A 230,686-nucleotide genomic window follows, 5' to 3' on the forward strand; every position below is an offset into this window, starting at 1 on the left:
GCTTGCGGATCTGATCTTGGATCTCTTGCTCACGTTGCGATGGGCCACCAGCCGCGGCCGCTGCAATGCTTCGGTGGCTCTCGATTGTCCGCCGGCGGGCCTCGGCTTCTCGCAATTCAACAAGCAACTGATCCCCTTTGGACCGCATGTCAGCGATCATCGACTGAAAGTCAGCTTCGTGTTGTTTGATGGCTTCGTTGATGTCCGCGATTTCCCGAATCACTTCGGACTCGCCCGCCAACACTTCTCGCGATTTCAAAAACTCAACTTTGCGGGCAACGTCGGATTCCAATTGATCCAGCGAGTAGCCCACTGCATCGCAAACGCTGCGGACGTTCGCCGCGGTTGGCTGCTTCGCTTCGGGATTCACTTCGGCATCGGCCAACGCATCGATCAACCCATCGAGTGATTCAATTCGCTGGGCGTCTTCGGTGGCTTGCGATTCTCCCACCTTGCCAATGAGCTTTGCGAATCGACTCGACAACGTCGGCTTGGGTGTCGTTGGGGCGTGCTGGGTTTGTCCGTGATAGGTCTTGGTGGCGAGTGCCATGGCGTCATTCCTCGAGCGTGTAAATGGGCGTCTGTCACTGCCGCAAGCCCGCACCGACGAATCGGGAACGGGCTTGCGGTGCTTCGAAGGTGGAGACGACACCTCCAAAGTGGAGGGCGGATCAGGCGGTTTGATTCTTGACCGCGTATCGCCAGTTCTTGACGGCGGCCGCAATGCGGCCCTCGATCGAGACGTAGATCGTTTTGTTGCCTGGGTCATACCAACGTTCGCGGCGGCCCTGGGTGCCGTAGCCTTTGAAGTAACCCCGAACCACGGTTGCGGTGCGGAGGCGGGTTGGGCTTCGCATGCCGTACCATGTCGATGCACTGACGCTGCGGAGTTCGCTTTCGGGAACCACCGCAACCTCACCCCGGTACAAGCCAACGTTCTCCGTGGTGGTCGCGACTTTGTTTTCGAGTCCATCGCGATTGAGCGGGAAGAAAGTGCGACGCGCGGCTTGGGCGGGTGCCCCGGTTGGTGTCAGGATCGTGTTGAGCGAACCACGAACACGTTGCTGCGTCCCGATCCCGCCGATGTCGCTGTAGAGCGTTTCCATCTCGCCCCACTCCGAATCCGATGGGACCGCACCACCGCTGCGAATGTTGTTGTTGGTCGCGGTGCCAACGTTGGGACGATCGGCGAACAATGGAAAGCCATCGAGCAAGTTCTCGTTCGACGTGAAGCGATCAAGAACAAGCCGGTTCTGGGTGGTCTGCCAAGCTTCCTGCAGCCCCAGCATCCCTTCGGAGAACGCGTTCATGTCGTCATCGGCGATCATCTTCGGAGTCCACCCGAATTTGTTCCCGAACCGCCGGACGAACACGTAGGAAAGAACTTCTTCTTCGAGCCCGATCTCTTTGAATTGCTCGGCGTCTTGCAGCTCGTCCAGCTCGTCCACCGTCCCGCGGTTGATCAACGGCATCGGCTTGAAGTCGTTCAAAGCGTTTGGCATCAAGGCGGAGACTTGATCGAACGAGTAGTCGTCATCAAGCTCGACCGTATCCAGGAACTTGTTGGCCAATCCGGACAAGATGTTCGGGAAGTCGCCGGGGGTGGCGTTTGGGGATCCACTGGCACCGATGTACCGGCGATCCTCATTGGCTGCAAAGCTCGTAACGCGATCCAATCCCCCAAGCTGCATTGCGCGTTCCGCGATCAACTCGGGGTTGCCGTAGATGTCAACTTGATGGCCGGCATGTTGCAGGCATTCGGCAGCAATCGCCCACAACGGTTTGTTGGCCATCGCCTCGGCACCCTTGGACAGCTCGAAAGTCGGCCTGTCGGTGGATCGATAAGCCAACGCGTTGATAGCATCGATTGCGAATTGTTCTTTCGGCTGAGTGGTTCCGAACATGCTTCTGGTCTCTTTCGTTGGAGTTGATGCGGGCCGTCAGACCGCTGTGAATCGTGTTTGGTGTTGGTGGTCTGATCAGCCAACGGGATCCAGTAGGACCCGGCCGGCGGGTTGGCCAACTTCGATGTGTTGGACATGGAACTTTGCGTCGCCGATCTGAACAGCGTCACCGACATAGTGGGCAACTTCATCGGCGTCACCGATCTCGATGAATGCGGCGGCACGTTGCGATGGATACGAACCTTGCTTGTGCATTGCTGTTCGCACCACGTGGACGCTTTGAGACTCGATGTCGGCAGGTTGGCCGATGGTCAGTTCGATGGTTGTCATTGAAAGTTCGATGGGTTGAATTGAAAGGTGTCGGCTTGCGATTGAAGCCAAATGGTTTGCTTAATGTGAGACTGGATCCGCTCGGCATCGGCATGGGCATAGGTGAAGGAACTGCCGATAACCCCGTTGGGCTGGATCCCCAACTTGCTGGCCACGCTGTCAACCGTTGCCAGTCGCAGCCCGAAACGAGTCGCGATGTCGCTGTTGGTCGTTCGCTCATGCAGCGGCTCGGGCTGGTTGGCCATGCTCACTGGATCCCTTGGCGGTCCATGGTCGGGGTGGTGTTCCCATTGCCGCCACGCAACACCGCGGCAATGCGTTCAACGTCGTGGGGGTGGTAGTAGCCAACGCCATTGAGACGCTGTTGAGGAACGATGCCCAATTGCTTGATGATGTCCATTAGGCGGGGAACGGGCGTTTGAAAGTGGCCGGCGATCCGGCCGACAGATGTCAGATCGATGTCTTGCATTTGGTGGCCTTATGGGTTTTGGGTTTGGATGCCTGAAGTTTTAGCCATGTCCAGAACAGCCCTTCTAGAATCTAGAAGGATTCGCTCATAATTTCGGGGGTTCGTAGACTACCGTCAGCAATTGACCGCAGTCTTGGCATTTACTGGGACGCTCTCGAACCCCGTCGCCAACATCTTTCGCTCCCCGTGTGGCCTTGATGTTTGTGCCTCCGCACACGCGGCAGACGGGGTAGGTCACAAACACATAGCGTGAGTCCTGCTCTTCCGAATTCATTGGGCCGGTCCCTCGGTGGTTTTTGGTCACGACGCTCGGCTGCATCGGGGGGCGTTCGCGACTTTCACGGGTGACCGTCCAGCGGTGAATCGCATCCACCCATCTCCGCGGCGGACGTACACGCTCTGCCCACGCACCCGGATGCGGTCCTGCGGGTCAGCGTCTAACGGGCATGCGTGTGCCGGCACTTCGCCACGTGACTCCAACAGATCGATGATGCGATCCCATTGGCGAGTCACGGCGCGACCATCTGTCGCGCACGGCCGACTGCAGTATTTGGTCCGCCGTGCCTCACCTGGCGGCAAGAATTTTTTCTCACTGCACCAAAGACAAACGACGGCAATTTTTTCGGATGGTGGTCGCGGCATGGCTCGGGGTTTCCTGTTTGCTTGTTTTCTGTGTGTCTGAACCCCGGGCCTGTCCATCGCAGAGGGGAAGGAGTCATTCCTGGGAAGGACCCAGACGGGGGGGCTTGGGTTGCTGTAGTGCCCCGATCGTGGTCGTTCATTGGTAGCTCAACCGTTGTGTCTCGGCTGTGTTTGGTTGGTGGTCGCCTCACTGGTTGCCAGTCGTTGCAGGCGAGAATTTTATTCATTGAAAGTTTTTTCGTTTTGCGTTCATAAAATTTCTCTTGCTTGATGTGTTGCGCTTGCGCGGATGTTGCGCTTCTTTTGCATTTCAACCCAATGCCGTTATTGCTACGTTTATTGCTCTCTCGCCCTTCCTTTCTTCTCTTCTTGTGTGTGCGTGAGAGTTAAAGCGCAACAAGCGCAACAAGAGAAAGAAACCCAATGAATCGCGGGGTCGATCTTGTTGCGCTTCGGTTTTCAAAGCGCAACAAAGCGCAACGAAGCGCAACTGACTTGATAAATTTTTTCTGTTTCTCGTACAGATTGCTTCTGTTCTTAGAAATTTAATTTTTCTTCCTTCGGCATTCCGTGGTAGTCGTTTAGCTGGACGCCTTTGAAACCTCTCGCTGTGGTGATCCCGTCTCGAAATGCCTCTGACTTGATTCCGAACCGCTGGGCGATCGCGGCGTTCATCCGCTTAGCGCTCATCGATTCCCCGTCCGCTTCCGACGTGTTGTCTTTGGCCCAATGGCGGTAGGCTGCGACGAGGGAACTTGTCTTGACCGTCGGGCTCGCAGATGCCGAGTAAGTGACAAGCTCATCGATGAATGCGGCAGTCGGATTTTGCGACTTCCGGTAGTCTTCTACCTTCGTTCGCATGGCTTTGCTGATCGTGAAGCCTCCCTGCTCAAATAGCCTTTTCAGTCCGGCAAGTGCCCAATTGAAAACGCCCGCAAGTTCACCGCTCCGCACCCACCATTCGGGCGTTTCCATTCCGACGATTTTCTCTTCCTCGGAAACCTTTTGGTCAAAGCCAACGAGCAACATCCGGCGCCATAACCCGTCGGAAGCGTCACGAATACGGGGCCGGTGATTCCATCCGAAAACACACTTTGCGGTGGGGGACATTGAAAACGGTTGCCCGTTCTTCCCTTCGAATTGCAACCTTTCGCCAATACAGAATTGCTTAAAGAGTCCTTCGTTAATTTTCGCCGACTCGTTTGCATCGGGATCAACATTCAAAGCCTTTCCAACGCTGTTGATTAAGGCAAACTGGTTGCCGCCGAACCCGTCCAATTTGATATTGGACGTGTTTTGAACACCAACTAGGGCGGTATAGATGCCGGACAGCAATACGCTCTTTCCAGTGCCCCCGTCACCATCGCAGGCCAGAAAACGCTGGAACGGATTCTCGGGAACTAGCAGATAACCGGCGAACTCCTGGACAAGCATCCGTGAGCATTCGTCTGGAAGCGACGTTTCCAGATAGTGGGTTAGCTTTGGCGAGCTAGCGGTTTTATCAAACGAGTATCCGAGTTTGGTGATAGCAAACCAATCAGGGTTGTGATCCGTGAAGCAGTCTTCGGGGGGAGCTCCAGCGATAACCCGGTCGAGATCCAACAAGCCATTTTCGAGCGAAAGAAGGTACCGGCCTCCTTCGGGATCGTTTAGAAGACAAGGCATCTTCACGCGACTGCTTGAAAGCAAGGTTAAATGTTTCAGCTCCTCAAAAACGTTTGCGACCATCGGATTGCTGATCGACTTCTTTTTAGTTTTCTTAGGCTTCTCCTCATCGTCCTGGATCTCTTGCTCTGCTATCGCAATCCTGACAAGTTCCGAGTTGATTGAGCTACGAAGTTTGGCTTTCAACTCATCCTCTGTTAGTTTCCGCCAACCACCGGACTTGTAGCGATAGAAGTCTGAACGCCAATAGGCAAGCCGGCCGTTGTGGTTTTGGCCATAGGTCGAAAGATTAATTCGAGCGAGCCTGTTTGCGTCGTGTGGATCCTCAAACTCTCGAAGATCATCAAGCAAGTCTTGCAGAGTCGGCTTGTCGATCCCGTGTTTCTTTTTAAGGCTTTCGATATGCCCAGCAGATGCTTTGTAATCCAATTCCTTGATGTCGGCACCGGCTGCTATCGCATCGTCAATTCCTTTGTGCTCCGCCGGCCATGTTTCAACCAACACCAACGGGGACCATTCAAGCGTTGCAAGGTGATCATGCAGTTCTGATAGCGATCTCGCAACTTCTTTTTTGTCGGTAGCGTCATTGTCGAAAGCTAGCAGGATTTTGGCGGGCCGATATTGCTCAACCGCCGGTAGTGCGTTCTTCCAGCAAGATACCCCCGGGGCTGCAATTGTCAGAATGCCGGTTTGCTTCGTGGCAATGTCCGCCTTGAGCTCGCCCTCGGTGATGCGAAGCGTCTCAGGGCTTCCAGCGTGATGCGGAACGTGGGCGGGCGTCCCCGGCGAAACCCCCGGGGCGGTTGCTGAGTTTGACGTTAGCCACGTGTATTTCGAGTCGCTCTTTGGTTTGTCAGGCCGAATACGGATTGCAATGATTCGCCCTTGAGTGTCTCGAACGGGTATCATCAACGAAGGTGAAAAGACTTGAATCTTCGCTGCCTTCTTGTAGATGCCTGGAACTAAGTTCGCGACTTGGCGACGGTCGGCGACCCCCCGCAGTTCGGCGTCAAGCTTGAGCGTCTTCATTGTTTCAATCTTAGGACCGCTGACACTGAAATAGCCGTTCCTTACGATGTCCGATTCCGATAGGCCTCGTTCTTTCAATGCTAACCGGTGTGGTTCACTGAGCCCGTACAGCTCCGCCAGCGTGGAATAAACCTTATGGCGAATATTGGCTGTTTCATCGTCGATTTGGCTTTTGGGTCGCCGCGGCTCCTGTTTCGGAAGTGGCTTTGTTTTCGGCTTTGGCGTTGATTTTGAGATTCCCAAGCGATCTCCGACCATGTTCACGGCCTCTTCAAAGCCGACACCGCAAAGCCACATGACCGAACCAAATCCATCGCCTGTTTTCCTGTCGTCGCACGCATAGCAACCGCAACGGCCTTTTTCGTTATCGAAAAGATTGAACTTTGATTTTCCGCACGTTGGGCATGGGTGCGGCTTTCCATCAAAGTATTCTTGGCTGTAACCAGTCAGTGCGGACAATAGGTTATCCCATTGACCGCTAGCGGCAGCGCGAACGACTTCCTTGTCGTGGTTCATTTTGCAAGATATGAACGACTCTTGCGTGACCGTCAGGGCTTCGTTGCCAATCGATTCGGGTGCATCAAATTCCATCACGCCCGCGCCTCCATCGATGCAAACACTTTGTGCAGATTCTTGACAGATCGCTTTGAGACGCCGACCATCGTGTTGAGCGATCCACTGAGGCTTGTTGTGGAACCATGCTGTGGGAACCCGGCTCGATCGGCGGCAATGATCATTGCCCCCGGCGATACGTAGGGGCAGCCATAATTTCTGGCGATATGTTTCAGACGGTAGCTCGAAACCGTCCCAGCCTTCACGGATGTGAGCGGGCTGGCTTCGAGCCACGCCAGCGCGGCCAGTATCTCAACCATCTTTGGCCGCTTGCCGGGGTGATCCCATCGCCGAAGCCCTCGGAGCGGACCAAACTGATACCGACCCTCAATGATTCCGTCCTCAGAAACGAATTTCAGGAGGTTTGTGTTTGCCTCCACGAACGACGGATAACCCAACCGCTGCAATCGAGCGTAACAGTGTTCTTTCGTGGGAAACTTCGTCAGAGAGTTTTGGTTGCCGGAATCCGGCGATAGGTCTACCATCATGAGTGACTTCCTTGTTGTTTTGCCGGCCCGACCCTCAACGATCTGCCGGCGAGATTGAAAAACGAAAACTCCAGCCACCGGGTAGCCGTCGGTGACTGGAGTTTTTCTTTTAGATGCCGGCGGCTTCGAGCTCTGCCGCGGCGCGTTCGCGGGCCTCGGGATCTCGGGCCGGCGAGGATTCTTCCGGAGCCTCGTCCCCAAGCTTGGCTGCGGTAACCGCCTCAAAGAATTGCGTAATCCATTCTTCGGTGGTTCGTTTCACACCACCGGCATATTGGACACGAAGTTTTTGGCCGGCGAGCCCACGGGTAGTCCAGCGATGCATTGTCGCCGCAGATGGACGCTCACCGGTGCGTCGCTCGACAACTTGAGCGGCGCCACCTGAGAGTCGCAGAAGTCGATCCGGATGCGAGTTGTTCTGATTCATGGCAAACCTTTCTGAGCAACAGGGAAATTGATGCTTAGAAGGATCCCAGATCACCTGGTCGTTTTACCGGTCGCTTGCCCGGTCGGTTTCCCGGTCAGGCCATGTTTTTAGAATTTTCTTTGCCGGAATCCTGCGATGTCCTTTCATCGCAGTTCCATCTGGTCGTTGAGCTTGGGCAATTATGGTGCCCCATGCTTCATGGGGTTCACCGCCAGTTCTGAACAGTCCACGCAGTTCTCCCTTTTTGTCGGATGGTTTCGCTTCGTTTCTAAGGTGCTCATCCGATAACGGCCCGCCATTGGCGTCGACCAATCGCTCGAGCACGGTGGCTCGACATCGATTTATCATGGGAATCACTTTTCCGTTCCACCTTGGGTGGAGGTAATCACCGTTGACAATTTCCAGGACATTAGAGGAACTGGATGTGGTCAGAAATTCGGTCTTATTCTCAGAGCTCCGCTCTGATGCTGCTCCAAACATTCGCTCAATCCAAACCTCGATCCGATCAAGCTGAGTCTTTATCGTGCGTTCAATACCGGCAAAGAGAACTGAATCGATGTCTGTGAGTTCACACAGAACCATTTGATCGCGTTCATTCATCAGCCTGAGCTTTATTGAGTCTTCATGGTCGTCCGTCATCGTGGATTCAACGTTTACACGATATTGGTGCAACGCTTCTACTACAGCCAACAGCCTCGAAACCCTTTGACGATCAGACTGCAGTGACCCCAAAACCGACTTGTCATAGTTTGATAGTCGCATCGGCTTCCATTCAGCACCCAACTGAGCTATCAGGCTGTTGAGTTGTGGACGCAATTGATGCTGTTGTGGAGTTGCCTGAGAACTCCATGACACCAAGGGGCTTGAGTCTCGCGACGAAAAGCCTTGGGTCGTAGCAAAGGCTCTCACGGTATCACGGACTTCGTTGCAGATTGCCGCGCGATCACGTCGAAGTGAGAGCGTGAACGGTTCTTGGGTGATGCAAATTGCGAGACGCTCGATCAGCACGGCAATTCTTGTTGCGAAAGCACCATGAGCCGCTAGCGCATTTTCAATCGACTTGATGGTCTCAGACATCTTTTCTTTCCACTTGCGGTGCGCGGTCGCTGGCGGTGTGGAAAGCAACCGCCAGCGAAACCGGGCACCCAATCAGCCAACCGTCGTCGGCGATTGTGTTTTTTGCTCAATGACCGTCGCCATTGAGCAACGAAATTCTATCCAATTTTGCGAGCGACTTCACGACCTTTCTCAGCGTCACGCTCGGCATAGACTTGCGTGACATCCGCGGCGGCATGTCCAAGAATCACCTGGGCGGCTTCGATACCGAATTGCTTTCGGATCTCCGTTCCCCGGGTGTGCCGCAACTGGTTTGGGTGCCAACGGTGTTGTTTTTGCCATGCTTTCAATTCTTCCGACTGGGACCCGGTCAGTCGTCGCATACGTGCAGCGTTCGTTTCGCCGGCTTGGCATCCCAACGGCTCTGGAGCCGGAAATGCGATCGCGCACGCATACTTGATCGCATGTGCGTAGCTACCAGTATTGAACGTGGTCTGGGAAATCAGTTTTCGACTTCGCTTCATCGATCGTCGATCCGCTTCGGATCGTTTGCCGCGGCGGTTGCCGCTCGATGGCGGAGTGACACGCTGGGATGCCTTCAAAGCCCGGCGTTGCTCAACCGCTTCGGCCATCGAGAAACACACCTCGTCGGACTCTCTGAGTAGGTACCTGGCGAGAATCAACTGAGCATCCGGGCCGATGAAGACGGTCCGACTTCGGCCATGGTGTTCAGTCTTGTGACCATCGACGCGATATTCCCAAACGTCTTCGTCTCGGTGGATGCTAGCTGGTGTCATTACACACACTTCACCAGGGCGGGCGCCGGTCAGAAGCTGGAACCGAATCATGTCGGCAGTGACGCGGGGCAAATGCGGCAACGTTGCTTCAACCACTTCCAGCGGCACCGGCATAATGGGGTCGGACTCGCGGACCTGGCACCGACCTTTCCGCAAGCCATCGACCGCCAGCAACGCTTGATGCACCGATGGCGGAATCAGCTCCTCGCCCACTGCCCATTTGAACAATCGCTTCAGCCTGCCGGCGTTTTTGTTGACGGTCGATCGAGCCTGCCCACGGTCGATCCAGACCTGCCGAACCGCCTTAAACGCGATCGGCCCAAACTCTGTTGCCGGAGCGTTGCCGTAGAGTCGCTTGATGTCGCGAATAACCAGTCGATAGGCTTCGACTTCATTGGTCGGCTCACCATTCTTGACGTACCAGCCCTGGGCGAACTTCCAGAACGCGGCGAGCACTTCGACAACGGTGATTTCCGTTTCATCGGTTCGGTTGGCCAACCGCCGGCCGTTGGTGAGCCATTCGGCTACCAGTCGATCGTATTCAACTCTGCTGGTTTTGGTGCCATGTGGGCCAAGGTAGTGGTCCTTCCCGCCAAGGTTGACGATGGCCTGCCCGCTTGCTTTGTGCTTGCGGTACTTGGGCAGCGACTTCGAGAGTTTGGGCACGTGAAACGCCTCCAATGTTCTCAAAACGGTATGTACCGTTTTGGGTCCTTAGGAAAACGCCGCACGGGCGACCTGCCCGGTATCTACTTGAGCCGCAAATTGCGGGAGATTCGGCTACGAGAGAGAGGGTGGCTGAGGGGACTCGAACCCCCGACCTTCGGAATCACAATCCGACGTTCTAACCAACTGAACTACAACCACCGTGAAGGAGCGACGAATTTATCGACGCGGTCTTGCGTGGTCAATCCCGCTGGGACATCTGATTTCGCACTAAACCCATAGAATCACGCCCCTTTATCCGCAAAATTGGAACTGCCCTTCCATTTTTCCTCTTCGCTTCGAATGGGCCAGTTCTAAACTAGACATTGATACACCAGCCTGTATGCGTACCCCCCGTGCAGGTTGTGTGCTATCGTTGAGTACACACGATGCTTTGGTGCTGGTGGTGTTCCGAGCAATTCAACGGAGCAGACAACCGAGCGGCTGGTGAGATCGCCCCATTCGAAGATTCTTTCTCGCCTGTCTAAGAGAACTGAGTTGTTCTTTTTGAAGCGCCAGCTTCGTGATGTTACGATGAAGCCAAAAGACGGTCTAACAATGCCCCCTGAACGATGGCCCGTTTGAAATGTCGCAATGGGAAGACTACACCGGCGATGAGTGGATGCGTCCACTGGCTAGCCAAGACACACGCACCAAGCACATCCTCGATCGTGAGACGCAGGGCATCAAGCCACGACCACGGTTGCAGGCTCCACCCTATAAAGCGGGTGATACTTGGGGCGAATTCACGCTCGAAGAGTGGTTGGGATCAGGCACTCATGGTTGGGTTTTTGCTGCGCGTGAGAACGCCACGGACAAACCGGTTGCGCTGAAAATTTTGGCCGTCGAAGACGATCCGGGTACGACGCTGGCGAAGACCGGTTTTCGTCGGATGGCAAAGCTGAACCATCGCAACCTGATGCGATTGCACGGGATTCACGAGCACGACAAGGTTGTCGCGTTCAGCATGGAGCGGATTGACGGGATCAACTTGACCGCCGCCATCCGTCGCTGGCGTGATGAACCGTTGCACGTGGCTTGCGAACACATCACCGAACTGGTTCGCCAAGTCGGATCGGCGATCGGATGGATGCACGCACGAGAGTTGGTTCACCGTGATCTAAAACCCAGCAATATCATGGTGACGGACGACTACAAGCGTTACATCGTCATCGATTACGACTCCGCGGGGATGTTTCAAGAACACGATGCGGAATCGATGCGGGCGTACCTGATTTGGACGCCGATGTATGTCGCACCGGAAGTGTTGGTGCGTCAGCGGCACACGCCTTCGAGCGACGTTTTCAGTTTGGGAATGGTCGTGTTGGAAGCACTGCGTGTTTTCAGTGCTGCACAGTATCGTCGCGAAGGATCGTTGCAGAACGAGTCGCGACCCACTGACGGAAGCGATGATTCGTCAGGCATCCGCCGAGACAAGTCCAACGAAGAACAAGATCGGATGTTGATCACCAACGCCGTTCGCGGCTTGCATCCGAACATTCCGGCGGACTTGTTGGAAACGTTGGACGAGATGCTGGCGCCAAACGAGGCCGACCGCCCGATGGCGATGACTTTGTCGCGTTTGGGGCGTCCACTCGAAACGATGCAGATGACTCGGATCACCGACGTGGATTCCAGTCGCGTTCGCGAAGCCACCCAGCAAATTCGCCACAACGAATTGGCTCGCATTCACCGGTGGAGTCACTTGGTTTTGGGTGGCCAAGTCCAGCGATTGCATCTCAGTGGCGATTCAGGGATCGGCAAATCAACGCTGTTGGACGTTGCGCTCTCGCAGTTGCGTTCGCTCAATTGGGCGCAGGTCTTTGTCGCTCGGTGCCAGCAACGCGATCAAAAGCCGTTGCAAGCTTTCAGTCAAATCTCCGACGAAATCACCATGCGGTTTCGCGGGATGGATCGTGAACCCTTGCAAGTCGATTCGGTCACGGTCAGCGTCTTGACGAGCATCTTGCCGGGCTTGGCGGAAGTCTTGGAGGTAGATCGCTCACAGCCATTGTTGCAGACCTCGCCGACTCGTCCCGGTGGATTGGAAGCCGCTCTGAAGGTTTGTGAACGTTTGCGGGAGTATGGTCCGGTTTTCTTTGTGATCGACGACGTTCAGTGGGCTGACCGAGACACGATTTCCGTGCTGGACTACCTGCAGTCGGGGAGCATGAATCGGCCCAAAGCACCCGAGTTGCAGGGGCTTGGACTGATCACCGTGTCGCGAACCGATGGCGACCGACAAATCACTTTGCCTGATGAGACGATCGAGGTTGGGCCGTTGCCGGACGAAACGGCGATTGAAATGTTGATCCGGGAAGCGTCCAAGTATGAATTGGAAATTCCGGACGCACACTTAAGGGATTTGGCGGGCCAAATCGACGGTTTGCCCTATCGGCTGGACGCTTGTTTGGAAGAGCTTCGTCCGGGTGGATGGTTGTCCGATGCGATTCAAAAGACTGACGGTGAAAGCGGCAGCGTGTCCGTTCCGTCGATGGAAAGGCTCTGGCAAACACGATGTGAAAAGTTGCCGCCCGGTGCTTTGCAATGGCTTCGACGAATCGCGGCAGCCGGACGCCAACTTCCGGTGGAAGAACTCCGAGGCTGGGACGAAGATGAATCGTCCTTGGAAGATCACCTGGATGAGCTGCAGCGACATCGGCTGATTGTTCGTGGCGAATCATCTGGGCCAACGGTGCAGATTTGGCATTCGAGGTTGGGCGAAAAGGTTCTGGCTCAAATGTCGGAAACTGAGATTCGCCAATTGCACGCGGATTGGGCGGAGACGTTGTCTCACGTTCGGCCAGACGTTGCCAATGTGATCGCGTCGCACTATCAGCGAGCCGAGATTTACGAACCACTTGCGAAGTGGGCGAAGTTGGCTGCCGAGCAAGCCCAACAGATGTACGCTCACCGAGAAGTTGCGTCGTGGTTGCAGGTTGCTGCGGAACATTCAGCGGGTGATCAGAAGATCTCGTATTTGAAGGACGCGTCGTTTGCTTGGCATCGCAGCGGACTGCTCAACCGAGCGGCTTCGACTCACGAGGCATTGGCTGGGTTGTTGGACGGGCATGCTTCCGTCGAGCATGAGCTGCACCGAGTCGAGTGTCTGATCCGCTCGGGAGAATTCAGCGACGCGAGCCGATTGGTTGAACCGTTGATCAATCAGTTGGGGCTTCCTCGGGTGAAGTCCAACTGGGCGTTCAAGCTATCGGTCATCTGGCGATTCATTCGTCTGTTGCCGATGCAGCGGGACCTCGCGGTCGATCGTGAACAAGCGAATCCTGATCGGACGTGGCAAGAGGGCAGCCAGATCGAGGCCTGCGTGCGGCTGATTCGACCGCTCAGCATCATCAACAACAACGTCGCCGTAGAGTGGTCCCTTTTCGCGGCTCGGCAAGTTCGTTTGTTGGGAACGGTTGGCGAGCGATTGCACTTGGGTGTCGGTGAAGCGGTGTTCGGGTCGTACGGTCCCGGCCGACCGCGGCAGCGTGCGAGCCAAAATTTGCAGCGAATGCTTGAGTCACTCCGGCCCGATGACGACCCGTCTTGGCACGGTGACGTCAACAGTGGCTTGGCATGGCACGCCGCGATGGACGGTCGATACGCGGACTCGTTGGAGCCGTGTGCGAAAGCCAAACAGTTTTATGGTTTGAGCGAGCACGCGAAGAACTTTGAAATTGCCCACATGGCCTACGTCGAGTTGGCATCGTTCTTCCAATGCGGCATGATTTTCGAGATGAAGCGAACGGTCGCGGACATGCAAGCGGAAGGCCGGACGACGAACGATCAATTCGTGACCATCATGGGAACGTTGGGGTACGCGTCCGTCGCGTTCTTTGCGGACAACGATTTGGCCAGGATGGATTTGGCGGCGGATCGCGTTCGCGAATGCATGAAGCACGTCGGGCCTGCGTCGTTCTTGTTTGTCCAGCAATTCAAGGACGCGCTGCTGGATATCTATGCAGCGGACGTTACCAACGGTGCATCCAAGCTCGATCTGTTGCCTCGCCAAATGCGATACTCGGATTTGAACCGGGTGCAGATGATCCGGATCAACTTCTTGGAGTTCGTTTGCTTGTTGTCGCTTCAATCGTTGAGCTGCAAAGCAAAATTGGCTGAAACATCCATGCTTCGAGCGATCGAAAAGCTGCGACGCGAACGTTCCGAATTCGCGACGATGAAAGCCGACTTCTACGAAGGCATCCAAATGGCTCGCAGTTCCGTTGCGGGGACGGATGCTTACGGACGCGACCTGTTGAACACGGCACGTGCGAAAGCCGAACAACTTCGACTGACACCATTCGTTCTGGCTGCCGGTGACGAGCTGAAGTGGCTGGAGTCCAGCGATCAACCATCGGACTTGGAAGCCTACTTGGCCGACCAAGGCGTGGTCGCTCCCTCGCGTTTCGCAAGGCTCTACCGTGGCGTTGACCGGCCGGAAGCGTGAGTCATTTAATCGGTTTGTGCAGATGACTCGATGGATACAAGCAACATCTCCGAAGTTCACTCTGACATGAAAGCCTGCAACAGCTCTGCCACGCCTGCAAATCGGCTGTCGTCAGGGTATTGCTGCAACCATTCGAGGATGGTCTTGCCGTCGTCGGTGAATTGAACTCGTGGGTCGGCTCCGCTTTGCAGGAGCAAGCTGACGGTATCGAGGTGCCCGTGACCAGCGGCGCAGTACAGCACCGTGTGGCCTCGTTGGTTTCTCGCATGGACGTCGGCCGTATGAGCGATCAGCAAGGCGACCAAATCGGTGTCGCCATTGCGTGCTGCATGATGAATCGGATGGTCCCCACGACCGTCCAAGCGATTCGCCAAGTCAGGATGCAAAGCTAGCAGGCTGCGAACACGAGCCTCATGGCCGATGAACAGTGCTGACAACAATTGGCGTGATCGATCGCCGGTCGGTCGCGCGTAGGCTTCGAGTGCCCCGTGGATGACCAGCAGTTCCACAATCGCTTTGTTGTCGGGCACTTCGCCGGCGTAGTGAAGCACATCGCCGTTGTGTGCTGCCACATCGGCACCCGATTCAATCAGCAACTGTACGATTTCCAGCCGTCGATGCAGACCTGCGTGGAAGATTGGACGCCAGTTGTATTGGTCGTCCGTGTCGACGGATGTGGGATCGTCGAGGATGCACTGGCGAACCCAATCGAGGTCGCCGTCACAACATGCGTCGTGAATGCTTTTTTCAAATGCCATCGACGTCCAGTTCGCTCGAGCCAAAGTCTGACTCGAGAATGATCGGATTCAATGCAAGCCAGCGGTTGGGCTTACTCGCCGTCCCACCACCAACGTGAAGCGGAGTCGCTGGCGACTGCGATGTTGCCCAGTGTTTCATCCTTCACGGCGTTCTCGGAGATCGCGAAAGCGTTCAGATTGACTCCGCCGGATGCGGTCACCGTCCAGCCAGCACGGCCTTTGATGAAGCTGCACTGTGGCTCGAGCGTCTTGGGCATGTCGTAGCTGGCCAATTCGACTTGCGAATCATTGCCACGAAGAACGCTCAAGTCGATGCCAGATTTGTGGTCGAGTTGTTGCTGGGTGATGAGGGTCGCGACGACGGCGAGGTCCATTGCGTTGCGAAGGTCACGGAAGACAGGGCGTTCACGCGACAGGTCTTCGAATTGTTCGGTCATCATGTCGGCCCACTTGGTCGCCAGCGGGTTCTGCCGACCGGTCGAGCGAACGTTGCCTTGTTTGTCGAACGTGTCGTCTTCGGTCAGGGTCTTGACGCCTTGGCCGCTGATTTTCCAAACGCGTCCTTCGGCGTCATGAGCGATGGGATCGTAGTCACATGCCATCCACCAGCGAGGGCTGCTGACACTGGATTGAGCTTGGTGCTTTGCGATTTCCAGGTAGCTGGGAAGGCCAGCAACAGGCGATTGAGTCAGGCCCATCGCAATGCGTTTCATTTCGAAGTCAGCCGCAACCAGGGTGCGAGCGAATCGACTGTCCGTGGCAACGCCGGCCAACAGAATCTGTTGCGGGCCGAAGGCTTGTCGCATGCCGGCTTCGAGGTAGGCGGGGTTTTGACCGGGACGAAGCTTGACGTTTTTCAAGAAGTTTTGAAGACGCAGGCGACCTTCGGCTGTTGGTTCGATCGAGCAACGGATGCCACCGTCATTGCGTGCGGTTTCGACACTACGGAATGCGGTGACGAGGTCATCCAGGCGAAGGACCGCTCCGCCGGTCTCGGTTCCGACGACGTGTCCATCGGGGCGAACCATCCAAGGTTCAGCAGGACCGGCCAGCAAAATGTCGTTGTTTTCTTGGTCGACAATCACATATTCAATTCGCTGCATCCCAGCGAGAAACATGGTTTCGGTGTCAAGGTGCTGACCCGATTCGTGAGCTTCCTTCAGTGCGGCTTGCAAACCGTTGAGCGAAATCACGCGGCGATCGGTCGCTTGAGCCAGTTCACCCGTTGGGGCTTGCATGGCATTGCGAACGACTTGTGCCATTTCCTTTTGCTCTTCCACCGTGGCGGCACGAACGCTTCCATCAGGAGCGATCATCACACCGCCCACAGATTGCTGGTTGCCGAGGCCGATGCCGGCGTCCGCCGTGGAAACTGTCATCGCCAAGCAGATCGCGGAGATCATCAACGTCGGTAAACGCATAGCACGAACCCAAGATCCGAAACCGAGTGACCCAGAACCGCATTGGTTGGATCGGCCGGAAACAGGACGACCAAGAAGAGAAGAACGCATCGAGACGTGTATCCGGCTGGCGGAGAGAAGGGATGGTGAAAGGCGACCGGCGGTGGGGAGAACCCGCAGTCTATGATTAGAATAATTGCAGGCCCTACCAGTGACAAGCAAATCTAACACATCTGAACCCGCCGCTGCTCCAGCGAAATCGCCTCCGGACGCCTATTTGGTGGTCCATCGAGGCATGCGCTGGACGGATGTGATTCGATTGTCCGGTGAGGTGCATTGGACCATCGGACGTTCTTCGTCCAACCCGATTGTGCTTCGCAGTGCCCAATCCAGCCGCCAACATGCCGAAATCCGACCGTCGATCACCGCTGATGGCCCGGTCTGGGCGATCGCCGACCTGAATTCTCGAAATGGTGTGAGCGTCAATTCGAGGCGAATTCAGGCACCTACCGTCCTGAACGAAGCCGACCAGATCGAAATCGCTGGGTTTGAGCTGACCTTCACTCGGAACCCCGCCACGCTGACTCGCCCCCCCGAGCGGAATGCAAGCGGGGCGGGAGTGGCGAAGGCGGACGGATCCCAATCTGCCGACGATGGGGCAACCCAAGACAATTTGGGGATCGGCTCGAAGGACGCTGGCTCCGATTTTGACGGTGGTAACGGCGAAAGCGAAGTTGACGTCGTCTCCCAGATCATGACCAGCGGGCTGGCACGCCGCATGAATCGAGATTCCAGTTCTGCCGGCGAAAGCGAAATGCGGTCCGATGCGGCCGACCCGCTGCTTGCGATGGCGTTTGCTCTGGGCCGAGCTGAATCGATCGAGGAATGCGGCGAGACTTTGATGCAAACGCTCGATGATTTGCTCTCTGGATCCACGATTGGTTTGTACCTGTTCGATGCGGAGCAAAGAGCCGCGTTGGTCCAGGGCGGTGGTTTGGCTCCGCCGCGATTGGTTCGCCAGCCCACCGGGACTCGGTATCGACGTCCACCGTCGCCGCTGGTCGAACCCATTTTGCAACCTCAGTCTGCCGCGATTTTGGCCCGCAACGTATTGGGTGATCGCCGACTCGCGACGGAGAACACCGCTGGCGAAATTGATGTGGAGTCGATCATCTTGGCACCACTCCGTCCGGTGTCTCGTGGAAATGCCCAGTCGCAGAAGGCTGCAGGTGACTCGAAACTCGATAAGGGTTCATCCACTGGCAAAGCTATTGCTGAGAACGAGTTGCCGGTCGGCTTGGTGCATGTGACCACGCCAGCTGGCCAGCCCGCGTTGACGCCGAACCAACTGAGGAACGTGGTCGCGGCGGGAGAGATCTTCTGCCAAGCCATTCGGTCGATCCACCGCGAGGCTTCGTTGACGCGGTCACTCAAGAAGTCAGAGGCGGTGATCAATCGCTTGCGTCGCCAGCTGGCCGGGCGGATCCAGATTCTCGGCAACAGCGAACCGATCCGACTGGTGCAGCAACAAATCGCGCAAGTCGCGCCGACGCCCTCGGTGGTCCTGGTTCGTGGCGAGTCTGGTGTTGGTAAAGAACTGGTTGCGTCGGCCATCCATCATGCGAGCCCGCGTCGAGATGGGCCGCTGGTGTGTCTAAACTGCGCGGCGTTGTCCAAGGACTTGTTGGAGTCCGAACTTTTCGGCCACGAAGAAGGCGCCTTCACCGGCGCGACGCAGCAGAAGCGAGGCAAGTTCGAAGCCGCCTCGGGTGGCACATTGATGCTGGACGAAATCGGTGAGATGAGCTTGGACCTGCAAGCCAAACTGCTTCGTGTGCTGGAGGGCCATTCTTTTGAACGTGTCGGTGGTCATTCACAGATTCGAGTGGATGTTCGAGTCGTCGCGGCGACACATCGCGATTTGCGTGTGATGGTCGAGCAGAGGACTTTTCGCGAAGATCTGTTTTACCGACTGAACGTGGTCGAGATCCTGGTGCCGCCGTTAAGAGAACGCGGCCGCGACGTGGTTTTGCTCGCGAATCACTTCCTTCAAACGTTTGCCGAGTCAATGGCACGCGGGCGATTGAAGTTCACGGCTTTGGCGGAGAAAAAATTGCAACGCCATCGTTGGCCTGGCAACGTTCGAGAGCTTCGCAACGTGATCGAGAGAGCTGTGGTGATGTCGCCGATGGATGCTGGCGGCGAGGGAGTCGTGGGTGAACTAGACGCGGATGATTTAATGATCACACCGGTCGCCGGATCGCCGAAAGAGAGTTCAGGAAAAAACAGTCGATCCGGTGGCTACGCGGATGACTTGCGGCTATCGCTGGCGGAATTGGAGATGCGTCATATTCGACGAGTGCTTGATTCCACCGGTGGGAACAAGAGTCGTGCGTCGACGATCCTAGGCATTGAACGCAGTACCTTGGATCGAAAGCTAAAGAAGGCCCAAAAGAACGACAACTGAGCAGGAAGTCAGGAAACGCTCGCCAAAGCCTTGTTCACGGCATGGGCCTTTGCAACTGTTGTGAGCGTCACGTGCAGCCAACTCGCCGCTGATAACGCGAGGTCTATGCCACCCAAACCAGCCGCACGGCGTTAGCCGCGGTTCCTACGCGCAACAGTGGCGAACGACGAATGGCACTTACTTTGGATCCAAGTCTTTCATTTTGGACGGTGGTTTCGTGCGTTTTTCAAACTGCATGTTTTTGGGGCGTTTCTAGGTTCCACTACGAAGATCTTTTCGCGTCTGCATACCAAAACGCCGCAAGCCCTCCGGCCAAATCCGGAGGGCTTGTGCGATTGATGGTGAGACGAGTTAGCGATTTTCGCTGAGTGCCAACAACGCTCGGCGACTGTCGTTGTAGTCCAGTGCCACGACTCGCAAATCAGTTGGCAACTTTCGGATCACGGGGTCGATGTATGGATCGGCTTTTCCCGCGATCAGACGTTCGGCCCAGTCGCCGTGGACGTCGACCGAGTCCACATCCATCTTGGCGGCCACGTGCCGAATCAAGGTTGGAAGCGATCGGATGGATGTATCGGCTCGGTGTCCCGATGCTGCTTGTCGAAGGCGAACTTCCGACGATGCCAATTGACGAGCCAAACTCCAGGCCGCGTCGTCTCCTTCGCGATGCACGGCGACGGTGAAGTGGGCTTTGCCAAGCATCGTTGATGAGGAACTGGTTTCCAACAACGGCATGTCCGCCCAAACGCCGCTGATCGGATTGCTCTTCGCTGGCTTTCCGTACGCCATCACGACGACGTCGAGCATCCCGGCACGGAAACCGGGAGGCACGTCGAATGCAACTTGGAATGTCTTTTCGCCTTCCAAAACTTGTTGCGACGTCCAACGCAGCTTGTAATACACGCCGCGACCTCGTTCGATCGTTCCCGCGGCGGAGACAGCGTGCAAAGGAGCGTGTTTGTCGAACTGGATCGCCTCGGATTGTTTGTCTCCGTTGTCGGCTCCCAAATGCGCGGATGCCAAGTGACCATAGCCACCGTCGGCGGCGACACCGATCGAACGAGTTGACTCGTCGGAGCGTTTGACTTGGATTGGTGTGGCGTAATCGGTGCCCGTTTCAGTGCGTGGCGAGTAATCAAGGACTCGCCAAGAAGCGGCACGCGGAACAACCTGCACCATCCAGCGTTCGATCGTTGGCAACTTGCTGCCCGAGACCATCGACGACAATCGCAACTCGACTTGCATCGACTCGCCGGCCTGAGCGGTGGGTGTCATCCGATCCGAAAGGTCGACGGGTCGGGCAATTGCGGTCGGTGGCAGATCAAACGAAAGAGCTGGTGCACTTTCTTCAGCGAAGATGTCGGTGGCCAGCAAAGCCAAGGCGAACACCAAAGCGTAAGATTTGACTCGAGTTTGAAAGAAGTTCATCCGTGTGTCTCCGCGTCCGAACCATTGATTGACGGTGATAGCCGGATCATCCGACTCGATTCCGTTCCATCTTGGATGCGGGCTGACTTCCGCCAGCGACAAGATTATTTCGTCTTTTCCGCGACGGGCAAGCAAAGCAAACTCGGTGCCAACTTGTTGGTCTTGAGTTGCAATTTGCGCGGCCAGTGCCGTGAAACTTGGTGGCCTGTGCAGACGCTTTGTTCTTCACTTTGAAAGCGATGAAATGGCTGCGTGAAACAATCGAGTCACGAATGCATTCGAGGCAGTTCACTGCCCTCAGCGATGATCTCACTTTCCAACTTGGACAGTTCCGTGAGACGTCCTCGAACCGTTTCGCGATCCGCGAAATGTTCGGCGAGCTTCACGTAGGTGGTGTGATGGCGGGCTTCGCTTTCGAACAAACCCGCGTAAAACGCTGATAACTCTGGCTCGCGGTCAACAACATGGTCAGCAAGCAAACGGAACCGTTCGCAACTGCGAGCCTCGATCAACGACGCGACCAACAACCGATCAACGGCACGGTTAGGATCATTCTGGCGTATCAAAGCGGTTAGTTTGCGACCATATGGTCCCGGAGCGATCCGCCGGAACGGAATGTCGCGTTGCTTCAGGATGTCGACGACCATGAAGAAGTGTTCGAGTTCCTCTTCGACGATCGTTGCCATCTCGCGGCAGATGTCGAGGTTCTCGGTGTATGCGTTCATCAGGTTCATCGCGGTCGACGCGGCTTTGCGTTCGCAGTGCGCGTGATCGAGCAGCAGTTCATCGAGATGGTTGTCGACTTGTTCCAGCCAACGCTTTGTCGATTCGGAATGCAAATGAAGCATTGCGATTAGGCCTCCAGCAACGCTGCGGCAAACGTGTCTGGATCAAACTTCGTCATGTCTTCGATGCCTTCGCCCAGCCCGACGAACTTGACTGGCAGTTCGAATTGTTCGCGAATTGGTAAGACGACGCCGCCTTTCGCGGACCCGTCCAGCTTGGACAAAATGATCCCCGTGCATCCCGCCGCGTTGCTAAACCCTTTTGCTTGGCTGATTGCATTTTGGCCCGCGGTGGCATCGAGAACCAACAGAACCTCGTGCGGAGCGCCAGGCAGTTTCTTGTCGATAACGCGGCGGATCTTTTCCAATTCCAACATCAACTTGCCTTGCGTTTGCAGGCGTCCGGCCGTGTCGATGATCGCGTAGTCGGCACCGATCTCAATCGCTTTCTCGGTCGTTTGATAGGCGACGCTGGCGGGATCCACTCCGCTGGGGCCGGTCACGATTTCGCAACCAATTCGCTCGGACCAAATGGTCAGTTGCTCCACCGCGGCGGCGCGGAAGGTGTCGCCCGCACCGAGAACGATCTTGTGGCCTTGCGAAACCAGATGATGCGACAGCTTTCCGATCGATGTCGTCTTGCCGCTTCCGTTGACGCCGACGACCAAAATGACCGTCGGTGGCGAGTCCGCTTTGGCGAGGTCGCCGTGATCTTGTTTCAGTTGTTCACGAATGTCTTCGGTGATTGTTTCGACGACTTCTTCCAAGTGCACCACGCGGCCGCGAAAGTCCTTGGCGACTCGATCGCGAATTCGTCCGGCGGGGCCGGCGCCCATGTCGGTGCGGATCAAGCGAGCGTAGAGTTCGCCAAGGAAGTCCTCGTCGACCAAGCGGCCTTCGGCTTTGAACAAGTCGCGGATGTCGGTTCCAAGCACCCGGCGAGTCTTCTGCAGGCCGTTCTTCATCTTGCCAAACAGGCCACCGGAGCTTTCTGGGCCGGCCGAGTTATCTGGGCCGGTCGATCTTTCTGGGCCGGCCGCAGCTTCGTCACCCGCCGATGGCGAGGCGGGGGTGGTGGATTCGTCGCTCGAGTCGTTCTTCTTGGATCGCCAGAAAGCCATCTATCAATGCACGTTTGGGAATGGAGCGTATGAGAACACGATGGGATGGATGCGACGTCGCCGCAGCCAGACAAATTGTGTCGCAATGCGATGAAATCCACCACCCGGGGAAGTCCACAGACGTGATGGTTTGTCCATCCGTTCGGTTAAGATATCGGACTCATCCCCACCTCTTCCCCCGGCTCGTCTTCCCTATGTTTTCGTCGAAATTGTTCTTGTCAGCCCTGTCCGCTGCGTTTTTGTCGCTGTTATTTTGCGGTGTGAACTTGCGGGCTGAACGACCGGCCTGGACCGAATCGCGATTGCAGGGCACCCCCGAGCCGCCGTTGCCTTTGAAGGTGCAGAGAGTTCATCCGAATTTGGTGGTGAGATCGCCCATCACCGCGATGGATTTGCCTGGCACGAATCGCCGTTTGTTGCTGCAGGTGAGCGGGCAAGTCTCCACGTTTGAGAATCGTGACGACGTTGAAACGATGGAGTTGGCGCTCGACATCAACGCCACGAATTTGAAAGTCAATCCCGATGAAAAGTTTGCTGCGGCGCGAGATCTGACGCTGCATCCGGACTTCGAAAACAATGGCTATCTCTACGTGGTTTGGTCCATCCGTCCCCACGACGTCGAAGGTGGCACAAGAATTTCGCGATTCCGAATGAACATGCCTGGCGATGACGGGGTGGTAGAGAATGATTTGGACTCAGTTCCGACGATTGATCCCGAGTCCCGTTTGGATTTGCTGTCGTATCCGTCGGGTGACCACATCGGAGCCTCGCTGAACTTTGGTCCCGACGGACTGCTCTACATCACGACCGGTGATGGTTCGCTGCCCTTTCCACCCGACGTCAACAAAGCCGCTCAAAACATCGGCGACCTTCGTGGCAGCGTGTTGCGAATTGATGTGAATGAAACCAGTCAAGCAGCCGACGGTACGACGTTGCCCTATCGTATTCCCGAGGACAACCCGTTTGTGGATGTCGCGGGGGCACGCGGCGAGATCTACGCGTTTGGATTGCGCAATGGTTTTCGCGCAGCCTTTGATCCTGCGACCGAAGACCTATGGGTGGCCGATGTGGGTTGGGAAAAGTGCGAGATGGTGCACCGGATCGTACCCGGCGGCAATCATGGTTGGAGTCTCTACGAAGGTCCCCATCCGGTTGATTTGGAACAGACGCCAGGTCCGGGACCAGTGATTTTGCCGGAGGTCGTGTTCCCTCGCAGCGAATCGCAATCGATCACAGGTGGCGTGTTTGTTCCGCTGAACGCTTCGGTTGTCAGACAGGATGCATCGCTGGTGGGTGAGTACTTGTGTGGTTGCTACATGAACGGGAATGTGTGGTCGATCGACACGCAGTCGAAAACGCAAACGGGCAAGCCACCTGTGCCGAGAAAAATTGCCAGCACGGGTTTGAAAATCATCGACTTCTTTGTCAGTCAGAGCGGTGCCGCGGCGGAAATTCTGTTGGTCGACTACTCCGGTGGGCTGTACCGGTTGATTGAGAACGAATCGGTGGACGACTACGCATCGTTCCCTCAGCGGCTCAGCGAAACCGGCTTGTTTTCTGACACGAAGGATTTGATTCCGAACCCCGGTGTCGTTGCCTACGAGCCTGCCGCGACCATGTTCCGCGATGGAATTCGAACGGTTCGGTTCGTTGGGATTCCAGGTCAAGAACCAATCCACCCGATGCGTAAACGCTACACCCCGGGCACTGTATTCGCGAACACCTTGATCCGCGATGTCTTGGATTCGGATGGGAATCCGAAGACGATTCGGCTGGAGACTCAGGTGCTGTCGTTTGACGGATTGAACTGGAATCCGACCACGTTTGCTTGGAACGAGGAACAAACCGATGCGACGCTGGTTCCGGCGATGGGAGCCACACAAACCTTTCGCGTTGCTGATCCAATTTGGGGACCGCGGGATTGGGAACATCGGTTTTATCCCCGCGATGTTTGCATCACTTGTCACAACGTCGCCAACCCGGGAGCGGCTTCGCTGGTGCCGGAGAATTTGCGGGACGAAGCCGGTCCTGGATCGTGGAACGAGCTCGCTCATGCAGGGTTCTTGGTGAGCGCGAAATCCAAACCTGGATTTGAGATGGTGGATCCTTCCGATGAAGACCAACCGCTCGAACAACGGGCACGTTCGTATCTGCATTCGAATTGCGCGCACTGTCATCGACCAGCTGGTGGAGCGACATCCAAGATGGATCTGCGGCACAACCGGCCGCTGGACCAAACGGCGTTGAGGGACGTACCGGCGGCACAGGGTGACTTTGGTTTGGGAGCCGATACATGTGTTGTTCTGCCCGGGCATCCTGAGCGATCCGCGTTGGTCTACCGCGTTGCAACTGGCGGGCCCGGCAAAATGCCTCGCGTCGGATGTACGACGGTGGATCTGGCCGGGGCAGCGATGCTGTGGGACTGGGTGGAATCACAGCCCGCCAGCGGAGAGACGCAAGCAGCTGAACTCTCGGCGACGGATGACAACCAGACTGTCCGTGCAATGCGGTTGTGGCGGGCACTTGCCGGAAAGGCGCCGGACGAAGCGAAGCAAACGGTCGGGGAAATGTTGAGCGGCGACGACGCACCAGAGTCACCCGTGCTTCTCGGTTTGCTGCAGCCATGGATCGACCCGAGCCAGCGAAAGCTGATGGTGGGTGATTCACCAGACGCGGATGCTTTGTTGACATTGAAGGGAGACGCCCAGCGAGGCTTGCAATGGTTCTACGAATCGGCTGCGTCCCAGTGTCGACAATGCCACCGCATCGGAGGTCTGGGCAAAGACGTTGGCCCGTCGCTGGCGGGAATCAGTAAGCGTCGAACACGCGCTGAAGTCTTGCGAGGAATCATCGACCCGAGTGCGAAGATCGAACCTGAATGGCAGAGTCACACGTTGTTGACCGTCGACGGAGATTTGGTCGCTGGGCGAATTCTTCGTGAGGACGATGACGTCGTGGTTTTGCAACAAGCCGATGGAACTCAAACAACGCTAGCGGCAGAAGACGTCGAAGTCAAAAAGCCGAACGAGCAATCCTTGATGCCGGCTGGTTTGTTGTCAGCGATGACGCCGCAGGAGGTCGCGGACTTGCTCGAGTTCCTGATGCAAACCAATGAAGCCGGCGAGTTGCCGGTTGGGGATTGATGCGTCGTTTGGATTGGCTGCCGGAACTCCCGTTGGTCGGTCCGGCCTAATATGAGGAGCGTCGAGCCCTAGACGACGCTTTGCTCCGACAAGATTCGACTCAGAAGAATCCGCCACCACCGCCTCCCCCACCACCGCCCATCATTCCCGCTCCAATTGGTTGCAGTCTCTTCTTTTGTTGTTGCTGGAACTCTTCGTCGGGAAGACGTGGGTCTTCGCCGGTGTGTGTATCGCGAAGAGCACGCATCAGGTCTTCGACTTCTTTGTGCACTTCGTCGGTTGTGCTGACGAGCAACGCGGGACGGCCTTCTCGCGAATGGTTGACGGAACTGATCGTCGAGTAGCCGCCGAGAGCTTCCCAGGCGTCCGGCTGGATGGTCGATGTAATCATTTCCATCGTGCCAATGTCGCCTCCTCTGGGCAGGCCGGTGCCTTCGAGAAAGTACAACCGCTGCCGAAGACTTGCGTCACTCGCTTCCACGCTGGTGAACTGCAACACCTCATCCTTGTATTGATACGTTAGGTCCATTGGACGAAGCATCAGACGCAGAAAGGACCGAAAAGAAACGGACTCGACGGCAACGTCTACCGGGACGTCAATCGAAAACCCTTCTGTTTCCAAGGCAAGCTTGTCGATCAGGATCGGGAAATTGACATCTTCCGACATGATGCGAGCGGCATCGTTCAATGGCATATCGGGGAAGTTGTAGGAAACCTTTCTGTCCATGATTTCATCGAGCTTCACTTCCTCTTCCGGTGTCATGTCCAACCAGCGATCGGTCGAAACTCCTCTGCGAGTCAGCACGGTCATGTCGGCTGTGATCAGCAGGCCGTCGTCGTCGACGATTGCCTTCAAACCCGCAGGCTCCAAGGCTTTTCGAAGCAATGTACGAAGCGGTTGATCACCCTTCGAATCGAACTGAACATGGAGGCTGTCGATGTCGATCTGTCCCAGTGTCATGGCTTGTTCGTCGAGCAGGACTGGCGTCCGGATCGAGTCTTGCAGTGTTTCCGGTAGCGAACGGATATTGGATTCGAACGAAAGTGACGTTGGCTGATCCAGCGTTTCCGCCACTCGCTTCGCAACCTGGCTGGTGCCGGTGGATGGTACGGGCGGGGTGGGGGGAATCGGTGGTGTGGGCGGTGTCGGCCGAACGGGAGCAGGCACCGATTGAACGCCCGGAAGTTGCGTACGAGGCCCTGCATCCGGATTGTTGGCTTGCGTGTTTTGCGTGAATTGCGCCAGCGTGGTGGAAGAGTCTGCGTCCGGTGTCGCGAATGTAAGAACGCTGGCGGAGCGTCCATTTTCATCGTTGCCGGCGGGGACCGCGAAAGCGACTAGCAAGGCCAATCCGATGGCGGCGGTGGACCCGAGAATGGTGACGACAGGCATGGTGGCGATTCCTTGTGTCAAATGAGATTCAAGAGCAGAGAAGTGGGTGGGTGACGAGCAATCGGCCCAATGGGATTTGCCAAGGTCTGCGCCGGGGGCGGCGTCTGGTTCGCCAGTTGGAATGGTCGTCGTTGGTGGGCAAGTGAGTTCGAAGGCGGCTTGCGCGGCCATCGCTTCGGTGGCGCTCCAGGCATGAGCTGCCGCCCACGCTGCCATCGGTGCGACGCCACGAAGTCGAAGTTGTCGAGCGAGACGCGATTTGCCACGAGCCAGCCAACCGCGAACGGTTCCTTCGGTGGTTCCCATTCGTTTGGCTGTTTCGATGACCGTGACGCCTTGCTGATGATGCAACACGATGGCGGATCGGTACTTTTCGGGCAGTTCCGAAAGTTCTTCGTCCAATACGATTGCTTGGTGTCGAAGCGTCAAACGTTCCAATGGATCGACGGGTTCCGAGGGGACGTCTGACAAATCCTGGTGAGCGCGTTCAGGTGACATCATGGTCGCGATGCTGGCACGTTGGGCGACACGGTGTAGCCATCCGGCCAACCGTTCTGGGCTTCGGATCTTCTTCGCCGATTGGGCGAGGTACAAAAATGTCGTTTGCATTGCATCGTCGGCGTCGGCTCGGTCGTTGCAGCGTCGGATGCAAACGCTGAGAACCATTTGGGCGTAGCGCCGGACCAGTGTGTCGAGGGCTTCGAGACAATCGTCCGTGACCCAGGCGTCGAGCAGATCCGCGTCGGTTGGATTGAGGTCGTCCCAACGGGCTGCGGTACGCGAGCTCGCGCGATCTCGGGATTGGTTCTGGCAGACGGGACGTTCAACGGGAGGCGGGATTGGATCCGGCGCGTCGAGCGTGGAATTTCCTCTGGCCATGAGTGATCCCCTTTCCTTTCCAACAAATTCAAGACGCCGGCGTCTCGTGAGAACCAAGATGCCGCGGCGTTCACGCTCGGAAGCGAATTCGCCACCCCTGATCATCGCGTGTTCAGGAAGACAGTGGGGTGAGAAGCCCACACGGCGCGCGAAAAATCAGAAATTCGCGAAAAGAGATTTCGATCCAATACCTGTCGCTTGGTGGTCCCCCACCGAGACGCACGTGAGAGTCGAACAGTTGTCTAAGCTGTTTCTGTGCGTTGGTTGTCTTGTTTGGGAGGGTGACGTGGACGCTGGGAACTTTGTTTGGGGGCGGGCGCTGGTTGTGGATCTTTTGATTCGGATTGCGCTTGGTCACGGAGGGGGAACACCGTGCTACAGGTTTTTTTGAGCGTTTGTTAGCCGACGCTGGGAACTTCGTGCGTCAGGCGGCCTCGTTCTTGGCAGAGCGAAGCGAGACGGTCGGCGTGGGCTTGCGTCAACGCTTGGGGTGACAATCGCCATGCCCAATTGCCATCTGCGATGCCAGGCAAATTCATTCGGGCTTCGTTGCCGAGTCCCAACACATCCTGGATCGGAACGATCGCGATTTCTGCTTCCGATGACATGACGGCATCGATCAACTGCCAATGCACCTCTTCGTCGCTGTGCACGACATCGTCGAGCGGATCCGAGCCTGCTTCGGGTGGCGTACGCAAGTGATACCAACCCATCACCGTGTCGTTGTCATGGGTGCCGGTGTAGGCGACGCACGATTCGGGATAGGTCGATGGTCGATGGAAGTCATCTTCCATGTTGGCGAATCCAAACTGCAGAACTCGCATTCCGGGAAAGCCGAGTTCTTCACGCAGCTGATGAACCGCGTCGGTGATCATTCCCAGGTCTTCCGCGATGAAGGGAAGTTCGCCGAGTTCTTTCGCGGCGGCTTGGAATGGTTTTGCACCGGGGCCGGTTCGCCACTGTCCGTCGATTGCTGTTTCCGCACCGTAGGGAACTTCCCAGTAGGCTTCGAAGCCCCGGAAGTGGTCGACTCGTAACAAGTCGAATTGCTCCAACGCCCGACGGAAGCGTGCCGTCCACCAAGCGTAGTTGGCGTTCTCCAGTGCTTCCCAATCGTATTGTGGGTTGCCCCAAAGTTGTCCTGTTTCGCTAAAGTAGTCCGGCGGAACTCCCGCGATCAATGCCGGCGTGCCGTCCTCCTTCAGTGCGAACATGTCTTGGTTGCCCCAAACATCAGCACTCTCGTAGGCAACGAAGATAGGCATGTCGCCGCAAAGTTGAACTTGTCGCTCGTTTGCGTACGCCTTCAGTCGGTTCCATTGGCGATCGAACAGAAATTGTTGGAACCGCGAATAATCAATTTCGCGTGCCATTTCTTGGCGAGCTTGCCCGAGTGCATCCGCTTCGCGGTGACTGATTGGATCGGGCCACTTGGACCAGTTCGATTCTTTGTACTTGTTCAAGAACACTTCGAACAAAGAGAACTCATCGAGCCACCAATCGTTGGTGTCCAAGAAAAGTTCGAACGCAATCTTCAATTCGCGAGGTGGATTCGCAAGGTAGCGTTCGTAGGCCAGTTTCAACCGCGCGTGTTTGAACTCGCTGACCACGCCGAAGTCCACGCATGCTGGATCACTTTCGGGGAACCCTTGCACGTCGGACGATTCAAGCAGACCTTCGTCGACCAGCGTTTCCAAACTGATTAACAACGCGTTGCCCCCGAACGCGGAGTACGCACTGTAGGGCGAGTTGCCATAGGCGGGAGGACTGAGGGGCAGAATTTGCCAAATCGATTGGCCGGCCGCGTGCAAGAAGTCGACCATCTCGTACGCTGCGGAACCCAGGTCACCGATGCCCAATTCCGATGGCAAACTGGTGATGTGACAAAGGATGCCGGAGGATCGCGGGAAACGCATGCGTGAGATCTAGTTGGCGATAGTCGGTCGGTTGAATCAGAAGTTTTGCACCACGTGATGAACACAGGGCAACTTCCGCACCAGTTTTGAAAAGACTACCGGACTTCGGTCAAACCGCCAATTGGACCAATTCTCTTGCCGATTGTTCCCCGTTTGCCTGAATGGCTTTGGCTTCCAATTGTTCGTCGACCAGGTTGTAGTGCACATCACGCTGGCGAGGGATGAAACCGAGTTCCTCAATTGCTTCGCGAATTTGTTGCAATGACAGATAGTGCACCGTTCCGGCTTCGGCAACGACGTTTTCTTCGATCATCAGGCTTCCCATGTCATTGGCACCGAACATCAACGCCATTTGCCCAATCTTCAAACCTTGCGTGACCCAACTACTTTGAATGTTGGGAATGTTGTCCAAGAACAATCGCGAGACGGCCAACATTTTTAGATATTCGAACGAGCCGGTCGGTCGAACGTCAGACATGTCGGTGTTGTCAGGTTGGAACGTCCAGCAGATGAACGCGGTGAAGCCACCCGTTTCGTCCTGCAGACTTCGCAAACGATCGAGGTGTTCGATTCGTTCCTCGAGTGTCTCGACGTGACCGAACATCATCGTGCTGGAACTGATCCCGCCCAGCTCGTGCCACACTCGCATGACGTTCAACCAATCGTCTGTCATGACTTTGCCACGAGTGATCTCGTTGCGAACGCGATCGGTCAAAACTTCGGCACCACCACCAGGCACACTGCCCAGTCCCGCGTCTTTCAATCGCGACAGGACATCTCGAAGCGGTAGCTTGTTGACTTTGGTGAAGTGATGCAGTTCTGGCGGCGAGAAACCATGAACGTTCACCTCGGGAAAGCGTGACTTGATGTCGCCGAGCATCTCCTCGTACCAATCGAGTTTGTACTTTGGATGCAGGCCGCCTTGCAGCAAGATTTGGTTGCCGCCCAGATCAACGGTCTCTTGGATTTTCTGCAGCAGAACTTCACGAGGCAGCACGTAACCTTCGTCGCTTTTCGGTCCACGATAGAACGCGCAGAAGTCACACACCGCCGTGCAGACGTTGGTGTAGTTGATGTTCCGATCGATGTTGTAGGTGCGATAAGGTTCCGGATGCTTGGCTCGCGAAATCTTTTCGGCGGCGGCACCGATCGCTGCCAGGTCGTGGCTTTCGAGCAGCGTCAGACCGTCGGCGGATGTCAGCCGGTCCCCAGCGACGGCCTTGGCGAGGATTTCGTGGACGGCAGATGAGTTGGCGGGTGCGTTCATCAATCTTGCAAAGGTGAGTGGGAAGCGGGGACCAGCCCCAGATGTTCGGCTTTTTCGCGGAAGGCTGCCAGCCCCGATCGTTCGCCGTTGCCGAGTTGAAAGTGAAGATTCTCAGCGAAGTAGCGATGCAGGTCCTCAATCGTCAGACCGTGACCCGCGGCTTCGCGTTTGGCGATAGTTTCGAATTGCTGCATTCCCTCGTCGCGGGACACGTTCAATGCGGTTTCAATTTGCTGGCGGATCTCAGGATCAGCGACGGCGGAGCGGCGGGCCACCCACATGGCAAACACAAATGGCAACTCGGTCCAGCGAACCCAGCGGTCGCCAAGGTCCCAGATCTCTTTGTACTTGGCCGGAGCCGGATGCATGGCTCGATCGCCAATCATCAACAACGCGTCGGCGTCGATTTCGTCGGGCGATGAACCGATCGGGAATGGCACTGTTTCCGGACGCAGTCCATGCATCTCCGCCAGCAAGATCTGGGACATCGCGGCGCTGGTGCGACTGCCTTCGTCCAGAGCCAATGTTCGGATCTGGTTCATCGGAACTCGGCTCAACACCCGCACGCTCCAGACCGGGCCGCGACAAGCAATCGCGGCGTCGGAAATGATTTCGTAGTCGTCTCCCCCGCGGAAATATTCGACGCTGGGGATCAACGCGATGTCCAATTTACCAGCCGCTAGGTCGCGAGCAAGCCTCGAAGGCAGATCCAAACGCAACTTGCCAAGTTGTCCCAAACGCTCCGGAAGCGTTTCGATCAACGGTTTTGTGTTCAGATAGGAAACTGCACCAAGGCGGAGCATGGTCGTATCAGGGTTTGAGGAGTTCGTACGATGGCCTTCCAAGGCCGTCGCGTGTTGAATCGACGGTCTTGAAATACCAACGCAGTTGAATCGACGGCTTCGGAAGGCCATCGTACATATCGGGGGAACTGCGACGGCCTTGGAAGGCCATCGTACAGGCTCGGTGACTGGTGGCGTTTGTTGGGAGAACTTCGTCCGTGTTGATAACCGCGGTGAAGAGGGGCCGGCAACCCGTTTCAGCTGCGGCCGCGGGTTTTTCGCCAAACTCGCATTTCGTTGGGGCCTTTGAAAAGCACCATCACCGAACCGTACGCCGCATAGCGATGAAAAACGTATTCATGGAAATCGTCTTCGCCCGGCCAAGGGTAGCTGTAGATGATTCCGAAGTCCTCCACATCCAAACCGATCGACGCGTAGGCTGATTCGATCGAGTGGCCAAGACTTGGCAGCGTCGGATCGTCCGCGAGCGTCTCGGATCCCTCCGGCAGGAAGTTGCCTCTCACCAATTCGGGAGTCGGTCCAGCCTTCGGGATCGCGGCGAGCGTTTCCTGCCAATCCTTCAGTGTCATTTCGCCCTGGCGGATCAGTTCTGGTTCGGATTCGATTCCGATGGAATCCCAGCCGACCGCAGCCGCCAGCCACGTGATCGCGGCGAATCCGCATCCCCATTCCACAAATCGCGAATTGTTCAGCATTTGTGATTCGGCGACCCAACGCATTGTCTGATAGACGTGCAAGTAGTCGGCGGCGACAAACAATTCGATCTGGGGTCGGTCCCAGCGGTCTTGGAAGGCTTCGATTCTCTGTTTGACCCCATGCACCATCGCGTGGATTTCGGTCGGGATTTCGGTCGAGTCCAAGCCGGCGGGCAATTCGATCGGTGTCAGCATTTCTTGGGGTCAAGCAAAGACGAGACGGACGCGTGATATCGTCGGCATTGTTTGCAAAATCAGAACAATCGGTTCCGAAGCAAAGCGGGACGGCGAGGTTCTCCAGCGAACCCAATGATTCGTCAAGCCCGCTGGAGCGAATCGACCTATCTGTTTCGATGAGGCACTTGTTCAGCAATACGAAACGGCACCATGAATTTAACGTCAGTCGATTTCAGCCAACCGTCAATCGGTTGGCTAGACGAAATGTGGGGGCAACTCGAGCACACTGATGAAAAGGACCAACCGCCGGAAGAACAGTTGGCTGAACAGTGTGGTTTGACCGACGAATCAAAGCTCGCTTCGGTCTATGCATCGCACTATTTGTTGCCGTTGTTCGAGCCGCCGATCGGGTTGTCGATTCCCGTTGACCGCCGTCTCACGCAATATCTGCCTGCTGACTTTTGCAAAGAGAATGAGCTGGTTCCCTTGGCCGTTCAGGATCACAGTCTGGAGGTCGCCATCGCGTCTCCTTCGGCGTTGCTATTGGCCGATGACGTTCGGCGAATCAGCGGGTTGCAGATGCGTCCCTTGTTCGCGCGAGCAACCGTGGTTCGAAAGGCATGCGATGAACTGTATGGCGAATTGAAACCACCGGCCCAGTCCACTGGAGCGGTCGTCGAACCAGAAGCAACGGATGTCGACCCTCTTGAGAACACATCTGCAAAACGAACTCCTCAGCCGCCGCCGATTGCCAAGCCCGTCGTTCCGTCGCCCATGAACTTAACCGCCTACGATCTCAAAGCCGCCGAGCGAGCGACTTGGCAAAATCAATTGGTTGCCGAAAGCGGGCTGACAATTTACTGCGGACGAAAAAGTCTGGACAAAAATCCCTTGGCGAGGTTGTGGGGTGTCTGGTCCAGCCAAACGCACGGGCGTCCGGCTCGAAAATGGAACCCGTTGCAACGTGAATTGGTGGAATCCGACCCTTCCGTGGTCATCATTCCGGACCTGAACAACCGAACTTCCGCAGAAGTTTGTCTGCACTCGGTGTTGCAGGGAGAGCGTGTTTTCGCGGTCGTTCACGCTCGAGACCCCGTCTCGGCGATTTTGCGGCTCCGGGCTTGGGGACAAATTGGCCACTTGCTCGCCGAACAGATTAACCTGTTGATACATCAGAACGGCCTTTCCAGGTCGGAGTGTCGCAGCATCGAAATCGATGACACGCGTCGTTCCGCCCTGGCGTCCGAAAATGACATGGGCCGATTGCAAAAGCTTTTTCCTTCCACTGGCAGCTTTCTATGTGGCCCCTGACCAACGGAAATCGATGTCTCGTCGGTCCCGAAGCGGAATTGTTTCGCGGAACGGTCGCGATGATGGTGGATCAGTTGGTTGATGAGATAAATCCCGCTGCCGAAGTTGATCACGATGAAGACAGCGATGTGCTCTTCACGATCTCCGGACCTGTCGCGGGTTTCGATCCGCCGCACTGGTACGATATGTGGGAACCAGAGCAAAAGATTTGGTTGCTCGAACGAGTTGCCACGTCGCTGCTGACTTCTCGTCCGGCTCCCGCGATGGCGGCGATGTTCGAGGCCACCGTCGAAGCCATCTATGTCGAGATGGGAAACCTGATCGCTCTTGAGATCACCGAAGGACGACCGATCGAGCCTGGTTCTTGGCGTCAGTCACTTTTGGATGCCTACGTTCAACGTTGTCCACGCGATAGCTTTCTCGAGGCCACCCACTTCGAAGCAACCACGTTGGATCCGTGCTGGCCACGTGAGATCGAACAACAGATTCGACAGTTTGAACAAACGCCTTCCGCGGAAGGCGACTCGAACGCAAACTCGATTCAAGATGCTAATTCGGTTCCGGATCCCGCTGAGAAACGTCAAAGCGATTGGCTGACGTATTGGTCGATGGTCATCGAACGATTGGTCGATGCGACCTATGGGCCTCGCGTTCATCACGCTGCGGAAGCATTTCGCGATGGCGATCCAAAAATGCTGAAGCAGTTCCTGCAGTCCAAGGGCGTCAGTCCGAAGTTCGTGCAGCGGATCCCACCACTGAGGACCAAGGCACAGCTTCAGAAAGCGGTGACTCGTTTGCAAACTTTGTTGCTGGACGAGTGAAGTCGCGAACGTAGTGGACGAGGCAACGAATCCTTCTGCCTGAACATGAGAGTAGAACAGTTGTCCTCAACTGTTCCGTCGTGCCGCCCTCAACGGCCAAGCCTCATCGCGACCCGGCGCCACTTCTCATACCCGGCCCTCACCCTCGCGTACGCCTGAACGGCGTCGCTCGACCTCTCCCCAAACTCTGTTTCGGGAGATGTACGTCATGCTGAAATCTGCCGAAAAGCGGTATCAACAAACTGCACGACCTTCGTTCAGCTTGAAGCAGCGTGCTAAGCCGAGACGGCTCGTGATGGTTTGAACGGGAGGACCGATGGTGTGTCGGCGTGCATCATGTTCGGGCGTCGCACAACACGTTTGCGTTGAATGGCCGGCGTCGTTGTGGGGACCATGGTGCGACGCATCATTTCCCATTGCTCGCGGCTCATTTCGACGCAGCTTTGAGTGAACCATCCAACCGCTTCGCTGAATGTTTCTTGACGAAGCACAATCGGTTGCGATTGCACGCTGGTGAGCTGTTCGCAGAACGGGCGACTGTCATCGGCTCGCTCTTGTTCAGCCACGGCGTCGGCCGAATGCAACTTCAATCGCTCGGCGATTTCGATGAATCGCGTCGCGACGACCATGCGCTCATGCTCGGTCGCGCCGGGGATCACTGCTAGGATCGTTTCACTGGTATGCACGGATGGATTCCAAGGTCATTTCGTCAGAATCAGTTTGCCCTGGCGGGTCTTACGGAGTCGGTAAATCTGGCCTTCGTTTTCGATCCAGATTTCACCACCGCAACGTGCCAAGGCCTCGAATCGGATGATTTTTGGCATTCCACCGGTCGACATCGTTGTCGCCGAAGGAACTGACTCCACCGCCGGATTGCTTGCCGGTACACCTTCCACGACCGATCCAGCCGGGATTTCTCCCCAAGTTGGATCGGCTGCCGACGAAGGTTTTGAATCAGTCATGCGACCAATCTAAATCGACGGCAATGTCGCGGCAAGACCTTATTGCGAATGATTTGCAGTAAAAATAGGCGGCCGGCGAGTGTGGAAATCGCTGGCCATTTGGAACACATTCCCGGCTCGCAGCAGCCGAGTCTCTTCCATCACCGGTGCCTGCAATTGCACCCCGACCGGCAATCCGGCGGCGTCGAATCCTCCGGGCAGCGAAATCGCGGGCACGCCAGCCAAGTTGGCTCCGACGGTGAACAGGTCGCACAGGTACATCGCGATCGGGTCGTCGGTTTTTTCGTTCAGAGCGAACGCGGGCGACGGAGTCACCGGGCCGAGCAATAAGTCGACTTGCTGGAATGCGGCGTCGTAATCGTTGCGGATCAATCGGCGGACCTTGAGCGCTTGGTTGTAGTACGCGTCGTAGTAACCTTCGCTCAGAGCGTAAGTGCCGACCATGATTCGGCGTTTGACTTCGCTGCCGAATCCGCCCGCACGACTGAGCGAGTACATCGCTTCGAGCGGTCCGGAATCAGCCGCTGCGATCTCGGCGTCGCCAACGCGATAGCCGTAGTGAGCTCCGTCGAATCGAGACAAGTTGCTGCTGGCTTCGCAGGGTGCAATCACGTAATAGGTCGGCACCCAGTACTTGCTGTGTGGCAGTTCCACTTCGACGATCTCGGCACCCTGTTCACGAAGCACCGATTCAGCGGTCGCGAGAGCGTCGCGAACGGCGGGCGAGATGCCGTCTTGGTCGAGCCCTTCTCGCAATACGCCGATCCGCATGCCTCGAACGTCTTCGGCGGCCATCGCGGGAGTGAAATCGGGGACTTCCGCGTTAACCGAGGTGCTGTCACGAGGGTCGTAACCCGCCATTGCTTGCAACCCGATGGCGACGTCATCGACTGACCAACCCATCGGGCCGGCTTGATCGAGGCTGCTGGCAAACGCGACCAACCCGTACCGGCTGACTCGACCGTAGGTGGGTTTCAATCCGGTGATGCCGCAGAACGCTGCCGGTTGCCGGATCGATCCTCCGGTGTCAGTGCCCAAGCTGAGTGGCACGGTTCCCGCTGCGACGGCGGCTGCCGCACCACCGCTGCTTCCGCCTGGTGTTTTGGTCGTGTCCCACGGGTTGCCCGTCACGCCCATCGCACTGGTTTCGGTGCTGGCACCCATCGCGAATTCGTCCATGTTGGTTTTGCCAACCACGATCGCGCCCGCACTCTTCAGCCGAGCGACCACGGTCGCGTCGTATGGCGGGACGAAATCCTGCAGCATCTTGGACGAGCATGTCGTTGGCATGTCCGATGTGCACAGAACGTCTTTGATCGCGACGGGCAAACCGGCCAACGGGCCAAGTGTTTTGCCAGCTTTGCGATCGGCGTCCACGGACTCCGCGGCCTGCATCGCGGTCTCTTCCGCGATGTGAGTGAACGCGTTGATCGTCGGCTGCGAAGCTCGGATGGCTGCGAGTGATTGTCCGATGATCTCGACGGCAGTGACATCGCCAGAATCGAGCTGTTTCAGAATTTCCGAGGCCGAATGCAACATGAACGAACCGTCTTGGTCACATGAAAAGGAGCGTGAATGGTTTGCGAATCGGCAGTATCGGCGATCCGACCCCGATTTGGAATGCGACTGAATTTCGCCAGGCGACCGCAACCGGTTCAGGATGCGTGCATCGGCCAAGTCAACTCGGCGACGCAGCCAATCAGTGCCGGATGCAACCGGATCGATCCTCCGTGAAGCTCCGCGATCCGGTGGACTCGGCACAGCGACAACCCAAGTCCGCGACCGGCTTCGCGTCCGCTGAAGTACGGATCGAACGCACGGGCCGCGTCTTCAGCGGTCAAGCCTTGGCCGCTGTCGGATACCCGAACGAGGCAGTGTTTCGCATCTGCTTCCGGTTCGATCGATATCACAATTTGTCCTTCGACTCCGATCGATTCCACAGCATTGCGAATGAGAGCCCGAACCGCCTCGCCGAACATTGCCGGGTCACCGTCGCATTTCACAGAGAATGCATCATGGAACTCGACCGTGATCGCATCGCGTTGCAGCGACGCATTCATCGGTTCGATGACGTCCTCCACGACTTGCTTTGTTGCGAAACCGGATTCAAATTGAGGCTCGGGCGGATGCGCGTAGAACATCAAGTCCGCGATCATCGCATGAGCCCGGTAGGACTGGTCGACAATGCGTTGCAACGACTCCGCTTGTTGTGGTCCCGACGCCGAAGCGATCAATCCCTGGGCACGTGTCGCGATGTTGGCAAGTGGGTTGTTGATCTCGTGCGACAAACCATAAGCCAGTTGTTTCGCCAAATCGCGCCGGACCGTTTCAAGTGACTCCGAGAAATCACCTTGCAAACGTTCGCGTTCGGCAACCATCGCGGTCACCTTGCCAAACGCCTGATGAGCATCCAGATTGGACGCGTGTTTTCTTGTGACGGGCGATGACTTGGATTGGTCCGAATCAATCAGACGGATCGAGTGCAACGATTGGCAAATGCTGGAACGACAAGAAAGCCCCGCGGCTTTCCACCAGAGATCGGATTCCAGCAACCACCGTGAAAACGGTAGCGTTTGAAAATGCTGGTCCAGCCGCATGAGTCGCTGGAGCAAGCTTTCGCCGGTCTGGGATTCGGGGCACGAGAGAAACGCGGATCCGTCCCAAACGTCGGCACCGTGTCGGACCCACCAATCCGCCAATTGTTTGGTGGTCCATTGGCCAGCGATCGGTCGCCAACCTCGTTCGTGTTCCTGCACCAACTTCGCTGCCGTGAACAAACACAACGCCGGGTCATGTCGCAGCGTGTTGCGCAGCTTTCGACGGAACGTCGTGCTTGTGTCGCGTGATACGAGCGCGTGCAGCAACGTCGACGACGAGCTTGAACGCATTGGTAACCAAATGCGTTCTTCATGCGTGGGATGCACCGCCCCTTCGTCATGCTGGATGACGATGGGAGGTAGCCAGCCGGCAAACAAATCAGCCGATGACACCGCGATCCATTTCGAGCAAATTGCAAGCGCGGCCGACCAAATCGTCAATCGAGAACGGCTTCTGCATGAAGTCGTTGGCACCGGCGGCTTTCAAACCGTCGACCTTGCTGTGCTCGACCATTCCCGAGATGCAAAGAATCTTCACGGTGTCCATCGAAGGATCACTGCGGACTCGTTGGCAGACTTCTTTCCCGTTGATATCGGGAAGCATGACGTCGAGAATCACGAGGTCGGGGCGAAACTCTTTCACACCCATCCCAGCGTCGAAACCGTTGTTCGCAGTACGGATGTCGAAACGTGCGTCACGTTGGAATCCGTCCTGCATCAAGTCGACCAGATCTTGGTCGTCATCGACGATCAGCAGCTTTTTCTTGCCGCTTTCCAAGGCGTCGGTCGGGATCCCATTGTCCTTCATGAACAAGAACAATTGCTCGCGGGGGATCCGCCGGAATTTACTTCCTGGGACCCGGAAACCCTTCAGCGAACCGTTGTCGAAACAACGGATGATCGTCTGTTGGCTGACTTTGCAGATCTTGGCTGCTTCGCCAGTCGTGAATACCGTTTTTGTGGTCATGGCGGGAACCGTCCTCCCTGTGGGGTAGCCCAATACCGAAATGAGGAAAGCGCGAAGCCGGTTGGGTGGTCAGAGAAAACTCTCACCGAAGCACCCAGCTTCACTCCGTCACTCCAATTAGCAAAACCGCGGGGATGATGCACTAGCACTTCAACCCACTAGAGTCACAAACGCACTTAAAATCCGCCGAACTCGCAGGGGTCACAAGCGACCGCACTTCCCTGGCTTGCCACTACGGCAAATCATACAGTTCAGGCAAGATGGGTCAAGGTTGATTGGGCGGCTCACCGGCGCAGTGGCTGGTGATTGTCAGAGAACGCGAATTTGTCAACGTTTTTCGGTGCGTTTGCATCCTTTTTCTCAGCAGAAGGACGTTCAGGGCCGTCGAAGCGAGACCAAGCGATCGTACGATGGTCTTCCAAGACCGTCGTAAGTACCCCGGCGGTCTTAGGAGGTCGTGCAGTTTTGAAGTGCCGTGCTCGCAAGGTTGAAATCACCCTCCTGAACGCAGTTGGGGAGGGTCGGAATGCGAGCGTTCAGCGAGAATTCCGGGGAGGGTAGTGCGCGCCCTTTCCCATGCTCGCCCCTCACCCAGGCGTACGCCTGAACGGCGTCACTCGACCTCTCACCAAACTTCGTTTCGGGAGAGGTGCGCTGTGTAAAAATCTGCCGAAAAGCGGTATCAGAAAACTGAACGACCTCTTTGGGAGGGATTCGTTCGAGCTTGAAGAGTTTCTTCGCCGGTCTTGGAAGACCGGCGTACGAATCTGAAGAAAATCCGCGACGGTCTTGGGTGACCGTCGTGCAGCTTGGAGCCAATCTCCCGGCGGTCTGGTTGACCGTCCTGGGCTCGCATTTCCTGGTACTAAGCACGTGAGCGGGAGTCTTTGGGTTTGATCACGTAGCGGCGTCTCTCAGAGACGCTGTCGTTTGCGAGTCTCAGAGAGACTCGCCTACGTGAGGTTCTACCCGATCATTCCTGCCGACCTGCTTAGGAAACGTGAATCACGGCTTTCACGACACCCGATTCGGGATCTGTCCAAGCCGGGAAGGACTCGATCACTTCTTCGAATTTCGCGTGGTGCGTGATCCAAGGATCAGTGTCGATGACGCCGGACTCGATCAACTGAATGATGCGAGAAAAATCGCGAGTCAACGCGTTGCGGCTGGCAAGGATCGTCAACTCGCGACGATGTAAGAACGGTGCGTGCGGGAACTGCAAGTCTTGCTGAGTGATCCCGACGTAGACGACTCGTCCGCCGAACGCCGCCATCTCCAACGCACGTCGCATGGAATGGTGGTTGCCGGTAGCATCGACGACCACATCGGCACGGCGGCCTTGCGTCATCGCTTCCAGCTTTTCGATGTCGGCTTCCGATCCATCGAACTGAATCGTGTTGGTGACGCCCATCTTCTCCGTGACGAAATCCAACCGCGTTTGGCTGAGGTCCGCGACGATGACGTTGGCGCCTGCCACACGAGCGAACTCGATCGCGGACAATCCAATCGGGCCCGAACCAATCACCAACACAGTGTCTTTTTCGGTCACGTTTGCACGATCGATCGCGTGACAGCCAATGGCCAACGTTTCAACGAGCGCTGATTGCTCGTACGAAAGGTTGTTGGCTGGATGCAGTTTGCGGGCCGGCAAAATCATCTTTTCGGTTAGCCCACCGTCGCACATCACACCGAGCGTTTGGTGTGACTCGCAGCAGTTCGTCAAACCACGCTCGCACGAGTAACACTTTCGGCAATTGATGTAGGGCTCAACACTGCAGCGATCGCCGACTTTCACGTTTTCGACGCCTTCGCCAACCGCGAGGACTTCCACACCCAGTTCATGGCCGGGAATTCGCGGGTACGAGAAGAATGGGAATTTGCCGAGGTAGCCGCCCAAGTCAGTCCCGCAAACACCGACGCGGTGAATCCGTACCAACGCTTCACCAGCAGCTGGCGACGATGGTTCGTCGATGTCGATTTGCTCCCACTGTTTGGGAGCACTCAGTTGCAACGCTTTCATGTTCAGGCTCCCGTTCCGATGGCTTTGCCATCTTCGTCGATGAACAACGCCAACAGGTGGCGATCGTAGATGTTCTCGGTGACTTGTTGGCCGACGATCTCTTCGTTGGACTTCAGCAGATCCGTGTAACGAGCGCCCGCTTTCGCAGCGACCTTGAATGACACGTGCAACAACTGACGCACGTTGGCGTTGAAGTTCGGATTCGAAGGGATGTGGCGAATCAGTTCCGCGAACGCTGGTCCATCGAGCTTTTCGACAGCTGCCGAATCAGGCAATTGCGACCGGTCGATGTCGATGACGCTGGCGTAAGGAGCACAGAGTTCGTCGACGTGTTCCAACGCATAAACGTAGATTTCTTTGGCAAGTGCCAACCCATCGCCACCGGCTTCGGCCAACCCGATGATCTCTTCCAACCAAGTCGTGCCAGCGGTTTTCAAGTGAACGCCCGCGCCGGTTCGCTTCAGACAATCGCGAATGATTGGGTACAAGCTGAACTTGTCGCTGCCGCTGTGAACGCTGAGCTTCAGAACTTCGGGCAAGCCGTACGCTTTGACGGCGTGAGCCAGCACGGCAACGTCATCATTGAATTCGCGTTCGAATTGAGCCAAGTCACCAACGTAGTCGACGCCTTTGTTGAATCGACCGGTGAACTTCGGTGCGATGGTTTGCACGCGAATGTTTTCGTCGGCCAACATCGCCAAGATGATCAACAACTCGGGTGGCGTTTGCGGTTCGTCGGTTTCGTCCATCGAAACTTCGGCGATGTAGTTGCCTTCGCCTTTGACGGAAGCAATATGACGATCGATCTCGCCCGCTTCCTTGGTTGCCAGCATGTACTGACCCGCGACGCGACGAACGTCTTCTTCAGTGATGGTCAGCGGAGCGGAGAGACCTTCCAGTTCCAGCGTTCCGATCAGTTCGCTGTGCTTGGCAACGAAAGCGTCGATGTCGGCTGGGTCAGCGGGTTTGCCGATCGAGTCAGCAACGTCGAGCGTGAAGAAGTCCGAGCAAGGCAGGAACGGTTCGACGGTTTGCAAACCGATGTGATCCGCGTCCACGTGCCAAGGGCGATCGAAGGCGAGCTTTTCGACGGCGGCGGCGGCAGCGTCGTGCACGCTTTGTGGTTGCGAGTCAACGAAGGTGTGCTCGCGATTGGATTTATTCCAAACCGGAGCGACGTGAATGCCCTTTTCGGCCAAACGAGTGAAGGAACGCAGTTGAGCGGCCGCTTGGTGGGCGAAACGGTCACCGACGCCGAAGGAGTATTTCTCGATCGTTAGCAAGGGAAGGCTCTCGAGGCATGGGGGATGAATGAGATTGAGGGCCAACAATATGACTCATCCGAGGCTTTTCGACCACGGGGTCGTTTCATTCCTCCGGAACCGTAAGTCCACTTTGTATATAGACTTCGGTTTGGTGAAACGATCTTCGCGCTGAGCTTCGCATCCCGTCTGTGGTCGATGGCTGATTCTCCTCTCCGGCAAAGGTCCGTTAGTGATTTTGACCGCGCATGAAAAAACGGAGACGCATGCGCGTCTCCGTTTCAATTTGTCGTGAATTGGCTATCCAGCGATTCAGTACGCTTCGCCGTTGACCTCTGCAGTTGGATCGGCTGTGGTGTTTTCGGCTGCGATGTCTTCTGCGGACATCTCTTCATGTCCGGTCACAACCGAAGGTTCGTCCGAGCCGCATCCGGTGAAGGTCAAGCAACATGCGGTCAGGGTGAGTGTTGCGAATCGAATCAAATTCAGTTTCATGTCTTCTTGTTGAGAAAGAGGAAGTCGTCAATGGAAGTCTGAGTTGAGTCAATGCACCAACAATTAGGTGCAAATATTGGGTGTCCTGTTCGAGGATTAAAACTCCCCGATCGTTTCCTTCGCCGAACGGCTGCCGAGTGCGCCAAACAACCCGTAGGGGCTGGCTGATCCAGCTGGATGATCTGTGTTGCCAGTGAAGACCGAACTGCTGTTCGCGTTACCGGCGTCAATTGAATCGGTGATGAATCGAACCGCACCGTCGCCCATCAAGACGTGAGCTCCACCTTGATGACGACTGCTTGGAGAAGCTTGACCGGTTGAGTCGAAGCCACCGCCGAAGCACAACGGCGTGTTTGGACCTCGCATAGTATTGATGCAGGTGAACGGCACATCGCTGCTGGCCCAACGTGCTCCGCGAGAACGAGTGCCATTGTTCTCGGTCGAGATTCCAGTGGCCCAGAACTGCGGACGGGCTGGGTCGATGTCATTGTCGCAGGCATTCGCCGAACCGCGAACACCGGATGGGAACCAGCCATTGCTGACATTGATCAATGTTCGTGCATCTCGGTCGCCCAAGTCCGACAGCAACTCGCCAGCGGCGATCGTGTTTGAGAGACCGTCAAGGATGTCGCGGAACTTGCTGTTCGTTCGCTGAACGAAAAAGCCACGGCAACTACCGGAAACTTCATTGATGTGGCCTTGGTTCCAGGAGCCACCTGTCAAACGCCAGACGCCCCACTCGGTCCATTTGATCGCATCGCCAATGTTGACGCCGTAATTTGTTCGTCCAAGAGCCGGCAAACCCTGGCCCGGATCGCTTGGGCATCGGTAGGAAGGGATGTTCGTGACCCAAGGATCGTAACCTGCAACCCAAGGGCCAGGCCCCATCGCTTGCCAGACCTGAGTCGGATTGGCCGGATCGGGCACGTGTGGGTTGCTAATCATCTCCCACAATCCTTGCTGCTCAATGAAAGGCAGCATTCCAACCAGGACGCTTAGCTTGCGCTGGTTGTGACCGGGAAATGTATCGCTGTTTGCGTTCGTCGTTGGAAGGTAAGTTCCGGTGCCTTGGATCGGCAACTGGTTGTATGCCGAATGGTAGTTGTGCATAGCCAACCCCATTTGTTTAAAGTTGTTGCTGCACGACATGCGACGTGCGGCCTCACGCGCTGCCTGGACGGCAGGCAACAGCAACCCGACCAGGACGCCAATGATCGCGATCACGACTAGGAGTTCGACTAAAGTGAATCCGTTTCGCTTGGTGGACAAGCGTTTCATAGTGTTTACCTAAACTGTATGAACAAGAAAGATTGCGCGTTGAAAACGTTCGACGGATTTGCCGGACGGGGGGAGCCGCGTAAGGCAATACTAGACCTAGAAACGCTCAGTGTGCACCCTTTTGTGCGGTGTTATCGCTCTCGGCGGGCTTTTAAAGGATGATCGGACGCCAATATGTCTCAGCAGTCACCCGCGTCGCGATTCTTCGTCCGCTTGACGCAAATTGCGGTCCGCCCGCTGCTGCGGTCGCTCGCAGTGTATAGACCTGGTTGCTGCTGCGGCAAAACTCAGCCGCTGGTGAGCTGACAACTATTCTTCGCGGATAATCGCGTTCGAATTCGCTGTTTTCTGACCCGAAAATGACCCTTGAGGGCGACAGTCACCTTGGTGGGCAGCGATTCTTATAATTGAAGCGATGCTTTGACTTGTCACGCTGGTTCGGGGATGACTTTTCCAGTTCGGTCGTCGACTCGGTGGAGTTGGGTGACGTCTCCCAATGCTCCATCGCTGGTCTTGAGTGAGACCAACCAGTAGGGCTCGTCCGGCACGTTGGCGGCCACCATCGCTTCGAGCACCTCTCGGTCATGGACACCGTTCTCGCTGTACAGCCTCGCGTGGAATTCCTTTTCGCGGCGGATTCTCTCGGCGTCAAACAGCACGGCGGAACACTTTGTGCCGGCTGGAATATCACCCAGGTGTTCGATGACGATCATGATCGCCTTCTTCTGATCGATCTCTCGTTTCGTCAATGCTTGCTCCCGACCGCGAATGTTTGCGTACAACCTAATGAGCGGTTTTGGTGTATGCCACCGTTTTCAACTTGCTGAGAACAATTTGAAGAATGATGTGGGATGTGGGGCTGGTTCCTACCGGCCGATTCGGATGCGTGCGGTGGGAACCGGCATACGCGATCGATAAAAGCTCTCTAGTCAAAGAAGACGGCCAGCCAGAGTGTGGGCTCGTTCGGAGTGGTCCACTCAACTCGGTGGCGACGGTGTGCGGGAATGAGAATGTGATCGCCCGTTTTCATGGTGGTGATTTCACCATCGTCAAAGCTGAGTTTGGCTTCGCCCCGAAGGACGACCACCCACTCGGTTTGCTCTTGGTCGTACCAGGTCCCAGGTTCCGTTTTGTGACCGGTGGAAACTATCCGTTCAATGCGAACCGATTGTCCCTCGGCCAAGACGTCGACCAGTTCCGATGGCAGGTCGCTTGGAACGTCGTCGAACAAGTTCATGGCAGCGGAACGATGAAGCGTGATAGGAATGGAAGGGAGCTTGGTCGATCGTGTGCGAGTTGCGACTGCGGTGCTCACTCGAGTTGAATGATTCCTAAATCAACCAGCTCCCTGGACTCTGATTCACCCGACGAAGGAATCGACAATTTGTGGCCGTGGATGGAGCCGTTTTGCCCCTGTCCGAGATCCGCTCTCAGTTCATACTCGCCCGCAGGAATGTCGTCGATCCGGAACAGGCCGTCTGCGCCGACCGTTGCGAAAAACCGAGTCGCGCTCGATCTTTCTCGGTTGTACGCTTCCGCGCTGGCGAGGTACTCCAGCCCGGGTGGCGTCTTCAACCAAGCTTCCCACTGTCCCGGTTTCTGCTGCAACTTCGCGCGGTCGACAAGCGGAGTCGGTGGCGTCAGACGCACGTTGACATGGACCGTCGCGAGGCTCCAAATTATCGGTTCAGGATAGTTTAGCGGAGCCTGCAACTGGCCGATCGCTGAACGACCGGAACCACCCAAATCCAGTTCCAAGTTCTCTCCGGCCCCAATGATGAATGGCACGCGTGGAGTCGAGGTGATTTCCTCGGCTCCGTCGTCCACCATCATGATGATTTCGCGACTGATGGACCCGCGCCCGTCGAACAGGCGGTGGTGGCGATACCGGCCCTGTCCATCCGTCACCGTGGTCGCACTCGCGTGAACTCGACCCGTGTTCCGGTGATCCGACCGAAACTCCCCACCGAAAATCGTCAGCCTCGTGTTGGCCGCTGGCTTTGCACCGATCCGATAGGTGCCTTCCAGGGATGACCAAGGCTGCAACTCAATGGGGGCGTCTGCTTGGATTGATTCCGAATACAGGAACGCGTGGCCTTGATCGTGAATCACAACCACGTGAAAGGGATCATCTCGAACGGGCAGGCTGAATCGGCCATCGATATCGGCTGCCAATCGGGTGGCGTAAGTGGAAGAATCTCGAAACATTCCATCTTGGATCGAGATTTGTGCTCCATGGTTGGAAATTGCCAGGCCGGCATGAGCCGCGGGCTGACCGTTAGCGTCAACAATCTGTCCGGTGATGCTCTCAGCCGGTTCCATTTGAAAGTCAAACGTCACGTCGCCTTCGTCAAACTGGAAATCGCGTGATTGAGCCACGCGGTATCCATCCGCTTCGATGCGAACGACGTAGCCACTGCCCGATCGATTGAATTCCACTTGGTAGTCAGCCGAGTTGGATGTGTAAGCCTCGCGCTTGTACCAGTCGAATCCAATGCTGGGGTTGTCATTGCGATGCCCAGGAGTCACGCGAAATCCGGTGATGGGTTCCCCCGATTCTGCGTCACGCACTTTGCCGGTGATCACCAACAGCGGCGGAGGTTGAAACAGGTGTTCCGCATCACCGGCAACGATCGGTTGTCGGGCCAACTGCATGCCGCCAGGCGGGCAGATGTCCGCTTCGAACACATCGAGCGGAGCTTCGTTCCACTCCCAGACGCCGTTTTCGTCGGTGTAGCAATCGACGTGGTCGAACTCAAAGTAGCCGACTCGGCCGCGCCAACGTTGCAGGAAGATCCTGGTTTTCGGCAACCCGTTTCCATCGGCATCCACGACGCGGACTTTGACACGCCCACCCGGAGGCAAGACAAAGTCGACCGGTTCCATTCCCGGACGGACATGCACCTCTTTCATATCCAAGGCACGTTCTTTGGCAAACACGACGACGCGGCAGTGCATCTGCTCACATCCGGTTAGCTGATATCGACCGAACTCGTCCGTCTTCGCCTCGCGGAGCTCATTGAGGAACTTGGTTCGGACCGTCGCATCTTCAATCGGGTTGCCTTCCGGATCGCGAACAAAGCCGGCCAATGTCAACCCTTGCGTCAAGGTGACGCTGCCCGAGGATGGTTGTTCCGCAGTCGATTCAAACTCACTGCGAGAGAGATTGGTTCTCAATGGGCCGAATTGGGGATGATTGATCGCGACCGTCACGTCACGTTTGGAGATGGGAACATGTCCATACCGCCAACGCCCGTTCGCGTCTGTTTTTATTGAGGTGCCAACATGCAACGATCTCGTCGCTGTTGGTGACATGCGAAATGGCAGACTCGGATGCACTTCCGCGTTCTCGATGGGGCGACCTCCCGGGTCGAGCACCACTCCACCCACCGCCCAAGCAGGCTCAATTTTGGCGGTCGCCGAATCGGGCATGGCATTTTTGTTTTGATCCAACGCAAGCCAATATGGAGCGAAACCCTCCGTCACGATCGAAAAGGAAATGTTCTTTGGGAACTGCTTCTTCTGCAGACGCAGAACCCCATTGGAATCCGCGTTGACCATGACGCCGTAAGTGCCCTTCTTTTCAAACGCACCCACGACGATGTCGGTGGCTGCCATTCTGGGGCGGCACCGGATTTCAATGCTGGCGTTGGGGACGACATTGCCATCCAAGTCGACGACTTGCAGTTCGAACGCCTGCACTTCGGTTCCGGGCTGGTTCGCGTTTTCGTCTGCTCCGACGGAATCCAAACTGACCACGGCCAGCATCAGAAAAGCGGCGAACGACCAGCGTTTCGCAGCGAGTGTCCATGAGGTCATTTCAAATTCCTCGTTGAGTCTGAACGTCCGTCGACAATCCCGTGACGAGTTGATTCCCCCCCAAGATAGCACGCTGTGACCTTCTGGATAAAAACGGCTTGCATTGCCTACGGCTTGTCGGCACAATGCCTACAGGGTGTCGTCGAAGAAAAGTTCTGCAGAACCTCGGTCCAGGAGAAACGAATGACGAAGTCCACACCGCCGCCGCTGACTGAATCCCAGCGGGAGGTCATGGAAATATTCTGGAAGCACGGCGAAGCCACCGTCAGTGAAGTGCGAGAGTACCTTGCTGGTCTCGGGCGTCACGTCGCACGCAACACAGTCCAAACAACAATCGTGCGTTTGGAGGCCAAGGGTTGGGCAAAGCATCGGGAATGCGGAAGGACGTTTGTTTACTCCGCCGCTCAACCCCAAACGCGATCTTTGGGCGTCAAGGTCGCTCAAATGGTGGACCGATTCTTCGCGGGGTCACCGGAGGACATGGTGACGGCGTTGATCGAATACCGCGGGCTCACGGAGGAAGAGGCGACGCGAATCACGGCGATGATTGACGAAGCAGCAGGAAAAGCGAAGGAGAGTGCTCCGAAGAAGACCAAGTCAAACTCCACCCAAAAGCGAGGTCGGTGAAGATGAACCTTCCATCTTATGGTCTCAGTTGCGTGCTATTCGCCAGTCTCGTTTCTATTGCGGCTTTGACCGTCAATCGATTGATGCATCGGTTTGCAACCGCTCGGCACGGTTTGCTTCTTTCCGCATTGGTGGTGATCCTTGCCAGCCCAGCCTGGATCGCTCTGTTGCGAACGCCTCAAGTCGCTTCTCGCAACCCGTTGTCGGGGCTGTTGGTCAGCGAACGCGACACGATGGTGGGCGGCGAAACCAACATGCTTTTGCCGTTGCGGTTGGATACGCCGGCCGAAACGGAAGTGCCTGATTCGATGGAGCGTCACGCAGAGTGGCTGCCTAGCGACGAGGTTTCGTGGGAGGAAAGTGCGCAAACGTTGCAAAGCAATCTGCCAGCGACTTCACTGGCGATCCAGCCCGCGATGACGACCGGAACGTCTGCTGAGTCTGCAGTCCAAGCAAACCCACTTAAAGATCGGATCATGCGTGCGGCGCGGTCGGTGTTTCCGTCACTGGTCGCGGTTTCGTTGCTTGGCACGCTCTTCGTGTTGATTCGTGTGTTTGTCGGCTTGGTTCGATTGCGTCAAATCCTGAGAGAATCCACTCCTGTCTCCAGCCCTCGCGTGCGTGAAAGTTTCGTCGAAGCCTGCGAACGGATTGGGATCCGACCCGATTCCGTTCGTTTGGTGGTTTCTGATCAAGTCAAGATTCCCATCGCCGCTCGATTGATCCAGTCGGTCGTCGTATTACCTCGTGAGATGGTTCAGGACGATTCGCCATCGGATTTGAGCCAAGTTCTGATTCATGAACTGGCTCATGTGAAACGCCGTGACCAGTGGATCGTGCTTCTTCAGCACCTCGCATCGGCGATCCATTGGTGGAACCCGTTGGTTCATCGTTTGAACCGATGTCTCGCAGAAGCTCGTGAAGAGATTTGCGACAACCATGTGCTCGTGAATTGCGATGCGCCGAGCTATTGCCGGACTCTGTTGCAAATCACCCAGCGTCAAAGTCCGTCAATGGTTCCGTTCGGAGCGGTTGGCTTGTTCACCTCGCGATGGAAGCTCGAACAACGAATCCAATCGCTGCTGAACGCGAATCGAATCCGGGCAACAGCAATGACTTGGAGAGCTCGTTCGTGCGTCGCGATTGGCGTTCTTTTGGTAGTGGCGATGGGTAGCCAATTGGCGATCCCGTTCGTGGCGGTTGAGGCTCAAGTCACGGGCTCCAGCGAATCTCCCGCCAAGGCATCGGTCGCGACCCAGCCGACCGAGGATGTGGAAGAGCCGTTGCAAACTTCGGCCTTTTCGGGATTCGTCAAAGATGAGTTCGGCCGGCCAATTGAGAGAGCGAAGGTGGTTGCCTTTTACCAACTGAAGGAGCAGCGTGAAGTGGCGAGTGCGGTGGACACGACGGACAGGGAAGGTCGTTTTGAATTCACAGACATTCCTTTAACCAGTCCTGGCCTGAGATCGCTTTTCCTTTCTGCATACTCGAGCGGCTGTGCGATTCAATCGAGACACATTCGTCGCAGTCCAGCCTCGCCACCCCTGGAGGCTGCTCGTGTTGACCTGGAATTCGAATTGCAGCCAGCTTCACTCGGTGTCGTCGATGTGGTGGACGAGGAGGGGGAACCGGTCGCCGGGGCAATCCTCACCGAACTGCATTCGAAGGGCGAAGACTCGACGGTTGTGTATCTGCACCGTGACGCTTGGGTTCAACTTGGATTGCCAGTGCCAACATCAGACGCAAACGGCCGTATGGAGATCCCTTCCATTTCGCAAGCCAGCGTTTATGACGTTGAGCTGGTGCATCCCGAATTTGCCAAAACGCCGATTTGGGAAACTCCTCTTTCGGAAACACCTTTGACCGCCGTGATCGAGAAGGGAGATCCGGTCAAATTTGTCGTCACAAGTCCAACAGACTCTGGAAAGATCGATGAGGCCAGAGTTGAAGTCTTGGTCCAGGAGCCAGGTGGGATTTCCATGGTCGTCTGTGACGTACCTGAATCCGGGGTCATCGAGACGCGACTTCGTGATGCTAGCTCGATCATCACGATCAAACACCCAACGCTTGTCAGCCGGTCCTGGTATGCTTACCAGACGAGCAAGCCAACAATGGAGTTCTCGCTTCACCGCACCGGAACGGTTCGAGGCCGGGTGGTTGATACAGAGTCGGGCGAAGGTGTTGAAAATATTTCGGTTCGCTTTGTTGCCAATCGGCGACAACATCACCTCCTACGTACCAATGAGGAGGGCTACTACGATGGTGAGGTTGCGGAAGGCGCGTACTCCGTGCAAATCGAAGATTCTCAGGGTCAATGGAAGATCCCGAAGGACGACCGGCGGGAAATCCATGTTGCGGCCAACCAAACGGTTCAACTGAAGACGTTCACCGCGACCCAGTCTGCTCCGATTCAGGGGCGAGTGCTACTTGAGTCAGGCGAACCCGTTGCGAATGCCATCGTCCTTCAGGGGTTTCGGCAAAAGCCCATCCTGACTGATACCGACGGGAAATTTGCTGTCGTTCGTGGTTCGCGAATGGCTCAGGTGGTGTATGCGATCCATCCGACCAAAAAGTTGTCTCGTGTGATGAGTTTGCCAAACGAAGCAAAAACGCTAGACATGATTCTGGCACCGGAAGGAAGCTTGAGGGGCATCTTCATCGATTCGGCCGGCAACGCTCTTCCGGATGTTCCGGCATCTTTGAAAATGGCATTGTCATCGCGCCCGAACAGAGGATCGACCTTGTCGACAATCATTCGAACCAGACTCACGGATGGACGCGGTACCGTGCGTTTCGATGGTTTGATGGAAGGAGCTCGCTACTCTCTGAACGCAAACGGGAAAGCGAGATCAAGCTTCAGTGAACGATTGCAGAAATCCAGTCGCACATATGATGTTTCTACGGCACCCTGGGAAGTTGTTGAGCTGAAGATCCCTTCCGCCTTGGAAGCCGAACTCAATGAACTGGCCCGGTATCAGCAGGCGCCGGGAACGATCCAGCCACTGAGGGCAACGAATTGGTTGAACGGCGATCCGGTCGATGTTGTTTCGGGAGAAGCGGACTTTCGCCTGATTGTGTTCGGACGATCGAAACACAGTTTCCAAGAAGCGAATCTGGTGCACCAGTTTTATGGTGACCGAGGGGTTCAAGTCGTTGGGGTCGTAGGAAGCAGAGTTTCAGTTCCTGAAATCCGAGATGAATGGGCTGCGTCGCTTGATATCCCGATTGCCGTTGACGATAGCGACGCAAAGATCTTCTCTCGATATGGAGTCGATATTAACGGAGGGGAGTTTTTGTACGATGGAGACGGAAAGTTCATTGAACGATTCGATCGAGGTCGGGACTTGCTTTGGATCATGAGAAATCACGTTTTGTACCGGGATTGATCCAATCAAGTGATTTCATCGTTCTCGCTCGAAACCGTTTGTGCGTGTACGATTCTTGCATGACTGACAGCCCAATTCCTCCCAATCAGCAACTTGTTCGTGGTGATCGTTGGCCCATCGTTGGTGAACGACACCCAGGCGACATCGATTCGCCTTGGTCGCTGGAGATTTGTGGCTGCGTCGCGAGTTCGCCAACGTTTTCGCTCGACGAGATTCGAGCGATGCCGCAGGTGACTCGGCAAATCGATGTTCACTGCGTGACGCGTTGGTCGAAACCGGCGATGTCGTTCACCGGCGTTCGTCTGCGAGATTTGCTGCACGATTCGGAGACCCCGATCTGGACCGACGAAGCGAACTTCGTTTCGTTTGTCGCGCGGAGTGAACGCAATCATTCGACCTCGCTACCGCTCAGCGAAGTGCGGGAACTCGATCCGATCATCGCTTTGCAGGCCGAGGGGAAACCGCTCGCGACCGAGAATGGCGGTCCAATGCGGATGGTGGTTCCTGGCAAGTACTTTTACAAAAGCGTGAAGTGGATCCGCCGGATCAAGTTCATGAAAGAAGAGCGTCTGGGGTACTGGGAATCCGAGGCCGGCTACCACAACGGTGCGGACCCGTGGCGTGAGGAACGCTACATGGCACCGACCCTGACCAAGCAAACCGCTATGCGAGTGATCGAATCACGCGATTTTCGCGACCAAGACCTTCGGGGAATCAATGCGTCGCATCGGGACTTGGCGGATTTGCAAGCGTCCGATGCCCTGCTTCGAGACGCCGATTTCCGGTCCTGCAATTTGCAGCGAGCCAACTTTCGCGGCGCCAATCTATCCAACTCCAAATTGCAACGAGCTGACCTGCAGGCTGCCAACTTCACCGGCGCCGATCTCGAAGGAGCAGACTTGTCCGGGGCTGACCTGCGAGGCTGCGATATTCGCGGTGCATCGCTCTTCGGTGCCACTTTCTTCCAACCCGACGCAAACGAAACAGACAGCTTGCGTGCCATCATCGATCGATCCACTCAGGTCGATCTCGCATCCTTGGACGCTTTGGTCGACGAACAAAAGTCGTTTGTTCGAAACGCAATTGAGTTCTAGACCGCCCGAGTTCAATGTTCTAGATGCCTGAAGAATGTGGCATAGGCTTCTAGCCTGTGATTGGCAACAAGGGCAATCTGTCCCAAGGTTGCCGCCGCAAAAGATTCTTTATCCAGCACTTGGCTTGATGAGCACTCGCCATCGCCGTGTGAGAAGCGAACGCTCTTTCCGAAGAATATTTGCAGCGGCTGATTGGCATCGCTATGATGCTCAAAATGTGCCGTTAAGGAAACAACCTCGAGGAATGGGATCAAAGAATGAGTTTTGACGCAACGATTGCGAATGAGAATTCCACTGCTGTTTCACAGTATCCATGTCCCTATTGCCAGGAGCGAACGCTGGAAGCGGTCGCATCCGCTCCTTATGTCCGCGGTTTCCTGATCGTCATGATGTTTGGCTCGAAGTCATTCATCGGCTGCGTACCATGTGTTCGTCAGAAGATCTTTGGTGAGGCGGGTATGTCGATGCTGTTGGGATGGTTCAGCCCAAAGTCTTTGATCATCAACCCTTTTCTGATTCTCTACAATCTGATTCGTGCTGTTTTTGTCGGTGCAAACCCAAAGGCCGTTGAAAAGAAACTCACTCAGTTGGGACTTCCGGGCACGCCCAATCTGATCGATATCCAAGCGGTGGGAGTGGCATTGGCCGCTTCCATGATTCTGGCGGACGGTGAAGTGGATGAAGCCGAGGTGTTGGCGGCTGAGAAATCCGGTGATGAAGTGTTTGAAGGGTTTGACGAGGCTCGTCTTCGCATGATTCTGCAGCATGGGAAAGATTTGCCTTCTGCCGACGACTTGGCCGGAATGCTCCGCGATGTCTTGGATCAAGAAAGCAAGGCCAAGGTCATGGAATTCTTGTCGGAAATCGCCATGGCAGACGGCAGGGTCGCGAAGGAAGAACGAGAGATGTTGCAACGGGTTGCAGGGGCCCTGGGAGTGATCTCTCCAATCAACTGAGGTTGGGCCGTTCTATCTCATCGACCTTGTTAGCACTTCGCTGACACATTTCCTTCTCAGCTATGTTTGGCTCGGTATGGTGGCAATCGCAGTCGCCGGTTTGTTCTGGTTTTTGACTGGACTGATCACCTACTACACAGGGGTTGAGTAGATGTCCTTTGGCTTCAAAGAGTTCGTCGTTGCAAAGGACTTCCGTTGTACTGATTGTTGTTGAAGATAGACGGTTGCGTTTGCTGGTCGATCAATTTGCTCCGTGACATGTTTGATTGGTTCGCGTCTATCGCGTTTCAAGGTCAGGCTCGCAACGAACAGTTCTCCAGTGACAAACACTCTGCATGTTCGCCACATCGATTGTTCGTGGTCTGGATGCAGTATAGACGAAGTGCAGTTTGACGCCGATCATATCAGTCAGAGCAAAGGGCGTTTGTTATGAACGCGAGAAGCGTCTGGGTCACTGCTCGTCTGTTGAATCGAGCGATTGCATCCACTTCGCTGCGAGGTCGAAGCAGCTGGCGTTGGGGACTTCTCCAAACAATGGTTGCTCGACCTGTTGATAATATTTCGCGGCCGCTTCGGGCAAGCCGCATTGCTGTGCGATTCGACCGAGCACCAATTGATCGTACGATTCATGGATGCCGTTCCTCGCGTTCACTGCCTCAGTAAGTTCCTCAAACGCTTTTGTCAATTGGCCATTGTCCGCGTAGATGCAGGCCAAAGTGTGGCCGTTTGCCGAAACGTGACGCATCGTGAGGGACTCGGCGACCGATTGCCGGGCTTGTTCGAGAAACTGAGATGATTCGCCGGTGAATAGGCTGCGCCAACACAATTTGTCTCGCAACAGAAACATCTCTGGATGTTCCTCGAAGCGTTCTCGAATGTATTCCATTGCCTTGCGGTGACCCTGCGTCTTCGTTAGGAATCTATGGCGGGGCGAGATGCTGTTACGGACGTCCACAGAGCTGATTCGTTTGAGTGTCGACTCAGCCTTGTCGTGATACCCCAAGGCAAGTTCCGCTTCAAACCGTGCGGCCAGTAACGCTGTCTTGTTTGGGTATCGCTCGAGTAGTGTTTCCGCAAGCGACAGGGATTCTTCGAAGCGTTTCTGTTGGTTCAAGCAGGTGATGCGGGCGCGATCGATTTGCAATTGCAACGCAGGTCGATATTGATCTCGCACGGCGACGAGTTCTTCGTCAATACCCGTGTCATCCGAATTTCGCGAAGCTAGGAGCAGGGCGGCGAGCCGGAGGTCCTGAGTATCCGATGCAGAGGACGCAAACCAACTCTGTCCAAACGGACTGCCGGCAAAGGGATCGAAAAAGCTGACTTGGTTTCGTTCGAATTCGTAGACGGGATCGATCCAACGTTTGGCTTCTTCAGGGTGTCCACTATCAATCAGCTCGAGAGCTTTGACCCCATAGTTGTTCCAGGATCTGCCTGAGTGGTGAATTCGGTAATGTTCTCCGTCGCGAACCACCATGCGGCCGATGGATGGTACCGATTCGGCGATACCATCGATGACGGTTGCGGAAACCAGGTAGCCACCGACATCGTCTCCCTCGGCGGAGAACTCATACATGCTGAGAATGTCTTCGCAGAGATCGGTTCGTCCAAAGTTTTCGATGATGCCAGTGCGGACATTCTGCAGGAATACGGGCAAGCCTCTGACGTCAGCCGCGATCAATCGTTGGTCGTCCGTGTCGATGTAGGACTTTCGAAGTTGATCCATGTCAGCACCGACCGTCATGAATTTCGCCAACATGCTTTGCAAAGCGGACGATGGGTCCGATGAATCGAGCTTCACGTCTTCGTACGGTTTCAAGTTCGCAATGAACGACGATGCATTGGAAATGCCCGGATGGGCGTTCACAAATTCACGCAGAAGGTCATAGCGACGCAGGGACCGCAATTGTGCAACGATGTTTTCTTGAAGCATGTTCTTGTCGAAACGTTGTGACGCTTGCGCGATGACACGGTTGCCCGCGGCTAAACCGTTGTCCAGGATCTCGGCGACCGCCAAAAAGATCCATGGCTCGAACATGGTTGGGTAACTTCGCGTGAGATTTCGAATTGATCGAGTCTCGCCAAGATTCATTAAGACGAGAGCATAATTGACCACTGCTTGTTCGAATGGAACTTCTTCGAGCAGTTTTTTGTAGAGGGTAGCGGATTTCTCGAGTGCTTCCTGGTTCGTGTGGCGGTTGAACTGGTCGTCATGTTCCAGTGCAACCGCTAGGTTGTATTTCGCGTCCAGGTTGTCGGGATCCAGTTCGATAAGGCGTTGCAAATTGGCTATGACCAATGCGTGATCAACGCCACGCCTCAAGCTTTGGCCTTGTAAGTTGTGCATGTTGGACCACGCCAATTGCCAGTGCGCGATCGTCGACTCCGGAGCGTCGGCGACCATCTGTTTGGCAACGGCTTGCGATTCACGCACCAACCCGACCAAGAGCAGCGTGTTGGATAGTTCGCCACGATTGAACAAATCCTTCGGATTGTCCTTGGCGATTTGAATCATTGCTCGAATGCCAGCAACCTCATCGCCTTCTTCGAAGGTTCGAGTCGGTTCATAGGCGAATTCAATCGGAATGGACCATTCGTCTGGATTGACATTCCCACTCAGCGAAAGGAACTCATCCCGAAACTCGACCATTTGATCCTGACTCAAGTTCCCACCGCCCGTGTCCAGTTCAATTTGGAAGTGGATCGTGCCATCCGTTTGCTCTTTGCATGTCAGTTCGACTTTAAGGTCGCCAACGTGAATCGTCTTTGGTTTGGGCAAGGAGACGACATCGAATCCAACAGGTGGATGTAGTTCGACCTCGGTCCGGAAAACATACCGACTGATCTCGAACGGCAAGCTACGCTCAATGTCCTCGGGATCAGCTAGTAGTGCTGCGTATTCAGGGCCAACAAACTCGTAGGGAAGGTATCCAAACGCCCCTCCTGGTTGCAATTCAACGGTCAATATCCCCGCTTCGTTTGTCGTCAGGTTTTCTGACGTGAGGTTGTATTGGACTTTGAAATCAGGCGAACTGATGTTGGTCGGATCGTCGTATTGGAACTGCTCCACATTGGCATCGCCGTAGACGTCGCGATACTGATCTTCCAACGAACGTCTGAGTTGGTTTGATGGTTGGCTGGCGTATGCCGATCTCCAATAGCTTGCGAAACTTCCTTGGGAAGACGTTGTGACTGTGGCAGTGGCCGGGCCGTCGGTCGCCAACTGGTAGACGGTCTTGTGACGCCGAAAGTTGTCACGCGATTTGGTTTGGGAGATTCGCTTCAGATCTTTTGTCGATGGTGAGGCAACCAACGCCAATCTGCCTTGATCGCTGACTGGTAGCTCTCCGAACGTGGTGAATGACGCGGTCATGTCGATCCAGGTTTCGTTCAAGCCCTCTTGCGTGGGGATATAGACCATCGCGTGATCAAACGCGTTCAGACCCGGAGCTTCCGCAACCAAGTCGGTGGCTGTTTGGGTGTTGAGCAGCGCGACATACGCTTCCATGTCCAGCTCTCGCAACACGGCCACCATCAAGCACGCTTGGTCCTTGCAGTCTCCGTAACGTCTTCGCATGGTGTCGATGGGACGAGCCGGTTGGATCGCGGCGACGCCAAACTCAATTCCGGTGTACCGGATGGATTGCAAAATTTTTGTGCAGGCGGCTTCGACCAGCTTGAGACGATCGCTTGGGGCGTTTTCCTGCTGCCAGGAACGCTTCACTTCGTCCGGCAAAACGCCGAGCACTTCACCGGCAATTTGCTGGTTCACCATCTCGTGGTAGTACTCGGCGATGTCGGACCATGATTCGCCGGTGCAATAGGTGACGTAGGAGATCGCCGATTGATCCGAGGGCATGTAGTCCCAAAGAGCCTCGATTGGTTTGGGATCTGTCTGCTTGAGGCTCCAAACTTTTTCGTCACCGTCCTGCCGGATGTCCACGGGTGTCGATTTGCCAACACAGTGCAACTGAAGAGCGATGGACGAATCGACTCGGACTTCGTTGTACATGCTGTGGCATCGGGAGAAACGTTCCCAGACGGCGTGACCTACGATTCCGATCGGGCAGAACGAAGTGTGTTCGGCCGTGATCACTTCCGTCTCAATGACAGCTCCAATCGAAACAGCGGGAAGCGGGGCCGTCAAAACACGGGTGTCTGTGTAGACCTGGTTTTGCACATTGGAGCCGGAGGATTCCGTGATCGTCGCGGGATCCAGGTCGTGGACGACTCCATCACGCGTGATCACTCGTGCCCGCATCGTGGGTTTTTCCTCCAACCACGGAGTCCAGGCGACACTCAGGCTGGCACGCATGTCCACGTCATCTCGCGACAAGATGCGATAGACCCGTCGTGTTGTTTTCGTCACCCGGTGGTCGGCAGAAATTCGGATCCGCTCGTCCCATGCCAAGTACTCGTTGACGTCGTCGTCCGAACGAGGAAGCTTTTCCGCCGCCGCCAAGATCGTTTCAGCAGATGCCTCGAAGATGTCGCCCGCCCAGGGCAGCTCCACTTCCGTTTCGTCCGCGTTCGCGATGCCATTCCAACTTGCGGTAACCGAGAAGGAAGCAAGCCAAACAAGAGCGAGAAATGAATGCGGCGGTTGCATGAGCGATGAATTCCACGGAGCGAGATGGCATGAAAATGCCAAGAGTCTAATCCATGGCCGCAGACGGGGGGCGGATTCTTCACGGGTAGTGGTGGACGGAATCGAAGCACGCGGGTTGATTGAATTCTCTGTACCGTTTGTATCAGTCGCGGACGATTTCGGATCAAGCGAACCGGTGCGTGATTGCTGACATCTTCGACAGCGAATCGGCTTGGTAGCGGCGACAATCCAGTTCGCAGCAACCAAGTCCAGGATCAAGGGCCCACGATCAAGACAACTCAGTTATCGCGATGAAGGAACGTCGTCGTAGCGGAATGTCGTGAGCCATCCGATGCATCACCCACCGGACGGCTCGCGCCACTCCGCTAATAGGTTGCTGGACTCGTGATCGACTCGAACGACGACAGCGGCATTTCGAGATATCATGCGGGGAAAGCTGTCACGAGTGCGAGGAAGGAAGCTGGGTTTTGAATCTGAAACAAATCGTTGAGGCCACGGATACAAAGGCGGGCCTCGTCTTTGACTTGACCATGCAGGCGTTGATCGTTGTCTCACTGGTCGACTTTTCGATCGAGACGCTGCCTGGATTGTCTGACGAAACTCGCAGACTGTTGTGGTTCGTTGAGGCAGCGACGGTGATCCTTTTCACCGCGGAATATCTCCTGCGGTTGTTCGTGGCGGATCGAAAGATTGGGTTCGTGACGAGCTTCTTTGGTGTGATCGACCTACTGGCGATTTTGCCGTTCTACCTGGCGTTGGGTTTCGACCTTCGATCGATGCGTGCGTTTCGTTTGCTTCGGCTCTTTCGAATTTTCAAGCTCGCGAGATACAACGCGGCGGTACGGAGGTTTCACCGAGCGTTGTTGATCGCTTGGGAAGAGCTCGTGCTATTTGGAACTGTCGCCGTGATTGTGTTGTACCTCGCGGCCGTCGGTATCTATCACTTTGAAAACGCCGCTCAGCCGGACGCCTTCGCATCTGTCTTTCATTCGCTTTGGTGGGCCGTCGCGACTCTCACCACGGTGGGATACGGCGATGTCTATCCCGTGACCGTCGGCGGTCGAATTTTCACGTTTGTCGTTTTGATCGTTGGACTGGGCGTCGTGTCGATTCCCGCGGGACTCATCGCATCCGCACTGTCCCAGGCCAGAGAAGCTGACGAATCAGTCGGTCGATGAGTCTCGGACCAAGCCACCCGGGACATCATCATCGCAATCGTTGAAAGTCGATCTTCTTGATGCGGGTTGTTCTCGGTTACAATGGATGGACGCTCAACAAGGGAGAACCAGATGGCAGACGAGATTTCGATCGACGACGCCCAATGGCATCTGAAAGACCTGATCGCAGGTCTGGCTCCGGGTGCGGAGTTGGTGATTACCGATGACGACAAACCGGTCGCTAAATTGGTCTCCGAGCAAAAGAAGCCAGCCGAGTTTCGTAAACCTGGGCTAGGCAAAGGCATGATCTCGATCATCAGTGAGGATGACACACACCTAGATGACTTTGCTCCCTACATGCAATAGAGGCGTCATTCAGTGAGAGTCTTGCTTGACACTCATGCGTTGTTTTGGTTCCAGTGAGCGGGAACGTATCGGAGACGCGTGTAGCGGATGAAACTACCGGAGGTCAAACGAATCTCGAAAGCGATGTACAACCCGGCGAGAAGCAGGATCGAGTAGAAGTGCGAAAGCACGTTGAGAACAAAATCCCGAATGGGGCGACGACCGGAACGAACGATCGGAGCGGTGGCCTACCGATCGACTTTCACCCCTCGAAAGAAGTTGGCTACCCGCTTGCGGACAGCCTGAACCGGGCTCGAAAGCCCGGCGGTATTCCTGCCGTTTCAGAGCGACCAAACGCTGATGTTTGAAGCGGTTTGGCGGTAGGCTTTGCTCTGAACGCAAACCTGAGCGTTGCAAAAAGCGGCGGGACTATTCGTTGGCTGAGGTTTCCCAGCATTCCGATGTCATCAGCTGAACGGCGGCGTCTCGAAGTGTTTCGTAGAGGTCTTTCAAGTCGCCGGGGAATATCTGAAGCCGATTCCCTTTGATGAGCACTGAACCCTCGTAGTTCTCTAGTTTTGTGGTTACGCGGCCGCCTGCGTGCGAAATCGAGTTGCGAATTTCTCTTGCGTCTGTGATTTGCCGGGCAAACCAGCACCTTTGGATTGTTGGTTCACCGAAGGCTTGGCGAAACTGCCTCTTGAACTCTTTCTGATCTCGCACCGTCACCGGCTGACCATTCAACGCGGCCGAAATCATCGAGGTGACGAAATTCTCGAACGCGACGTAAATGGCAACGAAGCTGAGCTCCATGGTGCGATGCAAGCCCATGACGAAAGGATGGAGGGTCAAATAATTTTCCCACACGGCTTCGGTGCTAAGTACCGGCGGTAGCGATTCGTCGTTCTCACGCAGTTTGCGGGCGATGTCTGTCAGTTCTTTCTGCAATCTTAGTCGCAACTTTTTGCCTCTCGCGACAGCGGGAACGCGATCAGCCAATGCGACGACCAGCATGTCGATCCTCTGGGATGTTCTTTCCGGATCGTAACCGCCGCGAATGTATCCATCCAGCGAATCTGAAACCGCACCGGGAAGCAAACTCGGCAACGCGGCTGCGTAAGATGTCGCTCTCCAGTCATAGACGAGCTGTAGGACGGGCTGGGTGATCCGCGTATTCGCCGTGGCAATCGAGTCGGCTTTGTGCCCAAAGTCGTCTCGGAAGAACGTCTGATAGGACTCCAGCCGTTTGTCAAACCAAATCCCGGAGGCGAACTTCGCCGGATTGCTCTGTGCTTTTCCCATGTTTGATATTACGGCAGTGGCGGAAGTCCTAGCTGCTTCAGATAGCCGTTGTGTTCCTTCTTTGCTTCCTGGATTTCGTCCTCAATTGCGACGAGATTGCGATGGACGTCGGCGAGTTCGATTTGAACCTCGAGTTCGGCGGTGCTGACCTAGCGAGAGATATTTAGGTTGTATTCTTCCTCAACAATCTTCGAGAGATCAATGCACTCGGAATAGCGATCTTCTTCCTTGCGGTCGTTAATCGCCAGTCCGTGGGGAGCACTGCGATGGGAACTTGGTTCGGAAAGACTTTGAGGTTGCAAAGTTGGTTCCGTGGTCGCGCAAAAAAAGCCGTGTCAGCGGTTGGCTGAACACGGCTTTTGGGAAGTACACCCCACTGGATTCGAACCAGTAACCTTCGGTTTCGTAGTGCTACGACGTTCTTCGAACGGCCTTCTGATCGGCTGGTGACTAGTGAATTACTTGGTTTTCGAAGCAGTCACCTGACCTTCACTCCGGCTTGCGAAGCCCAAAGTGGGTACACAATTGACGGGTGTACCCAGGTGCTCTTGGGGTGCCAGTGAACCTCGCGATTTGGTGAATATTCAGTCTAGCGAGCTTCTGAATAGAGATCCACTTTTCTTCCTGGAAATTCTTTGCGTGGAATTGCCCCAGAAATCACGCGTTGCACGCAGTTAGTCAAACGGTCGTGTAAGCAAATAACTCGAAGAATGACCGCCGTTCTGAATTGTCCGGCTAATTACGTCAGCTTCAAACAAATCGTTTTTCAAGTAGCCGCGTGGTTGCTTGGCGATCTCTACAGGTGAGCTGACGCAACAAGGAATTTAGAATGGGTACGAGCGAGAATGAACTAGCTTACTGTGTCGTCAGAGACATGCAGAGCCAAGGTCACGAGTTCTTCGTGAACTCCGTGAACGAACCAACCGTCAACATCCAAAGCGACGGTTTTCAGCAGGACTGGCCCGCCAACTCAGAGCGGGTCAAGGATCTGATGATAGTTCTCTTCCATGAAGCGGAGGGGCGAATGCCGAGCAGGCAAGAACTGGGATTTGCGGAAGCGATGCTTCGGGAGGAGTGTAGGATCGGCGGTCGTCGGCTCTCCCAAGCCGAGCAAACTGACCGAGACAGTGATCCAATTATTCAGGCTCTCCACGAGTTCACCAGTACTTTTGGCGAGTACAGCGGCAGAACCGAAGACTTGCTATCCAAGCTGAGGGAGCTTCATAGCAATCGCAGCAATGGTTTCGGTGCCCAGATTACGTACTTTGTGAATGTATTCGGACGACGCCTAAGGCAGCTAACCCCATCGCTCCGAGGATACGGAATCGAAGTGAGCGTGACTCATCGAGAAGACGGGAGCTACTGCATCACGAAAAAGCTTGCGACTTTTCAGCTGGAGGCAACTGACGGATCAGAAACACTGCCGTCAGCTTCTAACTCCCGACAGGGAAGAGACTTGCCACCGACTGACGGCACTGATGGCAATATTCGGATCGAGCCAACCCGAACGAATGAATGTGACTCTGATGATTGCAGCGTGAAAGGAGGTTCAGAATGAGTGCTCGACTAGCCCCAGGAGCCATCGGGAAATGGTTTCCAACCAAATGGTCTGAAATTGTGGGAAACCACGAAATAAAAGATCATTGGAGAAACATGATTCAGAGAGGCCCAATGAATACTGTGATTTCCGGACCCAATGGTACGGCCAAGACGCGAATGTGCCAACTTGGTTTGAGGTCGATGCTTTGTAAGCATCGGATTGATGACCTCGATCCATGCGGACAATGCGACACCTGTCGGAACTCAAGTGGGAGAATGGCAAGCCTAAGTGGAATCTTTGTTGCGATTCACGACGCGGCATGCTGTGTTCACATGATCGACTGTGACACGGTCACGCCTGGTGAACTCCGACAGCTGAGTAGGGACAGTAGCATTGAAGACCCCAAGACGATCGTGTACCTCGATGAGATCGATGCGTTGGTTCGACGTGAGGCGTTTAATGAGATCAAAAATGCTTGCGATCAGAGCCCCGCATCTTGGATTGGAACGGCAGTCTCCCTGAAACCCAAAAAGGTAAAGGGACGGCGGCAGCCAATTGTTCATTGGCCTCCAGAGATGAATCGAAGATTTAGCAGACGAATAGGGACGGTATTGCCAAACGAGGTCAATCTTCAAGCCTGGATACATGAACGTTGTCGGGAATGGGAAATCAATCTCGAGAATGAACAAGTGGTCCTGGACATGGTGCGTAGATCAAAGTCACGGGTGCGGCACGTTCTGGAAATGCTTGCCATTGGTGCATCCAACCCTGGTCGAACCCTCACGGATAGCGACATCCGAAGTTTCAATTTCGTGAACCCAGACTGAATGCCAGTTCATTCCGAAAAGCTCGCTTAGTAGAACGCAAACCCCTTTCAGTCCCAACGACTGGAGGGGGTTTTTGTTGGAATGAACCCAAACAAGAGAAGGAAACCAAACAATAGTAATAAAAACATCGGAGACCGGTGCCGATCCAACGCCGTTGGAAAAAAAGACTTGGTGCCACCATGCGTGTGCGAGTTTCGACTCACCCCCAAAGCAGAAGCGAAATTAGAAAAAGAAAAGTCAGAAGAGATGAAGCAAGAACCAAAAGCATTTTCAGATTCAGAACATTTTCAGTCAAAAACAATCAGTAATTCACAGGGATTTAGAAGTAGATCACAGAACCAACATGACAACTACAACTACCAAAACTAAAGAGAGAACAATGAACATCAAGCATCATTTTCAAGTGGACAACATTCCTGACTCCATGCGGGAGTACGACCAATGGGTTTGTTGGAAATACTACTCGGACAAAAACAATGGGCGAGATCGAAGACGAAAGGTGCCGTTGAACCCTCGAACAGGACGCTTCGCGAAGGTGACCGATGGGAACACCTGGACCAGTCTGGATCAGGCCGTGGAATCAGCCATCGAAAATCCCCTGCACTGTCACGGAATTGGATTCGTATTCACCGAAGACGATCCTTTCGTCGGAGTGGATCTAGACGATTGCCGGAATCCTGTAACGGGACACCTCTATCCATGGGGCCAGGAAGTCGTCGACCGGCTTGGTTCCTACGCGGAGGTCTCACCTTCTGAAACAGGCCTGAAAGCAATCGTAACTTCGGATGCCCTGATCCCAAGTCGGCGGAGGTCCAATCCTGGTTTGGAGGTCTACCGTTCGTCCCGATTCTTCACGATCACTGGCGATATTGCGGGCGTCCATTCGGAGACGAGCGATGCAACCGATGCACTCAGATGGATTCACCAGCGATACTTTCCTGATCCTGTTCCCAGCACTGCCGATGAATTTCCTGAATCAAAATCCATGGTGGCCCGGGACGAGCAGGTAGTGAACAAGGCTTTGTCGGCCCGAAACGGATCGAAGTTCCGGGGGCTTTGGAATGGAGAAGCCCAAGCGAACGAGGGCAACCAAAGCGAAGCAGACCTCAGCCTCTGTCGGCTCCTGGCGTTTTGGTGTGGTCCCTGTCATCAGCAGGTTGACCGCTTGTTCCGTCAGAGTGGGCTCTTTCGGTCCAAGTGGGATGAGAAGCACTACAGTTCAGGAGCAACGTACGGAATGGAGACCATCCGGAAAGCGATTCTCGCCCAAGGGAATGTGTTCTACCGATGGCCTGTTCACGCCCGTAGCCAATGAAGTGCCACCCAAGACCAAGAACTCACTCAACGAATGCGAGTCCAAGATGACAACCAACTCAGGCAGGCAGGCCAGTGCACCGACCAAAACGAAATACCTCCACATCGAAGTGCCGGAAGAACTATTCAAGCAAGCAAAAATCCAGGCACTTCAATCTGGATTGACGTGGACGAAATACGTTTGCCGTGTTCTGGAATTGGCAATCAAGCAACCTGACCCTCAGCATAGGAAGACACAAGCACCATGACTCACCCAAATTTCACAGTCCACAAGGGCTACAAGCCTGATCCGGAGAACTTAGCATCGCCTGTAGTGGAGAGGGCAGCAGCCTTCCTCGGTGAATATCCAACAAGCCTCATCTACCTGAATCCCATTTGCACGATCGTCGCCGATGAACCCAGTCAAGCGTTTTTCACTGCAGTGATGAAATGGCAGTCCCAGTGGTGCCAACAAGCATCGTCATTTATCGGTCGTAGCTCACGTAGAAAAGTAAGAGACTACATTTCTGATCGAGGCCGGATGTCGAAACGTAATCGCTTCTATGAACGTGCTTTTTCATTCACCGGGATTCTGTACCACGAAGGAAGGGATATTCCACCCCATCGGTGGAAAGAGCTGGAAACCAAATGAGCCGTTTTCACGGAATGCCTCGGAGGAAAAGGCGAACAGACAATTCGAGTTGAATAACCGGTTCGCGTACTATCCCTCCCCCTGATTGAGGCGGACAAAAAAACAAGGTACAACTCTCTTTGTGGTTTCACAACGGGAGTGGTGCGGATGGCGAAAAAGCGGGTTTTGGTTCAGTGGATTGGGCATAGCGACCTACGGGCATTAGCCGCCGCTTCGTCTGCATCCCGTTCGAAGAAGATCCTGGAGGCAATCCGTTCTGGACCATCGGAGTCCGGTGATCTTGGGCCGACGAAGACCCTGCTTAACCTGCAGAAGTTTGACGAGGTTCGACTTCTCACGAACTACACTCCCGAAATCAACAAGTGGTTTGCATCCTGGGCCGGGCAATCACCCGTGATGGTGGAGGTCAATCTCCAAAAGCCCACGGACTACGAAGCTATCTACCGGATCGTAGATACGGAACTCTCGAGACTTCGCTCCCGGAACGCCAGTGACATTGAACTCTGCCTTCACCTGAGTCCTGGAACCCCAGCGATGGCGGCAACGTGGTTGCTGCTTGGGAAGACCCGTTACCCTGCCGTTTTCTACGAAACGTCACGAGATGGGAAAGCCTGGGTCAGTGACATCCCCTTTGACCTGATCGACATCATTCCTGAAGTTCTACGGAATCCAGACGCTCACCTTCAGCACCTTGCATCGGAGGCACCGTCTGAAGTTCAAGGCTTTGAAGATATCGTGGGAGACAGTCGGGCAATCCGTGATGCAGTAGGACGGGCTAAGCGAGCAGCCATGAGAAGTGTCTCTGTTCTACTTCTGGGTGAGAGTGGAACCGGGAAAGAAATGTTTGCCAACGCGATTTGGAAATCGAGTCCAAGAAGAGACAAGCCATTTCGGCCAGTAAACTGTGCGGCACTTTCGAAGTCACTTCTGGAATCCGAACTCTTCGGACACAAAAAGGGATCTTTCACCGGAGCGGATCGTGACCGTGCAGGTGCCTTTGAGGCCGTCGATGGTGGAACCCTCTTCCTGGACGAAGTTGGTGAATGTGATCTGGAAACTCAGGCGAAGCTACTCCGGGTTTTACAGCCTGTCACAGAACAGGGAGCCTCGATCCGAAAAGTCTGTCGACTCGGAGAAGAGAGAGAACGGACCGTGGATGTTCGGATCATCGCGGCAACCAACAGAGATCTCAGAGAAAGCATCCGGGAAGGCAGTTTCCGCGAAGACCTCTATTATCGGCTAGCCGCTGTCACAGTGACTTTGCCACCCCTGAGAGACCGGAAGACTGACATTCCGAAACTCGCTGAAAGAATGCTGGGTCAGCTCAATCAGCAATTCAGCCTGGAAGAACCGGACTATGAACACAAATCATTTTCTGCCACCGCAATTGCATTTGTGAAAAACCATCACTGGCCCGGGAATGTCAGACAGCTTTACAACGTCCTGGTTCAAGCTGCCGTGTTTTCTGACGGAAAATCACTGGGGCGAAAAGAGATTGCTGCTGCACTGGGAGAAATGCCAGACATGACTGAAAGCTCTGATGAACTTTCACTACGGGAAATCGGTGACGGCTTTGACCTCGAAGGACACCTGAACTCATTGCAAAGCCTGTACTTACGACGGGCGATGGAGGAATCAGGAGGTGTGAAAGCGAAGGCCGCAAGGCTATTGGGAATGAAGAACTATCAGACACTCGATGCTCAGCTCAAACGGCTGAACGTGACCGGAAACTGGGAGTCGAAATCGTGAATCCAGCAAACAGGCAACCGCCCATTGGCACTCGGCGTGCTTTGGTCACGCCACCATGCAAGCAGACCCAAGCATTCTCATGAAATCAATCAACTTTGAATATCTCCGGCCGACATGGCCAGAGCTGGCGGGCTTGGGTGGATTTGCAGATGCGTAGATTACTCCCTGCACTAACCGCACGCGAAGAAAGACTGATCAGCAAGAAATTCTTGTTCGACAATAGGTACGTCCTCTACAGCAAAATCCGACCGTATCTTCGTAAAGTTGCATTGCCGGACTTCACTGGGCTCTGCAGTGCCGATGTCTATCCCGTTCGCCCCGTCGAACAGAGAGCCACGAGAGAGTTCCTCTTTTCACTCCTCATCTCTGAAGCATTTCTAGCGTATACGGCGTCTCTTCCATCACGAGCCAGCATTCCTAAGCTCAATCGAAAAGAACTAGCCGCATACAGCTTTTGCTTGCCTCCGATAGAACTGCAAAAGAGGTACACCAGGATCTTACAGGCTCACGCGAACAAAACCAAAACCTTCAATGATGCAGCTTTTCAGGCTGGACAGCTTTTTGACTCACTGGTCCAGCGTGCGTTCAAGGGAGAACTATGAATCCTACAACCGAATCAGTAGTGTTACTTTGGTCTGTTCCATGCTTTGATCGACTTCAAGACAATCCGTTTCCGGTTTACAACCGAACATTCAAACTCGATTGGTCTGAGCTTAGCGAAGAAGCAACGCGAGAGATTCTGGAAATTCTTGATGCCGAGAAGCCAATGCGTCCATCGCCATCTGGATTCGACACGGCAGTGATTTCGTTCGAGCGATCGAAGCGGGAGCCGGACAACCGGATGCTCAAGTATCGGAAGCATTTCAAGGAAGTTGACGAGCGGCAACTTGAAGAATCGTTCAACAATGACCTTGAAACAATTAGGCGATTCACCTTTGTCAATTTGAATCGCGAGTATTTCGAGACGGAGGATGGTGAAGAGATAACGCACTATGACATGATTCGACATGTCTCTGGCCAAGATAAGCCCGTCATTGTTGGTGATGTCGAATGCATGCGGAGAATCGGTGTCATCCCAGCCAAGAATGACTGTGGTTGGTCATCCAAGAAGGCAAATACGGTGGCCCAATTCCTTGATGTTGTCGTGAGAATTGCGAACAGTCGCTGGAACTCCAGTGGTCACTCAATCACATTTGAGATTCCACGAGATGGGGATTCGTCGAAGTACCCATCCTCAGAAAGCCGAAAGCTTCTGGCTGCTGCTTTTCCAGATGATGAAGAAACCATGTCGGTGCTGTCGTACTTTCGCCAACTGCACGCGGGCGACAATCTGCTAGTGCGTGCCTGTCAGTGCTACACCGAAACAGTGTCCGATGAGCGAAAAGCTTTCTGGGTCAACGAACGCAGGTCCACCTTCGAGAAAATCGTGGATTCTCCTCCAAGACCTTTCAACACGATTCACAATCGACGCAAAATTCTTCAAATGTTCATGTACGGTGGAGGCCTGCTTCACGCAGATTCAAGACACGGCGACGAAAAGAAGTTGAACGAGTTTTTGGAAGCGAACGGTCCAACTCATTCCATCGCCATCTTCAATTCGTGCCTCCATGACTTTCTTCGTATCGCGGCGTCCGTCCACAACGTGATCAAGCCCGACTTTTACCACTGGATCAACGAGCAAGGGCTGGACAGACCTACTCGAACCAACATTCGTGAAATGTTTACGAGGCTCGAGGACTGAACAAGACTCGCTTAGGAAGGCCGCAAAATAGACCTTCTTGCCCTCTCTTGATTCGGGACAACGGCTGTGACCAGGCGTGTCACCCGACACCGGATAATCTCCCGCTTTCGCAACAGATTCCACAATCCAGCAGCTGATCTTCAATGACGGACCAACAGAAGTTCCAAATTCTTTCTCTTGATGGCGGCGGGATCAAGGGGCTTTTCTCAGCTGCAGTTCTCGCAGCAGTCGAAGAAGACCTTGGCATTTCGGTTGTCAATCACTTCGATTTGGTCACTGGAACCTCCACGGGTGGAATCATTGCTCTTGGCTTGGCATCTGGAAAGAGACCCCGAGAGATCGTCGAGTTCTACCAGCGATATCACCGAGACATCTTCTCGCATCAATACGGATGGAAGTGGACGCGTCATTGGTTTAGACCTCGGCACAAGCAAGAACCACTCGTGGAGGCACTCAAGTCTTCGTTCCAAGACAAAAAGCTTGGTGAGTGCACAAAGAGAGTTGTGATTCCCACTTACAATCTCGGCGAAGACAATGTCCACCTCTTCCGGACGGCACACCATTCTCGACTAAAACGAGATTTTCGATATCCGATCTGGAAGATCGCATTGGCAACAAGCTCTGCCCCGACCTACTTCCAAAGTTGCCGTGAAATCGAAGGTTGTAGGCTGATTGATGGTGGAGTCTGGGCGAACAATCCGACCATGGTTGCGATCGCAGAGGCTGTCGGAACACTCGATGTTCCCATCAATTCCATCCGCGTGCTGAGTATTGGCACGACCGATGCTATTACGAATCGGCATAAGCGACTCGATCGTGGTGGAAAGCTTTCTTGGATTAGAGGCAGTGAAGTAGTTGACATCGTCATGCGGGGCCAAAGCCTCGGCATTGATAACCAGGCGAGGCTCTTGCTCGGTGAAGAGAACTACGACCGTTGGGATTCCAAGACTGCGAAGGGTGCCTTTTCATTGGACGACATCAGCAAGGTTGATGATCTAACCAGCAAGGCAGCGGCTATTAGCCGCCATCTGATGCCGCGTTTCGAGAGCATGTTCTATCCGCACAAGGCGGAAGAATTTGTACCCTGCAACTCGTAGACGAAGACTCAAATGCAAGAAGTAGCCCAGGAACGACTCAGCGACATCTTTCGATACATCGCTGCCGATCTCGACATCACCCGCGAGCAGTACGAAGACGCGGTCGTAAAATACAGGGATGTTGGTGAGCACCTCGGAGCGGAGGATTCACCGCTTCAATCAGCCTACCCGGTGATCTATCCCCAAGGATCGTTTCGCCTTGGGACGATGGTCAAACCCTACGTTGATAGCGACGAGTTCGACATCGACCTTGTCTGTCATCTGAACCTGAAGAAGGAGTCCGTCACCCAGGCAGAACTGAAAAAACGGATCGGCAACCGATTGAAGGACCGCTCGGATCTCAAGAAGATCCTTAAAGAGTCGCGTCGCTGTTGGTTGCTCGACTACCCAGAGCAATTTCACATGGATGTGTTGCCAGCGATTCCTAACCTCGACAGACTTCCGAACGGAATCCTGTTGACGGACACCGAGTTGCGGTATTGGCAACACAGCAGCCCGAAAGATTATGCGGATTGGTTCATGGAGCGTCAGGAGGTCATTCTTCTGGAAAAGATGGCGACCTACGCCGAGCGTTATCAGATGAGCATCGAGGACGTGCCAGAGTTTGATCGAGAGCTTAAAACGCCGTTGCAGCGGACTGTCCAACTGCTCAAGCGACATCGGGACATCTATTTCGCTGGGGATCTATGCAATCGTCCCGTGTCGATGGTAATTACGACGCTGGCAGCGAGGGCTTATGGGAATCAGGGCGATCTGTATGACGCATTGGACACAATCACGGATCGAATGACCGACTTCATCGAGAAGAGAGAGAACGGTGAATGGTGGGTCGAGAACCCGGTCAACGAAGATGAGAACTTCGCTGACAAATGGAATGACTACCCGGAACGGCGGGATGCGTTTTTCCATTGGCTGAAAGTTGTTCGCCAAGATGTCTGCGAAGCCCTCATTCAAGGCTCACTTGAAAAATCGGCACGTGTTCTGTGCTCGGCATTCGGCGAGTCCGTTGTTACTCGGGCTTCGGAAAGAGCAGGGGTGTATTCTCCGTCGTCGAACCGAATGATGATTAAATCAGCGGAATCAGTCCCGCAGCCGGGAACCCTAGTTCACCAGAAGGCACCGATCTGGCCCGTCCAGCAACAGTATCAGTCAATGATCAAGACGACGGTCCACGGAAGCATGGGTTCTGGCAAACGACTCTGGACGATGACCAAAAAACCAATCCAGAAAGGCCTGTGGCTCCGCTTCGAGTTAAAGACCAAGGTTCCTCAGCCATTTGAAGTCTATTGGCAAGTAACCAACACTGGCAAGGAAGCATTCCAAGCCGGCCAGCCACGCGGTGATAGTTTCGAGAAAGGAAGCGGTTCTTTCGGCCAGATCAACTGGGAGCAGACAGCCTACCGAGGGACGCACTTCGTCACAGGGTTCGTGGTCCGAAACGGAATCTGCGTCTCGCAAACACCAGCATACAAGGTGCGGATTCGTGACTAGCTGCCTCGACTTCCAGAGCAAAACCCTCACCCCACTTTTCAAGACAGTATTTTCAATGAAACATGTTTTACTATGTGCATTGGCACTTCAGTTCTTCGCTGCAACTGAAGCGAACGGGCAAGAACGCACGTATGCTCAAAGCAACGGAAACCAGATCGTTGTCACGCGTTATTCGCCACGCGAACTAACCGATGGCGATCTGCCCTCTGCCAAGCTCAAGGAAAACTGGAATACCGATGAAGAAGTTCGTTGGGATCTCACTGCCTACTTGGCATTGCTTTCAGAGCAGGTCTATAGCGATGATGATGAAACGCTCGACTTCCTAATTCGTGGGATGGGGTTCACGAAGTGGGTCGCCATCAAGAACGAAACCATGGCTGCCCATGTTGTCAGTGGTGATGGCTTGGCGGTCGTGATCTTCCGGGGAACCAACTTCACCGAAATTCCAGACTGGTACAAGAACCTCACGGTCGCCTTCGAGACAACGAACCAAGGCAAGTTTCACTCGGGGTTCTCGGATGCCTATCGGAAGGTCCAAAGTGAAGTGCGGCAATTCATCAGCGATGAACAACCATCAAAATTGTGGATCACCGGACACAGTCTTGGTGGAGCAATGGCAGTAGCCTGCGGTGTCGATGTCAAGTTGAATACGAAGACCCCGGCAACAATGGTTACGTTTGGACAACCGAGATTCGCCGACGAGAAGGGGGCAAAGTGGATTGACCAACAGTTTGACGGTCATTATGCCCGCTTCGTTCACGGAGTCGACATCGTTCCAAGCGTTCCCTTCTATGTTCCTTGGATCTTCCCTTACGCCCATGCAGGCAACCTTGTCGCGATACACGATGAAAGAATCACCTTGTCGGAATCGTACTCGTCAACACCCGCTCTCTCTGCCAATTATTGCGGATCCTGCGGTCGAGCCACCATGCAGGCTCAGATTCCTGTCTACCAACCAATCGAGGAGCCGCCACCACTCACGAAGGCAGAATACGAGCAATCACTTCAAACTTACGAGTTCGCCGTTTCGAACGAACCCGCGACCGACTACGCACAAGCCATGAAAGCCCCGCTGGAGTTCAGCCTAGTCCCCAAGATCTTCGCCGACCATTTTATCGACGGATATCGCGTCCTCGTCCGAAGATACCGCGATGGACAAACTCAAATGACAATACCGAGAGACTACCCTTAGCGGAACGAGCGTGTGTACAAACGTGCATCTTCAAAATTCCGATTGGTCCCTGATGATCTCGCCAGTTTCTACTACAATCCCTTGAACGGCCGTTGCACCACCTTGCGGGGTGGTTCATTTGCGATGAATCGGTTTTGGGAGAGGAAAGATCAACAAACGTCAAGTAAAGTGCCGAACACAGGTTGACCCTGATACCGTAGTATTGACATATGTCGATTGTTGCGGCATGAGGTTCCCGGGAGCTTCCAATGGGGGGTGTTGAGGATCCTGGCCGTCTAGCAGCATTTCGCGAAGCTCTTGGAGAGTGGAATTGTGGCGGTTTTATCGTTTGGAAGAAGCGTCCATCAGAGTGGCTGGAAAAGAACCTAGAGGGTTACTCGACCGAGCTGGTTGGAAAGCTGATGTGCGACTTCGAGTTAGCAGGCGGCGAGATTGACGAAACCGTTGAGACACGTCCTGACTACAAAAACATGTATGAGTTCCATCATGATTTTCGGTTCGAGATTAACGGCAGGAAGATCTATATCGAAACAGTCTTGGACATAACCAGGACTGGCCCAACGATCACCGTTGTAAATATGCATGACCAATGAAAATTAAACTCAATTTGTCCGACAAACCTTATCCTCGCCGTTGTGCGGAGTGCAACGAGATTGCCGTCCAGCCTGCGACCGTGTCCTACGATGCGAGTATTAAGCATGATGGAAAGGTCCACGACTTCAGCATCGACCGGTTGCCCGTCGATCAGTGTGGTAAATGTCATGAAGTCTACATGACGAATGAGTCTTCTAGGAAAAAGAGCCGGGCACTATGCGAGCACTTGGGTTTGGTTCACGCGGACGACATTCGCCGGAAGCTTTCTGAACTAGGATTGAGCCAGCGGTGTCTGGCTAGCCATCTACGTGTCGCCGAGGAAACTGTATCGCGGTGGGTTAACGGGCTCTCCGTTCCCTCAAAGTCGCTCAGCGTCTTGATGCAACTTTACTTTAACCTTCCAGAGGTTCGGCAGGCTCTGAGCAGTGACTCAGCTTTACAAGCTGAACACACCGAGATGATGCGTCGGTCAATTACAATCGACATGAGCATGCCTTCTGCCCGCTCTGCTTTCCCTCTCAGAGAGTTTCCTGAAGCGACGCTCCGGCGTCAAAGAGAATTTGAATTAAACCCAGCCGTTTAGCGGTCAATCATTGTGCACACAGTAACATTTTATTCTTTCAAAGGCGGCGTTGGGCGTACCCTTGCCCTCGTGAATGTCGGTGTGGAACTGGCAAATACTGGGCGAAGGGTTTTGCTTGTAGATTTCGATCTCGAAGCACCTGGAATTGATACATACAGTGCTCTCGCTCCCCCTGTTTTGACGAAGGGGATAGTTGATTATGTGTCGTCATACTTAGAATTCCGTCAAGCACCTGATTTGAATGATTACGTCTACAAGGTCGATCAAAGTGACAGGGTGTCAGGCGAGTTGTGGGTCATGCCTGCTGGAAAGCGTGACCGAGAATACGGTTCCAAACTGTCGCGAATTGATTGGCAAGATCTTTACGAAAGGCGAGATGGGTTTCTTCTGCTAGAAGACTTAAAGCTCAAGTGGGAATCGGATATACAGCCTGATTACGTTCTGATTGATTCAAGAACGGGGCACACAGAAGTAGGTGGGATCTGTACTCGGCAACTTCCCGACACGGTTGTTTCTCTTTTTATCCCGAATCAACAGAATCTCCAAGGTCTTGGCTCCGTTGTTGATGCGATCCACAAACAAAACAAAAATTCAAACAAGCAGATCAATCTTGAATTTGTGGCATCTAACGTACCTGACCTAGACGATGAACATCAGATACTTCGTAGGATGATGGGGAAATTCCACAGTCGCTTGTCCGGAAATGGCCCTCGGTTACCCCGCACTGCAATTACAACCATTAATCGATATGACAGCATGCATTTGCTGGATGAATCAATTTTTCTCAGTGAGCGACCGAGAAGTCGCCTAGCGAAGCAATATCGAATGCTGCTGAAGCGGATAATCTCACATAACCTAGATGACCGAGAGGCTGCCCTGCGAGCATTGACGAGAAGCTTCCCAAGAGGTGGCCGGTTCGAGCAACTTTCCATAGGAGACTTCGAGGGTGGGTTGTCTTACTCCGAACAAGATAAAATTCAGACAGTTTTGCGTAAGCACGCAAATGATGCCGAAGTCCACTTCTTGACTGGGCAGCTACTCAAAAGCCGTGGCGATTTTGCGGAAGCCAGTCTGCAGTTTGCTCGGGCTTTCGAGCTCGCTAAAGAGGGAAACGACGCAGAAATCGGGAAGTACCATCTCGAGCTAGTCAACTCAATGTCTAGCTTAGATTCAGAATTCGATGCGATGGCACATCTTGAACAGCTTCTTCAGCAGAGTAGTTCCAGCTTGGACATGGAACAGTTGCTGGGACTGCTTGGACGTTTCTCAGAAGTACCAAGTCGAAAATGGCTGGGTATGAAAGCTTTTGCTGACTTATCCGCATCTGAAATGGACGATTTAGTATGGCAAGTTAGCGATAGCAGATCCTGGCAGAGGTTTTTCGTTGAGCTTTTCAACCGTTCTTCAGATCAATTGCCGGAGCAGAGGATCGCTGACTTCACAAACCTAACTCTTGCAGCGATTGGTTCTGGCCAATGGTGCGAAGTTGTCAAACATCTTCAAGAGCCAGAAGTTCTTTCCAGTCATCGCGTTGACATAAACTTCAATTTTGCAATGGCAAGGTGGGCTGCCGATCGGTTTCCAACTAAGAAGTTTTTCTCCAAAGTCCTTGACCTTTATGACGAAAACCCGGTCGCGGAAGGTCCGAATTTCCTCCAGTGTCTCGCGGTTTGTGAGTTGGTTGTCGGTGACATCGAGATGGCAAGAAACCGTATTGCAACATGCAAGGCACTTGAGCATCGCTCCGTGTTTTTGGAGTTCAGTTGCTGGAGCTACCTAAGACTTGGGCGAGATCGCTTTGCTCAAGACCTTAATGAGATTGAACGATTGGTCAATGGAGAACAAATTTTACCGCGGTTCATTAGAGATGCGGATGGCAGCGACGTTCCTGATTGGACTTCTTAGCGAAGCTTCTTCAGTTATCAGGGTATCTGGATTGTTCGATTCTCAAACATTCAGGACTACCAAATGCGTCACGCACTCTCCACGACCGACGGAAATACAGCAATGATGTACGCCGGGGACACTCCCTGGCATGGGCTCGGTACACAACTCGACGAACCCGCGACTTCTTGGGAGGCAATCGAGGCTGCGGGGCTCAACTACCGAGTTGACTTGAAGCCCATCTACACCGGGGATGGCACTCTCATTCCTCAGCGAAAAGCCGTGGTTCGAGATGACTCCCGTGTAGTTCTGGGCGTCGTTGGCAACAGCTACCAGCCTGTCCAAAACTACCAGAGTTTCGGATTCTTGGATTCCATCGTGGCCGATGGGCAGCTGCGGTATCACACCGCTGGGGCTCTCGGGAAGGGAGAAAAGATTTGGATGCTGGCCAAGTTGCCGGGAGAGATCCGTATCAAGGATTCCGAGGATGTGACCGAACAATTTCTGTTGTTAAGCAACTCTCACGATGGGAGTTCTGCTTTGCGGGTCTTCTTTACTCCGATTCGGGTCGTGTGTGCCAATACCTTGGGATTGGCGGAACGACGTGGGCGGGGTCAGGGCGTCTCGGTTGTTCACAAGGGAGACCTTGCCGCCAAAGTCGGCGAAGCTCAGAAGATCCTTGGACTCGCAACCAAGTTCTACGATAGTGTTGAAGAACGAATCAACCATCTCGCTAATCACTACCCAAGCCGAGAGCAACTGACGGGGTACTTCGAGCGTCTCTATCCTGATCAAGATGGAGCGAAGAACAAACGGGCCGAGAATGTACGGTCGGAATTGTTCAAACTTTTCGAGGAGGGAAGAGGGCAGAACATCCCTGAAACCAAGCTGACTACTTGGGCAGCCTTCAATGCGGTGACCGAGTTTGTCGACCATCACCGAACCACACGGGGAAAGACAGATCGTGATCGAGCGTCGAGCCGGTTGGAATCAGCTTGGTTCGGTAGCGGTGCCTCGCTGAAGGCGAAGGCTTGGGACGAGGCACTTGATCTGGCGGTTTAAATGAGCTTGTTTCTTACGCTTCTACTCGGTGGTACCAAGTAACGATTTTCCCGTTTACACGACTTCCCTGCTTGGTCCACCCGCAAGCTGTGAGATGGTCCCTCATCAGCATTCCAAAGACCTGAGCGGTGAATGGTTCAGATAGCAGGCCAAAATCGTAGTGTTCTGGAAGAATGCGTGATCCCGCATGATCGCTCCTCACTTTGTCGATCGAGGCTACAAGCCGATCAATCGACTCGCGAACGGAATCAAGCACATGTCGCTGATCTCGGCAAAGAGAATCGTAGAGAATCACCTCTGGATTCTTCCTCATGGTCGTGGCCTCTGCTGGAATTGAGCAAACGGTTAGATAGGATCGGCTAAGAAGAATAGCAGCATTGGCACTATTCCGTAAATCTCTTGCCGACGAGTCCCAGGGTTGGCAGGCGGATTCGCTAAGTTTTCTTGGATGAGCTCACCCAGCACTCCGACTCCTAAGAGAGTCCAGAACTACCAAGGCCGACTCATCGCGATCGGCGACATTCACGGCCACTCCAACGCCCTTGACTCGTTGATCCGGGCGATTAATCCATCGGCCAAGGATGAAATCATCACTCTGGGCGACTACGTCAATCGCGGTCCCGGTTCTGAGGGAGTCATCGAACAGCTAATCGAGCTACAGGATCGATGTCAGTTGATCTCCATCCTGGGCAACCACGATGAAATGCTTTTGGATGCTCGAAAAGATCAGTACGCCTTCGATCGGTTCGTGATGAGTGGCGGTAAAGAGACTGTCCAGTCCTACCGGAGTCAGAAATTGGATGCCATCCCTGATGCACATTGGGAGTTCCTGGAATCGTGTCGTGACTACCACGAAACATCGAACTTTATCTTCACCCATGCCAATGCATGCAGTCACACGCCGATGAACGACCAACTTTCATCAGTGCTTCGATGGACCGGCGTAGACGAAATGGAAATCTGCAATCATCGAACCGGGAAAAGTTTAGTTGTGGGACACGCAGCAGGTGAAGAAATCCGAAACTTCGGAACCTGTGTGTGCATCGACACCGGATGTGGATTTGGAGGTGTTCTAACCGCCTACGAACCAGCAACCAAGAAACGATGGCAAGTCACAGAAGATGGGCGGCACGTCAACTAACGCGACGATGACTTCATTTGGGTAATTAGGTTGTCACTTACTCAAAACACGAGGCACTTTGATGCTGAAAGTCAACGTCGGGATGAGCCGGAAGGTATCCAAGGATTTCAACAGCACTGGGTTCAGCATAAACCTGGAAGGCGAAATCGGAGCCCCGGTGAACGATCCGGAATTCGTGATCGAGGAGATTAAGAAATACTACGATGTGGCGGAAGAATCTCTCCGGGTCCAGATCGGGCGATACCAAGAAGAGGGTGTGATCGAGGCACGTCCCGCCACCAACGGTCATCAGTCGTCACGTCAACAGGCACCCCCGCAAAAAAAGACGACGCCGAGCCCCGACGGCACAGGACACGTCAATCGGATCAACGGTAACGCTGCCCATGCGGACGAGCCATTCCATCCACCGGCAACCAACAAGCAGATTCAGTTTCTGCTGACGCTCGGGAAGCGAGAAGGCCTCACGAAACCTCAGTTGGAGCAGAAGGCAAAAACCATCATCGGTCGTGATACCGATCTCTATGACATGACCCGCCGTGAGGCAGGCAGCGTGATTGACCAGTTCATGCCGGCAAACAGCAAGAACTCTCGTTAGACGCTTCGCTCACTCTTCATTCGCTGAGATCATCCATGACACCCATCAAGCGTCCGCACTGGAGCTTCAGTTCGATTAGTCAGTATCGACGATGCCCACTGCAATTCTACTTCGAGCGAATTGCCAAAATCTCTCGAAGGTCCGTCAGCAGCAGCCTCGTGTTTGGTTCAGCCATCCACGATGCTCTGGCTGTTCATCACCAACGAATCAAATTGGGCCGCGAAGCATCGGAACAGAATCTGAAATCCGACTTCATGGGTTCATGGAAAGTTCGGACCGAACGCCAGCAGGTCTCGTTCAAGGCAAAAGAATCGGCTTCGGACTTGATCGGAAAAGGCCAAGCCCTGATGGAACTGTACTCCAGAGAAACACCACCAGCCAACATCATTGCCGTCGAGGAGCGAGTCTTGGTTCCATTGTGCGACAGCAGCGGCAATATTCTGGAACGCCCCTTGGCCGCGACGTGCGATCTGATCTCTGGCACACCTGAGCAAACCAAGGTCACCGAGTTCAAGACAGCGGCAAAAGCGTACTCCAACTTTGACGTGGAAAGCTCGCTCCAGCCGAATTGCTACACGCAGTCAGCCCTGTCAACGATGGACCGATGGGTGTCCGTTGAGTTCGTGGTTTTCACGAAAACGAACACTCCGAAGATTCAGAGGCTGAAAACATCGAGATCCCAGGAGGATTTGGACCGACTCGGAGATGTGGCAAAGAATGTTGAAAAGGCAGTCGAGAATCAGATCTTCTATCCCATCGAGAACCCAATGAACTGTTCGGGGTGTCCCTTTCGGGAAGAATGCCGTCAGTGGAAATCAAGTAGCTCCACGATCAAGCAAGAGCAAGAAGCCCATGCGGAACGTGAGGTGGTCTGTGCTGGTTGAACTTGGAAAAAAGGCGGGATGCCTTTGTGACTTGGCCGAGCGAGGAACAGTTCACTGCCCGCTCAACGTTCGAGAAACAAGCGAAGATGTCGTGACAGGGGAACTCTTCGGAAAGCTCCAACTCATCGACCCACGCTGGTGGCTTCCTGACTTCCTCAACCGATCACTCGGCACCAACGAGTACCGGCAGCAAATCTATCGAAACCTCGAGATCAAACTCTGGTCCCGACAACCGACCTTTCCACCGGAACTGCTCCCCTGGCGTGAGGGGAATACGGAAGTGGACGTTGAAATCCGATGGGAGAATCCGGCGACAACTATCTTCATCGAGATGAAACTCGGATCGGACGTGTCAAGGACGACCAGCCGAACCAACGGAGCGGAAGCCTTTCCATCAGACCAGCTCATTCGCAACCTCAGGGTCGGACTTCATCAGGCGGGCTGGTTCCGAGAAGGGGAACTATTCCACGGTGAACGAAGAAGGTTTGGGCTGATTCTATTGGCACCAAAATTGGGACATCCGCTAGTGGACCTATACAGGGACCGAACACGATTGATTCAGTCCATTCCCTCGGGAAGCGAACTTATCGAGCTTCCCGAGGGGCCTGTGATCGGAGCATCGAACTACCTCGGGATCACGGAAATCTTGGAAAAAAATGCTCGATTTATGACAGGGGCCGAAAGAAGAATCTCGTGCCAAATCGGCGAATATCTCGAATTAAAGACGAAACAAATTCGGAGTAAACGCCCACGTTCGATTCAGAAACCTCAATCACTCCCGCTCGCATGAAATTTTGGGCGTGACCCACCTCTGTCCGTCATCCTTGATCCAATGGGTAAACCCCAAAAGCACCGGAACCAAAAATCACGATGGCAAAGAAAACGGGACCGAAGAAGAACATCCCAGAACGACCGGACGGAGATCGGCGAGTTCGACAGAGCCTGCGTATCGCCAGGGTTCTTCATGTCCTGAATCTGATTCAGTCACGAGGCCGATGGAACGTGAGTGCGATTGCGAAAGAACTGGGGTGTTCGAATCGGACCGTCCACAGAGACCTGAACGTACTCGAATTCTGTGGAGTGCCTTTTTACTTCAGTGAAGAGGAGCAGTGTTATCGGGTGCGGTCAGACTACCGATTCCCAACCCTGATGCTCACGAACGAAGAGGCTCTTGGGCAAGCAGTCGCAACCGCCATCAGTAAGGCACCTGGTCTCGATATCGGACTTGGGGCTTCACCCACGACCACTCGGTTAGCTTCTACCTCAAAGGATGAAACCAAACAGATCATCGCTGACGCCATGAGCTTGGTGGAGGTGTTCGATTTGAAACTCGCGGACCACAGCAAGCACGGGGAGATCCTGAAAACAATCCAACTTGCCTTGCTGGGATCGAATCAAGTCAAAGGAGTTTACGAATCACCCTACGAAGACTCACCAGTCAAACTGACGATTCATCCTTACCGGCTGTGTTTGGTCAAACAGGCGTGGTACGTCATTGGTCACATCGAAGGCGAGACGGAACCCAAGACTTTTCGAGCTGCCCGGTTCATAAGTCTACGGCAAACCGAAGCCATCGCTGACCGACCGAAGGACTTTGATCTACGGAAATATCTCGGAAACGCATGGTCTGTTTTGCGTGGGGCGAAGAGTTGCGACGTGGAACTTCGATTCGACGCCTCAGTTGCTGGGGTGGTTTTGGAAACTAACTGGCACCACACGCAGACAACGAAAAAGCACCGCGATGGAAGCTTGACATTGAAATTCACGGTCGATGGACTCGAAGAAATTCAAAGGTGGATTCTCGGGTGGACAGGGAAGGTCAAGATTGTCGGGCCGGAAGAACTGCGAACCAAGATTATTGGTTCCTTACAAAAAGGTGTTGAAATGAACTTGATAGTGCCAAGGCAGACCTGACCCAACTTGGTCGGTTCATTCGGGTAGATAGTTCAGCAGTCACACGCTTCTCAGTTTCCGCAAAACGATGGATCACCAATCACCTTTGACGTACGACGAAGCTTGTTTCACAAAACGTCTCCTGTTTGAAACGCTCAACTTCAACGAGCCGATTGAGAGGACGGCAGAAACAAAATTCCGAGATCTCGGACTCAGCAATGGTGCAATCGAGAACTTCATCCGGGTTATGAAGATTGTTGACAACACCATGCTGGCGAAGATCTACGAGGGACATGAACCACTACCAACTGCTTCTCGCCCTTGGAAGACTCAAGCAGCTTTCCTCGAACGCGTTTCGGAGATTCAAGACTGGCTAAGTACGAATGATGGTGAACCGTGCGGTGTTGAACCATTCCTCTACGAGGACAAACGAGACGTATCACCGCAACCTCGGAAACTTCTTTCTTCCGATGAACTCAATTCGCTGACGAGGCAAAATGATCAATGAGCAATCTCCCACCAAACCGTCCCGACGCTGCTTCCTACGGATTCTTCTGGTACGCGGTCTTACTCCTGATGGTACCTTTCGGCCTGCCCGCTTGTATCATTGTCGCTCCTTTTAGTTGGTACTTTGAATTGGCACCAGGAAACTCAGTTGCTCTTTGGGCAATCGGCATTGTTGATCTGATCTTGGTTTTTTGTTTTCTGTACTACTTGGAAGAGAAAGGTCGTAGTTGATGAGCGACAGGCTTTTCTCGAAATTCATTCGCAACACTAAAACCATGAGCTAAAACAGCCAATGCAATTGACCATCTTCCGGGGAAGTAAAGAAGTCGGGGGGAACTGCATCGAGGTTCAGGCTGGCGAAACAAGGATCATCCTTGACGTTGGGATGCCTCTGTTCGACGAGCATGGACAGACGCACGACGGGTTCACCTTGGGCCGGCTGACGACCGAAGAACTTCAAGTCCAAGGAATCATTCCCAAGGTTCTCGGGCTCTTCGATGGGGATGGCCGGCCAGATGCCATATTTCTGTCACATGCCCATCTTGATCACGTTGGTTTGCTCAAACACACGAACCCTTTCATCCCTGTCTACGCGAGCAAGGGAACCAGCAAAATGATGCTGGCGGGAGGTGTGTACGCGAATCAACAACAGCTTCCCAGGGATCGTTTTAAGGAAGTGAAGCCACGGCAAGCTATCACGATAGGTGACATCACCGTGACTGCCTTTCCGGTGGACCATTCCATCCACGGCTGCCTCTCGTTTCTGGTTGAAGCCGATGGAAAGCGAATTCTCTACACTGGAGATTTGCGGCTTCACGGAAGACGGCCAGACGAACACAAACAAATCATCGAAGCACTTGGCAACACGAGTCTAGATGCCCTGATCGTGGAGGGAACTCACTTCGGTTTCGAAGATGGAAACAATGTCACTGAGGAACAACTTGGAATTCAAATTGGTCGGCAGGTCGAAAACTCAATTGGATTGGTTTTGGCATCGTTTTCACCGCAGAACATCGATCGGCTAAGAGCCTTTATTCGGGCTGCCCAGCAGAACAACCGAACGTTTGTAGCCGACGCGTACACGGCCTTCGTTCTTCATCTCATCAGTGCAGACGCTAAGATTGAGAACCCGCTCAAAACGGGTCATGGACGGGTCTACTTCCCCGGCAACTTGAAAGAGAAAATCGAGCGTCGGGGAACCAACCGGGCGAACGAAATATTCCGAGACTCGGAAATCGACATGATTGAAATCTTGGACGAACCCGAAAAGTACGTCATGGTTTTTCGAGCAAGCATGTTGGTTGACTTCGATGGAAGTCTTCCTTCTCAAACACATTGCCTTTACTCAACATGGCACGGGTACAGCGAACGTCCTGATTGGCGGGACGTAAAGAACGCTCTCGCTGAAAGTGATGGCAAATTTACCCACGCTCACACCAGCGGGCACGCCCTGTCATCGGACATCGTGACGTTCACTAAAGCGATGAACGCGAAGACAATTATCCCTATCCACAGCTTTGAACCTGAGACGTTTAAAGAGCATTTCGAGAATGTGACAATTGCGACGGACGGAGAATCAATCAAGATCTAGGTTTGCTGGATCGACCAAGGCAGGTGATCGAGTGGTGTTGCAGTTAGGCTTCGGGCCTCCACTAATCGCTACTAGAGAGTAGTGAAGACTCGACAAGACTTTGGTCCCCAGGCAGCATTTGTTCGTGTTCATCGAAGAAGAACCTCGGTTGAATTTCAGTCAAACAAAACGCTTCACAAACTGTTGATTCAAGATCAGTTCCAACAGGGTGATCACCGCCATGAGCTACACCCCAATTTCCACTACCCATCTGAACAACGCGGCCACGAGGCAACCCGTAGGGACAATTCCCAATCTGCTCGATTAGTTCATTCCCCTTGAGGTGATGCAGCCCTGTAAGAATGCGGATCACTTCTTCCCAGATCTCAACGTGACCGGCTTCGCCACCCTCATAAAAGGCGTTGGGAAAAACCAAAACCGTCCATGCTCCATCCGGGACTGGAATCCAGTAATAGGCACCGCCGAAAGGCAGCCCTCTCTCCAAAGCCAAGTGATGGCGATGGTGCTGATGACTGGTCACCACAGCAGTTCGGATAGCTGAATTGACACCGATCAGCCAAGGGCTTTGCCACTTCTTCTTCAACATCAACAACCTCGTGAAATTGGGAAGCCAACACTAATACCACGGGAGGCTGACAAGGCTGGGCCAGGGGTGGTTCAGAATTGCAGGCACCAACCAACCGATCGAAACAGAAGCCGGGCACCAATAGATCAAGAGTAATACTGGCTTCGTTGGTCAAAAGCGTTCTTGACTGCCGACCGGTAAGTTTCATCGTTGTGACGGGATTGATCCCAAGAAAAATCAGTCGGGAAACCCAAGAAACCGAAGTGAACGACGCGAGGGTAATCTGCACACTGAAACTGGTTAGAGAACTCGATGACACCTTCACACATCGCTTTTTCAAACGCCTGTAGCCACGAACTCTTTTTCTCAAAACGAAAGTAAAATGAGACCGGAGCAAGCACGTGAAGCTGAAGTTGTTTGGGATCAAGTGATTTGCTTTCCAATCCCTTTGGCAACAGACGATCACGGTTGACTTGAAAGAATACGTTGGTCAGCCCGTAAATCAGAACCTGAATTGCAGCCGACAGCGGCGTATTGGAATCGACCTTTAACTCAACCAAATCAAGTACGTTACCATCAAGACCAGCGAGGTCTAAGGTCTTGCCACTCTTCCCAAGCAGACCAGAGTCAACTGGAATTTGATTCGCCCAGTCTTCTCCCGTCATTCGGGAGATGGTTCGCTCCAGTGGTACTTCCGGTCCACGTTCCTTGTCATCGAACTTGACGTTCTTTGTGAATCGCCAGTTCTGTCTTGAACTTGTTGAAGGACATCCCGCTGCTCCCCAATTCCGCATCATCTGACCGAAAAGATCACAAGCAAGTTCTCGACCGTCTGGAAGATTTTCTTCCTCCATTTGGAGCAGCGAAGTAGGAGACATGTAGCGAGGCTTGATTCCAGCCCACTCATCCGTGATTCGCAAGTGTCGATCAACAATTTCAGGGCAGCCATCAAACAGACTCATTGCACTTCCAGTGGAGGCTTGCGGGTTACGAACCTGCAATAACAAGACGCGGGTTCCGTTAGCTCCAGATTGTCACACCTCCCAACGCCAACTGCGGGTCACAGTGCAATTGGTCCTGCGTCACAAGAGTGCTTCAAGACCAACAAAAGCCGGGCCAAACAGAATGCCAACAGTTGGCCAGAGGGTGTGACCCACCGTTTGCGACGTCCCCGGGGAAGATCACGACGTCCAAATTGGGGAATGTGATCGACGGAAACGGGATGGCAAAGAAAGCAAACCTAGACGAGCAACCAAGAGAACGGAGTGACGCCGAAAGGCGAGCACGTCAGTGTGCTCGACTAGCCAATCTGATGAAGGTGCTGCACCTGATTTCTGGTCGGGGACGGTGGGACGCCAAGGGATTGGCCGAGGAACTCGAATGTTCCCAGCGAACTATTCACCGAATGTTGTCTACACTCAGCATGGCCGGGGTCCCCTGGTATTTCGACGAGAAATTCCGAGCCTACCGAATCCGTCCGGGCTTCAAGTTTTCGCTTGCAGAAAACGCTGTTCTGAATCCTGAGTGTGAGCCACAAGCAGCGAATGACAAAGAGTCCTTTCAGGACGCCACCGAGCGTCTTATTGAAGACGGCGAAGCATTTGCTGAGTCACTAACCCAGTTTTTGGAAATGCTGAAACGCTCAGTTTCCACTGCAGGCGAGAACAAAGTTGCCGACTAGCCTCCGGCGGCATCCGCCTGTTGAAAGCGTGCGTCGTTTCTAAAATTCGACGTCACTCCAGCCCGTCGCATTCTTGCTATCCTGGGCGTCTGCAGGCATCGATAGCCTGCCGGGGATTTGGGACTTCTCGTGGAAAATTGGCGATGACTGAATGGAAACGGCCGTTTTTGGATCTCAAGAGCAAGCTTGTGACACAGTACGAATCTGGAAATGAGATTTTCCATGCGATCGTCCTGTCGTTAGATCATGCTGCCTCAGACCTGACTCAGGCAATTAGCGGCTTGGAGCCGGCCTGCATGAGCGACCGGCTGGATAGGACGATCGAGATCCCATCACCGGGCTGCCAGTTGCACGCTCACATGTTCTGGGGCGGCAATGAAGAAGTCGAGGCACTTCGCAAGTCTCTGATTGGAATTTTCTCCTCGGTGAGAAATATACCTGAACCGTACCTTCCTAAACTCGCGGTTCCGCTTGGTATGGGCCAAGCAGAGCGTGATCTGGTCTTGTGGAGCGGGCTGGTTTACCACTTGGCGTGGAAGTTCGAAGCATGGTACCTGCAAGCAGAGGTTGAGTGTTCCGGGAGCGTGGACGGACGGAGCTATACCGCGTGGAATGACTGGCCGGGGTCGTATGCGTTCGATCCACGAGATGCAATACTTTGCGTCCAAGGAGTGAGTACACCAAACGCTTGGCCGCAGCTAATTGAGCGGGAGGAGGGCAATGTTCCAGCTATGATCGTCGCTTACCTTCTCGGCGATCCCATTTGCGGAGGCTTTATCAAGGCATCGCTCGCTGCGGTAGATATCGTTTTGTTTCAACTCGACCAGCCCGGACCGGTAGCTCCCAAACAAATAAAGTCACGTCGACCCTCCGCCAAACGCAATCTCCGTTTGAAAAATGATGAACTCGATTTAATCAAGGAAGTTCGGCGTCTTCACGTTTACCAGCAGATAGCCGAACCGCTTACGCAGGCTCAGATGGCAATTGAACTGGCCTGGGTTACTGACCCTAAGGAGGGAAAAGAGAGAAAAGCACTCCTGTCCCGAGTCCACAGAGCAGCAGAAAGACTTTTTCCTGAAGGTGGCTGGAACCAATACCTCGAAATGGTGGCTGCTGGTCCCGGCTTACCTGGATTCGCAGACATTTTGGACAACATGGTCAGCCGAGTCCAAAATGAATTGTCAGCTTTGATCGAAAGTGAGATGAGCCGTTGATGTAGCCACGCTGAATATTCAGTCAGCAACAAATCTGAATAGAGCAAACCGCGGGATCGATGAACTGTCGCTTGGAGTGCGAGAGCAAAACAGCGGTTTAGTCGGGTAGAAGTGAATAGCCAGGCAAAGGGTGTAAGGCCAACATCCCATTAAATAACGGTATTCACCCCATGAAGACGACAGACAACTCCATTCTCGGCGTCATCAACCCGGAAGAACTGTACACGCTTACTGCGTTCAAGCGGCGGCTCGGGGTAGCTGATGCCACCCTGCGTACCGCCCGCCGTGCAGGGCTCAAGGTTCACTACCTACACAAGCAGGGATTCATACTCGGGAGTGACTGGATCGATTACGTTGTCAACTCCGCCCCCAACGCTTCACGCGGACAGGTTGACTCTACTTCGACCGCTGCACAGGAGGCTAAGTGATGGCAAAAAAAAAGCAAGTAGCCAACCACAAAAGAGCTCCCAAGGTTCGGATTGCAGCACCCAAAAACCGTCCTCTTCAAGTTCGGTACTTTTGTCCTACTGAAAAACGGGAAGTTCGACTTTCTGTTGGAAGCCAGGACATGAAAGAAGCGGAACAACTGAAGAACGAGATCGAAGCAAAGCTCTTGCTTGGGATCTCCGTACGATCGAACCAGAACAAAGTCCGAGGTCCAGGGATGACGTGGGAAGAATTCAGAGAAGACTACAGTCAACTTCACCTGAAATCAGTCCGGGATAGTTCCGCGAAAGATGCCGAAAGCAGATTGGATATTGCAACCAAGATCATCAAGCCCAAGACACTCGGAGAGATGGCCAAGCCTGCTTCACTACAACGGCTTCAATCCGGACTTTTGGCAGGCGAGCACAGTCGACGGAGGAAGCCGCGGTCACCGCACACCGTTCGTGGTTACATGAAGAGTATCGTGTCAGCCCTGAACTGGGCGTACGACCAAGACTGGCTGGTGGATCGGCCCAAACGCCCCCGGATCAAGGTGTCCAAGAACTCAGCAATGAAAGGAAGGCCTATCACAGAGGCCGAGTTTAAGAAAATGCTGGATTGCACCGCGGCTGAGGTGGGTGATGAAGCGGCCGACTCATGGAAGTTCATTCTTCATGGCCTTTGGGAATCAGCACTGCGAATCGATGAGCTGATGCACGTTTCTTGGGATCAGCCTGGGACCATTCGGCCGAAATGGACGGAGGGCAAATTACCAGTGTTGGAGATCCCAGCCCCAATGCAGAAGAACGATACCGAAGAAGATATTCCGCTACTTCCTGCTTTTGAGAGACTGCTAGTGCAGGTTCGCGAGAAGGATCGAACGGGTTGGGTTTTTGATCCCCTCTCCTTGCACCTGAAACTTGGTCGGAAGGTACGACACCAACGGCCCGACGCTGAGTGGGTAGGCAAAGTAATTAGCCGAATCGGGCAACGAGCCAAGGTAGAGGTTGCACCGGCAAATCCCACAACCGGAGTTGAGATCAAGTTCGCCTCGGCACACGACCTAAGACGGTCCTGCGGGGATCGACTTCGAAATGCCGGAGTACCACCGCTAGTGATCTGTCGAGTGATGAGGCACTCATCCTGGGAGACCACCCGCAGGCACTACGCACCGGGCGATGTTCAGAAAGATGCAGAGACCCTCCGCCGCACCTTGCGGAACGAAGCATCCGAATCTGAAGACAACAAATGAAAAAAGCCCAAACAGTTGTACCTGGGTACAGTCGAGAGGGCCATTTGACGTAAGTGCAGTACACCCCACTGGATTCGAACCAGTAACCTTCGGTTTCGTAGACCGATGCTCTATCCAATTGAGCTAGGGGTGCTTCTTCAATTCGTCAGCGGCGAATCGCTTTCGCGTCGCTCGCGAGGGCGTGAAAATATCGGCTGGTCTGGTTTCTCGCAAGGGGGAATGACCAACTTTCAGTTCCGCGGGACTTCGATTCCTCGAATCATGGCCCGCAATTCGTCATCAACGCTGCGACCCTCAATTTCAGCCTCCGCGGTCAACGAGACTCGGTGCCGCAAAACGGGGAGGATGATCTCCATCACGTCGTCCGGAACCGCGAAATCTCGGCCGGCAAAGGCGGCGATGGTGCGTGCAGATTGCATCAACGCAATTCCTGCTCGCGGCGACGCGCCGATGTGAAACGCTGGCCAGGACCGGGTCGCTCGAATCAGCGAGTTGATGTATTCGACCAAACGATCTTCCACGCGAACGTTGCTGCACGTCGCAATGACTTTTTGGACTATCTCGGGATTGGTGATCGGTTGGATCTCGGTTTCCAACCGATGGCCGAAGTCGATTTGCTTCGAGTGCATCTTCAGGATCTCGGCTTCTTCGACCGCCGACGGGTAGTCGACCATCAACTTGAACATGAAGCGGTCCAGTTGAGCCTCGGGCAAGTTGTATGTGCCTTCGCTTTCGAGTGGGTTCTGTGTTGCCAGAACCAGGAACGGTTTGGGAACCGGATGGCTGGTCCCATCAATCGTGACGCGATACTCCTGCATTATCTCGAGCAACGCCGCGTGTGTCTTGGCCGGCGATCGGTTGATTTCGTCCGCCAGCAACAACTGCGTGAACACAGGCCCGGCGCGGAATCGGAATTCACTCGTTTGCATGTCGAAAACGGGTGCACCGGTGATGTCCGATGGCATCAAGTCGGCGGTGAACTGGATGCGTCCAAACTCGCATCCCAAGATCCGCCCGAGCGTTCGGACGAACAGGGTTTTGCCCAAACCAGGGACCGACTCGATCAACACGTGTCCTCCCGAGAACAAAGCGGTCAATGTTCCGAGGACCAGTTCGTCTTGTCCGACATACAGCTTCGCGACTTCGGCTTGGATCAATTCGAACAGTTGTTTGATCTTGGCGAATTCGGGTGAGACCGGAGGTGCCTGTTGAGTCGCGACTTCAGGAACCGCGATGTGTGACGCTGGGTCCGCCGGCGCAGACATTTCCGGAGGTGATGGCGGAGCACCGGGCGGGTTGGCCGAAGGGTTGTCGGTGCCAGGGTTGCCGGGACCGGAGTTGTCTTCGGGCAAGATCGGTGGCAAGGAAGAATCGTTCAAGGCGACTTCTCAGCAGGCTCGTTAGGAACTGGCGGGTCAAGTGACGATGTGGCGACGTGTGCGCCGGAGGTTGGACTGGAGGACGTCGACGGATCAGGCGTGGCGGTTGAATCGGGTTCGGTCGACGAACCGGTCGAGGTTGGTGGCTCGCTCGAACCAGAACTGGTGTCAGGCTTATCCGCTTGCTTGGCGGTCGTGTTGTTGGTGGCGATTGGAGGCTTGTCTTGGACGACAAACAAATCTGGTTCGCCGCGAACGACTCGCATGTAATGGTTGATCTTTTCTTTGGCGAAGTCCATCCCACCGGCTCGACGCATCAGAATCGCCATCGCGCTGAGGTGATTTCCAAAGTGCGTGGATCGATGATAGACGACTTGTCGAGCGCGTCCAAAAGTGGGCAACAACATCAAACACATCACCACACCCAAGAACAAAGCGTGCAGTGTGATGAGGCTGATCGGCCAAGTCGTCAGCATCTCCATTCCGGTTGGCGACGGGGCACCCGGTTCCGCATCCGATATCGCGACAAAATATTGGTCGCTGGAAAGAAAGCCAAAGCTCACTCGTTCGTCTTTGCCCACTTCGGCCGTCGACAGAATCTCGTTGCGAATTTGCTCCGCCATTGCGATCGCCGGTTGGTCAGTCATTGCGAAGTTGGTCAACATCCCGCCGCCGGCGACCACCAATATCCGTGAGTCTTTCCACTTGGGATGCGTGATGCGGGCGAGCGTGGTGACACCATCACTTTTTGCCAACGATTCAAATTGATGGGAGGGCCGACTGCTCCTGGGCGGTTCGGCTTGCGCGTCGGCGGAGTCTTCCTCCGCGACATCTTCTTCGGCAGAGTCATCGTCCGTTTCAGATTCGTCAAAAATGGCATCGAGTTCCGATTCGTCGTTTTGCTCTTCGTCTTCGGGGGCCTCCTCGACGGCTTCTTCGATCGAATCATCTTCGGACGGAGTCGTCACCGCGACGTTGACGTTGGAAAAGATCGAACTCGCTGCCACATCGCGAGAGGAGTCGAAGTCGTCCAAATCGTAGGAAACGATTCGACGATCATCGATGTTCTGACGTGCCGACAAACTGCGAGCGGTGAAGTACTTTCCGACCGTGATGTCGTCGCGGCGAACGTCCTCCAGCAAACGCAGGTTAATCTGTTGTGCCAATCGACGGCGATACTCCAAACGTTGTTCCGGAGGTGCCAACTTCGAAGCCTCTCGCCAGTAGGCTTCCGTGCTGCCTTCATCTGGAACAATAAACACGACGGTGCGGTTGCCGCTCCGCAACCACTTGGTCATCCAATCGGAGATCTCGACCGGGTTCGCGGGTGGCCAGGCGGTGGGGACCCAAACAATCGCATCGTGTTGGTAGGCTCGCGAAGACAAACGCGTCAGATTGCGAGAACGCAGTTCGGCTTCGCCCCAACCTTCGCCCAACTCAGCACGTTCGGTTTCGCCAACGTCGTCCGTCAGTGCTTTGCGAAACGCACCGAAGCCGTTGAGGCTCTTCTTGCCGATCGTTCCATCGGTTTTGCCGTAGGCCGTGTACAGGCGATTGCAGCCGGAAGATAGCGAGACGCAAAGCAAAAGCAACGCGACGCTCAGCTTGTTCGCAACACCACGCACTAAGTCAGACCGCGAGGATGCAATCTTGGAAGCATCCGCGGATGTCGGTCTGGAGAACGCGTTTGGAGAGGGAACGTTCATGCTGCCCCCGGTTTGCGAACGGAATCGGCTGACTGGATGTCTTGTTCGAGCTTCGCGTTGGATTGCCAAAGTCGTATGAATTCGGCTTGAGAAAGATCGTGTCGACCGAAGTACGCACGTTCAAACGCCGCCACGGTTTGTTGCAACCGTTGACCGGAATCGGGCTGCGAACGCACTGTTTCTCGGACGTAGCGGCTGTTCGTTTTACCGCGAGCCAATCGCAACCAGTGGACTCGATCGAGCAACAGAAGTTGGTGGCCGTACAGATAGATGACTGCTTCGTTGTACTGGCCCGCTTGCATCAACCGTTCGGCTTGGGCACGCGGGTTCACGCTTGTATCCCGCAAAGCTTCGGGCAAGTGCTCCATGCGTTGACGGGTCTGGCGATCGAGTTGTTCTCCGGTCAGCAGCGACTGTTCGACGCTACCAGGAGTGAAGTCGAAGTCACTGTTGGTGAACACCCAGGCAAGCAAGGTCACCAGTCCCACCAGCAAGGTGCCGAGCATCAACCATCCGAATAGTCGGGCGAAGGAAAACCCCGTGTTTGTCGCGGCAGCTGGAGCAGCTGGTGCGGTGCGGGACTTGTTGGACCTGACCGCGGTCCATCGGCTGTCTCGGTTTTCGTTTTCACTTTGCTGGTCGTCGACTTCGACTGGGACGAGTTCACCGGCGTCTTCGTCAAACCAAACGGAACCTTCGACCGGCGACGCAAGGTTCGCCTCTTTGCTGGAATCAGCTGCAAGTGATGGAGCCGGAACGATTCCGACTAGAAACGGGACAACGAAGCAAAACAGGATTGCTCGTGCGGGCCGTGGCGAGCGAAGTCGATTCATCATGGACGAACCTCGATTTCGACTGAGGCCGCGCTGGCGTCCGGGTCGTTGTCCGGCACCAAAATGGCTTCTTCTGTTTCCGACGATTGAGTGCTCGGTGCCGGCGTTTGGGATGGCGTTTTGGTTTGAGCAGAACCCTGCCCACGAGAAGATATGTTCTGTCCGGTCATGGCATCTTCGCCGAATTGGCGGATGGCTTCGGCGCGGATCGCCAATTCCACTTCCCAACCTTCCAAGCGAATTCGAGCGTCCAAGTAACCGAGCAATCGAACGACGACGCTGAACGCTGCGACGATCCACAGGGCCAGTGGGAAGAAGATGACCATGGCGACCAGATCGGTGGACCAGTTTGACGAGGCGATTCCGCGCATCCAAATCATCGAATAGTAGACGGAGCCAACTAAGACGAGCGAGGTTCCCGCGACGGTGAGGAAACGTCCGCCCAGTTCGCTGGCCATGGGGCTGTGCAATCCCTTGGATCGCCGCCCAAGCGTGATGACGTGCGGTGAAGTCGAACGAAGTGGGCAACGTTCCAGAACAAGCATTTCGGGGACGAACGGACGATTGCTTCGAATCACAGCGGCGAGGATCACGATCATCCATGGGAGCATGAAATCGACGAATACATCCGCGTCGGTGTCGATCCGGAACAACAGAAACAATGTCGTTGGAATGGCAAGTCGCTTGAACCCAAGCACCCAAAGCAGCGGCCAGCGAAGCTTCCAGACTTCCGCGAAAGTGTGTCGCAATGTCGGTTTCTGTTCGAATACGGCTTGGCCCAAATAGTACGTTGAGAACGCGCCCGCCAACGGAGTCTGCAGGACGACGAGCACCATCATCCAGCTCGAGTATCGGATCAAATCCGACATGGAATCTTCGGTGAAGAATTCGTCGGCCGCAATTCGCAGAGGCAGGAACGACAGCAAGACAGCGTTGATCACAATCCAAGGTAGGGCTCCGGCGAAGAACGCACGCGTCACCGCCACCGGATAACGACGGATCATCAACAGGGCCAGGTCACCGATCTCCGAAAGCGAACGGACTCGGATAGCGATATGAGTGCGATCAAGCTGCACGGACGTTCGCGCCTTCGCCACCATTCAGGTCGGCTTGTTGGGGCGAATCGGAACCGTCACGGTCATCCAGAATTGTGTCGAATGTTCCTCGAAGAGAGCGATGGTCTCGATTGCCGGGGAAGCCTAGCACCACGAAGTAAAAACTGATCATGCTGGAGGACATCACCGACCAAGCCGCTTTGAAGGTGTACGCCAGTGGGCTGGGAGAAATAAAGCCTTCCGTGAATGCCGCGAGGACGAAGAGTGTCGCTGCGGCCGAGATCACTGGAACCGCACGGACGGCGGACCGGCGGACGGAGTCCACGCGACTGAGCCCGTTGGTTGCGAAGAGACCCAGCCCCAAACGCAGACCCGCAGCGGCGGACAACGCGATCGCGGTCAATTCGAATGGGCCGTGGGCGGTCACAAACTCGAAGAAGTTGTCGCGGCTGGCCACGTCTTCTCGAGCCATGTAGCCAAAAACCGTGCCCAACGTCACCGCGTTGCTGGCCAAGATGTAAAGGCACGGAATGATCAGGATTCCATAGGCAAAACACTTCAGCCCGATGCCTGTGTTATGCATGATGTAGAAGCTGGACATGCTGATGTAGTGGTCGAGACTGCCGACCAGTTCCATTTCGTACATCTCTTCCATGTTTTCCAAGCCAGCTTCACCGACGACGACGTTGGCAAAGTTGGGGAACAGTGTTTGTTGGTAGCCCAAATACATCGAGAGCGCGAACAAACCAAAGAACACCAACGTGGCGACTCGCACGCAGTTGTCGCCGTAGATCTCACGAGGAGCGACACGAAAAATCATGTCGAACCAACCGGTCGGTTCAAATTTGCCCGCGCGATACAGCTGGTTGTGGGAACGCGCGACCAGACGGTGCAAGTAAGTCACCGTGGCGGGAGGCAATTGGTACGCGTCGGCCAATGCCAAGTCCGCACACGCACCGCGATACAGCGATGCAAAACGAACGATCCCAGCGGCCCCTTTGTACTGTGGCCCAGCCTTGTCCGTTCGTCCTCGAACTTCCATCGCCTCGCAAAGACGTTCCAATTCGCCCCAGTTCGATCGTCGTTTGTCGAGCAGTTTGGCGATGTTCATGCGAGCGATTATAGCGAACGAAGTTGGTTCGGGGGTGGGCCCGGCAGGCTAGCCTCCGATGGCATGCATCGCACGATCGGGAGGGCGGAAATCATCCGAATCAATGCCGTGTGCGGCGTGTTTCTCGCCCACACATTGCTGGATCTTTTGAATCAGTTTGTCGTCGTCGCACCCGCTTCGCATGGCGTCACGCAGCGGCGTCTCGGATTGTGCGAACAAACAATTTCGCAGCCCACCATCGGCGGTCAATCGCAAACGGTTGCAATCGCCACAAAACGGACGAGTTACCGAGCGAATGATTCCGATCGTGCCCTCCCGGCCGTCGCAAGAAAGTGTGAACGTTTCCGCCGGTGCCGATGGATTTTCCCGGCCCGTCGGCGTGATGTTGCCAAATGCATCGGAGAGAAGTTTCAGGCAAGCGTCTCCGGAAAGCACCTGATCGGATTGCCAAGCTCGGTCGCTGTCCAGCGGCATGAATTCAATGAAGCGAAGCGTGACGCCTTTTCCGATCGCGAAACGGACCAATCCAACCAGTTCGGATTCGCTGATCCCGCGAATTGCCAACGCGTTGAGTTTGATCGATTCAAACCCCGCTTCGATTGCCGCGTCGATTCCTTCCATGACTCGGGCAACACCGGGTCGGCGAGTGATCTTGGCAAAGGTGGCTTCGTCCAATGTGTCCAGAGAAATGTTGAGCCTCTTCAAACCGGCTTTTCGCAGATCAGCCGCGTGTTCGCCGAGTAGCATTCCGTTGGTGGTCATCGATAGGTCTTCCAAACCATCGATTTTCGCCAGCATCGCAATCAAATCGACGCAGTCGCGGCGAACCAGAGGCTCACCGCCCGTGATTCGAATGTCTCGAACGCCGCAACGATGCACCAACAATCCCGCTAGTCGCTCGATTTCTTCGAACGTCAACACGCCGCTGCGGGGCAGGAACTCCGCATCGTGTTCAGGCATGCAGTAGAAACAACGGATGTTGCAACGATCCGTGATACTGATGCGAAGGCTGTCGTGGCGTCGACCAAAGCGATCGACCAATGCAATGGGATCGGTCATGTTGTTAGGGTAACCGGCCCGGTTCAATGACGCGATGCGGAAGAAATTGAATGTGGTGTCAACGTGTTTTCAATCCCGGCGTCCATGACCAACCCGCGACGGCGAAAAACGCGACAGAGAGATTGCGTCCTGAAAGTGACCGACAAGCGAGAATGATGATTCGATGAGCAACGATTGGGACGACGATTCGTGGCAGTCGAGCTACGACGATGAACTGGACGAGGACGCCGTCGAGGGCGAAGAGTATTCCGTGGACTGGGATGACGAATCCTACGATGACTTCTTGGCTCGCGAATTTCCGGATTCGACCGATCGAAGGGATTGGGCGGGCGGTCGTCCGATGTGGCACTTGACCGTTTGGGTGGTGCTGGCCGTTTTCGTCGGCGGATTTTTGCTGACGCTGTTCTGAAGCTCGCAGCGAGATTCATTCCGGATCCGGGATGAATCTCAGTCTTAGTTTTCGCGTGACCCACATCATTCCCGCCAAAACCGGTGGCATGACGATCGCCATCCAAAGCAACACGTCGCCCATCAACAACAGCGTTGTTCGAAAACGAGCGTTGTAGACGTCATCCCAGAACCAAACGACCAGCAACGTGCCGACGCACAGGTAAGGTCCATATGGAGTTCGCGGGTCTCGATTGATAACGAAGACCACCATCACAACGAGCAGCCCAGCGATCGGAGACAGGAAGAACGCCAGGATGCTGCCGTGCCATCCGATCACGGCGCCGATCATGGCCATCAACGTGACGTCGCCGAACCCCATCGCTTCCATTTGGATCGCCCAACCACAAACCAATCGCACGACCCAGATGACTCCTCCGCCGACGGCCAAACCCGTGAGCGACGTGATCAGCCCGATCCATCCGATTGGACTGCTCAGGTAGACGGAGATAATCGCGAGCGAGCCAACCAACCACGTCGCCACCAGAAACTTCGACGATGGGTTTCGGGTCAATCCAAACCAAAAGTATCCCCAGGCCTTGGACCATCCGCGACGCAGATAGAAACGTCGATCCGCCAAAGCGAAGCACCACACGGCCCAGATCAGCAGCCCAGTGAACAGGCCATTCGGGCTGCTCCAAAACGGCGACAGCCCGTACGGGTGATTGGCCAGGACCGGTGCAATTCCCTCGACTGAATTGGCAACCACCAATCCAGGAAGGAACGCGAACGGCGTGATCGTCCCGACGATGAGTGCGACGATCGTCCCGGGAATGGTCAGCGAGTCAGGGATTGTGCGTTCGTCAAAGTCGATGAAGGTCGCCGCTACCAACCAAATCAGAAACGCAGCATGAATGAAGAACAGCAACGCCATCCAATCTGTGCACGCGGCAATCGTTGCCGGCATGACTCCCGAGGGCAACAATTGCCCGGCCAAGTAAGCACGTTGCATGAGCGGCAAAACGATCGCTAGTGACAACTCGATTAGCATCGGCCGGATCCAGAACCAACGACCGAACATTTCGGATTCTCGTCGCAAGCGAATCCACCCGATCACCGGGATGCGATCCATCCAAGTTCGGGCCGGCAACGCGTCGGAGATCGATTGAAATTTTGGCAGCAGCGGCCAACGCTCTCGATTGACCCAGGGCGAGATCGGGCGGGGATACCAACACCACGTCGGGATGATGTGATTGGCCAGTGCACCGCCGACGATACCGAGCAACGCCAAAACCAGCGTTTGCGCGGAAGGCGAGAACGATAGCCACGCTGCCATCCAACCCGCCAACCAATTGGGCGTGATTTCCCCGAGCAAGCCCAACGACGGCGCATTCTGAAAAATGGCCTGCGAGGCATTCAACGTCGCTGCCATCGAATCAACGACAGGTGAGGGAAAGGTCAAATCAATCATGCGGACTTTGCCGTCAGTTGTGGGAAGCAGCACACAAAACGTGGACCTGCGCAGAGGTTAGAAGGTTTTGAAAGATTTTTCACGCCCACGTCCATTTTCAAAGCTAGGTTTCCGTTAGAGGTCCTCCTTGAGAACCGATTTGCAATCATCACTGGCCGTCAACGCCTTGAAGCCCCGCATCATGAATCCTGTCAATCACACCTCCAAAGGAACGCGTCCCGGTTTTCTCACAGCCGGCCGGGCGCGTTCCGGAGGTCACCAGAATCAGCCTCGTCGCGGAACCGCGACGGCGGAGATCGCGTTTTGCTTGCCAGTTTTGCTGACATTCACCTTCGCGACCGTTGATCTTTGCTCGATCTTTTTCTTGAAAGAAACCGTCGCGATCGCGGCCTACGAAGGTGCCCGTCGCGGCATCAATCGAGGCGGAACCGACGCTGCCGTGCGAGCTCGTGTGGCGGAGATCTTAGACGAACGCGGTGTTCAGTACGCAGGCGACTCGGTCGCGTTCGAAAACAGCACGTTCAGCAACGCGGACACCTTGGAACACGTCACGATCGTGGTCACCGTTCCCGCGGCGGGCAACTTGTACGCTCCAGCCGGTTTGTACAACGACCTACAGATATCGCATCGAATCACGATGCGTAAAGAATTCAAGAATCAAGAGTAGGCCCACTCCATGATCCAACCAAACGCAGCCACAGTGGCTCGACCGAAACACAAACGAACGTCGCGGAAATCCCGACGACGCAGCGACGTTTGCGTCTCGCAAGCACCCGCGCGACCTTGTCGCGTTGCATCTCGTCGTGCATCCAATCGTGACGGAGCGACGTTGGTGGAATTCGCGATGGTTTGCAACGTGTTGTTGCTGACCATTTTTATGTGCATGGAATTGGCTCGCATGAACATGGCCCGCAACTTGGCACAAGACGCCGCTTACTACGCCGCACGAACCGCGATCGTTCCCGGTGCAACCGCGGAGGAAGCGATCGCAGAAGCTGAAACCATCATGCAGTCGCTATTCAGTAGCGGCTACGACGTCGACTGCACACCAATCAATGATGAGACCGAAGAGGTCACTGTCACAGTAAGTTTGAGTCTCGACGATGTCGCCCTGTTTGCACCCATGTTTTTGGGGAACGTCGAGTTGACTTCCTCGGCCACGATGCAGACTGAACGATACAACGGCTTCTTCCAAGCCAGCAACTGAATCACGTTTTGAATCTGGTCCGGGGGGACCCTATTCGCTTTCCTTTCCAACGTTTTGTTTTGGAGTTCCAACGATGTTCGTTTCCCCCGCTCCCGTGCGATTTGCATTGACCCAACGCGACGATTCTCGTCGTGGCGGTATCACTGTGCTGATGGCATTCGTGTTGCCGATGCTGGCATTGTTGGCCGCGTTCTGCATCAACTTGGCGCAAATGCAATTGGTGAAAACCGAACTTGCAATCGCCACCGACGCCGCCGCTCGGGCTGGTGGTCGTGCTTTCAGTGAAGAGCAAACGGTCGAAGCCGCGAAAACGGCTGCTCGTTTGACCGCTGCAATGAACGAAGTCGCGGGCGAACCCTACCAGTTGAACACGGACGACGGCGCAAACGAATTCGAGTTCGGCGTGTCGGCACAAGCGGATGGCCAAACCGGACGTTTCTACTTCACGAAGGTGCCGACATCAGATGTTGCCGCCAATCTGGTCGCGGTCAGCTCCGTTCGCATCAATGGCAAACGCACTGGTGATTCGTTGATGGGACCGGTTCCGTTTATCTTCCCCAACACATTCTCGATCGGCGATTTCAGCCCCGTGGCTTCGGCGACGGCGATGCAGGTTGACCGTGACATCAGCTTGGTTCTCGACCGCAGCGGTTCGATGGATTGGAAGACCTACGATTGGCCCAACGATGCGGATCCTTGGGCAGAAGACAGCCTGATCGCAGCGGAAGACGAAGGCATCGTTGACTTGGAATGGAAGTACAAGAACGGCCGACCTCAATACATTCGTCGAGTTCGCTACAACAACGGTTATGACCAAGACGATTTGTATGACTACGCTTGGGAAGAGTTCTTTGAACTTGGCCCCGCACCCAACACACCCTGGGAAGACCTGGTGATGGCGGTCGATGCGTTCTTACGTGTTCTCGACGAAACGCCTCAGAACGAACAGGTCTCGATCGCCAGCTACAACAGCCACGGCACATTGGATTGTTGGTTGCTCGATGACTTTGATTCGGTTCGTGCCACCGTTGCATCCCTGGGGCCAAACGGCTCGACCGGTATCGGCAACGGAATGAACTCGGGCAAAACCTCGTTCACTCACCAGAACGCTCGGCCGTACGCTTCGAAGACTATGGTTGTGATGACCGATGGGATTCATAACTATGGAACGCAGCCGAACACGGTTGCCAGCCAAATGATGGCGTCTTCGAACTTGAACATTCAAACAGTCACGTTCGGTAGCGGTGCGAACCAGCAAACAATGCAAGAGGTCGCCGTGACGGGGCAAGGCAAGCACTACCACGCCGACTCGGGCGATGAACTGGTCAGTGCGTTCGAAGAAATTGCGAACAACTTGCCGACGATCCTGACGAACTGAGTTTTTCTTTGGGACGAAGGTATCGGGAAAAGAAAGTTTAGTGGTCACCAAGCGTGACCTAGAATATGTCATGAACACTCAGTCCCCCGAAAATCGTTTGCTTTCCGAAGGTCTTCTTCCGAAAGAGTCACGTAAACCAGCCAAACCGAACTGGATTGGAAGGATGGTGATCTTCGCCGCCCTTTCGATCGGATCGGTCGCGGGTTGCATCGTGTTGCTTCGAAACACCGTTCACTTGGTCAGCGCTTCGCCGTCGAAGGTGAAACCGGTCGAGGTGACGAAGGCATCGCGTGGCGTTGAGAACGAGAAAGAGTTCCTTGCTCGCAAGCGACGCAATGAAGTCTTTCTCGCGGAAGCCATGCAGGAAGAGTCCGCGTTCATTCGCGACCGTCAACATCGTGTTTGGGTCGATCAAACACGTCAGGTTCCCGATCACCGCGATGCGTACGCCAAATGGAAAACGCAGGTGGAGCGACTGGAGAACAAGATCGCCGAGACTTCCCAACAACGGGGCTTCTTTGACGACGAAGGCAACGTGATCCCACAAAGCATTCTGTGGCACCAACAACAACGCCTCGAAAAGCTTCGCAACGATTCGCCGGACAGCTACTGAGCGATTCGTGCGTCGCTTCGATTCGCTGCTGATTTGATCGACGGCCGTCGGGAATCAGCTGATCGAGTCAGTTGCAAAGCTTCAACGTTTAAAAGACATTGTTCAGCGTCCGATTGATTCCAGTCGAACGCCCCAAACCGGATCGGCTTGGATCGCGGTCATCCCGTGCTGACGAGCGTCCATGCCTTGGTGCTTCCAAAACAAGTACTGAACAACGTCGTTGATTCGCGGAACCACGATTGAACGTGGCCAATCTGCTTCGCCAACGCCAAAGTGGGCTTGCCCAGGCAGCACGGTGATCACCCGACGATCATTGACGCGTTCGTTCAGTTGCTCGGTCAATGACGCGTGATTCACTCGGTCCGCGGCCAGCAAAGACAACGCCAGGTCACGAACGTGAACGTTGGGAGTGTTCCAGGTCAGTTCGCAGAGTTCGCCGACCAGTTCCGGTCGTTGATGTGTGAGAGCGATTTCCAAACGGGATTCGAGCGACCAACCGTAGGGATTTCTTCGGACGGTGGAATCGATGAGTCGTCCGACAACTCGATCGGCGGAGGTGCTGCCGGCGGACGATCGTGTGCATTTTGCCAGCAGTCGGCTTTGCAGCTTCTTCGCCTCGGGGACATATCGGGTGCCACACTCGGGAACGCGAATCCCCAGCAGACAGGCCCACTCATCGCTTGCGGACTGATTGGTTGGTTGGTCGTTGACGGATGCGACCCAGCGCCAGTCCGGACCCGCCGTCAAAGCGACGTACTGGAATTCCCGAATGGAATCACGGTCTGCACCCGCACGCCTCGAAAACTGTTGCCACCATTGGTCCAGTTCGCGATCCAAATTGCTAGGCGAATCGCCCCATGGTGAAGGTGTCAGTTCCGCGACGGCACGCTGGTGACGCGTTAGACGAATTCGCTCAATCAACTGATCCGCGAGTTGGCGAACGTCCAGTGAAAACGAGACCCGAAGGCCACGCAATCGAGAGAGGATTGCGTCGCATGTCTGAGTGTTGCCGTTGGACGCTTGCGAATACAACCGGTCGGCGGCGAGTCGGCGAACGACGGGCGAGTCCGATTCAAGCGAGTCGACGCAACGAACGATTGACGCGATTCGCGCTTCAGACAATCGATGGACCGTCTGGTTACTGTCGACGAATTCCGATTGCACGGCTGTCGAAAAGTCCGCGGGTTGCTCAGCGAAAGAAGTCGCGAATGTCGATGAGAACGTCATGCACGCCGATGCCGCTATCAAACGTCGCAGTCTGCGTCGTCGAGCGAGCTTTGGCGAACTGGGCAAACGTATTTCTCGGCTGGCGAAAGATGCGGAGGTCTCTCGTCAACTCTAGTTTCGTCCACCACGGCGGACCAATGATTTTGCAACGAGTTGTCCCCGCGACCTCGATCGTGATGCCCGGTAAACTGCCCAATCGTTGCAACCGGTCTTTCGTTTGGCTGTGTTCCCGTTCACCCCTCGTCTCGTCCGGCTCATGCAAATTCTCTGCTTCGAAGATTCACGTGTGGAACAGCTCTGCCCGATCGTTCACGCTCGCCCTGCGTACGCGATCACCTGCGCCAGTTTTCGATTGCTTGATTGGTTGAAGACACTTGCGAAAGACAGGGCGAGTGATGCGAAGGCGTGTGAGATTCAAGGATTGATTCGCGAATATCTGCTTCCGATTCAAGAGGCGGATCACGGATTGCTGGCACCCGCCAATGAGTTTCCAAAAGACGAGGATGTGTTGTTGGTCAACGCTCGGTTGGTGCCGTCGGTGCAAACCTACGAGACGCTGAAACAACTGGTGAAATCCGGCGAGACAGCGACGGTGATCGGCAAGGACAACGGAGTCGATGCGGAGCTGTTGGCGGCATTCATCACGGCAGCTGACATCGCGGAAGGGACAACAGAAAGAGCACAAACGACCGAAAACGACAGTGCGTCAACGGAGTTCAACGGCGCGACGAGTCCGCTTTCGCGGCTTCTGCAACTGGCACGAGAAAAGGTCAGTTCGCGGTTCACGTTGAAGGCGTTCCAGTGGCCGCATGAAGTCGTGTCGTCTCACATGGATGCGATGAACGACTCGGTCAACTATCGAATCGAACACGGCGACTACACGCAGCGTGAAGACGGCGTCTTCGTTCGGCCCGGAGTGACGATTGGCGAGTACGGATCAATTCACACCTCGGGTGGAGCGATCGTGTTGGATGAGAACGTTCGGGTTGGCCCGTTCTGTTTCCTGGAGGGCCCTCTGCATGCGGGGCACAGCACGCGAGTGATTGAACATTCCGCGATCAAGGACGGCGTGTCGCTGGGGCACACGGTCAAAATCGGCGGCGAGGTCGAAGCGTCGGTGATCGAAGCCTTCACCAACAAGCAGCACCACGGATTCTTGGGGCACAGCTACTTGGGCAGTTGGATCAACCTTGGCGCCGGCACGTGCAACAGTGACCTCAAAAACACCTACGGTAAAATCAACATTGAATACGGCGATCGCAAGATGGCGACCGGAATGCAGTTCCTCGGTTGTGTGATGGGGGACTATTCGAAGTCAGCCATCAACACCGGCATCTTCACCGGGAAAGTGATCGGTGTGTGCAGCATGTTGTACGGGTTCGTTACCAGCAACGTGCCCAGCTATGTCAACTACGCTCGTTTGTTTGGGCAGACTTCGTTGTTGCCACCCGACGTGATGATCAACACCCAGGCTCGGATGTTCGCACGTCGTAAGGTCGAACAACGACAGTGCGACATGGATCTGATTCAAGCCATGTACGACCGAACGGAACCCGAGCGGGAAACGTCGGAACAACTCGGGTTGTAGGTTCCACGCATCAGATCGCAAAACAAGCGATCTAAAGGTTGCGCAGGTACTCCAGGCTTTGGTGCAACTCCATCACTGCCGTTTCCGGTCGCATCTCCGGACGACCGACGACGAATGGCCCACGGTAAGGAATGTCTTCGAGTCGCCCTAGCAGCGAAGGAAAGTCCGCGGTCCCCTCACCGACCGGTACAGAAACACCGCGTCCCGCTGCGAGGTCCAGGACACCGTCGACCGCGTGGACAATCGAGATGCGAGAAGCGAGTGCGTTGATGGCTTCGTCGACTCGAAAACGGTTGATGATCAATTGGCCGGGATTGAGCGCGACCGGAACGAACGTGTCTGGGATCGCGTCCAACAACGCGGCCAGATCCTTGCCCGATTCGGTTCCCGTTTCAGCGGCCAGAAAACAGCCGACTTTGGCGCCATAGCGTCCCAGATCTTCCATCACTTCTCGAAGCGTTGCCCAGCGCGATGCATCGCTGCCCGTGGCACCTTGCCCGGCGACCGCTTTGCCAATGCGAGAGGACGCGATTGAGTTTGCAAGTTCCGCGGCCAGGTCGGCCGGCAAGTCACTGCTCCAATCGGCATCGTCGCTTTCGCCAGTTGATCCCAGCAGCAGCGAACTGCCGGCCTTCTTGACGGCTTGATCGATGTTCTGTGGCGGAGGTGGAACCGTTCCGATTTGATTGACGATTAGCGGAGCTCCCAATCGATACGCCGTCTTCATCGCGCTTTTGGTCGCGTCAACTCGCTCATCCAAATGGTCGGTCACGTCGTACCCAAATCGGGTTTGGAACCGGATGGATGCGATCCGCAAATTCAAATCATCCAGGATTTTCCGCAAGGTCCGCACCCCGGTGTCCGACAATTCAGATACGGGAACGTGGGTTCGACCACATAATTCGACACTTCGAACGCCCATCGACGCTGCGATGGTCAATGATTTACGTAGAGCGGTGGCCGAGGCGCCGGTCCCCGGAATGGCGTCCATGCGGACGGCAAGTTTCAATTCAGCCAATCTGTTCGTTCTCCGATGCAGGCAACCAGGTCATGGTGGGACGCTTGATCCAACTCGACCCTTCACGATACGCCTTCCGGTCGCGAACATCGAGCGGGGGCAATGTGTTTCACACGTCGTCGCGAAAGTGTTCTGGACGTCGCTCGGGTCGTTTGATTTGCAGCGAACAATCTGTACTGGCCAAATTTGCCTCCGCGTCGCGAGCAATTGCCCCATTTCTGGTAGTTGCTTGGGTGATCTTAGGCGGCTTTGTAGGTTCCGCTGTCGCGCAGGACGCCACTCGATACGAGAAACTGCGTCGAGAACGAATTCCCCGCGAATTCTTGATCGATCGCAGCAGCGTCGAGTCGACTCGTGGGCCGGCCGGGTTGCGGCGGTTTCGTTGGGATTTCTCCCGAGCCTCGGACAAGGATTTCGGCGGCTGGCCTGACAATTGGTTGCGGTACGACGGGCCGGGGTATCCAAACTACGTGGGAATCCAGATCCAGGCCCGCGATCCGGACCTGGAAGAAGTCGTTTTGCCGCTGGACACCGCGGCACTGAAGCCCTGGCGAAAACTTCGACAATTCTATCCGGAGTTGCCACCGTTGCCGCCGTCGCTGGCTGACATCTTGGTTGATCGATGTCTCAGCGTTCGCCTCGACGGCGGATTGGCCCGCGTCGAGTCACCTTCGCTGCCGGCCAACCCAACGTTTCAATATCAATTCAGTGTCGATGTTCGAACCCAAGGTTTGATGCACGATCATGTCTACGCGCAGATCGTGTTTGAAGACGCGGAAGGAAACGAACTGGGCGTCCGAGAAACCGAACACTTAACAGGCAACAAGGATTGGACGACACTCGTTTTGCAGGATCTGCTTCCGCCTCGCCGTTCCGATCGAATGTACGTGCGGCTGATGGTTGCGGGCGGCGAAGATGGCTTGGAGGACATCACAGGCAAGGTCGGGTTCGACAATGTGATGTTCCGTCAGTACCCGCAGCTCAAAATCGCGACGGACAAACCTCTCGGTGTTTACCTGCCCGATGAAACGGTGGTCGTTCAGAGCGAGATGCTTGGGCTGTCCAACGAGCACACTCGGTTGCGTCTGCGTTTGTATGACCACCACAACAAAACGTTGGGCACTTTCACGAGAGCGATTGACCCCGTCGAAGAAGCGGCACGGTTGCTCGCGGAAGAACAGGAGCGGAAAGAGGCCGCGGGTATTAGCGAACCAGATGATGTCGTGGAGAAGACCTCTTCGCTGAACGTTGTCGGAGTCTCGCCAAGAAAGAAGATCGCAGGGTTGGATGATTCCAGTTCGTTGCACTATCGATGGGATCTGAACGATTTGCGTCCCGGTTTCTATCGCGTTGCTGCTTCGATGGAGAATGATCGCGGTGCGTCTTTGGCCAACGAGACATCGTTCATTGTGCTGGGCAAGATCACCAACGATCCGTCCGAGTTTGGCGATCCGAATGAAACCAAGGAATCGATCTTGGGTCTGCCATCGCTTGCAACGTTTCAATCCGAATCGGATGTCATTGATCCGACACCCTTTGGTTGGACATTGCCAACGTCCATCATGGAACGTCATCGCAAGGGACGACTCCATGAACGCGAGCTCGCAAAATGGATGCAGTTGATCGGTATCGGTTGGGCGAAACTGCCGGTGTGGTTCGGACCGGACCAACCCGATCACGCAGACGCTGCCGCTCTGCTTGGGTTTCGATTGCGTGACCGAGGGATCCAGCCCATTGGTTTGCTGGATCAACCACCGGAAGAGCGTTTCCATGCCTATCAATTGCGTGACAAAGCGGACACGCGGGTTGCTAGTTTGCTGCGTGACGAGTCCGCGTGGCGTCCGGAGTTGGAACCGTTGATGAATCGCATGACCATGCGGATTCGTTTGTGGCAATTGGGAGCGGATGATGATCACAGCTTCATGGGCCAATCGAACATCGAGTCCACACTGGAAGCGATCTCAACCGGGCTGCAAGGATTCGGCCAGCCCATCCAAACGATGATCGCTTGGTCTTGGGTCGACACCCCGCCGGCGACCGCGGGCGATAGCTGGCGAGGACTGCATCGGTATTCCAAGTCACCTCTGACGGCAGCGGAAATGGACGCGATGCTTGATCGCGAAATCAAGGACCGAGAAGAAGCCGTGTTGGCCGGGCGTCTTGCTGCGGCGCGGCCCCCGGAAACCTGGTTGACGATCAATCCTGTTTCGCGAAAAAAGTATGACCAGGATTCACGGATCACGGATTTGATGCTGCGAATGGCCGCCACTCGAGGCCACGATGTTGCGGCGGCGTTCCTGAGTGATCCCATGAACGAAGAAGCGGCCGTTCTCACCAAGGACGGTCGGCCGGACGAGTTGTTGTTGCCCTTCCGAACCGCCAGCATTCTGCTGGGTCACCGCACCAACGCCGGTTCGCTGCGGATGCAGAACGGAAGCGACAACATCATTTTTCGTGGCGACAAGGAATCGGTCATCATGGTTTGGGCGAATGCACCCACGCTCGAGCACATGTACTTGGGTGAGAACGTTTACGAAGTCGATGTGTGGGGACGTCGCATGCCATTGAAGCTGATCGAGCACGAGGGGCGTCGGGTGCAAGAAATCGCGGTCGGTCGCGTTCCAAAGTTCTTGGTGGGGATCGACCAATCCCTCGCTGATTTCCGGATGTCAGTTCGGCTGGACCGGACGCGTATCGATGCTTTGTTGGGACTCCAGCAATCATTGGGCGTCCAGTTTCGCAATCCGATCAACCAATCGCTGACGGGTGAGATGGCGATTGTCCCCCCGGATTCATGGCGTTTGGACGAAGCCACCAAGCCTTGGAATTTATTGCCCAAGGAGTCTACCGAAGTCGAATTTGGCGTGACACTGGAGAACAATGCGACGATTGGTGCGTATCAACTGCCACTGGATTTCCGTTTTGAAACGATGCCACCCACCGTCATTCGAGTCCACCGGACGATCAGTATCGGACCCGAGGGATTCGATATTCGCGTCACCACGCGGCTGATTGATGATGGTCAGGATGGTCGTTTGCGGGTGAAGATCGAGATGGTCAATCACACCAATCGCTTGACCAACTTCGACTGTTTGTTGTTCGCCGGTCGTGACCGCCAATACGAACGTCGCGTTCTGGTTTTGCCGCCACGCGACACGGTGTCGCGGAACATCGATTGGCCGAACGGCAAAGAATTGCTTGGAACCCGAATGTGGCTCCGTGCGATCGAACAAGACGGGAATCGAGTGATCAATCACTCTTTCGACGCCAAACCCTGATCTATAGAAGTCGCCGGTCTATTGAGGCGGAATCGCTGAAGCGACCGCTATAGATTCGACGAAAGTTGCGGGGCACGGTTAGAATAGACGGTCCCGCAGAACTCCCCACCTTTCTCGTTCGAGCTGAATTTCCATGCAATCTTCTTGGCAGACGCTACAACGTCGTAACTTCTTTTGTGGTCTGGGTGCCTCGCTTGGTTCGCTTGCTCTGACATCGCAATTGGCGGCCGACAGCGTCAATGCAAGCGGAGCCGATTCCGCCGCATCGCCACTGGCTCCCAAGAAACCGATGATGCCGCCGAAGGCGAAAGCGGTCATCATGCTGTTCATGGAAGGCGGCCCCGGGCAAATGGATACCTTCGATCCGAAGCCTGAGCTGGATCGTTTGCATGTGACGGAATCAAAACGAACCGAAGGTTTGGCAACCGGCAAACGCTTCTACGTCGGCAGCCCTTTCAAAACACGCAAAGTCGGCCAATCCGGTCTGGACATGTGTGACCAATTCGTTCACTTGGCGAAACCCGAAGTGGCCGACGAGTTGTGCGTGTACCGCGGTTGCCAAGCTGAGTCGTTGAATCACCCCGAGGCGCTGCTGCACATGAACACCGGCAGTCGGCTGGGCGGTGACCCCGCGGTGGGCGCTTGGGCGACATACGGTTTGGGCAGCGAAAATCAGAACTTGCCTGGGTTCGTCGTGATGACGGAACTCGCGATGCCGCAAGCCGGTAGTGCCAACTGGTCCAACGGTTTCTTGCCGGCCTATTACCAAGGCACAACGCTGCGTGCACAAGGTTCACCGATCTTGGATCTGAAGCCGGGTGACTATCGCACTCGCCAGCACCAACGACGAATGCTGGACGAGTTGTCGGCGCTCAACAAGGACCACTTGAATTCCAGTTCGTTGGAACAGCATCCCAACGCGGGTGAGTTGGCCGCACGAATGGAGAGCTATGAGTTGGCGTTCCGGATGCAAACTTCGGTTCCAAACTTGATCGATCTGCAAACGGAACCGCAACACGTTCTGGATTCGTACGGCTTGGATGATCCCGACACGGCAGCGTTTGGCAAGCAATGTTTGATGGCTCGCCGCATGGTCGAAGAAGGCGTTCGCTTTGTCCAAATCTTCTCGGGCGGCTGGGACAGTCACGATTACTTGGAACGCGGTCACTCGGCTCGTATCAAGAGCGTCGACAAGCCAATCGCATCGTTGATCAAGGATTTGAAACAACGCGGCATGCTGGACGACACGTTGGTTGTTTGGACGGGCGAGTTTGGACGGACACCCGACAACAACTATCGCGGTGGCGTGACTGCTCTCGGACGAGATCACAACATCGACGCGATGACGATGTGGTTCGCTGGTGGCGGAACCCGTCGTGGTTCGGTGGTCGGTGCGACCGATGAGATCGGTGCGAAGGCGGTTGAGTGCGTTCACCCAATTCGCGATGTGCACGTGACGATGCTGAACTTGCTCGGTTTGGACGACAACAAACTCACGTACTTCCACGGTGGCCGGTACAAGCAATTGTCACAGTTCGGCGGCGAAGTGATCCCCGAATTGATTGCCTGACCGGGCGACTCACAGATCAAACTTCACGCTTTAGCCGATGGCCGTTAGGCCCGGTTGCATCGTAGAAACCGGTGCAAACGCTCTCCGGCCAAAATCGCCAAACTCTGAAAGTGTCTGCCTCACGTCCGATCGTCAAACCGGGCGTGCTCATCAAACGCAAGCTACAATGGCTGGGAAACGCATGTCGTTTTCCGGCCATTTTTCGTGCAATGAGATCTCGTGAACGATTCCGATTCGCCATCGTCCTTGGATTCCGTCTTGGCGGAGATCCTGATGCGCGAAGAAAATGGTGAGCAACCTGATCCGCATGAGTACTTGGAAAGCCACCCTGAGCACGCGGATGAGTTGAGGGACTTCTTCCGAAACCATCGATGGCTGGGCAGTGAGGAAACCGAATCAGCAACCCTTGTCGGTCAAACGATCGGCGAGTTTCGGCTAGTTCGCGAAATCGCTCGCGGTGGAATGGGAGTGGTCTACGAAGCCCAGCAGGATTCGCTGCGACGAGTCGTTGCGATCAAGCTGATCGGCGATGGCGTGTTGGCAAATGACGAACTGCGTTTGCGTTTTCGCGTTGAAGCAGAAGCGGCTGCATCGTTGTCGCACCCGAACATTTTGCCGATCCACAGCATCGGTTGTTGGCGTGGGATCGACTACTTCGTCATGCCGATGGTTTCCGGCGATTCATTGCAGTCCTTGGTCGACGAGCAACGGGTATGTTGCCAAGACGGCGGACTGTCAAACGCGGAATTGAAGCAGTGCGTGACCAAAGCGGTCACCCTTGTTCGCGACATTTCGAGAGGAGTCGCCTACGCACACTCTCGCGGCATCATCCATCGCGATTTGAAGCCTGAAAATGTGCTGGTGGATGAAGGTGTGCCAAAGATTGTGGACTTCGGACTCGCAAAGTTCCATCGTGACGCACCGGAGCTGACCCGAAACGGACAAGTCCTCGGCACGCCGCACTACATGAGTCCCGAACAGGCTCGCGGCAGCGGAGATTTGACGGATGCCGTTGACGTGTACGCATTGGGTGGCATGCTGTTTTCCATGCTGACGGGATCTCCACCTCACAGCGGCGATTCCACCGCGGAAGTGCTATCGCGAGTGCTCTCCGATGAACCGCCATCGCTGCGAATGGCTTATCCCGGCGGGATGCCGAGATTGCCCGAGATGGCTGAGCTGGATCACGTGATTGAACGCGCGATGGCTTGCCAACCCAGCGAACGGTATCGATCCGCGGATGAATTGGCGGATGATTTGGATCGAATCTTGGAGGGCGAAACACCACTTGCTGCACCCGACGGATTGGTTCACCGAATGTCGCGAGAGTTATCTCGTGATCAGCATTTGCATGCCTTCCAAAATTGGGGACTCGCTCTGCGACGAATCGGATTTGTGGTCCTGGCGGCTCACGTCGCGATGTTCGTGATCATGCAGTGGATCTACGTCGACACACCGAGTGACCTGGCGGCGTGGAGCGAGCCAGCGTTCTGGGGTTACTTCGTCCCTCGAGTTTCGATGCTGGTGGGGATCGCTTGGGTGATCGGCCGTGCTCGCGACGGGTTGTGGTTGCCCCGAGTCTCTGCGGAACGACCAGTTTGGTCGGTATGGCTGGGCTACCTGATCGCTTTGTCCAGCATCAACCTGCTGTGGATCAGTGGCAACCTCGATCATTCCGGCGTGATGGTCATGGCCTGCATCATGAGCGGTTTTGCCTTCATCGCTATTGCCGGACACATGTGGGGCGGCAGCGCGCTGTTGGGGATGGGATTCATCGGAATGGCGTTCGCTTGCATCGCGATTCCAACGGCAGCCCCTTTGTTTCTAGGTGGCTGGTGGATGGTCACGATGCTGGTGTTTTCTAAACGCTATCGTCGCTTGGAATAACGCGACCATCGACGGTTCGAGTGTTCTCGAAACCGGGGCGATCGAAGAGGCCGAACAGCGAGGTTCAGAAGCCTTCGCCGACGGGCATGGCACAGGGCGCGGTCGCATGCGAGACCGTCAAGACTCGAACTTCGTCGTCGAAGACTTGGTGAACGACTCGATACGAATTGACTTGAATTTCGGAAACATCTTCCCGACCAAATTCGGGCACAATCGAGCCCGCATCCGGTGATTCAAGCAAACGTTCGGTTTGCTCCACGATGCGTTCGAAGATCAAGTCCGCGAACTTGTCGCAGTCTCGTCCGATGTAGTCGCGGATTGCCATCAGATCCGAAACGGCGTAGTCGGTCCAACTAACTTGCATTGCGAGTCTGATTCCATTGTTCGCGGACGGTTTCCGTGCCAACCAATCGCGATGATTCGGCAGTGGCGAGACCGGATTCGATCTTCTGTCGGATGTACAGGCGATACAAAACTTCATCCCAGCTTGCGCTGTCGGGCAGACTGTCGATGGTGTCGCGAGCCGCAAACTTTGCGGCGGTGTTCAGTGTTGCGTTCATTGGGGGTCTCCTTAGTACCCCCAGGTTAGCGGCTGTCGTCGATTTGTGCAGTCCAAAATTTGGGTTTTCCCGCATTTGAAGCGCAGTTATCGCAAGTGACCGTTTGTTCACAAAGCTTTTTTGCCAGCAAATTGCGTGGATTCTGTTGGGTCTATTCGGAAGAGGCGACCTCATCGCAAAATATAAAATTTTTCGCTGGGATGAAATTTAACCATCGGCGTGAGGTTGTCACCTCCGTAATTCGAACCGGCTTCGCGAAAGTGTCGGTCGTCTGGGCTGGTTGTTTTGCAATTCAGTCACCCTGAGCTCTCGCTTCGAGTGAGTTTCGATTTGTGGTACCGAATCGTTTCCGCAGAGTGTGGGCCGCGTTGACGGGGAACAGCACACACGCGGCGATCATCGCTGCGTTGACCAATTGAATCTGTGTACGCAAAACCGAGTACAGCATGAGCGGCATCGTGTCTGGATCAGCGACCAATCTCGGAGAGAGCGGCCCGTCCAGACCGAATGGAAAGGGCGATGGCTGAAACGTGACCAAAATCGCGATCACCACGGAAATGTAGACCGCAGGTCGGAAGACCAAGACTGGTTTGGAGTTCCAAGCGGCTCGGGTGACCGTGATGGACGGCATCAAGATCAAATACGGAAGCACGACGAACGGACCAGCCACCAAGAACAAGATCCAAACGGTGCGAAACGGAAGTTTCGGTGAAGCGACCATCGGTTTGCTATTCGAGGTCGCGTTGACTGGATCGCTGTGCATGAAGTGTCCTTTGGCGACGATGGGCGGAGTTGCATTGGTAGATGCAGAGTGCGGCGTAGGTTCCCCAGACGGCAGTCGTCAGTTGCATCAAGAAGACAAGAGAGAACCAGACGTCGAACCCAGCGTTGTTCAATCCAAATTCGTATCGAGCGAGAGCGCTGAAGAATCGGTACGGGTAGATCGCACAAAGCAAACCGGTCCAAGGAAACTGCCTGAATGACTTTGGCGTGACGCGATACCCGTTCACCGCGATGATGATCGGAAAGATGCTGACTTCTGGGGCGGGCGTCCAACACGACAGCAAAATTGGCCACGCGAATACATACAGGCCGAAACCGCAAACGATCTTTTGAGTGTGACCGGCAAACTCGCTGGGGACCCGGGTCTCAATTTGGTTTTCGGCGTAGAGTTCCGAGAATTGCGAGGTCTCAGGATGCGGCGTCTTGTACGGATCGATCGGAGGCTCATTCATCAACAGTCATCTCGATCAGCGGTCCGGTTTCTGGCGAAGTTGATTGCCGAGGAATTTGATCATCTGGTCGGCGGTCTTCTGCTGGTAGGCACCAAGATTGTGTTTTGTGTCATCGACCACAACGATCTCGTGGGCAATGTTCACCGATTCAAACGTCTCCGCAAGCAACTCGAACGCGTCCGGTCGGTCACCGTCTCCATTGATCAACAACGCCGCGTATCCGTTCTGACGAAGCGTGTCAGCGTTGTTCTTCGCGGCCGGAAGAAGAGGGCTTTCCGATGGATCGCCGCGGAAAGCCAATGCACCTCCCCAACTACCTGCGCCACAGAATAGCTCCGGATGCAGCAGTGACAGTCGAACGGATCCAGCACCGCCCATGGAGAAGCCGGCCAGGATGCGAGAGGTGGCTTTTGCTTGCGTCGGGTAAGTCGAATCGATCAACGGGATCAGCTCGTCAACGATCATCGACTCCACTTCGCCACGGTACCCACTCATTCCGCCGTTGGGACACACGCAGATCGCCGGAGGCAAAGTCCCATTGCGAATGCCCTTCGCCATCAGGGACGCGAACCCTGCGGCGTCGGATCGTTCGCTTCCGCCAGCACCGTGCAGGAAGTAGACCACCGGGTAACGAACGTCCGAGTCCACCGAGAAACTGGGCGGTGTCCAAACGACATAGCCCACCTCGTGTCCCAACGATTCGCTCTTCAGGACCTTGTGTTCCAGGCCGGCCATTTTGGGAATGTCAGCGTTGACCCAAACAACCGGTTTCCGCGTGCGTTGGGCGAGGGCCGGATGTGCGACGATAAATATGCTGGCGAGGGCGACCAGAGCCAACGTCACGATTGAAATGCGAAGCGAACTCATCAATGGTCTCCGGTGGTGGGCGGATGGTGGGGATCGTCATGAACCTAACAGATCGCAACGCGGAACACCGAACTCGCTCAACCGAGACTCGAGCTAACTAGTGGACATCACCGGATAGCGTTCGCAAAACGCTTCCACCGTCGCGCGAAGAGAATCATCCAAGCGTTCCGCAGCGGGTTGCCAGAGTGTTTGGGGGAATCCACCGAAAAATGGTTCCGCGATCGCACCGGCGATGCAAGCCATCGTGTCCGAATCACCGCCAAGTGAGACCGCCAGCCGAATTGATTCCTCCACGGACGATGATTCCAAGAATGCAGTGATGGCTTCGGGCACCGATCCTTCGCACGACACGTCGAAGGAATAGAACGGGCGAATCGAGTCAATCGTTCGTGTGAGATCGTAACCGATCTCTTCGCTGACGAACTTGCGGATTTCTTCTTTCGTTCCTCCGGTTCGTGCGATGAAGACACATCCTGCCACGGCGACCGCGCCAAGTATCCCGTTGGGATGGTTGTGCGTGACGCTGGCCGTTCGCTCGGCGAGTTCCATCACATCGGTCAATGATTCGCGAGCGTAGGCGACAGGGGAAACCCGCATCGCGGAACCGTTGCCCCAACTTCCGTAGGGCTCCGTGTCCCGGTTCTGCGCCCAACGAATGAATGTGCCCCCGAAGCCAGCACCCGGGTAGCGTTCGACGTAGTCGTGGAAATAGGTGTGCAAGTCACCGCCATTCATGATCCAGTCTGCAACTGCGACTGTGAGGACGGTGTCATCGGTGAAAAACGAGTTCTCGGTGAACAAGTCGAAATCCGTGTACTTGGTCGGATAGTGCTCGAAGTACGATCCGACGATATCTCCAACGATCGCGCCTAACATGTCGTTTGCCTTGATTTGGATACCGCCGCTTGTTCTTCTTCGTCGTCAGCGATGGAGGCTTCCCGAAGCGATTGCAGCGGATCTTGCTGACTCGCGATGGTCGTATCGGAATGCTGCTCGACAATCGTTTTAACTCGCTGAGTTTGCAACCAATTCCAAAGACAACAAACGCCCACCGCGGCGACCATCACGACGATGAAGGGAAGAGCGTGAAGTCCAACGCGATTCCAAGTGATCAGCGAGATCCCCGCACCACCGAGTGCAAGTCCAGCCGAATTCTTGTTGAAACGATCGATCATGCGGTCGGCCACCAACTGGTCATCTCGTTGGTGGATCGCTTGATGTTCGTCGTAGTCGAGCGAAAACGAAAGCCGCAGTGCGTCGCCAAGCGAAATCGACTCGTCGGCACGTTCCAATCGGCTTTCTTCATATCGCTGGTACGCGGTAAGTAGGGCTCTGGACCGATTCACCCTCCGATACGCCCAATACCCCAGCACCACACCTGTCACGAGCCACAGTGAATAGACAAATCCAAAAACGAGCCCGCGAATTGCCAAGGCGAAACAGGCCGATGCCAACACGGCGAGGCTGACCGTGAACCAATGACGCTTTCGAAGGATACGATGAACCAGGATCTCAATTCCTGGTTTGTGCAAGACCTGGTGTTGCTCATACGTGAGCGGGAACTCCTTGAGCACACCGACCAAATCCGCTCGCGATGCACTCTCCGAGTTGTTCGATTCGTCATTCATGTCATTCATCGTGGGTGTTGGTGGATTCACTTCCCTTCTGCGGTCCGGTCTCGCATCCACTGGATGTTTCGCTCGACGGTTTGCAGGTGTTCCGGTGTCGCTCGGCGGCGAAGCGTGTCCAAGTAAACCTTCATGTCGCTCTCATACTGAGCTTCTGACTCCGGCATTCGGCCTTGATCGTTGGTTCGTTCCATCCAATCGTTCAGCTTTCCTCGCAAAGCAATCAGCGTTGCGTGGTGCTCGGAATCATCGGCCAAGTTGTGCAACTCGTGCGGGTCGCTCTCCAAGTCATACAGTTCCTCTTCGGGACGAGTTTCTTGAAAGAGCAGCGATTGATCGTCATTCAACCTGCCCGCCGCATTGCTTTCACGAAGTGCGATCAAGATGGCCTTCGCATCCTTGTAAGCACACGGTTGCAAGTACGGGCGATTTGGCAAGAAGTTGCGGATGTACTTGAAATGATCGGTTCGAACGGACCGGATGTGGTCCACGGTTTCATCGCAACGATCGCGAGCGGCGAAGACCGCGTCGCGTCGTTCGTAGTCTGCCGCCAGAATGTCTTGGGCTTGCATGGAATCGGGGATGTCGATTCCCGCGGCGGCCAACGACAACGCGGCGATGTCAATGTGCTCGACCAAATCATCTCGCACGGTCCCTTGTTCGATGCCGGGGCCGTTCAGAACCAACGGAACGTGCAAGCCTTCGTCGTACAAAAACTGCTTGCCACGCCCGTGACTGATCCCATGGTCGGTCATGAACAGGATCAGTGTGTTTTCGCGAACACCTTGGGATTCCAGCATTGCGACAACGTCACCGACCATCGCATCGGTCATGCGAACGGAATCGAGGTATGCGGCCCAGTCGCGGACGATGTCAGGGTGGTTGGGATAGTACGGAGGCAAGACAACTGATTCGATCGGCGTTGATTTACCAAAGCGTTTTTTCGCCGCGGTCGCAACTTTGTCCCATCCTTTCGCGTCTTTGCCACGAAGTTTGCCGCCTTGCGTTTGGATCTGAGCGAAGAACGGCTGGCCCGGGGCGTGGTCCGACCAGTCGGCTGAATCGTAGATCGTCGCGTCCCATTCGAAGTTGTAGTCTGTTTTGCCCAAACGACCGTTGGTAGGCCAACCAGTGATAGAAGTGTGGTACCCGGCGTCTTGTAACAGCTTTGGCAGCATCGTCACGTTGGCAGGCAGATAAATCTTTTCGGTGCCCCGTCCGCTGCGATGGTGATGTGCCCCTATGGTCGTTTGGTACATGCCAGTGATGAAGGCGGAACGGCACGTCGAGCAAACGGGCGCGGTCACGTAAGCGTGATTGAACTGAACTCCGCCTTTGGCCAACGCGTCAACGTTGGGAGTCTCGATCGCGGTCTCGCCGTAGCAAGAAAAGTGAGCCGACATGTCGTCAGGAATGATCCAGACAATATTGGGCCGATCGTCGGCAGAGGTGTCATGGAGCCAACAGGTCGCAAGTACTGTAAGAAACGCCAGTGGTAGCGAGTGAGCGAATTTCATGTGGTGGGGCTTGGGTGGGATGCAGAACGTCGGGGGGCAATGACATTTGTCCGATACGATTCAAAAGATAACCTGTTTCAATCTGTGGCGTTGGATTGCATCTTCACACCGGATTGCACAGCCACCGAATCGCTCAGCTATACTTCGGCGATGCATTTTCCCGAGTGCGATTGTCTTGGCAACCAGTTCTGCTGATCACGCCAAGCGACGATTCGCGAAAGCATGCCCACCTCCATCCCCGCCCCGTATCCACGAGCAATCGATGTTCTTTTCCTCTGGCTTTGTGCCAAACCGTTTGTGTCCGTCCCTGGATCGTCTCCGTGAATTTTCGCGGAAGACTTTTGGCTTGCTCTCTCTCGCAGCCGTTGTCAGCGGCGGTCCCGCCGTGGCCGAGGAGTCCAAGACTGGCAAACTGATCTTTGAAGACCGTTTTGAACGCAACGAATCACAGGAAGAACGGGACGAAGTCGGCAACGGTTGGAACACCAACAGCAAGTCTCGAGCGAACGGGCACAAGCAGGTTGATTTGAAGGACGGTGCCATGCGCATCTTCATTCACGAAACCGCTGACCATGGCGTCTCAGTGACCCATCCGATGGAATTTCGCGATGGCCGTGTTGAGTTGAAGTTCATGCTGGAACATCCGAAGGACTCATTGGGTCTGAACTTCGCCGACCTGAAGTACAAGAAGGTTTGGGCCGGGCATCTGTTTCGTGTCAACGTGGGTGTGAAGGCGGTCGAGATTGCGGATTTGAAAACTGGCGTGATGGACCTGAAAACACGCGAAGCACGCAAGGCTGGGACGGTTTCCGATGAAGTGAAAGAAAAGCTGAAGACCAAGACAAAGCGAGTGCCGCACAAGCTGGAAACGGGAAAGTGGTATCACGTTGCCGCGGAAGTGGTGGGCGACACGATGGCGGTTTCGATCGACGGGGAAGAGGTCGCGTCGTTCTCCTCGGAAGGGATGGCTCACCCGACCAAGCGTTTGTTGCGGTTGGCAATTAAACGAAACGTCGTGGTGGATGACCTGCAAATCTATTCGCTGGATTGACATTCAATCGCATCGCTACGTGTTCAAGATGCTTTTAACTTTCCAAATCATTCATTCAGAGGCGAAGATGCATATTCGAAAAAACTGCGGACGATTGGTGACGGGGATCGTTGTCGTGGCACTTGTGTCCATCACGACCTCCGCAATGGCTCAAACAACCAAGAAGTTTGTAGCGAATTACGACGAAGCGAAGATCCCTGCCTACGAACTGCCCGCCGCGTTGCAAACGCAGGACGGTGACCCGGTCGAAACGGCGGAACAGTGGAATGACCGACGGGCGGAGACATTGAGACTGTTTGAGGAGCATGTGTTCGGCATCATGCCTGAGCAACGCAACATCAAGGTGAAGGTGGTTCGTAGTGACCGCGATTATCGACCGGGCGTGACGCGTCACGAATTGGACGTTTCCATTTTGCCTTTGGACGCATCGAGCGATCGATCGCCGTTGGTGGTCCAGGTTTTGGCTGACGTGCCACAATCGGACTCTCCGGCACCAGCAATCTTGGGGCTGAACTTTCAAGGCAACCACACCATCGACAACGACCCAAGAACGCGAATTCCGTCCAGTTGGGTTCGCGATCGGCGGAATGGATCGACCGATGGCAACAAGGCGATTGAAGCCGGCCGTGGTGTCGCGTCGACTCGATGGCCATCGAAAATGATAACTGACCGAGGGTATGCGATGATCACGGTCTACTACGGTGACATTGACCCGGACTTTGATGATGGATTCGAAAATGGCGTCCATGGCGTGATGCCAGAATTCATCGAGTCATTGCCAGAAGACCATCGCCCCGGAAGCATTGCCGGTTGGGCGTATGGATTGTCTTGTGTTTTGGATGCGATCGAGCAAGCCGATGCACTGAACGTGGATGCGACAAAAGTTGGCGTGCTTGGCCACTCGCGATTGGGCAAGACTTCGTTGTGGGCTGGAGCGACGGATCCTCGATTCGCGATGGTGATCAGCAATGATTCAGGGTGCGGTGGCGCAGCACTTTGCCGGCGTGCGATTGGCGAAACCGTTGCACGCATCAACACTTCGTTTCCGCACTGGTTCAATGACGCCTACTTGCAATACAACGAGAACGAATCCGCACTTCCGATTGACCAGCATCAATTGATTGCGTTGTCGGCTCCGCGAGCGATCGCGGTCGGAAGTGCAACGCAAGATGAATGGGCCGACCCCAAAGGCGAGTTCTTGGCATGGCAGGCCGCCGCACCGGTCTATGAACTGCTGGGGATGTCTTCGGACGATGTCAAAGTTGCTGAAGACGCGTCGATGCCGAAGAAGCAATCGGTCATCAATGCGGGCCCGATGCAGTACCATCTTCGGGAAGGCAAACACGATCTGGCTGACTACGATTGGGAGTGTTATTTGGATCTCGCAGATCGGACGCTGCAAACCGAGTCTCGATGAATCGACTTCCAATCGAAGATGTTCTCTCGCCGCTGCAAACGGCGATCGGAAACGGAACCGCGGTGGTGCTGAAGGCTCCACCGGGTGCGGGCAAAACGACTGGGGTTCCGCCTGCGGTCTTGCAGACTCTGCTGGACAAGGACACCGTCGGTCAAATTTGGGTGATCCAGCCTCGACGATTGGCGGCACGTTCGGTGGCGGGCTGGATCGCGAAGTCGCGAAACGAGTCGGTGGGAGAGACGATCGGATATCACGTCCGAATGGATCGCCGCGAATCGGCGACGACACGCGTGTTGTTCATGACGACCGGGATGTTCCTTCGGCGGATGCAGTCCGATCCGTTGTTGGAAAAGGTCGCTTGTGTGGTGCTGGATGAATTTCACGAGCGAACCTTGGAACTGGATTTGGCTCTCGCGATGACGCATCGGTTGCGTTCCGAACTGCGAGATGACCTGGGTTTGGTGGTCATGTCAGCGACGATGGAAACGGAACCCATCGTGGCGTTTTTGAATCGGTCCAATCCGCAAAACGCAGTGCCGCTCCGCTGTGAAGGACGGGCGTTTCCCGTTTCGGTTCATCACGGCGAAGATCGACCGGGCGAACGGATCGAAAGACGCATCGTCAAACCAATCCGTGAGGCGTTGGAAAGCAGCAACGGTCATGTGCTGGTGTTCTTGCCCGGTGTGGGTGAAATCCACCGAGTTCAGTCGGAGTTGGAACGAGCCGACCTGGCTGGGGATGCTCGCGTTGTTGTGCTGCACGGATCGCTTTCGCCAAAGCAGCAAGACGAAGCCATCCGGCCATCGAAATTTCGCAAAATCGTCTTGTCGACCAACATCGCGGAGACCTCGGTGACGGTCGATGGTGTGACCGCGGTGGTGGATTCAGGAATGGCAAAGGTTCCCCGATTCGATTCACGTCGTGGACTGACGCGACTTGAAACGACATCCATTTCGCTGGCGTCCGCCGACCAACGATCGGGGCGTGCTGGACGGACGGCACCTGGGGAGGCTTACCGTTTGTGGAGCCAGGCGGCTCAACGGTCTCGCGAAGAATATGACGTGCCAGAAATCATGCGAGCTGACCTGAGTGACATGGTGTTGATGCTGGCCAGCCACGGTGAAACGGATTTGTTCGCGATGCAGTGGCTGACCGCTCCTCCGGAACACGCGGTTGAGTCCGCTCAGTCGCTGCTGCGGATGTTGGGGGCGATCGACGGAAGCGGACGAATTTCTGAAGGTGGGCGGGCCATGGCGTCGTTGCCACTTCATCCGCGTATTGCTCGGATGGCCACCGTAGCGGTTGGCTCGTTGGCAAAGTCTTCAGTCGCGATCCTAGCGGCATTGATGAGCGAACGAGATCCGATGGAGAGCATCTCTTCCATGACGTTGGCGGAGAAGGTGGAGGCGATAGAAACCAATCGAGTTCCGCGAACGGTCCCTGCTTCGTCCATCAAAGCGATCCGTCAGATAGCAGAAACCATTCGCAAATCTTTGCCTGGCAACGCGTCTGGGGAGATTGAGTCCACATCGGAGCTTGATCGAGAGACCGCGGTTGCTCGGGCTTTGCTATCGGCCTACCCCGATCGAGTCGTCTTGCGTCGCTCGGATTCGCCGGACCGCGGACGAATGGTTGGTGGTCGCGGAGTGTCCGGCCTGACTCGCGTGCTGGGTGAGATTTCGAACGAGGATCTGTTGCTCTGTTTTGATGTCGACGGCGGTGGCACTGAATCTCGGGTCAGAGCGGCGGTCCCAATTCGAGAAGAGTGGTTGGACGAGGAACAAGTTCAAACGCTGGCGTCGCAATCATGGGACCAGGAACGAGGTGCGGTTCGTTGTCGGCGACAGGTGACCTACGGCGATTTGGTGCTTCGCGAGACTCCGGCCAAAGTTCCCTGCAATGATGAGACCGCTTCGATCCTGTTTGAAAACGCCAAGACGGAACTGCCGCTCGGTGGACTGAAGTTTCAGAAGCTCTTGCATCGAATTGGAATGGTTGGCGAGATCGACGATCAGGTCCCAGTCGTTACCGGAGAGATGCATTTAGAGTTGCTTCGGCAGTTGTGCATGAATCGCTCGAGTCTGCAGGAACTGAGGTCGGCGCCATGGAAGGATCATGTTCTCGGAATGATTGGCTACTCAGCTTGGCAAATTGTGCAATCCGAAGCGCCCGAGGAAGTCACTTTGCCCGGTGGCCGCAAAGCGGCGGTGCACTACGTCGAGGGCAAACCGCCTTGGATCGAAGTGAAGATTCAGTTGTGTTTTGGGTGGCCAGAAACGCCTCGGATTTTGCGTGGGCGAACGCCATTGCAGCTTCATTTGTTGGGCCCGAATGGTCGTCCTCAGCAGATCACGAATGACCTAGCCAGTTTTTGGGCCACGACTTACGGAGAAATCCGAAAGGAGCTTCGGCGTCGGTACCCGAAACACGATTGGCCGGAGGATCCTTTGTCCGCGACAGCGAGTTTCAACGGAATGAAGCGTCGCTGAATGCCAAGGATCAGACATTTTGTTAACGTAGTTGTTTGTTCGTCCGTTTCCCCATGTCGAGTTCAACGATGGATCGATTCTCGTTTTCGCGTTCTATCCGCTATGCCGTGTTGCCCGCCGCTTTGATGCTGGGGGGATGCGGTTCCTCCTCGGCGCCCACGCCGAAGACACCGGAGGTTTCCACCGAACCCGATGTGACGCAGCCCGCGGAAGAACCAGCTGCCGTAAAGTCACGCCAACCGAATATGAACACGCCTGGCGGGATCACTCTGCCCGAGGGTGATTTGCCAGAGGCTCCGGTCAAACGTTCGAATCCGGGCGAGGGCGGAATGAGTCTGCCCGATGACTTGGATCTGGGAGCGAGCAGAGATGCTTCGGCGAACAACGACTCAGCGTCCGTTTTGGTTGCGACTGCTGAAGACGTTTCCATTGAATACGCGAAGTGGGAATCGGTCCGTGCGAAGGCCGGCAAGACCGGCAAAGTGACGGTGTTAGACCTCTGGTCGCTCGCATGTGGTCCTTGTCTGAAGGAGTTCCCCAACTTGGTCGCGATGCAGAAACGCTTCGGCGAAAAGGTTGTCGCGATGAGTGCCAACGTGGACTTCGATGGACGCAAGACTCGTCCGCCTGAATCTTACGAACCCAAGGTCAGCGAGTTTCTCGGTGGCGTCGAAGCCGATTTTGACAACTACATCATCCAGACACCCAGCGACGAAGTGTTTGAGAAGATTGGCATTGGATCGATTCCCGCAGTGATCGTGTTCGACGCGGATGGGAAATTGGTCAAGCTGTTCTCGGACGTCGGCGAGACGGCGGGCTTCACCTATGACGCCGACATCGTGCCGCTAGTTGAGAAACTGCTGAACTGACTTCGGCTTCGACTATCCTTCGGTGCAGTCGGCCTCGTGCAAGTTGATTTGCGAACACTTTTGTTGAAACGCTGAAACACCTTTGGATCACAACATGGATCGGTCTGTCTTGCTGCGTTGCAAATGCGGGATATGGGTTGGCATCTTTCTCCTGATCGGTAGCGGCACCGCCGTGGCAGATCCACCAACGACGACACTCCGGCAAGCCATTCCGTTGGAGGCGCAGCTTCAAGCGGCTGATCCGCTTCATTTGGCACGCCAGGCAGGTCTTCGCGGTGATGCCAAACGCGGTGCTCTGGTGTTCTTCAAGTCGGCCGCCAATTGTGTGAGCTGCCATGGCGACGATCCGAACGCTTCACCGCTCGGACCGCCAATCGCGAGCCTTGGAAACGAGTTGACCAGTGAATACCTCGTTGATGCGTTGCTGCGTCCTTCCAAGCACATTCGCGGAGGCTATGAAACGTATTCGGTTTTGACTGAGGACGGGGAAGTCTTCAAAGGAATGCTGGTGAAGCAGGATGATTCCACGATCACCATGCGGCTCGGCCAATCACCGGAAAAAGATTTCACTTTGTCGCGCGACGTGATTGAAGTGATGAAGAAGGACGAGCAATCCATGATGCCGGCTGGGTTGATGAAGTCCATTCAAACGCAGCGAGATTTCTTGGATCTGCTGAAATACGTGATGAGCGTAGCGAGAGGTGGCGAGATCGCTGAAAAAATGCTGCGGCCATCGGCGGAACAGTTGATCGTCAAAGACGACTCGGTGAACCTGGACCACGCTGGCATTCTCCGTTCGCTGCGGTCAAGAGATATCGACGAAGGCAGACAATTGTTTGAAGGCGACTGCGCCAATTGCCATGGTACCGATGGCAACCTTCCCGCTTTGCCGACTGCTCGAGCCTTCCGTTCGCAAAAGCTGAAGTTTGGTGCCGACCCCTACAAGATGTTCATGACGTTGACCAAGGGCAACGGGTTGATGGGGCCGATGACGTATCTGACTCCGCACCAGCGTTACCAGGTGGTTCATTACATTCGCGAAACGTTGATGAAGGATCAGAACCCAGGCTATGAACCGATCAACGATGCTTATCTTGAATCGCTTCCTAAAGGGACCGAAGACGGCAAGCGATTTGAGATTCAACCACGAGACTTTGGGCTGGCACTTGGTTCACAGCTGAGACGTGACTTCCCAAGCGTACTGACGCTGCCGTTGGGAGAATTGACGGTGTCTTATGACCTGCACACGATGGATTTGGCTGATGTGTGGTCGGGCGGGTTCTTGGATCTCAATGAGACTCAGCATCAACGCCCTCGCGGGGAAGGAACCGCGAATCCGGACGGAACCTCGGTGCCTGGACTGGCGGGGTGGCATTGGGGGCACGGAAGGAAGCTTGGCTATTCGCTGCCAAATAGCTTGCCACGCGGTCCGCTTCCAGAGAAGTGGATGGACTACCGTGGCTACTATCTGCTCGGTGATGAGGTCGTGCTGAGTTACCAAATCGATGGCCGCGAAGTTTTGGAACGCACGACCGCCATCGATCAGCGGACGCTGGCACGCGAACTTTGGATTGGCCCCGGGTCCGAGTTGGTGCTGTCCGCCGGAAAAGGCCCCAGCGGCGGGACCAATTGGGAATACGATGTGGCAACCCAAGTGGCCTCGCTCGAAAGTTCGGAGCCCGAGAATTCGGCGTTCACGGCCGCCAGTGTTTCAGGTGATGATCGCGGTGTCTCTTGGAAGCTCGCCAAGGCGAAACGATTGAAGTTGACGATCCCAGTGGATCGATCAGCTCGTAGATTGCATGTCACCGTCACAGTGGGGGAATCGGAGAGCGAACTCTCCGCCTTTCGAATGCTGGCGGGCGATGCACTTGAGAAGCCTGTTATCGATTTATCAGAGTTGATCCAGGGCGATCAAACCAAACCCGAGCCCCTGCGCTGGCCTGGGGAAATTGCGACTGTTGGCACGTTGGGTTTGGAACAAGACGGCTACGCTCTCGACACGCTGACGCGACCCGATTCGACTCCTTGGAACACTTGGTTCCGCACCACGTCGCTAGACTTCTTTCCTGATGGCCGAATGGCGATCGCGACTCACGGCGGTGACATCTGGATCGTTTCGGGAATCGATGAAACACTCGAAGAACTTAGTTGGAAACGTTACGCGGCGGGTCTCTACGAACCCTTTGGAGTGAAGGTTGTCGATGGCGATGTGTTCGTGACCTGCAAAGATCGCCTGGTGCGTTTGCATGATCGTGACGGGAATGGCGAAGCGGATTTTTACGAGAGTTTCAGCGCGGACACGGATGTATCCACGAACTTTCACGCTTTCAACTTCGATTTGCAAACCGACTCGGATGGGAACTTCTACTACGCCAAGAGTGGGCATGGTGCCGACTTTGCGTTGCCCGGTGCCGTTTGGAAAGTTTCGAAAGACGGCAAGCAACGCGAAGTCGTTTGTACCGGATTCAGAACACCGAATGGTTTGGGAACACTGCCCGGCGGACGAATCACGGTGAGTGACAACCAAGGCCAATGGACTCCTGCATCGAAAGTTTCGATCGCCAAACCCGGTAGCTTTCACGGTTGGGTGCCGACCTATTCCATCCCGGATAAGTGGGAACCGGATGGCGGCAAAATCGACATCACACAGGTGGTCGCTCCGGAAACCTTTGAGCAACCTTTGGTGTGGATGCCGCAAGCGTTCGACAATTCGTCGGGAGGTCAGATTTGGGTGGATGACGAACGGTTTGGACCGCTTTCCAATCATCTTCTGCACACCAGCTTTGGAAAAGGTTGGATGTCGATGATGATGATTCAGGAGGTCGGTGAAACTTCGCAAGCTGCGATCGTGAAATTACCGTATGATTTCTCGACCGGGATCATGCGAGGTCGCGTCAATCCACATGATGGTCAGGTGTATGCCACGGGCTTGCAGGGATGGAACGGCGGCGGTCGGTTCGGGTTGGCCGATGGCGGTGTTCAGCGACTTCGCTACACCGGAAAACCGCCCAAGATGATCACGGATGCTCGCGTCGTGGAAGCCGGTTTGGAGCTTGATCTCAACTTCCCCATCGATCCTGAATCAGTTTTCGACGCTACCGCTTTTTCAATCGTCCAGTGGGACTACTTGTGGAGCAAGGCGTACGGGTCGGACCAGTACATCCCCGGCACGGCCGAATCTGAAAAACCGCAGATTGGTACGCAAACGCTGACGCCGGAATCGGTGGAGGTCAATGCTGTTCCAGGTGAACCGGGGGCGTCGCGTCTACGCTTGAACCTGCCAACACTCGGACCGGTCGATCAACTGCAACTGCAGCTGAAAGTGAGGGCCAAAGACGGCGAAGAGTTTGATGAAGAGGTCTACTGGACGATTCATGTCGTCCCAACGAGTGATTGATGCAAAACTCGGCAGAGTCAATGATTTTCTTCATCGCATTGACTGCTGTCTGGTTGAAGTGCCAAAGCCGCTGACCGTCGCAAAGCTTGACCCGCGTTCTCGATCTGCGATGCGTCATGGTTCGGGCTTGTTCTTTAGCCGAAGCAGGCGGCCGCTCGAACTTGCCCTCGGTGGTGCCTGTGGCCAATTCGTTCCGCGTCGGCTTTCATCGATTCAGGACGGCCCACGCAGCTCGTCTTGCCAAAGTACTTCTGCCAGTCCCACACCAAGTCACGCCACATCGAAGCGTCGATACCGACCTCCGAAAGCGTCTGAGCCAGACGCTTGGGCAGCTTAGCGACTTGACCGGCGACGGACTGCGCCGCTGTCCAATCCAGCAACCGCTTGTAGTCGCTCCAGCGAATGTGGAGGAACCCGCGGTCACTGCTGCGTACGCCCTTCGTGTGAACCTGTGGTTCTGCAGAAAGCGTTGTTTTGCTCAGCGTCAGGGGGCTGAGCCATCCGTCGCGGCGAATGCGTTTGCCCGTTGGATTGCGTCGCTTTGCCTTTCGCTTTTCTTGCAGGACTTCGACGGGCGTCTCTCGGATTTCGCGTCCGGCTTCTTCGGTTGGAATTGGCTTGAGGTCAAATGCGGCCGAAGGAATTCGTTCACCTTTCGATGCTTCAATCCGGTCGTAGGCGCTGGTGTGCGGGCTGGTCTCGGGGGTGGTGGACATGGCGGCGCGGACCGGGTTGAGGTCGACGTACATACTGCAAGCGAGCAAGCCCGCTTCATCGACAATTCGTTGGGCTTTGAAGCGTCCTTCCCAGAATCTACCAGTGCAATCGTCTTGTTTATTGGCCATCCTGGCGATCGGTTCGGCCAGGGCTCTCATGAACCAAGAAATATCCGACAGTCGGCAGCGCACCTCGGCCAGCCGTTCTTTGTTGCGAACCAGCATCTGAACATCGCTTTCGGTGGGTTCGGCCAAGTGTTCTTCGAGGCGTCGGCCGGGGAAGACCCGCAGCCAGCGAATCGCCACTTCCTCATCGCTCCACTGAGCGCAGACATCCGGCCGATTGCGGAGGATCTGATGCATGTGGTTGCTCATCACCGCATACGACAGCACGTCGACGGCGAACACGGAAGCCAAAGCCTCCATCCGCCTTCGAATCCATTCTTTGCGGAACGAATAGTCCTTGCCGGTCGCCTGGTCGACGCCGGCCAGAAAAGCTCGCCGCACACATCGCTGCACGACATGCACGATCCCAACTTCGCTGGAAGCAAACTGTTCACATCGCTGAGGCCGCGGCATGGCTGTGCTCTCCACTCTCGGAACCGACTGACAAGACAAACTGATTCTACACAGCGACGCTTTCGTTGTCAACTTATGGTGGCTGGCACCTTACGGGAAGGGATAGCGAACGGGCTTGGCTGTGCGGCACCGGTTCAAGAACCGAAGTTAACCGCTCACGAATTTAAGTAGCCAACAAGTAGCGACAAGAACGCACCAACATGAACGACCATTATTGCTTTGTCTTTCCACATGACGCCTACTGCGAACCAAAGCAGAATTCCCACAAGGAACGCATGAATGTTCCATGGCACCACGTTCAAACCGGTGAGGCCATACCCGATAAGCTGGATAACGGTCGCTATCCACTTCACGATATCGACCATAGCTGTCGATGGTTTGGTTGGTTCCGCACTGTCAATCACCTTTGCAACCTCGGTTCATTGCAGTGAAATTGGCCAATTGAATATTCGTTCTACGTTGAAATAGGTGCGACTGCAACGAGAACCAGCGATGAACGCCTTCTCGCTGATTGTGTCATTCTCGCGAAGAACAATCTACGTGGCTGTTCAAGAAAGCCGCTGTCGCGGCGGGGCGTTGAGGTGAATTGGTTGAGATGTGATTGTCGCAAGCGTTCATCGCGAAGCCATGCTTCCTTGGTTGTTTTTCTCTCACCAAGGAGACCATCATGGTCAACTACGATCGCCCGCCCAAATCCTCTGACTCACAACGGCATGGTGGTTGGCACCAAACGTCTTCTGCGTGGCTGTTCAAGAAAGCCGCTGTCGCGGCGGGGCGTTGAAGTGAATTGGTTGAGATGTGATTGTCGCAAGCGGGCATCGCGAAGCCATGCTTCCTTGGTTGTTTTTCTCTCACCAAGGAGACCATCATGGTCAACTACGATCGCCTGCCCAAATCCTCTGACTCACAACGGCGTGGTGGATGGCACCAAACGTCTCCCATGGCACCAAACGTCTTTGTAGAAAATCTCGGGGGTTCGGGGGCTGGCCCCTGACCGGTATGGGCGACGCAATCAAAAACTTCAAGATTTTTGATCTGACCTATTGTCGAAGAACAACACCGTCGCTATCCCGATCGGCATTGTTATCCGCCGCGTGCCATCGACAAGCGGGGTTACAAGCTACCAACATCCCACTCCAACGCGTACGGGTCTTGTTGTGTTGATATTGCGATGTGATGGTTGTCGTCCCAAAATGGGACTAGCTTGTCAATTGGAAGGTTAGCTATGTCGTTGCATTCAAAAGCAGTCCCAACGTCTTCGATGAAAACGGACGCACGTCCGGTGAAAAGACTGCCGCGTTTCTCAAATCTTCCATCTAGCAGAATAGTTGGTGAGTAATTGTTTGGCACGTAGGCGTGGAACGGGGTATCCGATGTAATGCCAATCGTTAGGAGGCACGTGTTTACCACGCTTTCCTCACTCTCGCGTTCTGGGTGCCGAGAGTCGTGAGGCGGATGGTAGCGATTTGAGTAGACATGCAAATAGTAAACGTTAGGTTCACGTAGTCGCTCGGCCAGCCACCCCAACGAAACGCCGATCAGCGTAACGGTCAGCAACAGTGTCCGGATCGAAAATCGTTTCATGTCGAGAGAGCGGATGCTTCAGTCGGATTACAATAGAATCAACCCTACTCAGTCGGGTCGTATTCGGGGAATCGTGTGATACGGGGCAAGTGAGTTGAGGTATTTAACCAATATCACTCAACTCAATTGGGTGTAGAAGAACTTATCGATTGCGCGTCGGCGCGGCAATGTTGCCATCTCAGGAGAGTCGTGCTGATGTCACTCGTAGACTTTTAGATGGAGCGTGGAATCGGTGCTGCTCACGAACGCAACTCAAATGCTGTATGGAGTCATCCATCATTGTGTTGTTCAAGAAGCCAGGCATCTGAGCAATCGTTGAACTTGGGAAGGCTCGTGTCGGTCGATGAACTGCGGATCCAGGCCGAAGGGGGTGAAGCGTTTGAAGGAAAGTTGTGTTGGATGGTCCACATTGTTCGCCAAAGTGATCCAGAATGACACCGTTGTTCTCTGTGGGATTCGCTTTTAGCCGGTCGTGGAGGGAATGACAGGCTGGAAGCCTACCCCACATTTTAGGTCGTCAGGGAGTGCTAGTTGAGGTTGTGAGGCCAAGTATGACGTCGCCGCCTTGCAGTGCGGCTTGATGGGCGATCGTTTGCAGGTGCGCGGCGTAATTTACGTCCAGTTCCTTGGGCACAAAGTCGTTGCCGACGGGACTTTGGTCGAATAGGCATTCGAACCAAACGCAAGCACCGAGGTACTCGCCCGCTTGGTTGGCATGATGGCCGTCCATGCTGAGTTTTTGTTTCCCGTCGCGGTCTCGCCAACGGTATCCGACGTGCAGCGAATGAGTTTGCTCGGGCAGATTCGGGGATTGGATCGAGCTTGCGTCAAAGTTGGCTGGCGATCGGTATCCGAAGTTTTCATCGTTGTCGGACATCCAAAACGCGTCCCCGACTGGGATCCGGCTGGCTGATAGTTCCGCGGTGATGGTTTTGTAGGCTTCGCTGAGCCCATGGTACATCGCTTGTTGAGTCGCCGGTTCGGCCGCGGCAGGTTTCGGGCGGTGGAACCGCGGGTCGTCGCTGCGATACGCCCACGTTTGATGGATCAGCAATTTGGCTTGCGGTGCATCGCGACGAATGATGTCTGCCAACTGCTGAGCGTACGGACGGTACGTTTTGATGTCGTGGCTTTTGATGCTGAGCTGCTGAATGGTTACGAAGTCCCATCGTTCGCTTTGCAGTGCTTCTTGGAGGATGTCGCCGTTCTTGTACCGGGCGAGTTCGTCGGCGGGGTCTGTTTCGTATGCCAATGCCTTCTTTGCATGCAACTCTAGGGGCGAACCTCCGATGGAAAGCATCTTGTGAGTCAGCTTGTGACCAGCCGCCTCAACAATCTCGCCCAAATAGCGAGTCGCGTTGTGAGTGAAGCTGTTACCGATTGTCAGAATACGAATGTGTCTCGGAGCGACGTTGGGTGGCTGCTGGGGCGAGTCCGCGTACGAGGGCGTGACAAGCACCAGCGACAGGATGGTCAACGTGAAAACGAAGGAAAGCGATCGCAACATGGTCGGTTCATTCCGTCGGAGATGGTGGGAAGGAGGGGCGGGGCAGCTATCGTACTTGAAAAGAGGCGGCCAATTGTTGGAGGGGGGACAGGGCCGTGGATATCGTGCTCGTGCCTTCTCGCTCGCATTCGCTTGAACGGCGTCGCGAGAACTCCCCAAGGAGCGTTGTTTCGAGGGAGGTGGACGGCGCGACGGTTGGTACAAAAAAGAAGGGAGCCCCGGGGCTCCCTTCTCGTCAATCGAATTTCGGACTTCGGTTCAAGCCTGGTCTGGGAAGAATTTCGCCAGAGTTTCCTGCGGTGGTTTTGGTGTCACCAGGGAAACCACAACCATCGCGATCAGGGTGCTGAACACCATCGCGACGACCGGCATCACTTCGTAGCTCTCGCCACCGATTGGCAGACGCAAGACGTATTTGCTCAAGCCCTGCGGGTCCAAGGTGCCTTGGTAGAACAAATACGACCAACTGGTGATGGCGGCCAGAATGCCGGCGATCGCCCCGGATGCGGTGAGACCGCGCCAATACAACGCCGCGACAACCAGTGGGAACAGCGAGCTGAATCCGCTGAAGCACCAAACTCCCAACGCAAACACACTGCGAACGTTGCCAAGACTGAGCAAATACGTGATCGCAACAATCGCGACAATAAACAAGCGTGTGAAAAGGACTTGTTGTTTGTCGGTGAAACGGTCTTCGCCGAACGTGTGGTTGACCACGTCGTTGTTGAACATCGTTCCGATGCAAAGGAATTGACTGTCCAAACTGGACATGATCGCCGCCAAGATTCCGGCCGCCAAGAAACCACCCAAGATCGGGGCGGTTTGCGTTTTGACCAAGAACGGAAGCACCTTGTTCGCGTCAACGATGTCCCCACCGGGCAAACGAGGAAGCGGTGGTCTTGTCGGCATCAATTCTCCGGTCGCCCAAACGCCCACCAGAACACATGGCACCCAAACAATCATGATGAACAGCGGGTGACAGACGACGGACAACTTGAACGTGCTGGCTTTCTTCGCCGTCATCCAATGTTGGAATAGGTGAGGGAACATGCCGACCGAAAGTGGAATCATCAGGTAGGTGAAGAATTTCGTCTTGCTCATCTCCACCCGTGTCTTGCCTTCTTCCGGAATGGATTCGCCAAGCACGCGAAGGTTCTCGAAGAAGCTGTCTTGCTTGCCGAGTTTGTTCGCAATGACAAAGAACGTCACGACTCCCAGGACCATGAACACCAACGTTTGGAAGGTGTTGGCCCATGTCGTGCCTCGCATACCGCCAAAGAACACGTAGACCAAAACGACTGTGCAAATGGTCAACGAACCGAGCCACGCGGGGATACCACCGTGAACGGCCGGATCGACTCCGCCAGGGCCACCTTCCAGTAGGACCGGGAACATGTCAGGGGCCAGTCCCGCGGTGAGGGCTTGGACAACGCCGCCGGCACTGATCACACCGACCAACAGGTACGGGATGATCATGCCCACCAAGATCGGGAACAGCAGCCAGCCGACAAGGTTGTTGTTCAGGCGGTCACGAAAGAATTCGATTTGAGTGGTGTAGTTGTGTGCGCGAGCGAATCGCCAAACTTTGACACCGATTAGGAAGAAGCACAGTGAGTGGATGATACCGCTGCTGCTGGCCAGCATCCCGTAGACACCGATGCCTTCTCGGAACGCTTCGCCGCTGCTGCCGACCAAGGCGAACGCGGTCATCGTCGTTCCGAACATGCTCATCAAAAGCAGGAATGGTCCGATCGAATGGCTGGCAACTTGATAGTCTTCCTTGGTTCCTTTGAACAAACGACTGCTGAACAGTCCCAAGGCGAGCAACAGACTCAGGTACACCAGGATGATGATGAACTGAGGTACTCCGTTTTGCATTTCGGCAATCATCATCGCTGCGGCTCCTCTTCATCGAGAGGCCAAGCGACTCGGGTTGCCAAGAACCACGTGAACGATGCGGCGATCGAGATGCCGGCATGCCACGCCAATCCGATGGGCATGAATCCAAACAGCAACGTGTCGTTGTGCCACAACCAGTTGTCTTGGTGGAGTATCAGCAGCACGATGACCAAGCCGGCGATGAGGAGAGCACCGCTTGAAAGACCTTTCCGGTCAGGCGGTGCGGACGAATCAGTCGAGTTGGGCATGATGGAGAGTTCTGGGCGAGACGTGGAAGGAAGGAGGGAAGGGCGAATTCTGATGCGAAATGGCCATTCGAACGCGAAAGCCGTCGTCTTTGGCATCAGTTCTGTCGCCGGATCAGTAGTCTAATGTCATCGCGGGGGCGACGATATCCATGGTTTGAATTACTGTAAGTGCGGTCTGTTCGGCCTCGTACGGACGATTGTTTGCCCCCACGCCGCCGCTGCGATCAACGTCGGCACTTTTGAATCGCTTTCAGACGCATGCTCTCTCTTTTCGATCCGCAAATTTGGCCCATGTGGCTGACCATCGGCGTCACCCTCGCATTGTTGCTGGGATTGGCGACGCGTGCGGCTGCGACGGATCTACTGGCATTGACCGCTCTGGCAGTTTTGGTTGTCGTTCAAGATTTGACCGGAACGCCGTTGCTGCCCGATCCCACTCAAGCGGTCGCAGGTTTTGGCAACAAAGGACTGATCACGATTGCTTTGTTGTTCGCTGTTGTTGCGGGTTTGGAACTCACCGGCGGAACGGAACTGGCCACAGGATGGCTGCTCTCGAAAGCAAAGAATCTTCGCGACACCCAAGTCCGGATGTTATTGCCGGTCGCGTTTCTGAGCGGGTTTCTCAACAACACGCCGGTGGTCGCGGCGATGTTGCCGGTCGTTGGTGATTTGGGAAAGCGATTGAAGATCAGCCCCAGCCGATTGCTGCTGCCGCTTTCCTACGCGGCGATCCTTGGCGGGATGTGCACGCTGATGGGAACCAGCACGAACCTTCTGGTCCGCGATGAATACAACCAATACATCCTTGATTCAAAAGCCGCGGGCGGCGAAATTGAGTTGGACGAACTCAGCTTCTTCACGCCTGCTATCGCCGGGATCCCGGCAACGATTCTAGGTTTGCTTTACATCATCGGTGCCTCCAAATGGATGTTGCCCGAACGCAAGCCCGCCGTCAGTGTTGGCGACGACCCGCAGAAGTACACGGTCGAGATGCAAGTTGAGTTGACTGGGCCGTTGGTTGGCAAAACGCTGCAGGAAGCGGGCTTGCGAGCCTTGCCAGGTTTGTATGTTGCCGAGATCCAGCGAGCCGATGGGCGGATTGAACCCGCGAAACCGGATCAGCGACTTTATGGCGATGACATTCTGATCTTAGTCGGGGACGTCGACAGCGTGGTCGACCTCCGAAAGATCCGAGGCTTGATTACTCCCGGCGACCAAGCTCGCAAATTGGAAATTCCCGCCTGGCGACGAACGTTGGTGGAAGCTGTTGTCAGTCCACGTTGCAGTCTGATCGGCAAGACGATTCGAGAGGGACGTTTCCGATCAAACTTCAACGCGGCGGTGGTTGCCGTCGCGCGAGGCGGCAGGCGATTGGAAGGTAAGTTGGGTGATGTTCGGATCGAACCCGGCGACGTGTTGCTGTTGGAAGCTTCGAAGTCATTCATGCATCGCCAACGCGGCGGGAGCGATTTTTACTTGATCAGCAGCGTGGATCGAGGCGAGATCCGACGGCACGAACGTGCTCCACTGGCGCTCGGAATCATGCTGGTCATGGTGGTCGCGGCGGCATTGAATTGGCTGTCGATTTTGAGTGCGGCGATGTTGGCGGCCGTCGGGATGGTGTTGACTCGATGCTGCACAACCTCCGAAGCCCGACGCAGCATCGATTGGTCGGTTTTAATCGTGATCGGTTCCGCGATTGGTATCGGGCGTGCGATGGAACAAAGTGGTGCGGCGGGGCAAATCGCGAACGGACTGCTCAACATTGCCCAAGGAAATCCACTCGGAACCTTGATCGCGATCTACATTGCAACCGTGGTCTGCACGGAGCTGATCACCAACAACGCGGCAGCGATGTTGATGTTGCCGATCGCTTGGACAGCGGCCAGCAAAGTCGGAACGGATCCGATGCCGATGGTGATTGCGGTGATGATCGCCGCTTCGGCAAGTTTCTTGACTCCTTTTGGCTATCAGACCAACACGATGGTTTACGGTGTCGGCGGGTATCGCTTGCGAGACTACATTCAGTTTGGGTTGCCGCTGAGCATCATTGTTGGAGTTGCCTCGATCGGGATGTTGAATTGGAGGTATCTATGAGTTGGAGTTCACGCGTTGCAACGTTGCGAGGTTTTGTATTTGAAGTTGGCAGTGCTCCCGCTGAGTTAGATCGATGAGCGAACGATTTTCTGATGCCCCGATTTCGAGATTGGTTGGTTTCGAAGTCCATCCGAGCGAGTTCGCTGACGGTGAGCCCGAAGCTGGACAGGCGGTGGTGGATATCAAGTGTGGTCCCCAGCATCACAATCCGATGGGGCGTGTGCATGGAGGATTGGTGTCCGCACTCGCGGATGCAGCGATGGGGATTGCCTTTGGGCGAACGCTGCTCTCCAGCGAAGATTTCTCGACCATCGAGATGAAGGTCAGTTTCATCCGTCCAATCCGGGAAGGTCGTCTGTCCGCGAAAGCGGAAGTGATTCAGCGTGGGCTGAGAATTGGTTTTGTCGAGTGTCAGATCACTGACCAGCGAGGCAAACTGGTCGCGACCGCATCGTCGACCTGCACTGTTTTGGCGAGCGGCTAGGTTTAGTCGACACGTTCAGGTGCAACGGTTTGCTGCGTCGGCGTTGGATCGAAGGTGCGTTTTGGCAACACGGCGAATCGCTTGTGTTAGACTACTGCCCCCACCTTCAACAGTTCTTTGAAGTTCTTCGTCACCCGTCGTGGTGACGCGAGTTCTCAGGAGGACTTCACTCGCCCTTGCCCCCACCTCAGCGATGTCGATGCGTCAGCTACCGATCTGGTTCTTTGTTTTTGTCTGCGCCGTGTTTCTCGCGTCCAGCCACGCGTCTGCGACGGACCAACCCAACATTGTTTGGATCATTGCCGACGACCTCGGTCCGGAACTGGCGTGTTATGGCTATCCAAACGTGGCGACGCCCAATGTCGATCGTCTGGCCGAACAAGGACGATTGTTCACGCGTGCGTTCAGCACCTCGCCGGTGTGTTCGTCTTCGCGTTCGGCGTTTCAAACAGGACGCTATCAAACGTCGATCGGTTGCTATCACCATTTGACTCGTGACAAGAAGGAACTGCAGGTTCCAACCGCGATCGATTGGTTGCGAGATGCGGGGTACTTCATTTCGCATGGTGACGGTTCTGTTGGCAACAAACGGGCGAACAAGTACGGAGTCAACTATCTGTATGACAAGAAGACTCACTTCGATGCGTATGATTGGTCCAAACGTGAGCCCGGCCAGCCGTTTTTCGCCCAGGTGCATATCCACGAGCCGCACCGCCCGTTTGTGAAGAGTGATCGTGAGCGACCGGACGCGCCGATTCCGCCGACTTACCCCGAGCATCCAATCACTCGGGCAGATTGGTCCAACTACTTGGCGACCATCGAAGTGATGGATCAGAAAGTTGGCGAGGTGCTTGATCGCTTGGAATCGGAAGGCATCAGTGACAACACGCTGGTGATTTTCTTTGGCGATCACGGCCGTCCACACGTTCGCGGGAAACAATGGTTGTACGAAGGTGGTTTGCACACGCCATTGATCGTTCGATGGCCCGCCAATTTGTCTCGGGGATCAGTTGAAGGCGGAATGGCGTCCTTGCTCGACATCGTGCCGACGACCTTGGAAGCCGCGGGCATCGAATCGTCTGAACTCCCGGGCAAGAGTCTGTTGTCGCAGGAGTGGAACGGACACGAGCGGGTCTTTGCAGCGCGCGACCGTTGTGGGGACGCTCCCGATCGAATCCGAAGCGTTCGCAATGAGCAATACAAGTACATTCGAAATTTCCATCCCGAGAAACCGTACCTGCAACTGAGCAGCTACAAAAAGCTTTCTTATCCAGTCGAAACGTTGATGAAAGTTTTGCATGCCGACGGACAATGGGATTCTCCGTTCATGGCGGAGTCACGTCCGGAGGAGGAACTCTATGACCTGTCTGCTGATCCTTACGAATTGAACAATCTGGCGGCGGACGCTTCGCACCAATCGACGCTCCTCGACTTGCGGGCGACATTGAACGAATGGATGCAAGAGACCGGAGATCAAGGTGGTATCGACGAAAGTTTGACGGTCGACATGGAATCGCTGATGAATGAGAAGGAAGCTTGGTACAAACGAACGATGAAGCGACGTGGGCTCGATCCAGCTATCTCAGATCACGAGTACTTGAAATGGTGGGCGACCGAGTTGGGCGTCGAGTGACCTGGGGAATCGCATTTTCAACCGTTGAGCTTCCGATCATTCGAGTACCAGTCACGCCATGCATTCGCCGACTTTCCCACACTGGGTGAGCTTTCCGTGCAGAACGCTTCTGCCTTCTCTCGCGGTCTGTTTTCAACTGGCCTTGGTGATCCCGTTTGCCATCGCGGATGATTCTTCGAGCGAGCAATCGCATCCGTTCATTGCGGGGGTCGAGAGATTCGGACGCTACGAGGATGTCGGATCGGAAGCGACCGCGAAACTCTTGGTGACTGAGCTGAGTTGTGCCGCCTGTCATCGCTCGCAACGCAATGACCTGAAGGCGAAGCAAGGCCCTCGTTTGCAAGCGGTTGGAACTCGATTGCGAGCGAGCTGGATCAAGCGATTCTTGGATTCGACACATCAAACCAAACCCGGCACGACGATGCCGGACGTGTTGGTGGGTCTTGAAAGGAGCGAAAAGGATGCGGCAATCGATGCGCTCGTCGCATTCCTAGCTTCGCGTCAGCAGCCCTTTCCTGAATTGAAGGCGGGCGGAGCCAATCCCCTCGAGGACGAGTTCTGGAATAAAGGCGACTCCCAACGCGGTGAGCACTTGTATCACCAAGTTGGTTGCGTTGCTTGCCATGAACCCCGTGTCGATGCGGAAGTCGTTTCGGCGTCGACATCGGCGGTGGATCGCTTGATTGACGAACTCGACCCGGAAGAGTTGGAGGACATGGGGTTGGCGGGGGCTGCACGCAGAGTTGCGTCGGTGCCCCATCCCAATTTGGCAGCGAAGTACACTCGCGAATCATTGACGCATTTTTTGCACGATCCGGAACACGTTCGACCGTCCGGGCGAATGCCAACATTGAGGCTGACTCCCAACGAAGCCGCTAATATCACGGAGTACTTGTTTGGCGAATCAGATGGTCCTGACCCGGTGGACCAATTCGAATCGACACGCACAACCCCGAATGAAGAACTGGTCGAACGCGGAAGGAAGTTGTTTGACAGCTTGCGATGTGTGAACTGCCACGATGCGGGATTGTCCTTTGGCGAATCATTCGCAACGGATTGGAGGCGGTTGGATGTTGATTCGCCAGATTCATGCTTGAATGTTGGCGGTGAATCGACCTTGGAGTTTCATTTGGATGAGTTCCAAACCAAAACGCTCTCAAAAGTGATCAGTGAAAGGACGTTTGGAGAAGAGGACGCGGCTAGAGATGCGGGCGAGTTGGTCGAACAAAGTTTGCTGACGTTGAACTGCTACGCATGTCATGAGAGAGAACAACTTGGTGGAGTTGGCCGGTTCGGAAAGCCGCATTTCGAAGCCAACTCGCTCGCGGATTTGGGAGATGAAGGACGCTTGCCTCCTGGACTGACCTATGTTGGTGCCAAGCTGACCAACGACTGGATGCGTAAGGTGTTTGCGGGGCATTCGTCGACGCGCTTGCGGCCTCACATGACCATTCGTATGCCCAAGTTTCCGAAGGCAATGGTGGAACCTTTGGTTGATGCGTTCGAAGCGACGGATGAGGGCTCGCGGCAGTCGGAATCGGATGTGTTTGATCAGCACCCGACACTCGCGGAAGCCGGAAAACAGCTGACGCAGATCGGTTGCATTCAGTGCCATTCGTTTGACGGACAAACTTTGCCCGGCGTTGTGGGAATTGATTTGGGAGGAGTTGCCAACCGCATCCGCCCGGCATGGTTTCGCGACTTCCTTTTGGATCCCGGAGGGTGGAAGCGTGGAACCCGGATGCCTTCTTTCTTCCCGGATGGAGTCAGCCAATCGCCACAGGTACTGGATGGAAACACCGAGCAACAAATCGCAGCTTTGTGGTCGTACTTCCAACAATCCGATCGCTTGGGCGCGCCGCCCAAGATCGCCGAAGCGTTGTCAGCAAACTATGAGCTGAAACCCGTGAAGCAGCCATTGATGCTGAGAACGTTCATGAACGGTGTTGGCACGCATGCGATCGCGGTTGGGTTCCAAGAAGGAATTCACTTCGCGATCGACGCTGAAACGCCTCGACTCGCACTGGCATGGAAAGAAGATTTTGTTGACGCAAGAAGCACCTGGTTCGAACGGTTCACTCCACCCATTGAACCGCTTGGAAAGGATTCGGTGATTGTTTCTCCGGATGTCGAATTTCGGATGGTTTCCGGGGACCAGGAAGAGTCTCAGCAATCCTTGCGTCCAATTTTTCTTGGCTATGAACTCGACGACTACCGCATTCCGACGTTTCGGTATCGGATCGGTGGGGCAACCATTCATGACCGATGCGTGGCAACGGTCGTTGGCACACTGCGACGAACGATCAGCATTGCTGGCGATTCTGCGCCGAATGATGGGACCATGCAGTTTCGTTTGATGAAGGATGCCGTGATCGAAGTGATGAACCCCAAAGAGCTGAAGGGAGCATCAGGGTTGGGTGTGGCTGTCGCAAGCGGTGGTTTGCAAGACGATAGCGTTGTCCGCTCGGATGGCACTGACGAGGTGTGGGTTCCGATCGTTCAAGGCCAACCTCTGGAGATCAACTACCGATGGTAACTCACAAACTTCTTCAAGTTGTATGTCTTTCGATTGTGATCGCTGCGAGTGGATCGTTTTGGACATCCGCTTCTGCGGAGGACGAGAACGACTACTACCGAATTGTTTCCATCGCGACTCCGGAATCGCAATCCGAGTCTCGCGATCCAAACTGGAAGCCTTCTGATGACGGTATCGCTTTGGAAGTCAGCGGAATCGCGGTCCTCAGTCCATCCCGCGTGGCGGTCGCGATTCGGAAGGGCGAGGTCTGGTTGTTAGATGATGTGGACCGAGTGACCGGCGAAGGCGAGACCGCCAATTCGGTCTCGTATCATCGGTTCGCAAACGCCTTGCACGAACCACTTGGGTTGCTGCAACAGGACGAGTCATTGATCACCGTGCAGCGGACCGAGATGACGCGAATGCGGGACACGAACGGCGATGAAGTTGCTGATGTGTACGAAACGGTGGCGTCAGGTTGGGGCGTTTCAGGGCACTACCACGAATACGCGTATGGACCCAAGGCGGATGGCGACGGCAACCTTTGGATGACGTTGAACATCGGGATGGGCTTGAAAGGCGAACAGCTCACAAAGATCATTCCCGACGCACCGTTTGGATACCTCCAAGCGGCCTGGCGAGGCTGGGGCATGAAGCTGGACGCCGACGGGAATCTGAGCCCCGTTTGTGCCGGCATGCGATCGCCATCGGGGCTGGGAGCCAACGCGGAAGGTGACATGTTCTACACGGACCAACAGGGAAATTGGGTTGCGACCAACTCTCTGAATCACATGCGACCGGGGGCGTTCTTTCATCACGCAGAATCGCTCGCGTCGATGAATCTGCCAGAGTCAACAATTCACGGTGTGGAAGAGATCCCCAATGGCGTTGCGTTTCCCGAGGCGGTCAAGCGATTTCCGCAAATGCAGCCGCCCGCGGTTTGGTTCCCTTACAAGAAAGCGGGGCAATCCGCGACAGACATCATGTTGGAAAAAAGCGATGGCGGGTTCGGTCCATTCGCTGGACAGTTGTTCGTTGGTGAATTCACACAGGCGGCGATAAACCGTGTCTTCCTTGAAAAGGTGAATGGCGAATACCAAGGTGCCTGCTTCCCGTTCCGTCGCGGATTCGCATCGGCGGTGTTGCGAATGGCTCAGGCGGAAGACGGAAGCGTCTATGTGGGGCTGACCAATCGCGGTTGGAGCAGCCTGGGAACGTCGCCTTATGGTTTGCAACGTCTGATGTGGACTGGCAAAACCCCGTTTGAAATTCAACAGATGCGGTCCAAGCCCGACGGATTCGAATTGGTGTTCACGCGACCGGTGGACATAAAGTCCGCCGGAGATGTTCGGTCTTACCAGATGTCCAGCCACACGTATCTCTATCAAAGCAGCTACGGCAGCGACGAAGTGTTGGGACGTGAGCTGACCATTGAGGAAGCAATCGTTTCGGAGGACGGATTGCGAGTCCGATTGAAGGTTGATGGGTTGAGGGAGCTGTTCGTTCACGAGTTGAACGCCCACGGAATTCGGGATGCAGCCGGGAATTCGCTTCTGCATCGCAAAGCTTTTTACACGCTCAATCGCATCCCGCGTTGATAGGACCATGAAAGACATTTTCGCGTCGAAACAATGAACTTCTCCGGCGGCTCCTCTACCTGGCCGCAGCATCTTTCCTTTTCCTTTCCTTCCTCAACGAGCAATGGATGCTCGGCATCTATGAAAAGCGAACTGATTTCCGCAAAGTGTTGATAGAGACAATCGCCATGCTGCCGAACTTTTTTACCAGTTTTGCGTTTTCCCGAACAAGACAATGACGACACGATGACCAACGACCGCGACCGTCTAAAACTCTGCGACTTCACTCCGCTGGAGCTTGAAACCGAATTGCTGAAGCCGCTCGGAGAACTTAAATGTCGGTTCGCCATCAACGATGAGGGGAGTGTCGTCAAACTCTACGCTTCGAAAAATCTGACCGACGAGCACACCCAGCTCATTCTCGCCTTGCCGAATCTCAAGGCATTTTCCTCTACGAACCTCCGGCCTTCCTCAACTGGCCTGTCAGATGCTGGCTTAGCTGCTTTGCTTTCCAACCCAAACCTGGAAGAAATCGAATGTCACGGGAATCAGAAAGTGACCGGGGCCTTTCTCCGTGATATGGACCGGAATTCATCTCTCACACGTATCGGCCTTCCTCACTGCTTCATCGATGATGCTGGCCTCGCTTTGGCTCGCGATAGCTCTTTGACCCACATATCGCTTCGAGGTTCGCTAATATCAGATGCATCGATTGATGCTCTCTGTTCGATGCGGCATCTCAAGCAGGTCCACGTCAAGGAAACTCGTGTCACTTCAGTCGGTCTCGATCAGCTCAGAAAAGCACTTCCGAATTGCTGGATCGATCGATTGGACCGACCAAACGACGGTTGATGGGTCGTCCTGCCGAATGAGATGCCCCCTTCCCTTCCACCTCGGAACCACACATGAAATCCTCTCCATTCTGGTTGGCTTCGCTTTTCGTTCTCATTGGAATCGTTCCCCACAACAGGGTCGCGTCCGCAGACGAGGCAACCAAGCAACCTCAACCGGACGCAACGCAGTGTTGCGTCGAGCTTTCCGAGTTTGAACTTGAGGAGCCTATTGCGATTGAGCTCGATGAATCCGAGGTGATCCAAGCGATCCTTCAGTCTGGTGCAAAGCCGGTCAAAACAATCCGGTTGACGGCGATGCCAAACACTCCGTGTCACGTTCAAAAAGGAAGGCAGATCGCGGTGGTGACATCCACGATGACGCGCGGCGACGTCACAACCCGCCAAACCAAGGAGGTCGAAATTGGGACCACCCTCCGTTTTCAGTTTGCTGACCATCCCGAAGGTTTCTTAGCCAACATCGACTATGCAACGGCCCGTGTCGCAGGCGACGAGAAGAGCGACTCAGCCCCGGACATTCTGAGCAGTAGCATCCAAACAACTCAGGTCTTCGTCCCCGGCAAAATGCGTCTCATTTCAACGATCGGATCGGAGCAACTCACTGCCGTTGTTGTCACCATTCACGAGATCCATCGCACGGCAGCAGATCAATCCCAATGAGCTTGAGCGGACGACGAGAACCACTTCGCCAAGGCAAAAAGGGTCAGCCATTTTGCTGACGAAACATTCCCCGTTTGGCATTCGCATGGTTGTCAAACACATGGCGTCTCAAGTGGGTGTCGGATTCCGCAATTCCTATCCCGAAGGGATTGCAGATGGTAGCCGTTGGTTTGAACGCAGCGAACACCAACGGATTCAAGCGACAAACAATTCCCGCCCGAGAAAGGGTCGCAGATTCTGCGACCCTTTCTGGGGCGGTGTGAGGGCAAGCTTTTTGTTTCCGGTTGCCTGCTACACTTCTTTGGCGTCTATCCCTCGGTGGTCGTTGCCGCGTCAGCGCTCGCATTGTGTTATGCGCTCTACCAGTTCGCACCTCAATATGTCGGACCAATCGAAAGGGCCGCGTTCGATACTGAGATCCCTGGACGACAGGTCTATCTCTTCTGTGGATCAAACGCCGCCGAATTCGAGCGATTTGTTTCAAAACTTGACGAGTTGGTGAAGCGGGCTCGCCCGCAAGCTGAAATGGCCGAGACTGAACCGACGCAGAGCAACACAGGTGAATAACGAACGCCCTCAACCGTTCCTGCCCCGAGTTCGATTCGCGTTTCTTGAGACTTCCCGATGACCACCAAGCCAACAGCCCTCGTTTTGATGTTCCTCTTGGCCGGTTGCGGCGGTGAAACCAAGAAGCCTTCCGTCGCGACGCCAATCGATCCGCTCTACGAACTCATCGTCTCTGACCTGGCGAAAGGCGAGCCTCCAGTCCTCGACTTCGTAGGCACACAAGTTTGGATCAATCCTGAATTCTGCAACGGTGACAGCCTCTTCTACCGTTGGAGCACGGAAATTGAAATGGACGACGAGCTCGTTGAAGCACTGCAACGGGCAAGCGAACAAACGAGTCCATTTCCTGTTCATGGAGATTTCGGGCCTGATGGACGCGTGACTGAAATCGCGTCCTTCCAAGAAGATTTTTATTACCAGGACGACAACACACAAGTGGATGCGAAGTGCATGATCCAGTTCTGGCGTCCTGGCTACACACCCGACGGCAATCGCGCGGTCATCCGCTTTTACTACGGTCCGTCATCCCATGGCGCGGTGGGCACCTATGTCTTCCAGCACACGGAAGACGGCTGGAAGATCGTCGCATCAAAGATCGACTACTACGCCTAGCCGAACACTGGCTTCATTTGGCGATCAGAACCTACCTAGCGCTCGTGAAGCTCAATTAGAAGGTCAAATTGGTTCGGCCATTGCGAGCGGCGTATATTGATCAAGGTTCCTGCACATCAAATGGTGAAAGATGCGTTAACCCGGAGCTACCGTTGCTCTAAAGCATTTGCATGCCGTCCTCCGATCTCAAAAATTCAACTGAACCGCAATCCAGTGACGCAACCATCCAACGAAAAGCGAAAGCTCACCGTCGCGAGACTTGCCTCTCCGGCGATCGCACATTCACTGGAGCGTTCCCAAATAGCGAAGTACCACACCAAAGGCGGACACGGGTTCACTGCTGAAGATGCCAATCATCTCGCAGACGTCTTCCATGGAAAACGTGCTGAAATCGTCGGAATGAACAACGAAGTGAATGGTGCCGATCGAATCGTGAACGGATTGAGGATTCAATCAAAGTACTACCAGACTGCTGCCAAGACAGTTGCTTCGGCGTTTGCATCCGATTCCGGCCTGTACAGATACGCCCAGCAGGTGCTTGAAGTCCCGAAAGATCAATATGACGCTTGCGTTGAACTCATGCGAAAACGGATCGCCGCTGGCAAAGTGCCCGGATTTGAAAATCCGGCTGACGCTGAGAAGCTCATCCACAAAGGAACGGTGACTTACAAGCAAGCAAAGAACATCGCGCGTGCGGGAAACATTGATTCACTGGTGTTCGATGCGAAGTCGCAGGCGGTTACGTCCTCTTATGTACTCGCAATTTCATTCACGATCACATTTGCACATGACTACTGGCACAGCTGTCGCATCGGCGATGCTGCCAAATCGGCCGCGAATAGATCGTTTCTTGCGAGTGGCACGGCACTAGTGACAGGTGTCATCAGCGCTCAGGTGCTACGGAGCCGAGCTGCCGCGGTTGGTGTTGCTTCCGTTCGTCGGGGCGTGAAAAATGTAACTCGCTCGTCCATTGGACGCAGTGCCGTACAACGACTCGCAACGGGGTCCCTTGGACGTGCCGTCTACGGAGCTGCCGCAGTCAACCATGTATCGAAGCTGCTTCGAACCAACGCTGTGGCGGCGACTGTGGCAACAGTTGCGACGGCGGGACCTGACTTCTACAAAGCCGCCTTTGATCGCTCCATTTCCTGGAAGCAATTCACAAAAAACGTTTCAGTAAACGGTTTCGGAATCGCTGCTGGTTCCGCGGGATGGCTAGGTGGTTCCGCAATAGGTGCTGCAGTAGGAAGTGCTTTGCCTGTCGTCGGAACCGCAGCCGGAGGAATTGCTGGCGGCCTCTTAGGAGCGTTCGGAATTGGCACGGCCGGATCAGCGGCAGCCAAAGCTGTGGCAGACAAAGTCGTTGATGATGATTCCCAAGCAATGCTGCGGCTGATGCAAGACGAAGTTCAATCACTCGCGTTTGAATACATGCTTTCCGAACCCGAGATTGAGATGCTGGCGAAACGAGTTGCCGCGACTGTCACTCCCGACTGGCTCCGGCAAGTTTACAAAGAAGCGAATGGATTGTCAGACGATGAAACCACACGCCGTTGCCTGCGAAACGCTCTCCGTCCCGAATTTGATGCACTAGCGAAAGCACGCCCCAGAGTCACTTTGCCCACCGAATCAGAACTCTCCTCTTTTCTCTCCGACATTGCGAACGCGGCAAACGACAAACAACCAGAATCCTCGAGCAATGATTGCTGATCTCCACCTGACCTGAGGTTGCATTCCCCCCCGGGGGTTTGATAACGCGAAAGCAATTCACTCCTCATTCATGCAACCAGACCGTGGTTTCGATGAATCAACTGATCCAAACGACCACATTTTTGGTGGGCATTCTTGTGCTTGTGGGCTGCAAATCAGCTCCCAAGGACACTTCTGAGATGGACGCCATCCTCAAAACCGTGGTCTACGACACGTCGGTTCCGGTCATCCCAGCGTCGTTCCCCGTCGCGCAATCGCCCTCGGCTCCTATGACATCGGAACCTGTGGCAACGGCACCGAAGCCGAAGGTCACATTGGCTGAACGAGCGGGAGCGGCCGGACGATTTGTTGGCGATGGTCTGAAAGCGACCGTAGGGCTCGTGTTACTGGGCGGAATCAAGATTGTTGAAGCATCCCTTGGTTTAGGCGACGATGATTCCACGAGCTATGGAAGTGCGGACAGGAATTTCAACCAATGGCTCGACGATCGACGTCGTTGGCGGGAAAATGACTGAGGAGCGAACGATGAATCAGGTCGTGCCACCTCCCTCACGTGCACCTTTTGAAGTTGTTTTTTTGTTGAATGGCCAACGCCCAAACAGCTCACATGATGATGCCCGATCATTCCTGCCGACCTGCTTAGGACAATTCTCCCCCCAAACTTCGTTTCGGGAGAGGGTCTTAAACGCTGAAACCGGGCAAACCGCAGCGACAGATATCAGCACTGCCGTCAACGTGGCAGGCGCGACCTTGGCGATGTACGCTTTCCTGTTCGCCAGTGATTCTGATTCCGTAGCTTTCAAGTGACGCTTCCATCCCGTGATCATCCCCGAAACGCCCGAGCATTTTGACGCAGTGCGTCAATTGACGATCGAAGTTTTTGCTGCCTCGACGTTGGGACATCATGGTGAAGCTGACCTCATCGTTGCCTTGCGTCAGCGCTGCGAACACACGCTATCATTGGTCGCGATGGAGGATGAACGTGTCGTCGGGCACATTCTGTTTTCGCAAGCTGAAATTCGAGAGCCAGATTTGTTGGCAACGCAATGCCCGACGCTGGGAACTCCCATCTTCGGCATGGGTTTGGCTCCGATGTCGGTGCACCCATCGCACCAACGCCGCGGCATTGGCTCCATGCTGGTCAAGGAAGGACTTCAGCGTCTCGATGAACTTGGCAACCGATTCACGATCGTTGCCGGGCATCCGGAATACTACCCTCGATTCGGTTTTCGCCCCGCTCAAGAATTCTCCGTTTCGCACGGATTTCAAGGAATGCCACAGGATGTGTTCTTCCTCCGCCCGGGGCCGTCCCAAGACGATGATGTATTTTCCGGCGGTCGAGCCCACTACCATTCCGTCTTCGGACCACAACACGAAGCGTAACAGTTCGACAAGCAGTTCTCCCAACCGCGGAGCGGTGACATCTGATCGCCTCGGATTTCAATCCGAGGTTTCAGTTCTCCTCCGCCCACACAAGTGGCGGAGCGGCGACAATTGGTCACGGCACCAGAACAACTGTCGTCGCTCCGCGACTTGGATGTGATCCATTGCGAACATCCTCACCTTGGGTTGAAACCCAAGGCTGGCAACTGTCGTCGCTCCGCGACTGGTAGTGTCCGAATCCGCCGAACGGTTATCTTCCATGCATTCAATCACTCGCGTACCTCGAACACGCCCGCTATCGCAAACTGTTTTCCAACAATCACTCATTTAAAATGAAACGCCCCAACACCGTATTTTGCTTTTGCGACATCGAAGCCGCGTTTGGCATTGGCAACTCGGATGATCGCTCAAACGAGGTCTATCTGGACCGGCATACGGGAAATACGCTCTTTTTTTTGCCGTTGGGCGACTCGGACGACGTACCGGACGATCTCGACGACACGTCTCGCTACGTTGCCATACCCGACACGCGTCCGCTCGGACTCGGCTCACAACTTGCAATCGATTTTGCCTCTGAAATCGCTCCCGAGTTGCTCGATCAAGTTCGCTATGCCTTCCACAAACGGGGAGGCTTTCGTCGCTTAAAGGACCTCCTGTATCAGAGTGACCTGCTCGATGCATGGCACAAGTATGCGGGGGAAAAAGAACATTCTGTCATCGTAAAATGGTGTGCCGACAACGACATCCGTTACACCACCCCGTCATCCCCGGCCAACTGACTGGGTGTTGCCCTGCCAAGGAACGCAAGTCCTCGAAGGCCATGACTTTCCTCCGAGATGACGTTTGCTTCCCGTTCAGTGACCTGGTGCTTTCAAGCTGTTCAAAAACACAATCAACAATCGCTGCTGCCCATCGTTCAGCCTGAGATAGTTGCGTTTGGATGGAGCAGCTTCTCCACCATGCCACTGGATCGCATCCACCAGGGTTTCGGCTCGGCCGTCGTGAAGATAGGGGGCTGAATCAGCGACTCCCCACAGTGGCGGCGTCTTCCATTCTCGCTGCAATGCGTCCCAGGAAAGTGGGTACCGCACCTTCAAATCGACTTCGCTGACTTCGCCGCGGGGAAACTGCGGTTGCTGCGGATAATCCATCGGGATCGCCAATGGAGTCCCGGTTGCAACAACGACGTCTTCGGACCGCGAATTGGAACGGCCGCGATCGCCTCGCGGGCCCCTGCGATCCCGCTCTGCCCCAGGCTTTGAAACCGTTCCCCCACCACGGCCATAGCGATTGGAGTACGCCCCCGCAGGATTCGCTGAAGAGGAGCTGGCCAACTGATACGCCGGAGCCGGCAAAGGATCTTGCAACTCGGCCCCCATGTCATGCAACAACAAGTCGCTGTAGATTCCCTTCGCTGGAATCACATTCTCAATGTGACAGGTTGCACATCCAATCGAATGAAACACCTTTTTTCCACGACGAACCTGCTTGCGTTCTTCTCCCGACAACATTTGCATGTTGGGAGCGGGAAGACCGGCGACGTAACTCGTCAGATCCGCGACTTGGTTCGTGGTGATATCGGGTGCGAGACTGACATAGCGAGGATCCGCTGGATCATCGGATTGCCGGATCGTATCGCCGACGTTCAGCCCCAACTCCTTCGCACAGGCACCCGCAACAAATCCGGACAACGTATCGACTTGGCCCCGCCAACCATACTTGCCTGCCACTCGACCGGAAATCAATCCTCCCGAGGAACGGGTCTGGGACAAAGCGATCGCATTCAATCGATCCAGCGAAATCATCTCGACCAGTCCCATGCCATGCAGCGGTGTTGTATTCCGTTGACTGAGGTAATAGTCGAGTGACTCGTACCGTCCTGCGATCACCGGTTGTTCCGCAATCGCTTCCACGCTTCGCTGCTGCGAATCGAACCACTCGGAAGGAAGCCCGTTGGTAACGCCGACAGACAAGCGTTGACGGATTTCGTCATAGCCGGGACGAGTGGAGGCGTCATGGACAATGGTGTTGAAAGACAACGTGTTCCCCGACACCAGACCGGGAAAGAATTCCATGATTGAGTGGCGGAGTGCACCACGTCCCTGGCGGTCATCGGCATCATCAAAGAACGGGGACCGCGGATCCACGGTGATATGAGTCACGTTGTGGATCACTCCCGATGCCCCACCGCCGGGATGACACGCGGCACATGAAACAGCGTTGTGCATCGGGCCCAAGCCATCTGCAGGGAACCACTGTGCATCAACTTGGCGTTCGGACGTCCAATGCCGTCCCTCTTCATGGTGCGGCGGACGACGCCCATGTCTCATCCGGCGTTCGCCTCCACTCCTTCTCGGCAAAGACATCGGACCGACGGTGTCAAATTCAGCGAACGTTGGTTCTCGTTCGACAAACACCCATTCCTGCTCAAACAACTCACGTCCCGCGGCCGGATCCTCCGCCATTCCTTGAGGGGTGATGAGCAGAACCAAGATCAGCCCTCCAGCCCATTCAGTCCGATGGTTGACGGCCATATCACGCTCCTTCGGCGGCGTTCGAAAAGCAAGTTTGAAAAAGGCGGCGAAACAATCCCCACTTACAAGAAGGACAAATGCCAACCCGAGTTGTCACACAGCCAATCGCTTCGCCGTTCGTCGATTGCATTCTCGTGATAACACGGAAACAGACGGTCCCCTCCATGATGGCGAACGCTTTGGTTCGCACCATTTGTCATTTGACTTTACCTAGGAACACCGTCATGAAACGTCGCGTCCCCAACCGTCGTCGCTTGTTCGTCCAAAACCTTGAAAATCGTCGTGTCCTCGCTGGATGCATGGGCGTGGATGCTGCGACCGACGACCTGGCAACCGAAGAGGTCGCCGAAGTCGCCTCCGCCGTCGCTGGCAGCACGATCAAAGACATCGATTCGGCCGCGATCGAATCCGCGACTGAGGCGACCGACGAACTCGAAGACAGCGTCGACAGCACCGTTGAAGAACAAGACACCGCCAACGATGAAACAAGTGAGGACGCCAGCCTCGATCAAGAACTCGATCAAGACGACGCCTCAACCGAAACGGAAGGCGATCCTGGCCATCGGCCTCACCCACGACGGGGACCTCATCATCCCGAGATGACGTCCGACGCTCTGAACGCCGACACGATGGGTGAAGATGGCGGCTGCGCCGATGAAGACACAGAAGCGGACACAACCGAAACCATCGACGAGACCGATTCACTCTCGGACGAATCGACCGACGACCTAGCCACCGACGAAACCGATGTGGACTCTGAACTAGTCGATGACAAGGAAGCGGATGAAATCGTCGAAGAGGAGGACGCCACTCTCGTCTCCGATTTGGATTCAGAAGCAAGTGACGAGTCAGAAGTGACCGACGAATCAGATTCCAGCGACGAAACTGAATCCACAGACGAAACTGATGACCTCGATGAAGCAACCGAGACTGCTAGCGAGACCACAGTCACCGACGTCGATTCGGTCGACACAGACGATACCGAGGACGAAGACTCCTCACTTTGCCTGATCCACGAAGAACTCGACAGCATCTTCGCTGAACTGGGAAGCCGCGATTTGGCCGACGCTCAGATCTACATTCTGATCTGATGGTCGCTTCCGCTGCGTTTCCATCTGAATACATATTGCCGGGCCGAAAGGTCCTGAAAGGCTCCAAAATGCCGCCGTAGCACAAAAGCTGTCGAACCTCGCTCAATAGTGGTAAAATGGTCTCCGGTAGCTTGGCGATACCCCGTCATCAAGGCCCCAAGGTTTTCGCACACGAAAACTCTGTTGTGGCAACCGGCGAGACAGCTAGGCTATAGACATTGACTCCAACAGCGATTCGTCGCTCCCACCTTCGTCCTGCCTTGCTCCCTCCACCGTTTGCCAACCCACGCTTGCGTGTCGTTGTCGCCTTCATGCCCGAGACACTTGCGCTCGGAGCGAATGAAACTTGGATGCACCGTCGGATGATCGTTTGAGTTCGGTCAGACCTGTTGATTCAAAACAATCGACCGTGAACCAAGTTGAAAGTTCGATCATGCTCAGTCGTAGAAACTTGTTGCAAGGAATCGCAGCAGGCGCCGGTGCCGCCATGGGTGCCTCGCTGTTCCCGGAGCGTCTGCTGGCATCGCCGGTTGGGAACACGACTCCCAAACGAATCATCTTCTTCATGCAGAACCAGGGATTCGATCCCAAAACCTGCATTCCGGCTGGGATGAAGCACAGCGGATCATTGGGCACGGCCAAACTGCCGGAACCCATCAGTGCTTTGGAACCCTACAAAGATCGCTTGCACATCATCAATGGTTTGCACGGCCTTCACACCAGCCCATCGCACAGTGCCTTCTTTGGTGCACTGGGTGGTTATCGAGGAAGCGATGGTGTGCCGCCGAGTGGCTCGACGATCGACTATGAACTCAGCAAGGTTTTGCCGCAGACATTGCTGCCGCATCTCTGTATCGGGATGGACTCGATCGAGAACATGAAGACCAAACCAACCATCGCGACGCTATCGGCGAGCGGTGCGGGGCAGCCCATCTTCATGCATTCCAATCCGAACCATCTGTATCAGATGCTTTACGGCGGAATCTCATCGGGCGACATTCGGTTGCAACACGAAGCTCGATCGAGTGTGCTCAGTCAGGTCGAAAGACTCGCCGCCAGCAAGGGGCAGTCTTTGCCGCCGTCCGATCAACAGCGTTATGGCCAATACGTTCAAGGCTTCCAAGAGGTCAACGGATTGCGAGACCGACTCGACACCGTTTCGGATCACCTGCGGAAGTTTGCACCCGAAGTCGATGAGCGTTACAGCAATCCCGAGTTTGAAACTGATTGGCATGATCGCTTGCTTGACCTGGGCATCTCCGCTCTTTCGTCGGGCATCACCAACACGCTGACGATCGGTTCCGGACGCGGCGAAATTTTCGGTGCTTGGAAAGGACTGGGCATCGAACAGCAAGGCCACAACTTGGGCCACATGGAACAACCCGACAATCCAATCTGGATCAAAATTCGGCAATACAACAGCCGCATGCTGGTTCGGATCATGGAGAAACTCGACAGTGTGTCCGAAGGCAGCGGCACGATGATGGACAACACGTTGATTGTCTACACCAGCAACAACGCCGACAAGCAGCACACCAACGGAGCGAACTGGCCCGTCATGCTGCTGGGCAATCTCGACGGTGCATTCAAAAGTGGGTGCTTCACGCAAGTCGAAGGCAAACGCCCGATCAATGCGCTCTACACTTCGCTATTGCGTGCCGCGGGGCAAAATGTTGACCGATTCAACATGGACGAAAAGATGGCGAAGAAGTATGACGACAGCAATGGTCCCCTCAAAGAAGTGCTGGCGTAACGATGCTGAAGACATTCGGGATTGATCGACTGCAATCGTTCGCATTCGTGATCGTGCTGCTTGGGTTGACGCCTCTTTCGCACGCGGAGACCTACACGCCAGGCCAACCAATCAATCAAGATTTCGCGGGATTCGCGGAGCCGTTTTTGGCGGAGCACTGCGTCGACTGTCACGGCGAGTCCGATCCCGAGGGTGATCTCTCACTTGAAAGCCTGGGGCCGATCGACGCGATCAATGCGAGTGTATGGACCAGTGTTTGGGCACAAGTCAGCCTGCAGGAGATGCCTCCGCCGGACATGAGTCAGCCCGAGGTGATCGAACGTCTCAAGTTCACCGACTGGATCGTCAGCGAGCTCTCGCGAGTGATGCACGACAAAGGCGGCTTCAATGCTGATCAAGATCCGAACAAAGGCAACTTCCTGGATCATGAGCTTCTGTTTGGTGCGCTGCCCGATGGCATACAACTTGTCCCGACGTCGTCGCCCGCCCGCATTTGGCGAGTCACGCCTCAGGAGCACATCACACGCCTGAATGAGCTCATCAACACCGAGCCAAGATACGATCCAAACAAACCAGGCCTGCGTACGCACGGCGATGCGGTGCCAACCAACCATGGCGGTGAACTGAAACTCTATTTCGGCGTGGATCGAATCATCAAATGGCAGGGTGGCACGGTTGCTTACGCCACCGCCGTCAAAAGCGTGCCCGCCGTGCTGTCATCACCTCGTAATCATGGGCTGAAGAATTACCCTGACTTCTCGACGGTCAACAGTGCCGAAGCGACGCAGATCATGGGAATTGCAAGCGACATCATTCGTTACATGGCGGACGGCCCGCTCAGCATTGCGGAGTCTTACCAAATTACTGATGACCCGCAATCGATTGCCGACAAAATGCGAGGTGATCTGCGTGGGCTGCCGACCAGTTTGGTGTACAGCACCAAGACCAAGCGGCCGATCACCCCGGTCCATCACCTCATGAAAGAGGATGTCAATACCGACGAACGGGTTCGAGCAGCGGTGGACTTTCTATTCGAAGCGTTGACGTTTCGCCCACCGAGCGAAACCGAGTCGGATAGCTACGTCGAGATTGTCGAGCAGTCGATTGATAAGTTGGGAGTAAAGGACGGTGCGGTTCTTGGACTCTCAGCCATTTTCCTCGATCGCGATGCACTCTTCCGGCCTGAGTTGGCGCGGGAAGGTGCACCAGACGAGCATGGCCGCGTCATGCTGCAAGATTGGGAACTTGGTTTGGCGGTCAATCACGCATTGCGCTACATCCAACCGGATGCAGATCTGCGTCAATCAATTGTCGATGGTCGCATGCGAACCAAGGAAGATGTGAAACGCGAAGTTGAACGCATGCTGGCGGACGACAGCCTCCGAAAACCGCGAATCCTGCAGTTCTTTCGAGATTACTTCGATTACGACCTCGGCGGCTACATTTGCAAGGACACCCGTGCACTCGAGGAAACGGGCGTGAACAGCAAGGGTGTTGCTCACTACAGGGCCATGTTCGACGCGACAGCCAGCACCGATCGTTTGATCGAGCTGATCCTGCAGGAAGATACCGAGGTGCTCAAGCGACTGCTGACAACCGACCAAGTTGTCGCTAGCAACGCAGACAGCACTTACTTCGGCAAACAACGTTCTCGTGCGGAAGCTTCTGCCTCGGTGAAAGCCGAAAAGGCTGCTGCGAGAGAAGCAGCCCTGGCTCTTGCCGAGTGGAAGAAGGCCAATCCTGACAAAGAACCACCGGAAGGCAAGCAAAGCAAGAAGAAGCCAAAGATCAATCACGCGGTCACGGAAGTCAAGCTGACAGGTCCGGACATCTTCGCTCGGGTGAGCCAACGTAGCTTTGGACGTGGTTCCATGAAGCCCGAACGAACTCTCGCGACCGCGCCGGAAGGGGAACGGCTGGGGATTCTGACCCATCCAAGTTGGCTCGTGTCTCATTCCGACGCCATGGACAATCACGTCATCCGTCGCGGTCGATGGATCCAAGAACGTTTGATCGGCGGTGCTATTCCGGACGTCCCGATTACCGTCGACGCGATGCTGCCCGACGAGCCGCGCACGCCGCTTCGCCAGCGCATGCGTGTGACTCGCGAGGAATACTGTTGGACGTGCCATCAAAAGATGGATCCGCTTGGCTTTCCATTCGAGATGTACAACCACGCGGGGCTGTATCGGGAAGTCGAATATCGCGAACCTGTTGATACGACCGGCGAGGTCATCGATTCAGGAGATCCGACGCTTGATGGCAAAGTCGACAACGCGATCGAGCTGATTCAAAGACTCTCGGAGAGCGAACGGGTCGAACAAGTCTTCGTGCGTCATGCGTTTCGGTTCTGGATGGGACGCAATGAGACGCTCAACGATGCCCCTGTTCTGCAAGCGGCCCATCGGGCGTACCGAGACAGCAACGGCAGCATGAAAGCGTTGCTGGTTTCGCTGCTCACCTCCGACGCGTTTCTCTATCGCACGCGACACGACTCCGCGGTTGTCAGCGAAGACTGAATCGTTTGGTCTTCGAACGATACCAAGGATTTTGCATAGGAGATCTTCTTGGCATGGCGGGCCGGGCGGATCGATGCGTCACTTGAGGACTCTTGCTTTTCCGCGATTCGTTGAAGCGCACAAGATGTTCTCGGGATTCTGCTAAGCTGAATGAGGAAAGTATTCGCCCATTCGCCGTTCGGGAGATGCGAGATGGACATCGATCCGAAAGAACCGGTTGACGTTCGACTGTATTCCGCGCGGCGTCGATTCGACCTCGCTAGCATCATCGTTGCCACAACCTTCTACGCGGGCATCTTCGCTTTTTGCCAGGCTATCGGAGCTCCCGTTGGTTTCACAGCGACAGTCGGTGCCTTCATCGCGTTGGTAGCGATCACACAAGCATTGTTGTGGGGTGGTGCAAAGCCACGACTCGCATCGGTTCTCACGGGGTCAGTGACGTTCGTAGTTGTAACAGTGGTGAGTTGGCGTTTCCAATCGACTCATCTGCTACCATCCACTCTTCTTTCACAGATGATTTTTGTCACCATCAGCGGTGCGTTTTGGGGATACATCACCGGGACGCTGGTCGGATCGGTGTTCATGGTCGCCGACCGCTTCCGCAGACGCGTTGCCAAATAGTGCGCGAGTGTTCTTCATCGAGCGTGATGCTGAATCAAATGCCCGTTCGTACATCGATTGATGTCGGTTCGGTGACCCTACCAAACGAACGTTGTGAGGCGATTCACCTGAAGCTTCTGAGACGCCTGCCTAACCTTGTTCGAGTCCACTCCAACCGTACGTTGACCCAGGCAGAGCATCGGACGATTCAGAACAACGTTCGCATCGGAACTTACCTTTTCTACGATGTTCAGACAGCGAATGGCGAAACGTGTAACTTGAGATCCTTCCGAGTGGGATACCACCGAGTTGACCAAGACACCAATGGCGACGGAGTGATTGACGAAGAGGATGAAATCAAATGGATTCGCAACCCATGACTGATTGGCATCGGAAGCTATCGAAGTTGCAACTGACTCTGATCGGGGCCCACTGCTGTTTGATCTTTGCGTGGTCGGTTCAAAATCCAACTATGTTCAAGATGTTTTTCGTGTTGATCGGATTGCCTGGGATGACAATCATCTCTCTCGCGGACCGCGCGAACATCTTCGACATCCTTCGTTGCTACATTGCAGGAGGCTTGGGTGCGTTGGTTGCATTTCCAATTGCATTCCCATTCTCACTTCACATCGTTTTCATCAGTGCATTTGTGGGATGGGTGCTGGCCGTCATTTTCAATCAGGGTCTGAGGCATCGGCGGAGTTTGCCTGAACAGACTACAGATCCTGAAGCACCGAACATGGATGGAGAAGGCAATGAACAGTTGTCACTTCACTCGATCATGAGGGACAACAATTGATTTCGAATCCATTTGAAACGCCACAGGAGTTGCCTGACGCACACGAACCGAAGCCAACCTTTGTGTCTGCGAGGCTAGCCTTTCTGATTGGCTGTCGCAACGGCTTTTTCTGGTCGGTCTGCCGATTGCTTGGATCGTTGTTCCGGCCATACCGCGGCATCGTGCGTTTGATGCGGAAGGCAAGGTCATTCCTATAATTGAGGAGTTCGGTTGGGTCGGATTGATAGAGCGGGTGGCTCCTGTTCTCATCTTCCTTTCAGCCATTTGGACTGTCTCGGCGGGCATTTTCTCGCTGCTTAGCCATGCTCGTCAGAGTCAAGCCAATACCGGGAAGCAAACTCCGATGAAGGATTAGCAGACGTTGCGTCAGCAGACACGATTCTCCGTGGGGAGACGCCCCCCTCCGTGCGGGCGGCGGTGTAGAATGACCGTTTGTCTTCTTTCATTTTCGCATCCTCAACATCGACTTGCCACCCGGAATCGTTCATGGACATGCTGCTTAATCTCTTGGCGATCATCGCGATCGGGGCCGGTGTTATTGGCTGGCTTTGGATCACCGTCATGGCATTCAGCGAAGGTGAGATCCTTTGGGGCATTGGGTGCTTGATCATCTCGCCGATCTCATTGGTTTACGGGATTCTCAACTTTCAAGAACTGAAGATTCCAGTTCTGATGCTCGCGATCGGCTTTGTCGCGAGAATCGGGGTGGGGGCGATTGCCTTTGCTGCGACCTAAAGAACGTCCGGCGGACAAGGCGGAATAGCTATGGCGTTCAAGAGTCGCCTACCTTCAATGCACACAAGCATGGCTTGGACGCAATGAACCGATTGCGAGACGGCTATTGTTGCTGGACGCGCGGAACCACCTCGCGGAAGTTGGCTTGGGGACTGAGCCTCTCTTCGATCGGATCGTTCATCGTTACCGCGATTGCGCTCGGGCTGATGATTGATGCAAAGTTCGTGCAACCTTCAGCCTCGCTGATCCTGGGAGTACTGCTCGTATTCGCCGGCGTCTCCTTCGGTGTGCTCGTATACTCACGAAAGTTTCTGTTCGCTCTTCTTCTCAATATTCTTTGTTTTGCGGCATTGCAGTGGCTTCTGATAGCAATGGTGCCAATCATGTTTGCGTTCTCATCGATGGGCACCTCCCATCGGCACATGGATCGAGTGATTGCCCCCTCTGAATTGCAAGGCACTTGGACGCCAACCGAACAAACGTTGGATTTTTTGTTTCTGTCAGAGCGATACCACTTGAGCGGCGAACCTCACTTCATCGAGCTGAACGCAGATGGGAGTGCTCGGTTCCGTTCGTTCAAAGATGGGGCGGGAAATCGCGAGAGTCGATTTGGCTATTTCCGCGGCGATGGGTCTTGGGAGTTGCTGCCCAAAGAGGCTGGAAACAGACATTCTCACCAGCGACTGGAGTTGACGCTGGAAGGGGAACTTTGGCCGACAACGCAGACATACTATCTTGCTGAACGTCGCGGACGGATCTTTCTTTGGACAGCCATCGGCGATCCATTCGCGTTTGACTACCTCGAACACGTGAAGAATGCACCGGCTGATCACTGAGACTGCTATCTTGGGTCAGCCATCCTTGACTCCATCGACGGACACTTTGAATGCCTTGGAATTGCCCATCGTGCGGCGGCACGACTGAATTGGGATACAATGTTTGCCGAAAGTGCGGCGCTGCTCGGCCCGGCTCTGATCCCGATCAAGTCGCCGTCCAATTGGTAATGCCGATGACCACCACGCCGACGTTCGAGACGCATACGATCGAGGCCTACCACGGTCCGGTCTTTGGCGAAACCATCTACGGTGCAAATGTGTTGAGGGATATCTCGGCCGCATTCACAGATGTGGTCGGCGGACGGTCGGGCGCCTACGAAAAAGTTCTGATTCGTGGACGCAACATGGCAATGTCAGAAATGTCTGAGCGTGCGACGCAGTTGGGAGCGAACGCGGTCGTCGGCATTCGTTTTGACTATTCCACCGTGGGTCGAACAATGCTGATGATCTGCAGCAGCGGAACCGCGGTCACGGTGACGCCACGTCAAACCGGTCACACTGGGTGACTATCATCTTGCCAATACAAGCTTCTGAGCTTGTATGCCGCCGACTCCAGCCAATTCCAAAAACGAAAGCTGTTCGTTGATTCGCCTACTTTTGAGCCCATCGCCACGGTTCCTCTGCGTTGTTGTTCTCTGCTTTGTTGCGGGCGGTCCCAGATGGGTTCTGGCCGACAACTACGAACTAGCATTTTCTACTTTTCTAGGTGGTAGCGATTGGGAACACGCTCGAGACGTTTGTGCGGACTCCGAAGGCAACGTTTACATCGTGGGTGGAACCGTTTCGACCGATTTCCCAACCACGGAGGGTACATTTCTGCGAGTTCACGATCGCTCGGGAGCGCGAATTGATAGTGCTGGTCACTGCGATGCGTTTGTTTGCAAATTCGATCGAGACGGGGCATTGGTTTGGTCAACGTTGCTCGGCGGACCGAACTATGACCGTGCTTACGCGGTCGAGGTCGACTCAGAAGGCAGCGTCTTCATCGCCGGCAGAGCGGGTCCAGAATTCCCGGTGACGGAAGATGCTTTTCAGACAGAGTTCCAGGGATCCAAGCAAAGCATCTATGGGATGCAGAACGGCTTCATCACCAAACTCAGTCCCGATGGATCGACGTTGCAGTGGAGTTCCTATGTCGGTGCCAATCAACTGTGCCGCGATCTTGCCATCGACGAGGAAGGGTCGGTGTACCTACCGCTTTGCTACACCGGAGTCGGTCCGACACCGCCAAGTGAATGGTTCGCGAATGCATATCGGAAGCAACCGATCGGCGGTGCGGACGTCGGCGCGATCAAGGTCAGCGGCGACGGCAAGAACGTGATTTGGGCGACTTGGATGGGCGGTTCGGGCGACGAGGTTGGCAACTGTGGATTGCGACTTGACCGGGATTCAAACGTTTTCCTTAACTTCACCACCAATTCGACGGACGTCCCGACGACATCGCAAGCTCGCCAACGCACCTACGGTGGTGGGGCCGATTCCTTCATCGCCAAGCTCAGCCCGAACGGCGAAAACCTTTTGTACGGAACCTACTTCGGCAGCACCGGCAACGAAGAAGGAAACAGCACCCACAGCATGGCTGTGGACTCTCGTGGCAATGCGTACCTCGCGGTTTCGACCACCAGCAAAGATTTGCCAGTCACGGAAGGAGTCGTGCAAAGCAAATTTGCCGGCGGCGACCGGGACATGGTGATCGCAAAATTTTCGACGCAAGGTGCTTTGTTGCAATGCACGTATTTGGGCGGAACGGACAACGAAGGTCCCGATGGTGTCTACGCGGATGAGCGTGGCAATGTGTTTTTCACGGGCAATGTTAAATCGGCCGATTTCCCCGTCACCGACGATGCTTTGCAACCTGTTCAATCCAACCCCAGCGACGCGATCGCGGTGGTCCTTTCGGACGATTTCTCGCATTTAGAATTCAGCAGCTACCTTGGCGGCGAAAGCTATGACGATGGACGATCGTGCTTTCTCGATGAAGCGGGAAATCTGTACATCACAGGATCAACGAACGGTCCTGGCTGGCCGATGAAGTCGGCTCATCAAGCCACATTCGCTGGTGGCGGAGGCGGAAAAGAGCTGTGCTACAAAGGCGGCTGCTTCGCCGGCGACGTGATACTCGCCAAAATTGCGTTCACAAAATAGCGGCAGGACGCCAGCCCTCCGGCGCCCAGGCAACCGGCCCAAGCAGAACCAACCTGCAATTCGAGATCGGACAATTCAGTCCACCAAAAGCCGAAGGCGTGCATGAGAACTCCCACACACGCCTTCGACAGATAGCTAAGACTTTGACCCAACTCAACCAATCACTTGGCTGCTAATTCACCGGCGTCCGCCGACGCTTTCGCATCAAACCGGTCGAGGTTCATGACCTTTGTCCAAGCGGCCACGAAGTCTTCGACGAACTTCTCCTTTGCGTCTTCACTGGCGTAGACCTCTGCGATTCCTCGCAATTGCGAATTGGATCCGAAGACCAAGTCCACTCGGCTGGCCGTCCATTTCATGTTGCCTGATTCGCGGTCGCGACCTTCAAAGAAGTGCTCGCACATCGGCGACTGTTTCCAGGTAGTGTTCATGTCCAGCAGGTTGACGAAGAAATCATTCGTCAACGCGCCCGGACGCTTCGTCAATTTGCCGAGGTCCGCGAGCGGTCCCGCACCGACGTTGGTGTCGAGGGCACGCATGCCGCCAACCAATACGGTCATTTCAGGAGCAGTCAACGAAAGCAAATTCGCTTTGTCGACCAGCATCTCTTCGGCGGGACGGTCCGCGTTGTGACCTTGGTAGTTGCGGAACCCGTCGGCGATTGGCTTCAAGGGCTCCAGTCCTTCCACGTCAGTCATTTCCTGCGTCGCATCGGTGCGTCCAGGTGTGAATGGAACCTGGATCGCATGCCCAGCCTTCATCGCTGCGGCTTCAACACCCGCACAACCACCGAGCACGATCAAGTCAGCCATCGAGACCTGCTTGCCGTCTTTGCGTGATCCGTTGAACTCCTTTTGTACAGCTTCCAAAGTGGAAAGAACCTTGGCCAATTCGGCTGGCTCGTTGGCTTCCCAATCTTTCTGCGGTGCCAAGCGAATTCGGGCCCCGTTGGCTCCACCACGCATGTCGCTGTTTCGGAACGTGGAAGCGGATGCCCACGCGGTCGAAACCAGTTGCGATGATGACAAGTCGGTCGCCAGGATCTTTTGCTTCAGCTGCTCGATCTCTTTCGAACCGATCACGTCGAAGGTGGCTTCGGGCACAGGGTCTTGCCAAAGTTGCGGTTCAGGAACGCTGTCGCCAAGCAATCGCGAAACTGGTCCCATGTCACGGTGCGTGAGTTTGTACCAAGCTTTTGCGAACGCCTTTTCGAATTCTTCCGGGTTGTCGTGGAATCGACGCGAGATCTTTCCGTACGCTGGGTCCATGCGAAGGGCCAGGTCGGTCGTGAACATCATCGGTGCGTGCGACTTCGATTCATCGTGTGCGTCCGGCACGGTGCCTTTGGCGGCTTCATCGGTCGGCGTCCATTGCCAAGCACCCGCGGGACTCTTCACCAGCTTCCATTCGTAGCCAAACAAGTTCTCGAAGTAGCCGTGCGACCATTCTGCGGGCGTGGATGTCCAAGCACCTTCCAAGCCACTGGTGATTGTGTCACCCGCGTTGCCGGTACCAAGCTTGTTGATCCACCCAAGTCCCTGCGCGGTCAATCCTTCGCCTTCGGGCTCGGCACCAACGTTACCTTCTGGAGTCGCTGCACCGTGGGCTTTTCCGAACGTGTGTCCGCCAGCGATCAAGGCAACGGTTTCCTCATCGTTCATCGCCATGCGTGCGAACGTTTCGCGAATGTCTTTGGCCGCCGCGATTGGATCTGGCTTGCCATTGGGACCTTCTGGATTGACGTAGATCAAACCCATTTGCACCGCAGCCAACGGGTTTTGCAGATCCCGATCGCCGCTGTAGCGTTTGTCACCGAGCCACGTGGTTTCTGGACCCCAGTAGACATCTTTCTGCGGTTCCCAGACATCTTCGCGGCCGCCGGCAAAGCCGAATGTTTCGAAGCCCATGTCTTCGAGAGCGCAGTTACCGGTCAGCACCATCAAGTCGGCCCAAGAAATCTTGCTGCCGTATTTCTGTTTAACTGGCCAAAGCAATCGACGAGCCTTGTCCAAGTTCGCGTTGTCAGGCCAGCTGTTCAGCGGAGCAAAACGTTGCGTGCCATCGGATGCACCGCCACGTCCATCGGACACTCGATAGGTACCGGCGCTGTGCCAAGCCATTCGGATGAACAACGGTCCGTAATGTCCGTAGTCGGACGGCCACCAGTCTTGCGACGTGTTCATCAATTCTTTGATGTCCGTTTTGACGGCTTCCAAATCCAACGAGTTGAATTCAGCGGCATAGTCAAAGTCTGCGCCCATCGGATTGCTCTTCATCGAGTTTTGATGGAGCATGTCCAGGTTCAGTTGATTGGGCCACCAATCGCCGTTGCCCATTGCACCGGAGACCGTGTGCCGATTTGGGCCGGCTGGGTTGCCCATGACGGGGCATTTGCTGAGCGCATCGGCCTGCGAAGTCGCTTCTTGAGCGAACAGGCTTGCGCTGGTGGAAGCAGCCAAGCATCCGAGGGTCAACGCGACCGGTCGAATGGAAACGGGGCCACGAAAAAGTCGCTTCGCGAATTGACGACAGAATTGAGCTGTCGTCGTTGGTTGAGTCTTGTAGTTAGCTGTGGAGTTCATCGTCCGCGTCCTCATAAAGTTGCAAACAGGTCCCAAGCTGGTTTGCTTGGTGCAGATGGGTCACTCACTAGTATCGGGCTCGGGAAGCAAACGTCCAATGCATTCCTCGCATCTTCCGCATGCGTTTTGTGCATGAGGGGTTTTGTCCACTAGGGAGCCTTGCGGCTCCACACCGGCACGCTACGGCGTTTTGGGGTGCAAACGCGAATTGGGTGCTCAAAATGCACTAAGATATGCATTCGATCGATCACTCGATTCCCGCCTGACTATCACCCGCCCCATTTCGTCGCTCGCTTTCCAATTCCGTGGCTGTTTGTCACGGATGTGGACATCTCGCCGAACCAGCTCTGCGACGAAATTCTCTCCGTATGAAAACGCCATGTTTTTCTCGAAGATGACCAGCTTTGCCACGCCCGCGATCCTGGCTGGGTTGCTGACATGCACCACAGTCTTAGCCGAGCGACCTCCGACGGGAGTTCCCGAAGGAGTCGAAAAGGTCCTGCGAATCGAACCGCGACCCGGGAACGGTCGCAACAGTGAAGGTGACTTTGTTCGGCTGAAGGACGGCCGCTTGTTGCTGGTCTACACCAAGTTCATTGGAACGGGAGACCACGCGCCCGCCGAATTGGTTTCGCGGGTATCGGAAGATGGCGGTGTGACTTGGACGTCCGATGATGAATCCGTGATCGAACGTGGTGAGGAAGATGCGAACTTGATGTCCGTTTCGTTGTTGCGGTTTCAAGATGGTCGGATCGGATTGTTCTACATCCGCAAGTACGATCCCACTCCAGAAGCCAAGCATTTGTTCCTGGACGACATTTTGATGCGAACGAGTTTGGATGAGGGAGTGAGCTGGTCTGAACCAACTCGCATTGTTCCGAAAGACACCCCGTCGTACAGCGTCCTGAACAACGACCGAGTGATCCAGCTTCGAAGTGGTCGATTGGTCGTTCCGTTGGCGGTCCACTATCGAGTCGGTTGGCCGGGATACCGCAAATCCGCTGAGATGGTTTGCTACCTCTCCGATGACGGCGGGACAACTTGGCAACGCAGCACGAGTGCGTTGTCCTCAAAATCGCTTGCACAGGAACCGGGCGTGGTGGAGTTGAGCGACGGTCGGTTGATGATGTTTTGCCGGAGCGGAAAATTCCAGTTGCTGTCATATTCCGATGACCAGGGTGACACTTGGAGCGACTTGACGCCGTCCACCTTCACCCAGCCCACTGTTTCGCCCGCGTCGATCGAACGAATTCCATCGTCCGGCGATTTGTTGATGCTGTGGAACAATGGCGACGATGAACTGGCGATGAAAAAGCCGGTCGGTCGTCGGCCGTTCACCGCCGCGATCTCGAAAGATGATGGCCAAACTTGGCAGAACATCCACAATGTCGGAACCGACCCGGAGGGCTGGTATTGCTACACCGCGATTGAGTTCGTCGACGAGCATGTCTTGCTGGCCCATTGTGAATACCCACGACTCAATTCGTTGCAACTGACCCGCATCCCGGTGTCTTGGTTCTATCAAGGCGATGATGTCTCGGCCGATCAAGGACAGGATGCGGACAACTCACCGCAATCCACGCTGGACTATTCCGTGTCGTTGGAAGTTGCCCACCAGGGTTTTGATGGCAAAGAGTGCTGGGTGCATGCTCGTGTGGGAGCAATCCCCGGAGACGATGGAGAGCCGACCGCGGTGATGACGACTCAGAAGTTGTTGCTGTCGGGTTCGGATGTCTTCTACCGTTTGCATGAGTCCCGCAAGCCAGCAGGTGCGGACGCGTGGTCGGAACTGAGTCCCATCGATTCATTTTCTCGTCAGAAGGTCCAAGGCGATGTCACGCCAAGAGGCGGCGAAGCGGCACCTGAGTTGTTGAAAGAGGGTGACGAAACCACCGTCTGTGATTTTGTTCCTCAGTGGCATGCGGCAAGCCAACGTCTGCTGGGAATTGGACAAACGGTTTGGTATCGCAACAACCGAGTCATGCACGTTCGGCCCCGCGGGATTGCGTACGCCGTGGTGGATCCGAAGGACCAGCAGTGGAATGACTGGAAAGTCGTTGAGTTGCCGGACGAACCACGCTTTCGTAACGCGGGATCCGGAAGTGCTCAGCGAGTGGATCTGCCCGGCGGAGACGTGTTGGTGCCGGTTTACTGCAAGGAGCCCGATCGGAAACAATTCTCGACGTTGATCGTGTGTTGCCGATTCGATGGGGAGACGCTGCACTACATCGAGCACGGGAATGCAATGACGATTCCGGTTGAAAGGGGTATGGCTGAACCGTCTCTGACGCATTTTGACGGACGATTCTACATGACCATCCGAAACGACCAACATGGTTATGTCGCAACAAGTGACGATGGATTGCATTTTGATGAACCCCGGAGTTGGAGGTTCGACGACGGCGAGGATTTGGGAAGCTACAACACTCAGCAACACTGGGTGACCCACAGCAATGGGTTGTTTCTGGTCTACACACGTCGCGGTGCAAACAACGACCACGTTTTTCGAAACAGGGCTCCATTGTTCATTGCTCAGGTGGATCCACAGAAACTTTGCGTCATTCGATCCACCGAACGCGTCTTAGTGCCGGAGCATGGGGCGCGGCTCGGGAACTTCGGAGTCACTCGCGTTTCGCAAGACGAAACATGGGTCTCGGTGACCGAATGGATGCAACCCGCTGGAGTCGAGAAGCACGGCAGCGACAATCGAATCTTCATCGCCAAGCTGAAATGGAGTCAGCCGAACGAACTCGCATCGATGGAGCACAACCCGGGGCTTGAAGCGGACCCGACTGCCTATTGCCAACCACCGAGAGAACTGGCGAAGGAGCTTGGTGACTGCCGGTCACCATTGATCTTCGAAGACGGGACGCGGGTTACGAAGGCGAGCAATTGGCCTCGCCGGCGTGAAGAGATCCGTTCTCGGTGGGAATCATCGATGGGTGAGTGGCCGGCATTGATTTCGGATCCACAGGTGAAGATTTTGGAAACGGCCAAGGTCGATTCGTTGACGAAGCACACCGTTGAATTTCAGTGGACACCCACGGAGCGGACAACCGGCTACTTGCTGATTCCTGACACCCCAACATCAGCCTCCCGCAAGTTACCCGCGGTGTTGGCGGTTTACTACGAACCTGAAACGGCGATTGGTGAAGGCAAGCCACACCGTGACTTTGCGTTGCAGTTGGCTCGTCGAGGCTTCGTGACTCTTTCGATCGGTACGACCGACGCCTCGCAAGCGAAGACCTATTCGCTGTATCATCCGTCGATCGATGACGCCTCAGTCCAGCCCTTGTCGATGCTGGCCTGCGCCGCTGCGAACGCTTGGCAGGTGTTGGCCGACCGCCCAGAAGTCGATGGGGATCGAATCGGCGTGGTGGGGCATTCCTTTGGCGGCAAGTGGGCGATGTTCGCAGCCTGCCTCTCTGAGCGTTTTGCTTGTGGCGTTTGGTCGGATCCGGGGATTGTGTTTGACGAATCGATGTCCGGCGTGAATTACTGGGAGCCTTGGTACCTAGGATATCACCCACGCCCGTGGAGAAGTCGCGGGATGATCACGGATGACAATCCGGCGAAGGGTTTGTACCCACATTTGGTGTCGGATGGACACGACTTGCACGAACTGCACGCGTTGATGGCGCCGCGACCGTTCCTCGTGTCCGGCGGATCAGCTGATCCGATTCACCGTTGGACAGCTCTCAATCATTCGGTCGCCGTCAATCAATTGCTCGGCCACGACGATCGAGTTGCAATGACAAATCGGGCTGATCACTCGCCCAATGCGGACTCCAACTCGTTGATTTATGCCTTCTTTGACAAGCATTTAGCGAAGAACCGACAGGCATCAAACGACGAGTCGAATTGAAGGAGTTCCGCAACGGGAACTCGGGGCAGGCAAAGACACACTGATTCAATCTGAAACACTCGCGGGTAGGAACCGATGGTATTGTGTTGCCATTGAAGAGGCGATCTACGCCGATTCCAGACACGTATCGATGGATGCTCTCGATGTCTCGCAAGAAAAGCATGTTTTTCCGGATCGCCTTCTCGGCAATCGCTGTGACCATCGTGTCGCTGGTGTCGATCAGCGGTTTCGCTCAATTTCGGTTGCGTGCCAGGGCGACCGGAACGAGCGTTTCTTTTCAGCATGATGGAAAGGAACGGGAGTACCGAATTCACGTGCCGGGAAATTTGCCAGACGACTCAGAAGTCCCGCTGGTCGTGTGCTTTCATGGCGGAGGTGGCAACTCTCGAATGGCTTCCATGATGGGATTGACCCCCGTTTCTGATCGCGAGGGTTTCATTGCTGTGTACCCGAACGCGATCGACAAACACTGGAACGATGGTCGCGACTCACCCATGTTCGCCGAACACGACCAGGCGATTGATGACGCTGCTTTTGTGATGGAGTTGATCGAACGGGTCTGCAACGAACATCCCATTGATCGCGATCGCATCTTTGCGACCGGGATTTCCAATGGTGGATTCATGACTCAGCGTCTGGCCATTGAACACTCCGAAACGTTCGCGGCCGTTGCGGTTGTCATCGCGACCATGGGAGAACCGCTGAGCAAGCGATTCAAACCCGAATCACCGGTTTCGATTCTCTACATGAATGGCACGAAGGATCGACTGGTTCCTTACGATGGTGGTCCGGTCGTCAAGCCTTTGATGAACCGATTCAATCGAGTCGAAGGCCACGAGGATGCACCACGTGGACGCGGTATATCAACCGACGACGCGGTCGCAAAATGGGTTGCTCACAACCAGACCAAACGCGACCCAAAGATTGAATTTGTCCCGGACATCGATGACGAAGACGGTTCGCACATCGAAAGCAGTCTTTGGGAAGGAGGCAAACGCGGCACTGCCGTGATGCTCCACAAGGTCGTTGGTGGTGGGCACGGCATCCCCGGCGGATCTCAGTATATGCCCGAACGCCTGATTGGAAAATCCAATCAAGACGTTAATGGCTTCGACTTGATCTGGGACTTTTTTCAAAAGCACGCGCGTGAACCAGCCAAAGCCGGTTCTGACGCAACGGAGGAAGAAGTCGCTGCACAACCAGCCTCAGCAAACGCCACCTTCCAGTAGTGGAGAGTCGCCCGACCTGACCGCGTTTGATGATCGGATGCAGAGCATTTGATGCATCCGTCACAACCGAACGGATCGGTACGGTGTGTTGTCAATGCGCTGACGTGCAGTTGGAAACACATGCTCATTGAATCGTTCTGTGACCCACGCTTCCACCAGCAAAGCTGTTTGCTGAGAAGTTGTGAGTCCGTTGAACGATAGAAGAGAACTCGATGAATTGCGAATCCTGCGGCGCACCGATTACACGGATGGGAAGGTTTGGACGCTATTTCTGTGACCACTGCGATAGAAAAGCAGTCGCGACTCCGCTGAAGGATTCCGCGGATGGCCTGGTTTTGACCGGCACAACCACGGACATTCCTTGCCTGACTTGTGAGGACACACAATTGGAGCTCGGTTCGCTCGACACCTATCCGGTGGAAGGCTGCCGGAGGTGTCAGGGTATCCTTCTCAAAAGCTCAGCGTTTGCCAAACTCATTCGAAAGCGAAGGGCATCCTACAACGGGGCCGATCACTCGGGAGAATTCGATCCAGCGTTGGATGGGCCGCGAGACTACCACTCACGATTGACTTGTCCAACGTGTTGCCTGTCCATGGATTCCTTCTTCTATGCCGGCCCGGGCCGCGTCGCGATTGACAGTTGCTGCCGGTGCGAAACCGTTTGGTTGGACTGTGGTGAGGTTTCTTCGATCATCGAAGCTCCCGGTCTCAGATGAAGTTAAGTTCCGTTCGCCAATCTGCTCGCGGCAGCGGCAACTAATCCAGCCAACCAAATCGCTCGCAATACCTGCACTATTCTTCGATGCGGTAGATCGCGTCCGCTGTTCGTAGGATCAGTGCGGCACCGTCGACCGCCGCGGAAGCAAGCGTGCGTTCTTCCAGGTCGTTCTCCGCCAAAACCTTGTACCGCGGACCAGTGGCAACCACGGTCGTCAGTCCTGATTCGTTGGTGTAGTAGATCCGGTTGTCGACCAAGACAGGTGACGATGAAAAACCGCCACCCACACGTTTTTTGTAGACAACGTCACCCGTCGCCGCTTCCACGCACATCGCGATTCCGTCGTCGCTGACGGAATAAATGAATTCTTCGTCGGCCAGCATGGATGGTGTGTGCGGCACGTTCTTCTTGATCGACCATTTTAGATGGGTTTCGGTGACGTCACCTTTGCCAGTTGGATCGATCGCGAGCATGCTGGGCGTGTCGTAGCTGGTGGAGAGATAGACCAAACCGTTGTGGTAGATCGGTTTGGGGATAACGGAGTAACCCGAGTATTGCACCTGCCAGATCACGTTCCCATTTGCGGGATCAATTGCCAGAACGCAGTCACTGCCCGGCGCGACGACCTGTTTCTGGCCATCGACAACGATCGTCAGTGGCGTGCAAAAAGAGAACTTGCGTGTCGCATCAACGGGCCGATCCACTTCCCAAGCAACTTTGCCAGTTTCAGCATCCAAGGCGACAACTTTGGGATCCGTGGCTCCATCGCAGGTGAAGATCAGTTTGTCGTCGACCAGCACTGGCGTTCCTCCGTTTCCGTGGACTGGTTTGAAGAACAAGTCGCGATTCTTCCAAATAAGATTCCCGTCGAGATCAACGCAAGCGGTTCCTTGATATCCGAAGTGAACGAACACTCGGTTGCCGGCCACGATGGACGTGGGGCTGGCGTGTGAGTTCTTCTTGTGAATCTTCGGGCTCTTCTCCGCCGTTTGCTGCATCAGCGGAACAGACTTCAGAATCTTCCCGCTCTTCGCATTCAGGACGATCAGTGTTAGGTCGTACTCAGTCGCTCTCGATTCAGGATTTTGATCACCAGGAATGGCAGCTGAAACGTAGATCCGGCCGTTTGCAACGACGGGCGATGACCAGCCCTCACCTGGCAATGGCGTGCGAAACGCAATGTTCTTTTCACGTGACCATTCGGTTGGAACATCCGAGTTCTTTGCAGCGGTCCCGTTGCCCAAAGGTCCACGGAACACATTCCAATCTTCCGCCACGATCAATTGGTTGGACGAAATAGAAACGCCAATGAAGGTCGCAGACACAAAGACGAGGCGGGCGAGTCTGCTGAATTTGAAAACAATCATGAGGTCTGGGCTGCAAGAAACGACTGATGTGGGCACGCGAAGCAAATCTTGACTCATGATAGCCGATGATCAGTCAGGTAGAATTGGCGAAACGCAACAATGACGCCGACTCACCCGGACCAAACGAGTTCACCATGACGAGACGCCTCGACAATGATATTTCCGCTTCATTGACTCGGCGGAATTGGCTGATCTCAGCGGCGGCCAGCGGTGGCGTGATTCTAAGCAGCAACCGTGCTTCCGCGGATCAGACGGACGCACCCTCCACGCCTCACTTTTGGTACCGACTGGCTCCCGAGGGGCCGTACATCGATTCTCAACGAGAAAACCAAGCGTTCGGATTTGGTCAAGGCAAAATTTACCTGTCAGAAGACAACGGTCGCACTTGGCCGCACGACGCCATTTTTCGCGATGCGGAAAACATCACGTTCAGTTGCATCCTCGGGAACGGAAACGTCCTGTTCGCAACGCTCACGCGATTGTTTCTCAGCACAGACAAACTGAAGACGTACAAGGAAGTTGTTGTTCAAGACGCCGACGGCAACGACTATGTTCCGCACCAACCGCTCGATCCGGCGAATCCGGGCTGGTACTTTCATCCGCTCGATGGAGTTCACACCTGGGACGTGAATGGTTCCGAAATGTTGGTGTGGGGCAACTACTGCAACGTGCTGGGCGGAGCGGTACCGGTCAACATTTACTATTCGACCGACCAAGGCGAGACCGTCAAAATTGCGTACTCATTTGGTCAGAGTCCAACGTTCCAACAACCCGGCGCTGGGCCTGACGAACTACTCGGCGATCCAGACAATCCGGTCGTCTGCCGGCACATCCACTGTGTGACTTACAATCCTGCCGAGAACGCTTTCTACGCCTGCACGGGCGACCACGATCGCACCGATGCCGCCGGCAACAACCACCAGGAATGCCACTGGCTTCGCGGCACCTACGACACTGCGCACGATGCGTGGGATTGGACCGTGTTGGTGTCCGTCAATTCGAACTCTCGATACAAATCCGGAGGAATCAACTTCGTCGACGGGCAACTCTACTGGGCCGCCGATGCCAACGGAAAGAACGGCACGATGCCGCACGACCGCGGCATCTTCCTTTGTGCGCCGGGGGATCTAACGGATCCAACCAAGCATGAATTGTTGTTCAACCCACACTACGAATCCGCCAACATGATCATCGAAGATGGCGTGATCCTGTCTGCCCACTACGCTCCCGCGTCGCCCTACGCAACGGGAATCATCTATTCACCGGACTCGGGCAAGACATGGGCTCAATACGACCTGAAGGAGTTCGGGCAAAGAAGTGCAATCCGGTTCCACAAGAAAAACAGCGACGGCTGGTTTCGCGTCGATTTGCGGAAGGGATGGATCGAACGCGGCGAAGTCCTGTTCATCAAACCCAAACCAATTTGACGCTGTCCCGGAAGATTTTCACAGCATCTGAACCACACAAGCGAACCCGATCACATGGGATTCAAACCTTCCCACCGAACCATGGCAAGAACTGCCTTTGCGCTGCTCTTCTCATTCTCATTCGCCTGGCCGATGTTTGCCCATGCGCAAACCGACATCGTCACGTTTGATTCCGTTCCCGACAAACGTGACTCGATCGATGCCGACGAGCCGATCGCGGAATCGTTCTCTGCCAAACAAGCTGCGGTCTATCTCGATCGTGCGTCGCTGACTTGGCAGAAAAAAAAGAAGTGTGTGACCTGCCACACCAACATGCCCTACATGTTCGCTCGCCCCGCGTTGGCATCCATTCAGAATGATTCTGGCGAAGTCCGTGAGTTCTTCGAGCGGTACCGAACCGAGCGTTGGAAGACAAAGGCCCCCAAAGAAGCACAAGGATTCTGGGTGATCGTCGTGGCCGCCGGGTTGACGTTCAACGACATGCAAACGACCGGGCACCTCAGCCCGATCACGCGCGATGTGCTGGACTTTTTATGGACCACGCAACGAGCCGATGGCGGATGGGACTGGCCTGATTGCGACTACGCTCCGATGGAGATCGATGACCACTTTGGAGTCACGCTGGCTGCGCTGGCCGTTGGCATCGCACCGGACGGATACGCGGAAACGGAATCCGCGAAGGCGGGCATTGCGAAGTTGCGAACCTACTTCAACAACAACCCGCCAAAGTCGCTGCACCATCGTGCCAATATCGCATGGTGTTCCCAGCGAATCGACGGCCTCATGACTGCGGACGAACGCCGAAGAACCGCGGAGGAACTGCTCTCGAAACAGTTGCCGGACGGTGGCTGGTCCACAGCCGGCTTCTTAAGCGATTGGAAAGGATTGGAATGCAACGACGGCGAACCGCTCGACACACAAATCAGCGACGGATACGGAACCGGATTGGTGATCGTGATCAGTCGTGAATTGGGAATTCCCGCGGGCGATCCACGCTTGCAAAAGGGAATTCAATGGTTGCTCGTCAACCAGCGCGCAAGCGGAAAGTGGTTCACACGCTCGCCCGTCAACGACGCCGGCAACTTGATTTCCAACACAGGAACTGCCTACGCGATCCTCGCACTCCAAAGCTGCGGTGAGCTCCCCGGTTGGCCATTTGAATCTCAAACGTCCGCTCCCTCAACGAATTGAACGAAAACCCAATGTTTTTGCTAATTTTCCGCGAAGGCAGCTTTCGCCCCCCATCGTTGTTTTTGCGATTGTCTTGGTTAGGAATCGTGGTAGCCTGCAATGTTGGCCTGCGCGAAGCGTGCATTTAGGTGCCGCCAGCTGTTTCATCGTATCCGCGACTGCAAACTCCCTTTTCGCGATCCGCAGTTCGCTCTCGTTGTAGATTCTCTACGATAGACAAACCGCAGCAGGCCTATCGATGGCCCAAGGAGGCGATCTCAGTGGATGGTACTTCCAACACACCACGCTATGTCTTGAACGACGCAGCGTTTCCAGCCTGTCCCTCGCTGACAGAAACTTCGCCGCAGGACCACCCGATCGTCATCTATGGGTTCTCCAACAAGTCCCAATATGACGTCTTCCTCAAAGCGAGCTCATTGGCATTGACGCCATATCCGTTGGTCAAACGTTTTCTAGAAAAGCACGTCGACCAGAACGCGGACGAGATGAAGCTGGTTGTGGTTGACGCAGACTCACCGACTCAGCCGTCGGTCCATGCAGCAACCTTCCAAAATGTTCTCGAAGCGATTCGGCTCGGCTCCGAAACAGTCAACCTTACTCACAGGTTGATCCTGGACCCAACAGACTCAACGTATCGAGTGGAGTCCTTCTCGCTCACCGCTTCAAGTGAGCCAGCGGCGTGAAGGGCAAACATGCCACTCATCTTCGGCCCGAAAAAACAGCGAATATGCTGAACCAATCGATCGAACGATTCCGTTCGGTTTGGGTGGTATTGCGTTTGGGCGATCGAAGGTAAGCGTTGATCGAATTCATCGGCGGACCATTCGACGGACATCAGCAACCATTGGCAAATGGTTCACAAGCATCCGAAATCCTGTGTTTCATCACGAAAGACACGTTTCGGCAATTACATCGCTCTGAAAATCGCGAATCGTCAAGCGGTAGTACGCTGACGAGCGTTGCTCTGTACGAGCTCGACGCGGTCTCCGATCCGCCAACTTATCGGCACGCTGGCTCCATCGGCGGCCAATCCTTCGGTGAAGTGATCGCTGAACTCAGTTGATACGAGCACGACTGGCCGCATCAGAATCTCACAGGAAAAATGGAATGGAACGCATGGAAGGGAACTCGCTATCGATCGGACTCGCCAAAGGAGTCGCTGTCGTATTGGGTTATGAACTGCAACGCACGATCACGCTCTCGAGAGAGAACGCGTCTGATTCCATTTCGCGGTCCAAAGTTTCCGATGAATGCGACCGAATGGACGATGCACTTGAAAAGTCCAAACAAGATCTCGACGACCTCAAGTCCATCGCCACAGACAGAACCTCCATCTCGTCGGCAATTGACTTGGTCTCCGCCCATGCATCGATGGCGGGTGAGATCGCGTCATTGGTTAAAGATCGAATCTCCCACGATCTCGTTGGCGTCGAAGGTGCATTGGACTCTGTGATCTGCCAAACCGTCGGACGATTGACCAAAATCGACAACGACTACCTTCGCGAACGCGAGACGGACGTGCGTGATATTGGTCAACGCATAAAACGGCATCTCATGGGGATGACAGCGCCCCACCTGGATGCACTTCCCAAAGATGCCATCATCGTCACTCAAGAGCTTGCACCATCCGATGCGATTGCGTTGGCAGACTCAGGGATCGTCGGCATCGTCACTCAAGTCGGCGGCAATCTCGGGCACACCGCGATCATAGCTCGATCGATGGGAATCCCTGCCGTCTCGGGGATCGTCAACGCGACTCAGCGAATTACAAGCGGGATGACGCTCTTGATCGATGGCGAGGCGGGCATCGTCATCGCCAATCCTGATGAACAGGAACTGTCTGAATTCGATTCGCGATTGGCTGAAGCGAACCGCGACCTGGATGCACTTCAATCCAATCTTTCCGCCCCGTCTTCCTTTGCTACATGCCAAACCCTCGACGGCATGGAGATAACACTCTATGGCAATGTCGGACTGTCCTCCGATCTCGACCAAGTTCTTGCTCACGGGCTGGCAGGAGTCGGCCTGTTCCGCACCGAATTTCTCTACCTGCAATCCGAACACCGACCAGACACTGAATCCCAACGTCGTATCTATGCGCAGATGTCCGATCGTTTGGGCGACCGTCCATTAGTCATCCGCACGTTTGATCTCGGAGGCGACAAACTGCCTCCTTTCTTGTCGAAAGACGAAAACGTGGATGCATCCAGTCTGAGTCTGCGCGGCCTCCGATTTTCGCTGGCAGAAAAGGATTTGCTGCGTTCCCAACTCAATGCGATCGTCCAGGTCGCTCAACAAGCCGGCGTCAGCATCTTGTTCCCGATGGTGATCGGGGGCCATGACTTTGCTCAAGCAATCGAGATGGTCGACGATGTTGTCGAAGCGTCCAATGCGTTCAGGCGGCCTCAAATCGGTGCCATGATCGAAACGCCCGCAGCCTTGTTCTGCCTGGACGAGATTCTTGAACTGGCTAACTTCATTGCGATCGGCACCAACGACCTGACTCAGTACTTGCTGGCTGCTGATCGAGAGCTTTCGGCCGAAAGCGATCAGGTGACCGCGATGCACCCTGCTGTTTTGCGAGCGATTAATCAAATTGCCGCAGCTGCAAAACGCTGGGACCGCCCCATTTGTGTTTGCGGCGAAGAAGCCGGCGATCCGGAATTCGCTGAGCTGCTGATCGGACTCGGAATCCGGGAACTCAGTGTCAGCGCCTCACGGTCCGAAAGTCTTCGAAAGGCCATTGCTCAAATCGATTCAACCAAAGCGTGCGATCTTGTTCAGCGGGCTCAAGACTGTCGCTCTTCAAAAGAGGTTCGGGACCTGCTCAGATCAGCGAAACAAGCCGAAACGTTTGAAGACTTAGACAGCCAGTCGATCGATGCGATCAAGGCATGCTCATGATCGAGCGTCAAGCCGAAACCGTGATCCTGCGTCCCAGCGACATTCAACCGTCGCAAGATGATCTTCGAGTCGTCGGCGTCTTCAATCCGGCAGTTGCGTCGTTCGGCGATCGACTTGTGATGCTAGCCCGGGTTGCTGAATCACCAACTGAAGTCAGAAAAGGCTGGACACCTTTGCCTCGTTTCGCCCCAACCGGCCGCACGCAAATCGATTGGGTCATGAACGATGACCTAGAGGTTGTTGATGCCCGAGTCGTTGCGATGAAGAGCAACGGTGACTTGCGTTTGACGTCCGCTTCTCATTTGCAACTCTTTCAAACAACCAACCAAGACGGCCTGAACTGGCAATTTGTCACGACGATCCTCCCGGAAAGTCCTTGGGAAGAATATGGCATCGAAGACGCGCGTTTGACAAAAATCGGAAACACCTTTTGGATCACCTATGTCGCGGTCTCTCGATCGGGTGCCGCGACCGCTCTGATGTCGTCGAACGACCTGGTGAACTTCCAACGGCACGGGATCATCTTCCCCAGCGAAAACAAGGATGTCGTGCTGTTTCCCGAATTGATTGGGGACGACTTCGTCGCATTGCACCGTCCGAATCCGCACTCCCACTTTCGCCCTCCGCAAATCTGGCTCGCTCGTTCGCCGGACATGATTCACTGGGGCCGACACGAACTTGTCCTCGATGGTTTGCATGATTGGGAAGGTGACCGCGTCGGAAGCGGAACGCCACCAATTCTTTGCGACCAAGGTTGGCTGACGCTCTATCACGGTTGCACTCGCCCAAGCAAAGCCGGAACCGTGGGAAGCTATTCCGCGGGAGCACTCCTGCTAGACCGCGAGTATCCCGATCGAGTTTTGGGCCGTTCCGCACAACCGGTCCTGCAACCTATCCGGCACCACGAACGCCACGGCTTTGTTCCCAACGTTGTCTTCCCCACCGCAATGCTGGATCTGGGCGACAACCTTCAAATCTTCTACGGAGCAGCCGACGCCTGCGTGGCATCGGTTCAGCTCTCAAAGCAATCCGTTTTGGATTCGCTCGAACGCAATCCCCACGAATAAACCATGTCAATGATATCCAATGATCTTCTCAAAATAGCCTTCGTTGGCGACTACCTTCCACGAAAATGTGGCATCGCAACGTTCACACATGACCTGCGTCTCGGCGTTGCGAGAGAAACTTGCGCCGAATGCATCGTTGTCACACTCGACGACATCGAAGGCGGCTACGCTTATGAAAGCGAAGTTCAATTTCAAGTCGCAGATCAGGAACTGGATGAATACCAATCGGCCGCTGACTTTTTGAACTTCAGCAACGTGGATGTCATCTCGCTGCAGCATGAATTTGGCATCTTTGGTGGCCCCTGTGGCAGCCACATCCTCGCACTCCTCCAAGACGTCCGGATGCCGGTCGTCACAACCCTTCACACGGTTCTGTCCGAACCGAGCGAAGCCCAGCGTGCCGTGATGATGCAACTCATTCGTCTGTCCACTCGATTGGTCGTGATGACCGAGCGGAGCCGACAAACATTGCTGGATACCTATTCGGTCGAAAGCGAACAGATCGACGTCATCGCTCACGGCATTCCGGACGCTCCTGAAACCGATCAAAGCGTTCTGAAGGAACAATTCGGTGTCGAAGACAAACCCGTCGCTCTGACTTTTGGATTGTTGTCACCGGGCAAGGGGATCGAGCACGTGCTCAAAGCCATCCCGGAAATCGTCGCCAAATTCCCGGACTTCATCTACATCATTCTGGGGGCCACTCACCCCAGTCTGCTCCGCGAACAGGGCGAACGCTATCGGATCAGCCTGGAGCGAATGGCAAAGGAACTGGGCGTTTCCAAACATGTCAGCTTCTACAACCGATTTGTCGAATTGGAGGAATTGACCGAATTCATTGGTGCCGCCGACCTGTACATCACGCCTTTCCTGAACGTCGAACAAGCCGTCTCGGGAACGCTGGCATACGCTTTCGGATGTGGTCAAGCGGTCATTTCGACACCCTACTGGCATGCCGAAGAACTGCTCGCCGATGGACGAGGGGTGCTGGTCCCATTTGCGGATCCATCCGCGATTGCTCGCGAGGTGATTGGACTACTCAGCGATGACGAACGACGCTTGGCAATGCGTGACAAGGCCTACGATCTGGGGCGAGACATGACGTGGGAACACGTTTCACAGCTATACATCGACTCATTCAACCGGGCTCGTGAACAACGATCTTCGTCGTTGAAACCCCTAGCCGTCCGAACGTTGGACGAGCAACCTTTGGCACTGCCGCAAATGCAGCTCGACCACCTGCAGCACCTCAGCGACTCGACCGGGATCGTCCAACATGCCATCTATTCCATTCCGGATCATGCGCACGGCTATTGCACCGATGACAACGCTCGGGCCCTGATCTTAACGGTGTTGTTAGAAGAACAAGGCAAAGATTCGACCGAAGTGCGATCGTTGGCTTCGCGCTACGCTGCCTTTCTCAACAATGCCTTCAATCGAGAAACCAATCGCTTTCGCAACTTTCTCAGCTTCGATCGGCAATGGTTGGAAGCTGACGGTTCAGACGATTCCCAGGGCCGCGCCTTGTGGGCACTAGGAACATGCATTGGTCGATCAAGCAACGCAGGATTGGTTGCCTGGGCACGAGAAGTGTTCCACCAAGCTCTTCCGGCCTGTGAAAGAACCACCTCGCCGCGAACCTGGGCGCTCGCGATCATCGGCATTCACGAATATCTCCGCCGCTACAGTGGCGATCGTGTTGCCGCGGCGATGAGCCAGCAGCTCGCTGAACGATTGGCCGATATGTATGACTCCACCGCCACCGACGCGTGGCCGTGGTTTGAAAAGATCGCAACCTACAACAATGCCAAAATTTCTCAGGCAATGATCACGCACGGGCGTTGGTTCGATCATCCACGAGTCGCGGACATTGGAATAAAGTCTTTGCGATGGCTCTGCGAAGTTCAGCTTTCACCACAAGGACGTTTTCGTCCGATCGGTTCGAACGGATTCAGTCCCGAGGGCGGCGTCGCAGCCGTGTTCGACCAGCAAGCGATCGAGGCTCACGCCATGGTGTCTGCATCCATCGAAGCCTTCGCTGCCACCAAGGACAACTTCTGGTCCGAACAAGCGCACTTGGCATTCGATTGGTTCCTGGGACGCAACGATCTCGGCCAACCGATTTACGACCCTTCCACCGGCGGTTGCTTCGACGGATTGATGGAAAACCAAGTCAATGCGAATCAGGGTGCCGAATCGACACTCGCATTTCTTCTTTCACTCGCCGAAATGCGAGGCCTTCATACCACGATGCGTGTCGTCGCCAACCCAACTCACTGAACTATCTTGCCAATCAAACGAACCGGAATCGTTCTCTCGCCCAACAGTCAACGCGTCGTCTTGCGACCGTTCCAGCCACCGGGTGACGATCGCGTGCTGCGCATCATCGGACGTGTCTGCACACTGTCTGAATTGGAGGTCAGCCAACAAATCGCTCATGTGTTGGAAGAGTTCCACGGTCGGCATCAAAAGCCCAAAGCCTATTTCGAGCGAAGATTTCGTGACCTCAAGCATCATCTGCTGACCGACACGCCAATGACCGAGAACCGGCGTTTGCTTTTGGGGGCGTACTTCACTCAAGAATACGCCTTGGAATCGGCTGCCCTGTTCAACCCCTCACTTGTTTGGCACCCCAACCAATCCAATTTGCCCTCCGGTTCGCGTCGCTTTGCGATGAGCCTGCGTGCGGTTGGCGAAGGCCACATTTCATCCATCGTCTTCCGAAGCGGCACCATCGATCGCGATCTTTGCATTGAGATCGATGAACCGGTGCGATTCGTCACGACACCCCGATACGTTCCTGACTCTTGCTACGAAAACGACCTCTTTCGACGCAAGCTGATCGAACTGGGACTCGGTAACACCTTCACCTACGAGGTACTAGCGGCCCTGCCGACCGAGTTCACACTCGAGGAATTGGAAACGCGATTGCAAGCATCGCTGCGCGAACACCGTTCGATTCACAACGAACTGGCACCGCTGGTGGACCGCGTTGTGATGCTCGCAAAATCAAATTACGAAATCCAATACACACCGGATCACGAACTATCCGAAAGGGTCGTTTTCCCATTCAGTCCAACGGAAAGCAATGGAATCGAAGACGCACGGTTCGTGCACTTCACGGAAGACGATGGCAGCGCTCGGTACTACGCCACATACAGTGCTTACGATGGGCAATTGGTACTGCCTCAGCTTTTGGAAACGAAGGATTTTCTTCGCTTCAAGATGCATACCCTCAACGGACCTGCCGTCGCCAACAAAGGCATGGCATTGTTCCCTCGAAAAATCAATGGTCACTACGCGATGTTGGGCCGGCAGGATGGGGAACATCTGTTCTTGTTGTACTCCGACATGCTGTATTTCTGGCACACCAGCGAATTGATCATCAAACCGGCGGAACCTTGGGAATACGTCCAAATGGGCAATTGCGGATCACCCATTGAGACGGACGCCGGTTGGCTGGTCCTGACACACGGCGTCGGACCGATGCGAAAGTATTGCATCGGAGCGATGTTGCTGGACCTGAACGATCCATCAAAAGTCATCGCACGACTGCATGAACCCTTGGTCACTCCCAACGAACTCGAACGTGAAGGTTACGTGCCCAATGTGGTCTACACGTGTGGTGCGATCATTCATCAAGACCACCTGGTCATTCCCTACGCGATGTCGGACTACGCGACGACCTTCGCCACCATCGAAATCAACGAACTGCTCGCAATGATGAAGTGACAACCTGGTTCTCGCTCGTGGCTACGCAGGCAGATTCAATTCAGCCATCCCTGCAAACCGTCTGGCAGCCAACAAGTTCCCGGATCTCACAACCAAGGCATTGCTTCACTATCACGACACAATCAACGACGACCGCCCCGTCACAACCAAGCACACATCGATGGTGGGAATCCGGTGTGATCTACCAAATCTATCCGCGTTCTTTCCAAGACAGCAACGCGGACGGAGTCGGCGATCTCGCGGGAATCGAGCGTCGATTGGACTATTTGTTGGGCCTTGGAGTCGATGCGGTATGGCTTTCACCAATCTTTCCCTCACCCATGATCGACTTCGGCTACGACGTCGCGGACTACTGCGACATCGATCCGCTGTTTGGCGATCTGAAGACTTTCGATCGCTTGCTCGCGGCCATGCATTCGCGTGGACTCAAACTTTTGATGGACTTTGTGCCGAATCATTCATCGGATCAACACCCATGGTTTATCGAGAGTCGTTCCTCTCGCGAGAATCCCAAACGGGACTGGTATATCTGGCGAGATGCTTCGGACGACGGGGGCCCACCTAACAATTGGATCAGCGATTTCGGTGGCTCGTCATGGGAATGGGACGCCGCAACCAAGCAATACTACTTGCACGCCTTCCTTCCTCAACAACCCGATCTCAATTGGCGTCATCCCGAGCTTCGTGAAGCGATGCTGGACGTGTTGCGGTTTTGGTTGGACCGAGGTGTCGACGGTTTTCGTATCGACGTTCTTTGGCACATCATTAAAGACGCTGCCCTTCGAGACAATCCAATCAATCCAGATTGGACTCCGGACCGCACTCAGCGAGATCAGCTGATTCAATTGAACTCAACTGACCAACCTGAAGCCCACCAAATCGCGGCGGAGTTTTGCTCGCTCGCGGACAGCTATGGTGATCGCCTTCTGATCGGCGAAATCAGTTTGCCCGACGATCGACTCGCCCGCTGGTTTGGTACGGAGAAGCAACCGGAAGTGCACTTGCCGGTCAACTTTCATCTCATCGAAAGCAATTGGAACGCTCAATCCCTCGGTCAAATGATTGTTGACTACGAGGCCTCTCTTCCGAAACATGGATGGCCGAACTGGGTCTTCGGCAGTCACGACGCACCGCGCATCGCCGCCCGAGTCGGTGACGCACAATCTCGAGTCGCCGCCATGTTGCTGCTGACCCTTCGCGGCACACCGACGCTCTATCAAGGCGACGAGATTGGCATCGGCGAGGTCCCCATTCCTCGCGATCGAATTCGCGATCCTCAGCATTTGCTGCAACCAAAACTGAATATCGGGCGAGATCGATCCCGCACGCCGATGCCGTGGGACGATTCCCCATCAGCCGGTTTCAGTTCCGCCGATCCGTGGCTCCCGCTCAACCCCGATTCGCGACGGCGAAACATTGCAACCCAGGAACGGGAACCGGATTCACTGTTGAATTTGTACAAAGCACTGCTCTCGCTGCGGCGACGCCATGCTGCTTTGTCAATCGGCAACTTCACACTCATCAAAACCGGTGATGATGTGCTCGCTTTCGAAAGAAGGCATGGCGACGAGCACCTGTTGATCGCGTTGAACCTCGGCGATCAAACCCGATCGTTGCCGGTGCCATCAACAGCAGCCCTGGTTACGGAGCTTTGTTCCACCGCGACGCCTCGTGCAATCGACGGTACTCTCGCACCCAACGAAGGCCTCATTTTGCGATTGGTAGACAGCGAAGATCAGTCCTCGCGAATTTCGTGACCGCAAGGTCGAGCAGCACCGAATCTGTTCCGTGAACGCATGGGGTTTCCCGTTGCTTGCATCTCACAAAGTCCCTCGCCCCGAATCCGAAAGCAAACCTCCGATGCGAATTGCCATGCTGGCTCCCATTGCTTGGAGAACACCACCGCGAGCATATGGTCCATGGGAACTGGTCACCAGCATGCTGACCGAAGCACTCGTGAAACGTGGCGTCGATGTGACACTCTTCGCCACGCTCGATAGCGAGACATCAGGCAAACTCGATGGGGTTGTTCCGGCCCCGTACAGCGAAGATCCGTCGATCGACGCGAAGGTTTGGGAGTTTCGACATCTTGCCCACCTGTTCGAACAAGCCGACCAGTTTGATCTGATCCACAATCAGGCAGACTTTCCCGCCCACGCTTTTGCCCGACTGATCGACACGCCGATCGCTACCACCATTCATGGATTCTCATCGGATCGCATTCTACCGATGTATCAAGAATACCAAGATCTGGTTCACTACATTGCGATCAGTGATGCCGATCGCCATCCGAGCCTTCGATACGAAGCAACGATTCACCACGGAATTCCGATCGATGACTTCCCGTTCCAACCCAAACGCGGCGAAGACCTTCTTTTCTTTGGAAGGATTCATCCTGACAAGGGAGCGGCTGAAGCAATCGAGGCGGCACGTCTCAGCAAGCGACCGCTCCACATGTACGGGATCGTGCAAGACGAACACTACCACGACATGCATGTCGCACCCGCGGACGACGGCGTCAACGTGATCTATCACGGTGTCGCCGGCGGTTCGGAACGACTGAATGCGTTGGGCGACGCTCGTGCTTTGTTGCACCTGATCAACTTCGATGAACCGTTTGGGCTTTCCGTCATCGAAGCCATGGCTTGCGGCACGCCAGTCATCGCGACCAATCGCGGATCGATGCCAGAAATAATCGAGCACGGCGTGACGGGTTTCTTGGTCAACACTGCTCAAGAAGCGGTCCAGGCGATCGAGCGCATCGACGACATTGATCGTTTCGCCGTTCGCCAATCCGTCGTCAATCGTTTCTCAATCGACCGAATGGCCGACAACTACCTAACCGTCTATCATCGCATCCTGGGTACCAAACCCTGATCGATCCGGTATGTGAGAAAGTCGATGCGAGCATCAACGCCGAGGTGATTAAACGCAAACTGCCTGGTCTCTCTCGTTTGATCCTCTTTCGAACTCAACGATGAAACCGATAGTCAAATTGCGTTATTTGACAGTGACGATCGCTACTTCCGAATCATCGAAGTCCTTGGACAAATTGACTGCGATGCTTCCTTGCATCCCGTCTTCGGTGGTTGCGGTGATTTCAATGTCGAACATGACCTGCCGGACCGGAACGTTGGCTTGTCCTTGGTCATCTGTTTGGATGGTCGGCATTGAATAGTGTTCGCCCCAGCCACGACGAGTGATCTGCAGTTCGGCTGCCTTTGGTGTCCCATCTTCCGTTTGCACAACGACCTTCAATGGTGCAACTGGCTGGAGCTCGAACGTGAGTTCGAGATCTTGATCGCCAGCAGAAACGGGTCTCACCCATGCAGAGCGTTCCAGTAGCGGCTTGTACTCTCTGGTGTCCGAGGTCATTCGGGCACACTGCGTTAAAAAACCATATCGTCGTCCACCGACAAAGATCTCAACGGATCGCTGAGGAACATTCAGTGTTGCAATGCCGTCGTCGTCGGTTGCCTGCATGCCTGGACTGATTGGAATTCGGTCAACGTTGGACGCCCAACCGACACCCACACCCGGCACCCCGCCGCCTCCATCCGCATTGTGCACCCGAACCGTGACCGAGCGAGTTGAAGGAGTGTTGGACGACCTTTCAGTTGCCGGAGCGTTCCCTTTTGCAAGATCGTTGGGAGAACTTGCGACGGAAGCTTCAAACTTTGGTTCGAAGTACGGATAGACCAGGCTCGCTCTCGGCGAGTCCCGCTCAATCATCCTGTCAACCTCAAGGCCGGACGTTGTTGCAACACGAATCGCCATCCCGGCCCGACTCGGATGTGGCTTGTGTTTGGTCGTTGGAGTTTAACTCTCGGGTGGATGCAGAGTCGGTGAGTCCGCAGATCATCAGAACCATTGCGACGACGCATCCGACGATCCAGACACCGATGAGTACAGTCGTGAAAGACCAATCCAGATCAGTTATTTCGCTGTCCATCGCTGAAGTGGTCGACGGAACCGAAGACGTATCCACGGTGAGTGCATTCGACGCATCGATCGTCGTTGCGGTGTAGACATCCGGCAGAGGTTGTTCCAGTGCAAAGCTTGAAACGGGTTGCTCGGTTGGCCATTTGCTTCCATGGCTTCTGACGACTGAAAGTCTCTTGGGTAATCGTGCGTCCGATTCGAAGCAGGATTGTCCGAGTCAGTCCTCTCTCCGCCACCGGTCTCGATCGTCGAGCCACTGATTGAAGGCTGTATCGTTACGACCTCGAGGCGTGGAATCGTTCAGCCCGAGGGATGTTTCGACAATCTTGAACGTTCCCACCAGGACGAGCCCAACTGTCGCCCTCAGTCCATGACCGACAAATGCTCCGGCCGAGCGTGCTCGATCGGTGAAAGTTTTGGTGGCGACCGGCTTCGCATCCGCCGCCGGTGTGTCTGCGGCGGGCGACTGAGAGTACTCTCCCGGATCGCGGTACGACGCGGGGATGACCGGAACCGACGTGTCGTAGACGACCGTGTTGAGGATCGCATCCATGTCCGATGTATCTCTGGGCGCGGACTTGCAACCCACAAGCAAAAACATGCAGAGAAGAACGACGGTTTGATGCAATGGATTCATATTGACCGCGAACTGGCAGCATGAATTGAGACAGCTAAGTTTTCGCGATATCAAATGTTTGGGGGGTAACGCAACGTCAGGTTGGTGGACGTTCGGAACTGGAATCAGTTTGTTCTAGGTGTTTTTAGCCGGACCTTCATCGATAATGTCCGCCGAAGAAGGGGGAGATTCACCGACGAGAAGACTTGCAGTTTCGGCATCGCTCGGACTTTGCGAATGTGATCCAGATTGATTGGCGAGCGTTTGGCTTATCAGCCAACCGCAGATGGCCCATCCAAGAAGGAAAGCGGCTGAAACTGGCAGCATGAAAACGGTGGTGTTCAAGGAATGGTTGATTGAATCGGATAGGTCTTCGGCAGTTGGGGTCGGCAGATTTTTCGAGATCGCATGGAACGATTCATACATCGCCAATGCTGTCCCGAGCGGCCCAACCAGCAGGGTTAGCAGGCCGCCGACAGCAAATCCGGATTTCAGACGCTTCAAGAGCTTCGTGCGCGAAGCGTTTTGGGTATCGTCGCAAGCGAGTTCCGGTCGATTGAATGATGTAGGTGGTGGTACCGACATAGATACGGTTTTCGGTTGCGGCGGGTGGGCACTTCAGCCTTCGAAGATGTTGATCTACCTCGTGAGCAGACGACAGTTGCGAAGGGAGGTGAAGTATGACTGATCGCCGTTCATGTTACACGCTACAGTGGTTTGTCTGTTTGAATTGCGTCCGAGAAGCTACCAGTTGCAACGGAGTCACCAGGTGGCTCGCTCTGCTCGGCTAAGATGCATTTGACTCGGTATCTGTGAGTTCGATTTCGCTTGTGATGATTTGATGGACATTGACCAACTGAAGTACTTCCAAAGTGTGGCCGAAACAAAAAGCTTCACTGAATCAGCCGCTCGAATGAGTTTGTCTCAGCCGGCGTTGAGTCGTTCCATTCAACGATTGGAAGAAGAGTTTGGGCAACCATTCTTCGAACGCAAACCTCGGTCGGTGGAACTGACTGATGCGGGATTGCTGTTTCAACGCAGTGCAACACAGATTCTTCGCATCATTGAAGACACTCGGGCGGAGATCACCGACGATGGTGAAACGGGCAAAATTCGAATTGGTGCCATTCCGACCGTCGCCCCGTACTTTCTGCCGCACTTGTTGAAGCAATTCGCGAATGCTTTTCCACGGTCACGGCTGATCGTCCACGAGAACACCACGGACGAATTGCTGAAACGAATTAAGCAAGGCGAGATCGATCTTGCGATCTTGGCCGAACCGATCTCGGAGAAGTACGTCGAGGTCAAAACGTTGCTGGAAGAAGAGCTGCACTTGGTTCTGCCGCCCGATCATCCGCTGTGCGAGAAGGAACGCATTTGCTTGGAGGACGTGGAAGACGAACCGTTCGTCATGTTGGACGAGGCTCATTGCCTTTCTGAGAACATCCATTCGTTTTGTCGGCAACGTTCGATTCTTCCCGTTGCCGTTGAAAGAGCCAACCAATTGGCGACCGTTCAGGAGTTGGTGTCGTTGTCGCATGGAATCTCATTGATCCCTGACATGGCCCGACGTTTGGATCGCAGCAAGCGCCGCGTGTATCGATCGTTCGTCAGCCCGCGTCCGACGCGAACGATCGTTTGCGTCACGAATCCGTATCGATTTCAAAGTCGGCTGTTTGCAGAAATTCGAAAGAGACTATGCGACTACGCCAAACACTTTTGAGCGTGTGAGCTTGCACGGAGGATCTGTCTGCTCGGCGAAAGGATCAAACGAGTTGCCAGAATGCGATTCCAAATCCGTTGTCGTTTTGAGATAGCGTTCGTAGTTGGCCAACGGAATCCAAGCGGCCTTCCTTGACCGAGTACGGTTGCAAGCTGCCGACCTCGTTTGCGTTGTAGCCTGCAATCCCATCGGAGCTGAACGAAGGATCAAGTTGGCCGTCCGGAGTCAGGCGGGCAATTCCGTTGTAGTAGGGCACGAGGTAGCGTCCCAACCCGTCGACATCAAAGGTGCCGAAAGTGTTGTCAAACAACAGGGCGCCATCGGTCACAATTGAGCTCGGCAGGATGATCCTCCCACCGTCGCCAAAGCTGGAATCGATTTGTCCACTTTCTGTGAATCGAATCAACGATTGGGTGCCCAAAACGGTGATTTGGCCATCCTCGTCGAGGACCAATCGTTCGAAGCGTTCGCTGTAGGAAGAGTACAGAGTGAATTGTTGATACGGGATGCGAGCAAAGCCTTCGTCTCCAAACCACGTGCCCGTGCTCCCGTCTTCGTTGAGCTGAATCAACCAACCCGCACTGGCGTTGGCATTGGAGGGCTGTCCCCAGAGCACGATGATCGAATCGTCGGGACGCGTGAAGATCTGCGATTGACCGCTGTAGTAGTCAGGCTCATGTGGCAGCGGAATGCTCGATGTTCCATTGGTACCGAAGCTGACGTCGGTGGAACCGTCTGCGTTGTAGCGAGTGATGGTCGTCGCGTTGTTGACCAAAATGCGATCTTGTGAATCAACCGCCATCGAGGAAGCGGACCTGAAGCCATTCAAGGACGCTCGAATGATACCTTCTTCGCCGAATGATGAATCCAGCCGCCCGTCGGAGGTGAGGCGAATCAAAAGCGTGGAGTAGTTGGTGAAGAATCCGTCGTAATTGGCGACCTGCAAACGAACGAGCAATCGGTCCTGCGAGTCGACTTCGAGGTCTTGCAGGGAGACATTTGCGGGGCCCAGTGAATTGTCGTTTATGAACTGCTGAGTTGCCTGGATCAAATCCACTGACTCGCCGTTGTTGAATGACTGAACCGCGGATCCGTTCTCGTCAAAAAGTTGAACCAGAATGAACTTTTCATAGTCTCCGGATTCCGACCAAAATGAATCGGTCCAGCCAACGGCGGATTGGTCCGTGGATGTGATCTCGTGTTCCACATCAAACGGACTGCTGGAAGAAATAATCGAGATGCCATCGTCTGCGATCGAGTCATCCAGCGTGTAGCGTTCACTGGTGAAGTTGTCGGCGTCGTACTGGAAGTGCCCGCGACCTTCGAGTCGTTCGGTTTGGTAGTAACCCGAAGTGAGCGAACCGTCGCGGTAGACGCCTTGTGCAAATGTCGATGGGTCTTCCGTTTGATAGGCGACGCCATCGATCTCGATTCGGTCAACCACCAAGTTATAATCGATCCCCAAATCAGGGAGATAAATATCATTGTAGAATTCAATGCGAACAGAACTTGGATCCAATTCGGCGTTGAGGTAGTACGTGTACGCGGTCATCTCGGTGGACAAGGTGATTCGATCAGCACGGAACGTTCCCGCCAACACGTTCATGTATTCGCCGCCATGATCGCCGCGAGCGTAGACGGTCAGTTCGGACCCTGTTGGAGTTCCGTACTGCAGATATCCGTTCGCATTCAAAACGCTGCCGCGGCCCAATCCTGGTGTGATACCGTCCTCCGGCAGCCAGGTCCCAGTCGTAAAGACGTTGGGTGCGTTGCTATCCAGAACTTGGTCACCAATCGTCACCGATCCAAATTGAACGTTGCGATCGATTCCTTGTGCCGGGTCGTAGAGGTCATTCAAAAAGACCATTCGCAAAAGGCTTGGATCGATCGACGTGTAGTCCACGTCAATTTGATAGGTTGCCCACTCGTCCGTGACACGGAACTGAGAAATCGTTTCGTCGTTGTAGAGGACCTCGACGACCTCTTGGCCTGTGTCGCCGATCGCTTGCACTTGAATGCCAGGTGAGTCCCAAGCGAAACTGACTTCTTGACCAGCGTCACCGGCCAACAACAATCGTGGTTCCAGCTCATCAATGGACCAATTGATATCCGACGATCGAGATGCGGTTGCAGCCGATCCGAATGACTTTCGGCGTGACAGACGATGTATCAGTGTGCGAAGATTCATAAGACTGGCTGGATATGCGGACTGGGAGGTTTTCCTGGGTGGCCAACAGTATAGGTATTCCAAGTTGCGGGTTAGATATCACGCACGTCAAAAATCGACGAAACGAAAGCAAGAGTCTTGGTCGGTGTCGTCGGTTTGATAGCCGATTCAGCTTGGACGATGGTAAGTCGCACGACTCGTGTCGTCGCTTTGAATGAACCACTCGAGAGTAAAACAGGGGACTGCGATGCTCTTTCTGGTGATTGTCGCCTTTGTTGCAACAACCGCTTTCTACGCGAAAGCAAGACGAAGCGGATTGCAGCCCGGTCGCGCGGCGATGATGCCTTTCATCGTGTTGGGCTTGTTCATGGTTTTCGCGTTCTTCGCGGGCGTTGCGATCTCGCAAGTGGTCTCGCTCACTCAAGCATCGAACTTCACCGAAAACGCCATCCGATTCATGCTCAATGCGTTCTTGATAGTTGGCTACCTGGCATTCATCCGTCGCAACTGGTCATCTCTTTTGTCACGAATGGAAGATGGAATATGAACCGGCATTCAAGACCGAGTGATTTGTTCCTGCGAGCGGCTCGCGATGTCTGAAGCTGACACTTCCGTGGTTTTGATTGCGACCAGTTCCTCGACGAAGCGAACCGCCCAAGCCAGACGTCGCAGTGGTCTGGAATCGCTTGTTTGATCGGCCAAGATCGCTGGGGTTCGCGGATCGCTTTCTCGAGTCTGCGGATTTAGATTGATCGACTTCAGGACGATGCTCGGGGAGAAGTCGGCCTGGACGTCCTCCAGTAGTTTGGCGGTGCTTCGATGGAACACGGCGACACGGTCGTCAGGACGGATGAAGGTTCGCCAGCGATTGCGAAACTCGTCCATCGAAGCCAGCGGTTGCAGTTCGTCAGGAGTCAGTCGCAAGCGATTCATGAATGGTTCATCACTGAGCGAGTGGGACTGGATCGCACACCGAAAGAATTCACCCGTGCCCATCCGAACGGCATTCCAGTAAAGCGGTGCGGGCGGATTGTTTGAATTCATCGATTCGTCGGCCGCGTTGCCACGTTCCTGTTCGCCATAGGCGACCACGATGTTGTTGATGTTTTCCGTCAACACTCGAGGCACGTTGGCGGATCCGCGGCGTCGGGTTTCGTTTTGTCGCCAGTTCGACTTTGTAAAGCCGATCTGATCTGCGATCATGCGGTCGAATACATCCACCAATCGATCGAACCCAGGTGTCTCAGGCTCAATCGCGGACAGTGCCGCCACGGTGGCTTCGAGCGTCGACAGAGCATGCTCGTTGGGTTCGCGACGAATTCGGTAGCGTCCAGGTTCCGATGGAGCCAACCGATATCGCGGCAGAGTCTGCAATCGTGGAATGTCACGAAAGAGAGTCTTCGCGTGATGCCAGGTTCCATCGATCACGACCAGCTGCTCGGGCCGTTCGCTGGGACGCAAATCCGATAGCAGCTTCGCGTCGTTGCCGGGATAGAGAAGGCCGACATTGTTGCTGAGTTGCATCGTCGCGAATCGTTCGGCCAGTTCATGGTTGTAAGCCACCATGACTTCGCACTTGTGCAGCGACTGGTTGACGATTCGAGCGGTATTGAACGGGTGGGCTCGCTCGCGACGGTGTTGCATGATCAACACGTCGGTCTGGTTCGCAACTTTCGGAATCAGCTCACAAAAACAAAGTCGCTGTGGCCGAAAGCAGACATGGCAGCGCGTCGGGGCTTCGGTGTCGGTTGCAGATTCGTTCGAAGACGAGGTTGAGGTGGCAATCGGACGACATCAAGAACAGGGGAAAGTTGGATGCTTTCGGATAGTTCTAAGTGAATTCAGAGACGTCGGGTATCGGTGGGGTTTACTGTGTCGCCCCTTGCGGGGCTGTTGTTGTTTTCGGGGGCTCTTCTCCGGGGCCTTGCGGCCCCGGTCGAGCGAATCACAGAATCAATTAGCCGACGGCCGTTAGGCCCGGTTGTTTCTCTGAAACGGTGCCAACTCAGTTTGCCAACGATGTCTTGCGAGCAGGCCCGACGGGCCTGGGACGTTTATCGATCGCTGACAATTCGATCAGTTTTCTTCGCGGATCGAGATGTCTTTGAATTCGACGGGGTCGTTGTGTCCGGCGAATCCGAAGTGACCTGACTTGCGAGTCTTGCCTGGGTGGGCGCTGCCGGCCATGTAGTCTTCCACTTTCGAGACATCCGCATCGAGGATCACGTTGCCGTTCAGTTCGACTCGGATGGTTGGGCCGATCACGGTGACTTGTTGAAAGTTCCACTCGCCGGTCGGACGCAGGTAGCCGCGTTTGGCAGCCGCCATGCCGTAAGCCGAACCATGGTACTGACGCTCATCGAGCTTCGCATAGGCGGGGTGATCGTTGTCCAGAACTTGCAATTCGGTCATCGCAGCGTAGGCAGGATTGCCTTCGGCAGGAGCACGAATAGCCAATCCATTGTTACCGCGTTCTGGCAAACGAAAACGCAAACGAACCGAGAAGTCGCTGTATTCTTTTTCGGTCAGCAAATTACCGCCGCGGCCCTTTTGGCATTGGATCGATCCGTCCTCGGTGACTTCGTAATCGTTCACCGCACCGATCCAACCGTCCAAAGTCTTGCCGTCGAACACCGACGTGTAGTCTTCGTTGGATTTGGACGCCAGGATGTCATTCGCCTCGTCCGTTCCCAGAGGTCGGACTTCGATGTTGCGCCAGCGAATTTCGCCGCCGTGCGTTTGCAATTGAATCGGTCCGGAGGCGGGCAACGGTTCGCCACGACGCCAGTAGTTTTCCATGATCGCGTGATCGACGGTTTGTTTGCCGTTCAGCCAAACCGAAGTTCGCGAACCGACTTGGATGACGTGAACGGTGTTCCATTCGCCGAAAGGTTTGTCGGCCAAAACCAAAGGGTCTTTTCCCGGGGCGTTGGGCGAGTTGTTCCACAAAGCGCCGCTACCCAAGTTGGCTCCGATGTTGAACTTGGCTTCGTCGGTCGTGTCCCAGATTTGGACTTGGGGCGTGCCCTTCAAGTAGATGCCGCTGTCTGCTTTTGCGACGGTGCGGTACTCCAGTTTCAGTTCGTAGTCCGAGTAGTCTTCGTCGGTCGTGAGGTAAGCACCGTGACCATCGTTGACTAGTTCACCATCTTCGACGGACCAGTGCGTTTTCGCATCCGCGGTCCACGCTTCGATCTTGGTCGCACGTTCATCGTCTGACAACTCAGCCAACTTGTACGGGTCGAAGTGTGGTTGTCCGTGCCATCCGTTCAAGTCTTTGCCGTTGAACAAAGTCGTCCAACCGGACTGGGTGTCGGTGGCGTCTTGGGCATGTGAAGTCGTGAAGGCGGCAAGACACAACGCCACGCAAAGTGGCAAGCGATGGTTCAAGTGTAAGTTCATGTTGCAACGTTGAAGTGGAAACCAGAATGAAGTGAGTCGATCGAACGCACGTGTGGCAACGTGGCGTTCCTGCATTGGTTCTCGCCTGAGTGTCTGCGACGAAGGCTGAAACCGAGTGGACTGTTGAACGACCGATGGAATTGGATGCGGGGCGGGTCGAAATGACGAACCAGTTGCATCGAGGTGTTCGGATGGGGAAGGTGATTCTAGGTGGGGTTTCAGATCGACCCTGCATTGGAGGTAGGACAAGATCTGAAGTCCTCGTAGGATAATCGTTTCGGGGTCGCGAATGTTGCGGCCCACCGCCAAACGTTGAAATGTGCCGTTGATGTCCGACAGTCCTCCCTTATCCGTGTCACCGCCCGCCCATGTTGTCCTCTATCAGCCGGAGATCCCCCAGAACACGGGGAATATCGGGCGGACGTGCGTGGCTGTCGGAGCGAAATTGTGGATCGTCGAACCGGCATCGTTTCAGTTCGATGAAAAACGACTGCGTCGCGCCGGTTTGGATTACTGGCAGTACCTGGATTGGGAACCGGTCCCCTCTTGGGATGCACTTTGCGAGCAACTCAATCCGGAACGCTTTTTTTTCTTCTCGAAGTTTGCCAGGCGAACCGTTTGGGACGCCGAGTTTGCGTTGGGCGATGTGCTGGTGTTTGGCCGCGAGACCAGCGGTTTGCCGGCCTCGATATTGAAGCCAAATGACCCGAGGTCACTTCGTTTGCCGATGCGAGAGCAAGTCCGAAGTTTGAACTTGAGCGTCACCGCTGGAATCGCTTTGTACGAACATCAGCGTCAAACGATTGCTTCGTAGCATCGTCGCTTGAGAGCGGGGCAAGTGGCCGGACTCACGACGTCATCGGTCACCGCGGGCATGGATGTCGGAGTGGGCGTTGCACTCGCAAGCGTGTGCCTGGGAATCGTTCGTTCCAACTCTGTGCGGCACGGCGAGCGGCCTGTTCCGAATCGAACCAGGTGAACACACCGGGGCCCCAGCTGCTTTGGCCGACGCCACGATGTCCCGATACGATCATCCGCTCAATCAAATCGGCGGTGGCTTCGCCGTTGTAGGGTCCGCCTTGGACGGAAGCGAATAACTCGCCACTGGATCGGTTGTATCGAGTCAACGCGTCCGCGAAAACGTTGAATTCGGATCGTTGGACCGCGGGAACGAGTTCGTCGGTGAGGATTCGGACCAATCGCGAACGCACATCGTGAGTGGCGGGTTGCAAAGCATCAAATTGTTGTTGTTCTTCATCGCCGCTGATTGTTTCGGCGGCAGAGTCCTCGTCCATCAGCACCACGCCGACACGCCAGGAGTCGGGGATTTGAATCAGGTGGTCGATCGGATTGAGGTCGCAATCGTTTGAACGAGTTCGGTCGAGTCCTTCGACGATCAAACCAGGCTCAAAGAATCCGTGAGAGCCAACGGCGCTTCGACGACCACGGTTTGCCAATTGCAAAACATGCTCACGATTTGGCGTTTCACCGGTCGTGTGCTTCAGCAGGCCAAAGGCGATTCCGAGCGAAAGCTGTGTTCCGCTTCCCAGCCCGTTGTGCGAAGGCGCGGCTTCGACAACTTCGATGGAAACCGATGGGTGAGATTCATCGCCCGTCATCTGCCGCCAACGATCCACGATGCCAACAATTCGGTCGCGATGACGACGATCGCACTCAAAGGTCGATGCCGCTCGAACGCGAATGCATGTGGTAGGTCCGTCAATCATGACTCCGCATCCGCCAAATGGTGGCGCGACGTCGAGCAGACCAAAATGCAGACGCGCTCCCGTTTGAACTTCGACACTCATGAAACCGATGTCTCACGCACGTGCTGCTGGATCAACCGCAACGCTTCTCGCTCGTCAACGCCGCCGGTTTTCTCAATTGCAACGCGGGCTCTTTCGAGTTCTTCAGCGATCGTTTGGGTCGGTAAGAGATGCAGTCGCGTGGCGGCGACCGCGGCCTCGATCACGGCATGTTTGGCTCGATTGAATCCAAAGAACGGCTCGACGATCCCCGAATCCAGACAGCTTGCGGTGAGTTCATGTCGTGGAGGCGTTCCACCGCTTTCGGTCACGCGAATGGCGAACCAACGATGGCAACGCTTCAGTCGAACGTGCGTGCCATCTAAGCCAGGGACAGGAACGACCATGTCCGTTGCATCGACTTTGCCAATCGCTGTTTTTGCAATCAGCAAAGCATCGTCGATCACATGAATCACCGCGTTTCCATTGTCCAACAAGTTCGAACAGGTCGTTGATCCTTGGTACGGACGAAGTAGGAAAGTGGGCATTTTATTTGGCGATTCCGCCGGACGCACGATTGGACCCAAGGGGGCCAAATTGACGCGACCATCCTTGTTCATGGTCGTGACGAGTGATTCCAAGATCATGGCTTCACGCCTCCGCCGGCTTTGGGTGGCGAGATCGAGATGGGCGGAAGCGTTGTGCGTTGGAACCGAGAACCCTTGGCGTGCGTTTGGTCTTCTGGTTGATGACGCTGGGCCATTCCAATGAAGTGCTCGAACATCGCCAATCCGCCTTGTGTCAGTAACGACTCGGGATGGAACTGGACACCGTGGACACAACGTTTGTGGTCCGCCAGTCCCATCACAAGTGTCGGGTCATCGGCGGCCCAGGCGGTGACCTCGAGCGAGTTCGGAAGCGTCGTCGCATCAACGCGAAGTGAGTGATAGCGTCCAACTTCGATCGTTGAAGGCAATCCAGCAAAAACGCTGACGCCACGATGTTTGACCGGAACGGCCATCCCGTGCATCGGCGGACCAACAATCACCTTGGCTCCGTAGGCCGCCGCAATGGTTTGGTGCCCGAGGCAAATTCCCAATATCGGAATCCGGCCAGCAAGTTGTTGAACAACGTCAAAAGAGCAGCCGGCGGATTCTGGTCCATGGGGACCGGGCGAGATCACGATCGCACTCGGTTTCATGCCGACGATCTGCTCGACCGTCAACGAATCGCTGCGGACGACTTTGGTCTGCAGCCCTTCACCGGGGTCGTCTTCCATCGGCAGGTTGTTGCCGGCGCGGTTCCGACGAGCGGCGACGCGAAGATAGCGTGCCACGTTGTGGACGAAGGAATCGTAGTTGTCGAGTAGCAGGATCAAGACGGCTTCAGGGGCGGGGCAGCCGACCGCGAATCAGCGTCGCGGTTTGGCAAATTTGATTTTCTCGATCAATTTGACCACCTGATCCCCGTCTTTGTAACCACTGACCGCGGTGATCGCACGAATCACGTATTCGTACCGCAAGTTGTAGTCGGTATCGATTTCAATCTCAGGACCTTCGCCGGCTTCGACTTCCATCGGCGTCGAAGTCCCGATCAGACCAATCACGTTGGCGCGAAGCTTGTCAAAACTGGTCGCGTCGCTGCCCATTTGAATGTCGTTCAGTTCCATGCCAGCCAAGGATCCAGCGGCATCCGAACGCAGACGCAGCTTCAGTGGCAGTTCAGTCGTGTCCAAGCTGCTGCTACCCTGGCCGGCCAGAGGCATCTTGATGCTGAAGTCACCTTCCATCTCGACGATTTTGAACGTCATCACAAAGAAGATCAGCAGCAGAAAGACAATGTCAATCATGCTGGTCATGTTTAGCTCAGTGCCCTGGCTGGTTTCGCGATTGCGAATCTTCATGAGCGATCCTCTTTCACCCGCAACGCGAAGTTTTCCAACTTGCGATCCTGGCAGACGCGGATGATTTCCTGGACCTCGCCGGCCGCGACGTCTTTGTGTCCGCGGATGATGACGTTGGCGTCGCTCACGGCCTTGCCTTCGGCCCGAACAACCGCGAGCTCTCGGTCCAATCCGATTCGAAGCGTTTCGGCGGTGTAGTCATCGCCGCCCAAGAAAACTCGCCCGTCCGCACCCACGTGCAGGATGATCGGGAACTCAAGAGCGACTTCGGGCGGTTTGACCAAACGACTGTTGGGCAACACGACGTTGTCGTTGGCTTCGGTTTGCGCGAAGTTGATCAACACCATGAAAAAGGCGATCAACTGGAACGTCATGTCGATCATGGGTGTCATGTCACCTTCCGCCATGTCGACTTCGGTGCGTTTGACTCGCATCAGCCACGGGCTCCTGACTTGGGCGACATGTCTTCGAACTTGCTCATCAGGTTTTCGCTTTCGACGCCGACTTCAAGCAGCAGTCGAGCGACGCGGTTGCGAAGAATGTTGTAGGCCGCGATGGCGGGGATGGCGACGGCGAGGCCCACGAGCGTTGTGAACAAAGCGGTTGAAATACCGGCGGCCAAGTCAGATGGCTTTGGCGTGGAACCTCCCAACGCGATGACTTGGAAGGATGAAATCATCCCTTGAACCGTTCCAAACAAACCGATCATGGGCGACAGGTTGCCAATCAACGCCATGTAACTCAGGCGATGTTCGAGCTTCATGCTTTCCTCTTCGCCAACTTCCTGCATTGACTCGAGCGCTTTGTTGTATCCCTTGCTGACTTTTGCCAATCCGGCTGCAAGGACTTGTCCAAGCACGGATTCGTCGGCTTTTGCAAGGTCATAGGCACCTTGATTGTCATTGGCCGCGAGCCGTTGGCTGAACTCTTCGACCAACTCGGTCGGGCAAAGCGTGTCACGCCTGGCCGCCAACATGTTCATCACGAAGAGCGACACGAGAGTGACCGACAAAGCCAGGAAGACGATCAGGTAGGTGACACCAAGCGATTCGAAGACCCATTCCAACAACGATTGATCAGTAGCGGGTGGGGTAGCATTGGCGTTGCCTCCGCCAGCATCTCCACCTACGTCACCGGCTGGTTGCTCTGCTGCACCGGGACCCGCTGGCTCGGCCGGGGCTTCGTCGACGGGATCCTCACCGAACTCAGCCATCACATCGTCTTGTGCAAAGCTGATCGTGGGTGTCGTCGCAGAGAACATCAAAGATGCGAGAACAATCCCCACCGTGAAGAGCCAAGTTCGAGAAGCCAACGGTTCAGCAAGACGCATCATGGATGGAACAACCACGGGAGGAGAGAAAAGTCGAGTGGGTTTGACTCAGAATAATCCACGCTGACGCCCGTCGCACCACCCCTGCGGCGGTTTGTGCTCCCAAAACACCGTCGGATGTTCGGATTGGTCGGTTCATTCCGGCGAATCGATTCAACTTCCATTTGATGGGCCGTTTCATAGGACCCATTCGGCGGAGTGTTGTCACTGACACGCGAGAACTCGCCCGATGCACGCTCCTTCAAAGTACGACGCGAAGTCGGACGTCAGATGTTCGCGATGACCACTTCCGCGAAGCAGAGTTGCGAACGATACAATAACGATTGAAGACCGCGTTTGTTCTCACGGGTGATCGAACTTTGGTCTGCAAGCAAGCTGTGTATCCCCACTCCACTTAGAGACCCACGCTCATGCGAAGCGAATTGGACGCCACGATTGCTCATCTTCATGAGCAACTCGCCGACATTGAAGACTTGGAACCAACCGAGATCGCGCGGCTGAAAGCCGAACTCGACGAGATCCGTGAGACGCTCGATGAACAAGACGTCAACTCAGCAACTCTGGCCGAACGTTGGCAACAACAGGTCGAACATTTCCGTGAGTCGCATCCGGTGCTGACGGAAAACGCGGGGCGTGTCGCCGACATGCTGGCTCAGATGGGAATCTAGAAGGCACGTCGTTGTTCCGTAGCCGCGTCTCTCGCTGGGCACGTTCCGTTGTGAAACGTGAGGTTTGCGGATGGTGGTTGATCTTGCCGGAGGTTCTTACAATCCGGCGTTTTCATCTCCGCCCTCTCGCAAGTCTGAATTGAAATGTCGCCAGCACCCGAAATTCGTGTCGCCAGCCCACTGAGTGTTCCTGACAGCGACGCTTTGCGTTTCCTGCCCGAGGGACCGATGGCGATGGTCGCTGACGGAAAGCTTTCTTGGGTGGGCATCCAGCACGGTGCCGACGTGTTGCGCGGCAGCATCAACGTGTTGGACTTGGCAACCCAATCGAACCAATCGTTCGACTTGCCCGGTCGTCCCGGTTTTGCTTTCCAATGTCAAACGCCCGGCAAGTTTGTGGCTGGCGTCGAACGTTCGCTCGGAATCTTTGATTCAAACTCGGGCGAGTGGATGCCTTTCTGCGACGGCATTGATAGCGATGTGACCAACACGATCATCAACGACGGATTGGCGATCGATGACAACCTGATCTTCGGCACCAAGGACTTGGCATTCGATGAGAAGAAGGCGGGATTGTATCTGTACCGTGGAAGCGACCAAAAGCTGATTCGCCTTCGTGACGATCAAATTTGCAGCAACGGCAAAATGATCCGCAAGGACGAATCGGGAAAACTGTTCCTGATCGACATTGATTCGCCGACGCGAACGATCGTGGAATATCCGCTCGACATCGCGGCGGGAACCATCGGCGAAGCACGTGTTGTGTTGGATTTGACCAACGACCCAGGAGTCCCCGACGGTGCGATTCTGACGCCCGATGGCAGCGGAATCATCGTCGCGATTTTTCATCCCGGTGTGGCGGAACACGGTGAGACACGTCTCTATGATCTCGCATCGGGTGAGCTTCGCGTCGTTTGGCAAACTCCCGGATCGCCGCAGAACACTTGCCCGGCTTTGGTGCCTCACGAAGGCAAACTGAAACTGATCATCACCACCGCGGTCGAGAACTTCAGCGCGGAAGATCAAGCCCAATGCCCCAACGCAGGTCAGTTGTTCTTAGGCGAAACCGACTTCGTTGCCGATGATTCGTTCGAACTGACCGTTTGGCCTGTTTGAGTTTTGCGAAAGTGTGATTTTGAGTCATCACCATCGCGGTGAGTGGCAACGATGAGGCTGACGGCCTGGCGAAACCAGGCCTATCGGCCGTCGGGTCATAGCGGGCGGATGGAAATGGAATCGATGCCTGCCATCCAGCGAGCGATTGCTTTTTCATTTTTGCCGGTGATCTTGATTTGGATCGTCAGCGGCGTACCACGCGTGAGTTCGACTTGATCCCATGTGACGGCGGGCAAGACCCGCACGTCCGCGGAATAGCCGTCGAACGACTGCGCGGGCTGATCATTGATCTTCAGCGAAAGCATCGCGTAGTCGATCGCTCCGGTCAGGTGCATCTGGATTTCCGCGGGACCATTGATGTCGTGCGGGACCGTCAACGTCACCGTTGACCCAACTTTGCCGCCTGTCCACCACAGTTGGTTGTCCGCCGACCATTGATCGTTGAACGGCTTCATGCCTTGATTTTTGACTTCGCCGCCCTTAACGACAGTGGTTTCGATCAAGCTTTCTGCCTCGACCGCCCATTCGCGAGCGAACGAAGGCCCGGGGCTCATTAAGTAGCCGAACAGATCTCGGACTTGATTGCGTTTCATCGGTTCGAGTTGACCTTCGGGCATCAACGATGTCTCCGAGAGCTTCTCGACTTCGACGTCGTCCAGCGACAGCACCGTGACCTCGGATGTCGTTTGGACTGTCACCGCGTCTTCGTTACGCGATCGAACCAAACCGGATACGACGCGGCCATCAGCCATCAAGAACGATGTCATCTGATACGCATTGCCGATCACCGCGTTGGGCTGCAGGATGTTCTCCAACCAGTAGTTCACGTCACTTCGATTGGCTCCCGTCAAATCGGGACCGATGGGTTCCCCCTCTCCAAACAGACGGTGGCATTTGCCACAGTTGGTCTCGTAGAGCTTCTTGCCCTCCGCCTGGTTGGCCGATGCCAACGTTTTCGGCGTCAGCAGAGCGGTGTACTTGGCGTGCAACTGTTTGGCTTGTTCGCTAGTCGATCCAATCCGTCCCCAAGCGGCTTCCAAACGCTTGCGTGCTGAGTCATCTTCGAATGGAAGCGACAAAACGTTGCGGACGGCGTAAGCAGGAACGACGGTCGGCGGGATGATTCCCTCTTCCATCGCCTCGATCAGCTGAATCGCGGCCCCCGTTCGTGACGTCAGCGTCGCCAAGGCGTCCGATTGTTTTTGTGGCGACCAACCATTGAAACGTTCGATCAGCTTCGATGCAAAGTCGGCGGAATCAAAAGACGCGAGTCCGCGAACGGCTTGGGCACCGATGTCGCGGTCGTCGATCAAGGTGATCAGCAACTTGCCCAACTCAGGATCTTTGGCCTGGGTCAGCAGACGCAGCGCATCCAAACGAGAGGCGGTCGCGGCGTCTTGATTGGTCAGGATCGCTCGAAGTTCCGGCAAAGCCGACGCATCGCCGAACTCAATCGCGAGAGCACCGACCAGATCTTTGGTGCTGGTCGCGGTCGCCTTCTCGCGAAGCAGTTGGGATGCACGCGGCCAAGTGGCCGGCATGGCAACACCGCCACGACTGCGAGCGGATTGGAGCAGCTCTTCGAGCATCCAATCAAATCGGTTGTTGACCTTGGCATCTTTCGGTACGGCGTCGATTTGTTGGGTGATCGTTCCCACCAAAGCTTGCCGTCCCTCGGGAGTTGTAGCAGTTCGGCGAGTCACGAATCGCTTGAGTTGATCCCAACTGCCGCTTGAAACCAAGCTCATCACGCCTTCTGCGTCGGTGTCGACGACCGGTTCGATGCCGTACCAGATCAGCCAAGGCAAGTTACGATCCTTTTGATCGATCGTGTGGCTGAGCAGCCCGCGAGCGATTCCGAGACGCTGGTTTTCAGGGATACGCTGCAACAGCGAAGCCAGATATCGACGTGTGACAGATGAGGGTTCGTTTGCCGACATGGTTTCCAATTTCGCAAGCAAACCCGACGACAAAGCTGTTTGGCTCTCTCCGATCAATTGCACGGCCCACCCGCGAATGATCGGGTCTTGGTCATCCAATAAGGCACTGAGATCTGTCTGAACGACGTCGACTTCTGCTTGATCGTTGTTGTCGATATTGAGCAAACCAGACGTCCAAGCGGTCCAGACGGCCTGCAAACGATGCCGCCTTGGTGCGTTGGATTGAATCAGTCCAGTGAGAGCCGATGCAACCTGGTCACGATCGAGACTTCCGGCGGCTGCTCGCTCCTGCAAAACCCGTTGCGACTGGCGAACGAAGTACGCGTTGGGATCCGTCAAGTTTTTGACCAGCTGTTCGTTCGACTGCTTCGAGAGATCGAACTTGTAAGGCTGAAGCTGGCCGTAGCGGATCCGGAACAAACGGCCGTTGGTACGATCCCAAATCTCATGATCACGATGGTGGCATGTTTGATCGTCGTGCCAATCCGATGTGTAGAGGGCTCCATCAGGTCCTTGCATGATTCCCACGCCGATTTGTTCATGATCGTTCGACATCATGAAGTCAGGGCGATGCCGGCCAAGGAACCCGGAGCCTTCCGTTTCCAGATGTTCGCGAACGATTCGGTGACCATGCAAGTTGTGGAAGAACAATTCACCTCGGTAATGAGCCGGGAACTCGTCGGCTTGGTAGATCGTCAATCCAGCATGAGCGTGCCCGCCACCGACCATGGATGTGGTCGCGGCCGTTCGACGAACCAATTCGCGATCGACCCGATTCGCTGAGTTGGCCGATTGAAACGTGCCGTCGCCGTAGTGCAAGTGATCGGCGATCGTCTTGATATCGTCGTACGTGTGCGGGTTGAAATGCTGGCCGGCTTGCCGGAAGTAGCGACCGCCTTGCGACAAGTGAAACAGGTGTGGGATCACGCAAGCACTGACAAACCAGTCGCCGTTTTCGTTGAAGTCGACTCCCCATGGGTTGCTGGTTCCGTGTGCGTAGACTTCGAATTCGTGACGCACTGGATGGTATCGCCACACACCCGCGTTCAGAGGAATTCGATCTTTCTTCGCTGTACCGGGTTTGCCCACGTTGGAATGCGTGAAGACTCCGTGACAACCGTACAGCCATCCGTCCATTCCCCAGGTGAAGCTGTTCAGCGTTTCATGCGTGTCATGGTATCCCCAGCCATCGAGGAGCACCTTCGGTTCCGCATCGGGCACATCATCGCGATCGGCATCGGGATAGAAAAGCAACTCGGGCGCCGCACCGATCCAGACGCCACCGAAGCCGACTTCGATTCCGCTGGCCAAGTTCACTCCTTCGGCGAAGACCTTTTGCGTCTCAAAGGATCCGTCGCCGTCTGAGTCTTCGAGGATCAAGATGCGATCCTTGCCCTCGCCTTCGGGAGCCTTCGTCGGATACGTGTTGCCTTCGATCATCCAGATCCGACCACGATCGTCAAAGCACATCGCGATGGGTTGAACCAATTCTGGTTCGCTGGCGACCACATCGACTTCGAATCCGTCCGGCAGATCCATGTGCTCCGCTGATTCGGTTGGGCTCAATCCAATCGCGTAGTCTTCTTGCGGCCGTTTGGTGGTCCGCCAGCGTTCCGCGACGAGTCGTCGTTTGGCGAACGGAACGTCACTGAGATCGGTTTGAAGATGAACCGTCAGTCCGCGTTTGTTTCCGGTCAACACATCGACCCGGCCATCGCCATTGATATCGGTGGCGACAACTTCGACGCCAACGCCGGAGGTTTCGTGGATGACGTGAGGAATGAATTCGATGCCGCCAGGTTGATCGCTCTTCACGTTGCGGAACCAAACGACCAACGGAGCCTGCAAACCACCAGCGTCTTTGCCACCGTGAGCGAAATACCGTTTGCCGGTCACGATGTCGCGACGTCCATCCCCATCGACGTCGATCGATTCCAACGCGTGCATCTGGGAGGTCGCGTAGCCGTGCGGGTTGTGCATCGAAGACTCGCCGCTGATCTCGTGTTGAGCGAACTGCCCAGGACGAGTTTGCTCGAACCAAGCCAGCCCATACCCGTGTGCGTTCTTGGATGTGACCAGGTCGGAATCGCCATCTCCATCAAAGTCGTGCACGTGCATCTGGGCTCCGCCGCCACCGTATGGCTGAGCGATCCAGGCCTGTCGCTGCCAAAGTTTCGCCTCGCCCTTCGGTTCCGAACTCGCTGCGTCCGGTTGTCGCCACCAGTGCTGGCGATCGATGATGTCCAGTTTGCCATCGCCATCGATGTCGCCGACACCCAAACCGTGTCCAAACGGTTCGAATGCCGTGCCCGGTTCCGAGATCGCAACCCATTGCCAAGTTTGAGTCGGATCGTCCATCGAGTCGGCGGTGTAGTACCCGTAGGCACGATCGCGTGCGCACACGAGTTCGGGAAGTCCGCCAGGAATCAGATCCACCCAGGCGGGAGACTCATTGGACACGCGTGGCGCAATCGAGTGATCGGCCCAGAACGCTTTGCCTTCACTCGGCTCGACTGTACCTGGATTGATGTACAGGGTCGCATTTCGCCCAGGGAATCCGACCGTGATCACGTCTTCGTTGCCGTCCTGATTGACGTCGCAGACATGAGAAAAAAAGTGTTGGCTGTAGGCGGCCACCGGGACAACATTTGGTTCAGCCAGTTCGTGCCGAGTTTGAAATTCAGGTCCCTCGTACCAAACCGGACCGTAGACCAGGTCGTTCACGCTGTCGCCATTGAGGTCACCAACGGCGGATCCTTCGGCCAAGAATTGATCGGTGACCTGTTGCGACTCCCATCCGACGTCGGTGTACTCGAGGCTGGATTGACTCGGCTGTGCGATCGCGAGAGTTGGCTGCACACCATGTATCAGAGCGGCGCTGGCAAAAATGGCCGCGGAGGTCAACGAATTCAAGCGAGCCATGGACGCAAACGGATTCATGACGAAAAACCGGTGGGAGGGCGGGGAAGGCGGATTGTCAGGCGGGACCGCTTCGGTGAAAGCGGCGGGGCGAAGCGAATTGTGCCCTATCGACTGGGAATCCCAGCTTGCACTCCGATTGACGAACCGAGTTGCAACGGCGGGATTCAGCGGGCGAATCTTCGAGGGGAACCGTCAGAATCCGAAGTCGGAGTCTATGGTTCTTTGCCAGTATGACTGATTCTGAACCGCTAGGGGGTAACGACGTGCGTTTCGAGGCTGGTATTATCTTGCCAGTTTCCTACCTTCCGCCCCGCCTCGTGACCGCGCATGTCTGAATCGACCCCCTCCACCGAAGCCAATCCACTGACCGGTGGCGACGCTGTTGTCAGCGACAAAGTTCTCGCCGATCGAGCGATGCTGCAAAAAGCACAAGCCGAGGGCAAAACGCTTGGCACCTACATCAAACTTTCCGGTCCAGGATGGCTGCAGTCGGCGATCACGCTCGGTGGCGGTTCGTTGGCCGGATCACTCTTCTTGGGTGTGATGGGCGGAACCAGCATGTTGTGGCTGCAGTTGGTCGCGATTGTGTTGGGCGTCGTGATGCTCTCGGCGATCAGCTATGTGACGCTCTCGACGGGACGTCGCCCATTCGAGGCGATCAACAACGAGATCAACCCGGCGCTGGGTTGGGGATGGATCATCGCGACCGTGCTCGCGAATATGATTTTCTGCATGCCTCAGTTCAGTCTTTGCTATGACGCACTGGACAAGAACCTGTTGTCACTCGGTGGCGGAGAAGGCCTGGGCGATTCCCGTGGTCTTCGGTGGGGCGTGACGATGGTGTTGTTCTTTGCCGCTGGGTTCATCGTTCTGTTGAACACCAAACAAGGTCGCGCCGCGAAAGTCTTCGACATCTTTCTGAAAACGCTGATCGGCATGGTCGTGATCTGCTTCTTCGGCGTTGCGATTTTGTTGTTGGCGAAAGGTGAACTGAACTTCGCCAGCATCTTCGCGGGCTTGATCCCTGACTTGAGCCAGTTCGTGCGTCCGGCGGGCGACCTTCGTGAATCGGTCGCGAACTTGTCCCCGGAAGCCAGCTCGTTTTGGACTGGGCGTCTGATGGGAACACAACGAAGTGTGATGATCTCCGCGATCGCAACCGCGGTCGGTATCAACATGACGTTCTTGCTCCCTTATTCAATGCTCGCTCGCGGATGGGACAAGACGTTCCGCGGATTAGCTCGGTTTGACCTTTCGACCGGGATGGCGATCCCCTTCGTGTTGGTGACCAGCTGCGTCGTGATCGCGTCGGCATCGTCGTTCCACAAGAAAATTGACGAACAGTTGGCATCGACCGACGTGGAAGTGATGCAAACCTCGCCACTGTTCGAAAAAGTGAAAGGCGATTTGTTCGCTCGAGTTGACTTCACGTTGGGCGACGCGGCGGAATCGACGGACGAAGCGACCAAGTTGGAAATGATCGCCAATCTTTCAACCGATGAAAAGCTATTGTCGGCCGCGTTGGTCAAACGCAACGCTTTCGAATTGTCACAAACCTTGGCACCTTTGCTGGGTGACGAGGCAGCGAAACTGATCTTTGGATTGGGCGTCTTCGGAATGGGTTTCTCGACCATCATCATTTTGATGTTGATCAACGGCTACGCGATTCGCGAGATGTTTGGGCGTCCGAACAGTCAGACGATTTTTATCATTGGCGTCTTGATCGCCGGTGCGTCCGGGGCGAGCTGGGTGGAACTATGGACGGATCCCGACAAAAAGTTCTGGTTGGCGATCCTTGCCAGCACTTTCGCTGTCATGTTGTTGCCGATCGCGTACTTCACTTTCTTCCTGATGATGAACAGCCGCGAAATTTTGGGTGACGATCGTCCCACCGGCGGTCATCGTCTCGCGTGGAATGTCTTCATGGGATTGGCAGTTGTGGGAGCGACGGCGGCGGCCGGGGTTGCCGTTTACGAAAAGTACATGGCCAAGGATCCTCTGTCGTTCCGAATTGTCGCCTTCATTTGGGTTGCCTACGCGATCGCGGTGGTCCTCGGCTTCGTGCTGAAAAAGAAGGTTCCACAAACCACTTGATGCGAAAGTCGAGCTTCCATGACCGCGTCCGAAGAATGTTTGAGTGTTCGGGCGACGCGGTGGGAAGATTGGCGAATCACTTCGCGGCGATTGCTCATCTGCGGCGCCGCTCCGGAAACGATTCACTGGATCGATGGCCGGTCAAAGACGGCGCGAAAGCAATCGGACTTGTTCGGTGCGTCTGACATCGAGCATTCGACGCTTGGATCGAAGGCCGAGGCGGGGAACGACGAAGCAAACGCGAGTTCAGCCTCGCCGTTTCGTGTTCCCAAGCCATTCTTGAATCTAGCACGTCAAGTCGCGTGTCATCGGTCGCCCGGGCGATGGGAACTGCTGTACCGGATACTGTGGCGAATCACCGGCGGCGAAAAGCACTTGCTGACCAATGCGGCTGATCGTGATGTTCACGCGGCGACGAAGCTTGAAAAGTCCGTCAGTCGTGACGCACACAAGATGAAAGCGTTCGTCCGTTTTCGCGAAATTCAGGACGAAGACGGGACTCGCTTTGTCGCTTGGCATCGGCCCGATCACTACACCCTGGGGCTGGTCGCGGACTTCTTCGCTCGAAGGTTCGATGTGATGCGTTGGGCGGTCCTCACGCCCGATGAGTCGGCGGTTTGGGATGGCAAACGATTGACGATGGGCGACGGGGCACCGCGCAGTGAAGCTCCTGAGGCGGACGAGTTGGAGGAGGTTTGGAAGACATACTACGCGAACATCTTCAACCCGGCTCGGATCAAGCTGAACGCGATGCGGGCGGAGATGCCCAAGAAGCATTGGGCGACGATGCCGGAGACCGAGCTGATCGATGACTTGGTCCGGAACGCTCCGACACGAGTCGAGACGATGATTCGGCACGCTGAGGGCGGCGTGTCCGCCCGGCCGTTTCTGCCCGAGCTGTCAGGAAGCGACACGGCTGGTTCCATTGGACGACTGCGTGACGCGGCAGCGGTTTGCCAGGGATGTGACTTGCACGGACCCGCGACGCAAACGGTGTTCGGTGTTGGCAACCCGAACGCAAAATTGGTCCTCGTGGGTGAGCAACCGGGCGATCGTGAGGATTTGGCGGGCGAGCCTTTTGTCGGTCCGGCCGGTCAATTGCTTCGCGAAACGCTTGCGGAAGTTGGTTTGGATCCGGCGGAGCTTTACATCACCAACTCGGTCAAACACTTCAAGTTCAAACCAACCGGCAAACGCAGATTGCACGTCAAACCTGCCGCCAGAGAAGTCGCGGCATGCCGGCCGTGGTTGGAAGCCGAGCTGGATGTCATTCGGCCGAAGATGGTCGTGGCTCTCGGGGCAACCGCCGCTGGAGTGTTGCTGGGTCCGGGATTTCGATTGTTGAAATCGCGAGGCCAGGTGCAGCGCTCGGATCACGCGAAATGGACGATCGCGACGTATCATCCGTCCGCGATTTTGCGTGTGCCCAACGAGCAGACGCGTGAAACGATGCGCCGGGCATTGCTCGAAGATTTGCACTTCGCCGCGGAACACTACCGGATGCTTCCGTGACGATGTCGGGTTGGTGGGTTCGCTTAGAGGATCGCCAGTGGGTTGCGTTTGGCTTCCAGCGTTCCGCGAGTGACACCGACGCGGTTCTCGGCCGACAACGACTGCCAAACCTCTTGGCCTGGGATCTCACCCAACAACAGTCGGCGATACAAAGTCAGGATCGATTCCGCCTCTTTCGCGTCTTCGCTCAGCAGTTCGACTCGGAACGATCCCACGCCGCGGGCCACCATGTCGCCGACGATCTCCGCACCGCTTTGTGGCGTCGCGTTGAACAACGTGTTTCGACAAGCGATGTCGGCCTGCAGGACGTGAAGCTTTCCAACACGGTCTCTCAATTGAACGACATGGCGATCACATGGTCGGCCGCAGTTTGTCTTGTTGGTGCCTGGTGACAGCACGCTGCAGAACACACAGTGCTCCATGTGGAACATGGGCATGTGTTGATGCAGAACCAGTTCCAACCATTCCGCTGGCATCGAGCTGACCAACTGATCCAGTTGATCCGCGTTCAAATCGTAGGAGGCGGTGACACGCTGGACACCTTGATCGATCAACCATTCGGCCGATCGATGATTCGCGACGTTGAGCGAGAAGTCAGCGATCGTGGGCAGGCCTGCTTCGATTCCCAATTGGACGGCGGCCAGATTTCGAGCCAACAGCCCCGAGGGACCTTGTTTGACGATCTGTTTCAGCAAACCCATCTCGCCGGGCTTCTGAATACGAAGCGAAGCGATCCAGACGTTCGCGTCGTGCTCAGCGCCCAACGCGATCGCGGCCTTGTGGTCTCGCGGGTCATGAAAATCCGCGTAAATTCGCTCGGCCGACGCGGCGATCGCCCCTCGGACTTGATCGATGGTGCGACAAAGCACGGACAACTGCGGGGTTGGCTTCTGCGAATCCAAGGACACCGCTTCTTTGGCAATGGAAGCCACCAAATCGCGTCCAGCCGACAGACGAACCGTTCTTCGCGGCGGAGCGTGCAGTTGATCTTCGAGTTTTTCAACCAATTCGCGACGAAGCTGATTGAGTACGCCAAGAGGAACCATCGGTCCGCCGCTCAGATCGCTGGTCAAACGACCAAGGTGAAACGGGGTTCCGCCGAGACGTCCGAGTTTGTCCGCCAAGACCTCGTCGGTGATGGCGTGTTTGTTGGCGACGGCCAAGTCATCTTCGCCGATGATGTTTTCGGTGGTCGCGTGGTCGCCGTTGCCCAGCGTTGCATGCACTTCGACGGGGCTGCCGACATGCGCGACGACGTGAAGGTTGATTGACCGAGTCCGACGAGGCTTGCCACCGAATGTGGCGGCCAATCGTTTGTTCAGTTGAGGGTCATCGTTTTTGAAGACCGTCGCGCCGATTTCGATTCGCGAAAAATCGATTTCGTCTCGGCCGAAACCGATCCAAACGGTTTGATTGGGATCTACCTTTTTGAGTTTGTCGCTGGAGGCTTGCGACTCGGCCGCTTGTCGTTGGCGAGCTTGTTCCCAAGGATTTGTTGCGGGCTGTTCCGGCGACTTGGCTTGATCGGATTGGTGCGGACTTCCGTTTGATTCACTGTCCAATCGCAACGAATAGATTCGGCCGCCCTGGTGGTTGTCAGCGAATCCGCTGTCGAAGGCCTTCGTGCTGTTTGGGTCCACCGCGGATTCAATCGCCAAACCATCACCCAGCGCGAGGGCGGCTTGCACATCGACCAAGATCGAATCGCGTCCGATCGCACGGACTTCGCCGAGCACGATGCCTTGCTTGGCCGATCGGATTCCGGGGACCAAACGCTTGTGATCGTTTCCTTCCAGCCAACCGGGTGTGAAGCCGCGTGAAAAGGAGAGTTCCATTTCGTGGCGAGCGTCTTCGCCGAGGTTCACCTTGCCATCCGTGATGGCTTGATCGATCGCACGACGGTAGTGGCCGGTGATGTTGGCCACGTACTCGGGCGTCTTCAATCGTCCTTCGATCTTCAGACTGTTGACGCCGGCTTCGATCATGTCAGGGATCGCGGCGTATCCGGCCAAGTCCTGGGGGCTGAGCAAGTAGCGAACGTCGCCGAGTTCTTGATCGATTCCGTCGCAAACCAGATCGTACGGCAACCGGCAGGCTTGGGCACATTGACCGCGATTGGCACTGCGACCGCCGAGCGATTCGCTAGTGAGACATTGGCCGCTGTAAGCAACGCACAGCGCCCCGTGGATGAAGGCCTCGATTGGCATGTCCGTCTTCGAGCGAATCTGTTTGATTTCGCCGATCGATAATTCTCGGGCGACAACGACGCGGGACAACTCGAGCGTCTTCGCTGCTGCGATCGTTTCCGAGCTGGTCAAACTCATTTGCGTCGACGCATGAATTTCCAGCTCCGGGCAAATTGCTCGGACGATGCGTGCGACGCCAAAGTCTTGGACCAGCACAGCATCCACACCAGCACTGGCGATTGCGTCGACGACTTCGACCAAATCGTTCAGTTCGTCGGGAAAGACCAGCGTGTTAAGCGTGACGTAGCCACGGACGCCTCGGAGGTGCAGTTTGCCCATCAGCGACGAGAGGTCGTTGACGCCAAAGTTGGCCGCTCGATGGCGCGCGTTGAAACCTCGATCGAGACCGAAGTAAACGGCGTCGGCTCCGTTTTCGATGGCGGCGTGGACACAGTCCCAATTGCCGGCGGGAGCGAGCAATTCGGGGGCGGAGACGGTGGAAGACAAAGAGGATTCGAGCATGGGTGAGAGTGTAACCGACGTCACCGAAATTCCAGAATGGAATTGCGTTCCGCGGCACGTCATTCAAGACGCCGCATCGGTGCAAAGTGAAGACGAAGCCAAGAGCGAACGGGTCGCGAGCAGAATGATCTGCGGCAACGTCGCTGGGCATTGCAGGCTGGCTCCGCGTGAGAAGACGCGGGGTGGGAAAAGAAAAAGCCCCGGTCGCGGGAGACCGGGGCTTTCTGGGTCGTTCGTTGTGGGATTCGATGGGTGCGAGCGTTTCGCCTCTTAGTGCGGGCGTGCTGGCAACTTCGATTAGTCGAACTTATTCGCGAGGGCGGATCGCGCCCGTCAGACCGCTGTAATCAACGCGGTCGGTCGTGTGCCAAAGGGGCTGGCCCAATTCAACACGACGACGCAGCACTTCGATTTTCTCTTGGCTGCCTGCAGGTGCATCCGTCGCAGTGAACATCTCGTCTTCATTGGGCACGAAATCTTCATCGTGGCCGTAGCGCAAGATTGCTTCGAATACGTTTTTGCAATGAGTCATACTATTCCGATTTTCTTCTGGGGGTCAGGAGCCATCCGAGCATCCTCGACGCCGCGTACAAACATTCGCTCTCAACCAAGTCCGTTCGTCGAAAGCATTTCACACGAAGGGATTATTCGTGTCGGATTGCGTGGGTCAAGAAAATTCTGGAGGGGGCTTGCTCTTCCCAGCCGTTCCGGCGTACCCCGCGACGGTCGTCCATGACCCTAACGACCAGGCGAAGTTTTCCGGTCGCGGGTCAATCGACTTGCAAGATAGCGAATTGTGAAGATTGCAAGGGGGTTATCCCCAACCTAACAACTCCATGAAGGTTTCAAGAAGGCACTTGGCAGGGTTGTTTTGAAACCGGTTTCGGCGTCAGAATGCTGCGGCGAAACGGCTCACGACATTGGAACGGTACAAACCTCACCATTCGATTGAGCCGCAAAAAAGTTTCAAAATATTTCTCTCGTTCCTCTTTGTAGCTTCCAAAATGTCGTACTGGATGCAGCGCGAACTGACTTTACCAGCCGTGCGCCGCGGATTTCACTTGGTCACTCGGCAACTTCTGCAGGCCATTCCGGAGGTGGCGGAGATCGAAGTTGGGTTGCTGCACGTCTTCATTCAGCACACCAGCGCTTCGCTCACCATCAACGAGAACGCTGATCCGGATGTGCGAGTGGACTTCGAAACCGCGATGAATCATGCGGTGCCCGAATCGCTGCCTTATGTCCATACATTGGAAGGCCCCGATGACATGCCAGCTCACGTGAAAGCGTCGATGATGGGAAGTAGCGTCAGCGTCCCGATCAAGAACGGGCGTTTGAACGTGGGGACGTGGCAGGGCATCTATTTGTGTGAGCACCGCGACCGTGCTTCGGCCCGACAAGTCGTTTTGACGCTTCAGGGCAAGCGATCGGACACTTGAGCTGAGAAGGCCCCGGATGGAGCGAATTCGGCTGGAGCGAACCCGTATGAGCTCAGTTCGATTCAGTTGAGAACTCTTGCAGTTCTTCCAGCGACGCGAATTCGAGGGCTGAGATGTGCGTCGCTTCCAGGTGGACCTTTGGAGCCATTCCGGCGTCGTAGGCTTCCTTCCAACGAGCGGCGCAGAGGCACCATCGATCGCCCGGTTTCAGGCCTGGGAATTCGTACATCGGCATTGGGGTGCTGAGGTCGTTCCCGCGAGAGCGGCTGAAATCGAGGAAATCAGCTGTCATCTCCGCGCAAACGACATGCAACCCAACGTCTTGTCCGCCGGTATTGCAACACCCGTCACGGTAGAAACCGGTCATGGGCTCCGTGTTGCAGACCGCCAAATCGGAACCCAATACATTCTTCGCGTTCGAGCGTTTTGGGGCAGGCATGGGGCGAGTCCGTCAGGTTGGGTTCGGGCGTTCGAAAACGAGAGGCACGGAAGTGATCCGCTTCAATCGTGTCGCTCAGAGCGGTTTCCTTCAAGGGACGCTCATTTGGCCGGTTAAGTTCCCCATCATGGGGTCACAGCAAAATGCACACTGAACACCGCTGGCCAGCTTTTTGGGAAACTCTGTCGATTGGGTGAAATCTTGGGTGAGAACCGTCCCATTCAGACAAGGTGGTCCGGAATGGCAAAGCGTTCCGATTGCAACGCTCCTAGCAGTCGATCGCATTCTTCGCTGAATCTGACGCGAGTTAGCCGCCAATTGAGGGATTGGTACGTGGAAAGGAGTCCACCTCGGACGATTCGAGTTGCGGAAGGAAAACCAAACCGAGCAATCGGTCTGGTCAACCAACTTCTCTCAATTCAGGTCCACCGTATTGAAATTTCGGCTGGGGTGTCGGGCGAGCGGTCAACGTTCACTCAACTGATTGAGATCGACATGACATTTCGTGAGTGCCTCCCAGCGATTTGGGCCGGCAACTACTGGTCCTACTTGACTGTCATTTCGATCTTGGTCGGTCGCCTCTGTGGAAGACCCGATTTCGGCTAGGGCAGTTGCAATGAAGCACATTAGCGCACGCAGAAGGAGTCAAGGATGAAATTCAACGTCTTGCGAGCTGTCGCAGCCACCCTTTCCATGGGTGTTTGCACCATCGCCTCGGCACAGTACGGACCTGGTCAATACGGCGGACAACCCTACGCTGGTCCGACCAGCCAATTGGGTGTTCCTCAAACCCAAGCGGTTCAAACGTTTGGCGGCGGGAACTATCAGCAACCAAACGCGGGCGGCTACCAAGCTCCTGCGAAGTGGAACAACTTCGGCAACCAAAACAACGGCCCGCAATTGTTCCAGCCCGCTTCGACGGGTGGATACGACAACCAATTGCCACCACCGGAATCCATTCCGACGCCGGCTCCTTCTTACGGCGAGCAATTGTCGGCTCCCGTGCAACAGCACGTTGCCCCGGCTCAGCCAGCACCGTCCTACTCTGCTCCCGCACCAGCCGCGACTGTGCATCAGCACTCGTCGCACCAGCATTCCGCGGCTCCAGTTCAGCAATACTCGGCACCAGTCGAGTACAGCAGTGCTCCTGCTCCCGCTGGCGATTGCCAGTCATGTGCTCAACCCAGCCCGTACATGCAAGCTGCTTCGCAACCTTGGGAAGGTGCTTCGTACGCCGCTCAATCTTGTGGCATGCCATCAGCCGCTCCCGTGCGAGCACCTTTGTTCCCATGGTTCGGTTCGTTTGAACTGTTGTTCTTCAACATGGATACGAATGGCAAAGACCGAAACATCGTTTCGCGTTACGACACCGCTGATCCAACTCGCCCCTACTTGCCTCTGATGGGCATCGGGTCGATCGAGCCAGACAACTCGTTGGGCTACAGCCTCACCGCCGGTCGCTACCTCGGATGTGGCCAGTACGGTTTGGGAGTGACGTACTTCAATTGGGATCCTGATTCCGAGATGTACAACTCGCCCGTCTACACGGCTGAGAACTCCATTGCCAATGGTGGCGGTGGCGGTGCACTGCGAGCATCAGGAATGCCGCAGTACAACGGTGCCCAGATGGCGTACAACTACGACAATGGTGGCGGTGTCTACAACGCTTTGAATGGGGGCGGCGCATACACCATTTACGACATCATCGATGGTCGTGCCGGTCAATCGGCGTTGGATGGAGGCGATACCAATGCCGCTCCTGGTGGTGCTGGTACGAACTCGCTTGCAGAAGCGACTCAGTTCCGTGCACGTCGTGACGTTGATGTTCAAGGTTTGGAAGTCAACCTGTTCAGCTTCGGTTTGATGGGTGCTCAACGTGCTTCAGCCGCTTCTTGCGGAACTGGCATGGGCATGGGCCACAAACTGAAGAGCTTCATGGGAATGGGTGGCTATGGCGGAGTCGGCGGTTACGGCGGAGCCAGCTATGGTGGCTACGGCAGCTGCAACACCGGTGCTTGCCCACCGCAACAATGTGCTCCCTGTGGACCGCGTCACGGATACGGCGGAGCAGCCGGACCTCTGGTTCGTCCTTGCAACGGCAAAGTCCAAGTTGTCACCAGCCACGGCCTTCGTTGGTTCCAGTTCAAAGACAGCGTCGATTACGCCTACGATGTTGACGGACGAGCCGGCTACACGATGAACGACATCTACGACACGACCTCGACCGAGAACGATTTGTTCGGCTACCAGTTCGGCAGCCAACTGATCTACTGCTTGGGCAGCCGAGTCAACTTCAATGTTGGTGGCAAGTTCGGTCTCTACGGAAACCAAGCTGAGTTCCGTCATCGTTTGGGAACACAAGACACTGCTGCTGAACTGGCAGCGATGCCCGGCGAAATGATCAACTACGAAACCACCGACACCGTGTTGTCGACTTTGGGTGAGTTTGATCTGGGCCTCGGCGTCCGAGTCAGCAACTGCTGGACGGTTCGTGGTGGTTACCGAGTTCTCGGTGCAACTGGCTTGGCCATCGCCGACAACTATTCACGTGACTACAGCTCGGTCGCCTCGGCAAGTGCATTGCACGCGGACAGCAGCCTGCTGCTTCACGGAGCCTACGTCGGAGCCAACTTCAACTGGTGATCTTCGACGGCGTCCTAAGACGCTGAACGCGAAAGCAACCATCTGAACCGCCAAACGCCCTCGAATCGCTTTGATTCGGGGGCGTTTTTGCGTTTCGGACTTCGGTGGGGACAACAGCGAACTATACTTGCGGAGCCCGTTTCAGCGTTCCGACGCTCGATTGCGGACCTGAAATCCTGCTCCGATTCTCTCGCATTCCCGCCGGACGACCCAACACGTGACCAAGGTTCTCTTGACGGCTTTCGAGCCCTACGACCGCTGGCCGGACAATTCGAGCTGGATGAGCCTGATGGAACTGACGCACTGGTACGACGGGCCGGTGGAGTTGGTCACCCGGCGATACCCGGTCAATCTTCTGACGATGAGCGAACGGCTGCGAGCCGATTTGCAAGCCGGATACGACTTTGCGATCCATTGCGGCCAAGCTCCCGGTTCGACGCACATGAGGCTGGAAAACGTGGGTCTGAATCTGCGGACCGACGGAACCGAGATTCTGCCGGACGCGCCCGCCGCCTACCGTTCTCAGCTGCCACTCTCGATTTCAGCCCAGAAAATTCGTGATGCGGGCATTCCCGCCGCGGTGTCGCATCACGCGGGTACATATCTCTGCAACGCCGCGTTGTACCTGAGTCATCACTATTCAGCGGCGTTCAGCATGCGGACGCAGTCCTTGTTTGTGCACGTGCCTCTGGCCCCATCCCAGGTGGCTCGCGAAAATTCGGATTCACCCAGCATGAGCGTGCCGATGACCAGCGCCGCACTCGCAATTCTGATCCAAAGTCTGGTTGCATCGGCCAACTGAGGAAAAACCGCTGTCGAACTGGCCAACCAGCCAAAGCGGGAGATGACGATTACGGGGGGCAGCGACTATGATGGGTGACTTTGCAGCCCTCCATCTTCCTTCACGGTTCCGCACATTCACCATGAAAAGCTCGCGAAAACTGTCCGTCCTTTGGTTCGTGTCGCTTGTCTGCCTTCTTTTGGGCCCGGTCTCCGGTTTGTCAGCCGATGATGGCGACAAGAACGCCGGCGAGCAACAGACTGCCGAAGCCGAGAAACCGGCCGAAGTGAAGAAAGACGCGAAGCCCGAGAAACCGGCCAAGCAGAAAGATGAGGCGAAAAAGGACGAGCCCAAGAAGCAGGAGCCTAAGAAGGACGAACCGAAAAAGGCTGCTCCAGCCAAGGCTGAGAAGAAGGAGATGAAAGAGGAGAAGAAAGAGGAGAAGAAGAAAGACAAGAAGCCGGAGGAAAAGCCTGTCGTCAAATCGGTCTTTCCTGACAAAGCACTCGAGTCCGCTGTTCGCGCCGAAGTGTTCGCCAAACGGCACAACGAAGAACCAATCACCGCCGAAGATGTCGCGAAAATCTCTCGCGTCGTTGGCACCGCCAAAGGCATTCAGTCGCTTGAGGGTTTGCAGCACTGCAAGTCATTGATGCTGATCGATCTTGCCGACAACGAGTTCTCTGATTTGTCTCCCATCGCCGATTTGAAGCGATTGCAATCGGTCACCTTGGCGGGCAACAAGATCACCAGCCTGGAACCGTTGACCGAATTGGTTGCGATGCAGTTGTTAGATGTTTCTCGCAATGAGCTGACCAGTTTGGATCCACTGACCAAAATGTCGAATCTGCGGACCTTGTATGTTGCTGACAACAAGCTCACCAGCCTCGACCCGCTGGCTGGGCTGACCAAAATCTGGTCGCTCGATGTGGCCGGCAATGAACTGACCAGTTTGGACCCGGTCTCAAAGCTGGGTTGGCTGACGACGTTGGAGGTCTCCGACAACAAACTCACTTCGATTGAGCCACTGACCTCGCTCAATGATTTGGACATGCTGATTGCTCCGGGCAACCCGTTTGCCAATCTGAAACCGCTGGTCGACATGTGCCGAGCGGACGTGGAAGGCGATCGCCGGTTTGCACCCTATCTGAACATCTATCTGTCGCCTGCCCAAATGAAGAACGCCGATTGGGCGGATGACCTTGCTGCGTTGCGAGATCTTGGTGTGCGTCTGCATGAGTACGAGCGAAAGAAGTCGGGAGAAGCAACGAATCCATGAGTGCTCCGACTCCTGAGGAATTCATTCAACGAGCGATTGCAGTTGGAATCGCGGATCGTCGGGAAGTCGATCGTGCGCTTTCGGAACTGGGTGCCGAAGAACGTCGGCTCAGCGAAGTCATCGAGCTGCTGCAGCGACACGGAATCCTGACCACGTTGCAGTGCGAGAAACTGAACCGCGGCGACAAAGGCGGCTACTTCTACGGCGACTACAAGGTTCAGTACCTGATCGGTGCCGGTACGTTCGCTCGCGTCTATCGAGCTGAGAAAGACAACGAGGTCTTTGCCGTCAAAGTGCTGCGAAAGCGTTTTCGCGATGAACCGAAGGAGATGGAGCAATTCCTTCGCGAAGGCAGCATGGGTTTGAAACTCAAACACCCGAACATCGTTCGGATTTTGGATGTTGTTCCCGACGTCCGCAATCCGTTCTTGGTGATGGAGTTTGTCGAAGGGCAGACGCTACGGGAATTGGTCCGCATCCGCAAACAGTTGCCGGTTGAACTGTCGCTAAAATTGACGATGGAAATCGCGGCGGGTTTGGCTCACGCCGCCAGTCTCGGGATTTCGCACCGTGACTTGAAGCTATCTAACGTTCTGATTTCATCGGGAGGCACGGCGAAGCTGGTTGACTTTGGGTTGGCCGCCTTGGCCGATCGAAACAACCCCGAACAAGTCGCTGATTGCCCGAACGCTCGCGCGATCGATTATGCGGCGTTGGAACGAGGCACCAACGTCCGCAAAGATGACCCTCGCAGCGATGTTTTCTTCACTGGAAACATGCTCTATCACATGTTGGCGGGGACACCGGCGCTTTCGGAAACACGAGACCGTTTGGCTCGGTTGAACGTTTCTCGCTTCCAAGAAATCAAACCCATCACGGATCATGTGCCGGATTGCCCGGGGCTTGTCAGTCAGCTGTTGATCAAGATTTTGGCATACGATCCGGAGAAGCGGGTTCAGTCGGCTTCGGCATTGAGGATCGAAGTGGAACGAGTCCTGGAAACGCTCAAGAAGGGTCCGGTCGAACGGCAAGTCCACGACACGAGTGGAACCGTCGACGCCGCGGATGTGGGTGACGATCACGTGGTCACCAATGAGGGTGAAGGCTACGTGGTGATGCTGGTGGAATCGAAAGCCAACCTGCAAAACGCCGTTCGTGAAAGATTGAAAGCACGGGGTTACCGAGTGTTGATCATCGCGGATCCAAAACGTGCTTTGGCTCGATTCGAGGACGACATCGAGAATCCCGCAGATTGTGTGATCTTTGGAGCAGCCGAACTTGGCAACGACGCGTTGGAGGCCTACAACCAGTTCGTCACCGACGAACAGACTGCTGAAATTCCTGCGGTCTTGCTGGTCGATCAACGCCAAGGACACATCATCGGTCGCGCCAAACGCGGCCCCAATCGCGTGCTGCTTCCACTGCCGCTGCGAGTCAAGCAACTACGAGTTGCGTTGATGCAGTTGCTGGCCAACGTCGAAAAGCGTACCCCGGGAATGTTCTGAGTCGTCTGGTCGGTCGTCTTCTTCCTAACACGCGACAGATGGATTGAATCTCGAGATGCAACTCACCGGATTGACGGTCATTGGCGGCGGGCAAATGGCTCGGGCTCTCGTTGGCGGAATGCTCGAAAGCGGATGCCTGAAACCCAGTGGACTGACGGTTGTTCACAAAACCAAATCGACTGGGGATTGGTGGTCGTCGAAGTACCCCGAGTGCTCGACCACGACCGACACGGTTGCCGCGGTATCGGGTGCGAAGGTCGTGATGTTGGCTGTCAAACCGCACATCATTGCAGACGTTTTGGCAGTGAAGAATGACGCGGGCAAATCGGCTGACTGGTCGGAACGATTGATCGTTTCGATCGCTGCCGGGATCGGTCTCGACAAACTGACACAAGGCGTTGGACACGATCGGGTCGTTCGCGTGATGCCAAATACGCCGAGCCTGGTCGGTGAAGGCGCCAGCGGTTTCTGCGTCAGTTCCGGAGTGAACAACGACGACATTGAACTGATCGAAACGATGCTGAGCAGCGTCGGTATCGCGTCTCAGGTCACCGAGCCACAAATGAATGCGGTCACGGGCGTCAGTGGTTCCGGACCCGCGTACGTATTCTTGATTATCGAAGCGCTCGCCGACGGCGGTGTTGCGGCGGGCTTGCCGCGTGCGACCGCTCTGCAATTGGCGACGCAGACAGTTCTCGGTGCGGCGAAAATGGTTCGCGAAACGGGGGAGCATCCCGGCGTGCTGAAGGACAACGTCTGCAGCCCCGGTGGAACAACCATTGCCGCGATGAGCGTCCTGGAACAGAATGCGGTGCGAGGAGCGATGATTCAAGCTGTTCAAGCGTCAGCGAACCGCAGTCGCGAACTGGCCTAGTTCAGCCGCTTAGTCTGCTGTTGCGAGCCAGCACAATTCGCTCGAGACATTTCCTAGAACTTCCACAGGGACACCGCGATGGTTTCGCCGATCGTCAAAGTTGACGACAAACACGTGCCGCTTTACCGAGTCGTTTGGGTGGCGGATTTGCCGCACTTTTGTGGCGAAGAAGACTGCCAACGTGAAGGCTACTACGAGATCCGTTTGGACGTCGAAGATTCCGTGTGGACGAGCTCGGCCGAGCGAGATGTTGTGCTCGAAGCGTTGAACCGTTGGTGCGGTGACCCTCGCGAAGATTCCGACGAGCGGCCTTTTTAGATCTGCAGGCGGCAAAGCGGTTTCGCCGCTTCCGTCTTTTCAGCCACCACTGGCTTCGCGAGCTCGTTCTGCCTCGCGAACTTCATCGATGTCGTTGTCTCTGGGCTGGTCATTGACCGACTGGCCAATCGCCTTTGCCAATCGACCCAACATCGCAAAGTAGATGAAGGTTCCCGCGGTGCCCACAAAGATGCACACCACCGCCGCGGCCACGGGAGGAAACAAACTGGCCATGAAAAAGATCAGGAAGGCACCAAAGAAGATCAACGCTGCGGACAGATAGAAACCGCCCCACGCTTCTTCGCAACGCGTCACGCTACGTCCGACTTCGGGCGAGAACGGGACGAACATATTCTGCATGTCCAACATCGACAGCAAGACAAAAGGGAAGAGCAGAAACACAGAGAGCATGGTCAAGCAAACCGTTGCTAAGTTCTGACCAAACGCGAGGGTGCCGATGAGCCAACCTGGTCCGCCGGTCAAGCCGACGGCGGCGAAGCAGAATGCTGTGGGAGCCAGCCACTCCATAGGTTCCAGGGTCAGCGGCCAATCCGAAACTGATTCTTCATCGTTGCTCACTGATTGCAGGATGGTGAATCCGCACGCCAACACCATCGCTCCGTAAACGATGCCAGCGGGAAACAAGAACTTCAGTGCCGCATCAAATCCAGATGCGATCGCGATGAAAGCAATCACAGCAGCGATGGACGACAGGATCAGCCAATGAACGGTCACGCTGAACTGGCCGAAGACTCCAAAGACAGCTTTCGCCCAGTCGGAAATTTTGGGCACGTCCAAATCGGGAGCCGGTTCTTCTTCTTCGACGCGGGCAGCTTGGGCGAGCAACTCTTGAGCTGATTTGCGGAACGGATCAGCGGGGCGATCGCTCTGCGTCACCGCGGTTTCGTTGAACTGGAAAGATTGGGCGCGATCCATGTCGATCACAACCTTCTTCTTCTTCCGAGGCGCCGGCGGAACTTTGATCGACTTGTGACAATCGTGGCAACGAATTTGTTTGCCGGACTGTGCGGAGGTCACATTCATCATGGTCGCACAAACGGGGCATCGAACACGGAAGTTCTCTTCGTATTCAACGTTGTGAGCGACTGGTTCGTCGGAGGCCGGCGGCTTGGGCTTGCTCGCCGATGCCGCCAGGGCGGCGGCTTGGCTGAACAACGGATCGACCATCGAGTCCTTTGCCGCGGGAGTTGCTGCTTCGCCCGCACTCGGGAACGAGGACACCGATTCTTCCATCGAATCGAAATTGAATGGATCGTCGGGGTCGTCAAACGCGTCAGCAGCAGGCTCCTGCTTGCCGTTTTCTGTCCCTCTCGAAATGTCCTGGATATTGTCGAACCCAAACGGATCTTCGTCATCCGATGATGAGGCGGAGTCGACCGGAGGCAGATCCATGTCGAACATGTCGCCACCGGAGTCAGCCGAATCCTGCTTCGACGCTTGCGAGTCGGCTTCTGATGGAACGCTCGACCCGGCAGGCTTGGGTGTCACCGCCGGAGAAATATTCGCAGGAGCCACTTGGGTGGGTTGCGACGTGGCCGCAGGTTTCTGCGGCGTGGAACTCTTCTCGGGCGGATCACTCAGTACCAACCAATCGTCGTCGTCATTGGTGGAATTGGCTGAGACCCCAGGGACCAAGAACGTGTCCTGGCACTTCGGGCAAATCACGCGAGTCCCGCCGGCATCGTCGCTTACCGCGACGGCCGCGAAACATCGCGGGCATTGCACCGATTGTGTCATGGACGATCAGTCCTCCATCACTTCCGCTTCGCGAGCTTTGGCGGATTCATTGACGTTTGTTTCAGCTTTCTTGGTCAACTCTTGCACTTGATCTTTGGTCTTGTCGCGATCGTCTTCCGTCATCTCTTTGTCCTTCTCGGCTGTTTCAGCAGCTTTGTTGGCATCGCGACGAATGTTGCGGATCGACACCTTCGCCTCTTCCGCCAACTCTTTGATTCGCGAAACCATTTTCTTGCGGACTTCGCCCGACAATGGCGGCACGTTCAAACGAATGACGCGGCCATCGTTTTGTGGGTTCAAACCCAAATCGCCGGCGACAATCGCTTTTTCGATATCTTTGATTGTCGTTGCGTCGTACGGGCGAATCAAGATTTGTTGTGGCTCCGGCGTGCCAATGCTGGCCAATTGTTTCAGCGGCGTCAGCGAACCGTAAACCTCGACTTTGATCGAATCGACCAAACCTGGGTTAGCTCTTCCGGTGCGAATCCCCGACAAATTGTTCTGCAACACCGAAACGGCTTTGTCCATTCGCTCTTCGGCGTCCATCAATATCTCGTCGCTCGTCATCGTGTCATCCTGGGGATTGAGGAGGGGGAAAGGCTGTTTGCAATCAATGTTGGTTGGTTTGTGTGTCCTGTGGGTCACCGATCCAGGTTCCCACGGATTCACCGCGGACGGCACGAACGATGTTGCCGTCCTGCTTAAAATTAAACACCAAGATTGGCTTGCGGTGTTCGTTGCACAACGCGATGGCGGTCGCATCCATCACGCGAAGCTTCTTCTGGATCACTTCGTTGTAGCTGAGTTGTTCGTACAAAACCGCATGTGGGTTCTTTTCTGGATCGTCGCTGTAGACGCCGTCCACGCGGGTCGCTTTCAAAATCACGTCGGCTTCGATCTCGAGTGCTCGTTGAGCCGCGGCTGTGTCAGTCGTTACAAACGGACTTCCGATTCCTCCGGAAAGGATGATCACGCGGCCTTTTTCGAGATGTCGGATGGCGCGGCGGCGGATGAATTGTTCCGCGACGCGGTCGACGGGCAACGCACTCATCACTCGAGTCTGCAACCCGATCGAATCGAGAGCGTCTTGCAACGCCAGCGAGTTGATCACCGTGGCGAGCATGCCCATGTAGTGGGCCGTGGCCTCCTGGACTGACGCATTGGCACCAGAGAACGATGCACCTCGCAGGATGTTGCCACCGCCATTGACGATCGCGATTTGACAGCCCGATTCGTGAGCGGATTTGATCTGTTTGGCAATCGCCAGCAATTCGTTGTCGCTGATTCCCCGCTTGCCAGATTCAGCCAGGCTTTCGCCGCTGAGTTTCAAAATCACGCGGCGATAACGTAAATCGCCTTCCGGTTGACTCGATGGGGCAGTGTCGGGCATCTCGGCGTCAGGTCGTGTCAGAGGAAGCGAAGAGAGAAGGTGTGTCGCCACGCAAAATCGCTGCATTTGCGAGCGAGCGGGGCAGCTAAAACGGTAACGATTTCCGCGTGTTTGCGAAACCAGACACGATTCTCCGTGTTTTTGTTTCACCAACACGATCCTTCGCTACAGACCGCCCCTGTAGATGGGGATCAATTGTGCTTTTCCGCTCCCTTCCCTCGATTCTTGACCTAGGGTTGTGGTGAGAGGTCTCTCGAAAACGTGTGCAAGACACGCTCGTTACCCGTGTGAGGATCCACATTGATGCCGTTGCCACCTCCAACTCAAACCAGCCAGACGACACCTGTGACCGTAATTCCGCCCCGTCGGAACCGGCAGGAGTCCGCTGTGCGATCGGAAACCACGGAATCGCGTTCGACCGAGCGAGAAGTTCGCCAAGACCGCCGTCGAAATAGAGAATCAGGCGACAGTGGATTCGCGAGAGAACGGCGTCAATTCGGTAGTTCTCATGCCGATCTGTCGGAAGATGGTTGTGAACTGGCTGCAGCGATCGATCAGTACAAGATGAAACATCATCGTCGGTACATTACCTGCGACGAAATGTTGATCGTGATGCGAGAACTTGGCTACAGCAAATCGTAGCTACTCGGAACGGGTTCCCCTGAAACTCAATGTCAGGGCGTAGCCGACGGTCTGACGGAGGCCATTATTACTCTGACGGCAAATCCGATTTCAGCTGGATCACTAGCGGATCATCAGACACAACCATCGCTCGTTTGGTTTTGTATTGGGGGCCGACCTTGAATTGTTTGGGCGGGTACGCCGAGGGCATCCGTTCGAGCGTGAACTCCCCCTCTTCATTCGTCCTGGAAAAATCGTTGGACGTTTGAAACCTGTTCCAGGCGTAGACGCCGACGTTTGCTAGTGGGTCGCCATCTTGATCGATCAGCTTTCCACGGACGAGTCTCGTTGGTATCAATTCGAGGGGTTCCAGGTCGCACGTCGTTGAGTCGATTGGAACCATGGTTCGTTTGCCTTGCGGTAGCTGGAGGTTTCTCGGTTGCTCAAATCGGTGAGCCTGGTTGAAACCATCCACAACGGTCAATGATTCGTATCCGATCGTGCCTGGAAAGACTCTCGCTTGAAATCGGCCGTTCGCGTCGGTCTTGGTGTAGACCGCTAATTCTCGGCTGACGCCTGCATCTCGGCCATGGTTGATCTTCACCGACTTGCTTGCTGCAGGTTCGCCTGATTCACGGTAGACGTACCGACTTCGAACCAGGACCATCTTTATCGCCTTGCAGTCAAGCTTTAGCTCTTCTCCGGGGCTCACCGTCGCCTTCTTTGGCAAAGTGATTCGCACTTTTGCTTCCTCGCCGAAACGATCGACCAACTTAAATTTGCCCGCTGCCATGGCAGGCAGATGAAACGTTCCGCTCTGGTCCAACCTGACTTTCGCGACGCCTTGCATCGACAAAGTGGCATTCTTTGGGCGACGGAAGCCAGATGTCTCGAACAACAACTCGGTCGCATTCAGCGCGTCAGGATCGACGCCGTTCGGTACGCGAACGACACCACTCACAGAACCGACTGGATAAATTACCAAGTCGTTCTGAAGTTCCTTTCCAATCGTGTTGTTGTTGGTGAAAGACCTTTGCAGGCCATGGTCGGGGGATTCACATTCCAATTCTGCGAATTCCATCCGGTCGATGGTCGAAAAGGAAACTCGGCCATCAGCATCCGTGGTTCGAGCCAACGATGCACGGAGCACTTGGGGAACACCGATTCGTTTTCGAATCGCACCGTGGTCATTGTTGTCGTCTGGCGTCAACTCTCGGGCGAACCAAACAAGCTGAGTCGGGGTAATCGTGACATTGGGCTGCGGGGCCCCCTCGGCGCTGATGATTCGCAAATCGGTTGACGGTTTGGGAAGCCGAATGACCAAGTCCTTTTCCAAGTCCTCTCGATCCGGCATTTCTATCGCTTTACCGTAGAACATCGCGACTGAACGAAGGTTCCACTGGAAATAGGCATCAGGAATTCCTACGGATGTCCCAAGCAGCCATGTTCGTTCGTGTTCATTGCCGACGGATGGGACTGTCACCCAGGTTGCCACTAGTCCCGGCCCCCCTTCGATTCTTTTCAGATAGGGGTTTGCGATCAGGACACCGTCAGGCAATTGAAATTGGCCAGAATCATTTGTCGTTGTCTGATGTCGCAGCTTGTACTGCTTCTCCTCCCTGCGAATCCCAGATTCTCCGAATTGCCTGACCAACGCGTTTGGAATCGGTTGGTCATCAACATCGAGAAGCGTGAAGGTTGGACCCGAAGCGTCTGCAACCGTCGGCGGGAGCGTTTCAACAAGAAGACAAGTCAGGATTGTCGTAGCGATCCATCCGAAATTCGATACGGGACTGCTGAAGCGGTTGCGACGCATCGTGGTAACTCATCTCATCACGCGAACGAACTCAGGATTGGCGACCTCCCAATAGACTCGCGATGAAATGTCAAGGCAATCATTGCTCGTCGTCCAAGCTTTGCTGGCCACTGATCAAAACTTACTTGAGCAAGAATTCGCGGGATCCGTCCGGGCTCTCCAAGACCAATGTTGTTTGCGTGAAATCCGCAAGAACAAACGAGCGATCGTCAAACTCGACGATGTCGCGTTCGGCCAGACGTTGCCTCTGCAACGGAATCACACGAACCCGTGTTCCGTTCAAAGAAACAATCGCGGTACCGTTGTCCCGATCGCGAAGCATCAATCCCAACAGCTTCAGATGAACCGGGCGAGATCCACTGGGCGTCGGAGTGGCTGAAGGAGCCTGCGCCGAATCAGCAAAATTGGCCGCGTTGATTTTTGCAACGAGTTGAGGACTCGGCGTAGTGGGGTCGCCAGCATGGGCGGACATGGAGCCTAGTACGCCGACGAAACAAACTGCCAGCACCTGACGTATTGGCCATCCAAATCGGAAGGTTGAATCGATCAATTGAAGTTGCCTCCGGCGCTCATCAACGCCATAAAGAATGCTGCGTAGACGTAGCCTACCAGGCCACCCACAACCACGATGATTGCGGGTTCGATTAGCTTCTCGATCCGTTTGCGTTGGGTTTCGACCTGTCCCTCGTAGAACTCACCGACATGTTCCAAGGTCGATGGCAGGTCACCGGTTTTTTCGCCAACCGCGATCATGCTCGCAAGCAAAGCACCAAAACCTTTGTCATGCAGGGAACTCGCAAACCCGCCGCCTCTCGCGATCTGTTTCCTCGTTTGGTTCAGTCCACTTTGGAGATACTGGTTGTGTTGCAATGCAGCGGCTGTGATCAATGCGTCCTGAAGAAAGACTCCACTGCGCAATAGCAACGCCAGCGACGCGGCCAGTTGCTGTGTCTCGGCCATTCTTAGCAGACTACCCAGCAACGGAATCTGAAGCAGAAACTGGTCGATTCGGTACCGTCCCGGCGGCCATCGATAGCAAAGTCCTATCGCCGCGAAGACTGCTACAACGAGAACCGCGAGTGTTGTGCTGTAATGGTTGATCCATGTCGATACATCAAGCAGCGATTGCGTCATCGCGGGAAGCTTTCGACCCATCGCGTCTAGGAATTTCGCCAGCTTTGGGATCGCCCAACCAATCAGATAGATCGCTACGCACGTTGCCGAAACGGCAACCAGGCAAGGGTAGGCCAGTGCCGACAGCAGGGCTCCTTTGGATTGGCGGCGCCGTTCCATGGCCTCTGAAGCTCGTCGAAGTGTCAGCGCAAGTTCACCCGATGATTCGCCGATCTCCGCCAGTTGCACGACCATTGGCGGAAATGCTTTTGAATCTGACAATGCAGTTGCGAAAGAGATCCCTTGTTCGATTGCTTCGTTTAGCTTCCTACAAAGATGTCGCATCCGTCCATTCGGACAATGTTCGCTCAGTTCACTGAGGGCCGGTTGCAACGCGAGTCCGCTCGTGAGCATCACTGAAAGCTGCAACAGCATGAGCTCGATATCTACCGAGCGAATGGAACGGAAGCCGCACCCTTGAAGGGCGGAAATGTAGTCGCGACATTTGGCAACCGAATCATTGACAATTTGTTGCTCGTCAATTCCGATCAAACGAATGTCACGTTTTGCCAGAACTCGCTGCACGTCTTGAGGACAGGCCTCGCGCATCGTCCCTCGTTCGATGGATCCGCCGCTCGTTTGTGCAAGGTAAGAATAGACAGGCATGATTTCACCAAGTTGCCACGCCGCGGATGATCTGCTCGGCGGTGGTGTCTCCCGCCTGAATCTTCTGAAGTCCGTCGTCGGAGAATAGACATGCGTCCGTCGTTTGCATGTGTTGATGCAGCTCGGATTCGGACGCACCACCTGAGATCAAGTCCGACAGCTCGGCGCCGCCTCGCAGCATTTCGAAAATGGCGGTTCGTCCGATGAACCCTCGGCCAGCACAGTAAACACATCCCTGAGATCGAAACGCACCTGTGCCCTCGGCTGATGGGATTCCAAGAGCGGCGGCTTCGGTACGCGAGAGTGTCGCGGGAACGCGGCAATGGGGGCAGAGTTTTCGAACGAGTCGCTGCGCGATTGCCATGCGAAGCGTTGCTGCGACCAGGAACGGTTGCACGCCCATGTCGATCAAACGGGTGACCACCCCGGCGGCATTGTTGGTGTGCAGAGTGCTGAAAACCAAGTGCCCAGTCAGGGAGGCCTTGATGGCAAGTTCCGCCGTTTCAGCGTCTCGTATTTCGCCGAGCATGATGATGTCGGGGTCGTGTCGCAGGATGCTGCGCAGAGCACCCAGGAACGTAACCTTTTCCGCTGAGTCGACCTCGACCTGAGTGACCCCCGGGATTTCATACTCAATGGGGTCTTCCACCGTGATCACGTTCCCGCCGCGAGTTGCCATTAACTCGGTGATCGACGTGTAAAGTGTCGTTGATTTGCCACTTCCCGTTGGCCCGGTCAACAGTATCAGGCCGCTTGGACTTTGCAGGGCTGATGAAAAGTGAACCATCTCGCGTTCTGCCATGCCCAGATTCGCCAGTGACAGTTCACTGTGCATCGGAGCCAGCAAACGGAGTGTCACTCGTTCTCCATAACGGGTTGGAATCGTAGCGACGCGAACGTTGATTTTTGGCAGTTGTGCGTCCGCTGCAATCGAGAAGCGACCGTCTTGAGGGGCACGCTTCTCGGCGATGTTCAGGCCTGCGAGGACCTTGATCCGGCTTGCTACACCCGCCTGCAGCTCGAGATCGATGTGCCGGAAAGTCTCCAAGATTCCGTCGACGCGAAAACGACATTCCAGCGAAGTTTCACTTGGGACGAGATGAATGTCTGACGCTCCGCGCAAGCAGGCTGCTCTGATCAACTCGGAGCAAACCTTCACGGTTTCGCAAGATTCATCCTCCGTGTCGTCCGAAATGCCTGCTTCAGCCCGAACGTGCACCTGTCCGAGCACACGTCGCATCGAATCTCTGTCGGCGCGAACGAACTGAATGGGTGACTTGATTTTGGTTGTCACGAAACGCCGAACGGCTGCAAGTCGCGGATTGCATGTGGCGACAATCACTTGATCGTCGATCTTACAGAGTGCAATCGTTTGAAACCGGCGTGCTCCCGCGGCAGGTAAAACACGGGACCAGAACGGGTCAATTTTCACTCGCTTCAGATCGATCTCTTCCAAGTCCGCCAGGCATTCGGTCGTTGGTGCTGTTGTGGTACTCATGGCACAACCTCCGAGAAGCCGACTACCAATTCCCACTGACAAGGCATCGAAGTCGATGTGCGTGTCATGGTGAGTTCGGTGACAGCCAGGTTGGGCAACGTTGTTTCGATGACCTTCACGATCGTTTGCACGCTATGAAAGCTTCCTTCGAGCGACAAACGGTAGCTGGCGGAGTTCAATGTCGGAAGATTTGCATCGGGATATTCGGGGGTTGCGCTAACACATGTCACATCATTGGAATCAACCAAATCCAACACGTCGGCAAACGCCTCCACAACAGTCGGGCTCTGATGCGTGGGGTTTGGCAATGCGTCTTTCGCATTCAAAGGGGGCGTAGCCTGTTCAGCGAAGCCAATCTGCGTTGTGGGGTGCGAATCAGATTGCTGTTTGAGTTGCTGCTCAAGTAGCCCAATCCCGCCCAGCTGTTGCCGAGTTGCCGCGTCCAATTGCTCATGTTGACGGTGGCGTATGAAAGCTCCATATGCAGTTTGCAGCACCATTGCAACTGCAACGGCGACCAAAACACGGCCGTGTCGATGCGGGTCAACGAACATTGGCTGCAACGCTCCCATGAACAGACAACGGTTGCTCATTTGGCAGGAGGCCATTTTCCGAAAACGTTAGTCGCAATTCGAACTGCACAAGATCACCGAAAGGAGTCGCTGACATCTCGGATGGCTGGACACGCGAGAGAAGCGATCCAAATTCGAGTTCCAGTCGTTCCAAAAGGTTGGACACCGTCAAGCAATCCATGGCCAAGCCGGAAAGTGTGATCCTTCGGTCCTTCAGTTCAATGCCTTGCATCCAGTGCCCCATTCCAGCGGTCGCTTCCAACGTACTCAACACCTGCGAGGGGCGTTTTGAGCTTGCCAACCGCTCACCAATTTGCTGTCGCAACCTATTTTGGTTTTCGATTTCGGCGGTCAGATTGGCTTGATTTTCTTCTTGAGCGTCAAGGTCTTGTATCGCCTTGGCTTCGGAACGATCGACGTCCTTTCTGAGCTGCTTCTCATAGTTCACTATTCGCGACAAAACAGTTTCGGCGTCCGCGAGGCGACGCTCTCCATGAATATGCAATGCCGCCGTCGTCGCAATGACGATCGTGGTGACAATCAGTGAATTCCGAAAGGCGTTGCTTGAATGAGTGGCTCGTTGGTCGGGCTCAATGATTGGTATCGTGCCGTCATTCGACAGATGTTTGGCCAGCCATTCTTTCGCCAGGTCACCATACGATTCGGTGTTATCTCCCTCGAAAAAATCTGTGATCTCATCCGGGGCCATATTCATCGACGCGAGACCAGTCAGTTTTCCTGCCCAAGCAGGGATCGCCGCCGTGACTTCGTCCAGCTGATCTTGTTCTGCTTGGGTAACCCACCAAGTAGAATCCGCACCGGAGCGGCGCATAGCGACATGACCAAGTCGCGAATTAAATGGAGAACTCCCTGAGTGTTCTTCGGCTTGCAGTGCCAGGGTCTGCTCAAGCTGTCCCGTCGGAATCGCTTTGGCAATTTTGGATGCCAGTGTGACTTCACCTGACCAAACTTCATCGGTCAGGATCCACACTCGGCCCTTTGTTCGCGGCCCGTCGTCGTAAGCCAATTCAATCGATTCGCCCAAACTGAAATCTTCTGGTCGTTCCGTTCGTTTTGACCAAACGACATCACCTACAGGCCCAGCTGAAATGTCGACACGTGCAATGAAGCTATCGCTTACCAATACGACCGTGTGTTGAGTTGCTGTGTTCATACCTAAAGCCGCAATTCCATTTCAATCCGGACGTCCGAATTGCTGGTGACTGTGAAGTAGTGAACATAGGTCGTCCGTGCGATGAGTTCGCCAACGTCCAATTGGTCGTTGAGATTCAGGTCCAACCAAATGACCCCGCGTGCGGCGGCGGTTCCATGGACAAGGTCCGTCTTTGTTGCTTCGAAGGACCCAGACGGGCCGACCGGAATCATGACTTCTTCGACTGCT

General features: G+C 55.2%; 187 protein-coding genes and 2 tRNA genes (1 of these 189 cut by a window edge). 98 read left to right on the top strand and 91 right to left on the bottom strand.

Going from position 1 to position 230,686, the window contains the following annotated elements; genetic code table 11:
• The 11 genes from CEE69_RS15060 to CEE69_RS15115 form a co-directional block, all read right to left on the bottom strand.
• Positions 1 to 550, bottom strand: a 550-nt coding sequence (locus CEE69_RS15060) for a hypothetical protein (protein ID WP_143549250.1), incomplete at its 3' end; no start/stop codon positions are given.
• 121 nt (positions 551 to 671) lie between these two features.
• Positions 672 to 1,904 (bottom strand): phage major capsid protein, encoded by a 1,233-nt coding sequence (locus CEE69_RS15065; RefSeq protein WP_099261461.1) that lies wholly within the window; start codon positions 1,902 to 1,904, stop codon positions 672 to 674.
• A gap of 75 nt (positions 1,905 to 1,979) precedes the next feature.
• Positions 1,980 to 2,234, bottom strand: a complete 255-nt coding sequence (locus CEE69_RS15070; protein ID WP_099261462.1) for a hypothetical protein — start codon at positions 2,232 to 2,234, stop codon at positions 1,980 to 1,982.
• Positions 2,231 to 2,479, bottom strand: coding sequence for a hypothetical protein (locus tag CEE69_RS15075; protein WP_099261463.1), 249 nt, complete (start codon positions 2,477 to 2,479; stop codon positions 2,231 to 2,233). Before CEE69_RS15075 ends, CEE69_RS15070 begins: the two co-directional genes overlap by 4 nt.
• Before the next feature lie 2 nt (positions 2,480 to 2,481).
• The gene (locus CEE69_RS15080; RefSeq protein WP_099261464.1) at positions 2,482 to 2,703 is read right to left on the bottom strand and encodes a hypothetical protein; all 222 of its coding nucleotides are present in this window, start codon (positions 2,701 to 2,703) and stop codon (positions 2,482 to 2,484) included.
• 1,179 nt (positions 2,704 to 3,882) lie between these two features.
• Positions 3,883 to 6,630, bottom strand: coding sequence for a phage/plasmid primase, P4 family (locus CEE69_RS15090; protein WP_099261466.1), 2,748 nt, complete (start codon positions 6,628 to 6,630; stop codon positions 3,883 to 3,885).
• On the bottom strand, positions 6,630 to 7,139 hold the full coding sequence (locus CEE69_RS15095) for a hypothetical protein (protein ID WP_143549252.1): 510 nt from the start codon (positions 7,137 to 7,139) through the stop codon (positions 6,630 to 6,632). Before CEE69_RS15095 ends, CEE69_RS15090 begins: the two co-directional genes overlap by 1 nt.
• A 109-nt stretch (positions 7,140 to 7,248) precedes the next feature.
• Positions 7,249 to 7,566, bottom strand: a complete 318-nt coding sequence (locus CEE69_RS15100; protein WP_099261468.1) for a DUF1580 domain-containing protein — start codon at positions 7,564 to 7,566, stop codon at positions 7,249 to 7,251.
• Between the two features lie 63 nt (positions 7,567 to 7,629).
• Entirely contained in the window at positions 7,630 to 8,643 is a 1,014-nt protein-coding gene (locus tag CEE69_RS15105) for a hypothetical protein (protein ID WP_143549253.1), read from the bottom strand.
• A 137-nt stretch (positions 8,644 to 8,780) separates the two neighbouring features.
• Entirely contained in the window at positions 8,781 to 10,085 is a 1,305-nt protein-coding gene (locus tag CEE69_RS32860; RefSeq protein WP_199169880.1) for a tyrosine-type recombinase/integrase, read from the bottom strand.
• Positions 10,086 to 10,212: 127 nt separating this feature from the next.
• A tRNA-His gene (locus CEE69_RS15115) sits at positions 10,213 to 10,286 on the bottom strand.
• A gap of 424 nt (positions 10,287 to 10,710) precedes the next feature.
• On the opposite strand from CEE69_RS15115, the gene CEE69_RS15120 reads away from it, so the two are divergent.
• Positions 10,711 to 14,574 carry a serine/threonine-protein kinase gene (locus tag CEE69_RS15120; protein ID WP_099261470.1) on the top strand — a complete coding sequence of 1,288 codons (3,864 nt, stop codon included), beginning with the start codon at positions 10,711 to 10,713 and terminating at the stop codon, positions 14,572 to 14,574.
• A 56-nt stretch (positions 14,575 to 14,630) separates the two neighbouring features.
• Here the strand turns inward: CEE69_RS15120 and CEE69_RS15125 are convergent, their stop codons facing one another.
• Together CEE69_RS15125 and CEE69_RS15130 are read right to left on the bottom strand one after the other, a co-directional pair.
• Positions 14,631 to 15,332 (bottom strand): ankyrin repeat domain-containing protein, encoded by a 702-nt coding sequence (locus CEE69_RS15125; protein WP_143549254.1) that lies wholly within the window; start codon positions 15,330 to 15,332, stop codon positions 14,631 to 14,633.
• Between the two features lie 71 nt (positions 15,333 to 15,403).
• Positions 15,404 to 16,753, bottom strand: coding sequence for a DUF1598 domain-containing protein (locus tag CEE69_RS15130; protein WP_099261472.1), 1,350 nt, complete (start codon positions 16,751 to 16,753; stop codon positions 15,404 to 15,406).
• Between the two features lie 190 nt (positions 16,754 to 16,943).
• Here CEE69_RS15130 and CEE69_RS15135 point away from each other — a divergent pair, with 190 nt between their 5' ends.
• Complete coding sequence (locus CEE69_RS15135) at positions 16,944 to 19,199, top strand: sigma 54-interacting transcriptional regulator (RefSeq protein ID WP_099261473.1); 2,256 nt, start codon at positions 16,944 to 16,946, stop codon at positions 19,197 to 19,199.
• 351 nt (positions 19,200 to 19,550) lie between these two features.
• On the opposite strand, the gene CEE69_RS15140 is transcribed toward CEE69_RS15135, so the two are convergent.
• From CEE69_RS15140 to ftsY, 3 genes are all read right to left on the bottom strand, one after another.
• Positions 19,551 to 20,762, bottom strand: a complete 1,212-nt coding sequence (locus tag CEE69_RS15140) for a hypothetical protein (RefSeq protein WP_233215257.1) — start codon at positions 20,760 to 20,762, stop codon at positions 19,551 to 19,553.
• Positions 20,763 to 20,893: 131 nt separating this feature from the next.
• The gene (miaE, locus tag CEE69_RS15150) at positions 20,894 to 21,475 is read right to left on the bottom strand and encodes a tRNA-(ms[2]io[6]A)-hydroxylase (RefSeq protein ID WP_099261476.1); all 582 of its coding nucleotides are present in this window, start codon (positions 21,473 to 21,475) and stop codon (positions 20,894 to 20,896) included.
• A 5-nt stretch (positions 21,476 to 21,480) separates the two neighbouring features.
• Positions 21,481 to 22,533: a signal recognition particle-docking protein FtsY gene (gene ftsY / locus CEE69_RS15155; protein ID WP_099261477.1), complete on the bottom strand. Its 1,053-nt coding sequence runs from the start codon at positions 22,531 to 22,533 to the stop codon at positions 21,481 to 21,483.
• 215 nt (positions 22,534 to 22,748) lie between these two features.
• Here ftsY and CEE69_RS15160 point away from each other — a divergent pair, with 215 nt between their 5' ends.
• Positions 22,749 to 25,676 carry a PQQ-dependent sugar dehydrogenase gene (locus tag CEE69_RS15160; RefSeq protein WP_233215258.1) on the top strand — a complete coding sequence of 976 codons (2,928 nt, stop codon included), beginning with the start codon at positions 22,749 to 22,751 and terminating at the stop codon, positions 25,674 to 25,676.
• 100 nt (positions 25,677 to 25,776) lie between these two features.
• Here CEE69_RS15160 and CEE69_RS15165 read toward each other — a convergent pair whose 3' ends face one another.
• The 5 genes from CEE69_RS15165 to CEE69_RS15185 form a co-directional block, all read right to left on the bottom strand.
• Positions 25,777 to 27,948, bottom strand: coding sequence for an RNA polymerase sigma factor (locus CEE69_RS15165; RefSeq protein ID WP_099261479.1), 2,172 nt, complete (start codon positions 27,946 to 27,948; stop codon positions 25,777 to 25,779).
• 398 nt (positions 27,949 to 28,346) lie between these two features.
• Entirely contained in the window at positions 28,347 to 29,864 is a 1,518-nt protein-coding gene (gene malQ, locus CEE69_RS15170) for a 4-alpha-glucanotransferase (RefSeq protein WP_099261480.1), read from the bottom strand.
• 109 nt (positions 29,865 to 29,973) lie between these two features.
• On the bottom strand, positions 29,974 to 31,131 hold the full coding sequence (gene mqnC, locus CEE69_RS15175; RefSeq protein ID WP_099261481.1) for a cyclic dehypoxanthinyl futalosine synthase: 1,158 nt from the start codon (positions 31,129 to 31,131) through the stop codon (positions 29,974 to 29,976).
• Positions 31,131 to 31,934 (bottom strand): menaquinone biosynthetic enzyme MqnA/MqnD family protein, encoded by an 804-nt coding sequence (locus CEE69_RS15180; protein ID WP_315852527.1) that lies wholly within the window; start codon positions 31,932 to 31,934, stop codon positions 31,131 to 31,133. Before CEE69_RS15180 ends, mqnC begins: the two co-directional genes overlap by 1 nt.
• A 236-nt stretch (positions 31,935 to 32,170) precedes the next feature.
• The gene (locus CEE69_RS15185) at positions 32,171 to 32,824 is read right to left on the bottom strand and encodes a class I SAM-dependent methyltransferase (protein WP_233215259.1); all 654 of its coding nucleotides are present in this window, start codon (positions 32,822 to 32,824) and stop codon (positions 32,171 to 32,173) included.
• Between the two features lie 192 nt (positions 32,825 to 33,016).
• On the opposite strand from CEE69_RS15185, the gene CEE69_RS15190 reads away from it, so the two are divergent.
• Both CEE69_RS15190 and CEE69_RS15195 read left to right on the top strand, forming a co-directional pair.
• Complete coding sequence (locus CEE69_RS15190; RefSeq protein ID WP_099261483.1) at positions 33,017 to 34,117, top strand: ATPase, T2SS/T4P/T4SS family; 1,101 nt, start codon at positions 33,017 to 33,019, stop codon at positions 34,115 to 34,117.
• Positions 34,105 to 34,938 (top strand): hypothetical protein, encoded by an 834-nt coding sequence (locus CEE69_RS15195; protein WP_099261484.1) that lies wholly within the window; start codon positions 34,105 to 34,107, stop codon positions 34,936 to 34,938. Before CEE69_RS15190 ends, CEE69_RS15195 begins: the two co-directional genes overlap by 13 nt.
• Positions 34,939 to 35,213: 275 nt before the next feature.
• Here the strand turns inward: CEE69_RS15195 and CEE69_RS15205 are convergent, their stop codons facing one another.
• From CEE69_RS15205 to CEE69_RS15265, 12 genes are all read right to left on the bottom strand, one after another.
• On the bottom strand, positions 35,214 to 35,624 hold the full coding sequence (locus CEE69_RS15205; RefSeq protein WP_099261486.1) for a hypothetical protein: 411 nt from the start codon (positions 35,622 to 35,624) through the stop codon (positions 35,214 to 35,216).
• Positions 35,625 to 35,639: 15 nt separating this feature from the next.
• Positions 35,640 to 35,900 carry a hemin uptake protein HemP gene (gene hemP / locus CEE69_RS33200; protein ID WP_233215260.1) on the bottom strand — a complete coding sequence of 87 codons (261 nt, stop codon included), beginning with the start codon at positions 35,898 to 35,900 and terminating at the stop codon, positions 35,640 to 35,642.
• Between the two features lie 39 nt (positions 35,901 to 35,939).
• Positions 35,940 to 37,439 carry an Asp-tRNA(Asn)/Glu-tRNA(Gln) amidotransferase subunit GatA gene (gene gatA / locus CEE69_RS15215; RefSeq protein ID WP_099261638.1) on the bottom strand — a complete coding sequence of 500 codons (1,500 nt, stop codon included), beginning with the start codon at positions 37,437 to 37,439 and terminating at the stop codon, positions 35,940 to 35,942.
• A gap of 116 nt (positions 37,440 to 37,555) precedes the next feature.
• Positions 37,556 to 38,890, bottom strand: a complete 1,335-nt coding sequence (locus tag CEE69_RS15220; RefSeq protein ID WP_099261487.1) for a sensor histidine kinase — start codon at positions 38,888 to 38,890, stop codon at positions 37,556 to 37,558.
• Positions 38,877 to 39,464: a response regulator gene (locus CEE69_RS15225; protein WP_099261488.1), complete on the bottom strand. Its 588-nt coding sequence runs from the start codon at positions 39,462 to 39,464 to the stop codon at positions 38,877 to 38,879. Before CEE69_RS15225 ends, CEE69_RS15220 begins: the two co-directional genes overlap by 14 nt.
• A 991-nt stretch (positions 39,465 to 40,455) precedes the next feature.
• The gene (locus CEE69_RS15235; RefSeq protein WP_099261489.1) at positions 40,456 to 41,484 is read right to left on the bottom strand and encodes a zinc-binding alcohol dehydrogenase family protein; all 1,029 of its coding nucleotides are present in this window, start codon (positions 41,482 to 41,484) and stop codon (positions 40,456 to 40,458) included.
• A 2-nt stretch (positions 41,485 to 41,486) separates the two neighbouring features.
• A complete protein-coding gene (locus CEE69_RS15240) occupies positions 41,487 to 42,767 on the bottom strand; it encodes a tagaturonate epimerase family protein (RefSeq protein ID WP_099261490.1) in 1,281 nt (426 codons plus the stop codon).
• Between the two features lie 291 nt (positions 42,768 to 43,058).
• Positions 43,059 to 43,241 (bottom strand): hypothetical protein, encoded by a 183-nt coding sequence (locus CEE69_RS15245; RefSeq protein WP_099261491.1) that lies wholly within the window; start codon positions 43,239 to 43,241, stop codon positions 43,059 to 43,061.
• A gap of 96 nt (positions 43,242 to 43,337) precedes the next feature.
• Entirely contained in the window at positions 43,338 to 44,519 is a 1,182-nt protein-coding gene (locus CEE69_RS15250; RefSeq protein ID WP_099261492.1) for a DUF1559 domain-containing protein, read from the bottom strand.
• A 428-nt stretch (positions 44,520 to 44,947) separates the two neighbouring features.
• Complete coding sequence (locus CEE69_RS15255) at positions 44,948 to 45,232, bottom strand: hypothetical protein (protein WP_233215278.1); 285 nt, start codon at positions 45,230 to 45,232, stop codon at positions 44,948 to 44,950.
• A 212-nt stretch (positions 45,233 to 45,444) separates the two neighbouring features.
• Complete coding sequence (locus tag CEE69_RS15260) at positions 45,445 to 45,756, bottom strand: cupin domain-containing protein (RefSeq protein WP_099261639.1); 312 nt, start codon at positions 45,754 to 45,756, stop codon at positions 45,445 to 45,447.
• Positions 45,757 to 45,830: 74 nt separating this feature from the next.
• Positions 45,831 to 48,338 carry a carboxypeptidase-like regulatory domain-containing protein gene (locus CEE69_RS15265; protein ID WP_099261494.1) on the bottom strand — a complete coding sequence of 836 codons (2,508 nt, stop codon included), beginning with the start codon at positions 48,336 to 48,338 and terminating at the stop codon, positions 45,831 to 45,833.
• Between the two features lie 183 nt (positions 48,339 to 48,521).
• On the opposite strand from CEE69_RS15265, the gene CEE69_RS15270 reads away from it, so the two are divergent.
• From CEE69_RS15270 to CEE69_RS15280, 3 genes are read left to right on the top strand one after another with little or no spacing between them, the layout of a single operon-like run.
• The gene (locus CEE69_RS15270) at positions 48,522 to 48,965 is read left to right on the top strand and encodes a BlaI/MecI/CopY family transcriptional regulator (RefSeq protein WP_099261495.1); all 444 of its coding nucleotides are present in this window, start codon (positions 48,522 to 48,524) and stop codon (positions 48,963 to 48,965) included.
• A 2-nt stretch (positions 48,966 to 48,967) separates the two neighbouring features.
• Positions 48,968 to 52,351, top strand: coding sequence for a M56 family metallopeptidase (locus CEE69_RS15275; RefSeq protein ID WP_099261496.1), 3,384 nt, complete (start codon positions 48,968 to 48,970; stop codon positions 52,349 to 52,351).
• Complete coding sequence (locus tag CEE69_RS15280; RefSeq protein ID WP_099261497.1) at positions 52,348 to 53,445, top strand: molybdopterin-dependent oxidoreductase; 1,098 nt, start codon at positions 52,348 to 52,350, stop codon at positions 53,443 to 53,445. The genes CEE69_RS15275 and CEE69_RS15280 overlap by 4 nt, the downstream gene beginning before the upstream one ends.
• An 11-nt stretch (positions 53,446 to 53,456) precedes the next feature.
• On the opposite strand, the gene CEE69_RS15285 is transcribed toward CEE69_RS15280, so the two are convergent.
• Positions 53,457 to 53,699, bottom strand: coding sequence for a hypothetical protein (locus CEE69_RS15285; RefSeq protein ID WP_099261498.1), 243 nt, complete (start codon positions 53,697 to 53,699; stop codon positions 53,457 to 53,459).
• A 3-nt stretch (positions 53,700 to 53,702) separates the two neighbouring features.
• On the opposite strand from CEE69_RS15285, the gene CEE69_RS15290 reads away from it, so the two are divergent.
• Positions 53,703 to 54,401 (top strand): tellurite resistance TerB family protein, encoded by a 699-nt coding sequence (locus tag CEE69_RS15290; protein WP_099261499.1) that lies wholly within the window; start codon positions 53,703 to 53,705, stop codon positions 54,399 to 54,401.
• Between the two features lie 451 nt (positions 54,402 to 54,852).
• On the opposite strand, the gene CEE69_RS15300 is transcribed toward CEE69_RS15290, so the two are convergent.
• Positions 54,853 to 59,010, bottom strand: coding sequence for a DUF3857 domain-containing protein (locus tag CEE69_RS15300; protein ID WP_099261501.1), 4,158 nt, complete (start codon positions 59,008 to 59,010; stop codon positions 54,853 to 54,855).
• A 467-nt stretch (positions 59,011 to 59,477) separates the two neighbouring features.
• On the opposite strand from CEE69_RS15300, the gene CEE69_RS15305 reads away from it, so the two are divergent.
• Both CEE69_RS15305 and CEE69_RS15310 read left to right on the top strand, forming a co-directional pair.
• Complete coding sequence (locus CEE69_RS15305; RefSeq protein WP_099261502.1) at positions 59,478 to 60,188, top strand: ion transporter; 711 nt, start codon at positions 59,478 to 59,480, stop codon at positions 60,186 to 60,188.
• 111 nt (positions 60,189 to 60,299) lie between these two features.
• Positions 60,300 to 60,533 (top strand): type II toxin-antitoxin system Phd/YefM family antitoxin, encoded by a 234-nt coding sequence (locus CEE69_RS15310; protein WP_099261503.1) that lies wholly within the window; start codon positions 60,300 to 60,302, stop codon positions 60,531 to 60,533.
• A gap of 408 nt (positions 60,534 to 60,941) precedes the next feature.
• Here the strand turns inward: CEE69_RS15310 and CEE69_RS15320 are convergent, their stop codons facing one another.
• Positions 60,942 to 61,814 carry a hypothetical protein gene (locus tag CEE69_RS15320; RefSeq protein ID WP_099261505.1) on the bottom strand — a complete coding sequence of 291 codons (873 nt, stop codon included), beginning with the start codon at positions 61,812 to 61,814 and terminating at the stop codon, positions 60,942 to 60,944.
• A gap of 910 nt (positions 61,815 to 62,724) precedes the next feature.
• On the opposite strand from CEE69_RS15320, the gene CEE69_RS15325 reads away from it, so the two are divergent.
• The 18 genes from CEE69_RS15325 (at position 62,725) to CEE69_RS15435 (ending at position 84,130) form a co-directional block, all read left to right on the top strand.
• Positions 62,725 to 63,372: a hypothetical protein gene (locus CEE69_RS15325; protein WP_143549255.1), complete on the top strand. Its 648-nt coding sequence runs from the start codon at positions 62,725 to 62,727 to the stop codon at positions 63,370 to 63,372.
• Between the two features lie 1,188 nt (positions 63,373 to 64,560).
• The gene (locus tag CEE69_RS15340) at positions 64,561 to 65,496 is read left to right on the top strand and encodes a phage NrS-1 polymerase family protein (RefSeq protein ID WP_099261509.1); all 936 of its coding nucleotides are present in this window, start codon (positions 64,561 to 64,563) and stop codon (positions 65,494 to 65,496) included.
• Between the two features lie 243 nt (positions 65,497 to 65,739).
• Entirely contained in the window at positions 65,740 to 66,126 is a 387-nt protein-coding gene (locus CEE69_RS32040; RefSeq protein WP_143549256.1) for a hypothetical protein, read from the top strand.
• A 534-nt stretch (positions 66,127 to 66,660) separates the two neighbouring features.
• Positions 66,661 to 67,875, top strand: coding sequence for a sigma-54 interaction domain-containing protein (locus CEE69_RS33205; protein WP_261341347.1), 1,215 nt, complete (start codon positions 66,661 to 66,663; stop codon positions 67,873 to 67,875).
• Positions 67,876 to 68,024: 149 nt separating this feature from the next.
• Positions 68,025 to 68,477 carry a restriction endonuclease subunit S gene (locus CEE69_RS33665; RefSeq protein WP_099261640.1) on the top strand — a complete coding sequence of 151 codons (453 nt, stop codon included), beginning with the start codon at positions 68,025 to 68,027 and terminating at the stop codon, positions 68,475 to 68,477.
• The gene (locus CEE69_RS15360) at positions 68,474 to 69,616 is read left to right on the top strand and encodes a hypothetical protein (protein ID WP_143549257.1); all 1,143 of its coding nucleotides are present in this window, start codon (positions 68,474 to 68,476) and stop codon (positions 69,614 to 69,616) included. The genes CEE69_RS33665 and CEE69_RS15360 overlap by 4 nt, the downstream gene beginning before the upstream one ends.
• Positions 69,617 to 69,759: 143 nt before the next feature.
• Positions 69,760 to 70,713, top strand: a complete 954-nt coding sequence (locus CEE69_RS15365; RefSeq protein ID WP_099261513.1) for a CBASS cGAMP-activated phospholipase — start codon at positions 69,760 to 69,762, stop codon at positions 70,711 to 70,713.
• A 12-nt stretch (positions 70,714 to 70,725) separates the two neighbouring features.
• Complete coding sequence (locus CEE69_RS15370; protein WP_099261514.1) at positions 70,726 to 72,204, top strand: nucleotidyltransferase; 1,479 nt, start codon at positions 70,726 to 70,728, stop codon at positions 72,202 to 72,204.
• A gap of 55 nt (positions 72,205 to 72,259) precedes the next feature.
• Entirely contained in the window at positions 72,260 to 73,396 is a 1,137-nt protein-coding gene (locus tag CEE69_RS15375; protein ID WP_099261515.1) for a lipase family protein, read from the top strand.
• A 248-nt stretch (positions 73,397 to 73,644) separates the two neighbouring features.
• Positions 73,645 to 73,989, top strand: coding sequence for a hypothetical protein (locus CEE69_RS15380; RefSeq protein ID WP_099261516.1), 345 nt, complete (start codon positions 73,645 to 73,647; stop codon positions 73,987 to 73,989).
• Complete coding sequence (locus tag CEE69_RS15385) at positions 73,986 to 74,573, top strand: hypothetical protein (RefSeq protein ID WP_099261517.1); 588 nt, start codon at positions 73,986 to 73,988, stop codon at positions 74,571 to 74,573. Before CEE69_RS15380 ends, CEE69_RS15385 begins: the two co-directional genes overlap by 4 nt.
• 12 nt (positions 74,574 to 74,585) lie before the next feature.
• Complete coding sequence (locus CEE69_RS15390; RefSeq protein ID WP_158231033.1) at positions 74,586 to 76,478, top strand: ParA family protein; 1,893 nt, start codon at positions 74,586 to 74,588, stop codon at positions 76,476 to 76,478.
• A gap of 63 nt (positions 76,479 to 76,541) precedes the next feature.
• Positions 76,542 to 77,519 carry a DUF932 domain-containing protein gene (locus CEE69_RS15395; protein ID WP_099261519.1) on the top strand — a complete coding sequence of 326 codons (978 nt, stop codon included), beginning with the start codon at positions 76,542 to 76,544 and terminating at the stop codon, positions 77,517 to 77,519.
• Between the two features lie 448 nt (positions 77,520 to 77,967).
• Positions 77,968 to 78,660, top strand: coding sequence for a metallophosphoesterase family protein (locus CEE69_RS15400; RefSeq protein ID WP_099261520.1), 693 nt, complete (start codon positions 77,968 to 77,970; stop codon positions 78,658 to 78,660).
• Between the two features lie 61 nt (positions 78,661 to 78,721).
• On the top strand, positions 78,722 to 79,255 hold the full coding sequence (locus tag CEE69_RS15405; RefSeq protein ID WP_099261521.1) for a hypothetical protein: 534 nt from the start codon (positions 78,722 to 78,724) through the stop codon (positions 79,253 to 79,255).
• 35 nt (positions 79,256 to 79,290) lie between these two features.
• Positions 79,291 to 80,139: a RecB family exonuclease gene (locus CEE69_RS15410; protein WP_099261522.1), complete on the top strand. Its 849-nt coding sequence runs from the start codon at positions 79,291 to 79,293 to the stop codon at positions 80,137 to 80,139.
• 870 nt (positions 80,140 to 81,009) lie between these two features.
• A complete protein-coding gene (locus CEE69_RS15420) occupies positions 81,010 to 82,053 on the top strand; it encodes a helix-turn-helix transcriptional regulator (RefSeq protein WP_099261524.1) in 1,044 nt (347 codons plus the stop codon).
• A 778-nt stretch (positions 82,054 to 82,831) separates the two neighbouring features.
• Positions 82,832 to 84,130, top strand: coding sequence for an MBL fold metallo-hydrolase (locus CEE69_RS15435; RefSeq protein ID WP_099261527.1), 1,299 nt, complete (start codon positions 82,832 to 82,834; stop codon positions 84,128 to 84,130).
• A 61-nt stretch (positions 84,131 to 84,191) separates the two neighbouring features.
• Here CEE69_RS15435 and CEE69_RS15440 read toward each other — a convergent pair whose 3' ends face one another.
• The gene (locus CEE69_RS15440; RefSeq protein WP_099261528.1) at positions 84,192 to 84,716 is read right to left on the bottom strand and encodes a hypothetical protein; all 525 of its coding nucleotides are present in this window, start codon (positions 84,714 to 84,716) and stop codon (positions 84,192 to 84,194) included.
• 125 nt (positions 84,717 to 84,841) lie between these two features.
• Positions 84,842 to 85,657 (bottom strand): hypothetical protein, encoded by an 816-nt coding sequence (locus tag CEE69_RS15445; RefSeq protein WP_099261529.1) that lies wholly within the window; start codon positions 85,655 to 85,657, stop codon positions 84,842 to 84,844.
• Between the two features lie 350 nt (positions 85,658 to 86,007).
• Between CEE69_RS15445 and CEE69_RS33210 the strand changes: the two genes are divergently transcribed.
• The 4 genes from CEE69_RS33210 (at position 86,008) to CEE69_RS33670 (ending at position 89,268) form a co-directional block, all read left to right on the top strand.
• Positions 86,008 to 86,376 (top strand): HTH domain-containing protein, encoded by a 369-nt coding sequence (locus tag CEE69_RS33210; protein ID WP_261341348.1) that lies wholly within the window; start codon positions 86,008 to 86,010, stop codon positions 86,374 to 86,376.
• Positions 86,377 to 86,519: 143 nt separating this feature from the next.
• Positions 86,520 to 87,590, top strand: coding sequence for a hypothetical protein (locus CEE69_RS15455; protein ID WP_099261531.1), 1,071 nt, complete (start codon positions 86,520 to 86,522; stop codon positions 87,588 to 87,590).
• A 170-nt stretch (positions 87,591 to 87,760) separates the two neighbouring features.
• The gene (locus CEE69_RS15460; protein ID WP_099261532.1) at positions 87,761 to 88,018 is read left to right on the top strand and encodes a hypothetical protein; all 258 of its coding nucleotides are present in this window, start codon (positions 87,761 to 87,763) and stop codon (positions 88,016 to 88,018) included.
• A gap of 569 nt (positions 88,019 to 88,587) precedes the next feature.
• Entirely contained in the window at positions 88,588 to 89,268 is a 681-nt protein-coding gene (locus tag CEE69_RS33670) for a tyrosine-type recombinase/integrase (protein ID WP_390179976.1), read from the top strand.
• 59 nt (positions 89,269 to 89,327) lie between these two features.
• Here CEE69_RS33670 and CEE69_RS15470 read toward each other — a convergent pair.
• The 7 genes from CEE69_RS15470 to moaA all read right to left on the bottom strand — a co-directional run bounded on the left by CEE69_RS15470 (position 89,328) and on the right by moaA (position 96,411).
• A tRNA-Arg gene (locus CEE69_RS15470) sits at positions 89,328 to 89,401 on the bottom strand.
• Between the two features lie 97 nt (positions 89,402 to 89,498).
• Positions 89,499 to 90,647: an AAA family ATPase gene (locus CEE69_RS15475; protein WP_099261534.1), complete on the bottom strand. Its 1,149-nt coding sequence runs from the start codon at positions 90,645 to 90,647 to the stop codon at positions 89,499 to 89,501.
• Entirely contained in the window at positions 90,644 to 92,353 is a 1,710-nt protein-coding gene (locus CEE69_RS15480; RefSeq protein WP_099261535.1) for a hypothetical protein, read from the bottom strand. Before CEE69_RS15480 ends, CEE69_RS15475 begins: the two co-directional genes overlap by 4 nt.
• Entirely contained in the window at positions 92,350 to 93,189 is an 840-nt protein-coding gene (locus CEE69_RS15485) for a DUF4129 domain-containing protein (protein WP_233215263.1), read from the bottom strand. Before CEE69_RS15485 ends, CEE69_RS15480 begins: the two co-directional genes overlap by 4 nt.
• Positions 93,186 to 94,262, bottom strand: a complete 1,077-nt coding sequence (locus CEE69_RS15490) for a hypothetical protein (protein ID WP_099261641.1) — start codon at positions 94,260 to 94,262, stop codon at positions 93,186 to 93,188. Before CEE69_RS15490 ends, CEE69_RS15485 begins: the two co-directional genes overlap by 4 nt.
• A complete protein-coding gene (locus tag CEE69_RS15495) occupies positions 94,252 to 95,352 on the bottom strand; it encodes a stage II sporulation protein M (RefSeq protein ID WP_099261536.1) in 1,101 nt (366 codons plus the stop codon). The genes CEE69_RS15490 and CEE69_RS15495 overlap by 11 nt, the downstream gene beginning before the upstream one ends.
• A gap of 48 nt (positions 95,353 to 95,400) precedes the next feature.
• The gene (moaA, locus tag CEE69_RS15500; protein WP_233215264.1) at positions 95,401 to 96,411 is read right to left on the bottom strand and encodes a GTP 3',8-cyclase MoaA; all 1,011 of its coding nucleotides are present in this window, start codon (positions 96,409 to 96,411) and stop codon (positions 95,401 to 95,403) included.
• Between the two features lie 163 nt (positions 96,412 to 96,574).
• Here moaA and CEE69_RS15505 point away from each other — a divergent pair, with 163 nt between their 5' ends.
• Positions 96,575 to 96,820 (top strand): hypothetical protein, encoded by a 246-nt coding sequence (locus CEE69_RS15505; RefSeq protein ID WP_099261538.1) that lies wholly within the window; start codon positions 96,575 to 96,577, stop codon positions 96,818 to 96,820.
• Between the two features lie 15 nt (positions 96,821 to 96,835).
• On the opposite strand, the gene CEE69_RS15510 is transcribed toward CEE69_RS15505, so the two are convergent.
• On the bottom strand, positions 96,836 to 98,269 hold the full coding sequence (locus CEE69_RS15510; RefSeq protein WP_233215265.1) for a prepilin peptidase: 1,434 nt from the start codon (positions 98,267 to 98,269) through the stop codon (positions 96,836 to 96,838).
• A 181-nt stretch (positions 98,270 to 98,450) separates the two neighbouring features.
• Here CEE69_RS15510 and CEE69_RS15515 point away from each other — a divergent pair, with 181 nt between their 5' ends.
• Positions 98,451 to 98,936, top strand: coding sequence for a TadE/TadG family type IV pilus assembly protein (locus tag CEE69_RS15515; protein WP_099261642.1), 486 nt, complete (start codon positions 98,451 to 98,453; stop codon positions 98,934 to 98,936).
• On the opposite strand, the gene CEE69_RS15520 is transcribed toward CEE69_RS15515, so the two are convergent.
• On the bottom strand, positions 98,927 to 99,154 hold the full coding sequence (locus CEE69_RS15520) for a hypothetical protein (RefSeq protein ID WP_099261540.1): 228 nt from the start codon (positions 99,152 to 99,154) through the stop codon (positions 98,927 to 98,929). The two genes, CEE69_RS15515 and CEE69_RS15520, sit on opposite strands and share 10 nt — an antisense overlap.
• Between CEE69_RS15520 and CEE69_RS15525 the strand changes: the two genes are divergently transcribed.
• The 3 genes from CEE69_RS15525 (at position 99,147) to CEE69_RS15535 (ending at position 101,467) form a co-directional block, all read left to right on the top strand.
• Positions 99,147 to 99,476: a pilus assembly protein gene (locus CEE69_RS15525; protein ID WP_233215281.1), complete on the top strand. Its 330-nt coding sequence runs from the start codon at positions 99,147 to 99,149 to the stop codon at positions 99,474 to 99,476. The two genes, CEE69_RS15520 and CEE69_RS15525, sit on opposite strands and share 8 nt — an antisense overlap.
• A gap of 73 nt (positions 99,477 to 99,549) precedes the next feature.
• Positions 99,550 to 100,854: a vWA domain-containing protein gene (locus tag CEE69_RS15530; RefSeq protein ID WP_099261542.1), complete on the top strand. Its 1,305-nt coding sequence runs from the start codon at positions 99,550 to 99,552 to the stop codon at positions 100,852 to 100,854.
• A gap of 70 nt (positions 100,855 to 100,924) precedes the next feature.
• Positions 100,925 to 101,467, top strand: a complete 543-nt coding sequence (locus tag CEE69_RS15535; protein WP_099261543.1) for a hypothetical protein — start codon at positions 100,925 to 100,927, stop codon at positions 101,465 to 101,467.
• A gap of 102 nt (positions 101,468 to 101,569) precedes the next feature.
• Here CEE69_RS15535 and CEE69_RS15540 read toward each other — a convergent pair whose 3' ends face one another.
• Entirely contained in the window at positions 101,570 to 102,694 is a 1,125-nt protein-coding gene (locus tag CEE69_RS15540; protein ID WP_099261544.1) for a hypothetical protein, read from the bottom strand.
• A 256-nt stretch (positions 102,695 to 102,950) separates the two neighbouring features.
• Between CEE69_RS15540 and CEE69_RS15550 the strand changes: the two genes are divergently transcribed.
• Positions 102,951 to 104,282, top strand: a complete 1,332-nt coding sequence (locus CEE69_RS15550) for a GlmU family protein (RefSeq protein ID WP_099261546.1) — start codon at positions 102,951 to 102,953, stop codon at positions 104,280 to 104,282.
• 31 nt (positions 104,283 to 104,313) lie between these two features.
• Here CEE69_RS15550 and CEE69_RS15555 read toward each other — a convergent pair whose 3' ends face one another.
• Positions 104,314 to 105,300, bottom strand: coding sequence for a sugar phosphate isomerase/epimerase family protein (locus CEE69_RS15555; RefSeq protein WP_099261547.1), 987 nt, complete (start codon positions 105,298 to 105,300; stop codon positions 104,314 to 104,316).
• Positions 105,301 to 105,452: 152 nt separating this feature from the next.
• Between CEE69_RS15555 and CEE69_RS15560 the strand changes: the two genes are divergently transcribed.
• The 3 genes from CEE69_RS15560 (at position 105,453) to CEE69_RS15575 (ending at position 112,035) form a co-directional block, all read left to right on the top strand.
• Positions 105,453 to 108,578, top strand: coding sequence for a hypothetical protein (locus CEE69_RS15560; RefSeq protein ID WP_390179977.1), 3,126 nt, complete (start codon positions 105,453 to 105,455; stop codon positions 108,576 to 108,578).
• 133 nt (positions 108,579 to 108,711) lie between these two features.
• Complete coding sequence (locus CEE69_RS15565; RefSeq protein ID WP_099261548.1) at positions 108,712 to 110,148, top strand: DUF1501 domain-containing protein; 1,437 nt, start codon at positions 108,712 to 108,714, stop codon at positions 110,146 to 110,148.
• 219 nt (positions 110,149 to 110,367) lie between these two features.
• Entirely contained in the window at positions 110,368 to 112,035 is a 1,668-nt protein-coding gene (locus CEE69_RS15575) for a serine/threonine-protein kinase (protein WP_099261550.1), read from the top strand.
• Positions 112,036 to 112,099: 64 nt separating this feature from the next.
• Here CEE69_RS15575 and CEE69_RS15580 read toward each other — a convergent pair whose 3' ends face one another.
• The 8 genes from CEE69_RS15580 to CEE69_RS15615 form a co-directional block, all read right to left on the bottom strand.
• The gene (locus CEE69_RS15580; RefSeq protein ID WP_099261551.1) at positions 112,100 to 112,399 is read right to left on the bottom strand and encodes a type II toxin-antitoxin system RelE/ParE family toxin; all 300 of its coding nucleotides are present in this window, start codon (positions 112,397 to 112,399) and stop codon (positions 112,100 to 112,102) included.
• Positions 112,389 to 112,595, bottom strand: coding sequence for a hypothetical protein (locus tag CEE69_RS15585; protein ID WP_099261552.1), 207 nt, complete (start codon positions 112,593 to 112,595; stop codon positions 112,389 to 112,391). The genes CEE69_RS15580 and CEE69_RS15585 overlap by 11 nt, the downstream gene beginning before the upstream one ends.
• 292 nt (positions 112,596 to 112,887) lie before the next feature.
• Positions 112,888 to 113,358 carry a hypothetical protein gene (locus tag CEE69_RS15590; RefSeq protein WP_099261553.1) on the bottom strand — a complete coding sequence of 157 codons (471 nt, stop codon included), beginning with the start codon at positions 113,356 to 113,358 and terminating at the stop codon, positions 112,888 to 112,890.
• Positions 113,324 to 113,830, bottom strand: a complete 507-nt coding sequence (locus CEE69_RS15595; protein WP_099261554.1) for a hypothetical protein — start codon at positions 113,828 to 113,830, stop codon at positions 113,324 to 113,326. Before CEE69_RS15595 ends, CEE69_RS15590 begins: the two co-directional genes overlap by 35 nt.
• 15 nt (positions 113,831 to 113,845) lie before the next feature.
• The gene (locus CEE69_RS15600; RefSeq protein WP_099261555.1) at positions 113,846 to 114,697 is read right to left on the bottom strand and encodes an alpha/beta hydrolase; all 852 of its coding nucleotides are present in this window, start codon (positions 114,695 to 114,697) and stop codon (positions 113,846 to 113,848) included.
• 93 nt (positions 114,698 to 114,790) lie between these two features.
• Positions 114,791 to 115,573: an ADP-ribosylglycohydrolase family protein gene (locus tag CEE69_RS15605; RefSeq protein ID WP_099261556.1), complete on the bottom strand. Its 783-nt coding sequence runs from the start codon at positions 115,571 to 115,573 to the stop codon at positions 114,791 to 114,793.
• A complete protein-coding gene (locus CEE69_RS15610) occupies positions 115,567 to 116,325 on the bottom strand; it encodes a hypothetical protein (protein ID WP_099261643.1) in 759 nt (252 codons plus the stop codon). Before CEE69_RS15610 ends, CEE69_RS15605 begins: the two co-directional genes overlap by 7 nt.
• Positions 116,326 to 116,351: 26 nt before the next feature.
• Complete coding sequence (locus CEE69_RS15615; RefSeq protein WP_099261557.1) at positions 116,352 to 117,842, bottom strand: sulfatase family protein; 1,491 nt, start codon at positions 117,840 to 117,842, stop codon at positions 116,352 to 116,354.
• A 385-nt stretch (positions 117,843 to 118,227) separates the two neighbouring features.
• On the opposite strand from CEE69_RS15615, the gene CEE69_RS15620 reads away from it, so the two are divergent.
• The 5 genes from CEE69_RS15620 to CEE69_RS15640 all read left to right on the top strand — a co-directional run bounded on the left by CEE69_RS15620 (position 118,228) and on the right by CEE69_RS15640 (position 127,068).
• Positions 118,228 to 118,893 carry a family 16 glycoside hydrolase gene (locus tag CEE69_RS15620; protein WP_099261644.1) on the top strand — a complete coding sequence of 222 codons (666 nt, stop codon included), beginning with the start codon at positions 118,228 to 118,230 and terminating at the stop codon, positions 118,891 to 118,893.
• The gene (locus tag CEE69_RS15625; protein ID WP_233215267.1) at positions 118,865 to 120,310 is read left to right on the top strand and encodes a glucuronyl esterase domain-containing protein; all 1,446 of its coding nucleotides are present in this window, start codon (positions 118,865 to 118,867) and stop codon (positions 120,308 to 120,310) included. The genes CEE69_RS15620 and CEE69_RS15625 overlap by 29 nt, the downstream gene beginning before the upstream one ends.
• Positions 120,307 to 122,799, top strand: a complete 2,493-nt coding sequence (gene hrpB, locus CEE69_RS15630; protein ID WP_099261558.1) for an ATP-dependent helicase HrpB — start codon at positions 120,307 to 120,309, stop codon at positions 122,797 to 122,799. Before CEE69_RS15625 ends, hrpB begins: the two co-directional genes overlap by 4 nt.
• A 68-nt stretch (positions 122,800 to 122,867) precedes the next feature.
• Complete coding sequence (locus CEE69_RS15635; protein ID WP_233215268.1) at positions 122,868 to 123,668, top strand: TlpA family protein disulfide reductase; 801 nt, start codon at positions 122,868 to 122,870, stop codon at positions 123,666 to 123,668.
• Between the two features lie 94 nt (positions 123,669 to 123,762).
• Positions 123,763 to 127,068 carry a DUF6797 domain-containing protein gene (locus tag CEE69_RS15640; RefSeq protein WP_233215269.1) on the top strand — a complete coding sequence of 1,102 codons (3,306 nt, stop codon included), beginning with the start codon at positions 123,763 to 123,765 and terminating at the stop codon, positions 127,066 to 127,068.
• A gap of 134 nt (positions 127,069 to 127,202) precedes the next feature.
• On the opposite strand, the gene CEE69_RS15645 is transcribed toward CEE69_RS15640, so the two are convergent.
• The 5 genes from CEE69_RS15645 to CEE69_RS15675 form a co-directional block, all read right to left on the bottom strand.
• Positions 127,203 to 128,363, bottom strand: a complete 1,161-nt coding sequence (locus CEE69_RS15645; protein WP_099261647.1) for a hypothetical protein — start codon at positions 128,361 to 128,363, stop codon at positions 127,203 to 127,205.
• Between the two features lie 155 nt (positions 128,364 to 128,518).
• Positions 128,519 to 128,767 carry a DUF6552 family protein gene (locus CEE69_RS33675; protein WP_390179975.1) on the bottom strand — a complete coding sequence of 83 codons (249 nt, stop codon included), beginning with the start codon at positions 128,765 to 128,767 and terminating at the stop codon, positions 128,519 to 128,521.
• Positions 128,768 to 130,464: 1,697 nt separating this feature from the next.
• A complete protein-coding gene (locus CEE69_RS15665; RefSeq protein ID WP_099261562.1) occupies positions 130,465 to 131,454 on the bottom strand; it encodes a DUF4886 domain-containing protein in 990 nt (329 codons plus the stop codon).
• A gap of 258 nt (positions 131,455 to 131,712) precedes the next feature.
• Entirely contained in the window at positions 131,713 to 133,347 is a 1,635-nt protein-coding gene (locus CEE69_RS15670; protein WP_099261563.1) for a sodium:solute symporter family protein, read from the bottom strand.
• On the bottom strand, positions 133,344 to 133,601 hold the full coding sequence (locus CEE69_RS15675; protein ID WP_007327431.1) for a DUF3311 domain-containing protein: 258 nt from the start codon (positions 133,599 to 133,601) through the stop codon (positions 133,344 to 133,346). The genes CEE69_RS15670 and CEE69_RS15675 overlap by 4 nt, the downstream gene beginning before the upstream one ends.
• A 258-nt stretch (positions 133,602 to 133,859) precedes the next feature.
• Here CEE69_RS15675 and CEE69_RS15680 point away from each other — a divergent pair, with 258 nt between their 5' ends.
• The 13 genes from CEE69_RS15680 (at position 133,860) to CEE69_RS15745 (ending at position 148,469) form a co-directional block, all read left to right on the top strand.
• Positions 133,860 to 135,698 (top strand): SLC13 family permease, encoded by a 1,839-nt coding sequence (locus CEE69_RS15680; RefSeq protein ID WP_099261564.1) that lies wholly within the window; start codon positions 133,860 to 133,862, stop codon positions 135,696 to 135,698.
• 73 nt (positions 135,699 to 135,771) lie between these two features.
• Positions 135,772 to 136,182 (top strand): PaaI family thioesterase, encoded by a 411-nt coding sequence (locus CEE69_RS15685; RefSeq protein ID WP_099261565.1) that lies wholly within the window; start codon positions 135,772 to 135,774, stop codon positions 136,180 to 136,182.
• Positions 136,183 to 136,381: 199 nt separating this feature from the next.
• Positions 136,382 to 137,815, top strand: a complete 1,434-nt coding sequence (locus CEE69_RS15690; protein ID WP_233215270.1) for a sulfatase family protein — start codon at positions 136,382 to 136,384, stop codon at positions 137,813 to 137,815.
• A 58-nt stretch (positions 137,816 to 137,873) separates the two neighbouring features.
• Positions 137,874 to 140,351, top strand: a complete 2,478-nt coding sequence (locus CEE69_RS15695) for a c-type cytochrome (RefSeq protein ID WP_099261567.1) — start codon at positions 137,874 to 137,876, stop codon at positions 140,349 to 140,351.
• Entirely contained in the window at positions 140,345 to 141,928 is a 1,584-nt protein-coding gene (locus CEE69_RS15700; protein WP_099261568.1) for a DUF7133 domain-containing protein, read from the top strand. The genes CEE69_RS15695 and CEE69_RS15700 overlap by 7 nt, the downstream gene beginning before the upstream one ends.
• A gap of 225 nt (positions 141,929 to 142,153) precedes the next feature.
• Positions 142,154 to 142,759 (top strand): hypothetical protein, encoded by a 606-nt coding sequence (locus CEE69_RS15705; RefSeq protein ID WP_143549260.1) that lies wholly within the window; start codon positions 142,154 to 142,156, stop codon positions 142,757 to 142,759.
• Positions 142,760 to 142,812: 53 nt separating this feature from the next.
• The gene (locus tag CEE69_RS15710) at positions 142,813 to 143,418 is read left to right on the top strand and encodes a hypothetical protein (RefSeq protein WP_099261570.1); all 606 of its coding nucleotides are present in this window, start codon (positions 142,813 to 142,815) and stop codon (positions 143,416 to 143,418) included.
• A 624-nt stretch (positions 143,419 to 144,042) separates the two neighbouring features.
• Complete coding sequence (locus CEE69_RS15720; RefSeq protein ID WP_099261571.1) at positions 144,043 to 144,597, top strand: hypothetical protein; 555 nt, start codon at positions 144,043 to 144,045, stop codon at positions 144,595 to 144,597.
• 213 nt (positions 144,598 to 144,810) lie between these two features.
• A complete protein-coding gene (locus CEE69_RS15725) occupies positions 144,811 to 146,307 on the top strand; it encodes a hypothetical protein (protein WP_099261648.1) in 1,497 nt (498 codons plus the stop codon).
• Positions 146,308 to 146,399: 92 nt separating this feature from the next.
• Positions 146,400 to 146,822 carry a hypothetical protein gene (locus tag CEE69_RS15730; RefSeq protein WP_233215271.1) on the top strand — a complete coding sequence of 141 codons (423 nt, stop codon included), beginning with the start codon at positions 146,400 to 146,402 and terminating at the stop codon, positions 146,820 to 146,822.
• Between the two features lie 10 nt (positions 146,823 to 146,832).
• Complete coding sequence (locus CEE69_RS15735; protein WP_143549261.1) at positions 146,833 to 147,114, top strand: hypothetical protein; 282 nt, start codon at positions 146,833 to 146,835, stop codon at positions 147,112 to 147,114.
• 12 nt (positions 147,115 to 147,126) lie between these two features.
• Positions 147,127 to 147,690 (top strand): GNAT family N-acetyltransferase, encoded by a 564-nt coding sequence (locus CEE69_RS15740; RefSeq protein WP_099261573.1) that lies wholly within the window; start codon positions 147,127 to 147,129, stop codon positions 147,688 to 147,690.
• 332 nt (positions 147,691 to 148,022) lie between these two features.
• Positions 148,023 to 148,469, top strand: a complete 447-nt coding sequence (locus CEE69_RS15745; protein WP_099261574.1) for a UPF0158 family protein — start codon at positions 148,023 to 148,025, stop codon at positions 148,467 to 148,469.
• Positions 148,470 to 148,544: 75 nt separating this feature from the next.
• Here CEE69_RS15745 and CEE69_RS15750 read toward each other — a convergent pair whose 3' ends face one another.
• Positions 148,545 to 150,224: a di-heme oxidoredictase family protein gene (locus CEE69_RS15750; RefSeq protein ID WP_099261575.1), complete on the bottom strand. Its 1,680-nt coding sequence runs from the start codon at positions 150,222 to 150,224 to the stop codon at positions 148,545 to 148,547.
• Positions 150,225 to 150,448: 224 nt separating this feature from the next.
• On the opposite strand from CEE69_RS15750, the gene CEE69_RS33215 reads away from it, so the two are divergent.
• The 10 genes from CEE69_RS33215 (at position 150,449) to CEE69_RS15810 (ending at position 160,702) form a co-directional block, all read left to right on the top strand.
• The gene (locus CEE69_RS33215; RefSeq protein WP_233215272.1) at positions 150,449 to 151,315 is read left to right on the top strand and encodes a hypothetical protein; all 867 of its coding nucleotides are present in this window, start codon (positions 150,449 to 150,451) and stop codon (positions 151,313 to 151,315) included.
• A gap of 433 nt (positions 151,316 to 151,748) precedes the next feature.
• Complete coding sequence (locus tag CEE69_RS15765; RefSeq protein WP_099261650.1) at positions 151,749 to 153,068, top strand: DUF1552 domain-containing protein; 1,320 nt, start codon at positions 151,749 to 151,751, stop codon at positions 153,066 to 153,068.
• 2 nt (positions 153,069 to 153,070) lie between these two features.
• Complete coding sequence (locus CEE69_RS15770) at positions 153,071 to 155,587, top strand: DUF1588 domain-containing protein (protein ID WP_099261577.1); 2,517 nt, start codon at positions 153,071 to 153,073, stop codon at positions 155,585 to 155,587.
• Positions 155,588 to 155,779: 192 nt separating this feature from the next.
• Entirely contained in the window at positions 155,780 to 156,208 is a 429-nt protein-coding gene (locus CEE69_RS15775) for a hypothetical protein (RefSeq protein WP_099261578.1), read from the top strand.
• A gap of 38 nt (positions 156,209 to 156,246) precedes the next feature.
• The gene (locus CEE69_RS33220; protein ID WP_233215273.1) at positions 156,247 to 156,567 is read left to right on the top strand and encodes a hypothetical protein; all 321 of its coding nucleotides are present in this window, start codon (positions 156,247 to 156,249) and stop codon (positions 156,565 to 156,567) included.
• Positions 156,564 to 156,986, top strand: coding sequence for a hypothetical protein (locus CEE69_RS15785; RefSeq protein WP_143549262.1), 423 nt, complete (start codon positions 156,564 to 156,566; stop codon positions 156,984 to 156,986). The genes CEE69_RS33220 and CEE69_RS15785 overlap by 4 nt, the downstream gene beginning before the upstream one ends.
• 486 nt (positions 156,987 to 157,472) lie before the next feature.
• On the top strand, positions 157,473 to 157,721 hold the full coding sequence (locus CEE69_RS15795; RefSeq protein ID WP_099261581.1) for a hypothetical protein: 249 nt from the start codon (positions 157,473 to 157,475) through the stop codon (positions 157,719 to 157,721).
• 83 nt (positions 157,722 to 157,804) lie between these two features.
• Positions 157,805 to 158,557: a hypothetical protein gene (locus tag CEE69_RS15800; protein ID WP_099261582.1), complete on the top strand. Its 753-nt coding sequence runs from the start codon at positions 157,805 to 157,807 to the stop codon at positions 158,555 to 158,557.
• Positions 158,558 to 158,607: 50 nt separating this feature from the next.
• Positions 158,608 to 159,063: a YbjQ family protein gene (locus CEE69_RS15805; RefSeq protein WP_099261583.1), complete on the top strand. Its 456-nt coding sequence runs from the start codon at positions 158,608 to 158,610 to the stop codon at positions 159,061 to 159,063.
• 76 nt (positions 159,064 to 159,139) lie between these two features.
• On the top strand, positions 159,140 to 160,702 hold the full coding sequence (locus CEE69_RS15810; protein ID WP_233215274.1) for an SBBP repeat-containing protein: 1,563 nt from the start codon (positions 159,140 to 159,142) through the stop codon (positions 160,700 to 160,702).
• Positions 160,703 to 160,863: 161 nt separating this feature from the next.
• On the opposite strand, the gene katG is transcribed toward CEE69_RS15810, so the two are convergent.
• Positions 160,864 to 163,284, bottom strand: a complete 2,421-nt coding sequence (gene katG / locus CEE69_RS15815; RefSeq protein ID WP_099261585.1) for a catalase/peroxidase HPI — start codon at positions 163,282 to 163,284, stop codon at positions 160,864 to 160,866.
• A gap of 379 nt (positions 163,285 to 163,663) precedes the next feature.
• Between katG and CEE69_RS15820 the strand changes: the two genes are divergently transcribed.
• Together CEE69_RS15820 and CEE69_RS15825 are read left to right on the top strand one after the other, a co-directional pair.
• A complete protein-coding gene (locus tag CEE69_RS15820) occupies positions 163,664 to 167,149 on the top strand; it encodes an exo-alpha-sialidase (RefSeq protein ID WP_099261652.1) in 3,486 nt (1,161 codons plus the stop codon).
• 143 nt (positions 167,150 to 167,292) lie between these two features.
• Entirely contained in the window at positions 167,293 to 168,378 is a 1,086-nt protein-coding gene (locus CEE69_RS15825) for an alpha/beta hydrolase family esterase (protein ID WP_158231035.1), read from the top strand.
• A 792-nt stretch (positions 168,379 to 169,170) separates the two neighbouring features.
• Here CEE69_RS15825 and CEE69_RS15835 read toward each other — a convergent pair.
• Positions 169,171 to 170,463 (bottom strand): outer membrane protein assembly factor BamB family protein, encoded by a 1,293-nt coding sequence (locus tag CEE69_RS15835; RefSeq protein WP_099261653.1) that lies wholly within the window; start codon positions 170,461 to 170,463, stop codon positions 169,171 to 169,173.
• A 134-nt stretch (positions 170,464 to 170,597) separates the two neighbouring features.
• On the opposite strand from CEE69_RS15835, the gene CEE69_RS15840 reads away from it, so the two are divergent.
• The 10 genes from CEE69_RS15840 (at position 170,598) to CEE69_RS15885 (ending at position 183,661) form a co-directional block, all read left to right on the top strand.
• Positions 170,598 to 171,890 carry a beta propeller repeat protein gene (locus CEE69_RS15840; RefSeq protein WP_099261654.1) on the top strand — a complete coding sequence of 431 codons (1,293 nt, stop codon included), beginning with the start codon at positions 170,598 to 170,600 and terminating at the stop codon, positions 171,888 to 171,890.
• An 81-nt stretch (positions 171,891 to 171,971) separates the two neighbouring features.
• On the top strand, positions 171,972 to 173,081 hold the full coding sequence (locus CEE69_RS15845) for a squalene--hopene cyclase (RefSeq protein ID WP_233215275.1): 1,110 nt from the start codon (positions 171,972 to 171,974) through the stop codon (positions 173,079 to 173,081).
• 260 nt (positions 173,082 to 173,341) lie between these two features.
• Positions 173,342 to 173,764: a hypothetical protein gene (locus CEE69_RS15850; RefSeq protein ID WP_099261589.1), complete on the top strand. Its 423-nt coding sequence runs from the start codon at positions 173,342 to 173,344 to the stop codon at positions 173,762 to 173,764.
• A gap of 116 nt (positions 173,765 to 173,880) precedes the next feature.
• The gene (locus CEE69_RS15855) at positions 173,881 to 174,144 is read left to right on the top strand and encodes a hypothetical protein (protein ID WP_099261590.1); all 264 of its coding nucleotides are present in this window, start codon (positions 173,881 to 173,883) and stop codon (positions 174,142 to 174,144) included.
• Positions 174,145 to 174,188: 44 nt separating this feature from the next.
• Positions 174,189 to 175,985, top strand: coding sequence for a phosphoenolpyruvate--protein phosphotransferase (gene ptsP, locus CEE69_RS15860; RefSeq protein WP_099261591.1), 1,797 nt, complete (start codon positions 174,189 to 174,191; stop codon positions 175,983 to 175,985).
• The gene (locus CEE69_RS15865; protein WP_099261655.1) at positions 175,982 to 177,052 is read left to right on the top strand and encodes a glycoside hydrolase family 130 protein; all 1,071 of its coding nucleotides are present in this window, start codon (positions 175,982 to 175,984) and stop codon (positions 177,050 to 177,052) included. The genes ptsP and CEE69_RS15865 overlap by 4 nt, the downstream gene beginning before the upstream one ends.
• A 3-nt stretch (positions 177,053 to 177,055) precedes the next feature.
• On the top strand, positions 177,056 to 179,332 hold the full coding sequence (locus CEE69_RS15870) for a glycosyltransferase family 4 protein (RefSeq protein WP_099261592.1): 2,277 nt from the start codon (positions 177,056 to 177,058) through the stop codon (positions 179,330 to 179,332).
• A 6-nt stretch (positions 179,333 to 179,338) separates the two neighbouring features.
• A complete protein-coding gene (locus CEE69_RS15875; RefSeq protein ID WP_099261593.1) occupies positions 179,339 to 180,784 on the top strand; it encodes a glycoside hydrolase family 130 protein in 1,446 nt (481 codons plus the stop codon).
• Between the two features lie 176 nt (positions 180,785 to 180,960).
• Positions 180,961 to 182,541, top strand: coding sequence for an alpha-amylase family glycosyl hydrolase (locus CEE69_RS15880; RefSeq protein WP_099261594.1), 1,581 nt, complete (start codon positions 180,961 to 180,963; stop codon positions 182,539 to 182,541).
• A gap of 103 nt (positions 182,542 to 182,644) precedes the next feature.
• Positions 182,645 to 183,661: a glycosyltransferase family 4 protein gene (locus CEE69_RS15885; protein WP_315852528.1), complete on the top strand. Its 1,017-nt coding sequence runs from the start codon at positions 182,645 to 182,647 to the stop codon at positions 183,659 to 183,661.
• Positions 183,662 to 183,784: 123 nt separating this feature from the next.
• Here CEE69_RS15885 and CEE69_RS15890 read toward each other — a convergent pair whose 3' ends face one another.
• Positions 183,785 to 184,516: a hypothetical protein gene (locus tag CEE69_RS15890; protein ID WP_143549264.1), complete on the bottom strand. Its 732-nt coding sequence runs from the start codon at positions 184,514 to 184,516 to the stop codon at positions 183,785 to 183,787.
• 170 nt (positions 184,517 to 184,686) lie between these two features.
• On the opposite strand from CEE69_RS15890, the gene CEE69_RS33505 reads away from it, so the two are divergent.
• Positions 184,687 to 184,812, top strand: a complete 126-nt coding sequence (locus tag CEE69_RS33505; protein WP_261341346.1) for a hypothetical protein — start codon at positions 184,687 to 184,689, stop codon at positions 184,810 to 184,812.
• A 131-nt stretch (positions 184,813 to 184,943) separates the two neighbouring features.
• Here the strand turns inward: CEE69_RS33505 and CEE69_RS15900 are convergent, their stop codons facing one another.
• Together CEE69_RS15900 and CEE69_RS15905 are read right to left on the bottom strand one after the other, a co-directional pair.
• Complete coding sequence (locus CEE69_RS15900; RefSeq protein ID WP_099261656.1) at positions 184,944 to 185,279, bottom strand: hypothetical protein; 336 nt, start codon at positions 185,277 to 185,279, stop codon at positions 184,944 to 184,946.
• A gap of 198 nt (positions 185,280 to 185,477) precedes the next feature.
• Complete coding sequence (locus CEE69_RS15905) at positions 185,478 to 185,846, bottom strand: hypothetical protein (RefSeq protein ID WP_143549265.1); 369 nt, start codon at positions 185,844 to 185,846, stop codon at positions 185,478 to 185,480.
• Between the two features lie 337 nt (positions 185,847 to 186,183).
• Between CEE69_RS15905 and CEE69_RS15910 the strand changes: the two genes are divergently transcribed.
• Positions 186,184 to 187,065: a LysR family transcriptional regulator gene (locus tag CEE69_RS15910; protein ID WP_099261599.1), complete on the top strand. Its 882-nt coding sequence runs from the start codon at positions 186,184 to 186,186 to the stop codon at positions 187,063 to 187,065.
• A 43-nt stretch (positions 187,066 to 187,108) separates the two neighbouring features.
• Here the strand turns inward: CEE69_RS15910 and CEE69_RS15915 are convergent, their stop codons facing one another.
• Positions 187,109 to 189,253 carry a carbohydrate-binding domain-containing protein gene (locus CEE69_RS15915; protein WP_099261600.1) on the bottom strand — a complete coding sequence of 715 codons (2,145 nt, stop codon included), beginning with the start codon at positions 189,251 to 189,253 and terminating at the stop codon, positions 187,109 to 187,111.
• 226 nt (positions 189,254 to 189,479) lie between these two features.
• Between CEE69_RS15915 and CEE69_RS15920 the strand changes: the two genes are divergently transcribed.
• Entirely contained in the window at positions 189,480 to 189,779 is a 300-nt protein-coding gene (locus CEE69_RS15920; protein WP_099261601.1) for a hypothetical protein, read from the top strand.
• 8 nt (positions 189,780 to 189,787) lie between these two features.
• On the opposite strand, the gene CEE69_RS15925 is transcribed toward CEE69_RS15920, so the two are convergent.
• On the bottom strand, positions 189,788 to 191,017 hold the full coding sequence (locus CEE69_RS15925; RefSeq protein WP_099261602.1) for a tRNA-uridine aminocarboxypropyltransferase: 1,230 nt from the start codon (positions 191,015 to 191,017) through the stop codon (positions 189,788 to 189,790).
• A gap of 291 nt (positions 191,018 to 191,308) precedes the next feature.
• Complete coding sequence (locus CEE69_RS15930; protein WP_233215276.1) at positions 191,309 to 192,634, bottom strand: 3-keto-disaccharide hydrolase; 1,326 nt, start codon at positions 192,632 to 192,634, stop codon at positions 191,309 to 191,311.
• Between the two features lie 328 nt (positions 192,635 to 192,962).
• Between CEE69_RS15930 and CEE69_RS15935 the strand changes: the two genes are divergently transcribed.
• Positions 192,963 to 193,448: a tRNA (cytidine(34)-2'-O)-methyltransferase gene (locus CEE69_RS15935; protein ID WP_099261603.1), complete on the top strand. Its 486-nt coding sequence runs from the start codon at positions 192,963 to 192,965 to the stop codon at positions 193,446 to 193,448.
• 49 nt (positions 193,449 to 193,497) lie between these two features.
• Here the strand turns inward: CEE69_RS15935 and CEE69_RS15940 are convergent, their stop codons facing one another.
• The 6 genes from CEE69_RS15940 to CEE69_RS15965 form a co-directional block, all read right to left on the bottom strand.
• Positions 193,498 to 194,361, bottom strand: coding sequence for a GHMP family kinase ATP-binding protein (locus CEE69_RS15940; RefSeq protein WP_233215277.1), 864 nt, complete (start codon positions 194,359 to 194,361; stop codon positions 193,498 to 193,500).
• Positions 194,362 to 194,438: 77 nt separating this feature from the next.
• Complete coding sequence (locus CEE69_RS15945; protein WP_099261605.1) at positions 194,439 to 195,026, bottom strand: DUF447 domain-containing protein; 588 nt, start codon at positions 195,024 to 195,026, stop codon at positions 194,439 to 194,441.
• Positions 195,023 to 195,757, bottom strand: coding sequence for an anthranilate synthase component II (locus CEE69_RS15950; protein ID WP_099261606.1), 735 nt, complete (start codon positions 195,755 to 195,757; stop codon positions 195,023 to 195,025). Before CEE69_RS15950 ends, CEE69_RS15945 begins: the two co-directional genes overlap by 4 nt.
• 33 nt (positions 195,758 to 195,790) lie before the next feature.
• Positions 195,791 to 196,282: an ExbD/TolR family protein gene (locus tag CEE69_RS15955; RefSeq protein WP_099261607.1), complete on the bottom strand. Its 492-nt coding sequence runs from the start codon at positions 196,280 to 196,282 to the stop codon at positions 195,791 to 195,793.
• Positions 196,279 to 196,716 carry an ExbD/TolR family protein gene (locus CEE69_RS15960; RefSeq protein ID WP_099261608.1) on the bottom strand — a complete coding sequence of 146 codons (438 nt, stop codon included), beginning with the start codon at positions 196,714 to 196,716 and terminating at the stop codon, positions 196,279 to 196,281. The genes CEE69_RS15955 and CEE69_RS15960 overlap by 4 nt, the downstream gene beginning before the upstream one ends.
• Entirely contained in the window at positions 196,716 to 197,615 is a 900-nt protein-coding gene (locus tag CEE69_RS15965; RefSeq protein ID WP_099261658.1) for a MotA/TolQ/ExbB proton channel family protein, read from the bottom strand. The genes CEE69_RS15960 and CEE69_RS15965 overlap by 1 nt, the downstream gene beginning before the upstream one ends.
• A gap of 407 nt (positions 197,616 to 198,022) precedes the next feature.
• On the opposite strand from CEE69_RS15965, the gene CEE69_RS15970 reads away from it, so the two are divergent.
• Entirely contained in the window at positions 198,023 to 198,280 is a 258-nt protein-coding gene (locus tag CEE69_RS15970; RefSeq protein ID WP_099261609.1) for a DUF4404 family protein, read from the top strand.
• 144 nt (positions 198,281 to 198,424) lie between these two features.
• A complete protein-coding gene (locus CEE69_RS15975; protein WP_099261610.1) occupies positions 198,425 to 199,396 on the top strand; it encodes an SMP-30/gluconolactonase/LRE family protein in 972 nt (323 codons plus the stop codon).
• A 95-nt stretch (positions 199,397 to 199,491) separates the two neighbouring features.
• Here the strand turns inward: CEE69_RS15975 and CEE69_RS15980 are convergent, their stop codons facing one another.
• Positions 199,492 to 204,276 (bottom strand): PVC-type heme-binding CxxCH protein, encoded by a 4,785-nt coding sequence (locus tag CEE69_RS15980; protein WP_099261611.1) that lies wholly within the window; start codon positions 204,274 to 204,276, stop codon positions 199,492 to 199,494.
• A 309-nt stretch (positions 204,277 to 204,585) separates the two neighbouring features.
• Between CEE69_RS15980 and CEE69_RS15990 the strand changes: the two genes are divergently transcribed.
• Both CEE69_RS15990 and CEE69_RS15995 read left to right on the top strand, forming a co-directional pair.
• Positions 204,586 to 206,352, top strand: coding sequence for a divalent metal cation transporter (locus CEE69_RS15990; protein ID WP_099261613.1), 1,767 nt, complete (start codon positions 204,586 to 204,588; stop codon positions 206,350 to 206,352).
• An 18-nt stretch (positions 206,353 to 206,370) separates the two neighbouring features.
• The gene (locus tag CEE69_RS15995) at positions 206,371 to 207,864 is read left to right on the top strand and encodes a UdgX family uracil-DNA binding protein (RefSeq protein WP_099261614.1); all 1,494 of its coding nucleotides are present in this window, start codon (positions 206,371 to 206,373) and stop codon (positions 207,862 to 207,864) included.
• A gap of 23 nt (positions 207,865 to 207,887) precedes the next feature.
• Here CEE69_RS15995 and CEE69_RS16000 read toward each other — a convergent pair whose 3' ends face one another.
• Both CEE69_RS16000 and CEE69_RS16005 read right to left on the bottom strand, forming a co-directional pair.
• Complete coding sequence (locus tag CEE69_RS16000; RefSeq protein WP_099261615.1) at positions 207,888 to 210,572, bottom strand: U32 family peptidase; 2,685 nt, start codon at positions 210,570 to 210,572, stop codon at positions 207,888 to 207,890.
• Between the two features lie 307 nt (positions 210,573 to 210,879).
• Positions 210,880 to 211,104: a hypothetical protein gene (locus tag CEE69_RS16005; protein WP_007327455.1), complete on the bottom strand. Its 225-nt coding sequence runs from the start codon at positions 211,102 to 211,104 to the stop codon at positions 210,880 to 210,882.
• 472 nt (positions 211,105 to 211,576) lie between these two features.
• Here CEE69_RS16005 and CEE69_RS16010 point away from each other — a divergent pair, with 472 nt between their 5' ends.
• Entirely contained in the window at positions 211,577 to 212,011 is a 435-nt protein-coding gene (locus CEE69_RS16010) for a secondary thiamine-phosphate synthase enzyme YjbQ (RefSeq protein ID WP_099261616.1), read from the top strand.
• Positions 212,012 to 212,063: 52 nt separating this feature from the next.
• Here the strand turns inward: CEE69_RS16010 and CEE69_RS16015 are convergent, their stop codons facing one another.
• Positions 212,064 to 212,450 carry a DUF2237 family protein gene (locus CEE69_RS16015; protein ID WP_099261617.1) on the bottom strand — a complete coding sequence of 129 codons (387 nt, stop codon included), beginning with the start codon at positions 212,448 to 212,450 and terminating at the stop codon, positions 212,064 to 212,066.
• A 651-nt stretch (positions 212,451 to 213,101) separates the two neighbouring features.
• Between CEE69_RS16015 and CEE69_RS16020 the strand changes: the two genes are divergently transcribed.
• From CEE69_RS16020 to CEE69_RS16045, 6 genes are all read left to right on the top strand, one after another.
• Entirely contained in the window at positions 213,102 to 215,093 is a 1,992-nt protein-coding gene (locus CEE69_RS16020) for a hypothetical protein (RefSeq protein WP_099261618.1), read from the top strand.
• A 217-nt stretch (positions 215,094 to 215,310) separates the two neighbouring features.
• Positions 215,311 to 215,895: a pyroglutamyl-peptidase I gene (locus tag CEE69_RS16025; protein WP_099261619.1), complete on the top strand. Its 585-nt coding sequence runs from the start codon at positions 215,311 to 215,313 to the stop codon at positions 215,893 to 215,895.
• A gap of 121 nt (positions 215,896 to 216,016) precedes the next feature.
• Complete coding sequence (locus tag CEE69_RS16030; protein ID WP_099261620.1) at positions 216,017 to 217,153, top strand: leucine-rich repeat domain-containing protein; 1,137 nt, start codon at positions 216,017 to 216,019, stop codon at positions 217,151 to 217,153.
• Positions 217,150 to 218,658 (top strand): serine/threonine-protein kinase, encoded by a 1,509-nt coding sequence (locus CEE69_RS16035; RefSeq protein ID WP_099261621.1) that lies wholly within the window; start codon positions 217,150 to 217,152, stop codon positions 218,656 to 218,658. Before CEE69_RS16030 ends, CEE69_RS16035 begins: the two co-directional genes overlap by 4 nt.
• A gap of 55 nt (positions 218,659 to 218,713) precedes the next feature.
• Positions 218,714 to 219,532, top strand: coding sequence for a pyrroline-5-carboxylate reductase (gene proC / locus CEE69_RS16040; RefSeq protein ID WP_099261622.1), 819 nt, complete (start codon positions 218,714 to 218,716; stop codon positions 219,530 to 219,532).
• Between the two features lie 78 nt (positions 219,533 to 219,610).
• A complete protein-coding gene (locus CEE69_RS16045; RefSeq protein ID WP_099261623.1) occupies positions 219,611 to 219,850 on the top strand; it encodes a hypothetical protein in 240 nt (79 codons plus the stop codon).
• 39 nt (positions 219,851 to 219,889) lie between these two features.
• Here CEE69_RS16045 and CEE69_RS16050 read toward each other — a convergent pair whose 3' ends face one another.
• Genes CEE69_RS16050 through pyrH form a run of 3 tightly spaced genes read right to left on the bottom strand, consistent with a single transcriptional unit; the run spans position 219,890 to position 222,998 of the window.
• Positions 219,890 to 221,608: a zinc ribbon domain-containing protein gene (locus tag CEE69_RS16050; RefSeq protein ID WP_099261624.1), complete on the bottom strand. Its 1,719-nt coding sequence runs from the start codon at positions 221,606 to 221,608 to the stop codon at positions 219,890 to 219,892.
• A 6-nt stretch (positions 221,609 to 221,614) separates the two neighbouring features.
• Positions 221,615 to 222,175: a ribosome recycling factor gene (gene frr, locus CEE69_RS16055; RefSeq protein WP_007339966.1), complete on the bottom strand. Its 561-nt coding sequence runs from the start codon at positions 222,173 to 222,175 to the stop codon at positions 221,615 to 221,617.
• Between the two features lie 43 nt (positions 222,176 to 222,218).
• A complete protein-coding gene (gene pyrH / locus CEE69_RS16060; RefSeq protein WP_099261659.1) occupies positions 222,219 to 222,998 on the bottom strand; it encodes a UMP kinase in 780 nt (259 codons plus the stop codon).
• A 303-nt stretch (positions 222,999 to 223,301) separates the two neighbouring features.
• Between pyrH and CEE69_RS16065 the strand changes: the two genes are divergently transcribed.
• On the top strand, positions 223,302 to 223,640 hold the full coding sequence (locus CEE69_RS16065; RefSeq protein WP_099261625.1) for a hypothetical protein: 339 nt from the start codon (positions 223,302 to 223,304) through the stop codon (positions 223,638 to 223,640).
• Positions 223,641 to 223,707: 67 nt separating this feature from the next.
• Here the strand turns inward: CEE69_RS16065 and CEE69_RS16070 are convergent, their stop codons facing one another.
• The 7 genes from CEE69_RS16070 to CEE69_RS16100 form a co-directional block, all read right to left on the bottom strand.
• On the bottom strand, positions 223,708 to 225,102 hold the full coding sequence (locus tag CEE69_RS16070; RefSeq protein WP_158231036.1) for a carboxypeptidase-like regulatory domain-containing protein: 1,395 nt from the start codon (positions 225,100 to 225,102) through the stop codon (positions 223,708 to 223,710).
• 454 nt (positions 225,103 to 225,556) lie between these two features.
• Positions 225,557 to 225,907, bottom strand: coding sequence for a hypothetical protein (locus CEE69_RS16075; RefSeq protein WP_099261627.1), 351 nt, complete (start codon positions 225,905 to 225,907; stop codon positions 225,557 to 225,559).
• A gap of 74 nt (positions 225,908 to 225,981) precedes the next feature.
• Entirely contained in the window at positions 225,982 to 227,214 is a 1,233-nt protein-coding gene (locus CEE69_RS16080) for a type II secretion system F family protein (RefSeq protein ID WP_099261628.1), read from the bottom strand.
• A 4-nt stretch (positions 227,215 to 227,218) separates the two neighbouring features.
• Positions 227,219 to 228,712, bottom strand: coding sequence for a GspE/PulE family protein (locus CEE69_RS16085; protein WP_099261629.1), 1,494 nt, complete (start codon positions 228,710 to 228,712; stop codon positions 227,219 to 227,221).
• Complete coding sequence (locus CEE69_RS16090; RefSeq protein ID WP_143549266.1) at positions 228,709 to 229,305, bottom strand: hypothetical protein; 597 nt, start codon at positions 229,303 to 229,305, stop codon at positions 228,709 to 228,711. The genes CEE69_RS16085 and CEE69_RS16090 overlap by 4 nt, the downstream gene beginning before the upstream one ends.
• On the bottom strand, positions 229,256 to 230,458 hold the full coding sequence (locus tag CEE69_RS16095; protein ID WP_099261631.1) for a PilN domain-containing protein: 1,203 nt from the start codon (positions 230,456 to 230,458) through the stop codon (positions 229,256 to 229,258). Before CEE69_RS16095 ends, CEE69_RS16090 begins: the two co-directional genes overlap by 50 nt.
• 2 nt (positions 230,459 to 230,460) lie before the next feature.
• On the bottom strand, positions 230,461 to 230,686 hold the end of the coding sequence (locus CEE69_RS16100) for a type II secretion system protein (RefSeq protein WP_099261632.1). Its footprint extends 728 nt past the window's final position; 226 of the gene's 954 nt are visible here — the last part of the coding sequence; its start codon lies beyond the right edge, outside the window; it ends in the stop codon at positions 230,461 to 230,463.

Source organism: Rhodopirellula bahusiensis (genome assembly GCF_002727185.1).
GTDB classification, from domain to species: Bacteria; Planctomycetota; Planctomycetia; order Pirellulales; family Pirellulaceae; genus Rhodopirellula; species Rhodopirellula bahusiensis.

What these genes read in the sequence shown, in the direction of transcription:
- CEE69_RS15065 (WP_099261461.1), bottom strand. Translation starts at nt 1,904, where the DNA reads ATGTTCGGAACCACTCAGCCGAAAGAACAATTCGCAATCGATGCTATC.
- CEE69_RS15070 (WP_099261462.1), bottom strand. Translation starts at nt 2,234, where the DNA reads ATGACAACCATCGAACTGACCATCGGCCAACCTGCCGACATCGAGTCT.
- CEE69_RS15075 (WP_099261463.1), bottom strand. Translation starts at nt 2,479, where the DNA reads ATGGCCAACCAGCCCGAGCCGCTGCATGAGCGAACGACCAACAGCGAC.
- CEE69_RS15080 (WP_099261464.1), bottom strand. Translation starts at nt 2,703, where the DNA reads ATGCAAGACATCGATCTGACATCTGTCGGCCGGATCGCCGGCCACTTT.
- CEE69_RS15090 (WP_099261466.1), bottom strand. Translation starts at nt 6,630, where the DNA reads ATGGAATTTGATGCACCCGAATCGATTGGCAACGAAGCCCTGACGGTC.
- CEE69_RS15095 (WP_143549252.1), bottom strand. Translation starts at nt 7,139, where the DNA reads ATGATGGTAGACCTATCGCCGGATTCCGGCAACCAAAACTCTCTGACG.
- CEE69_RS15100 (WP_099261468.1), bottom strand. Translation starts at nt 7,566, where the DNA reads ATGAATCAGAACAACTCGCATCCGGATCGACTTCTGCGACTCTCAGGT.
- CEE69_RS15105 (WP_143549253.1), bottom strand. Translation starts at nt 8,643, where the DNA reads ATGTCTGAGACCATCAAGTCGATTGAAAATGCGCTAGCGGCTCATGGT.
- CEE69_RS15120 (WP_099261470.1), top strand. Translation starts at nt 10,711, where the DNA reads ATGTCGCAATGGGAAGACTACACCGGCGATGAGTGGATGCGTCCACTG.
- CEE69_RS15125 (WP_143549254.1), bottom strand. Translation starts at nt 15,332, where the DNA reads ATGGCATTTGAAAAAAGCATTCACGACGCATGTTGTGACGGCGACCTC.
- CEE69_RS15130 (WP_099261472.1), bottom strand. Translation starts at nt 16,753, where the DNA reads ATGCGTTTACCGACGTTGATGATCTCCGCGATCTGCTTGGCGATGACA.
- miaE (WP_099261476.1), bottom strand. Translation starts at nt 21,475, where the DNA reads ATGCTTCATTTGCATTCCGAATCGACAAAGCGTTGGCTGGAACAAGTC.
- ftsY (WP_099261477.1), bottom strand. Translation starts at nt 22,533, where the DNA reads ATGGCTTTCTGGCGATCCAAGAAGAACGACTCGAGCGACGAATCCACC.
- CEE69_RS15165 (WP_099261479.1), bottom strand. Translation starts at nt 27,948, where the DNA reads ATGGCCAGAGGAAATTCCACGCTCGACGCGCCGGATCCAATCCCGCCT.
- malQ (WP_099261480.1), bottom strand. Translation starts at nt 29,864, where the DNA reads ATGCGTTTCCCGCGATCCTCCGGCATCCTTTGTCACATCACCAGTTTG.
- mqnC (WP_099261481.1), bottom strand. Translation starts at nt 31,131, where the DNA reads ATGAACGCACCCGCCAACTCATCTGCCGTCCACGAAATCCTCGCCAAG.
- CEE69_RS15180 (WP_315852527.1), bottom strand. Translation starts at nt 31,934, where the DNA reads ATGCTCCGCCTTGGTGCAGTTTCCTATCTGAACACAAAACCGTTGATC.
- CEE69_RS15185 (WP_233215259.1), bottom strand. Translation starts at nt 32,824, where the DNA reads ATGCTGACACCGATCGAATTGCCCGCCGGCTTGGACTCGACCGAAATC.
- CEE69_RS15190 (WP_099261483.1), top strand. Translation starts at nt 33,017, where the DNA reads ATGAATTTAACGTCAGTCGATTTCAGCCAACCGTCAATCGGTTGGCTA.
- CEE69_RS15195 (WP_099261484.1), top strand. Translation starts at nt 34,105, where the DNA reads ATGTGGCCCCTGACCAACGGAAATCGATGTCTCGTCGGTCCCGAAGCG.
- hemP (WP_233215260.1), bottom strand. Translation starts at nt 35,900, where the DNA reads ATGACTGATTCAAAACCTTCGTCGGCAGCCGATCCAACTTGGGGAGAA.
- gatA (WP_099261638.1), bottom strand. Translation starts at nt 37,439, where the DNA reads ATGTTGCATTCGGCCTCGGAAATTCTGAAACAGCTCGATTCTGGCGAT.
- CEE69_RS15225 (WP_099261488.1), bottom strand. Translation starts at nt 39,464, where the DNA reads ATGACCACAAAAACGGTATTCACGACTGGCGAAGCAGCCAAGATCTGC.
- CEE69_RS15235 (WP_099261489.1), bottom strand. Translation starts at nt 41,484, where the DNA reads ATGAAAGCGTTGCAACTGAGTGCTCCCAAACAGTGGGAGCAAATCGAC.
- CEE69_RS15245 (WP_099261491.1), bottom strand. Translation starts at nt 43,241, where the DNA reads ATGAAACTGAATTTGATTCGATTCGCAACACTCACCCTGACCGCATGT.
- CEE69_RS15250 (WP_099261492.1), bottom strand. Translation starts at nt 44,519, where the DNA reads ATGAAACGCTTGTCCACCAAGCGAAACGGATTCACTTTAGTCGAACTC.
- CEE69_RS15255 (WP_233215278.1), bottom strand. Translation starts at nt 45,232, where the DNA reads ATGATCGTCATCGAACACCTGGGTGATATTCCAGCCGGCACAAAGTGT.
- CEE69_RS15260 (WP_099261639.1), bottom strand. Translation starts at nt 45,756, where the DNA reads ATGAACTTGTTCGACGACGTTCCAAGCGACCTGCCATCGGAACTGGTC.
- CEE69_RS15265 (WP_099261494.1), bottom strand. Translation starts at nt 48,338, where the DNA reads ATGACCTCATGGACACTCGCTGCGAAACGCTGGTCGTTCGCCGCTTTT.
- CEE69_RS15270 (WP_099261495.1), top strand. Translation starts at nt 48,522, where the DNA reads ATGACGAAGTCCACACCGCCGCCGCTGACTGAATCCCAGCGGGAGGTC.
- CEE69_RS15275 (WP_099261496.1), top strand. Translation starts at nt 48,968, where the DNA reads ATGAACCTTCCATCTTATGGTCTCAGTTGCGTGCTATTCGCCAGTCTC.
- CEE69_RS15290 (WP_099261499.1), top strand. Translation starts at nt 53,703, where the DNA reads ATGAGTTTTGACGCAACGATTGCGAATGAGAATTCCACTGCTGTTTCA.
- CEE69_RS15300 (WP_099261501.1), bottom strand. Translation starts at nt 59,010, where the DNA reads ATGCAACCGCCGCATTCATTTCTCGCTCTTGTTTGGCTTGCTTCCTTC.
- CEE69_RS15310 (WP_099261503.1), top strand. Translation starts at nt 60,300, where the DNA reads ATGGCAGACGAGATTTCGATCGACGACGCCCAATGGCATCTGAAAGAC.
- CEE69_RS15320 (WP_099261505.1), bottom strand. Translation starts at nt 61,814, where the DNA reads ATGGGAAAAGCACAGAGCAATCCGGCGAAGTTCGCCTCCGGGATTTGG.
- CEE69_RS15340 (WP_099261509.1), top strand. Translation starts at nt 64,561, where the DNA reads ATGAACATCAAGCATCATTTTCAAGTGGACAACATTCCTGACTCCATG.
- CEE69_RS32040 (WP_143549256.1), top strand. Translation starts at nt 65,740, where the DNA reads ATGACTCACCCAAATTTCACAGTCCACAAGGGCTACAAGCCTGATCCG.
- CEE69_RS33205 (WP_261341347.1), top strand. Translation starts at nt 66,661, where the DNA reads ATGGCGGCAACGTGGTTGCTGCTTGGGAAGACCCGTTACCCTGCCGTT.
- CEE69_RS33665 (WP_099261640.1), top strand. Translation starts at nt 68,025, where the DNA reads ATGCGTAGATTACTCCCTGCACTAACCGCACGCGAAGAAAGACTGATC.
- CEE69_RS15360 (WP_143549257.1), top strand. Translation starts at nt 68,474, where the DNA reads ATGAATCCTACAACCGAATCAGTAGTGTTACTTTGGTCTGTTCCATGC.
- CEE69_RS15365 (WP_099261513.1), top strand. Translation starts at nt 69,760, where the DNA reads ATGACGGACCAACAGAAGTTCCAAATTCTTTCTCTTGATGGCGGCGGG.
- CEE69_RS15370 (WP_099261514.1), top strand. Translation starts at nt 70,726, where the DNA reads ATGCAAGAAGTAGCCCAGGAACGACTCAGCGACATCTTTCGATACATC.
- CEE69_RS15375 (WP_099261515.1), top strand. Translation starts at nt 72,260, where the DNA reads ATGAAACATGTTTTACTATGTGCATTGGCACTTCAGTTCTTCGCTGCA.
- CEE69_RS15380 (WP_099261516.1), top strand. Translation starts at nt 73,645, where the DNA reads ATGGGGGGTGTTGAGGATCCTGGCCGTCTAGCAGCATTTCGCGAAGCT.
- CEE69_RS15385 (WP_099261517.1), top strand. Translation starts at nt 73,986, where the DNA reads ATGAAAATTAAACTCAATTTGTCCGACAAACCTTATCCTCGCCGTTGT.
- CEE69_RS15395 (WP_099261519.1), top strand. Translation starts at nt 76,542, where the DNA reads ATGCGTCACGCACTCTCCACGACCGACGGAAATACAGCAATGATGTAC.
- CEE69_RS15400 (WP_099261520.1), top strand. Translation starts at nt 77,968, where the DNA reads ATGAGCTCACCCAGCACTCCGACTCCTAAGAGAGTCCAGAACTACCAA.
- CEE69_RS15405 (WP_099261521.1), top strand. Translation starts at nt 78,722, where the DNA reads ATGCTGAAAGTCAACGTCGGGATGAGCCGGAAGGTATCCAAGGATTTC.
- CEE69_RS15410 (WP_099261522.1), top strand. Translation starts at nt 79,291, where the DNA reads ATGACACCCATCAAGCGTCCGCACTGGAGCTTCAGTTCGATTAGTCAG.
- CEE69_RS15420 (WP_099261524.1), top strand. Translation starts at nt 81,010, where the DNA reads ATGGCAAAGAAAACGGGACCGAAGAAGAACATCCCAGAACGACCGGAC.
- CEE69_RS15435 (WP_099261527.1), top strand. Translation starts at nt 82,832, where the DNA reads ATGCAATTGACCATCTTCCGGGGAAGTAAAGAAGTCGGGGGGAACTGC.
- CEE69_RS15440 (WP_099261528.1), bottom strand. Translation starts at nt 84,716, where the DNA reads ATGTTGAAGAAGAAGTGGCAAAGCCCTTGGCTGATCGGTGTCAATTCA.
- CEE69_RS15445 (WP_099261529.1), bottom strand. Translation starts at nt 85,657, where the DNA reads ATGAGTCTGTTTGATGGCTGCCCTGAAATTGTTGATCGACACTTGCGA.
- CEE69_RS33210 (WP_261341348.1), top strand. Translation starts at nt 86,008, where the DNA reads ATGAAGGTGCTGCACCTGATTTCTGGTCGGGGACGGTGGGACGCCAAG.
- CEE69_RS15455 (WP_099261531.1), top strand. Translation starts at nt 86,520, where the DNA reads ATGACTGAATGGAAACGGCCGTTTTTGGATCTCAAGAGCAAGCTTGTG.
- CEE69_RS15460 (WP_099261532.1), top strand. Translation starts at nt 87,761, where the DNA reads ATGAAGACGACAGACAACTCCATTCTCGGCGTCATCAACCCGGAAGAA.
- CEE69_RS33670 (WP_390179976.1), top strand. Translation starts at nt 88,588, where the DNA reads ATGAAAGGAAGGCCTATCACAGAGGCCGAGTTTAAGAAAATGCTGGAT.
- CEE69_RS15480 (WP_099261535.1), bottom strand. Translation starts at nt 92,353, where the DNA reads ATGAACGTTCCCTCTCCAAACGCGTTCTCCAGACCGACATCCGCGGAT.
- CEE69_RS15485 (WP_233215263.1), bottom strand. Translation starts at nt 93,189, where the DNA reads ATGATGAATCGACTTCGCTCGCCACGGCCCGCACGAGCAATCCTGTTT.
- CEE69_RS15495 (WP_099261536.1), bottom strand. Translation starts at nt 95,352, where the DNA reads ATGAACATCGCCAAACTGCTCGACAAACGACGATCGAACTGGGGCGAA.
- moaA (WP_233215264.1), bottom strand. Translation starts at nt 96,411, where the DNA reads ATGACCGATCCCATTGCATTGGTCGATCGCTTTGGTCGACGCCACGAC.
- CEE69_RS15505 (WP_099261538.1), top strand. Translation starts at nt 96,575, where the DNA reads ATGAGCAACGATTGGGACGACGATTCGTGGCAGTCGAGCTACGACGAT.
- CEE69_RS15510 (WP_233215265.1), bottom strand. Translation starts at nt 98,269, where the DNA reads ATGATTGATTTGACCTTTCCCTCACCTGTCGTTGATTCGATGGCAGCG.
- CEE69_RS15515 (WP_099261642.1), top strand. Translation starts at nt 98,451, where the DNA reads ATGAATCCTGTCAATCACACCTCCAAAGGAACGCGTCCCGGTTTTCTC.
- CEE69_RS15525 (WP_233215281.1), top strand. Translation starts at nt 99,147, where the DNA reads ATGTGCATGGAATTGGCTCGCATGAACATGGCCCGCAACTTGGCACAA.
- CEE69_RS15520 (WP_099261540.1), bottom strand. Translation starts at nt 99,154, where the DNA reads ATGCACATAAAAATGGTCAGCAACAACACGTTGCAAACCATCGCGAAT.
- CEE69_RS15530 (WP_099261542.1), top strand. Translation starts at nt 99,550, where the DNA reads ATGTTCGTTTCCCCCGCTCCCGTGCGATTTGCATTGACCCAACGCGAC.
- CEE69_RS15535 (WP_099261543.1), top strand. Translation starts at nt 100,925, where the DNA reads ATGAACACTCAGTCCCCCGAAAATCGTTTGCTTTCCGAAGGTCTTCTT.
- CEE69_RS15540 (WP_099261544.1), bottom strand. Translation starts at nt 102,694, where the DNA reads ATGACGTTCTCATCGACATTCGCGACTTCTTTCGCTGAGCAACCCGCG.
- CEE69_RS15550 (WP_099261546.1), top strand. Translation starts at nt 102,951, where the DNA reads ATGCAAATTCTCTGCTTCGAAGATTCACGTGTGGAACAGCTCTGCCCG.
- CEE69_RS15565 (WP_099261548.1), top strand. Translation starts at nt 108,712, where the DNA reads ATGCAATCTTCTTGGCAGACGCTACAACGTCGTAACTTCTTTTGTGGT.
- CEE69_RS15580 (WP_099261551.1), bottom strand. Translation starts at nt 112,399, where the DNA reads ATGCAAGTTAGTTGGACCGACTACGCCGTTTCGGATCTGATGGCAATC.
- CEE69_RS15585 (WP_099261552.1), bottom strand. Translation starts at nt 112,595, where the DNA reads ATGAACGCAACACTGAACACCGCCGCAAAGTTTGCGGCTCGCGACACC.
- CEE69_RS15590 (WP_099261553.1), bottom strand. Translation starts at nt 113,358, where the DNA reads ATGCACAGCGATCCAGTCAACGCGACCTCGAATAGCAAACCGATGGTC.
- CEE69_RS15595 (WP_099261554.1), bottom strand. Translation starts at nt 113,830, where the DNA reads ATGAATGAGCCTCCGATCGATCCGTACAAGACGCCGCATCCTGAGACC.
- CEE69_RS15600 (WP_099261555.1), bottom strand. Translation starts at nt 114,697, where the DNA reads ATGAGTTCGCTTCGCATTTCAATCGTGACGTTGGCTCTGGTCGCCCTC.
- CEE69_RS15605 (WP_099261556.1), bottom strand. Translation starts at nt 115,573, where the DNA reads ATGTTAGGCGCGATCGTTGGAGATATCGTCGGATCGTACTTCGAGCAC.
- CEE69_RS15610 (WP_099261643.1), bottom strand. Translation starts at nt 116,325, where the DNA reads ATGAATGACGAATCGAACAACTCGGAGAGTGCATCGCGAGCGGATTTG.
- CEE69_RS15615 (WP_099261557.1), bottom strand. Translation starts at nt 117,842, where the DNA reads ATGAAATTCGCTCACTCGCTACCACTGGCGTTTCTTACAGTACTTGCG.
- CEE69_RS15625 (WP_233215267.1), top strand. Translation starts at nt 118,865, where the DNA reads ATGACCTGCAAATCTATTCGCTGGATTGACATTCAATCGCATCGCTAC.
- hrpB (WP_099261558.1), top strand. Translation starts at nt 120,307, where the DNA reads ATGAATCGACTTCCAATCGAAGATGTTCTCTCGCCGCTGCAAACGGCG.
- CEE69_RS15635 (WP_233215268.1), top strand. Translation starts at nt 122,868, where the DNA reads ATGGATCGATTCTCGTTTTCGCGTTCTATCCGCTATGCCGTGTTGCCC.
- CEE69_RS15640 (WP_233215269.1), top strand. Translation starts at nt 123,763, where the DNA reads ATGGATCGGTCTGTCTTGCTGCGTTGCAAATGCGGGATATGGGTTGGC.
- CEE69_RS15645 (WP_099261647.1), bottom strand. Translation starts at nt 128,363, where the DNA reads ATGCCGCGGCCTCAGCGATGTGAACAGTTTGCTTCCAGCGAAGTTGGG.
- CEE69_RS15665 (WP_099261562.1), bottom strand. Translation starts at nt 131,454, where the DNA reads ATGTTGCGATCGCTTTCCTTCGTTTTCACGTTGACCATCCTGTCGCTG.
- CEE69_RS15670 (WP_099261563.1), bottom strand. Translation starts at nt 133,347, where the DNA reads ATGATGATTGCCGAAATGCAAAACGGAGTACCTCAGTTCATCATCATC.
- CEE69_RS15675 (WP_007327431.1), bottom strand. Translation starts at nt 133,601, where the DNA reads ATGCCCAACTCGACTGATTCGTCCGCACCGCCTGACCGGAAAGGTCTT.
- CEE69_RS15680 (WP_099261564.1), top strand. Translation starts at nt 133,860, where the DNA reads ATGCTCTCTCTTTTCGATCCGCAAATTTGGCCCATGTGGCTGACCATC.
- CEE69_RS15685 (WP_099261565.1), top strand. Translation starts at nt 135,772, where the DNA reads ATGAGCGAACGATTTTCTGATGCCCCGATTTCGAGATTGGTTGGTTTC.
- CEE69_RS15690 (WP_233215270.1), top strand. Translation starts at nt 136,382, where the DNA reads ATGCGTCAGCTACCGATCTGGTTCTTTGTTTTTGTCTGCGCCGTGTTT.
- CEE69_RS15695 (WP_099261567.1), top strand. Translation starts at nt 137,874, where the DNA reads ATGCATTCGCCGACTTTCCCACACTGGGTGAGCTTTCCGTGCAGAACG.
- CEE69_RS15700 (WP_099261568.1), top strand. Translation starts at nt 140,345, where the DNA reads ATGGTAACTCACAAACTTCTTCAAGTTGTATGTCTTTCGATTGTGATC.
- CEE69_RS15705 (WP_143549260.1), top strand. Translation starts at nt 142,154, where the DNA reads ATGACCAACGACCGCGACCGTCTAAAACTCTGCGACTTCACTCCGCTG.
- CEE69_RS15710 (WP_099261570.1), top strand. Translation starts at nt 142,813, where the DNA reads ATGAAATCCTCTCCATTCTGGTTGGCTTCGCTTTTCGTTCTCATTGGA.
- CEE69_RS15720 (WP_099261571.1), top strand. Translation starts at nt 144,043, where the DNA reads ATGACCACCAAGCCAACAGCCCTCGTTTTGATGTTCCTCTTGGCCGGT.
- CEE69_RS15730 (WP_233215271.1), top strand. Translation starts at nt 146,400, where the DNA reads ATGAATCAACTGATCCAAACGACCACATTTTTGGTGGGCATTCTTGTG.
- CEE69_RS15735 (WP_143549261.1), top strand. Translation starts at nt 146,833, where the DNA reads ATGAATCAGGTCGTGCCACCTCCCTCACGTGCACCTTTTGAAGTTGTT.
- CEE69_RS15745 (WP_099261574.1), top strand. Translation starts at nt 148,023, where the DNA reads ATGAAACGCCCCAACACCGTATTTTGCTTTTGCGACATCGAAGCCGCG.
- CEE69_RS15750 (WP_099261575.1), bottom strand. Translation starts at nt 150,224, where the DNA reads ATGGCCGTCAACCATCGGACTGAATGGGCTGGAGGGCTGATCTTGGTT.
- CEE69_RS33215 (WP_233215272.1), top strand. Translation starts at nt 150,449, where the DNA reads ATGAAACGTCGCGTCCCCAACCGTCGTCGCTTGTTCGTCCAAAACCTT.
- CEE69_RS15765 (WP_099261650.1), top strand. Translation starts at nt 151,749, where the DNA reads ATGCTCAGTCGTAGAAACTTGTTGCAAGGAATCGCAGCAGGCGCCGGT.
- CEE69_RS15770 (WP_099261577.1), top strand. Translation starts at nt 153,071, where the DNA reads ATGCTGAAGACATTCGGGATTGATCGACTGCAATCGTTCGCATTCGTG.
- CEE69_RS15775 (WP_099261578.1), top strand. Translation starts at nt 155,780, where the DNA reads ATGGACATCGATCCGAAAGAACCGGTTGACGTTCGACTGTATTCCGCG.
- CEE69_RS33220 (WP_233215273.1), top strand. Translation starts at nt 156,247, where the DNA reads ATGCCCGTTCGTACATCGATTGATGTCGGTTCGGTGACCCTACCAAAC.
- CEE69_RS15785 (WP_143549262.1), top strand. Translation starts at nt 156,564, where the DNA reads ATGACTGATTGGCATCGGAAGCTATCGAAGTTGCAACTGACTCTGATC.
- CEE69_RS15795 (WP_099261581.1), top strand. Translation starts at nt 157,473, where the DNA reads ATGGACATGCTGCTTAATCTCTTGGCGATCATCGCGATCGGGGCCGGT.
- CEE69_RS15800 (WP_099261582.1), top strand. Translation starts at nt 157,805, where the DNA reads ATGAACCGATTGCGAGACGGCTATTGTTGCTGGACGCGCGGAACCACC.
- CEE69_RS15805 (WP_099261583.1), top strand. Translation starts at nt 158,608, where the DNA reads ATGCCTTGGAATTGCCCATCGTGCGGCGGCACGACTGAATTGGGATAC.
- katG (WP_099261585.1), bottom strand. Translation starts at nt 163,284, where the DNA reads ATGAACTCCACAGCTAACTACAAGACTCAACCAACGACGACAGCTCAA.
- CEE69_RS15820 (WP_099261652.1), top strand. Translation starts at nt 163,664, where the DNA reads ATGTTTTTCTCGAAGATGACCAGCTTTGCCACGCCCGCGATCCTGGCT.
- CEE69_RS15825 (WP_158231035.1), top strand. Translation starts at nt 167,293, where the DNA reads ATGTCTCGCAAGAAAAGCATGTTTTTCCGGATCGCCTTCTCGGCAATC.
- CEE69_RS15835 (WP_099261653.1), bottom strand. Translation starts at nt 170,463, where the DNA reads ATGATTGTTTTCAAATTCAGCAGACTCGCCCGCCTCGTCTTTGTGTCT.
- CEE69_RS15840 (WP_099261654.1), top strand. Translation starts at nt 170,598, where the DNA reads ATGACGAGACGCCTCGACAATGATATTTCCGCTTCATTGACTCGGCGG.
- CEE69_RS15845 (WP_233215275.1), top strand. Translation starts at nt 171,972, where the DNA reads ATGGCAAGAACTGCCTTTGCGCTGCTCTTCTCATTCTCATTCGCCTGG.
- ptsP (WP_099261591.1), top strand. Translation starts at nt 174,189, where the DNA reads ATGGAACGCATGGAAGGGAACTCGCTATCGATCGGACTCGCCAAAGGA.
- CEE69_RS15865 (WP_099261655.1), top strand. Translation starts at nt 175,982, where the DNA reads ATGATCGAGCGTCAAGCCGAAACCGTGATCCTGCGTCCCAGCGACATT.
- CEE69_RS15870 (WP_099261592.1), top strand. Translation starts at nt 177,056, where the DNA reads ATGTCAATGATATCCAATGATCTTCTCAAAATAGCCTTCGTTGGCGAC.
- CEE69_RS15885 (WP_315852528.1), top strand. Translation starts at nt 182,645, where the DNA reads ATGCGAATTGCCATGCTGGCTCCCATTGCTTGGAGAACACCACCGCGA.
- CEE69_RS15890 (WP_143549264.1), bottom strand. Translation starts at nt 184,516, where the DNA reads ATGATTGAGCGGGACTCGCCGAGAGCGAGCCTGGTCTATCCGTACTTC.
- CEE69_RS33505 (WP_261341346.1), top strand. Translation starts at nt 184,687, where the DNA reads ATGAGTACAGTCGTGAAAGACCAATCCAGATCAGTTATTTCGCTGTCC.
- CEE69_RS15900 (WP_099261656.1), bottom strand. Translation starts at nt 185,279, where the DNA reads ATGGATGCGATCCTCAACACGGTCGTCTACGACACGTCGGTTCCGGTC.
- CEE69_RS15910 (WP_099261599.1), top strand. Translation starts at nt 186,184, where the DNA reads ATGGACATTGACCAACTGAAGTACTTCCAAAGTGTGGCCGAAACAAAA.
- CEE69_RS15915 (WP_099261600.1), bottom strand. Translation starts at nt 189,253, where the DNA reads ATGAATCTTCGCACACTGATACATCGTCTGTCACGCCGAAAGTCATTC.
- CEE69_RS15920 (WP_099261601.1), top strand. Translation starts at nt 189,480, where the DNA reads ATGCTCTTTCTGGTGATTGTCGCCTTTGTTGCAACAACCGCTTTCTAC.
- CEE69_RS15930 (WP_233215276.1), bottom strand. Translation starts at nt 192,634, where the DNA reads ATGAACTTACACTTGAACCATCGCTTGCCACTTTGCGTGGCGTTGTGT.
- CEE69_RS15935 (WP_099261603.1), top strand. Translation starts at nt 192,963, where the DNA reads ATGTCCGACAGTCCTCCCTTATCCGTGTCACCGCCCGCCCATGTTGTC.
- CEE69_RS15940 (WP_233215277.1), bottom strand. Translation starts at nt 194,361, where the DNA reads ATGATTGACGGACCTACCACATGCATTCGCGTTCGAGCGGCATCGACC.
- CEE69_RS15945 (WP_099261605.1), bottom strand. Translation starts at nt 195,026, where the DNA reads ATGATCTTGGAATCACTCGTCACGACCATGAACAAGGATGGTCGCGTC.
- CEE69_RS15955 (WP_099261607.1), bottom strand. Translation starts at nt 196,282, where the DNA reads ATGAAGATTCGCAATCGCGAAACCAGCCAGGGCACTGAGCTAAACATG.
- CEE69_RS15960 (WP_099261608.1), bottom strand. Translation starts at nt 196,716, where the DNA reads ATGCGAGTCAAACGCACCGAAGTCGACATGGCGGAAGGTGACATGACA.
- CEE69_RS15965 (WP_099261658.1), bottom strand. Translation starts at nt 197,615, where the DNA reads ATGATGCGTCTTGCTGAACCGTTGGCTTCTCGAACTTGGCTCTTCACG.
- CEE69_RS15970 (WP_099261609.1), top strand. Translation starts at nt 198,023, where the DNA reads ATGCGAAGCGAATTGGACGCCACGATTGCTCATCTTCATGAGCAACTC.
- CEE69_RS15975 (WP_099261610.1), top strand. Translation starts at nt 198,425, where the DNA reads ATGTCGCCAGCACCCGAAATTCGTGTCGCCAGCCCACTGAGTGTTCCT.
- CEE69_RS15980 (WP_099261611.1), bottom strand. Translation starts at nt 204,276, where the DNA reads ATGAATCCGTTTGCGTCCATGGCTCGCTTGAATTCGTTGACCTCCGCG.
- CEE69_RS15990 (WP_099261613.1), top strand. Translation starts at nt 204,586, where the DNA reads ATGTCTGAATCGACCCCCTCCACCGAAGCCAATCCACTGACCGGTGGC.
- CEE69_RS15995 (WP_099261614.1), top strand. Translation starts at nt 206,371, where the DNA reads ATGACCGCGTCCGAAGAATGTTTGAGTGTTCGGGCGACGCGGTGGGAA.
- CEE69_RS16000 (WP_099261615.1), bottom strand. Translation starts at nt 210,572, where the DNA reads ATGCTCGAATCCTCTTTGTCTTCCACCGTCTCCGCCCCCGAATTGCTC.
- CEE69_RS16005 (WP_007327455.1), bottom strand. Translation starts at nt 211,104, where the DNA reads ATGACTCATTGCAAAAACGTATTCGAAGCAATCTTGCGCTACGGCCAC.
- CEE69_RS16010 (WP_099261616.1), top strand. Translation starts at nt 211,577, where the DNA reads ATGTCGTACTGGATGCAGCGCGAACTGACTTTACCAGCCGTGCGCCGC.
- CEE69_RS16015 (WP_099261617.1), bottom strand. Translation starts at nt 212,450, where the DNA reads ATGCCTGCCCCAAAACGCTCGAACGCGAAGAATGTATTGGGTTCCGAT.
- CEE69_RS16020 (WP_099261618.1), top strand. Translation starts at nt 213,102, where the DNA reads ATGAAATTCAACGTCTTGCGAGCTGTCGCAGCCACCCTTTCCATGGGT.
- CEE69_RS16030 (WP_099261620.1), top strand. Translation starts at nt 216,017, where the DNA reads ATGAAAAGCTCGCGAAAACTGTCCGTCCTTTGGTTCGTGTCGCTTGTC.
- CEE69_RS16035 (WP_099261621.1), top strand. Translation starts at nt 217,150, where the DNA reads ATGAGTGCTCCGACTCCTGAGGAATTCATTCAACGAGCGATTGCAGTT.
- proC (WP_099261622.1), top strand. Translation starts at nt 218,714, where the DNA reads ATGCAACTCACCGGATTGACGGTCATTGGCGGCGGGCAAATGGCTCGG.
- CEE69_RS16045 (WP_099261623.1), top strand. Translation starts at nt 219,611, where the DNA reads ATGGTTTCGCCGATCGTCAAAGTTGACGACAAACACGTGCCGCTTTAC.
- CEE69_RS16050 (WP_099261624.1), bottom strand. Translation starts at nt 221,608, where the DNA reads ATGACACAATCGGTGCAATGCCCGCGATGTTTCGCGGCCGTCGCGGTA.
- frr (WP_007339966.1), bottom strand. Translation starts at nt 222,175, where the DNA reads ATGACGAGCGACGAGATATTGATGGACGCCGAAGAGCGAATGGACAAA.
- pyrH (WP_099261659.1), bottom strand. Translation starts at nt 222,998, where the DNA reads ATGCCCGACACTGCCCCATCGAGTCAACCGGAAGGCGATTTACGTTAT.
- CEE69_RS16065 (WP_099261625.1), top strand. Translation starts at nt 223,302, where the DNA reads ATGCCGTTGCCACCTCCAACTCAAACCAGCCAGACGACACCTGTGACC.
- CEE69_RS16075 (WP_099261627.1), bottom strand. Translation starts at nt 225,907, where the DNA reads ATGTCCGCCCATGCTGGCGACCCCACTACGCCGAGTCCTCAACTCGTT.
- CEE69_RS16080 (WP_099261628.1), bottom strand. Translation starts at nt 227,214, where the DNA reads ATGCCTGTCTATTCTTACCTTGCACAAACGAGCGGCGGATCCATCGAA.
- CEE69_RS16085 (WP_099261629.1), bottom strand. Translation starts at nt 228,712, where the DNA reads ATGAGTACCACAACAGCACCAACGACCGAATGCCTGGCGGACTTGGAA.
- CEE69_RS16090 (WP_143549266.1), bottom strand. Translation starts at nt 229,305, where the DNA reads ATGAGCAACCGTTGTCTGTTCATGGGAGCGTTGCAGCCAATGTTCGTT.
- CEE69_RS16095 (WP_099261631.1), bottom strand. Translation starts at nt 230,458, where the DNA reads ATGAACACAGCAACTCAACACACGGTCGTATTGGTAAGCGATAGCTTC.